The 199,183-nt window shown below is 70.5% G+C and carries 189 protein-coding genes and 4 pseudogenes (1 of these 193 only partly in view); 79 read left to right on the top strand and 114 right to left on the bottom strand.

The window, feature by feature from the left end:
* The 6 genes from ACIA5G_RS46080 to ACIA5G_RS46055 form a co-directional block, all read right to left on the bottom strand.
* Nucleotides 1–1,850 (bottom strand): hypothetical protein (locus ACIA5G_RS46080; protein WP_395935444.1); only part of this gene is annotated, 1,850 nt, incomplete at its 3' end.
* Nucleotides 1,847–2,008, bottom strand: a complete 162-nt coding sequence (locus tag ACIA5G_RS46075) for a hypothetical protein (protein ID WP_395935442.1) — start codon at nt 2,006–2,008, stop codon at nt 1,847–1,849. The genes ACIA5G_RS46080 and ACIA5G_RS46075, both read right to left, overlap by 4 nt.
* Nucleotides 2,009–2,045: 37 nt before the next feature.
* A complete protein-coding gene (locus tag ACIA5G_RS46070; protein WP_395935440.1) occupies nt 2,046–2,438 on the bottom strand; it encodes an ankyrin repeat domain-containing protein in 393 nt (130 codons plus the stop codon).
* A gap of 531 nt (nt 2,439–2,969) precedes the next feature.
* The gene (locus tag ACIA5G_RS46065) at nt 2,970–3,401 is read right to left on the bottom strand and encodes a hypothetical protein (RefSeq protein WP_395935439.1); all 432 of its coding nucleotides are present in this window, start codon (nt 3,399–3,401) and stop codon (nt 2,970–2,972) included.
* A 20-nt stretch (nt 3,402–3,421) separates the two neighbouring features.
* Complete coding sequence (locus ACIA5G_RS46060; RefSeq protein ID WP_395935437.1) at nt 3,422–4,096, bottom strand: hypothetical protein; 675 nt, start codon at nt 4,094–4,096, stop codon at nt 3,422–3,424.
* Nucleotides 4,097–4,163: 67 nt separating this feature from the next.
* Nucleotides 4,164–4,841: a hypothetical protein gene (locus ACIA5G_RS46055; protein ID WP_395935435.1), complete on the bottom strand. Its 678-nt coding sequence runs from the start codon at nt 4,839–4,841 to the stop codon at nt 4,164–4,166.
* Nucleotides 4,842–5,322: 481 nt separating this feature from the next.
* On the opposite strand from ACIA5G_RS46055, the gene ACIA5G_RS46050 reads away from it, so the two are divergent.
* Entirely contained in the window at nt 5,323–5,484 is a 162-nt protein-coding gene (locus ACIA5G_RS46050; RefSeq protein WP_395935433.1) for a helix-turn-helix domain-containing protein, read from the top strand.
* A 222-nt stretch (nt 5,485–5,706) separates the two neighbouring features.
* Here ACIA5G_RS46050 and ACIA5G_RS46045 read toward each other — a convergent pair whose 3' ends face one another.
* Together ACIA5G_RS46045 and ACIA5G_RS46040 are read right to left on the bottom strand one after the other, a co-directional pair.
* Nucleotides 5,707–7,071, bottom strand: a complete 1,365-nt coding sequence (locus tag ACIA5G_RS46045) for an endo-1,4-beta-xylanase (RefSeq protein WP_395935431.1) — start codon at nt 7,069–7,071, stop codon at nt 5,707–5,709.
* 26 nt (nt 7,072–7,097) lie between these two features.
* A complete protein-coding gene (locus tag ACIA5G_RS46040) occupies nt 7,098–7,850 on the bottom strand; it encodes a glycoside hydrolase (RefSeq protein WP_395935429.1) in 753 nt (250 codons plus the stop codon).
* 236 nt (nt 7,851–8,086) lie between these two features.
* On the opposite strand from ACIA5G_RS46040, the gene ACIA5G_RS46035 reads away from it, so the two are divergent.
* Complete coding sequence (locus ACIA5G_RS46035) at nt 8,087–10,954, top strand: glycoside hydrolase family 9 protein (protein ID WP_395935427.1); 2,868 nt, start codon at nt 8,087–8,089, stop codon at nt 10,952–10,954.
* A gap of 954 nt (nt 10,955–11,908) precedes the next feature.
* On the opposite strand, the gene ACIA5G_RS46030 is transcribed toward ACIA5G_RS46035, so the two are convergent.
* Nucleotides 11,909–12,802, bottom strand: a complete 894-nt coding sequence (locus ACIA5G_RS46030) for a hypothetical protein (RefSeq protein WP_395935425.1) — start codon at nt 12,800–12,802, stop codon at nt 11,909–11,911.
* A gap of 151 nt (nt 12,803–12,953) precedes the next feature.
* Here ACIA5G_RS46030 and ACIA5G_RS46025 point away from each other — a divergent pair, with 151 nt between their 5' ends.
* Nucleotides 12,954–13,118, top strand: a complete 165-nt coding sequence (locus tag ACIA5G_RS46025) for a hypothetical protein (RefSeq protein ID WP_395935423.1) — start codon at nt 12,954–12,956, stop codon at nt 13,116–13,118.
* Nucleotides 13,119–13,255: 137 nt separating this feature from the next.
* Here ACIA5G_RS46025 and ACIA5G_RS46020 read toward each other — a convergent pair.
* The 3 genes and pseudogenes from ACIA5G_RS46020 to ACIA5G_RS46010 form a co-directional block, all read right to left on the bottom strand.
* A pseudogene (locus ACIA5G_RS46020) lies at nt 13,256–13,393 on the bottom strand (HAD family hydrolase); the annotation flags it as partial.
* Between the two features lie 93 nt (nt 13,394–13,486).
* Entirely contained in the window at nt 13,487–14,503 is a 1,017-nt protein-coding gene (locus ACIA5G_RS46015; protein ID WP_395935421.1) for a DUF5914 domain-containing protein, read from the bottom strand.
* A 100-nt stretch (nt 14,504–14,603) separates the two neighbouring features.
* Entirely contained in the window at nt 14,604–15,488 is an 885-nt protein-coding gene (locus ACIA5G_RS46010; protein WP_395935419.1) for a MerR family transcriptional regulator, read from the bottom strand.
* A 117-nt stretch (nt 15,489–15,605) separates the two neighbouring features.
* Here ACIA5G_RS46010 and ACIA5G_RS46005 point away from each other — a divergent pair, with 117 nt between their 5' ends.
* Genes ACIA5G_RS46005 through ACIA5G_RS45960 form a run of 10 tightly spaced genes read left to right on the top strand, consistent with a single transcriptional unit; the run spans nt 15,606 to nt 26,211 of the window.
* On the top strand, nt 15,606–16,703 hold the full coding sequence (locus ACIA5G_RS46005) for a polyprenyl synthetase family protein (RefSeq protein WP_395935417.1): 1,098 nt from the start codon (nt 15,606–15,608) through the stop codon (nt 16,701–16,703).
* The gene (gene crtI / locus ACIA5G_RS46000; RefSeq protein WP_395935415.1) at nt 16,700–18,181 is read left to right on the top strand and encodes a phytoene desaturase family protein; all 1,482 of its coding nucleotides are present in this window, start codon (nt 16,700–16,702) and stop codon (nt 18,179–18,181) included. The genes ACIA5G_RS46005 and crtI overlap by 4 nt, the downstream gene beginning before the upstream one ends.
* Nucleotides 18,178–19,137, top strand: a complete 960-nt coding sequence (locus tag ACIA5G_RS45995; protein WP_395935413.1) for a phytoene/squalene synthase family protein — start codon at nt 18,178–18,180, stop codon at nt 19,135–19,137. Before crtI ends, ACIA5G_RS45995 begins: the two co-directional genes overlap by 4 nt.
* Nucleotides 19,138–19,139: 2 nt before the next feature.
* A complete protein-coding gene (locus tag ACIA5G_RS45990) occupies nt 19,140–19,481 on the top strand; it encodes a lycopene cyclase domain-containing protein (protein ID WP_395935411.1) in 342 nt (113 codons plus the stop codon).
* Complete coding sequence (locus ACIA5G_RS45985; RefSeq protein ID WP_395935409.1) at nt 19,478–19,798, top strand: lycopene cyclase domain-containing protein; 321 nt, start codon at nt 19,478–19,480, stop codon at nt 19,796–19,798. The genes ACIA5G_RS45990 and ACIA5G_RS45985 overlap by 4 nt, the downstream gene beginning before the upstream one ends.
* Nucleotides 19,795–20,532, top strand: coding sequence for a class I SAM-dependent DNA methyltransferase (locus ACIA5G_RS45980; protein ID WP_395935407.1), 738 nt, complete (start codon nt 19,795–19,797; stop codon nt 20,530–20,532). Before ACIA5G_RS45985 ends, ACIA5G_RS45980 begins: the two co-directional genes overlap by 4 nt.
* The gene (locus tag ACIA5G_RS45975; RefSeq protein ID WP_395935405.1) at nt 20,529–22,073 is read left to right on the top strand and encodes an FAD-dependent oxidoreductase; all 1,545 of its coding nucleotides are present in this window, start codon (nt 20,529–20,531) and stop codon (nt 22,071–22,073) included. Before ACIA5G_RS45980 ends, ACIA5G_RS45975 begins: the two co-directional genes overlap by 4 nt.
* On the top strand, nt 22,070–23,449 hold the full coding sequence (locus tag ACIA5G_RS45970; RefSeq protein WP_395935403.1) for a cryptochrome/photolyase family protein: 1,380 nt from the start codon (nt 22,070–22,072) through the stop codon (nt 23,447–23,449). Before ACIA5G_RS45975 ends, ACIA5G_RS45970 begins: the two co-directional genes overlap by 4 nt.
* Before the next feature lie 2 nt (nt 23,450–23,451).
* Nucleotides 23,452–24,705, top strand: coding sequence for an NAD(P)/FAD-dependent oxidoreductase (locus tag ACIA5G_RS45965; protein WP_395935401.1), 1,254 nt, complete (start codon nt 23,452–23,454; stop codon nt 24,703–24,705).
* Nucleotides 24,706–24,714: 9 nt separating this feature from the next.
* Nucleotides 24,715–26,211: a cryptochrome/photolyase family protein gene (locus ACIA5G_RS45960; RefSeq protein WP_395935399.1), complete on the top strand. Its 1,497-nt coding sequence runs from the start codon at nt 24,715–24,717 to the stop codon at nt 26,209–26,211.
* A 460-nt stretch (nt 26,212–26,671) separates the two neighbouring features.
* Here ACIA5G_RS45960 and ACIA5G_RS45955 read toward each other — a convergent pair whose 3' ends face one another.
* Entirely contained in the window at nt 26,672–27,148 is a 477-nt protein-coding gene (locus ACIA5G_RS45955) for a nitroreductase/quinone reductase family protein (protein WP_395935397.1), read from the bottom strand.
* Nucleotides 27,145–27,924 carry an SDR family oxidoreductase gene (locus ACIA5G_RS45950; RefSeq protein WP_395935395.1) on the bottom strand — a complete coding sequence of 260 codons (780 nt, stop codon included), beginning with the start codon at nt 27,922–27,924 and terminating at the stop codon, nt 27,145–27,147. Before ACIA5G_RS45950 ends, ACIA5G_RS45955 begins: the two co-directional genes overlap by 4 nt.
* A 142-nt stretch (nt 27,925–28,066) precedes the next feature.
* Here ACIA5G_RS45950 and ACIA5G_RS45945 point away from each other — a divergent pair, with 142 nt between their 5' ends.
* Both ACIA5G_RS45945 and ACIA5G_RS45940 read left to right on the top strand, forming a co-directional pair.
* Nucleotides 28,067–28,711 (top strand): TetR/AcrR family transcriptional regulator, encoded by a 645-nt coding sequence (locus ACIA5G_RS45945; RefSeq protein ID WP_395935393.1) that lies wholly within the window; start codon nt 28,067–28,069, stop codon nt 28,709–28,711.
* A gap of 645 nt (nt 28,712–29,356) precedes the next feature.
* Nucleotides 29,357–30,754, top strand: a complete 1,398-nt coding sequence (locus ACIA5G_RS45940; protein WP_395935391.1) for an FAD-dependent monooxygenase — start codon at nt 29,357–29,359, stop codon at nt 30,752–30,754.
* 394 nt (nt 30,755–31,148) lie between these two features.
* Here ACIA5G_RS45940 and ACIA5G_RS45935 read toward each other — a convergent pair whose 3' ends face one another.
* The 3 genes from ACIA5G_RS45935 to ACIA5G_RS45925 all read right to left on the bottom strand — a co-directional run bounded on the left by ACIA5G_RS45935 (nt 31,149) and on the right by ACIA5G_RS45925 (nt 34,650).
* Nucleotides 31,149–32,414 carry an FAD-dependent oxidoreductase gene (locus ACIA5G_RS45935; RefSeq protein ID WP_395935389.1) on the bottom strand — a complete coding sequence of 422 codons (1,266 nt, stop codon included), beginning with the start codon at nt 32,412–32,414 and terminating at the stop codon, nt 31,149–31,151.
* 734 nt (nt 32,415–33,148) lie between these two features.
* Entirely contained in the window at nt 33,149–33,565 is a 417-nt protein-coding gene (locus tag ACIA5G_RS45930) for a tautomerase family protein (protein WP_395935387.1), read from the bottom strand.
* 329 nt (nt 33,566–33,894) lie between these two features.
* A complete protein-coding gene (locus tag ACIA5G_RS45925; protein ID WP_395935385.1) occupies nt 33,895–34,650 on the bottom strand; it encodes an alpha/beta fold hydrolase in 756 nt (251 codons plus the stop codon).
* Here ACIA5G_RS45925 and ACIA5G_RS45920 point away from each other — a divergent pair.
* Nucleotides 34,649–35,608, top strand: coding sequence for a LysR family transcriptional regulator (locus ACIA5G_RS45920; protein WP_395935383.1), 960 nt, complete (start codon nt 34,649–34,651; stop codon nt 35,606–35,608). The genes ACIA5G_RS45925 and ACIA5G_RS45920 overlap by 2 nt on opposite strands.
* Before the next feature lie 131 nt (nt 35,609–35,739).
* On the opposite strand, the gene ACIA5G_RS45915 is transcribed toward ACIA5G_RS45920, so the two are convergent.
* A complete protein-coding gene (locus ACIA5G_RS45915; RefSeq protein WP_395935381.1) occupies nt 35,740–36,603 on the bottom strand; it encodes a lysostaphin resistance A-like protein in 864 nt (287 codons plus the stop codon).
* 410 nt (nt 36,604–37,013) lie between these two features.
* Nucleotides 37,014–38,021 (bottom strand): NAD(P)-dependent alcohol dehydrogenase, encoded by a 1,008-nt coding sequence (locus tag ACIA5G_RS45910; RefSeq protein WP_395935379.1) that lies wholly within the window; start codon nt 38,019–38,021, stop codon nt 37,014–37,016.
* 130 nt (nt 38,022–38,151) lie between these two features.
* Between ACIA5G_RS45910 and ACIA5G_RS45905 the strand changes: the two genes are divergently transcribed.
* From ACIA5G_RS45905 to ACIA5G_RS45880, 6 genes and pseudogenes are all read left to right on the top strand, one after another.
* Nucleotides 38,152–38,997, top strand: coding sequence for a helix-turn-helix transcriptional regulator (locus ACIA5G_RS45905; RefSeq protein WP_395935377.1), 846 nt, complete (start codon nt 38,152–38,154; stop codon nt 38,995–38,997).
* 97 nt (nt 38,998–39,094) lie between these two features.
* A complete protein-coding gene (locus ACIA5G_RS45900) occupies nt 39,095–39,703 on the top strand; it encodes a TetR/AcrR family transcriptional regulator (RefSeq protein ID WP_395935375.1) in 609 nt (202 codons plus the stop codon).
* 94 nt (nt 39,704–39,797) lie between these two features.
* Nucleotides 39,798–41,006: a cytochrome P450 gene (locus ACIA5G_RS45895; protein ID WP_395935373.1), complete on the top strand. Its 1,209-nt coding sequence runs from the start codon at nt 39,798–39,800 to the stop codon at nt 41,004–41,006.
* Between the two features lie 209 nt (nt 41,007–41,215).
* A complete protein-coding gene (locus tag ACIA5G_RS45890; RefSeq protein ID WP_395935371.1) occupies nt 41,216–42,169 on the top strand; it encodes a LysR family transcriptional regulator in 954 nt (317 codons plus the stop codon).
* Nucleotides 42,170–42,259: 90 nt separating this feature from the next.
* Nucleotides 42,260–42,697 (top strand): annotated as a pseudogene (locus ACIA5G_RS45885) (TetR/AcrR family transcriptional regulator C-terminal domain-containing protein); the annotation flags it as partial.
* A 43-nt stretch (nt 42,698–42,740) separates the two neighbouring features.
* Complete coding sequence (locus tag ACIA5G_RS45880; RefSeq protein WP_395935369.1) at nt 42,741–43,160, top strand: hypothetical protein; 420 nt, start codon at nt 42,741–42,743, stop codon at nt 43,158–43,160.
* Between the two features lie 4 nt (nt 43,161–43,164).
* On the opposite strand, the gene ACIA5G_RS45875 is transcribed toward ACIA5G_RS45880, so the two are convergent.
* On the bottom strand, nt 43,165–43,305 hold the full coding sequence (locus ACIA5G_RS45875; protein ID WP_395935367.1) for a hypothetical protein: 141 nt from the start codon (nt 43,303–43,305) through the stop codon (nt 43,165–43,167).
* Between the two features lie 9 nt (nt 43,306–43,314).
* Between ACIA5G_RS45875 and ACIA5G_RS45870 the strand changes: the two genes are divergently transcribed.
* Complete coding sequence (locus ACIA5G_RS45870) at nt 43,315–43,533, top strand: hypothetical protein (protein ID WP_395935365.1); 219 nt, start codon at nt 43,315–43,317, stop codon at nt 43,531–43,533.
* 76 nt (nt 43,534–43,609) lie between these two features.
* Here ACIA5G_RS45870 and ACIA5G_RS45865 read toward each other — a convergent pair whose 3' ends face one another.
* Entirely contained in the window at nt 43,610–44,206 is a 597-nt protein-coding gene (locus ACIA5G_RS45865) for a TetR/AcrR family transcriptional regulator (RefSeq protein ID WP_395935363.1), read from the bottom strand.
* A 36-nt stretch (nt 44,207–44,242) separates the two neighbouring features.
* Here ACIA5G_RS45865 and ACIA5G_RS45860 point away from each other — a divergent pair, with 36 nt between their 5' ends.
* Nucleotides 44,243–44,590, top strand: coding sequence for a cupin domain-containing protein (locus tag ACIA5G_RS45860; protein ID WP_395935361.1), 348 nt, complete (start codon nt 44,243–44,245; stop codon nt 44,588–44,590).
* A gap of 40 nt (nt 44,591–44,630) precedes the next feature.
* Here the strand turns inward: ACIA5G_RS45860 and ACIA5G_RS45855 are convergent, their stop codons facing one another.
* Nucleotides 44,631–45,989: an MFS transporter gene (locus ACIA5G_RS45855; RefSeq protein ID WP_395935359.1), complete on the bottom strand. Its 1,359-nt coding sequence runs from the start codon at nt 45,987–45,989 to the stop codon at nt 44,631–44,633.
* A gap of 178 nt (nt 45,990–46,167) precedes the next feature.
* Between ACIA5G_RS45855 and ACIA5G_RS45850 the strand changes: the two genes are divergently transcribed.
* Genes ACIA5G_RS45850 through ACIA5G_RS45835 form a run of 4 tightly spaced genes read left to right on the top strand, consistent with a single transcriptional unit; the run spans nt 46,168 to nt 49,010 of the window.
* On the top strand, nt 46,168–46,815 hold the full coding sequence (locus ACIA5G_RS45850) for a bifunctional 4-hydroxy-2-oxoglutarate aldolase/2-dehydro-3-deoxy-phosphogluconate aldolase (protein WP_395935357.1): 648 nt from the start codon (nt 46,168–46,170) through the stop codon (nt 46,813–46,815).
* Nucleotides 46,812–47,354, top strand: coding sequence for an AAA family ATPase (locus ACIA5G_RS45845; RefSeq protein ID WP_395935355.1), 543 nt, complete (start codon nt 46,812–46,814; stop codon nt 47,352–47,354). The genes ACIA5G_RS45850 and ACIA5G_RS45845 overlap by 4 nt, the downstream gene beginning before the upstream one ends.
* Nucleotides 47,351–48,181, top strand: a complete 831-nt coding sequence (locus ACIA5G_RS45840) for a shikimate dehydrogenase family protein (RefSeq protein ID WP_395935353.1) — start codon at nt 47,351–47,353, stop codon at nt 48,179–48,181. Before ACIA5G_RS45845 ends, ACIA5G_RS45840 begins: the two co-directional genes overlap by 4 nt.
* Before the next feature lie 40 nt (nt 48,182–48,221).
* Entirely contained in the window at nt 48,222–49,010 is a 789-nt protein-coding gene (locus ACIA5G_RS45835) for an SDR family NAD(P)-dependent oxidoreductase (RefSeq protein WP_395935351.1), read from the top strand.
* Here ACIA5G_RS45835 and ACIA5G_RS45830 read toward each other — a convergent pair.
* Together ACIA5G_RS45830 and ACIA5G_RS45825 are read right to left on the bottom strand one after the other, a co-directional pair.
* Nucleotides 49,007–49,930, bottom strand: coding sequence for a TIGR03564 family F420-dependent LLM class oxidoreductase (locus ACIA5G_RS45830; protein WP_395935349.1), 924 nt, complete (start codon nt 49,928–49,930; stop codon nt 49,007–49,009). The two genes, ACIA5G_RS45835 and ACIA5G_RS45830, sit on opposite strands and share 4 nt — an antisense overlap.
* A 37-nt stretch (nt 49,931–49,967) precedes the next feature.
* Nucleotides 49,968–50,621 (bottom strand): NAD(P)-dependent oxidoreductase, encoded by a 654-nt coding sequence (locus tag ACIA5G_RS45825; protein ID WP_395935347.1) that lies wholly within the window; start codon nt 50,619–50,621, stop codon nt 49,968–49,970.
* 132 nt (nt 50,622–50,753) lie between these two features.
* Between ACIA5G_RS45825 and ACIA5G_RS45820 the strand changes: the two are divergent.
* Nucleotides 50,754–51,097, top strand: a pseudogene (locus tag ACIA5G_RS45820) (winged helix-turn-helix transcriptional regulator).
* Nucleotides 51,098–51,301: 204 nt separating this feature from the next.
* Here the strand turns inward: ACIA5G_RS45820 and ACIA5G_RS45815 are convergent.
* From ACIA5G_RS45815 to ACIA5G_RS45785, 7 genes are all read right to left on the bottom strand, one after another.
* Entirely contained in the window at nt 51,302–52,123 is an 822-nt protein-coding gene (locus ACIA5G_RS45815) for a sugar phosphate isomerase/epimerase family protein (RefSeq protein ID WP_395935345.1), read from the bottom strand.
* A gap of 3 nt (nt 52,124–52,126) precedes the next feature.
* Entirely contained in the window at nt 52,127–53,116 is a 990-nt protein-coding gene (locus tag ACIA5G_RS45810) for a Gfo/Idh/MocA family protein (protein ID WP_395935343.1), read from the bottom strand.
* On the bottom strand, nt 53,113–54,003 hold the full coding sequence (locus ACIA5G_RS45805) for a sugar phosphate isomerase/epimerase family protein (RefSeq protein WP_395935341.1): 891 nt from the start codon (nt 54,001–54,003) through the stop codon (nt 53,113–53,115). The genes ACIA5G_RS45810 and ACIA5G_RS45805 overlap by 4 nt, the downstream gene beginning before the upstream one ends.
* A complete protein-coding gene (locus ACIA5G_RS45800) occupies nt 54,000–54,551 on the bottom strand; it encodes a VOC family protein (protein ID WP_395935340.1) in 552 nt (183 codons plus the stop codon). The genes ACIA5G_RS45805 and ACIA5G_RS45800 overlap by 4 nt, the downstream gene beginning before the upstream one ends.
* Nucleotides 54,548–55,543: a LacI family DNA-binding transcriptional regulator gene (locus ACIA5G_RS45795; RefSeq protein ID WP_395935338.1), complete on the bottom strand. Its 996-nt coding sequence runs from the start codon at nt 55,541–55,543 to the stop codon at nt 54,548–54,550. The genes ACIA5G_RS45800 and ACIA5G_RS45795 overlap by 4 nt, the downstream gene beginning before the upstream one ends.
* Nucleotides 55,524–56,519 carry a Gfo/Idh/MocA family protein gene (locus tag ACIA5G_RS45790; RefSeq protein WP_395935336.1) on the bottom strand — a complete coding sequence of 332 codons (996 nt, stop codon included), beginning with the start codon at nt 56,517–56,519 and terminating at the stop codon, nt 55,524–55,526. The genes ACIA5G_RS45795 and ACIA5G_RS45790 overlap by 20 nt, the downstream gene beginning before the upstream one ends.
* An 898-nt stretch (nt 56,520–57,417) precedes the next feature.
* Nucleotides 57,418–57,708 (bottom strand): hypothetical protein, encoded by a 291-nt coding sequence (locus ACIA5G_RS45785; RefSeq protein WP_395935334.1) that lies wholly within the window; start codon nt 57,706–57,708, stop codon nt 57,418–57,420.
* Nucleotides 57,709–57,845: 137 nt separating this feature from the next.
* On the opposite strand from ACIA5G_RS45785, the gene ACIA5G_RS45780 reads away from it, so the two are divergent.
* From ACIA5G_RS45780 to ACIA5G_RS45765, 4 genes are all read left to right on the top strand, one after another.
* On the top strand, nt 57,846–58,535 hold the full coding sequence (locus ACIA5G_RS45780; RefSeq protein ID WP_395935332.1) for a M15 family metallopeptidase: 690 nt from the start codon (nt 57,846–57,848) through the stop codon (nt 58,533–58,535).
* Nucleotides 58,536–58,643: 108 nt separating this feature from the next.
* Nucleotides 58,644–59,072 (top strand): hypothetical protein, encoded by a 429-nt coding sequence (locus ACIA5G_RS45775; protein ID WP_395935330.1) that lies wholly within the window; start codon nt 58,644–58,646, stop codon nt 59,070–59,072.
* Between the two features lie 225 nt (nt 59,073–59,297).
* The gene (locus tag ACIA5G_RS45770; protein WP_395935328.1) at nt 59,298–59,804 is read left to right on the top strand and encodes a SigE family RNA polymerase sigma factor; all 507 of its coding nucleotides are present in this window, start codon (nt 59,298–59,300) and stop codon (nt 59,802–59,804) included.
* Nucleotides 59,801–61,036, top strand: coding sequence for a hypothetical protein (locus ACIA5G_RS45765; RefSeq protein ID WP_395935326.1), 1,236 nt, complete (start codon nt 59,801–59,803; stop codon nt 61,034–61,036). Before ACIA5G_RS45770 ends, ACIA5G_RS45765 begins: the two co-directional genes overlap by 4 nt.
* Nucleotides 61,037–61,154: 118 nt before the next feature.
* On the opposite strand, the gene ACIA5G_RS45760 is transcribed toward ACIA5G_RS45765, so the two are convergent.
* The 5 genes and pseudogenes from ACIA5G_RS45760 to ACIA5G_RS45740 all read right to left on the bottom strand — a co-directional run.
* Complete coding sequence (locus ACIA5G_RS45760) at nt 61,155–61,712, bottom strand: hypothetical protein (protein ID WP_395935325.1); 558 nt, start codon at nt 61,710–61,712, stop codon at nt 61,155–61,157.
* A gap of 222 nt (nt 61,713–61,934) precedes the next feature.
* Nucleotides 61,935–62,633, bottom strand: coding sequence for a DUF2306 domain-containing protein (locus ACIA5G_RS45755; protein ID WP_395935323.1), 699 nt, complete (start codon nt 62,631–62,633; stop codon nt 61,935–61,937).
* A 632-nt stretch (nt 62,634–63,265) separates the two neighbouring features.
* On the bottom strand, nt 63,266–64,306 hold the full coding sequence (locus tag ACIA5G_RS45750; protein WP_395935321.1) for a medium chain dehydrogenase/reductase family protein: 1,041 nt from the start codon (nt 64,304–64,306) through the stop codon (nt 63,266–63,268).
* Between the two features lie 69 nt (nt 64,307–64,375).
* Nucleotides 64,376–64,957: a multicopper oxidase domain-containing protein gene (locus tag ACIA5G_RS45745; RefSeq protein WP_395935458.1), complete on the bottom strand. Its 582-nt coding sequence runs from the start codon at nt 64,955–64,957 to the stop codon at nt 64,376–64,378.
* A 354-nt stretch (nt 64,958–65,311) separates the two neighbouring features.
* Nucleotides 65,312–65,832 (bottom strand): annotated as a pseudogene (locus tag ACIA5G_RS45740) (multicopper oxidase domain-containing protein); the annotation flags it as partial.
* 470 nt (nt 65,833–66,302) lie between these two features.
* Here ACIA5G_RS45740 and ACIA5G_RS45735 point away from each other — a divergent pair.
* Nucleotides 66,303–69,005 carry an AAA family ATPase gene (locus ACIA5G_RS45735; RefSeq protein ID WP_395935319.1) on the top strand — a complete coding sequence of 901 codons (2,703 nt, stop codon included), beginning with the start codon at nt 66,303–66,305 and terminating at the stop codon, nt 69,003–69,005.
* 70 nt (nt 69,006–69,075) lie between these two features.
* Nucleotides 69,076–69,675, top strand: a complete 600-nt coding sequence (locus ACIA5G_RS45730; protein ID WP_395935317.1) for a TetR/AcrR family transcriptional regulator — start codon at nt 69,076–69,078, stop codon at nt 69,673–69,675.
* Between the two features lie 42 nt (nt 69,676–69,717).
* Here ACIA5G_RS45730 and ACIA5G_RS45725 read toward each other — a convergent pair whose 3' ends face one another.
* Together ACIA5G_RS45725 and ACIA5G_RS45720 are read right to left on the bottom strand one after the other, a co-directional pair.
* Entirely contained in the window at nt 69,718–71,175 is a 1,458-nt protein-coding gene (locus ACIA5G_RS45725) for an alpha/beta hydrolase (RefSeq protein ID WP_395935316.1), read from the bottom strand.
* Between the two features lie 268 nt (nt 71,176–71,443).
* Nucleotides 71,444–72,274 (bottom strand): SDR family NAD(P)-dependent oxidoreductase, encoded by an 831-nt coding sequence (locus ACIA5G_RS45720; RefSeq protein WP_395935314.1) that lies wholly within the window; start codon nt 72,272–72,274, stop codon nt 71,444–71,446.
* A gap of 453 nt (nt 72,275–72,727) precedes the next feature.
* Between ACIA5G_RS45720 and ACIA5G_RS45715 the strand changes: the two genes are divergently transcribed.
* Nucleotides 72,728–73,108, top strand: a complete 381-nt coding sequence (locus ACIA5G_RS45715; protein WP_395935456.1) for an ATP-binding protein — start codon at nt 72,728–72,730, stop codon at nt 73,106–73,108.
* A gap of 88 nt (nt 73,109–73,196) precedes the next feature.
* Here ACIA5G_RS45715 and ACIA5G_RS45710 read toward each other — a convergent pair whose 3' ends face one another.
* The 5 genes from ACIA5G_RS45710 to ACIA5G_RS45690 form a co-directional block, all read right to left on the bottom strand.
* A complete protein-coding gene (locus tag ACIA5G_RS45710) occupies nt 73,197–74,435 on the bottom strand; it encodes an ROK family protein (RefSeq protein ID WP_395935312.1) in 1,239 nt (412 codons plus the stop codon).
* Between the two features lie 129 nt (nt 74,436–74,564).
* A complete protein-coding gene (locus tag ACIA5G_RS45705; RefSeq protein WP_395935310.1) occupies nt 74,565–75,554 on the bottom strand; it encodes a zinc-binding alcohol dehydrogenase family protein in 990 nt (329 codons plus the stop codon).
* 33 nt (nt 75,555–75,587) lie between these two features.
* Nucleotides 75,588–76,163: a CGNR zinc finger domain-containing protein gene (locus ACIA5G_RS45700; RefSeq protein WP_395935308.1), complete on the bottom strand. Its 576-nt coding sequence runs from the start codon at nt 76,161–76,163 to the stop codon at nt 75,588–75,590.
* A 118-nt stretch (nt 76,164–76,281) separates the two neighbouring features.
* Nucleotides 76,282–76,659 carry a hypothetical protein gene (locus ACIA5G_RS45695; protein WP_395935306.1) on the bottom strand — a complete coding sequence of 126 codons (378 nt, stop codon included), beginning with the start codon at nt 76,657–76,659 and terminating at the stop codon, nt 76,282–76,284.
* A 13-nt stretch (nt 76,660–76,672) separates the two neighbouring features.
* On the bottom strand, nt 76,673–77,482 hold the full coding sequence (locus ACIA5G_RS45690) for an FHA domain-containing protein (RefSeq protein ID WP_395935304.1): 810 nt from the start codon (nt 77,480–77,482) through the stop codon (nt 76,673–76,675).
* Between the two features lie 427 nt (nt 77,483–77,909).
* Between ACIA5G_RS45690 and ACIA5G_RS45685 the strand changes: the two genes are divergently transcribed.
* Nucleotides 77,910–79,280 carry a hypothetical protein gene (locus ACIA5G_RS45685; RefSeq protein WP_395935302.1) on the top strand — a complete coding sequence of 457 codons (1,371 nt, stop codon included), beginning with the start codon at nt 77,910–77,912 and terminating at the stop codon, nt 79,278–79,280.
* Between the two features lie 146 nt (nt 79,281–79,426).
* Here ACIA5G_RS45685 and ACIA5G_RS45680 read toward each other — a convergent pair whose 3' ends face one another.
* From ACIA5G_RS45680 to ACIA5G_RS45655, 6 genes are all read right to left on the bottom strand, one after another.
* Nucleotides 79,427–82,243 carry an ATP-binding protein gene (locus tag ACIA5G_RS45680; protein WP_395935300.1) on the bottom strand — a complete coding sequence of 939 codons (2,817 nt, stop codon included), beginning with the start codon at nt 82,241–82,243 and terminating at the stop codon, nt 79,427–79,429.
* Between the two features lie 31 nt (nt 82,244–82,274).
* Nucleotides 82,275–82,520 carry a hypothetical protein gene (locus ACIA5G_RS45675; protein WP_395935298.1) on the bottom strand — a complete coding sequence of 82 codons (246 nt, stop codon included), beginning with the start codon at nt 82,518–82,520 and terminating at the stop codon, nt 82,275–82,277.
* A gap of 201 nt (nt 82,521–82,721) precedes the next feature.
* On the bottom strand, nt 82,722–82,946 hold the full coding sequence (locus ACIA5G_RS45670) for an SDR family NAD(P)-dependent oxidoreductase (RefSeq protein WP_395935296.1): 225 nt from the start codon (nt 82,944–82,946) through the stop codon (nt 82,722–82,724).
* An 18-nt stretch (nt 82,947–82,964) separates the two neighbouring features.
* Nucleotides 82,965–83,822: an alpha/beta fold hydrolase gene (locus ACIA5G_RS45665; protein WP_395935294.1), complete on the bottom strand. Its 858-nt coding sequence runs from the start codon at nt 83,820–83,822 to the stop codon at nt 82,965–82,967.
* Nucleotides 83,819–84,115 carry a hypothetical protein gene (locus ACIA5G_RS45660; RefSeq protein ID WP_395935292.1) on the bottom strand — a complete coding sequence of 99 codons (297 nt, stop codon included), beginning with the start codon at nt 84,113–84,115 and terminating at the stop codon, nt 83,819–83,821. Before ACIA5G_RS45660 ends, ACIA5G_RS45665 begins: the two co-directional genes overlap by 4 nt.
* A 164-nt stretch (nt 84,116–84,279) precedes the next feature.
* Entirely contained in the window at nt 84,280–84,852 is a 573-nt protein-coding gene (locus ACIA5G_RS45655; RefSeq protein ID WP_395935290.1) for a TetR/AcrR family transcriptional regulator, read from the bottom strand.
* Between the two features lie 128 nt (nt 84,853–84,980).
* Between ACIA5G_RS45655 and ACIA5G_RS45650 the strand changes: the two genes are divergently transcribed.
* Complete coding sequence (locus tag ACIA5G_RS45650; RefSeq protein ID WP_395935289.1) at nt 84,981–85,991, top strand: NADP-dependent oxidoreductase; 1,011 nt, start codon at nt 84,981–84,983, stop codon at nt 85,989–85,991.
* A 92-nt stretch (nt 85,992–86,083) separates the two neighbouring features.
* Here ACIA5G_RS45650 and ACIA5G_RS45645 read toward each other — a convergent pair whose 3' ends face one another.
* The 5 genes from ACIA5G_RS45645 to ACIA5G_RS45625 all read right to left on the bottom strand — a co-directional run bounded on the left by ACIA5G_RS45645 (nt 86,084) and on the right by ACIA5G_RS45625 (nt 94,790).
* A complete protein-coding gene (locus ACIA5G_RS45645; RefSeq protein WP_395935287.1) occupies nt 86,084–88,840 on the bottom strand; it encodes a bifunctional YncE family protein/alkaline phosphatase family protein in 2,757 nt (918 codons plus the stop codon).
* 4 nt (nt 88,841–88,844) lie between these two features.
* Entirely contained in the window at nt 88,845–90,200 is a 1,356-nt protein-coding gene (locus ACIA5G_RS45640; protein WP_395935285.1) for an ABC transporter permease, read from the bottom strand.
* A complete protein-coding gene (locus ACIA5G_RS45635; protein ID WP_395935283.1) occupies nt 90,197–91,147 on the bottom strand; it encodes an ABC transporter ATP-binding protein in 951 nt (316 codons plus the stop codon). The genes ACIA5G_RS45640 and ACIA5G_RS45635 overlap by 4 nt, the downstream gene beginning before the upstream one ends.
* 345 nt (nt 91,148–91,492) lie before the next feature.
* Entirely contained in the window at nt 91,493–93,514 is a 2,022-nt protein-coding gene (locus tag ACIA5G_RS45630) for a hypothetical protein (RefSeq protein ID WP_395935281.1), read from the bottom strand.
* Between the two features lie 34 nt (nt 93,515–93,548).
* Nucleotides 93,549–94,790, bottom strand: a complete 1,242-nt coding sequence (locus ACIA5G_RS45625; RefSeq protein WP_395935279.1) for an acetyl-CoA carboxylase biotin carboxylase subunit family protein — start codon at nt 94,788–94,790, stop codon at nt 93,549–93,551.
* A gap of 301 nt (nt 94,791–95,091) precedes the next feature.
* Here ACIA5G_RS45625 and ACIA5G_RS45620 point away from each other — a divergent pair, with 301 nt between their 5' ends.
* On the top strand, nt 95,092–95,403 hold the full coding sequence (locus ACIA5G_RS45620; protein ID WP_395935277.1) for an EthD family reductase: 312 nt from the start codon (nt 95,092–95,094) through the stop codon (nt 95,401–95,403).
* Nucleotides 95,404–95,484: 81 nt separating this feature from the next.
* Here ACIA5G_RS45620 and ACIA5G_RS45615 read toward each other — a convergent pair whose 3' ends face one another.
* Nucleotides 95,485–95,679, bottom strand: a complete 195-nt coding sequence (locus tag ACIA5G_RS45615; RefSeq protein WP_395935274.1) for a tetratricopeptide repeat protein — start codon at nt 95,677–95,679, stop codon at nt 95,485–95,487.
* Nucleotides 95,680–95,910: 231 nt separating this feature from the next.
* On the opposite strand from ACIA5G_RS45615, the gene ACIA5G_RS45610 reads away from it, so the two are divergent.
* On the top strand, nt 95,911–96,903 hold the full coding sequence (locus ACIA5G_RS45610) for a hypothetical protein (RefSeq protein WP_395935272.1): 993 nt from the start codon (nt 95,911–95,913) through the stop codon (nt 96,901–96,903).
* A gap of 22 nt (nt 96,904–96,925) precedes the next feature.
* On the opposite strand, the gene ACIA5G_RS45605 is transcribed toward ACIA5G_RS45610, so the two are convergent.
* The 3 genes from ACIA5G_RS45605 to ACIA5G_RS45595 all read right to left on the bottom strand — a co-directional run bounded on the left by ACIA5G_RS45605 (nt 96,926) and on the right by ACIA5G_RS45595 (nt 102,689).
* Nucleotides 96,926–99,718 carry an ATP-binding protein gene (locus tag ACIA5G_RS45605; protein ID WP_395935270.1) on the bottom strand — a complete coding sequence of 931 codons (2,793 nt, stop codon included), beginning with the start codon at nt 99,716–99,718 and terminating at the stop codon, nt 96,926–96,928.
* 1,357 nt (nt 99,719–101,075) lie between these two features.
* Nucleotides 101,076–101,651, bottom strand: coding sequence for a hypothetical protein (locus ACIA5G_RS45600; RefSeq protein WP_395935268.1), 576 nt, complete (start codon nt 101,649–101,651; stop codon nt 101,076–101,078).
* A gap of 276 nt (nt 101,652–101,927) precedes the next feature.
* Nucleotides 101,928–102,689, bottom strand: coding sequence for a TetR family transcriptional regulator (locus ACIA5G_RS45595; RefSeq protein ID WP_395935266.1), 762 nt, complete (start codon nt 102,687–102,689; stop codon nt 101,928–101,930).
* A 102-nt stretch (nt 102,690–102,791) separates the two neighbouring features.
* On the opposite strand from ACIA5G_RS45595, the gene ACIA5G_RS45590 reads away from it, so the two are divergent.
* Entirely contained in the window at nt 102,792–103,265 is a 474-nt protein-coding gene (locus tag ACIA5G_RS45590) for a glycogen operon protein GlgX (protein ID WP_395935264.1), read from the top strand.
* Nucleotides 103,266–103,341: 76 nt separating this feature from the next.
* Here the strand turns inward: ACIA5G_RS45590 and ACIA5G_RS45585 are convergent, their stop codons facing one another.
* From ACIA5G_RS45585 to ACIA5G_RS45575, 3 genes are all read right to left on the bottom strand, one after another.
* Nucleotides 103,342–104,358 carry a DUF3592 domain-containing protein gene (locus ACIA5G_RS45585; protein ID WP_395935262.1) on the bottom strand — a complete coding sequence of 339 codons (1,017 nt, stop codon included), beginning with the start codon at nt 104,356–104,358 and terminating at the stop codon, nt 103,342–103,344.
* Nucleotides 104,359–104,612: 254 nt separating this feature from the next.
* Nucleotides 104,613–105,485 (bottom strand): alpha/beta hydrolase, encoded by an 873-nt coding sequence (locus tag ACIA5G_RS45580; protein WP_395935260.1) that lies wholly within the window; start codon nt 105,483–105,485, stop codon nt 104,613–104,615.
* Nucleotides 105,486–105,496: 11 nt separating this feature from the next.
* Nucleotides 105,497–106,495, bottom strand: coding sequence for an SDR family NAD(P)-dependent oxidoreductase (locus tag ACIA5G_RS45575; protein WP_395935258.1), 999 nt, complete (start codon nt 106,493–106,495; stop codon nt 105,497–105,499).
* Between the two features lie 558 nt (nt 106,496–107,053).
* On the opposite strand from ACIA5G_RS45575, the gene ACIA5G_RS45570 reads away from it, so the two are divergent.
* Together ACIA5G_RS45570 and ACIA5G_RS45565 are read left to right on the top strand one after the other, a co-directional pair.
* Nucleotides 107,054–107,467, top strand: a complete 414-nt coding sequence (locus tag ACIA5G_RS45570; protein ID WP_395935256.1) for a hypothetical protein — start codon at nt 107,054–107,056, stop codon at nt 107,465–107,467.
* Between the two features lie 59 nt (nt 107,468–107,526).
* Entirely contained in the window at nt 107,527–108,129 is a 603-nt protein-coding gene (locus tag ACIA5G_RS45565) for a DUF305 domain-containing protein (protein ID WP_395935254.1), read from the top strand.
* Here ACIA5G_RS45565 and ACIA5G_RS45560 read toward each other — a convergent pair whose 3' ends face one another.
* Both ACIA5G_RS45560 and ACIA5G_RS45555 read right to left on the bottom strand, forming a co-directional pair.
* Nucleotides 108,130–108,333: a hypothetical protein gene (locus ACIA5G_RS45560; RefSeq protein ID WP_395935252.1), complete on the bottom strand. Its 204-nt coding sequence runs from the start codon at nt 108,331–108,333 to the stop codon at nt 108,130–108,132.
* Nucleotides 108,330–109,379, bottom strand: coding sequence for an aldo/keto reductase (locus ACIA5G_RS45555; RefSeq protein ID WP_395935250.1), 1,050 nt, complete (start codon nt 109,377–109,379; stop codon nt 108,330–108,332). Before ACIA5G_RS45555 ends, ACIA5G_RS45560 begins: the two co-directional genes overlap by 4 nt.
* Nucleotides 109,380–109,479: 100 nt before the next feature.
* Between ACIA5G_RS45555 and ACIA5G_RS45550 the strand changes: the two genes are divergently transcribed.
* Complete coding sequence (locus ACIA5G_RS45550; RefSeq protein WP_395935248.1) at nt 109,480–110,064, top strand: TetR/AcrR family transcriptional regulator; 585 nt, start codon at nt 109,480–109,482, stop codon at nt 110,062–110,064.
* A gap of 165 nt (nt 110,065–110,229) precedes the next feature.
* Here ACIA5G_RS45550 and ACIA5G_RS45545 read toward each other — a convergent pair whose 3' ends face one another.
* Nucleotides 110,230–110,409 (bottom strand): hypothetical protein, encoded by a 180-nt coding sequence (locus ACIA5G_RS45545; protein WP_395935246.1) that lies wholly within the window; start codon nt 110,407–110,409, stop codon nt 110,230–110,232.
* Nucleotides 110,399–110,743 (bottom strand): hypothetical protein, encoded by a 345-nt coding sequence (locus ACIA5G_RS45540; protein ID WP_395935244.1) that lies wholly within the window; start codon nt 110,741–110,743, stop codon nt 110,399–110,401. The genes ACIA5G_RS45545 and ACIA5G_RS45540 overlap by 11 nt, the downstream gene beginning before the upstream one ends.
* A 413-nt stretch (nt 110,744–111,156) precedes the next feature.
* On the opposite strand from ACIA5G_RS45540, the gene ACIA5G_RS45535 reads away from it, so the two are divergent.
* Both ACIA5G_RS45535 and ACIA5G_RS45530 read left to right on the top strand, forming a co-directional pair.
* A complete protein-coding gene (locus tag ACIA5G_RS45535) occupies nt 111,157–112,113 on the top strand; it encodes an oxidoreductase (RefSeq protein ID WP_395935242.1) in 957 nt (318 codons plus the stop codon).
* Nucleotides 112,110–113,105, top strand: coding sequence for an AraC family transcriptional regulator ligand-binding domain-containing protein (locus tag ACIA5G_RS45530; protein WP_395935240.1), 996 nt, complete (start codon nt 112,110–112,112; stop codon nt 113,103–113,105). Before ACIA5G_RS45535 ends, ACIA5G_RS45530 begins: the two co-directional genes overlap by 4 nt.
* Before the next feature lie 44 nt (nt 113,106–113,149).
* On the opposite strand, the gene ACIA5G_RS45525 is transcribed toward ACIA5G_RS45530, so the two are convergent.
* The 3 genes from ACIA5G_RS45525 to ACIA5G_RS45515 are packed head-to-tail and all read right to left on the bottom strand — an operon-like array spanning nt 113,150 to nt 117,255.
* The gene (locus tag ACIA5G_RS45525; RefSeq protein ID WP_395935238.1) at nt 113,150–114,271 is read right to left on the bottom strand and encodes a M20 family metallopeptidase; all 1,122 of its coding nucleotides are present in this window, start codon (nt 114,269–114,271) and stop codon (nt 113,150–113,152) included.
* Entirely contained in the window at nt 114,268–115,686 is a 1,419-nt protein-coding gene (locus ACIA5G_RS45520) for an aldehyde dehydrogenase family protein (protein ID WP_395935236.1), read from the bottom strand. Before ACIA5G_RS45520 ends, ACIA5G_RS45525 begins: the two co-directional genes overlap by 4 nt.
* Nucleotides 115,687–115,701: 15 nt before the next feature.
* Nucleotides 115,702–117,255, bottom strand: a complete 1,554-nt coding sequence (locus tag ACIA5G_RS45515) for a GMC family oxidoreductase (protein ID WP_395935234.1) — start codon at nt 117,253–117,255, stop codon at nt 115,702–115,704.
* Nucleotides 117,256–117,359: 104 nt separating this feature from the next.
* Between ACIA5G_RS45515 and ACIA5G_RS45510 the strand changes: the two genes are divergently transcribed.
* Nucleotides 117,360–117,830 carry a GbsR/MarR family transcriptional regulator gene (locus tag ACIA5G_RS45510; protein ID WP_395935454.1) on the top strand — a complete coding sequence of 157 codons (471 nt, stop codon included), beginning with the start codon at nt 117,360–117,362 and terminating at the stop codon, nt 117,828–117,830.
* A 178-nt stretch (nt 117,831–118,008) separates the two neighbouring features.
* Here the strand turns inward: ACIA5G_RS45510 and ACIA5G_RS45505 are convergent, their stop codons facing one another.
* From ACIA5G_RS45505 to ACIA5G_RS45495, 3 genes are read right to left on the bottom strand one after another with little or no spacing between them, the layout of a single operon-like run.
* Nucleotides 118,009–118,470 carry a nitroreductase/quinone reductase family protein gene (locus ACIA5G_RS45505; RefSeq protein WP_395935232.1) on the bottom strand — a complete coding sequence of 154 codons (462 nt, stop codon included), beginning with the start codon at nt 118,468–118,470 and terminating at the stop codon, nt 118,009–118,011.
* A 48-nt stretch (nt 118,471–118,518) separates the two neighbouring features.
* Nucleotides 118,519–119,520, bottom strand: a complete 1,002-nt coding sequence (locus tag ACIA5G_RS45500) for a zinc-binding alcohol dehydrogenase family protein (RefSeq protein WP_395935230.1) — start codon at nt 119,518–119,520, stop codon at nt 118,519–118,521.
* Between the two features lie 4 nt (nt 119,521–119,524).
* Complete coding sequence (locus ACIA5G_RS45495; RefSeq protein WP_395935228.1) at nt 119,525–120,100, bottom strand: NADPH-dependent F420 reductase; 576 nt, start codon at nt 120,098–120,100, stop codon at nt 119,525–119,527.
* Between the two features lie 95 nt (nt 120,101–120,195).
* On the opposite strand from ACIA5G_RS45495, the gene ACIA5G_RS45490 reads away from it, so the two are divergent.
* The gene (locus ACIA5G_RS45490; RefSeq protein WP_395935226.1) at nt 120,196–120,807 is read left to right on the top strand and encodes a TetR/AcrR family transcriptional regulator; all 612 of its coding nucleotides are present in this window, start codon (nt 120,196–120,198) and stop codon (nt 120,805–120,807) included.
* A gap of 27 nt (nt 120,808–120,834) precedes the next feature.
* Here ACIA5G_RS45490 and ACIA5G_RS45485 read toward each other — a convergent pair whose 3' ends face one another.
* Nucleotides 120,835–121,485: a TetR/AcrR family transcriptional regulator gene (locus ACIA5G_RS45485; RefSeq protein ID WP_395935452.1), complete on the bottom strand. Its 651-nt coding sequence runs from the start codon at nt 121,483–121,485 to the stop codon at nt 120,835–120,837.
* A gap of 110 nt (nt 121,486–121,595) precedes the next feature.
* Here ACIA5G_RS45485 and ACIA5G_RS45480 point away from each other — a divergent pair, with 110 nt between their 5' ends.
* Entirely contained in the window at nt 121,596–122,048 is a 453-nt protein-coding gene (locus ACIA5G_RS45480; RefSeq protein WP_395935224.1) for a YybH family protein, read from the top strand.
* Nucleotides 122,049–122,150: 102 nt separating this feature from the next.
* On the opposite strand, the gene ACIA5G_RS45475 is transcribed toward ACIA5G_RS45480, so the two are convergent.
* Nucleotides 122,151–122,720, bottom strand: a complete 570-nt coding sequence (locus tag ACIA5G_RS45475) for a TetR/AcrR family transcriptional regulator (RefSeq protein ID WP_395935222.1) — start codon at nt 122,718–122,720, stop codon at nt 122,151–122,153.
* Between the two features lie 83 nt (nt 122,721–122,803).
* Here ACIA5G_RS45475 and ACIA5G_RS45470 point away from each other — a divergent pair, with 83 nt between their 5' ends.
* Entirely contained in the window at nt 122,804–123,712 is a 909-nt protein-coding gene (locus ACIA5G_RS45470; protein WP_395935220.1) for an alpha/beta fold hydrolase, read from the top strand.
* Nucleotides 123,713–123,746: 34 nt separating this feature from the next.
* Here the strand turns inward: ACIA5G_RS45470 and ACIA5G_RS45465 are convergent, their stop codons facing one another.
* The 9 genes from ACIA5G_RS45465 to ACIA5G_RS45425 all read right to left on the bottom strand — a co-directional run bounded on the left by ACIA5G_RS45465 (nt 123,747) and on the right by ACIA5G_RS45425 (nt 132,343).
* Nucleotides 123,747–124,880 carry an ice-binding family protein gene (locus ACIA5G_RS45465; RefSeq protein ID WP_395935218.1) on the bottom strand — a complete coding sequence of 378 codons (1,134 nt, stop codon included), beginning with the start codon at nt 124,878–124,880 and terminating at the stop codon, nt 123,747–123,749.
* A 350-nt stretch (nt 124,881–125,230) separates the two neighbouring features.
* A complete protein-coding gene (locus ACIA5G_RS45460) occupies nt 125,231–126,025 on the bottom strand; it encodes an IclR family transcriptional regulator (RefSeq protein ID WP_395935216.1) in 795 nt (264 codons plus the stop codon).
* Nucleotides 126,026–126,046: 21 nt separating this feature from the next.
* Nucleotides 126,047–126,988, bottom strand: coding sequence for a PDR/VanB family oxidoreductase (locus ACIA5G_RS45455; RefSeq protein WP_395935214.1), 942 nt, complete (start codon nt 126,986–126,988; stop codon nt 126,047–126,049).
* A complete protein-coding gene (locus ACIA5G_RS45450) occupies nt 126,985–127,164 on the bottom strand; it encodes a hypothetical protein (RefSeq protein WP_395935212.1) in 180 nt (59 codons plus the stop codon). The genes ACIA5G_RS45455 and ACIA5G_RS45450 overlap by 4 nt, the downstream gene beginning before the upstream one ends.
* Nucleotides 127,161–128,186, bottom strand: coding sequence for a Rieske 2Fe-2S domain-containing protein (locus ACIA5G_RS45445; RefSeq protein WP_395935210.1), 1,026 nt, complete (start codon nt 128,184–128,186; stop codon nt 127,161–127,163). Before ACIA5G_RS45445 ends, ACIA5G_RS45450 begins: the two co-directional genes overlap by 4 nt.
* Before the next feature lie 147 nt (nt 128,187–128,333).
* A complete protein-coding gene (locus tag ACIA5G_RS45440) occupies nt 128,334–129,512 on the bottom strand; it encodes an acyltransferase (protein ID WP_395935208.1) in 1,179 nt (392 codons plus the stop codon).
* The gene (locus tag ACIA5G_RS45435; protein WP_395935206.1) at nt 129,397–130,722 is read right to left on the bottom strand and encodes a glycosyltransferase; all 1,326 of its coding nucleotides are present in this window, start codon (nt 130,720–130,722) and stop codon (nt 129,397–129,399) included. Before ACIA5G_RS45435 ends, ACIA5G_RS45440 begins: the two co-directional genes overlap by 116 nt.
* The gene (locus tag ACIA5G_RS45430; protein ID WP_395935204.1) at nt 130,719–131,537 is read right to left on the bottom strand and encodes a polysaccharide deacetylase family protein; all 819 of its coding nucleotides are present in this window, start codon (nt 131,535–131,537) and stop codon (nt 130,719–130,721) included. Before ACIA5G_RS45430 ends, ACIA5G_RS45435 begins: the two co-directional genes overlap by 4 nt.
* Before the next feature lie 41 nt (nt 131,538–131,578).
* The gene (locus ACIA5G_RS45425) at nt 131,579–132,343 is read right to left on the bottom strand and encodes a hypothetical protein (protein ID WP_395935202.1); all 765 of its coding nucleotides are present in this window, start codon (nt 132,341–132,343) and stop codon (nt 131,579–131,581) included.
* A 481-nt stretch (nt 132,344–132,824) separates the two neighbouring features.
* On the opposite strand from ACIA5G_RS45425, the gene ACIA5G_RS45420 reads away from it, so the two are divergent.
* The 3 genes from ACIA5G_RS45420 (at nt 132,825) to ACIA5G_RS45410 (ending at nt 136,115) form a co-directional block, all read left to right on the top strand.
* The gene (locus tag ACIA5G_RS45420; protein ID WP_395935200.1) at nt 132,825–133,139 is read left to right on the top strand and encodes a hypothetical protein; all 315 of its coding nucleotides are present in this window, start codon (nt 132,825–132,827) and stop codon (nt 133,137–133,139) included.
* A 281-nt stretch (nt 133,140–133,420) separates the two neighbouring features.
* Complete coding sequence (locus tag ACIA5G_RS45415) at nt 133,421–134,749, top strand: jacalin-like lectin (protein WP_395935198.1); 1,329 nt, start codon at nt 133,421–133,423, stop codon at nt 134,747–134,749.
* 106 nt (nt 134,750–134,855) lie between these two features.
* Nucleotides 134,856–136,115 (top strand): PP2C family protein-serine/threonine phosphatase, encoded by a 1,260-nt coding sequence (locus ACIA5G_RS45410; RefSeq protein ID WP_395935196.1) that lies wholly within the window; start codon nt 134,856–134,858, stop codon nt 136,113–136,115.
* A gap of 15 nt (nt 136,116–136,130) precedes the next feature.
* Here ACIA5G_RS45410 and ACIA5G_RS45405 read toward each other — a convergent pair whose 3' ends face one another.
* A complete protein-coding gene (locus tag ACIA5G_RS45405; RefSeq protein WP_395935194.1) occupies nt 136,131–136,529 on the bottom strand; it encodes an ankyrin repeat domain-containing protein in 399 nt (132 codons plus the stop codon).
* A gap of 10 nt (nt 136,530–136,539) precedes the next feature.
* On the bottom strand, nt 136,540–138,795 hold the full coding sequence (locus tag ACIA5G_RS45400; RefSeq protein WP_395935192.1) for a catalase: 2,256 nt from the start codon (nt 138,793–138,795) through the stop codon (nt 136,540–136,542).
* Nucleotides 138,796–138,949: 154 nt separating this feature from the next.
* On the opposite strand from ACIA5G_RS45400, the gene ACIA5G_RS45395 reads away from it, so the two are divergent.
* Nucleotides 138,950–139,414: a DUF6292 family protein gene (locus ACIA5G_RS45395; protein ID WP_395935450.1), complete on the top strand. Its 465-nt coding sequence runs from the start codon at nt 138,950–138,952 to the stop codon at nt 139,412–139,414.
* Nucleotides 139,414–140,406, top strand: coding sequence for a putative zinc-binding metallopeptidase (locus tag ACIA5G_RS45390; RefSeq protein WP_395935190.1), 993 nt, complete (start codon nt 139,414–139,416; stop codon nt 140,404–140,406). The genes ACIA5G_RS45395 and ACIA5G_RS45390 overlap by 1 nt, the downstream gene beginning before the upstream one ends.
* A gap of 28 nt (nt 140,407–140,434) precedes the next feature.
* Here the strand turns inward: ACIA5G_RS45390 and ACIA5G_RS45385 are convergent, their stop codons facing one another.
* A complete protein-coding gene (locus ACIA5G_RS45385) occupies nt 140,435–140,782 on the bottom strand; it encodes a helix-turn-helix domain-containing protein (RefSeq protein WP_395935188.1) in 348 nt (115 codons plus the stop codon).
* A 666-nt stretch (nt 140,783–141,448) separates the two neighbouring features.
* Between ACIA5G_RS45385 and ACIA5G_RS45380 the strand changes: the two genes are divergently transcribed.
* Complete coding sequence (locus tag ACIA5G_RS45380) at nt 141,449–141,712, top strand: hypothetical protein (RefSeq protein WP_395935186.1); 264 nt, start codon at nt 141,449–141,451, stop codon at nt 141,710–141,712.
* A gap of 27 nt (nt 141,713–141,739) precedes the next feature.
* Here ACIA5G_RS45380 and ACIA5G_RS45375 read toward each other — a convergent pair whose 3' ends face one another.
* Nucleotides 141,740–142,690, bottom strand: a complete 951-nt coding sequence (locus ACIA5G_RS45375; RefSeq protein ID WP_395935184.1) for an NAD(P)-dependent alcohol dehydrogenase — start codon at nt 142,688–142,690, stop codon at nt 141,740–141,742.
* 131 nt (nt 142,691–142,821) lie between these two features.
* Here ACIA5G_RS45375 and ACIA5G_RS45370 point away from each other — a divergent pair, with 131 nt between their 5' ends.
* The 3 genes from ACIA5G_RS45370 to ACIA5G_RS45360 all read left to right on the top strand — a co-directional run bounded on the left by ACIA5G_RS45370 (nt 142,822) and on the right by ACIA5G_RS45360 (nt 145,841).
* Nucleotides 142,822–143,670 (top strand): helix-turn-helix transcriptional regulator, encoded by an 849-nt coding sequence (locus ACIA5G_RS45370; RefSeq protein WP_395935182.1) that lies wholly within the window; start codon nt 142,822–142,824, stop codon nt 143,668–143,670.
* A 96-nt stretch (nt 143,671–143,766) separates the two neighbouring features.
* Complete coding sequence (locus ACIA5G_RS45365) at nt 143,767–144,177, top strand: ArsR/SmtB family transcription factor (protein ID WP_395935180.1); 411 nt, start codon at nt 143,767–143,769, stop codon at nt 144,175–144,177.
* Nucleotides 144,174–145,841 (top strand): SulP family inorganic anion transporter, encoded by a 1,668-nt coding sequence (locus tag ACIA5G_RS45360; protein ID WP_395935178.1) that lies wholly within the window; start codon nt 144,174–144,176, stop codon nt 145,839–145,841. Before ACIA5G_RS45365 ends, ACIA5G_RS45360 begins: the two co-directional genes overlap by 4 nt.
* A 12-nt stretch (nt 145,842–145,853) precedes the next feature.
* Here ACIA5G_RS45360 and ACIA5G_RS45355 read toward each other — a convergent pair whose 3' ends face one another.
* From ACIA5G_RS45355 to ACIA5G_RS45340, 4 genes are all read right to left on the bottom strand, one after another.
* Nucleotides 145,854–146,744 (bottom strand): helix-turn-helix domain-containing protein, encoded by an 891-nt coding sequence (locus tag ACIA5G_RS45355; protein WP_395935176.1) that lies wholly within the window; start codon nt 146,742–146,744, stop codon nt 145,854–145,856.
* Between the two features lie 57 nt (nt 146,745–146,801).
* Entirely contained in the window at nt 146,802–147,605 is an 804-nt protein-coding gene (locus tag ACIA5G_RS45350; protein WP_395935174.1) for an SDR family oxidoreductase, read from the bottom strand.
* Between the two features lie 397 nt (nt 147,606–148,002).
* On the bottom strand, nt 148,003–148,518 hold the full coding sequence (locus ACIA5G_RS45345; protein WP_395935172.1) for a DUF4328 domain-containing protein: 516 nt from the start codon (nt 148,516–148,518) through the stop codon (nt 148,003–148,005).
* 217 nt (nt 148,519–148,735) lie between these two features.
* Nucleotides 148,736–149,206: a peptidoglycan-binding protein gene (locus ACIA5G_RS45340; protein WP_395935170.1), complete on the bottom strand. Its 471-nt coding sequence runs from the start codon at nt 149,204–149,206 to the stop codon at nt 148,736–148,738.
* Nucleotides 149,207–149,500: 294 nt separating this feature from the next.
* Here ACIA5G_RS45340 and ACIA5G_RS45335 point away from each other — a divergent pair, with 294 nt between their 5' ends.
* Both ACIA5G_RS45335 and ACIA5G_RS45330 read left to right on the top strand, forming a co-directional pair.
* Nucleotides 149,501–152,254: a BTAD domain-containing putative transcriptional regulator gene (locus ACIA5G_RS45335; protein ID WP_395935168.1), complete on the top strand. Its 2,754-nt coding sequence runs from the start codon at nt 149,501–149,503 to the stop codon at nt 152,252–152,254.
* Between the two features lie 42 nt (nt 152,255–152,296).
* The gene (locus ACIA5G_RS45330; RefSeq protein ID WP_395935166.1) at nt 152,297–152,875 is read left to right on the top strand and encodes a hypothetical protein; all 579 of its coding nucleotides are present in this window, start codon (nt 152,297–152,299) and stop codon (nt 152,873–152,875) included.
* Between the two features lie 43 nt (nt 152,876–152,918).
* Here ACIA5G_RS45330 and ACIA5G_RS45325 read toward each other — a convergent pair whose 3' ends face one another.
* Both ACIA5G_RS45325 and ACIA5G_RS45320 read right to left on the bottom strand, forming a co-directional pair.
* Nucleotides 152,919–154,283 (bottom strand): ATP-binding protein, encoded by a 1,365-nt coding sequence (locus ACIA5G_RS45325; protein ID WP_395935164.1) that lies wholly within the window; start codon nt 154,281–154,283, stop codon nt 152,919–152,921.
* Complete coding sequence (locus ACIA5G_RS45320) at nt 154,280–154,957, bottom strand: response regulator transcription factor (protein ID WP_395935162.1); 678 nt, start codon at nt 154,955–154,957, stop codon at nt 154,280–154,282. Before ACIA5G_RS45320 ends, ACIA5G_RS45325 begins: the two co-directional genes overlap by 4 nt.
* Nucleotides 154,958–155,124: 167 nt before the next feature.
* Between ACIA5G_RS45320 and ACIA5G_RS45315 the strand changes: the two genes are divergently transcribed.
* The 3 genes from ACIA5G_RS45315 (at nt 155,125) to ACIA5G_RS45305 (ending at nt 159,838) form a co-directional block, all read left to right on the top strand.
* Nucleotides 155,125–156,372: a glycosyltransferase gene (locus ACIA5G_RS45315; protein WP_395935160.1), complete on the top strand. Its 1,248-nt coding sequence runs from the start codon at nt 155,125–155,127 to the stop codon at nt 156,370–156,372.
* Nucleotides 156,369–158,516, top strand: coding sequence for an ArnT family glycosyltransferase (locus ACIA5G_RS45310; RefSeq protein ID WP_395935158.1), 2,148 nt, complete (start codon nt 156,369–156,371; stop codon nt 158,514–158,516). The genes ACIA5G_RS45315 and ACIA5G_RS45310 overlap by 4 nt, the downstream gene beginning before the upstream one ends.
* Before the next feature lie 452 nt (nt 158,517–158,968).
* The gene (locus tag ACIA5G_RS45305; protein WP_395935156.1) at nt 158,969–159,838 is read left to right on the top strand and encodes a hypothetical protein; all 870 of its coding nucleotides are present in this window, start codon (nt 158,969–158,971) and stop codon (nt 159,836–159,838) included.
* 14 nt (nt 159,839–159,852) lie between these two features.
* Here the strand turns inward: ACIA5G_RS45305 and ACIA5G_RS45300 are convergent, their stop codons facing one another.
* From ACIA5G_RS45300 to ACIA5G_RS45285, 4 genes are all read right to left on the bottom strand, one after another.
* Nucleotides 159,853–162,270, bottom strand: coding sequence for a phosphoketolase (locus ACIA5G_RS45300; RefSeq protein WP_395935154.1), 2,418 nt, complete (start codon nt 162,268–162,270; stop codon nt 159,853–159,855).
* A 37-nt stretch (nt 162,271–162,307) separates the two neighbouring features.
* Nucleotides 162,308–162,922, bottom strand: a complete 615-nt coding sequence (locus ACIA5G_RS45295) for an HPP family protein (protein WP_395935152.1) — start codon at nt 162,920–162,922, stop codon at nt 162,308–162,310.
* Between the two features lie 64 nt (nt 162,923–162,986).
* Entirely contained in the window at nt 162,987–164,096 is a 1,110-nt protein-coding gene (locus ACIA5G_RS45290; RefSeq protein WP_395935150.1) for an acetate/propionate family kinase, read from the bottom strand.
* Nucleotides 164,084–164,260 carry a hypothetical protein gene (locus ACIA5G_RS45285; RefSeq protein ID WP_395935148.1) on the bottom strand — a complete coding sequence of 59 codons (177 nt, stop codon included), beginning with the start codon at nt 164,258–164,260 and terminating at the stop codon, nt 164,084–164,086. The genes ACIA5G_RS45290 and ACIA5G_RS45285 overlap by 13 nt, the downstream gene beginning before the upstream one ends.
* Nucleotides 164,261–164,457: 197 nt before the next feature.
* Between ACIA5G_RS45285 and ACIA5G_RS45280 the strand changes: the two genes are divergently transcribed.
* From ACIA5G_RS45280 to ACIA5G_RS45255, 6 genes are all read left to right on the top strand, one after another.
* Nucleotides 164,458–167,157: a cation-translocating P-type ATPase gene (locus tag ACIA5G_RS45280; RefSeq protein WP_395935146.1), complete on the top strand. Its 2,700-nt coding sequence runs from the start codon at nt 164,458–164,460 to the stop codon at nt 167,155–167,157.
* Nucleotides 167,158–167,418: 261 nt separating this feature from the next.
* Nucleotides 167,419–167,844: an STAS domain-containing protein gene (locus tag ACIA5G_RS45275; protein WP_395935144.1), complete on the top strand. Its 426-nt coding sequence runs from the start codon at nt 167,419–167,421 to the stop codon at nt 167,842–167,844.
* Nucleotides 167,841–168,818 carry an acyl-CoA desaturase gene (locus ACIA5G_RS45270; protein WP_395935142.1) on the top strand — a complete coding sequence of 326 codons (978 nt, stop codon included), beginning with the start codon at nt 167,841–167,843 and terminating at the stop codon, nt 168,816–168,818. The genes ACIA5G_RS45275 and ACIA5G_RS45270 overlap by 4 nt, the downstream gene beginning before the upstream one ends.
* Before the next feature lie 55 nt (nt 168,819–168,873).
* Complete coding sequence (locus ACIA5G_RS45265) at nt 168,874–169,155, top strand: hypothetical protein (RefSeq protein WP_395935140.1); 282 nt, start codon at nt 168,874–168,876, stop codon at nt 169,153–169,155.
* A gap of 155 nt (nt 169,156–169,310) precedes the next feature.
* A complete protein-coding gene (locus tag ACIA5G_RS45260) occupies nt 169,311–169,919 on the top strand; it encodes a DoxX family membrane protein (RefSeq protein ID WP_395935138.1) in 609 nt (202 codons plus the stop codon).
* Nucleotides 169,920–169,971: 52 nt separating this feature from the next.
* On the top strand, nt 169,972–170,649 hold the full coding sequence (locus ACIA5G_RS45255) for a CBS domain-containing protein (RefSeq protein WP_395935136.1): 678 nt from the start codon (nt 169,972–169,974) through the stop codon (nt 170,647–170,649).
* Here the strand turns inward: ACIA5G_RS45255 and ACIA5G_RS45250 are convergent.
* Genes ACIA5G_RS45250 through ACIA5G_RS45240 form a run of 3 tightly spaced genes read right to left on the bottom strand, consistent with a single transcriptional unit; the run spans nt 170,552 to nt 173,672 of the window.
* On the bottom strand, nt 170,552–171,007 hold the full coding sequence (locus tag ACIA5G_RS45250) for a hypothetical protein (protein WP_395935134.1): 456 nt from the start codon (nt 171,005–171,007) through the stop codon (nt 170,552–170,554). The two genes, ACIA5G_RS45255 and ACIA5G_RS45250, sit on opposite strands and share 98 nt — an antisense overlap.
* On the bottom strand, nt 171,004–173,250 hold the full coding sequence (gene mgtA / locus ACIA5G_RS45245) for a magnesium-translocating P-type ATPase (RefSeq protein ID WP_395935132.1): 2,247 nt from the start codon (nt 173,248–173,250) through the stop codon (nt 171,004–171,006). The genes ACIA5G_RS45250 and mgtA overlap by 4 nt, the downstream gene beginning before the upstream one ends.
* Entirely contained in the window at nt 173,235–173,672 is a 438-nt protein-coding gene (locus ACIA5G_RS45240) for a cation-transporting P-type ATPase (protein ID WP_395935130.1), read from the bottom strand. The genes mgtA and ACIA5G_RS45240 overlap by 16 nt, the downstream gene beginning before the upstream one ends.
* 264 nt (nt 173,673–173,936) lie before the next feature.
* On the opposite strand from ACIA5G_RS45240, the gene ACIA5G_RS45235 reads away from it, so the two are divergent.
* The 4 genes from ACIA5G_RS45235 to ACIA5G_RS45220 all read left to right on the top strand — a co-directional run bounded on the left by ACIA5G_RS45235 (nt 173,937) and on the right by ACIA5G_RS45220 (nt 177,193).
* Entirely contained in the window at nt 173,937–174,761 is an 825-nt protein-coding gene (locus ACIA5G_RS45235) for a universal stress protein (RefSeq protein WP_395935128.1), read from the top strand.
* A 79-nt stretch (nt 174,762–174,840) separates the two neighbouring features.
* The gene (locus ACIA5G_RS45230; RefSeq protein ID WP_395935126.1) at nt 174,841–175,368 is read left to right on the top strand and encodes a flavodoxin domain-containing protein; all 528 of its coding nucleotides are present in this window, start codon (nt 174,841–174,843) and stop codon (nt 175,366–175,368) included.
* A gap of 32 nt (nt 175,369–175,400) precedes the next feature.
* Complete coding sequence (locus ACIA5G_RS45225; protein ID WP_395935448.1) at nt 175,401–176,342, top strand: universal stress protein; 942 nt, start codon at nt 175,401–175,403, stop codon at nt 176,340–176,342.
* On the top strand, nt 176,339–177,193 hold the full coding sequence (locus tag ACIA5G_RS45220) for a universal stress protein (protein ID WP_395935124.1): 855 nt from the start codon (nt 176,339–176,341) through the stop codon (nt 177,191–177,193). The genes ACIA5G_RS45225 and ACIA5G_RS45220 overlap by 4 nt, the downstream gene beginning before the upstream one ends.
* Before the next feature lie 18 nt (nt 177,194–177,211).
* On the opposite strand, the gene ACIA5G_RS45215 is transcribed toward ACIA5G_RS45220, so the two are convergent.
* Nucleotides 177,212–178,198, bottom strand: coding sequence for an Acg family FMN-binding oxidoreductase (locus ACIA5G_RS45215; RefSeq protein WP_395935122.1), 987 nt, complete (start codon nt 178,196–178,198; stop codon nt 177,212–177,214).
* 113 nt (nt 178,199–178,311) lie between these two features.
* Nucleotides 178,312–179,226, bottom strand: a complete 915-nt coding sequence (locus ACIA5G_RS45210) for an AraC family transcriptional regulator (protein ID WP_395935120.1) — start codon at nt 179,224–179,226, stop codon at nt 178,312–178,314.
* Between the two features lie 83 nt (nt 179,227–179,309).
* Here ACIA5G_RS45210 and ACIA5G_RS45205 point away from each other — a divergent pair, with 83 nt between their 5' ends.
* The 3 genes from ACIA5G_RS45205 (at nt 179,310) to ACIA5G_RS45195 (ending at nt 184,403) form a co-directional block, all read left to right on the top strand.
* Nucleotides 179,310–180,173 (top strand): NADP-dependent oxidoreductase, encoded by an 864-nt coding sequence (locus ACIA5G_RS45205; protein WP_395935118.1) that lies wholly within the window; start codon nt 179,310–179,312, stop codon nt 180,171–180,173.
* A 132-nt stretch (nt 180,174–180,305) separates the two neighbouring features.
* Nucleotides 180,306–183,440 carry a PA14 domain-containing protein gene (locus ACIA5G_RS45200; protein ID WP_395935116.1) on the top strand — a complete coding sequence of 1,045 codons (3,135 nt, stop codon included), beginning with the start codon at nt 180,306–180,308 and terminating at the stop codon, nt 183,438–183,440.
* 87 nt (nt 183,441–183,527) lie between these two features.
* Nucleotides 183,528–184,403 carry a fumarylacetoacetate hydrolase family protein gene (locus ACIA5G_RS45195; RefSeq protein ID WP_395935114.1) on the top strand — a complete coding sequence of 292 codons (876 nt, stop codon included), beginning with the start codon at nt 183,528–183,530 and terminating at the stop codon, nt 184,401–184,403.
* 415 nt (nt 184,404–184,818) lie between these two features.
* Here the strand turns inward: ACIA5G_RS45195 and ACIA5G_RS45190 are convergent, their stop codons facing one another.
* The 4 genes from ACIA5G_RS45190 to ACIA5G_RS45175 all read right to left on the bottom strand — a co-directional run bounded on the left by ACIA5G_RS45190 (nt 184,819) and on the right by ACIA5G_RS45175 (nt 188,088).
* The gene (locus ACIA5G_RS45190; protein ID WP_395935112.1) at nt 184,819–185,256 is read right to left on the bottom strand and encodes an SRPBCC family protein; all 438 of its coding nucleotides are present in this window, start codon (nt 185,254–185,256) and stop codon (nt 184,819–184,821) included.
* 59 nt (nt 185,257–185,315) lie between these two features.
* Nucleotides 185,316–186,143: a phosphoenolpyruvate hydrolase family protein gene (locus ACIA5G_RS45185; RefSeq protein ID WP_395935110.1), complete on the bottom strand. Its 828-nt coding sequence runs from the start codon at nt 186,141–186,143 to the stop codon at nt 185,316–185,318.
* 8 nt (nt 186,144–186,151) lie between these two features.
* Nucleotides 186,152–187,384: a Tm-1-like ATP-binding domain-containing protein gene (locus ACIA5G_RS45180; RefSeq protein WP_395935108.1), complete on the bottom strand. Its 1,233-nt coding sequence runs from the start codon at nt 187,382–187,384 to the stop codon at nt 186,152–186,154.
* Between the two features lie 80 nt (nt 187,385–187,464).
* Nucleotides 187,465–188,088 carry a TetR/AcrR family transcriptional regulator gene (locus ACIA5G_RS45175; RefSeq protein WP_395935106.1) on the bottom strand — a complete coding sequence of 208 codons (624 nt, stop codon included), beginning with the start codon at nt 188,086–188,088 and terminating at the stop codon, nt 187,465–187,467.
* A 104-nt stretch (nt 188,089–188,192) separates the two neighbouring features.
* Here ACIA5G_RS45175 and ACIA5G_RS45170 point away from each other — a divergent pair, with 104 nt between their 5' ends.
* Both ACIA5G_RS45170 and ACIA5G_RS45165 read left to right on the top strand, forming a co-directional pair.
* Entirely contained in the window at nt 188,193–188,750 is a 558-nt protein-coding gene (locus tag ACIA5G_RS45170) for an ester cyclase (RefSeq protein ID WP_395935104.1), read from the top strand.
* Nucleotides 188,751–188,901: 151 nt separating this feature from the next.
* Complete coding sequence (locus ACIA5G_RS45165; protein WP_395935102.1) at nt 188,902–189,720, top strand: IclR family transcriptional regulator; 819 nt, start codon at nt 188,902–188,904, stop codon at nt 189,718–189,720.
* Nucleotides 189,721–189,742: 22 nt separating this feature from the next.
* Here ACIA5G_RS45165 and ACIA5G_RS45160 read toward each other — a convergent pair whose 3' ends face one another.
* The 9 genes from ACIA5G_RS45160 to ACIA5G_RS45120 all read right to left on the bottom strand — a co-directional run.
* The gene (locus tag ACIA5G_RS45160; protein ID WP_395935100.1) at nt 189,743–191,212 is read right to left on the bottom strand and encodes a dihydroorotase family protein; all 1,470 of its coding nucleotides are present in this window, start codon (nt 191,210–191,212) and stop codon (nt 189,743–189,745) included.
* A gap of 8 nt (nt 191,213–191,220) precedes the next feature.
* A complete protein-coding gene (locus ACIA5G_RS45155) occupies nt 191,221–192,600 on the bottom strand; it encodes an FAD-binding protein (RefSeq protein ID WP_395935098.1) in 1,380 nt (459 codons plus the stop codon).
* Nucleotides 192,597–193,232 (bottom strand): aspartate/glutamate racemase family protein, encoded by a 636-nt coding sequence (locus ACIA5G_RS45150; protein WP_395935096.1) that lies wholly within the window; start codon nt 193,230–193,232, stop codon nt 192,597–192,599. The genes ACIA5G_RS45155 and ACIA5G_RS45150 overlap by 4 nt, the downstream gene beginning before the upstream one ends.
* Nucleotides 193,232–194,581, bottom strand: a complete 1,350-nt coding sequence (locus tag ACIA5G_RS45145; protein WP_395935094.1) for an MmgE/PrpD family protein — start codon at nt 194,579–194,581, stop codon at nt 193,232–193,234. The genes ACIA5G_RS45150 and ACIA5G_RS45145 overlap by 1 nt, the downstream gene beginning before the upstream one ends.
* Nucleotides 194,578–195,279: an ABC transporter ATP-binding protein gene (locus tag ACIA5G_RS45140; protein ID WP_395935092.1), complete on the bottom strand. Its 702-nt coding sequence runs from the start codon at nt 195,277–195,279 to the stop codon at nt 194,578–194,580. The genes ACIA5G_RS45145 and ACIA5G_RS45140 overlap by 4 nt, the downstream gene beginning before the upstream one ends.
* Nucleotides 195,266–196,000: an ABC transporter ATP-binding protein gene (locus ACIA5G_RS45135; protein ID WP_395935090.1), complete on the bottom strand. Its 735-nt coding sequence runs from the start codon at nt 195,998–196,000 to the stop codon at nt 195,266–195,268. The genes ACIA5G_RS45140 and ACIA5G_RS45135 overlap by 14 nt, the downstream gene beginning before the upstream one ends.
* Nucleotides 195,997–197,043, bottom strand: a complete 1,047-nt coding sequence (locus tag ACIA5G_RS45130) for a branched-chain amino acid ABC transporter permease (RefSeq protein WP_395935088.1) — start codon at nt 197,041–197,043, stop codon at nt 195,997–195,999. The genes ACIA5G_RS45135 and ACIA5G_RS45130 overlap by 4 nt, the downstream gene beginning before the upstream one ends.
* Before the next feature lie 73 nt (nt 197,044–197,116).
* Nucleotides 197,117–198,130: a branched-chain amino acid ABC transporter permease gene (locus tag ACIA5G_RS45125; RefSeq protein WP_395935085.1), complete on the bottom strand. Its 1,014-nt coding sequence runs from the start codon at nt 198,128–198,130 to the stop codon at nt 197,117–197,119.
* Nucleotides 198,127–199,183 carry the 3' portion of an ABC transporter substrate-binding protein gene (locus ACIA5G_RS45120; protein ID WP_395935082.1) on the bottom strand. 188 nt of this gene lie beyond the right edge of the window, so 1,057 of the gene's 1,245 nt are visible here — the last part of the coding sequence; its start codon lies beyond the right edge, outside the window; its stop codon occupies nt 198,127–198,129. The genes ACIA5G_RS45125 and ACIA5G_RS45120 overlap by 4 nt, the downstream gene beginning before the upstream one ends.

Raw genomic sequence — 199,183 nt, 5'->3', positions numbered from 1 at the left:
AGCGCGGTGTCGGGGTTGAACACGCAGGTGACGTACTCACCGGGGTAGATCGCGGGGTCGTCGCGGTGCAGGATCCGCCGCAGGCGCACCGGGTCGGTCACCACTGTCCCGGCAAACGCCGAGGCGAACCCGCCGAGGCGACGGCCAGCCTCGGCGGCGGCAGGGCCGGCCAGGTCCGGGTGGTCGTGATCGGTGGCCAGATTCAGCAACACCTCGCCGCGGGCGAGGGCCTGCTCGGCGTCGACCTCGGCGCGGAAACCGGAGTCCGAGGTGCCGGCGTAGCCCTCGAACATGTGGATGCTCAAGTGCCGGTACTGGATGGCACCGGCGATCGAGCCGCCCGGGCGCCGGGCGATGAACCAGGCCAGCGTGCGGCGAAATTGAGCGGCGCGCAGCCGCAACGGCCGACCGTCGACGTCGGGGATGGCGTCGCTGCGGTCGTGGGCCCGGCAGTAGCGGTTGATCCAGGCGACGAAGTCCCGCATCTGCTTGTTGGTGGTGGCGCCGCTCGGGACCTTCCCGCTCGCGGCACGCGCCTCGGGCGAGTGCGGCGCGGTGGTGACGTCGAGCGTGGCGAAGAGCAGGTCGTCGGACCGGGCGGGCTGCAGTTGCTCGAGGACCTCGACAGCGCGGGCCGCCGGTTCGCCGACGATCCAGGTCGCGGGCGTGCCGCGCGGGTCGCGTTCGCCTTTGAAGGCCAGGCTCTGCACGCTCCACCGATACGCCGTCCCATCCGCGGTGCGCTGCACGCGCAGACATCCCCGGCGCAGGTGCTTGATCTCGCCGTCCCTCATGCCGGAGAAGAAGGCGATGACGATGTAGCAGGCAACCAACAGGATCCGGCCAAGCATGCTTACCGAGTGCTGCGGATGGCCGACGGGGATGCCAGGCAGCCAGGGTTGTCCGTTGAGGCGGCCCTGGATCGGGACCGGCAGCCGGCTGCCGGACGCGACTCCGACGATCGCGGCAGCGGTACGCACAAACTCGGGCCGGTGACCGTAGTACAGCGCCGAGACATGACATCCGGCCTGCCAGGCAAGGAACTTCAGGTTGGGCCGGTGCTCGTATCCGGGCAGCGGTTCGCCGGTGGCGACGTAGTGGTCGAGAACCTGCTGGATCCGGGCGCCGACGCCGGTGTTGTCGCCTCGGCGGTTGATCCAATGTGGACGGCGATAGGCCCGCAATGCCTCGGCAGCGCTGACGATGTCGGGGGCGAAGTCTCGCACGAAGCGCAGCGCCCAGCCGATCAGCGGCCCGAGGACTTCCTCGGGAATCCGGGCGGTGGTGTTCTCCCGCCGCTGCGCGGCGGGTACGCCCCAGGAGGTCAGGTCCGCGGGGTCGACGGTGAGACCGTCGGTGAGGCAGTGCCGGAAGCGCCAGAGCATCCGGACCGCGCTGCAGACCCCGGCCCGACCCTCGGCGGATACGCCGGAGTCGCGCAGATGGTGCTCGAAGGCCGCCAGCCGAGCGGAGGTGACGTCGGCGAGCCGGACCGGCGCCTGGGTGCCATCGTCCGGCGGCTGTGTGTCGAGCCAGGCCAGAAACCGCGTGAGGTAACTGAAGATGCGCCTCACCGTGCTGGTTGCAGGACGGAGCTCGTCCGGCGGCAGCGGTCCGGACAGCAGGGCGTGGCAGAGTTGCTTGGCGATGTCGCGATAGGACGGTGGGACACGGGCGAAGTCGAGGCGGACGCGTCCGGCGTGATGCTGCAGGATCGCCGGTCCGAGATCCCAGACCAGGTCCGCGAACCGCGATGTCGTCTCGAGGGCGACGCCGGGGCGCAACGGGCGGCCGGCAAGCACGAACAGGTCATACGCCGGGGAGCCGACGGCGCGGGCGGTCGAGGTCACTGGTGCTCCCACGGGTCTTCGACCAGGTCCAGCCACGTGGCTGGGGCGGCGGCGGCGCGGGCGTGCTCGACTTCGGCCGGGGTGAGCTTGGGCAGGACGTGATGCTGGATCGCGGCCCAGGCCGGTCCGCAACTCGTCGCGGCCGTATTCGGACTCAACCCCGGTTTCCGTATCTCAGAATCTGCAAATCAAGATCTACTCCACGTCATCAAAGAACTGCCTAACATCATAGTTCGCAATGAGCCGAGCAAGCCCAACGGGACTCTGTCCAGAGACATTAATCCTGCGCGGATCAGCCCCGTTTCGAGGAAGCAATTGAATTACACCGCCTCGACCCCGCGAATTGAATACAGCCATGAACAGCGGCGTGTTTCCGTATTTATTGACGGCATCGACGATTGCTCCGGCCTCAAGCAGAACCTGGGCGACCTCCACATTTCCCTGCTGCGCCGCCAAATGGAGTGGAACGAAGCCGTGACGATCCCCGAGGTTCGGGTCCAGTCCTTCCACCAGGAGCGCACGGGCCTTATCAGCGGCACCCTCAAGCGCACTGTAATGCAACTCTGAGCGCCCTTGGCGGTCAACCATATCAATGCCTCCTGGCGTTGCACATAGAGATAACTCAGCCCGATTCCGTTCGTGTGGTCGCTCGTGAAACGCCACCTAGAAGTATTCGTAACGCTGCGTCGCCGTCTCATCTCGGAGAGCACCTCTGCGGATCCGACGGCTTCCGGATCGATTGACATCCTGCGTGATCTGGTCCCTACCGCGCGGGGCATGGTCACCGACTCCCTTCCCGACGCAGCGATGAATCTTGCGCGGGCACAGGTCGATACACCGAGCTGCCGCCTGCCTGCCGGCCGGTGGCCGCCTCCCACCGCCAGCTTTGCGACTTCATCGTCACCTTCTGCCAGGACCTGGACGGCCACGACCTGCCGACGCCGACGACGTCCCACCAGATAACCCCGCCGGCCCCCGCGGTGCTGGGTAATCTCCGCACTGGCATGGTCGCGAGCACAAATCCCACCCATCACCGGGCATGTGGTGCAGGCAGACCGCGCGACAGGCCGGCACGACTGTCCGCCGACTGAGTCCCGACACGACCGACCGCACGAGATATCAAGGAGCGATTAGACAGTACAGTTTGTGACCGTCCGAGACGCCGCGACGAGCCAGCACTGCCAGCTCTGCCGTGAACTCCGCCAGCGCCGACCGATCGGCGACGATGCTGAGAGAACCTCCCGCACCGGCAGCCTTCGTCACCGCCCGCCGGAGTACGTCCAGCTCAGCCGCAGCAAGAACGCTCGTCAGCGGGTCAGTCAACGACAGAACGACCCAGTCACCCTCGTCGGACTCTGCGACCACCGAGCCGTACCGAGGGTCGGATTGGATCTCGTCGACGGATCGCCCCGTGAGAACTGCTTCCAGTCGTGCGAGGCCGTCCATCGGATCGGCTCCCTTGACCACCAACCCGGCAAGTTCGGCGTCGACACGAGCAGCGACCGTCGCCGCATCTCGGTCCCCCTGCGCCACAAAGTAGGTGTACAGCACCGTGACCTTGCCCTTCGTCCTCAAGCCTCGGCGATGCCCAGATCAACCAGCTGCCGATGGCTCGCCAGGCTCTCCTTGAAGTCCGGCTCGTCGCGACCGACGACAAGGACGGTGGAGTCGAACGGGCTGCGAGCCACGCGTTTCAGCCAGCGCTGGGCGGACCGCGGCAGCATCGAGAGATCCGCCCCGGCCAACCGTTCCTTACGGACCAGGAACTGCGTCTCCGGATCGCGCCGGACGAGTTCTCCCGGCAAGGAGAACATCGACGCGGATTCGAACACCGCCTCGCTGATGTCCAGCGCGTACTCGCCTTCCGCGTAGAACTGCCGCTCGGCTTCGGCGAACGCATCCCGGCGGTCAACAGGAACCGACTTCGGCATTTCACGGAAGAGCCACGAGCCCAACCGCCCACGCAGAACGACATGCCGAAACAGGCAACCGTCCAAAAAGACCGGATCCGCGGGGGTGGGACAGTCGGTCACCGTGACGTTCTCGAACCGTACGCCGAACGCGGCGCTGTTCACCAGCCGCGTCCCGGCAATCTCCGAGTCGACGACACGGATGGGGTACGCCGGGTCGTCGACCTGCACGATGACACAGTCGAAGAGTTCGCCGCCCCGGACCGAGATACCCGCAAGCGTGTGCTGCCGGTCGACGAGCCGGAGGTGCTGGAACTCCTGGCTTTCGTAGGTCACTCGGTTCATCTCGCGCACTCACAAGGTTGGGGCAGTGTCGGACGATCGCAGCATACCCGGCGGATCATCAGGCCTCTCCAAAGAGTTCGATCATATCCGGGATCGTCAGCCTCCGATAGGTCAGCAAATTCTCCTTCGAGTCGATGTAGCCACGTCTGAGGTGCGCTCTTTCGGAGTATTCAGTATCAGTCGTGATGTCGATGTTGAACTTCCCGGCCTGGAAATCCGACTCCGCCCGGAACGGCCGCCCGAGCCGGGTGACGTTCTGGTCGGCATTGACCGACGGGTCCTGCGCGACGGCCTTTTCGATGTATTTCCCGAAAAACTGCCTCACTTGCCAGTAGCGTTTTCCGTCGAACGCCCGCTGCATCTGCTCAAATTCGGGCTCAGTCAGCGTGTTCTCGATGTCGTCGATCGTTCCGTCCCTGGCGCGGTCGACGGCGTCCCTCAGGTTCCGGATGCTCGCTTGGTCGTCGTCGCTCAGCCCGCTGATCCGGCTCCCGTCCGCGGCCGGCTCCGAGGACGGCCCGCCCGGTTGGGTGGCGCCTTCGAACGGTGACTGGCCGTCCGCCGCGGGGTTGACCTCCGCTTCGGTTGCCGTGTTCGCCGGCTCGTCGGCAGGGCCGCTGTCGCCGTTCTTCGTACCTGGCTGGGTCGGCGTAGTGTTCTGTCCGCTCGGCCGTTCGTTGATCGGTTTCTGGGTGATGCCGTCTTCGGCAGTCGGCTTGCGCGGCCCGTCGGGCACATCGCACTCCCCAGCGGACGCCGGGAAGAGGCCCCCTCGAAGAATTCCTCGAACAGTTCGTCGTAGAAGTAGCGTCCGCCGCTTCCTACGCACCCGTGTTCCGGTCACGGGCTCGAGCGGATGACCGCGGCGCCAGCACGCGGGCACCAGCGCCGGCGGCCGCCTCCGGGCGAGGTGGGTAACGCCGTCGGCGGACCGCTGCGGCGCCTGCCGGTCCCGCTGACCCCGGTCGACAGGGAGACCCTCGAGTCGTTCCTGCGCCGGCTTGCCGCGGTCAACCACCTCGACCCCCGACGACCTCGCCGTCGCTGCTGGCCGCGACGTTGAAGCGTCTCGCCTAGATTGATCAATACTTCGAGTTCGGCAGAGCGATCACCACTGTGACGGGCTGCCGCAAGAGCCCGGGAGTACAGGTCGAACAGGTCGTCGACCCCGTGAGCAGGTCTTCCGGCTGGTCTCCCAACCGCCACAACGCTTGTCGATGGACACCCTCGCCGCACTCTGCGACATCCTGGACTGCACCCCGAACGACCTCATCGAGGTCGAGACCGTCGAGACCGAGGTCCGCAAGACCGCCGGCGAAACGACGGCCCCCGCGCCAGCGGTGCGCCGCACCTCGATCCGGAAACCCGAAGGGCTATGACCGCGCCATCCACTGCGGCCCGGCTCGCCCGCCAAGCGGAACGGCTGGACACCGCGACAACGGCTGCGACCACACAGGTCACCAGCGCCCTGATCCGGCGGCTGCCGCCGGCACCCCGAGCGCCGGCGGCAGCCCCGGGGATCGGCAGGGGACTTGGTTCGCCCGGCGTTGCTGGAGTGCCGGGGCCCGGTGTGCGGTGCCGGGCCCCGGCGGTGGAGTGGATCAGCTCGCGGCACAGACCGCCGTGACGCCGTCGGCACGGCCCGTGCCCTGGAAGCCGAACTCAGTGGACTGCCCGGCCGCGACGCTGCCGTTGTAGCCGGCGTTGGTCCAGGTCACCGCCCCGCTGGTGCCGCTGTTGGCGGCACTCCAGCCGTTGGTGACCGCCGCGCCGGAGGGCAGGTTCGTCGTCACCGACCAGCCGTTGAGGGCGGTGGAGCCGGCGGTGACCTTCACCGTGGCCACGAACCCGCCGTTCCACGAGTTCAGGGAGACCGAGGCGCCGCACCCGCCCGGCTGGGGCGTGGTCGTCGTCGTGGTGGGAGTGGTGGGCGTCGTCGGGGTGGTCGGGGTGGTGGTCGAGCCGCCGGCGTTCAGCGCGTCCAGAACGCTCGTGTAAGCGGCCTTCTTGTTGCCGTTGTTGTCGAACAGGAGCGGGTTCTCGCCGGTGCGCCAGGAGTCGCTGTCGCGGATGCCCCAGACGGTGATGCCGGCGCACCGAGCGACGGCCATGCAGGCCCGCGTGACCGTGCCGTAGACGCCGGCCTGGTTGGAACCCGAGATGTCCAGCTCGGTGATCTGGACTTCGACGCCGAGGTTGGCGAACCGCTGCAGGTTGGCCTGGTAGTCGCTCGGCGCGGAGTTGGACAGGTGGGACTGGAAGCCGACGCAGTCGATCGGGACGCCGCGGGACTTGAAGTCCTGCACCATGTTGTAGATACCGGTGCTCTTGGCGTTGACACCGTCGGTGTTGTAGTCGTTGTAGCAGAGTTTCGCGCCCGGGTCGGCAGCCCGCGCGGCGCGGAAGGCGGCTTCGATCCAGTCGTTGCCGGTGCGCTGGAGGCTGGAGTCACGCCGGCCGCCGCCACCGCCGTCGGCGAAGGCCTCGTTGACGACGTCCCAGGCGTAGATCTTGCCCTTGTAGTGGGTGGCGACCTGGGTGACGTGGTTGATCGCGGCCGACCGCAGGGCGGAGCCGCTCAGGCCCTGGGCCCAGCCCGGTTGCTGCTGGTGCCACAGCAACGCGTGCCCGCGGACCCGCGCGCCGTTGCTCACCGCCTGGTTGAGGATGCGGTCGCCGTTGCCGTAGCTGAACTGGTTCTGGTTGGGCTCGGTGGCGTCCCACTTCATCTCGTTCTCGGCCGTCACCATGTTAAATTCTCGGCTCAGGATGCCGGCGTAGGTCGAGTCGCCGAGCTTGCCGGCCGAGACAGCGGTGCCGAAGTACCGGCCGGTCTGGGCGGCCGACGCACCGAGGGTGGTAGCGGCGCCGGCCGTGGTGGACAGCACCAGCGTCACCCCGAGCGAGGCCGCCAGGAGCGTCGAAGCGAGCGCGGCTCGTGACCACGACCGCGAGGTGATCTTCATGTTGGTCCCTTTCCGCACACGGGGTTTCAGCTGACGTTGGCCGAGAACGAGTTGACCGCCAGGCCGACGCCGCCGCTCCACGGTTCGAACCCGGCCTGGATGCTGGTCAGGTACCAGGAGCGATCGACGCGGGTGCGGGCGTCGACGTCGTTGACGAAGTCCAGGACGCTGAACGACCAGCCCGTGATCGCGGACTGGGCGACGTAGGAGACCACGTCGTTGCCGCCGTTGTTGCCCTGCCACACCTCCCAGCTCCGGCCGCCGATGCTGGTGGTGCCGACCCGGCCGCCGACCGGCTGCACCGATCCCGTGCGGTTGAACCAGATCATCAGCTCCATCTGGTTGACCCCGTTGGTCTTCGCCGTCGGGTCCATCCAGATGTCGTAGGAGGCGTCGAAGGTCGAGCTGCCGACGTAGGTGTAGGAAATCGAGGACGACGCGCTGCCGATCCGGCTCAGCTGCCGCGGCAGGTTCGTGCCGGGAGAGCAGTTCCCGTAGTGGCACCCGACGTACACCGCCGGGTACGACAGGGGGGCTCCGCCGCTGGTCGAGCCCTGCTGGGTCTGGATCCGGAACCCGCTGCCGGTGACGTTGATGCATTGCTGGGCGCTGCTGCCCCAACGGTTGTTCATGACGACGTACCGGCCGCCGATCGTGGTGGTGCCGTACTGGTCGCAGATGAGGGTGTCCGCGTGGGCGGCCGGAGCCGTGCCGACGGCCGGGGCCACGAGGCCGGCCGTGATCAGGGCTACCGCGGACAGGGCGTGCTTCAGTTTCACGTGCCGCCTCCACTTCGTTGTGGGAGCGCTCTGGGAGCGCTCTCAGTTCGGGCAGGTTCTGATGAAACCACAGGGGAACCGGTGAGCAAAGACTTCGACCGTGATCAATTTTCCGTTTCATCCTTCGAAAGTTTCGCTGACGATTGCCAAGGGTGCCGGGGAACGGTTACCGTCGCCTGGGAGCGCTCTCAGTCCGGATCACCATCGGCACGCCGACGAAGACGAGGAGATGGCGTATGCGGGCAACGAAGGTGCTGGCCTTGCTGGCCGCGGTCACACTGGGGCTGACGGCGACCGCCGTGCCCGCGTCGGCCGCGGAGTACGAGCGCCTGCTCAACGGCACCTTTTCCGGCGGCACCTCCGATCCGTGGTGGGCGGGGTCAGGGACGACCGCCCGCGTGACCGGCGGGGAGTTCTGCACCGACGTCCCCGGCGGCACGGCCAACGGCTACGAGGCGCTGTCCGGCCAGAACGGCGTGCCGTTCGAGGCAGGCCAGCCGTACACCCTGACCTTCGACGCGCACGCGACGACCGCCCAGCAGATCTCCGCCGTCGCGGGCGAGGCCGTCTCGCCCTACCGGCAGATCTCGCGGACCGACCTGACGGTGACACCGTCCACGCAGCACTTCACGGTCACCTTCACGTCCACATTGGACTTCCCAGCCGCCGGCAACGGCCAGCTGGCCTTCTGGTTCGGCGGGCAGAGCGCCGCCAACACCGTCTGCCTCGACAACATCTCCCTGGTCGGCGGCGTCGTCCCACCCGGTGGCCTGCCCCCGACCAGCGGCATCCGGGTGAACCAGGAGAGCTACGTGCCGGGCCTGCCCAAACGGGCCACCCTGATCAGCGACTCGGCCACGCCGCAGACGTGGACGTTGAAGAACTCCGCCGGGACCACCGTGGCCACCGGGCAGACCACGCCCCGGGGTGCGGACGCGCCGTCCGGGGAGAACGTGCACGAAATCGACTTCTCCGCCTACAACACCCCGGGCACCGGGTACACGCTGACCGTCGGGTCCGAAACCAGCTTCCCGTTCGCCATCTCCGCCGACGGGCTGCAGAAGCTGCGCCAAGACTCGCTGGCGTTCTTCTACCACCAGCGCAGCGGGATCGCGATCGACGCCCAGTACGCCGGCGCCGCCTACGCGCGCCCGGCGGGGCACGTCAACGTCGCGCCGAACCAGGGTGACAACAACGTCCCCTGCCGATCGGACCTGACCTGCGGCTACACCCTCGACGTGCGCGGCGGCTGGTACGACGCCGGCGACCACGGCAAGTACGTCGTCAACGGCGGCATCGCGGCCTGGGAACTGCTCGACGAGTACGAGCGCGCGCTGAAGCTGGGCGACGCGAGCGCGCTGGGCGACGGGAAACTGGCCATCCCGGAGCGCGCCAACGGCGTGCCCGACATCCTCGACGAAGCCCGCTGGGAGGTCGACTTCCTCCTGGAAATGCAGGTGCCGGACGGCAAGCCGAGCGCGGGCATGGTCCACCACAAGATCCACGACGCGCAGTGGACGTCGCTGCCCACCCGGCCCGACCAGGACAGCCAGCCGCGCCGGCTGTCGCCGCCGAGCACCGCGGCGACGTTGAACATGGCCGCCGTCGCGGCGCAGGCGTCGCGGCTGTGGCGGACCATCGACCCGGCGTACTCGGCGAAGCTGCTCGCCGCGGCCGAGAAGGCGTACGCGGCGGCGAAGGCCAACCCGAACGTCCTGGCCGACCCGAACGACGGCACCGGCGGTGGCACCTACAGCGACAACACCGTGACCGACGAGTTCTACTGGGCGGCCGCGGAACTGTTCGCCACCACCGGGAAGAGCGCCTACCGCGGCGACGTCACGGGGTCGTCGCTCTACCGCGGCGTCAGCTTCTCCACCCACGGCTTCGACTGGGCCTCGACGGGCGCGCTCGGCGACATCACCCTCGCCCTGGTACCCACCGACCTGCCCGCGGCGGACGTCGCCGCGATCAAGACGGCCGTCACCACGACCGCCGACAGCCACCTGGCGCAGATGAGCGCCATGGGGTACCCGGCCCCCTACCGCACGGCCGACGGCACGTACGAGTGGGGATCCAACGGCCTGGTGGCCAACAACGGCGTGGTGCTCGCCCTGGCTTACGACTTCACGAAGCAGGACAAGTACCGCGACGGCGCGTTCGCGGCGATGGACTACCTGCTGGGCCGCAACCCGGCGAACTACTCGTACGTCTCCGGCCACGGCGACCAGCCGGTGTCCAACGTGCACCACCGGTTCTGGGCGCACCAGCTGGACGCGTCGCTGCCGACCGCCCCGCCCGGCGCCCTGTCGGGCGGGCCCAACAGCGGCCTGCAGGACCCGACCGCGGCGCGGCTGCTGGCCGGCTGCGCGCCCCAGCGGTGCTTCGTCGACGACATCCAGGCGTACTCGGTCAACGAGGTGGCGATCAACTGGAACTCGGCGCTGGCCTGGCTGGCCGGCTGGACCGCCGAGAAGTCGTCGTCCACTGTGGACACGACGGCGCCGGCCGCGGCGGGCAACCCCGCCGTGTCCGCGGTCTCCAGCGGCGGCGCGACGCTGACGTGGCCGGCGGCCGCGGACCCGGAGAGCGGCGTCGCGGGCTACGACGTGGTCCGCGTGACCGGCTCGGCCCGCACGGTCCTCACCACCGTCACCGGAACGACGGCGACCTTGACGGGGCTCACGCCGTCGACCGCGTACACCGTGGTCGTGGTGGCGCGCAACGGCGCGGGCCTGACGAGCCCGGACTCGGCGGCCGCCCAGTTCACGACGCAGCCGGCCACCCCGGCGGGCGGCTGCGAGGTGACGTACGCGGCGAACACGTGGAACGGCGGCTTCACGGCCACCGCCACGGTCAAGAACACCGGTGCCGCGGCGTGGTCCGGCTGGAAGCTGGGCTTCACCTTCCCGGGCGACCAGAAGGTGACCCAGGGCTGGTCGGCGACGTGGGCGCAGTCCGGCGCGGACGTGACCGCCACGGCCCTGTCCTGGAACGCCGCACTGGCCCCGGGCCAGTCGGCTTCGATCGGCTTCAACGGCAGCTACACCGGGACCAACGCCCGTCCGCAGTCGTTCTCGGTGAACGGGAGGACGTGCGGCTGAACCGGGCGGTCACCGTGGCCGGCCTCGGCTCCGGCGGCATGCCGGCCGAGGGCGAGCTCGAACGGGCCTTCCCCGCCTGCGACGCTCCCACGCAGATCGAACTCGCCCACCTCGCCGACCCCGCGATCGCCCAGCGGCGACGACGAGTTCGAAGTCCATGGCCGACGCCGTCGCCGGCCCGACCGCCAAGGCGCGCCCTGGCACGAAGAATTCCCGCGCGAGATCTACGTGAACGCCGAACGCGACTTCGCCACGGCCGGGGTGACCCGCTACGCGGCCCTGCGCGTCGGCGTCCTCGCCGGTGGCGCCAGTCTCCGCGTCGCAGACGGCGTCGCGCCAGTTCGCCGGCGCGGCGACCATCCCGGCTCATCGCCGCCAGGGCATCCAGTCCGCGCTGCTTTCGGCCCGGCTCGTCGATCAAGTCGGTCGGCCGGCTCGGTGGGCCCCACCGCGGTCGTCGTCGGCATGATGCTGTTTGGAGCAGATCCGTCATATCCGGTTCTCCGACGCGCTGAAGCCGCACCGCCCGAGTGAGCCCGACTGGTCCGTCCCTCGGCGACGTTCGTCACCGATCTCGAAGCTCTGGCCGGCTGAGGTCCAGCCGCATCAGCCACCGGCATCTGCCCGCGTGCGCGGCGCTCGGGCTGATCCTCGTCCCCTCGGTGTCCACGGGGTAGCCCTCGACAGCCGCGCGCCGTTCGAACGCGCGTAACCGACCGCCCCGTCCAACAGGGCTCCTAGACAGTCCTCAGAGGGGTTACGCCCGGCCGGCTCCTCAGACGGTACCGGAGTTGGCCCGGCCGCGGGCACTCACCGGCGACCGTGCCAGATGAGGTGACCGGCTCAACGCGCCGTCGGTCGTTCAATCTCACCCTTTTCGCGCGTGCCCGGTAGTAGAACTCGTTCATTCCCGGCGTCAGCGCCGTCCACGGCCCGCGGCCGCACGGGTTGCGGTCAGAAGACTTCGTCGTCCGGGCAACAAAAGACTTCCGTTCCCGTGCGCACCCACCAGAACCCGGCGACATGGTCGAAGACATGCGTGGCGGCGGGAAGCTTGACCGTCCGCACAGAGCCGTCGGCCACGCACAACACACGCTGACGGCCGCCGGACTTGAACACCGGGGTGAGGATCACGAACTCGCCACCGTGGGTGAAACGCCCGTCCATGCCGTGCTTGCCGGGCCGCTCGTGCAATCCCGTGTCCTCCCAGATCCGGTCGATGACCCGGCCGTCCGGACCCAGCCGGTAGCAGCCGTAGAAGTCCACGCCGTGTTTACGGCGCGCCCACAACCCGCGCCCCACGACGAACACCACGCGCTCGTCGCCGTCGGTCCACACATCGCCGAGGTCGGGCAGCTGGGCCGGGTCCTCCTGGCCGGTGGTCGGGAAGTCCGCCGCCACCAGGCTGAGCAACTCGCCGTAAGCCGCGGTCCCCTCCTCGACGACCAAATCCCGCAGGTAGCGCGGCTCGTCGCCGTTGAGCTGCTGGCGCACCGGCCACACCCTGCCGTCGGAGCTGTGCGCGGTTCCCCCGGCCACCACCGGCGGCGCCGGAGCGGGCACGTCCAGCCCGGGATCGACCGCCAGGTCCTCGAGGTCGGCCTCAACCCGCAGCAACCGGTCGTGGTTCATGGCGATGAGCAGCTCACCGCCACCTACCAGCAACGCCACCCGGTCGAACAAGCCCGGATCGGGCAAGGGGACTTCACGCACCGCCGTGTCGACGTCAGCGATCAGCAGGACGGTCTGCTCGCCACCGTCACGGTGCCCGACCAGCGCGGCCCGCCGCGCGTCGATCGCCGCCGCCGCATCTGGGAAGGCGACGTCCACGCCGTTCGGGATGATCACGCCCGCGACCCTACAGCCGGAAACGCGAGTCGATGCCGCTCGACGGCGACCTGCTCGCCGAGTATCCCTGGAATCCACTGACCCCACGCGGAACTACTTCTCACGGGGGACTTGCTCCCAGCTGTCCACACCGCGGCGCAGGTCCGCTGACGTGACGATCGTGCTGATCGCCATCGTGGCCTTCCTCTGCGCGATCACCGGCGCATCAGGCCCGCTGCTCAAAGAAACGGTTGGCCACACCGTGGTGAAGGTCGTGGTCGGGACGGTGCTGGCGGGCGGTGAGGTTCGACGCGCTGGCCTCGTTCGTGAACTGTGAGGCTTTCTGTCAGTGAAGATCGCCGCCTCAGCGGTCACTGGAGCACGTCGCCTGTCTTAGCGGTCTCGCCAGGTCAGCGGAGAGAGCGCGACGGCGGCCTCGGCGACGCGTCGAGCGGTCTCGGTCGCGAGGCGCTTCCGAGCGGTTCGCAGGCTGTGCTCGGCAACCGACTCGGGATCGCGGACACCGACGTGCCACCACCCCGCACGTCGGATGCGCTCGAGCAGGCCGAGTTCGTAGCCGAACGCGGCGAGGGCGGCGGGCTCGTCCGGCATGGGGCGTTCTCCCTATCGCCAGAGCTGGACGCTGCCGGAGGTGACTCGGTCGACCGGCGTGTCGGCGACCGCGGCGGCCGACGCCCAGGCGTGTCATCGTGCCTCGGCGCGCAGCGCATACCGGCGCTCGGCGTAGGCGAGGTCGTCGCGCCAGAGCCGGGCGGCAGTGCGACGCATCAGGGGGCGCAACACACCAGCGGCCTTGCGGGCCACCTCGAACCCCGGGCGGTCGGACGCCGCGACGACCGCCTCGATGACGGCGGTGCGCGGGCGGCCGTCCACCCCGGTCCCCAGCGGCGTGGCGTGGGTTTCGACCACGCTGCCCGTCCCTTCGCCTTCGACGATGCGCATCACGACCGTCCGCGGTTCCGGGCACACGAACTCGGCCACCACCGGCACTCCCCACCGGCCCGCCAGCCGGAAGGTCACCTCGACCAGGAACCGGTCGTCGGCGTCCGCGACGTCGATGCCCACCGGTGCGTCGAGGACCTTCAGCCGGGCGAACGAGTACGGGTGGAACCACGCTCCGTGCCACGGGTCGAGGCGGTTGGCGACGACGTCGGCCGGCTCGCACACGCCGATGACCGTCGCGACCGCGTCCACCCCGACTTCCGGGCGCGGTCGGGCCGGCACCACCGGCCGTTCGGTCGCCGGTTCCCCGCCGAGCCGATCGAGCCTCGCCCAGACCAGCACGCCGTCGTCGAACGACGGGACCGGCGACCAGCCCGCCTGCCGCTCGCCACCGATCCGCAGGCCGTGCCAGCGGCAGACCAGCTGGTCGCAGTCGAGCCGGGCTTCCGCCAGCGGCGCCCCCAGGTGCGGACACGCACCCGGGCCCACCCTGAGTTCGCCGGCCCGGGTACGCCACGCGACCAGCTCCCGCCCCCCGATGCGGCGGCCGAAGGGGCGGTCGTCGCGGACTTCACGGCTCGCGGCGAGGACGTACCAATTGCCGGACGAGCGCGCCTCGGCGCGTTTGACCGCGGCTTCGATCACGGCCGGGCCGCAGTCGCGGTAGGTCGGTTCCTGCTTGGCCCAGCTCGGCTCGCCGAACGGCTGGATCGGCCAGTTTCGCGGCCACCGACGATCGAGCTGCCGCCGCACCGTCATGAACCACGCTCCCGCCCGCCGCACTCGGCCGTCCACACCTGACGGGATCATCGTCGAACATCCGCATCGATCGTGCAACGCTTGCGCGCGAGGTTCGAGCTCAGGGGTGGCCGGTGAGGAACTCGAGCGCCGCGGTCATGTCGCCGACCTTGGGCAGCCCCGGGACGACTTGCCGGTGCCAGCCGGGCCCGGCCGCGCACACCGCGACGCCGCGCCGCTGGAGCCGCCGGGCCAGCGGCTCGTCGGCGGTGCTCGGGGAGATCGACCAGAGCAGGGCGGTGGCGGCTTCGAGTTTCGAGATGACGCCGAGCGTGGTTTCGGCGGGCACCATCTGCCCGAGGTAGACCACCGGCACGCCCGTTTCCAGCAGCGCCGCTCGCAAGAACTCCACCGGCAGGGAGTGCCGTTCGCCGGGACAGCAGGCCAGCACCACCGGCCGGCCGGTGGTGCTGGGCACCATCGGTTCGCGGCCCGCGGTGAACCGCAGCAACGCGCCCGAAACCTCCTGGCTCAGCGCCCATTCCGATTCGAAGCAGGGTTCGCCGCGCAGCCACCGGCCGCCCAGGTTCCGCAGTACGGGTGCGACCACTTCGGTCCACGTGGCGGCGGCACCGAGCGCCGTCAGGGTGGTGTCGACGATCGCCGCGATCGAGGTGAACCGCAGTTCCTCGGCCGCGTCGCCGAGCTCGCGCACGCGCTGCGGCACCGGCACGGGTAGGTCCGCGGGAACAGGGAACGCCGTCGCCGCGGCTTCACGGGCCCCCATCCCCCGCTCGATGAGCCGCTGCATGTGCTGGAGCCGGCGGACGTCGAGGTCCGAGTAGCGCCGGTGCCCGCCGTCTTCGCGGGCCGCCGGGCCGATCCCGTAGCGCGCACTCCAGCTGCGGAGAGTGACCGGCGAGACGCCCAGGAGCTCGGCGACCTTCCCCGGGGTCCAGGTCGCCCTGGTGGCCGGCCCCGTGGTCGTGGTCGCTTCGACATTCATCGGGTTCACGATCCCACACCACGTCGCGTTTTCCGCCGGGTCGGATCTCGTGTGGACAAGTCCCAGCGCATGTGCAACGGTTGCGCATCGATACGCCCGGCCAAGAGAGGAGCGTGCATGGCGGCGACGACGGAAGGCGTCGTCCCGGCGAGCACGGGACCCGGCGGCTGGCTGACGTCGGTGAGCCACGCCTGTCTCGAGCACGCGAGCGGCTTCGTGGCCGAGCGGTGCGACGAACAGTTCCTGGGGCGGGGCGAGGGAGCGCTCGCGATCGAGGCCTTGCCCGAGTTCGTCCGCGAGGGAAAGTTCTTGAGGCCGCTGTTCGCCTACGTCGGGTGGTGCTGCGCCCGGCCCGAGGACGAAGCGGCGCTGCGCGCGGCCACCAGCCTGGAGTTGCTGCACTGCTTCGCGCTGGCCCAGGACGACGTCATGGACCGCTCGGCGCTGCGCCGTGGCCGGCCCGCCCTGCACACACAATTCGCACGCTGGCACCGCGACCAGGGCTGGAACGGCTCGGCGACGCGGTTCGGCGAATCGGCCGCGGTCCTGTCCGGCGATCTCTTCCTCGTCTGGTCCGAGCAGATGCTGCGCGAAAGCGGCGTGCCGGAGCCGGCCTTGGCCCGAGGTTGGCCGCACTACGACGCGATGCGCTCCGAGCTGGCCGCCGGTCAGCTCGCCGACCTCGTGAACGACGCGCGGAGCCTGCCCAGCTGGGATGCGGTGCTGGACGTGATCCGCCGCAAGTCCGGCAACTACACCGTCCGGCGGCCGTTGGAGTTCGGCGCCGCACTGGCCGTCGGTGACGCCCCCGTGCTCCGGGCCCTCGGCGAGTACGGCGGCCTGGTCGGTGAAGCCTTCCAGTTCCGCGACGACCTGCTCGGTGTCTTCGGCGACCCGGACCTCACCGGCAAGCCGGTCAGCCAGGACCTCCGGGACCGGAAGGCCTCTAGCGTCGTCGTGCTCGCGGTCGCGATGGCCGAGGCCCCGCAGCGGCGGGAGCTGCAACTCCTGCTGGACGAAGAGTTTCTCGACGACGACGCCATCACCTGCTTGCGGGGCACGATCGCGGCGACCGGCGCACCGGATCAGCTCGAGAAGCTGATCGACCGGCGGGTGCGCAAGGCGCTGGATGCGATCGACGACACCGCGATCCCCTCCCGGATGCTCGAAACCCTCGCCGTGCTCGCGGCCCGCTGCACGGACCGGGTCCGGTGAAGACGGTTCCCGGGCGGACGACCGACATCGTCGTGGTCGGCGCCGGCCTTTCGGGGCTGGCGGCGGCGCTGCACCTCGCCGGGCGCGGGCGGCGGGTCACCGTCCTCGAGCGCGGACCGGGGCCCGGTGGCCGGGCCGGACGGGTCGAGCTGGACGGCTACTCGCTCGACACCGGGCCGACCGTGCTGACCATGCCCGGCATCGTGCGCGACACCTTCGCCGCGGTCGGCGCCGACATGGCCGGGTACCTGCCGTTGCGGCGGCTGGATCCGGCCTACACAGCGTCCTTCGCCGATGGCAGCCGGCTGGCGGTGCATTCGGACGCCGAGGCGATGGCCGACGCGGTCCGCGCGTTCGCCGGGCCGGCCGAGGCCGCCGGCTACCTCAGGTTGCGCCGGTGGCTGACCCGGCTCTACCGGGCCGAGTTCGACCGGTTCATCGCGTCGAACATCGATTCGCCACTGGGCCTCGTCTCCCGCGACCTCGCCCGGCTGGTCGCCCTCGGCGGATTCCGCCGTCTCGAGCCGAGGATCTCGTCGTTCCTCGGCGACGAGCGGCTGCGCCGGGTCTTCACCTTCCAGGCGCTCTACGCGGGTGAATCGCCGATGCGGGCCCTGGCGCTGTACGCGGTGATCTCCTACATGGACACCGTGGGCGGCGTGTTCTTCCCCGAAGGCGGCATCGCCGCACTGCCTCGCGCGCTGGCCGCGGCGGCCGAAGCGGCCGGCGTGCGGTTCCGCTACGACGACGGAGCCGACGCGCTGGAACGCCGCGGAGACCGGGTGACGGCGGTGCTGACCACCACCGGAGACCGGATCGCCTGCGACGCCGTCGTCCTCACCGCGGAGCTGCCCGAAAGCTACCGGCTGCTGGGCCGGACCCCGCGCCGCGCGCTCGCCCTCTCCCCCGCGCCGTCGGCGCTGGTCGTGCACGTGGGCGCCGCCGGGGACTGGCCCGACGTCGGGCACCACAGCATCTCCTTCGGCGACCGGTGGGCCTCGACGTTCCGCGAGCTGATCACCGAAGGACGGCTGATGAGCGACCCCTCGCTGCTGATCACCCGGCCCACCGTCAGCGATCCGGGCTTGGCGCCGGCGAAGCGGCACCTGTTCTCGATCCTCGCGCCGACGCCGAACCTCCAGCGCGCCCCGATCGACTGGGCCCGCGAAGCCGAACCCTATGCGGCGGCGGTGCTCGACGAAGCCCGCAAACGCCTGCTGCCCGGTCTGGAGGTGGAGATGTCCCACGTGATCAGCCCCGCGGACTGGGCCGCGCGCGGCATGGTCGCCGGCACCCCGTTCAGCTACGCGCACTCGTTCGTCCAAACCGGACCGTTCCGGCCGCGGAACCTGCCACGAGGCGTGGAGAACGTCGTACTGGCCGGCGGCGGCACGGTTCCCGGCGTCGGCGTGCCGACCGTCCTGCTGTCCGGACGGCTGGCCGCCGACCGCGTCACCGGGCCGGAGGGTGCCCGATGACCCGCAGGGAACTGGACGCCGCCGGCATCCGCGAGCCGGTCCTGCGCTCGGCCTACCAGCGGTGCCGGGAGCTGAACGCGCGCCACGGCCGCACCTACTTCCTCGCCACCAGGCTGCTGTCCCCGCCGCAGCGTCCGGCCGTCCACGCCCTCTACGGTTTCGCCCGGTGGCTGGACGACATCGTCGACGAACCGGCCCCGGGATCGACGCCCGCCACGATCGCGGCCGAGCTCAAGGCCGTCGAGAAGCGGTTCTTCGCGGCGTTCGGTGCCGGCCGCAGCGACGACCCGCTCCTCGCGGCCGTGATCGACGCCTGCGCGCGCTACGGCATCGCGCGTGAGCACTTCCGCGCCTTCTTCCGGTCGATGCGGATGGACCTGAGCGTGACCGACTACCCGCAGCGCGCCGCGCTCGACGACTACGTGCACGGCTCGGCGGAGGTCATCGGCCTGCAGGTGCTGCCGGTGCTCGGCACCGTCACCGGCCGGGACGAAGCAGCACCCCACGCGGCGGCGCTGGGAAAAGCGTTCCAGCTGACCAATTTCCTGCGTGACGTGGCCGAAGACCTCGCCCGCGACCGCGTCTACCTCCCGGCCGACGAGCTGGCGGAGTTCGGGGTGGACCGCGACCGGCTGGCCTGGTGCGCCGAACACGGCCGGGTCGACCAGCGGGTGCGGGACGCGCTCGCCGCCCAGATCGCCGTCACCAGAACGGTTTACGACCAGGCCAGGCCCGGGATCGCCATGCTGCACCCGGTGTCGCGGGCCTGTGTGGCCACGGCGTTCCGGCTCTACTCGGAGATCCTCGACCGCATCGAGCGCGCCGGGCACAACGTCTTCGCCGGCCGGGCCGCCGTGCCGCGGACGCGCCGGGTGATGATCGCCGCCGGCGCCCTCACCCGCGCCCAATGGCTGCAGCTGCGCAACCCCGCGCCGGCTCCCGTGGCGGTGTCGTGACCATGGGCAAGCTCGAATACCTCGCCGTCCTCGGCCTGTGCGTCCTCGTCACGCTGCCACTCGAGCTGGCGGGCGCCCGGGTGTACCGGCGGCCGGGCCGGCTCGTGCGCGCGATCCTGCCCGTGGCGCTCGTCTTCCTGGTGTGGGACGGGATCGCCATCGCCCGCGGTGTCTGGGACTACGCGCCGGAGAGCCTCACCGGGATCCTCGCCCCGTTCGGCATCCCGCTCGAAGAGGTGCTCTTCTTCGTCGTCATCCCGATCTGCGGGATCCTCACCTACGAGGCGGTCGGCCTGATCGTTCCGGTGGTGCGGCGTCTCTCCTCGAGGCGGGTGCGGCGGTGATCCCGTGGGGCTACACGGTGCCCGCCGTGCTCGCCGTGGTCGCGGTCGTCGCCCTCGAACTCCGCGTCCTGCGGACCGGGCTGTTCCGCAAACCCGCCTACTGGGCGGCCATCGTCATCGTGACCGGCTTCCAGATCCCGGTGGACGGCTGGCTGACCAAGCTGTCCCACGCCATCGTGCGGTACGACCCCCGGCACATCACCGGGATCCGCTTCCCCTGGGACATCCCGGTCGAGGACTTCCTGTTCGGCTTCGCCCTGGTGACCGCGGTCCTGCTGATGTGGGAGCGCGCGGCACGGAAAGAGGACACCCGATGAGCTCCCTGTCGGAAGACGGCCTGCCCCGCGCCCAGGTCCCGGCGGCCTTCGACACCGAAGCCGCGTCCTACGACCGCCTGGTCGGCGCCAACCCCGGTTACCACAAGCACCTCCGGTGGTCGGCCCGGCGGCTCGGCCTGCCCGGTGCCGGCGCCGGGTTGCGCATCCTCGACGCGGGCTGCGGCACCGGCGCGTCGACCGCGGCCCTGCTCGAGGTCTACCCGGCCGCCGACGTCACCGCCTTCGACGCCTCGGCGGAGATGCTCGCGCAAGCCCGGCGCAAGCGCTGGCCGAAACCGGTCGAGTTCGTGCACACCACGGTCGAGGACCTGGGCGGCTCGGGGATCACCGGCCCGTTCGACGCCATCCTCGCGGCCTACCTGGTGCGCAACCTCGCCGATCCGGACGCCGGGCTGCGCGGTCTCGGCGCGCTGCTCGGCCCCGGCGCTCCGATCGCCCTGCACGAGTACTCGGTGGCCGACTCGGCGCGGGCCAGGCTCGTCTGGAACGTCGTGTGCGCCACGATCATCATCCCGCTGGGCCGGTTCACCACCGGCGACGCGACGCTCTACCGGCACCTGCGGCGCAGTGTGCTCGGCTTCGACGGCGTCGGCGCGCTGCTCGGCCGTCTCGGCGCCGCGGGATTCACCGACGTGCGCTCGGCGACGATGTCCGGCTGGCAGCACGGGATCGTGCACACGTTCCTCGGCCGCAAATCCCGGGCGGCGGTGTGAGCGCACCTCTCGGCCGCGACCGCAGGATCGCGCACCATCCCGCGCCGGCCGGGCTGCCGTCGGCCGACCGGCTGGACCGGCGGCCGAAGGTGGCGGTCATCGGCGGGGGCATCGCCGGGCTGACCGCGGCGACCGGCCTCGCCGAACGCGGGGCCGACGTGACGATCCACGAGCGGGAAACGTATCTCGGCGGCCGGGTCGGTGGCTGGCCCGCCCGGCTGGCCGACGGAACCGGCGTCACCATGAGCCGGGGCTTCCACGCGTTCTTCCGGCAGTACTACAACCTGCGCGCGCTGCTGCGGCGCACCGACCCTCGGCTGGACCGGCTCACACCGCTCGAGGACTACCCCCTGCTCGACGCCCACGGCCGCACCGACACCTTCGCCGGGCTGCCGCGGACGCCGCCGCTGAACGCGCTCGCGTTCGCCTGGCGCAGCCCCACTTTCCGGCCCCGCGACCTGCTGGCCCTCGACCCGCGCGCCGCGCTGCCCCTGGCCACCGTCGACGTCCCCGGCGTCTACGACCGCCTCGACCACCTCGACGCCGCCGCCTTCCTCGACCGGCTGAAGTTCCCGGCCGCGGCCAAGCACCTCGCGTTCGAGGTCTTCTCCCGGAGCTTCTTCGCCGATCCCCGCGACCTGTCGGCCGCGGAACTCGCCGCGATGTTCCACATCTACTTCCTCGGCTCGAGCGAGGGCCTGGTCTTCGACGTGCCGACCGAGCCCTTCCCCCAGGCTCTCTGGTCGCCGTTGGCGGACTACCTGGCCGGCCGGCGGACGGACATCCGCACCGGCAGCACCGTCGAAACGATCGACCGCCGCCGTGGCGTGTTCCACGTGACCACCGCACAGGGACCGGCGGAGGAGTTCGACGCGGTCGTGCTGGCGTGCGACCTGCGCGGTCTCCAGGCGATCGTCGACGCCTCGCCCGCGCTCGGCACTCCGGCGTGGCGCTCCTCGATCGCCGGGCTCCGGCCGGCACCGGGGTTCCTCGTCCGCCGGTTGTGGCTCGACCGGCCGCTGCGGCCGGAGCGGCCGGCTTTCCTCGGTACCGGCAGCCTGGTCCCGCTGGACAACATCAGCGTCCTAGACCGGTTCGAGGGCGAAGCCCGCCGCTGGGCGCGGAACACGGGCGGCTCCGTGGTCGAACTGCACGCCTACGCCGCCACGACGTCCGATGTGGACAGTCTGGCGAAGCAGCTGGACGAACGCCTGCACGAGATCTACCCGGAAACCGCGGCGGCCCGCACCGTCGACGACATCACGGTGTGGCGGGAAGACTGCCCGCTGTTCGGCGTGGGTTCCTTCGCGAGCAGGCCGACGGTGACCACCACGACCCCGGGCCTGGTGCTCGCCGGCGACGGCGTCCGGGTCGACCTGCCGGTCGCGTTGATGGAACGCGCGGCGACCACCGGCTGGACCGCCGCGAACCGGCTGCTGACCGGCTGGGGCGTCGCGGGCCACCCCCTCCGTTCGGTGCCCAACCGGGGCCGCCTCGGCCTGCTCAACCGCCTCGCCGCCCGGACGAAGGACACTCGATGACGAGCGCCTCGATCGCCCTGTTCACCCGGGACTTGCGGGTGCACGACAACCCCGTCCTGCACGCCGCCGCCGCGGCGGGCCGGTGCATCCCGCTGTTCGTGCTCGACGACGCGATCACGACCCGCCCGTTCAACCGCCCCAACCGGGCGGCCTTCCTCGCCGACAGCCTGAAGGACCTCGACGCCGGGCTCCGCGGACTCGGCGGCCACCTCGTCCTGCGCCGGGGCGCGGTGGTCGGCGAGGTGCTGCGCCTGGTCCGCGACCACGCGGTCGGCGAGGTCCACGTCGCGGCCGACGTCAGCGGCTTCGCACGCCGCCGCGAAGACGCTCTTCGCGAGGCGCTCGGACGCGAAGGCGTCGCATTGCACGTCCACGACGCGTCCATCACGGCGGTCGCACCGCGTTCGGTGACGCCGTCCGGTGGCAGCGACCACTTCGCGGTGTTCACGCCGTACTTCCGCAAGTGGTCCGGTGCACCGAAGCGGGGTGTCCTGCGGCCGCCCCGGCGGCTCACCGTGCCCCGCCTCCGTTCCGCGGCCCTGCCGACGCCGGACCGGATCCGCGCCGGGGACCGCTCGCCCGACCTCGCCCGGGGCGGCGAGGTGGCCGGGCGCGAGCTGATGGAGCGCTGGGTGGCCGAGGCGATCGACGACTACGAGGCGCTCCACGACGACATGGCCGGCGAAGGGACCTCACGGCTGTCACCGCACCTGCACTTCGGCACGGTTTCGGTCACCGAGCTGCTGCACCGCGCCGGGACCGGATCCGAGGGCGCCCGGGCGTTCACCCGGCAGCTGGCCTGGCGCGACTTCCACCACCAGGTGCTCGCGGCCCGGCCCGAGTGCGCCGCCGAGGACTACCGCCCCCGCGCGGACCGGTGGCGCCGGCCGGGACGGGAATTCGAAGCGTGGTGTTCGGGCCGGACCGGCTACCCGATCGTGGACGCCGGGATGCGTCAGCTCGCCCGGGAAGGCTGGCTGCACAACCGGGCGCGTCTCATCGTGGGCAGCTTCCTGACCAAGACCCTCTACCTGGACTGGCGGCTGGGCGCGCGGCACTTCACCGAACTGCTGGTGGACTGCGACGTGGCCAACAACCAGCTGAACTGGCAGTGGGTGGCCGGCACCGGGACCGACAGCCGGCCGAACCGCGTCCTCAACCCGGTGCTGCAGGCCCACCGCTACGACCCGTCCGGCGACTACGTGCGCAGGTACGTCCCCGAGCTGGGCGACATCCGCGGGCCCGCGGTCCACGAACCTTGGAAGCTGAGCGCCGCCGAACTCGCGGAGACCGGGTATCCGCGGCCGCTGGTCGATCTGCGCGACGCCGCGGAGCGGTTCAAGAACGCTCGCGCGAACAACCGAGGAGGAGCTTGACGATGGCCACTCACGACACGGGCGTGGTGATCGTCGGCGCCGGCCTCGCCGGGCTGGCCGCCGCACTGCACCTGCACCGGGCGGGGGTTCCGTGCACCGTGCTCGAAGCCTCCGACGACGTCGGCGGGCGGGTGCGCACCGACGTCGTCGACGGCTTCCGCCTCGACCGGGGCTTTCAGATCCTCAACCCGGCCTATCCGGCCATCCGGCGGCTCGTGGACGTCGATGCGCTGCGGCTCGGGCGGTTCTGGCGCGCGGTCCGGGTCGCCGACGACGATCGCCCGTCGCTGCTCGGCCACCCCCTCGACGCACCCAAGGCGATTCGGGACGTCGCCGCCCGCCGCTACCTCTCGGCGAAGGACCTGGCCGCCCTGGCCGCGCTGTCCGCGCGCGTCGCCGCCGGTCCGGCGCGGGCGATCGTCCACGGCGAAGACCGTTCCACCGCTGAAGAACTGCGGCGGGCGGGCGTGTCCGAGCGCGCGCTGGACACCGTCTTCCGTCCGTTCCTGTCCGGGGTGTTCCTCGAGCCGGAGCTGGCGACGTCCGGCCGCTTCTTCCAGCTCGTGTGGCGCAGCTTCCTGCGTTCCGCGCCGTCGCTGCCCGCGCTGGGGATGGGCGAGCTACCACGTCAGCTCGCCCGGCGGCTCCCGTCCAGTTCCGTCCGGACGGGCACGCCGGTCGACCAGGTCCGGCCGGGACTCGTCCGGACGGCGGGCGGCGACACGTGGCGTGCGCGGGCGGTGGTCGTGGCGACCGACGGCAGCACCGCTTCCCGCCTGCTCGACGGGATCCCGGAGCCGGCCTGGAACGGGGTCACGACGTGGTACTTCACCCCACCGGAGACTCCGCTGCGGGAGCCGGTCATCGTGGTCGACGCCCGCGGCGGGCCGGTCGTGAACACGGCGGTGCTCAGCGAGGTGTGCCCGACCTACGCCCCGGCGGGCCGCGTCCTCGTCAGCGCGTCGGCGCTCAGCTCGCTGCCGGACACCGAGGTGCGAGCCGCTCTCAGCCGGCTGTACCGCACGGACGCGAGCCGCTGGCCGGTGCTCCGCCGCTACGAGATCGCCCACGGCCTGCCCGTGATGCGCCCACCGCACGAAATCCGCCGCACGGTCGGGCTGGGTGACGGCATCTACGTCTGCGGAGACCACCGGGACACCAGCTCGCTGCAGGGAGCGCTCGCTTCCGGCGGGCGCACCGCTCGCGCCGTTTCGGCCGGCTTGGCCGGGGCTTCGCGGCCGGCCGGGGCGCGTTAGGGCCGCCGCATGCGAGGACAGGCGGCCCTGTGGCTGTTCGCCGACCAGCTCGGGCCCCACTTCCACAGCACACCGGAGCACCACGACCGGGAGGTGCTGCTGATCCGGTCGGCCACCGCGTTCGCCGCGAAACCGTTCCACCGGCAGAAGCTGCACCTGGTCCAGGCCGCCCTGTACCGGCTGGCCGAGGACCTCGGGGATCGCGTCACCCTCCTCGACGCCCCGGACTACCGGACCGGGCTGCGCCGCTTCGGACGGCCGGTGGTGGTGCACGAGCCGAACTCCCACGCCGCGGACGCGCTCGTCCGGCGGCTGCGCGACGAGGGCGTCGTCGAGGCCATCCTGCCCACACCGGGGTTCGTCCGGTCCAAAGAGGACTTCGCGGAGTGGGCGTCCGGGCGGACGCGGTTCGTCATGGAGGACTTCTACCGCGACCAGCGCCGCCGGTTCGAGGTGCTCCTGGAACCGGACGGCTCGCCCGCGGGCGGCCACTGGAACTACGACCGCGACAACCGCGAGCCGCCGCCGAAGACCACCCGCCTCGACGTCCCCGCACCGTGGCAGCCCCGGGAGAACGCGATCGACGAGCGGGTCCGCGCCGAACTGGACCGGGCCGAGCGTGCGGGGACGATCCACCCCGTCGGCGTCGACGGCCCGCGCCGGTTCGCGGTCGGGCACGACGAGGCGCAGCGCGCGCTCCGCCGGTTCCTCGACCACCGCCTGGCGGCGTTCGGCCCGCACCAGGACGCGATGCTGACCCACGACTGGGCGATGGCGCACGCCCTGTTGTCGGTCCCGCTCAACCTCGGGATCCTCGACCCGCTGGACGTCGTGCGCCAGGCCGAAGCGCGGTGGCGCGACGGGACGGCGCCGCTCGAAGGCGTGGAAGGCTTCGTACGGCAGGTGCTCGGGTGGCGCGAGTGGGTGTGGCACCTGTACTGGCACCTGGGCCCGGATTACTTGCGCCGCAACGCGTTGCAGGCGCGGCGGAAGCTGCCGGCGTGGTGGCTCGAGCTGGACGCGGACGCCGTCGAGGCGGCCTGCCTGCGGACCGCGCTGGCCGGCGTCCGCGATCGCGGCTACGCCCACCACATCGAACGGCTGATGGTGCTCGGGAACCACGCGCTGCAGCGCGGGTACGACCCGGCCGAGCTGACCGCCTGGTTCGCCACGGCGTTCGTCGACGGCTTCCCGTGGGTGATGCCCGCCAACGTGATCGGCATGAGCCAGTACGCCGACGGCGGCATCGTCGGGACCAAGCCGTACACCGCCGGCGGCGCGTACATCCACCGGATGAGCGACCACTGCGGCGGCTGCGTCTACGACCCGAAACAGCGGACGGGGCCGCGCGCGTGCCCCTTCACCGCGGGTTATTGGGCGTTCCTCGACCGCAACGCCGAGCGGCTGCGCGGGAACCACCGGATGCGGCAGCCGCTGAACGGCTTGCGCCGGCTGGCCGACCTCGACGAGGTCGTCGCCCGGGAAGCCCGGCGCGACCATTTCTGACCCCTCGTCGCACCTCTTCAGCTGTCATGGTGAACAGCAAGATCCAGTTCACCTGGTCGAGCGCGCCGCCCGTTCTGCTTGGCATCGCGAGCGCCGACGCACCACCAGCGCCGCTCCGCGCTCAGATGCGCGCGGCGACGAGTGTTTTGCACAGTCGTGATGGACTTCCTCCCAGCACGAGGGCGTACGGAATTCCGCTCGACTCGCACTTGTCGGTCTACACCGTTTTGATCGCGGGGTTCGGGCTCTCTGTTGGCGGCGATCGGTTACCGGTCGTGCCCGACACTCCGAACGCGCCGCCCCGGCTAAGACGGCGCAGCTGGGGTCCGCAATCAAGTTGCGGACCCCATCGCGGTCGCGGACCGGTGACACGAGGAACCAGCAGCGTGCTTGAGCTGATCCGGAGCGACCTGCGGCAGAACGAGTTCGTCGCGGATTCGTGCTGCGTAGGGATCCGCGATCACGGCTGATGGCGGAAGCTGATGCGCATCAGCCGGCTGTCAGCCCAGTCTTCGAGCCGAGTCGGCCGGATGGTTCCGGGGTCGTGGGGCTGATTGAGATCCGCCACGATCTCCGCCAGCACGGCCTGACGTTCAGCTGGGTCGGTGACCGGCGTGGCCCGTGCAGGCAGATCCGCACGGATCCCATTCTTGAGGTGGAAGGTGAAGTCGGGATTGGCGAGAAGGTTCGCATGCCAGTCGGTAGCGGCACCGCCGGCGCCGCTACACAGGTAAGTGGTGCCCGCGGCTCGGTAGAAGAAGATCTCGATGCGGCGCGCTCGGCCGGTGCGGCGCCCCAGCGTCGTGATGTCGATGATCCGTTCCCTGGTGCCCGCGGCGGGGGTGATCTCGATGGCTCGTCGGACGCGGTTCGGCAGCTGGGATGGAGACGCGTCCCATGCGGAGTCATTCGACCCGGTCGTGTCCGGAGTGCTCATGCGGTCTGGGCCTGAAGGGCGGGGCCGAGGAGGAGTCCACCGTCGATGACGTACTCCGACCCCGTGATGAACGACGCGTCCGATGACGTGAGGAACAGGAGAAGGCTGCTGACGTCGGTCGGCTCCCCGAGCCGGGGGACGGCGAACGGCTCGGGTGCGTAGAAGTCGGCGATGGCCGCGGTCGCGCCGGTCGCCGGTTCGTGGATGAAGGGAGTCGAGATCACGCCGGGGTGGATGGTGTTCACCCGGATGTGGTCGCGGCCGAGCTCGAGGGCTGCCGTTCGGGTGAGGCCTCGCACGGCCCACTTGCCGGCGACGTACGGCGCGTAGTGCGCCGTGCCGCCCAGGCCCATCGTCGAGGCGATGTTGACGATGGCTCCCCCTGCCGCGCGGCGCAGAGCGGGAACCGCGGTCTTAATGCCGAGGAAGGTCCCGGTGAGGTTGACGTCGAGGATGCGCGACCACGTGGCGTGGTCCGTGTTCTCGATCGTTGCCGGCGGATTCTGCACACCCGCGTTGTTGACGAGCACGTTCAGGGCGCCGAAGACACGCTCGGCGGCCAGCACAGCGGCGGACCACGAGCTCTCGTCGGTGACGTCGAGGCGAGTGAAGTGAGCGCGGGGCCCGAGCTCGTCGGCGAGAGCGGCGCCGCGTTCGGCGTTGATGCCGCCGATCACCACGTTCGCTCCCTCCGCGTGAAAGGCGCGCACGTGGCTCGAGCCCTGGCCGCCGGCCCCACCGGTCACGAGCACGGTCTGGTTGTCGAAGCGGGGCATCAGGTGTTCCTCCGGTATGCGGGTGAATGACCGGCTCACGGTGATGAACGGCGACCGGTGGTGAGTGGATCGACTCACCATTACTCCGACAGTAAGTCAGCAGTGGTGGCGAGTCAAGCCACTCACCTCGTATGCTCGGCCCATGAGCAAGGTCGTGACGACGTATCACCAGCGCGTCGCCCAGGAGAAGCGCGCACTGATCGTGGCGGCCGCGACCGCTCTGTTCCTCGAGCTGGGCTACGACCGGACATCGCTGGCGCGGATCGCCGAGCGCTCGGGCGTTTCGCGGGCCACCTTGTTCAAGCAGTTTCCGACCAAAGCCGCCTTGTTCGACGCCATCGTGACCGAGTCATGGTCGACCGCCGACGAGCAGGATCCGCCGGCGGCAGGCAACATCGTCGACGGGCTCGGCACCATCGGTCGCCGTTACGCCGAACTATTGGGCCGTCCTCGGATGACCGACCTGTTCAGGATCGTCATCGCCGAGCTGCCGCGGTTCCCCGAGCTGGCCCATGCGCAGTTTTCGCACGGGAAGATGCCCTACTTCGAGTCCGTGCGCGACTATCTCCTGGCCGAACACGAGGCGGGAACGGTGCGGGTCGAGGACGTGGACCTCGCAGCCACCCAGTTCCTGGGCATGATCTCCAACTACGTCTTTTGGCCGGCGCTCCTGGTGCCGGGCTGGGAGGTGAGCGCGGAACGCGTCACCCAGGTCGTCGACGAGGCCGTCCGCACCATCGCCGCCCGGTACGCCGCGACCGGACCGGGGGCGTCCACCAACGACTGAGTCCCGCCGCCACCAAAGGCGCGGTCGTGGGATCGAGTCATGACACTGTCGGTCGAGGGCGAGCTGTCTCCCGTGCTCGATGAACGCTTCCCTCTCTCCGATGCGGCCACCGCACTTCGGTGGATGGAGCGCGCAACGCCGTTCGGCACAGTCGTGCTCCTCCTCATCCACGCCCGCGCCCCCGACGACCGGGGCCACCACTGGTGGGAGCTGCCGGGCGGCGACCAAGATCCGGGCGAGCAGCTCGAGGACACCGACCGCGCGAAGTCGCCGAGGAAACCGGCTACGGCATCGGTATCGTGGCCGTCGTGCTGTTGGCGGTGGTCGTCGTCGTGGGCGTGCTCGACCGCACGGTGCAGCGGTGGTCGCGACGACGCCCTTGATCGCAGCCACCCACCTGCCGCTGGTACTGGCTGCCGTGCTGACCACATTGCCGCCGGCCCACCCGCGATCGTCCACACCGCGATCGTCCACACCGCGATCGTCCACACCGCGATCGACAGCTTCACGCTCGTCGTCATCCCCGGCGAGGCACGCCAGGTCCACTCTCGCGACCGTGAACCCGACCACCCCGTTGCCGGCACTGCTCGACCGCGGCCGACGGCACCCGCAGCCCGATGTACGACAATCAGACAGGAGTACGTCATGATCGAACAGACCACCGTCGCGATCGTCGGTGCCGGGCCCGCCGGGCTGTTGCTGGCCGGCGACCTCGCCCGAGCCGGCGTCGACGTGACCGTGCTGGAGCGGCGTGGCACCGAGTCCAACCTGACCCGGGCGTTCGGCGTCCACGCCCGCACGCTGGAGCACCTGGATGCCCGCGGACTGGCCGACGAGATCATCGCCGGCGGTTCGCCGGTCCAGCACCTGCGCCTCTTCGACCACCTCCAGATCGACCTGGCGACCCTGCCCACCAGATTCCCGTACCTGCTGATCACTCCGCAGTACAACGTGGAACGGGTGCTCGAGAAACGCGCGATCACCGCCGGTGCCCGCATCGTGCGCGACGCCGAAGTGACGGCGCTGCGGCAGGATTCCGGCGGCGTCGAGCTCACGGTCGGCAGTGCGGTGATCCGAAGTGACTACGCGGTCGGCGCCGACGGTGTGCACAGCGCCGTACGCGAGGCCCTCGGCCTGCCGTTCCCCGGCAAGACGGTGCTCACCTCGATCATGCTCGCCGACGTACGGCTGGCCGACGCCCCGGAGGACGTGCTCTCGGTCAACGCCGTCGGTGACGCGTTCGCGTTCGTCGCCCCCTTCGGCGACGGCTGGTACCGGATCTTCGCGTGGGACCGCCGCCACCAACTGCCCGACACCGCACCGGTGACCCTCGACGAGATCCGCGCCGTGACCCGCCGCGCAATGGGCACCGACTTCGGGCTGCGGGAGACCCGCTGGATATCCCGCTTCCACAGCGACGAACGCCAGGCGCCGCACTACCGGGTGGGGCGCGTGTTCCTGGCCGGTGACGCCGCGCACGTCCACTCGCCGGCGGGCGGGCAGGGCATGAACACCGGGCTGCAGGACGCGGCCAACCTCGGCTGGAAGCTCGCGGCGGCGGCGCAGGGCTGGGCACCCGACGGGCTCCTCGACACCTACGAGGAAGAGCGACACCCGGTCGGCCGCCTCGTCCTGCGCAGCAGTGGCGCCATCATCCGGCTGGCGACGACCAAGTCGCGGGCCGGACGGCTGGCCCGCATCGTCGTGGGCAGCGCCGCACTGCGTCTCCCGCCGGTGGCGCGCAAGGCCGCCGGCACCATCTCCGGCATCGGCATCGACTATCCCCAGGCGCCCCGGGCGCGGGACATCGCGTTGCAGGACACCCACCGGTTGTACGAAGTGCTGCGCGACGGCAAGTTCGCGCTCGTGGCACCGGAAGCGGCCCGGCCCGCGATCGCCGGCCGGGAGGACCGGGTCGTGCTCGCCCCGCCGGCCGACGCGGCAGTGCCGTGGACCTTGATCCGTCCCGACGCGCATGTGGCCTGGCAAGGCGAGCCGGCGACCCTGCACGCCGCGCTGGTGCAGGCGGGACTGTCCGGATGACGCCCCACCGGGCAAGACCGGATGGGCAGTCGAGACCCTGGGCTGGGTCCGGACCGACGGCCTCCTGGGGTGAGCCCTGCGCTGAAAGCCGTCCGGGCCGAACAAGATGTCGCTGTTGTATCCCTCCATCGGCGCGAACCCCGCATACGTGTGGCCGAGCCGGCCGACGAGGTAGCACCAGCCGGCCGCGACTTCGTCGATCGCCGGCCTGCACGAGGCGCTGTCCCTCGCGGCGTTCGGTCCCCTGACCGGCGCCACGAACCATCCACCGGAGGGTGCGAGACCGACACCTACCTCGAGCGTGGGAGTGAGTAGTCGAAAGCCGCGGAGCGTCCTCCATAGTGGACGGTGAACTGATTCAGCCGAGCCACCTGCGCTCGACACGAGCGGCGCATCAGGACGGCGTTGGCGCACGGCGGGCGAACGCCGGTGCACGCTCCGGCCGAAACCCGACTCCGATGAGATAAGCGGCCAAGGCCTGCAGGACCGGGAACCGCCGGACCGCCGCGAGCATCGGCCCCGGCGGGCCGGCCAACGTTCCGGCTCGGAGCGGCCCGGCGAGATCTGCGTGCATGATCCGCTGCAACGCCTGAACCAGCAACGTCGCCGGCAACCGGCGTCGACGCACGCCCGCGAGGTCCCTGCCGCTGACCGTGCCGTGACGAAGCCGCTCAGCCAGTAGTGTCGCGGTTGCCACCGCATCCTGGATGGCCAGGTTGACACCCATGCCGCCGACCGGCGACATCGCATGTGCGGCGTCACCAATGCACAACAGCCCATCAACGTGCCACTGGCGGAGCCGGTTGAACTGAACATCCAGGTGCTTGACATCGTCCATCGAGACCAGCTCGCCGACCCGATCGGCGTATTCCGGGACGAGTTCGGCGACCTCGGCCCGGAACGCCGCGACGCCACGGGCCCGCAACTGCTCGTCGGTCCCTTTTGGCGCGACGTAACCGATCTGGAAGTAGTCTTGCCGCGGAATGACCACCGCGAAGCTCCCCAGACCGGCCTTGCGGGTCAGCGCGCCACTCTGTTCACCTTTCCGGCGCGAAAGTCGAAACCACCAGGTGTCGAACGGAACTTCGAACGCCCTCACCGGCAGGCCCGACGCCGCACGCAGAACAGAACGACGGCCATCGCAGGCGACCGTGAGATCGGCCCGGATCTCCCCCTCGACCTGGGTACCGACACCGGACGCCGTCCGATACCGGACGCCGACGACACGACCATGCGCCCGGACGACCGATGTCGCCTCGGCACCCATCCGCAACCGGAACGCCGGCTCCTCCCGCCCAGCGGCAGCGAGCAGATCGAGCAAATCCCATTGAGGAACGATCGTCATGTACGGATGACGGACTCCAAACCTGCTCAACAAACCAAAATCGCCGATTCGCTGCAGCCCGCCGTTTTCCCCGGGCAAAGCCACCTCAGTGACCTGAGAGCGCGGCAACGCCGCGAACCGCGCGCCCAAACCCAAGTCGTCGAGCAGGTCCAGAGTTGCCGGGTGGACCGTATCGCCTCGAAAGTCGTCCAAGAAGTCCCGATGCTTCTCCAGCACTGTCACGGAAACACCGGCACGGGCAAGCAGCAACCCGAGCATCATCCCGGCCGGGCCACCACCGACCACACAACACGTCGTCCGCTCCAACGGAACCATCCCCTCCCCCGCCTTCCGATCCGCCGGCACCCCGGCTGAGAGCGGAAACGTGCCACCTTAACGCGATCGCACCACCAACAGCGGGCCATTGCCGGGATTGCCGTCGGAGCCGGGCAGACCACCTGCGCCGACGGCAACCTGATCGTGCAGCCGGCCCGAGGCCTGTATCGAAGTGGGTCAGAGCCATTCGTTGATCGCGGCAATGTGGACAGTGGCCTCGTAGCGGCAGCTAGTTTGTCATGGCGGGTAGCCAAGGCGCGGTGGCGTTTGAGCCGGTTGATGTCACATTCGACGGTATGGCGCTGCTTGGAGATCCCAGGATCGAAGGCCGGTGGCCGCCCGCCCTTCGACCCCTTCGCCTTGCGGTGCGCGTCCTGATCAGCCTTGCTCGGGGCACCCGGCTACCGGCCAGGACCGGAACGAACCGCGGGCTGCTGCCTCGCTGCCCGGCGGTCAGCACGATCGACAACGGCTTCTGCCCGTGCTCACGCCTCAGATGCAGCTTCGCGGTCACCCCGCCTCGCGACCGGCTCAACGCGTGATCCTCCGGTTCGACGATGGTCCCGCCCGGCGGCTCGGCCTGCAGGTCCCCCTTTTCCGCGCACCCGCCGCATGCTGATGCGCCCGCGCAATCGTGGAATCCACGCTGATATCCCACGTGATCCGCCCAGCCGCCTCGGCCGTCGCCGACGGTTTATCTCGAGGGCGACCCGTCGTCCCGGGGCGCACGACCGTCAGACCGAATCAGGGTCGAGACGGTCGGTCGGCACACCGTTGACGTATGTGCCGACGCCCTTACCCATAGAGAAGTCCGGCGGGTCGACAGTCATGAGGTTGAAGAAGACGTCCTCCGGCCGCACCTGTAGTTTCTCGTGCAAAGAGTCCACAACGGCCTTGTAGAACGCGACCTTCTGTTCGGGGCTTGCGACGTCCAGGAAGATCAGCTGGATGAAGATGCAGTTCTCGGATCGGTAGAGACTGAGATAGTCGGCGTCAAAGAGGAAGTTCTCCGCCTTGTGTTCAGTGATGGTCTGGAACCGGTCCTCGGGCACACCCAAGCACTCGATCATCTTGTCGTACACGACGTCCGCGATGGTGCGGCGATACTCGGCCGACTTGCCTTCGATGAGGTCGATTCTCGCCAGTGGCATGACAGGTGTCCTTCCCTAACACGTCCCAAAAAGGGACTGCGGAACGCCCTGCGCCGTACAGTTGTCGAACGGTACGGCAAGCAAATGAGAGCGTGGCCGTCTGCTGACGGCCTTGGCGGCATCTGCTACGGAGGTTCTGATGGCACTGTATGGGACGTTCGGCCGGCCGGACAGAAGCAAATCGGCACGCCGGTGTTGCAAACTTGCACGCCGGTGAAGGCCTGGCCCACCGTCTCGCGGCGTGAGTTTCGCGGCTACGGCAATGACAATGTCGGGCGTTGTAGCGGCGCAGAGACCGGGTGACTTGTTCGACCCATCCTCGGTGCCGATCAGCTGCTTCCGGCGCCGGCCCAGAACGTACGCAGGGTGTCTGCCGCCCGTTGGGGGTCTTGCAGCATCCAGTAGTGGCCGACGCCGTCGAGCGTTTGCAGGCGGGCGCCAGTCGTACGGGCGATCTGCTCGTTCTGGATGAGGACCTCGTCCGGGTCGACGCCGTCCAGCACATCGCCGGTCGGCACCAGGACCAGGCCCGGAACGTCGATCGACCCGGTCCTCCATCCGGCGTCGAGGTTCGGCCAGGCCGAGCGGTAGAGGGCCAGGATCGCGCCGTCCATCGTCTCGTCGTGGGCGGCGTCGATGTCGGCACCCACCGCAGCCGTCAGTCCGCGCGGGCCGAGCAACTGGCCGAACGTTCCGGGCGTGCCCGCGCGGACGGCGGCGAGGGACTGCTCACCGTCGGGCCTCTTCTGCCACATGGTCGCGATCGGATGCCACCGATAGCCGGGATGCCAGCCGTAAGCGACGTCGGAGACCCAGCTGCGGACGCGTACGCCGGGGAAGGCGGACACCACCCGCATGGTCAGGTGGCCGCCCCAGTCATGACCCACCAGGTCGATCTCACCGCCGATTGCCCGCAGCTCGTCGGCGAGCCACGTGGCGTACGCATCCTTCCCGGTCATCTCCGGCGGGCGGGGCGAGCCGAAGCCGGGGAGTCTCAGGGCCACGCTGTCGCCGGGCAGCAGCCGGCGGAGCGCATCCCAGAGGGCCGGGGTCTCGGGTACACCATGGACGAGAACTGTGGTCATGAACAAGATCCTTCGCCCGTCGCCGTCCCGTGGCCAGGCCGTTTCCGGTATGCCGAGCCATGCCGTACCGGCATGTCAGACTGGCGGGGTGGCAGACGTCGAACTTCGCCAATTGCGTTACCTGATCGCCGTCGCCGACGAGGGCGGCATCTCGCACGCCGCGGCGAGCCTCGGGATGACCCAGCCCGCCCTGACCCGGGCCATTGCCACCCTCGAACGGTCCGTCGGGGTCGCCCTGCTCGATCGGCTGCCGCGAGGATCCGTCCTGACCCCGGCCGGCCGGATCCTGACCGACCGGGCGCGTGCCATCAACCAGGACGTCGCCGCGGCCATCCGGCAGTCCCGGGAGACCAGCGCGCAGACACCACCCCTCCGGGTCAGCGCACGCGCCTGCGACTACGAGATGCTAGGTGACCTGATCGCCGCCGGTCACGGCGAGCAGGTCGAGCCGGTGATGGCCCATTGGCGTACGCAATTGGCGTCGCTGCGCTCCGGGGCGGCCGACGTCGCCCTGGTCAGCGGCGAATTCGACGAGACCGGCCTGGACACCGCACTGGTCACCACCCAGGAGCGGGTGGCTGTGGTGCCGGAGAACCACCGGTTCGCGGGGCGGGACGTCGTCGACCGCGCCGACCTGCTCGGGTGCCACGTCCTCGGATGGGCCGGCAGCACCTCGCAGGAACGCGACTACTGGCTGGACGGGGCACCCCTGGCCGGCGCGGAGATGGAGGACCTGCTTCAACTGTTCGTGCACGTCCGCAACAACAACGGCATCGCGTTCGTGCCGCTTCCGATGGTGGAAGAAGTTCCGTCCATCCGCGGGGTCCGGCTGATCCGAGTCAACAACCTCGCTCCGGCCCGAGTCCGCCTGGCCTGGATGTCGGACCGAACCTCGACCCGGATCGCTCGTTTCGTCTCCGCCTGCGAAGGCCGCAACGAGTTCATTGGCCGCTCGTGACGGTCGTGTGCGGGTCTGTTCCCGCTCGCAGTGCGCCCATCGCGATCCCAAGCCGTCCTCGGAGGTCACTCACGAAGCTGATCGATGGGCCTTCGAACCACGCAACGCCGAGGCAGTAGCCGGGTGGTTGTTCATGCGCGGGCGGCGCGGGGGCGGATGTGGCCTCGCCGGTGGGCCATGCGCAGGAAGAACAGCGTGGGCACGAGGCAGATGAGAATGGTCACCAGACTGGCCTCCGGACCGAACGCGCCACCCGTGAGAATGGCCGGGCCGTCGGAGACGCTCTGGAACAGGCTGGCGTAGGCGTGGTCGCCACCTGAGGCGGTACCGCCGAACACGCCGACCTGGACGAAGTTCCAGCCGAAGTGCAGGCCGATCGGCGCCCACAGGGTCCGGGTCGCGGCGTAAGCGGCGCCGAGCATCAGGCCGGCCTCGATGGCGATGGAGATCGCCCCCCACAGCGTCGCGTGGGGGTTGAGCAGATGGATGACGCCGAACAGGACACCGGAGATCGCCAGCGCGCCCCAGGTCCCGAGCAGGTTCTCGACGATGCGGAACAGCACACCCCGGAAAAGCAGCTCTTCGGCGATCGAGACCGAAGCCATCAACCCGAAGATCGACACCATGCCACCGAACGAACCCCACCCCGTGATGGTGTACCCGCCGAACACCGCGATCAACGCGACGACGACCGCGAACATCCCGGCTCCGAGCGCGAAACCCTTGCCGCCCGGACCTTTCACATCCTGTAGCGACAGTTCGGCCGCCTCCCGGTGCTCGACCTTCCGGACGACGAACCGGTAGAACCACACGATCCCCGCCGCGGCGATGAACCCGGTGAAGAGCCCGAGTACCGGCACCGTGCCCGCCGCCCCGTTCACCAAGCCGTTCACCAAGACCACACCGAAGAAGACAACGCCCAGCAGAAACAAGCGAAACAGAGAGGACTTGACCGGGATGTTCTGGGTCGTCGAATCGTTCGGCAAGAGCGGCATGACACGTCCTTTGGTCGCACACAATGACTTCGTGCCACAAAGTTACGGTCACTGGTGCCCTCGGACGTCACCTCCGGGTGGACACTCGTAGTCCCCGAGAGAGCTACAACTCCACCCCTGTCGGAACATCCTCATGCACATCACGACGGCTTGCATAACGGGCTGGTCACTGAACCAGCCCCAACCGCGACCACCGAATCCGTGCTATCGAGCGGTGTACGGACGGGTGTACATCCGGGCACCCGGGGCACGGCCGCCGACGACGACGGCTGGTGTGCTCCTCTCCGGTGAACTCGGTTCGAAGGCCGGTCAGGCGATCGCCGAGATGCTGCGGGTGGTCCGGCCAGGCAGGCTGATCGGGGGGGTGAACTTCTCGGATGCCTTCGGAGGTCACTGGTGCTGTCGACCGCTCACGGTCGATCCACGACGATGACGGTCTTGCCGAACACCCCGGCGGCCACGTGACCGCGGTACGCCTCCGGCAGGTCTGCGAAGGCGACGCTCCGCTCGATCACCGGGTGGATGCCGTGCTCCCGGACGAACACCGCCAGGTCGCGATGCATGGCGACGCTGCCGACCGCGACGCCGCGGACGCCGGCCTGTTTGGCGATCATCTCCATGAAGTCGAGCCCAGGATTCGTCAGGTCGAGCAAGCCCGGAACCGCGACTTCGCCACTGCCGCGCAACGCGGCGAGCGACTCGGGCACCATGCCCGGGCCGACCGCGTCGACGACCTTGTCGGCCCCGCGGGTCGACTCGAAGAATCGCCGGCCCCAGCCCGGCGTGGTGGTGACGACGTCCGCGACCCCGATCCGGGCCCATCGCGGATCGTCGGCGTGGGCGCGGACCGCGGCTGTGACCCGGGCACCGGCCGCCGTGGCGAGTTGCGCGGCGAAGACCGACACGCCGCCGCTTCCGAGGACCACGACCCGGTGCCCGGCCTGGACCGGGTGCCGGCCGAACAACGAGTTCCACGCGGTCACACCGGCTATCTGCAGCGTCGACGCCTCGGCATCGCTGAGGCTCCCGGGCGTGGCCACCAGGGCGGTGGCGTCGACGACGATCTGCTCGGCGGCGACACCGTCGTCGTCGAAGCTGCCCGCACCCGGGCCGAACGTCGGGGCCGGCCCGTCCGACCAGCCGGGAACGTGGGCGGCCATCACCCGGTCACCGATCGCCCAGCCCTGGACCGCTTCGCCGAGCGCGTCGATCACGCCGGCGACGTCGGACAGCGGGACGAGATCACGCCCGGGGGTCCGTCCGAACGGCCCGGCCAGGACCATCCGGTCACGCGCGTTGATCGACAGAGCGTTCACCGTGATCCGCACCTGACGCGGACCAGGCTCCGGGGCCGGGGCGTCCTCGCACCTGAGCTGGTCGGCCGTAGTGGCGTCTGCCGGCAGTATCCAACGCTTCATGGTCAGTGCTTTCCTTCCGGTGGCTTCGTCTCCCCAGCGTCGACGGCAGGAGCAGGCAGCAGCCACACCCCGCTGAGCCTGGTTACCGCAGGACCACCCAGCCCTGCCTCGTCCTCGGTACCGTGAAGGCATGCCACCGGTTCGGCCTCAGCTGGGCGCCTTCCTGCGCGCTCGTCGCGATCGGATCACGCCCGCCCAAGCCGGGATCACGCCTTTCCCCGGCCCGCGTCGCGTGCCCGGGCTGCGCCGTGACGAACTCGCCGTCCTCGCCGGCGTCAGTGCCGAGTACTACGGTCGCCTCGAACAAGGCCGCCAGCGCAATGTCTCCCGTGCCGTCCTCGAAGCCCTCGCCCGCGCGCTTCGGCTGACCTCGGTCGAGCGCGCGCACCTGTTCGACCTCGCCCACCCGATCGCCCGGCGAGACACCCCTGTCACCGAAGCGCCGCAACGACCCGAGCCGGGCCTGCTGCGGGTGATGTCCGCGCTCGACCACCTTCCCGTGCTGCTGTTGGGCAACCGGGGCGAGGTGCTGGCCCGCAATGCGCTGCTCGACGCGGTCCTGGGCCGCCCGATCGAGCTCGGCACCTCGTTCTTCTCGTTCCTCATCCAGGACCCGCTGGCTCGCGAACGCATCGTCAACTGGACCGACTTCGCCTCGACGGCCATCGCCGCCATGCGCCGCGAGGCGGCCCGCCGCCCCTTCGACCAGCGACTGATCGCCCTCGTCGACGAGCTGAGAGCCGCCGATCCGCAAGTGGCGCGGTGGTGGGACGACCACACCGTCCGCGACTACGCGTCGGTCCCCAAACGTATCGACCATCCCCAAGCCGGCCAGCTCGCATTCGACATCGAGATCATCAGCGCCGCGGACCAACCCGATCAGCGCCTGGTCGTCTACACCGCGGAACCGGACTCACCCACCGCTCGCCTGCTCCCGCTGATCGCCAGCTGGGACGTACACCCGGCGAACCGGTGACGGAGCCGAGATCGTTCTGCGGCTGAGGCGTCCGTCAAGGTCACCGATCGCCCTGGGGATTTGCGATGCCGATGAGCCACCGGGGATCCTGTCAGCCATGACTCACACGCCCGGACCGCCGCCAGGCTTGCGGGCCGACGCGCGCCGCAACCAGGAGCGGATCCTCGACGCGGCGCGCGCGGTGATCAGCGAACAGGGGTCCGAGTTCGGGGTCAACGACGTCGCGCTTCGGGCCGGTGTCGGGCTGCGCACGGTCTACCGGCGCTTCGCCGGGCGTGAAGACCTGATCAGCGCGGTGTTCGAGCAGTACGTCACCGACGAGGTGCAGCCCGTCGTCGAGGCCGCGACCGCCCATCCGGACCCGTGGCAGGCGCTGGCCGACGGCCTGGAGGCCACGGTCGTCACCGTAGCGGCCAACTCCGCGCTGCTGACCGCGGCGCGGGACACCGCACTGGTCACCCGGGCCACGGCCGAGGGTTTCGTCGAGCCGTTGAGCCGGGCGCTGGAGCGGGCGCAGGCGGCCGGGGTCGCGCGCCCGGATCTGGACTCGAGCGACTTCCCGTCGCTCATCGCCATGATCGTGGCGACGATGCTCGCCGTGCCCGACCTGGAGACCGCGCAGCCCGCGCGCTGGCGCCGGTACCTCGCCCTGCTCCTGGAGGGATGCCGGGCGAGCGAGGTCGGCGGGGCGCTTCCCCTGCTCTGAGTGGGGCGTGCACGCCAAACAAGATAAGTGACAAACGCGTGCCACTTAGCGCTAGGCTGCCGGAGGTCAGCACGGCCCACCTCCGGAGTTGCCCATGACGACCGACACCACGAACCCGCCCCGACTGCCGTTCGATCGCCCGGCGGTCCTCGACGTCGGTCCCGTCTGGACGGACCTGCGGGCCCGGCACCCGATCACCCGCGCGCTGACCCCCGCCGGGGACCCGGCCTGGCTGGTCACCGGCTACGCCGAGGCCAGGGCGCTGTTCAACGATCCACGGCTGGGCCGCTCCCACCGCGAACCGGAGACAGCTCCCCGGGTCTCCAATTCGGGGTTCAACGGCGGACCGGTCGGCGAGTTCGACGCCGAGCCCGCCTTCAACGCCCGCCTGCGCCGGGTGCTGGTGCCGTCGTTCTCCGCACGCCGGATGCGACGCCTCGAGGACGGGATGCAGCAGCTGACCGACTCCCTGCTCGACGACATGATCGCTGCGGGCGGGCCGGGCCAGGTCGTCGACCTGCACGAAAGCCTGTCACTGCCGTTGCCCATCTTCGTCATCTGCCAGCTGCTGGGTGTCCCCTACAGCGACCGCGACCACTTCAAGGACCTGTCCGAACGCTCAGCGACCATGACCGGCGACGACCCCTTCACCGCGATCGTCGAACTACTCGCCTACGCCGGCGAACTCGCCGAAGTCAAGCGACACGACCCCGGCCCGGACGTCATCACCGACCTCGTCGACGCCCAGCGCGACGATCCCGCGTTCACCGACGCCGAGCTGACCCAGGTTGTCGCCGGCGTCCTCTTCGCAGGACACGAAACCACCGTCAACCGGATCAGCATCGGCGCCCTGCTCCTGCTGGAAAACCCCGAGGCACGCCGACGGCTGGTCGACAACCCGGCAAGCCGCCCGCGGATCGTCGAGGAGATCCTGCGCCTGGCCGCACCGGAGAACTTCGGCCTGGCCCGCTACGCCCGCGAGAACATCACCATCGGCGACGTCGAAATCGCCGCCGGGGACGCGGTCGTCATCGCCACGCTCGCCGGCAACCGCGACGAGGCGGCTTTCCCGGACCCCGAGACCTTCGACCCCGACCGGCCCACCGGCGCGGCCCATCTCAGCTTCGGGCACGGCGCGCACTACTGCATCGGCGCGAGCCTGGCGCGAACCGAGCTCAAGGTGGCGCTGACCACGCTGTTCACCCGCCTGCCCGATCTCCGGCTCGCGGTCGACGCCAGCCGGCTGCGCCTGCACACCGAGCGGCTCACCGGCGGTCTGCACGACCTGCCGGTCACTTGGTGACCCCAGCCCCATCAGGTGGCCGGATGCAGCCGGTCGACCTAGCGTGGGGTGATGTCCGCCGATCAACGAAGGATCCACCCGATGAGCCCTCCGTCCCCCGGTCCCGCGTCGACATTCGGCACCTTCGAGGCCTTCCCACACGCCAACGCCCGCTGCACCCACGACAACGGACCGGGCGGTCGAAACCAGAACAGACTGGCGACTCTCGCTTGACCGCGAACATCCACGGCAGAGACGTGCGTGCCGACGACCTTCGCTTTTTGGCTGCCTTGGCCGACACGGGCCGCCCGATGACCGCCGCGAAGGTTCTCGGCGTCGACCACACCACGGTCTCGCGGCGCCTTCGTGCCTTGGAGAGCGCACTCGGTTCGCGCCTTTTCGACCGCGGCTACGAAGGGTGGGAGCTGACCGACACCGGTCGCGCCGTGGTGGAGCACGCCCGCGCTATCCAGAAGGCGGTGGACCTTGCGATCCGTGCCGCGGTCGGCGCCGAGGCCGACGCTCTCACCGGCACCGTCCGGATAACCGCTGCGGACGGTTTCGGAACCCTGTTCGTCGTTCCGGCCCTCGCCCGAGTACGGGCAAAACACCCGGGCCTGAACGTGGAACTCGTCACCGGTGCACGTGAACTCACGTTGCGCGAGTCGACCTTCGATCTCGGCATCACGCTTGGACAACCACCACCTGCCACGAGATTGGTCACCGAGAAAATATGTGATTACGATTTCGGGTTCTACGCGAGCGAGACGTACCTGGCGGAGCACGGCGATCCGGCCTCGATCGAGGACCTGGAGGAGCATCCGCTCATCTTCTTCGTCGATGCCATGCAGCGGGTGAGAGAGGTGGACTTGGACACTTACCTCCCGAACGCCGTGGTGCGGTTCAGCTCGACGAATATTTTCGCTCAGCTCGAAGCGACCAGGCGTGGTGTCGGGATAGCGCTGCTGCCGAAGTTCATGGCCATCACCGCGCCGGGCATACATCCCATCGCCGCTGCTGTGCCGCGCCCGCGGGTGCCGGTCATCCTGGCGTCGCGGCGAGAAGCATCAACTCGGCGGGAGGTGCGGGCGGTGCGCGAGGCGCTGCTGCAGGAGGTTCACCACCGGCAGGATGAGCTCGTTTGGCACGCAGACCCGCCGGCAGCCATGACCACGGACGCGTAAGCCAACGCCCCTCACCTCCACCGCCGGGGTGCCTGTTCGACCAGCAAGGTCGTCAACCGTAGACCGTCATGCGTTCCCGCCGACTGGCGCGAAGCGCTGCGGCTGCTCGCCCGGCGCAACCGGGCCGCGGTGCTGCACCACCCCTGGCTGTTGGCCACAGGCGACACCGGATGTCCGATTGGCCCGGCCTCACTCAAGCGCATGGACGAGACCGCGGCCGCGGTCCGCGGACTCGATGCCGACAGTGCGATGCGGCGCGCGCTCGTCCTCGCGGTCGACACCTTCACACTCGGCCATGTGCGGGCCGAGTTGTCCGGGGGAATTCACCGTCGCGTCGCCAAGGAGGCGGACGCAGCTCGCCGCAAGGCCGCTGCGGACTACGTTCAGACCCAGGTCGACGCCGGAAAGCTACCGCACCTCGCCGACACCGGTCTCCCCGAACCGCTGGGCGACGACGACTCGACGGCGAGCTTCGAACTCGGTCTCGGCTGGCTGCTTGCAGGGGCGGCCACTTCCCTGGCGAAATAGAATCGCGACCGTTCGCCCGCGGACTGTGTGCCGGGAGCTGGCGATGACCGCGAAGTCCGAGTGCTACCGGAACGCCGCGATGGTGACCTCGGTGAGAGTCCACCGACTGCTGGACCGTCGACGGCCACAGGGCGACGCTGACCACGACACGGGCCGGCCGGGTGACCAGGAAGGTGATCGTCTCGGCGATGTCCTCGGGCAGCAGGATCTGCGCATTCGCGCCGAACGACCCCTCGGACTGCTGCAGCACCTCCGGCCGGATCTGGGAGAACAGCTCGGTGCAGACCGGCCCCGGTTCGACCAGGGGTCATTGACCTGGTGCACGGCCGCGACGGCTTGGTCGGCCTGGGTGATGTCCGCCTCGACCAGTGCGGTGCCACCGGCGGCTGTCATGTTACTGGACGCCGTGCCGTTCAGCCTCTACAACCCGACGACTGGACTCCGCTGGAGCAGGTGCTGTTGATCGATCACCCGGCCGCTGCCGACGACGGGCTCGCGTCCTGGAGGCAGCACCCACCACGGTCTCGACGCTCGAAGTCGTCGCGGCCGCGCTCGACGCCGCGGCCGACGTCATCGGGCACGACCGCGAGCTCGCCCGGAAGCGGCACACGGTGATCATGGCCAATGCCGATCTCCGGGAGCGCGAGTTGATCAGGCTCGCCCACCTGCCGGCCGCGGTCGCCGACGGGCTTCGGCGGCGAGGTGTCGGCGACATCAACGCCGGCCTGGCCGCCGAGACGGCCTCCGCGGTGTACCGGGTCGCCTTCCAGCGATGGGTCGACGACGCCGTCGACCCATCGTTTGCCCAGCTGCGAAAACTGACCGCAGCCGGCTGATCCGCATGCTTTCCGACCGCATCAAAGCGACTCCGCGCACCGCAGCACCGAGGACGTCACCCCTGCGCGATGCCCTTCAATCCGTGGGCTCGAGGGCCGCTCGAAGGATCGCCCGCGCGGAACCGGCCAGTACCTCGGCGGCGCGTTCGCGGTCGAGCCCGCCGATGTCGGTGAGCCACACCAGCGACTCGATGCCGGTCGCGGATCGGATCGCGACGGCGGTTTCGCGGATGTCGACGTGCGGATGGGTCTCGGCCAGCGGCGCCAGCGCCTCCTCGATCCAGCGGATCGCCCGGCCGCCACGCAGGATCGGCTGAGCCGCTCCCGGCTCGAGGGACAGCCGCAGCTGTGCTCGCAGTTGCGGCTCCCAGCGCACCACAAAATCCAGGAACGACCGCATCACCAGATCGAGGCGCGGCTCCACGTCGGCCGGCGCATCGGCCGGCAGCAACCCGACGCCGTCCTCGATCTCCGGATAGGCGGCGAGCAGCAGGGCGCGCTGGTTCGGGAAGTAGCGGTACGCCGTGGTCCGCGAGATGCCTGCGATGGCGGCGGCGTCCTCGACGGCCGGCGACTCCCCCGCCGCGAGCAACTCGTGCGCGGCCGCCACCAGCGCGGCCCGGGTCCGGCCCTTCTGCCGCCGGCGGCCGGTGGACTCATATGGTACCTCCATGCCATCATGGTACTTCAGTGCCATAAGGAGGCAGTCATGGCCGACGACCCCACGGACACGAACCCCGAGCTGTACCGAGTCGCCTTCGAAAACGAACGGGTCCGGGTGCTCGAGTACCTCGACGGGCCAGGCGATCGGACCGCGCCGCACCGGCACCCGGACAGCGTGATGGTCACGCTCAGCTCGTTCCGGCGCAGGATCCGCGCCGGCGGCCGGGAAGTCAGCGTCGATCTGCCGGCAGGCGCCGTCCGGTGGCTCGACGGACAGGACCATTCAGGCGAGAACGTGGGCGACACCCCGACACACTCGTTGTTCATCGAGCTGAAGGAGCCTCGTCCCGACGGCTACGTCCCGGTCACCGCCTTGGGGCCTGCCGAACCATGAGGACGTCCTGGTGCGCGATCAAATGCGGCGGCAACCCGGCCTACGACAGGGAACGCCTCGTCCCGGTCCGCCCAGTGGCCTCCTCCAGCCCACCTTCCACGACCTCCGGGTCCTCCAGCGCAACGGTCGCTCGCACCGTCTTGCTGCCCGTCTCCGGGAGCGTGAAGTAGACGGCGAGGCAGACAGCGATGATCACGATCATGTAGAGAGCGACGTACCTGGGGTTCCCGGCGCCGACGAACGCGGCGGCGATCAGGGGGGCGGTGCCGCCGAAGATGGCGATCACCAGCTGGTGGGAGAAGCCGATGCCGGCCACCCGGACCGACGCCGGGAACAGCTCCGCCTGGATGGTCGGGTACACCGCCTGCCAGATGCCCAGGACGATCCAGCCTGATGCGGCCACCACGACGTAGACCCAGAAGCCCGGCCGGTCGAGGAGGAGCAGCAGCGGGTAGAAGAGCACGATCATGCCGACCGCACCCACGATGGGGAAGATCTTGCGCCGGCCGAGCCGGTCCGACAGCGCGCCGCAGATCGGCACGACGATGACCAGCAGGATGAGCCCGATGACACTGCCGACCAAGGTGGAGCCCTTGTCCCGGCCGCTGGTGAGCTGGGCGTAGGTGGGCAGGAAGGTGGCCCACGTGTAGTACGCCACGGCCGGCGCGGACAGTGCCGCCGTCTGCAGCAGGGCCTTCGGATGCTCACGGAGCAGAGCCAGCAGCCGCGCGGGTGCCGACTTCTTGTCGACGAGGGAGCTGGCCTCGAACTCGGAGGTCTCGTCGGCACGGGCCCGCAGGACGAGACCGACCACACCCAGGAGGCCGCCCACGAGGAAGGGGATGCGCCAGCCCCACGCCGCGAGCTCGTCCGGAGCGAAGGCCGAGGTGACGATCGCGGCGGCCCCGGTTGCCGCGAGGGTCGCCAAGCCGCTCGCCATGTTCGAGAAGGACCCGAACAGGCCCCTCCTGTTCGGCGGGGCGTGCTCGACCATGAACGAGATGGCGCTCTGCTGCTCACTGCCGGCCGAGATGCCCTGCAGGATCCGGGCCACCACGAAGAGAACGGGCGCCGCGTAGCCGATCACGTCGTACCCGGGGGTGACCGCGATGATCAGAGCGCCGAGCGCCATCCCGGACACGGACAAGGTGAGGACGGCCCGCCGGCCGTAGCGATCGGCCAGCGGCGAGACGATGATCCCGCTGAAGGGCCGGACCACGAACCCGATCGCGTACGTGAGCAGCGCCGCGATCAGCGAGGCGAACGCGGAGTGGCTCGGAAAGATCTGCGGGGCGAACACCGCGGCCAGCAACCCGTAGATGTACCAGTCGTACCACTCGACGAAGTGGCCGATCGTGCCCGCCACCAAGTTGACCGAGCGGCGAGGGCGAGCCAGCACTTCGGAGACCTCCGGAGGGCTTGAAGTCCCGGAGTCATCTGGTGAGTTCGTCGTCATTGAGAGCTCCTTGGTGGCTGCGGTGCCGTCCACAATGAGATCGGTTGCTGAGATCGGTTGCAGAGACCGTAAGGAGCATGCGAGTATTTGTCAATCACGCCTTGGATCAGAGGGGACACAGGTGTTCACCAAGCTTGCGACACTGCGCACGATCGACGAGTCGGGCGCAGTGCTCATCGTTCGGCTGCCCGACGCGGACAGCGCGGAACGCGTCGCGCACGCCGCGATCGAAGGCGGGTTCCGCGCCCTGGAAATCACGCTCTCCATCCCCGGGGCCGTCGACCTCATCCGACGGCTGGCCACCCGGTACGCACCGGACGGTGTCGCCGTGGGGGCCGGAACCGTCCTCGACGGCCACGCCGCGTACGAGTGCATCCGAGCCGGCGCGGCCTTCCTGGTCAGCCCACAGCTCAACCCGGAGATGATCCGCGTCGCCAACCGCTACCAGGTGCCGACGATCAGCGGGGCCTTCACCCCCACCGAGATCCTCGAGACGGCCGAGGCGGGCGCGGACATCGTCAAGCTGTTCCCGACCGAGAACGCGGGTATCCCCTACACCAGGGCCGTGCTCGCGCCGCTGGCGCACCTGCCGATCATGCCCGCCGGTGGGGTGACTGCCGAGAACGTCGAGGAGTGGTTCGCCGCAGGAGTGGCGGGCGTCGGTGTGGGCAGTGCCGTCACCAAGGCGTGGCAGCCCGACGGCGACTTCACCCGGGTGACCGCCGCCGCCCGCGACTTCCTGATGGCGGTGCGGGACGCGCGCCGATGAACGCGCCGACCCTGCACATCGTCATCGGCACGGCGGGCTCCGGCAAGTCGACGATCGCCCAGCGCCTCGCCCGGCAGCACGGCGCCGCGTACCTCGACAAGGACGCGATGAGCGCGCGGTTCGTCGAGGCCGCCCTGGTGTCGGCCGGGTACGACCCCGGCGACCGCGAGGCCAACGCGTTCTACCGCGACGACATCCTGCCCCTCGAGTACGACTCGCTGCTCGACGTCGCCGGGGCCAACCTCCGCCTCGGTCGTCCCGTGGTGGTCGACGCACCCTTCAGCCCCTACCTGTCCGACCCCACCTTCATCACCACGGCCGCGGAGCGCTTCGGCTGGCCGCCGATCGCCGTGGAGGTGATACGGGTCCGCGTCTCCCCGAGAACGCTGCAGGACCGGCTGCGCAAGCGTGGCCTCGAACGCGACCGGGCCAAGCTCGCCCATTGGGACGAGTACTGGGCCGCGCACGGCGGGTTCCGGTGCGCGTGGACCGGCGTACGGCTGTCAGAGCTCTCCAACGACGCTCAGGAGGTCCGATGATCAGCGGAACGACCACACTCATCGCGCACCTGGGCCACCCCACGCACACGTTCAAGTCGTCGCTGATCTGCAACCCCTGGTTCGAGAAGAACGGCATCAACACCGTCGTCGTCCCGATGGGGATCAAGGCCGGCGACTACCCGGACTTCTTCCGATCGATCTTCACCCTCACCAACATCCGCGGCGCACTGGTCACCATGCCGCACAAGGTCACCACCTTGGAACTGGTGGACGAGATCAGCCCGACCGCCGCGATCGCCGGCGCGACGAACGCCGTCCTGCGGCGGGAGGACGGGTCGCTCCTCGCCGACCAGTTCGACGGCGCCGGCTTCGTCCGCGGCATGCTGCGCAAGGGGTTCGACCCGTCCGAAAAACGCGCGCTGGTCGTCGGCAACGGCGGGGTCGGTTCTTCGATCGCCGCATCACTGGCCGGCCTCGGCCTGGCCGAGATCGGCTTGTTCGATCCCGACGCAACCGCATCCGAAGCGCTCTCCCAGCGCATCGGCCTGCACTACTCGGACGTGAAGGTCGTGACGGGCTCGAAGGATCCCGAGGGCTACGACCTGATCGTGAACGCCAGCCCCATCGGAATGAACGACGGCGATCCTCTGCCGGTCGAGGTCGACCGCGTCGCCCCCGGTTCGTATGTCGGAGATGTGGTGCTCAGAACCGACATGACGCCGTTCCTGCAAGCAGCCGAGGACAAGGGCTGCACGATCCAGGTCGGCAGCGACATGTTGTTCGAGCTGATCCCCGCCTACCTGGAGTTCTTCGGCTTCGAAGACGCCACCCCCGACGAGCTACGCGCTGCTGCGCAGCGACCGTGACGATCGTCCCTGTCAATCCCCGGCTACAGGAGTGTGCGCAATGCGCGTTTTGGTCAGTGGCGGAAGTAGCGGCATCGGCGCGGCTACCTGCGTGAGGCTCGCCGAGGCGGCTCTTGCCCGGGGCAAGCAGCCGCAGATCGCGGTGTGCGGACACAAATTGACCACCAGCCAAGAGGAAATTATCCGTTCGATTCAGTCACTGGGCGGCACTGCTATCGCGTTGGCGGGCGACCTCGGCGATCCCGACGTGCCCGGTCAACTTGTAGAAGCCGCGGTAGCCGAATTCGGCGGCCTGGACGGGCTGGTGGCGAATGCCGGGATCGCCAGCCCCGGCGCACTCTGCGACTTGTCCGTCGAGGACTGGGACGACATGTTCTCCGTCAACCTCCGCGGCGCGTGGCTTCTGGCCAAAGCGAGCTACGCGCATCTGAAGCGCAGTCGCGGTTCGGCTTGTTTCACCTCGTCTATGTCCGGTCAGCTGCCACATGCCGGATCAGGTGCTTACAGCCCCAGCAAGGCCGCTTTGACGATGCTGGCCCAGACGCTCGCTTTGGAGTGGGCGCCCGAAGGTATTCGCGTGAACGTGGTATCCCCGGGCATGACGCACACGCCGATGACCGAGAAAATGTATGCCGACCCGCAGATCAAGCAAGAAAGGGAAGAGATCATTCCACTGTCACGAATCGGGGAACCCACGGATATCGCAAATGTGATCGAGTTTCTGGTAGGTCCGCTGTCGGGCTATGTCACTGGGCAGGACATCTGCGTCGATGGCGGCTTCTCCAAGTCAATTCTCAGCCATATTCCTGGTCGGCCAAGCTCCAGCTAGGCCGCCGCCTCACGGTTGACGTGGGCGAGGAAGGTGAGGGTCCGGTCGATCTGATCGCCCGATCCGAACGGCACGGCGATGAATTCCGTGGCGCCGGCGTCAGCGTAGCTGTGGAGTTGCTGTTCCACCTCGTGTTCGTCGCCGACCACCACGACGTCCGCCGGTCCACGCACGCCTTCCCGATCGAACAACGCTCGGTAACTCGGCACCAGGCCGGCTCTGCCGAAATGTGTGCTGATCCAGGCCCTTGCCTGGTCCGGGTGGTCAGTGACGGCGATGGGCAGGTTGACCACAATTCGCGGCGAGGGCTTCCCGGCAACCTCAGCTGCCGCAGTGATCCGTGGCACCACATGGGCTCCGATCGTTCGTGGGCCGGTCCACACGGCGACGGTTCCGTCGGCGAGTTCACCGGCGATGCGCAGCATGACCGGGCCGAGGGCGGCGAGGAGCACGGACGGCGGTCGCGCGCCGGGCGTGTGCGTCTGTCCTCTGACCTGGTAGATCTCGCCGTCGAATTCGACCGTCTCGCCGTGCAGGAGGGGCATGAGAACGCCGAGGTACTCGCGGGTGTGCCGGGCCGGGCGCTCGAACCGCAGTCCGAACACCGATTCGATACGTTGCCGGTGGCCGGGCCCGATGCCGAGGGTGAGGCGGTTGCCGACGGCTGCCTGCACGCTCAGGGCCTGGCTTGCCAGCGTCAGCGGGTGGCGCGGGTAGGTGGTCACGACGGCCGTCCCGAGCGGCAACCCGGGCACGGCGAGCCCGGCGACCGCCGCGGCGGTGAGCGCGTCGGCGGTGTGCCGCTCGGCCCACCATGCGCCACCCAGCCCCAGTTCCGCGGCGCGGCGAACCTCGTCCACGATGTCGGCCATCGTCTTGGGCCCATCGATTTCAAGGCCGACATTCGTTCCTATGCGCACGGCACACTCCGAGAGAAATCCTTGTCGGTCGATGAAGTCACGACGCCACGGCGACCAGGGCGCGATGGTGCTTCGGGGTCTCGATCTCGTCGATCAGGGCCACGGCGAGGTCGGCGTAGGAGAACGGTGCCGAATCCTCCTCCGTGGACAGAACCCGGGTGCCACCCGCCCGGTACCGGCCGGTGCGCGCCGCTTCGTTGTCCAAGACGACGGGCGGCGGGGCCACCACCACCCAATCGATGTCGGTGTCCGCTCCGTGCAGCACCGCGAGCCCGGCCGCGTGCCCGAGGGAGAAAGCCCTGCCCTCCGCCGGGAAACCCTGGGCGTCGTGCACCGCGACACCGGGCGCGGTCTCCAGCACCGTACCGATTCCGATCGCGACCAGCCGCCCGGCACCGGCCCGCGCCAGCCCGTCCAGCAGCGCGCGGGCGGCGGCCGGGAAGAAGGTTTCCGCCGGCATGTCAAGCCGCACCGCGGCATTGACGGCCGCGTCGTGGCCTGCGGCGACCTCGGCCACACTGTCCGGCAGGGTAACGTCGCCGGCTACGACGGCTATCCCGGCACCGGCCAGGTCCGGGTGCCGCGCTGGGTCGCGCACGACAGCGGTGACCTGGTGGCCCCGGGCCGTGGCCTCGGCCACCGCGTGGCGTCCCGCCCGGCCACCGGCACCGAAAACGACGATCTTGCTCACTGCGATCACTCCGTTCGGCCTGGCAGGGATTCGATCACCTGCCGATGCCGCGAACGCTACGTGGCAAGACCTTGGTTTCCGCAACGATAGCTACGTACAGTGGGCAGTGTGAGTGAGCCGCTGGACCCCGACATGTTCGCCGACTGCGCCCCCGTCGCGGCGCCGATGCGCATCGGTGACAAGTGGACCGCCAAGATCATCACGTGTTTGCGAGCAGGGCCTCGCCGGTTCTCCGAGCTGCAGGTGCCGCTGCGGGGCATCACACCCAAGGTGCTCACCGAATCACTGCGGGCGCTGGAGCGGGACGGGATGATCACGCGCACCGCCTACCCTGAGATCCCACCCGGGTCGAGTACGAACTGACCCCACTGGGCCACACCCTCTTCGAGCCGATGGCCGCCCAATGCGCCTGGACCCGCGAACACCTCCCGGAGCTGCTCGCTGCCCGCGGCGCCCACGAAAACACCGCCCGCTGAACCAGTCGGTTGCCGGAGCTCGTGCGATTTCGACGCCGACGACAACACCAAGCGTTGCCAGGTCAGTCTTCCGATCCCGCGGCGCCGGCCACGAGCGCCGCAAGCCACCGCCCCTGGTCCGTTACTTTTCGGGGCTTCCCAGCAGGGAGTTGTGGTCACCAGGTCCGGCATGACTGACGCCGGACAGACTCTACCAACCCGGAGTCAGGTTCCTAATTTCCAGCCTTTATTTCCGAGGTCACGCATTGCTTGATCGAACTCATGCAGGGTGTTCTCTTCGCGAATCACCTCGAGAACAACATTACTTACTCCGCAGGTTGCTTCGACGGCGTCGCCCAGCCCTTCGAAATCCACCACTCCAGTGCCGATCGGATCATGACCCCACGTTTCCAAACCTGTGTCAGAAATATGCACAAGTGCAATAGATTCTTGATACGAGAGCAAGCCCGCTACGGGATCCTCTTCTATGTAGGCAGCATTGGCAACGTCGTACACGATCTTGAGCGCATCATCGTTGACGGTACTGACGATACCCGCCAGATCCCGGACGGCAGGAGTGAAGCAATAGGGAGTATTTTCCAGAAGGAGCCGCGTGCCAGCCTGCTTGGCCAGCGGAATCAGATCACCCAGACTCTCATACATCCATCCATACGCTTTTTCGAGTGAAGGCGAAATCATCGGGCGTCGCGTACCGGGAGATATCACGACTTCAGGGACATCCCAAGCTACCGCCAAGTCGATCACCGACTTGATGTGGTCGATACTTTTGCGGCGCATGTTCGCGCCAGGGCTCGCCAGATTGATGTCATATCCACCGGCATTGAGCGACCTGATCCTCGCGCCGTAATCACTGAGCCTTGCCTTCATGGCCGAGCGCTCCGAGCTGGACATTTCATCCGGCCAGCAATGCGGAGAGCTGATCGGAACTTCGAAAGTCGAATATCCATTGTCGACCAACTCCGCGATTGCATCAATCGCCGTAGAAGACCATAGATACGAAAACGTGTTGATGATCACGTCGAACATCCCTCACTTCTTGGCGTGGCTGCTCCAGACCCGTCCGGGTTGCTCTTCGGTGGGGAGCCCGGCGGCGGCGAGGATGCGATCGAGGAGGAGCTGGGTCTTCACCGCGTCGGCCCCGGACGTCAGGGGCTCGCCGCGGTCCCGGACACGGTCCAGGAAGTGGTGAACCGCCCCGGCGAAGCCGAACGTCTGCGTCGCCGTCGCCCAGCCGAAGGCCTCGGGCGACATCTCGCGCACGGTCGTCCCGTCGGGCCGGCTGATCGAGATCCGGTCGGGTGCGGTGACATTCGCGCTCGCCCCGCCTCCGTAGGCGTCGAGCTTCTCGCTCCAGCCGCCGGCGTCGCGGGCCCCCACGAGCACGCCGGAGTGACCGTTGTCGAACCGGACGAGCGCGGCCACGCCGTCCTCCTGCCAGCGGTCCTCACCGGCCGCGTGCGCGCTGACGTCGACCGGCTCGCCCCCGCAGTACCAGCGCAGCAGGTCGACCATGTGGATCGCGTTCTCGAAGGTGGCGCGGTACTCGGAGCCTGCCCGGTTCTTCTGGGCGACGCAGAAGCTCGCGCCGCTCTCCCCGAAAGCCGCGCGACCGGCCTCGTACACCGGTGCGAAGCGGCGGTTGAACCCGACCATGAGCACCCGTTCCCGCACGGCGGCCAGCTCGGCGAGGGACTGTGCGTCGGACGCGCTCGTCGCCAGCGGCTTCTCGCAGAAGACGTCGACGCCGGCCTCCAGCGCGAGGCGCGTCGCGTGGACGTGCTCCGACCGGGGTGTGAGGACGAACAACGCGTCCAGTTCCTCCGCCTCGAGCAACGCCTCGACCGTCGGGTAGGCGCGGCGGAAACCCCAGCGCCGCATCAGGGGCTGCGGGTCATCCTTGCGGGTGACCAGGCCCCGCAGCTCCACGTCGTCGCGCGCGACGAGGGTCGGGAGCTGGGCGATGCTCGCGATGTTGCCGGCGCCCGCCACACCGATGCGCAGCACGTCTCCCCTCGTCACGCGGGCACCACCGTGGCGAGCATCCTGCGGAGCGCGAGCGCGGAGTCCTTGAAGCCGATCGCGGGGTCGGGCAGGTCCTGAGGATGCCACCGGTACTCGTACTCGAGTGAGAGCACGTCGTCGTAACCACGGCGCACGAGCTCCTCGAGGATGTCGGGCCACGGCACGACGCCCGTTCCGACGACCCGGGACCGGACAGCGCGTTCCTCGGCCTTGACCCGGGCGGTGTCCGAGGCCCGGAAGGGCGCCTCCGGGTCCTTGAAGACCAGGTCCTTCACGTGCACGTGGCCGACGAGCTCGCCCTGGACGGCAAGGGCCTCCTGCCAGGTCTCGTCATGGGTGAAGGTCAGGTTGGCCTGGTCGTACAGGACGCGGACGGAGGGAGAGCCGACCTCGCTGACGAGACGGGCGGTATCGGCCGCGGTCTGCGTCATGGTGCCGAAGTGGTTCTCGACGCAGAGCACGACGCCCGCGTCCGCGGCCTCGGGCGCGAGGACGGTCAGCGCGCTCCGCAGCCGCTCCCAGTGCCGGGCGTGCTCGGTGTCCCCCGGGTGCCAGGCGCCGGCGTACACCCGGACGCGGGTCGCACCGACGGTGTGCGCGGCCTCGAGGCATGCGCGGAATTCGTCGATCCCCCGCTGCCGGCTCGCCGCGTCGACGCTGTTGATGGAGGTCGTGTACGGGGTGAGCGCGACGATCGGGACACCTTCGGCGTCGGCGATCGCGGCGGCCTGCCGCGCGGACCGCGGGTCCGACGGGCTGATGGCCGCCGGGTAGTCGTCCTGGTAGATGACCTCGGCGGCGTCGAGACCTGCCGTGCCGAAGAGGCGCAGCGCTTCGGCGAGGTCACGGCCCGGGGTTCCCAGCGTGTGTCCGGCGATGATCATGAGAGAGGGGCGCTCCTTCTTGGCGGGCGGGTCCAGTCCGCCGGGCCGACGAGGTTCGGGGGGTGCTGCACCCGGGACCGGTCCACGAGCTCCATCAGCAGGCCCCAGGGGGTGACGAAGTACGTCCACCGGTTGCCGGCCACGAGGGGGCTGTCGGGACCGACTTCCTTGCGGCCACCGAGGACCCGGACGTTCGGGATCGCGGCGAGGTGGGCGATCGCCGCGTCGACGTCGTCGACGACGAAGCACAGGTGATGACCGCCCCGGTCGCTGTGGCGAGGGTGCTGGGTCCGCTGGTCCGCGGACTGCCACTCGAAGAGCTCGACGTTCAGGTTCGGCGGGAGCCGCAGCATGGCGAGTTCGAGGACAGCGTCCGGCGGAACGTCGAAGTGCGCCGGCATGAACGACGGGTCGGGACCGCGCTGGGAACGGTAAAGCTCCTCCGCCCCGAGGACGTCGACGAAGAAGCGCACCGCCTCGTCCAGGTCGGGGACCGTGTACGCGGCATGGTCAACGTGACGGAGCCCGGGCAGCAGCCGGCCGGTCACCGGACCGGCCTGGTCGAGGAGCGGACGAGGAGCTGCGGCTGGAGCACCACGTGCTCGACCGGGCCGCCGTTCGCCGCCTGCTCGGCGAGCCGGATCGCGATGCGGCCTATCTCCCCGATGGGTTGCTGCACCGACGTCAGCGGCGGGTTGCTGCGGGCGCCGAGCGCCAGACCGTCGAAGCCCACCACCGAGACGTCGCCGGGGACCGACATCCCCCGCGAGCCGAGCGAGCTGATGAGCCCGAAGGCGACCAGGTCGTTGCCCGCGATGACGGCCGTCGGCCGCTCACGCAGGCTCACGAACTCTTCAGCGGCACGTTCGCCGGCGTCGACGCCGATCTCGCTGCTGTCGAGCTCGATCGGCGTCATCCCGTGCTTCTCCGCCAACGTCCGGTAAGCCTGGCGCCGGTCCGCGGCGGTGTGCGTCCCCGCGATCCCCGAGACGTAGGCGATGGAGGTGTGCCCGAGCTCGGACAAGTGGTCCAACGCGAGCGCGATCCCGGTCGCGCTGTCGACGGTCACCGTGGACGTCTGATCGCCGGACTCGACCCGGTCGATGACGACCAGCCGCTTTCCGAAGCCCGAGGACTCGAACTCGGCGGGAAGGACCCGGGTGTAGGGCGCGATCACCGCGAACGGCGCGTACATCGCCTGCATGGCGTCGAGGTACCGGGCCGTGGCGTCCGCCTCGTTCTCCGTCACGCACAGCACCAGCTGGTAGCCACGCTCCCCCGCGGCGGCCGTCATGGCCTTGGCGAGCTCGGCGAAGTACGGGTTGGTGATGTCGGGGACGACCAGCGGCACGAGGGTGCTGACCTTGGTTCGGAGCGCCTGGGCGAGCGGGCTCATCCGGTAGCCCATGGCGGCCGCCACCTGGCGGACGTGGTCCAGGGTCTCCCGCTTGACGGCCTCGGGGCGGGAGAACGCCCGAGAGACCGTCGACCTGTGGACCCCGGCTGCCGCCGCGACCTCGTCAATGCTGGGTGTGGACACCGGTTCTCTCCTGTCGGCCGTGCGCGTACGCGTCCCAGATGACCGCCATCGTGCTCTCGAGATCGCTGATCCGCGGGAGCTCCACGAAATCACGTCTCAGCTGCGCGGCCACCTGGTCGACGAACAATCCGTACAACGGGTCGCTGTCCACGTTGATGAGTGCGGTCTCCGTGACGCCGTCGACGGAGGTGAACGACGCGTTCCCGTCGGACCAGATGGTCGCGGTCCCCGCGGCGCCGATCCGCATGAAGGAGCAGTGCCGCTTGAGCGGCGACCCTGGGAACGCATATCCCACCTCGATGGTGGCGATCCGCCCGTCGGCCGTGGTCAGCGTCATCGAAGCGTAGTCCTCGACGCTGCGGCGGTGCAGCGTCGACGACAGGGCTGCCGTCACCGCCGCTTCCTCCGCCCCGGCCGAGCGGAGGAAGAGATCCACGAAGTGCGGAGCGAGGTTGACCATGCACCCGCCGCCCGCGCGCTCGACGTCGACCATCCACGGACTGCCGCCGACGAGGTAGCGGTCGGGCGGGCCCGCGATGAACTGCACGCTCTCGTACACCGAGCGGCCGGCTCTCGCCAGCCAGCGGTCGGCCGGGCCTCCCCGCTGCACGAGCGGCACGGCGATCGGTACCCCGGCAGCGTCCGCGGCCGCGCGGACGTCGACCAGATCCTGCAACGACACCCCGGCCGGCTTCTCCACGACGAGCGGGATGCGCCGGGCGACGAGAGCGAGGCAGACCTCGCGCATCACATCGTGCGGGACGAAGACGTACGCCAGCTCGGCGTCCCCGTGAGCCGCGAGCACTTCTTCCCAGGACGGGTAGAGAGGCGCGCCCCAGAGACGCGCAAGGTGCTCCGTGCGCGCCGGGTCAGGATCGCTGACCCCCACGACGTCGTGCTGCTCGGCGATCCGGTCCGCACACAGGGGCACATGCCAGTGCGACGCACCGAGGATGATCGTCCTGGCCTTCTTCATGCCTGCGCACCACTGCGGCTGGATATCCCCTCGGGGAACCGGCCGAGAGCCCGGTCATCTGCGGCTGCGTGCGATGGCTCGGGCAGCGCGTCGCGACGTACGCAGCGGGCGTGCAGATCGCCAGGGCCGGTGATCACGAACCCCCCAATGAGATCGGTTGCTGAGATCGGTTGCAGAAAAGTTAACGGAGGACCACCTACGTGTCAACCACGGATCGATCCGACACGGGCCGCAAACCTGCCGGAGAACGTCGGAGGGGCTGGAACAGCAGCACCGTCCGCCGGGCGTACTTCGGGCTCAGCGTGTCCCCGGACCAGCTGCCGGCGGCGACCGTCATGGCCACGGTCGCCAAGGCGCACGCAGACCTCGACATTCTGGTGGACATGTCACAGATGACCGCGACGGAGCGACCACCGACGTCGAGCGCATCACCGGGAAGCGGCCACTGACCGTCGAGGAGTTCGTCGCAGTCCGCAAGGACTTCCACCTCGGCTGACTGCCGCAGGAATCTCAAGTGGTGGCCCATCACCGAAGCCGCAGTCGGTCGCGTCGACCGACTCGGCGACGACGTACCCGGCGTACGACGTGACCAGCGAAATCACCAGGACCGGGTCCTCGCTGCGCCACCAGCACCTGGGCGGGTGTGCTGGACCCACTGGGCGCGTCGAGTAGCTGGAAGATCACGACTATTCGGACTCAAGCGCCATTGTGGACGATCGCCGGATGTCGGTGGTCAGCGGTGGCGCACTGGGCTTCGCCAGGCCCGCTTCGCCGAAGTGCACGTTCAAGATCGAGCAAAGGTTGCCGTTCTCGGGAACCCTTCGGGCAGGGGTAAAACGTTTCGGGGCGCTTGACGCCATCCAGCCACCGCTGGCACGGTCGGCCTGACAAGAGTGTCTCACCCGGCTGGGACAGCAGAGATGATGATTCCGGCGCTCTTGGCAACTGGGGTTGTTTTATGGGGGAAGGCGGAAGACTGCATGGCGAGGAACGAAGGCCGAAGTGACCGTGCCTCGCAGGCGCCGTCGATGACGAGCTGTTCGCCTGCAGCGGTTGCGTGACCTGGCGGAGGAATCCGCAGGAGTCCCGCCGGCAACGCCGTTCGCACCGAAACGGATTTCTTCGGCGGCGAAGAAATAATCCGCATGATCCGCCAATCGGCGAGATTCTTCAGCGAGGAATCGTTCATGCGGTGGCGCCGAACCGCAGCGGATAAGCCGGTCTTTGTCGTGCGAGTACCGGTCCGCTGCCGGTCGGCGCCGAAGTAGTTCGACTGCGGCAGGGTCCTCTGCGGCAGCAAAAAATCGAAGAAGGTGGAATTTCGTAGTGAATCTGAGAACCCGAGTTCTTGCCATTGTCACGTTCACGCTGTCCGCGGTCGTGGCCGTGGTCGCACCGGCGCCGGCTGCCACGGCCCAGACCGTGGAAGTCGCCGCGCCCGCCGGGAGCGGCCTGCCGGCATATGTTGCCGTCATCAAGCCGGTCACCGCGGAACGGCTCGCGTCCAGCTGGCACGAGGGCTGCCCGGTCGGGCCCGATCAGCTGCGGCTGGTCAGCCTGAACTTCGTCGGCTTCGACGGTGCGGTGCACCGGGGCGAACTGGTCGTCAACGCCGATCGCGCCACCGAGGTCGCCCGCGTCTTCGCCGACCTGTACTTCGGCCGGTTCCCCATCGAGCGGATGGAGACCGTGGAGAAGTACAACTCCGACGACGACGCGTCCATGGCGGCCAACAACACCTCGGCGTTCAACTGCCGGGCGATCACCGGCGGCACCGCCTGGTCCAACCACTCCTACGGGCGCGCCATCGACATCAACACCGTGCAGAACCCCTACATCTCCGGCAGTGGCACGGTTTACCCGCCCAACGGCGCGCCGTACGCCGACCGCACGCAGACCGCGCCCGGCATGATCCACGCGGGTGACCGCACCGAGCAGGCGTTCACCACCCGCGGCTGGACCTGGGGCGGCTCGTGGGACACCCCGATCGACTACCAGCACTTCGAGAAGCCCTGACACGCGAAACCCGGTAACCATCCGGATCGCTTTGCTGCAGCGGACAATGTGAAACAAATACAGCTCGCCCAGATTTCTCTGCGCGAGCGTGAGAATGGGAGCCATACGATGCGCAACAAGATCGCGGCCTTGGTCGCGACGACTGCTTTTGTCGCCGGCGGCACACTCCTGACTGCGACGTCGGCGTCGGCCACTGTGGACCCTCCCGGCGGCAGCTGGGACCACACGTGGAAGACCACGGACGCCAACAAGGGTGGCACTGTCTACGTCGAAGAAAACGGCGACGTCGTGTCCGTCTGCGACTCGTTCGCCGACGGACTTGCCGCCCGGGCGCGTGTCTCCGTCCAACAGAGTTCGGGCGCCTACTACGAGCGTTACACGCTCGTCGCCTCCGGTGGATTGGGATCTTGCGCCACGGCCAGGGCTTCTGATGGCGGCACGCACGACCTCCCGGAACACGTGAGCATCGGCGTCACGGTCTACCTGGGTCCGGACTTCCAGCACGCGAGCGACCACTATTACCTCAACGATCACTAGGTTTCTCGTGTCCTGGCTTCGCGTGCTGAGCCGAAACCTGCCTGACTAGGGGTGTAGTGCCGCCGAAGCCGAACCCGCTTCGGTGGTCCTGTTCGGACGGCCCGGTTGAGGGATCCCCACCGGGCCGTCCGCGCATCCGCCTGTGCTCGGCAATCACCCAAAGTTACGGGCAACGCCCTCCGAGCGGACGCCGTATAGGGGGTGACGAACTGAAAGGGGTGCCGGGTGCATGATCGGGACCGGGAGTTCCGGGCGTACTTCGAGGCGCGGGCGGCCGTGGTGCGACGGACCGCTTTCCTGCTGTGCGGTGACTGGCACAGGGCCGAGGACCTGGCGCAGATCGCGCTGGCCAAGGTCTACCAGCACTGGGGACGGCTGGACCGCAACGGGCAGGTTGACGCGTACGTGCGCAAGACGCTCGTGCGGACCCTCATCGACGAATCACGGTGGCGGAAGCGACGGCCGGAGACGGTCGTCGACGTCGTGCCCGAGATCGCCGAGGCGGTGACGGGCCTCGAGGAGGCCATGGACGTCCGGCACGCGCTGGCGGCGCTGCCGCCGAAGCAGCGGGCCGCGGTCGTGCTGCGGTACTGGGAAGACCTGCCGGTCGCGGAGACGGCGGCGGCGTTGGGGTGCAGCGAAGGAACGGTGAAGAGCCAGGTGTCCAAGGGCTTGGGAGCGTTGCGGCGAACACTGGCCGCGCGGCGGACCGTGTTGCAGGAGGGCTCGTGAGCGAGGAGGTGCGGGACATGATCGGGTCGGCGCTCGCGGACGAACCGGCGCTCGGACTGGAGTTCGACCAGGTCGTCGCGGACGGGCGCAGGCGGCAGACCCGGCGGCGGGTGCGCGCGCTGACGGCGACGGCGGCAGGGATCGTCTCGGTCGTCGCGGCGGCCACGGCACTGACCGGGCTGCTGGACCGCACGCCCGCCCAGCCCGCCGGCTCGCAGTCCACAACACCGCCGGTGTCGGCCACCGCCGCGCCGACGGATCCGGGGTGCGTGCTGCCCGCCATGTCGGGCGGCTACCCCGACCAGCCCCGCGGCACCGCGAGCCCGGCGGAGCTGAGCGAATCCGGTCGGCTGACCGAGGCGTTCCGGAAGATCGCCCTGCCCCTGCCCGCCGGGGTCGAGGCGAGCCCGCTGAAGCTGTGCGTGATCCGGGACAGCTGGGGCGGCAGCTTCACGCTCACCGGTGACCGGACGGTCTTCGTCTACCTCCGGTCGCGCGGTGGCCAGCCGCCGGGCGAGTGCGTGACCCACCAGGGCACCGAGTGCTCGGTCCGGGCCCTCCCGGACGGCTCGACCGCGCGCGTCACCGTGACCTCGATGGACGCGACGTTGGTCGACGTCGAGGTGTGGCGCGCGGACGGCACGTACGTGCGGGTGGCGGAGACCGGCGGCGACGGATCGAAGAACCGAGTGCTCGGCGACGACGCGCTGCTCGCCATCGCGACGGCGCCGCAGCTCAAGGTCGAGCTGAGCGGTCCGCCGGTGCCCGCGGCGCCGTCCGACCGGCGTGCGGCCGAACTGGACACGGTGATCGCCACGGCCCTGCCCGCCGGCATGAGCGCCAAGCCGACACCGGGCTCCGACCGCGGCTGGCGGTTCCGGGTCAGCCAAGGTGGCTACAAGGCCTACGCCAACCTCACCGACTCCGAGGGCACGGGCTGGGCGATGGTGTACCTCGAGTCACCGTCCGACGGCGCGGTCACCTGCGGCGACCAGCCGGGCTGCGAGCCGATCGACCTGGCCGGCGGGCGCAAGGGCACGTTGACCACCACTCAGCAGCCGGGCAACGTGACCGTCATGGCGCTCAACGCCAAGGCCGCGGACGGCACGGGGATCACCGTCCACACCTCCAACGCCGCGCAGACGGGCGCCGACACCCGGACCCGCCCCACCCCGTCGTTGTCCAAAGCGGACCTGGTGCGGATCGCCGAACTGCCCGGCCTGCACTGGTGACACGTCCCCGGGGGAGCCCACAGCTCCCCCGGGGACCAGGGCGCTGCGCTGCCGACCGACCGCGGCGGTCTGTCACCGATCAATGTGGAGCACAGCCACGGTTTCGTGACCGCTCCGGCTAACGGACGAGCGCCGTCAAGGCTTGGCGGAGGTCCGCCGGATGGCGGATCCAGAGGTCCGCCGCTGTGCCCTCGGGGGACGTGAGCGTCAAGCAGCCCTGGCCTCCCGGGCCCCAAAGCGGAATGACCTCCGTTGTCCACGACCGGTCGAACGTCAGTGGACCGACGCCACGGTTGCGGTCTGCTTTTCGCGGCTCCCAGCACAACTCGCCGTCTCGGAGGGACAGCCGGCCCAGCAGCTCGCCCACCTCGTCGGCGCGGCGCGCGTGGCGGCCCGGCGCCTTGGCTCCGAGGAGCTGGGCGACCTGCACCGGCAGCTGAGCCGGCCACGACGGAGACTCCCCCGCGGCGCGTCGTCGGCGCTCCGCGCGGGCGTCCCGCCACACGATCAACGAGAACACCACGTACACCAGCGCGAGGAGGCCGAGCAGGCCGGCCGCCGCCGGGACCCAGCCGGTCTTGAGGCCCAGCAGCGCCGTCAACGCCGTGAGGTAACCGGCGCCGAGCAGCGCGCGGGTGCGCCGCCGGCGTTCGCGGTCCCGGCCGTATCCGGTCATGCACACGTCCGATCGGTTCGTGTCAGCAGACGATCGCCCGCCCGCCGTAAGGAGAATACGTGCGCGGCGCAGGCGCGGCGCAGCCTGGGCGATGCCTTGCAGCTCGCCGCCGTCGACGCGGCCCAGATGAAGATGAACGCCGGGATCCGTGGGAGCCGGAGGGTGAGACTCCCTCCGGCCACCCGACAGGGCACCTTCTCTCTTCCGGAACGGCAGCCGGACCTAGACCGTGACCGAGGTCGCCGCGACGTCAGCCTTCTCCCGCCGCCGGGACAGCGGTGCGAGCGTTCGCTGGATGATGAAGAACTCCGCGACCATCACGTTGCCCAGCAGCGCCAGCCAGGTGCTCACGGTGTAGACGTCCTTGTAGGGCAACCAGTCGACCGAGTTCATCAACGCCAGCAGCGGTAGTTGATAGAGCCGCAGGGTTACCGCGGCGAAGGTGAGCGTGTAGTTGCGGATCATCCAGATGCGGTGCAGCTGCACCTCGCGCCGCCGGATCGTCCGGTAGGCCTGCCACGCGGTGTAGAGCCAGGCGACGATGAGGACGAAGAATGCCACCTGCACCGGGAAACCGCTCTTGGTCACCGCGGCCGAGTACACCGCGACCAGCGCCGCGATGACGACAGTGATCAGATAGACGCGGCCCATCACCCGGTGCAGCCGGGGGAACCGGGCCCGTAGTCGCGGCACGAACTGCCACGGCCCGACGATCAGGGCGAGGCCGGCAGGCACCCCGTGGATGACCAGGCTCGTGTAATACCCGGGAGTTATCCGGTCGAGATTCGGGATGGTCGTGCCGCCGACCAGGTACGGGGGCACAAAGTAGCCGGCGATGGCCAGGGCCAGCACGGTGAGGAGCCCCCAGAGGAACCACCACCAGCGCCGGCGAACGTTACGTGACATGGTCGCTGTGGACATGCGTTACTCCCAATCGATCGATGGGAGCGAGGCTCCCACCCTGGGCTCGATCTTGAACCCCGGTCGGGCCCGGCGCCTCGGCATTGGTTGCCTAGATTGCGCGCGTAGGCATTCGTGTCGTTCGGCAGTTGGCGCCGGATCTTCTTCCCGGAAATGGGTTGCCTCTGCGCAGGGACGACCAACCGGAACGCCTGCCACAGCAGGTCCACCTGCGGTGGTGGTGCGCCAGCGCGAGATGACCACAACCACACCGGTTTCGGGTCTCCATCGCCGGGCAGGCGGGCGACGACACACCTCGCGTCGACGGGCGCGATCACGACCCGGAGCCCACCACGCCGGTCGAGGCTGAGGACGAACGGCGTGAGAGCGGTGATCACCGCGTACACGGCCACGAACCACAACGGTTGCAGGAACAGCACCACGGTGGTCCGCGCGGAGTCGCTCATCACCCTGGGAACGGTCACCGACGCCGCCGGCGGTCCTGACAGACGCGTTGTGGGGCGGTGGCCGGCACGACGCCGGGCACCGCCCCGCTGTCCGAACCGCCGACGTCTACAGTGGACATCAGCTCGCCCAACGCGCTGCGCAGCAGCCATTTTCCCCGGCGGGCGTCCGACGTCGCACCGCTTGAGTCACTCCTGGATCAGGATGACCTTGCCCGCGACGGTGCGGGACTCGGCGAGCTCCATCGCCTTGGACGCCTCGCTGAGCGGGAACGTCGCGGCGATCTGCGCGGTGATCACACCATCGGCGAGCAGACCCAGCACCGCGGTGAGGTCCTCGCTCAGCCGCTTGCGGAACGTCTCCTGCCGCTTCTCGCCGGCCCAGAAGTTGTAGAAGCGGGCGCTCCGGCTGTTCGGTGAGAGGTGCCACGTCCAGAGCTGAGCGAACAGGCTCATGAAGACGGCCTGCGTCGAGCCCGTGTCGTTCTTCAAGGCGGCCGTCCCGTAAGAGACCAGCGTCCCGCCCTTGCGGACCAGCTGCCACGACTTCTTCAGCCCGTCGCCGCCGACGTGGTCGAAGACAGCGTCCACACCGTCCGGCGCGAGGGACTTGATCCGGCGGTACATGTCCGGGCTGCGGGAGTCGACCGGGATCGCCTCGAGCTTCTCCAGCAGCGGGTGGTGCCGCTCCGACGCGGTGCCGATGACCCGGATGCCGGCGTGCCGGCCCAGCTGCACGAGCGTGGACCCGACACCGCCGTTGGCGCCCAGCACCACGATCGTCTGTCCGGCCTTGACGTCGGCCACGCGGAACAGCATCCGGTACGCGGTGACGCCGTTGACCGCGACCGTCTCGGCCTCGGCCGGGTCCACGCCGTCCGGCACCGGCACGAGGGCGGCCGCGTCGACCAGCACGTGGGTGGCCCAGCCGCCGACCTTCGTGATCACGGCGAACCGGCGGCCGGCGAGCGTGCCGTCCACCCCGTCGCCGGTGGCCGTCACGGTGCCCACCGCGTCGTAACCGGGCACGAACGGGAACGGCGGCTGGTCGAAGTACCGGCCGAGGCGCATTTGCTGTTCCGCGAACGAGATGCCGGTGGCCTCGACCCGCAGGACGACCTGCCCCGGCCCGGGCGGCGGCAGCTCGCGTACGCGAGTCTGCAGGCCGCTCGGGTCGACGATGCCGGGGAGAACGATCTCGGTCACCTGGTTCGTGCCGGTTCCAGTCACAACTTGCTCCTCTGAGGTCTCGGCCGATCCTGGCCGCGCGTCGGCAGGGGCGGCATCGGTAGCAGTTGCCTATTCCGGCGAGTGATCCGACGAGTAAGGCGTGGTCACACCCTGGTACGTGAGGTGCAGGATCATGCCGTTCGCGCCGTGCCGGAAGTTGTGGCAGTGGTCCATCCAGACGCCGGGGTTGTCCGCGAGGAACTCGACCTCGTAGACCTCGCCGGTGCCGATGTTCAGCGTGTCGGTGAACCACGGGCTGCCGGTGACGGGATCGCCGTTGCGCGACAACACCCGTACGCGGTGGCCGTGCAGGTGGAACGGGTGCTCGACGGTGCTGCGGCTGGCGATCCGCATCTTCACCCGGTCGCCGCGCGAGACCTCGAGCGCGGGCACCGCGGGGTACAGGCGGCCGTTGATGAGGCTGCTGACGTAGCCGAAGGTCCCCCGGCTGAACCCGAACCCGTCGTCCAGCCGCAGGTCGAACGTCTTGTCGTGCTCGCCGAGCAGCGGCGCCGAGCCGGACCCGTAGGTCAACGGGTCGAACCGCTCGCCGCCGCCGGCAGTGACCGGCCCCGCTCCGCCGCCGGGGCTGAAGGTGAGCGTGGCGTTCGGTTCGCCGGCGACGCCGACGGTCACCGCACCGTTCGGCATCGTGAAGGTGACGTCGTAGCGGCCGCCGGCCGCCAGGAGCAGTTCGGTTCCCGGCTCGAGCGGGGTGGCGCCCTGGATCGTGGTGCCGTCGATCGCCGCGACCCGGAACGGCGCCCCGGCCACCTGGATGCTGCGCGGCTCTTCGGAGCTGTTGACCATGCGGACGCGGACGTTCCGTCCGGCCGGAGCGTCCTGGCGGGCGGGCTGGTCGTCGCGGTCGAGGGCGACGACGTCGCCGCCGGGGGCGGGCCACGCGTGGGTGAACACGGTGCGCTCGAGCCCGTCGAACGGCGTCGGCTCCTCGACGATCAGCGCCCCGAACAGGCCTTTCTTCACGTTGAGCAGGCCATCGCGGTGGGTGTGGTACCAGAAGCTCCCCGCCCGGGTCGGGACGAACCGGTAGACGTGCCGCCCGCCCGGCGGCACCGCGTCCTGCGTCACGCCGGCACACCGTCCTCGGCGTTCGGCAGGTCGACCCCGTGCCAGTGCGCGGTCACGCCCTCCTCGACGTCGGTGTTGATCAGTGTCACTTCGAGGAGCTGGCCCAGCTTCACCCGGATCTCCGGACCCGGGGACGTGCCGTTGATGGTCAGCCCGTCCACGGTCTTCCCGGAGGCGAGCTTCACCTGCCCCTTGGCGGCGGTCAGCGTCGTGCGTACGTCGGGAGTCCGGTTCTTCGGCCCGGTGAGCTGCTCGACGCTGAGCCCGCCGGCGCCGCCGTGCTCGTGACCGGTGGCGGACGCGTTCGCCTGGCCCGCGATCACCACGGTCGTTGCCGGGACCAGCAGGAAGGCGGCCGTCAGCCAGGGCAGCACGGACAGGCGCGACCGCGACGCGCGCCAGCGGCCGACGGCGATCGAAAGCCCGGCGATCATGCCCAGCGCCGCCACCGATCCGGCGAGGATCAGGGCCGTGTCCTGTGGGGCGAAGGGGGCAAGCAGCCACCAGACCGACAGCACCGCGGCCGCCGCGCTGACGTGAGCGGCGCTCCGGCTGGGCCGGGCCGCCGCCCAGAGCGCGGGCAGGAGAGCCAGTGGCACCTGAACGGTGAGCCGGGTGTCCACCAGGAGCCACCCGCTCGGCAGCAGGATCAGCGCCACGGCGAGGCGGCCCAGCGCGAGGGCGGCGAGCGTGGAGAGCCACCATCGAGACGCGCGAAGGCCGGCGAAGGGCGCGGCGATCAGCATCAGGACGGCCAGCGTCAGGTCGGTGAAGATGAGGATTGCTTGCACCGCACCACGGTGCTTTTCCGGCGGTTTCGGCCGCATCGGCAGGAGTTGCCTATCTCGACCGACGCCGCGTCGGCAGGCTCTGCACTGATGTGCGATCCGCTACTGTCGTGGCCATGTTGACGACGTCATCTCGGCTCGGCCTGGTCATCGGTAGGCATGACGAGAGGCACCGTCTCAACGAAGTTATCCGCAACGCTGCCTCGAGCCAGGGCGGCGCGCTGGTCGTCAAAGGCGAAGCGGGTATCGGCAAGACCGCGTTGCTGGCAGATGCGACGCTGGAGGCGTCGGCGTTCCGCGTCGTGCACGCTTCCGGCTCCGAGTTCGAGCAGGAACTCCCTTACGCAGGGGTGCATCAGCTGTGTATGCCGATGCTGGAACACCTGACCTCCTTGCCACCCCGCCACCGCGACGCCCTGCAGGTGGCTTTCGGCCTGGCAGACGGGACGCCCGAGGTTCTGCACGTCGGCCTCGCGGCCCTGGGCCTGCTGACGGCCGCAGCCCAGGACCAGCCGCTGCTTTGCCTGATCGAAGACGCGCAGTGGCTGGACGGCGAGTCGCTGAAAGCCATGATCTTCCTCGCCCGCCGGCTCGCAACCGACCCGATCGCGATGCTGTTCGCCGTGCGATCCGGCCCGGGCAGCGGGGATGAGTTCGACGAGCTGCCAGGACTCCTCGTCGGCGGTCTGAACGACGAGGACGCCAAGTCCCTGCTGACCACGCGTAGCCCGTTCCCGCTGGACGAGCAGGTACGCGACCGGCTGGTCGCCGAGGCGCAGGGCAGCCCACTGGCGCTGCTCGAGCTGCCCCGCGCCGGTGGGTTCGTGCCACCCGACGGCTCGTCCGTCCCATCCCGCGTGGAGCGCGGCTTCCAGGACCGGCTGACCGGCCTGTCCGACCAGGCCCGCACACTGCTCACCGTCGCCAGCGCCGACCCGACCGGCGACCCGAGCCTGCTCTGGACGGCCGCCGGTCACCTCGGCCTCGACCTGACCCTGGCCGGCGCGGAGGCGACCGGCACCGGACTGGCCGAGTTCGGTCACCGGGTCCGGTTCTGCCACCCGCTGGCCCGGTCGGCGGTGTACCGGGCCGCCCCCGCCGCCGAGCGCCGCCTGGCCCACGACGCGCTGGCCGAGTCCACCGACCCGCAGGTGGCGCCGGACCGGCGCGCCTGGCACCGCGCCCAGGCCAGCGCCAGCCCGGACGACGACATCGCCGCCGAGCTGGAAAGGTGCGCGTCCCGGGCGCGAGCGCGCGGCGGCGTGGCGGCCGCGGCGGGCTTCCTCGAGCGCTCGGTGGCCCTGTCGCTGGCCCCCGGACGCCGGATCGAACGCACCCTGGCGGCCGGGCAGGCGAACCTCGACGCGGGCTTGACCGACGTGGCCCTGGAACTGCTCTCCACCCTGAAGACCGCCGAACTGACCGAGTTCCAGCACGCCCGGGTCGATCTGCTCCGGGGCCGGGCCGCCTTCACCCAGCACCGCGACAACGCCGGCCCGGTGCTCATGACGCGCGCCGCGAGCCGGCTGTCCACTCTGGATCCGCCGCGCGCCCGGGACTGCTTCCTGGACGCTTTCGAGATGAGCCTGCTCGTCGGGCGCGGCGGCGGCGTGATCCATCAAGTGGTGACCGCGGCTCGCTCCGCGGCCCCCACGTCGGACGTCCCGGACCTGCTGGACGCGCTGCTGGAACTGGTCACCAGCGGATACTCGACCGCGACCCCGCTGCTTCGCCACATCCTCCACGGCGACGACGAGCCGCTGTGGGTCCGGCGGCCGGCCCTGGCCGCGATGATCGCCATCGAGCTGTGGGAACCGGAAACGCACACCACCATCGCCGAGTGGCTGGTGAAGGAGGGCGGCGAATCGGGCTCCCCGATGCTGCTCCAGCTCGGCCTCGCGCAGAAGACCATCGACGCCGTCATCATCGGCGACATCGGACAGGCCATCGCCGCCGCCGCCGAGGAGGCCGCGATAGCCGACGCGGCCGGCATCGTCTCCCTCGTCTACCACCGGCTGCACCTGGCCGCCCACCGCGGCCGGCGCGACGAATTCCGGGAGCTCGTCCGGCTGGCCGGGAACACCCCGGAACGCGCGGGGCAGGTGACGAACCTGGACGCGACCGCGGCCACGCTGAACAACGGGCTCGCCGACTACCCGGCCGCCCTCGCCGCCGCCCGCCGGGCAACCGAGCACCACGACGTCTTCCTCACCGGCTTGGCCCTGCCGGAGCTCATCGAGGCGGCCGTCCGCTGCAACGACCATGCGGCTGCGGCCACGGCGCTGGCCGGCCTGACCGAACGCACCGAGGCGAGTGGAACCACAGTCGGCCAAGGGATCACCGCGTACGCGCGAGGTCTCGTGACCGGCGTCGAGGAGCACTTCCGAGAGGCGATCGAGCTGCTCTCCGAGGGCCGGGTCGTGCCCTACCTGGGCCGGGCGCACCTGCTGTACGGGGAATGGTTGCGCCGCGAGGGCCGCCGCCGCGACTGCCGGCAGCACCTGCACACCGCGCACGAGCTGCTGTCCCAGTCGGGCAGCGAGGGGTTCGCCCGGCGCGCCGCCGGCGAGCTGCGCGCGACCGGCGAGCGCATGCACTCCCGATCCGTGCAGGCCTACGAGAAACTCACCGGGCAGGAGGTCGCCGTCGCCCGCCTCGTCGCGTCCGGCGCCACCTCCAACGAGGTGGCCGGCCAGCTGTTCATCAGCAAGCGCACGGTCGACGCGCATCTGCGCAGCATCTTCCGCAAGCTCGGCATCACCTCACGGCGGCAGCTCAGGGACCACCCCGACCTGCTGGTCCACGACCGGTTCAAGTAGTCACCTGTTGCCGACGCGGGCCTGCCGCGGGAATTACGTTTTCCTCCTATGACGAAACTAGGATGACCGCATGGTGAGCCGTGCCGAATCGTCTGCCGCCACCCGACGCGCACTGGTCGACGCCACCGCGGAGCTGCTCGATCTCGGCGGCGTCGAGGCCGTGACCCTGCGCGAGGTCGGAGCGCGCGCCGGCGTGAGCCGCGGAGCGCCCTACCGGCACTTCGACGACAAGGAGAGCCTGCTGACCGCGGTCGGGGCGGAAGCCTGGGACCGGCTCGGCGCCGGTATCCGAGCGCTGCGTGCCGACGCGGAGCTGTCCGCGGCCGACACGCTGCGCGGGGCGCTGATGGCGCTGATCTCGATGGGCCGCGAGCGTCCCCACCTCTACCGGCTGATGTTCGGCAACCCCGTCGGCGACCCGGACGTGATGGCTCGCGCGGCACAGCCCAGCCACCTCCAGTTCTTGGAGATCATCGCGGCAGTCGTCGGCGAACACGACGCCCGGCGCTACGCCGCGATGTTGATGACCAGCGCGCACGGCATCATCGGCATGGAGATCAGCGGCCAGCTCACGGCCGACAAGTGGCACACCGGCGCCGAGGAGCTGGTCACCGCCCTCGTCGCGATGATCGCCGACCCGAACCGGCTCGCTTGGCCGTCAGCGGCCTGATCGACGGTGCCCCTCGTGACGCGGGGCCGGGCATCCGTGTCCCTATCGCCGGGCGCCGGACTCGGCCGCACACCGCAGATCGCGCGCCGGCCGCTCGCCGCCGGCGAGGAACGATTCCACGGTCGAGTTGAGGCAGCGGTTGGGCGTGAAGACGAACGCGCCGTGGCCGCCCTGGTCGGCGTGCACCATGACGGCGCGGTCGCCGAGCGCCCGCCGCATGCGCTGAGCGCCGGCCAACGGCGTACCCGGGTCGCGGTCGTTCTGCGCGATCAGCACGTCGGCCGGTCCCCGCCCGCCGATCCGGACCGCCTCCTCCGCCGGGTCGCGCCAGAATGCGCACGGCTGGATGTTCGCCGCCGCCGCGCCGAACAGCGGGTAGCGGATCCGGTCGATCGCGACATCGGCCTGATAGGTGCTGACCTTCGTCGGCCAGCGCGAGTCGGCGCAGACCGTGTAGAGGCGCGCAGCGATCGCGTTCTCCGGGTCCGGAGCCGCGCCGTCGTCGACCACCGGCAGCGGCTGGTTCGTGTCGAGCGCCTTCCACGACTCCGCCAACAACGGGAACTGCCGGTCGTCGTAGCTGTAGATGAAGGAGTACTGCCGGAACGCCGGGCCGTCCACCCCCTGGACGGCAGCGCGGTCGAGTCGCCCGGCGAGGTCGAAGTACTTCGCCCGTACCTGCGCCGGGGTGTGACCGAGCCCGTACCCGGGACGGGCCGCCGCCCATTTTGCGAAGTCCGGGAACCGCTCCTCGAAGCCGCGTCCGAAGCCCCGCCCGCCCTCGGCGTCCCAGCCCTTCTCGGGCAGGCTGCTGTCGAGCACGACCCGGTCGCTGTTCCGGGGGAACAGCGTCGTGTAGACAGCCCCCAGGTAGGTGCCGTACGAGTAACCCAGGAAGGACGCCTTCCGCTCACCGAGCGCCGTTCGGATCCGGTCCAGGTCACGCGCGGCGTTGGCCGTGGAGACGTGCGGCAGCATCCACGCCGACGAGGACGTGGCGCACTGCTGCGCGATCCGGCGGGACTCCTTCGCCCACGTCGTGACGTCGTTCGCGGTGACCGCGTACGGCGGAATGTTTCCCCTGATGGTCTGCTCGGGGGTCAGATCGCAGGTGACCGGCGTGCTCCGGCCGACGCCGCGCGGGTCGATCCCGATCAGGTCGTAGGCGTCCCGCACGCGCTGCGGCAAACCGTCGGCGATCAGCGTGGCCGGGAAGCTCAGACCCGCCACCCCCGGTCCGCCGGGGTTGGTGAACAGAACTCCACGGCGCTTCTCGGGGTTCGTGCTCTTGATTCGCGAGAGGGCGATCTCGATCGTCTTGCCGTCGGGCTTCCGGTAGTCCAGCGGCACTGGAAGCGTGCCGCACTCGGCACCGGGAATGCCGGGGCACTGTGCCCACGTCACGCTGACGGGCGCGGTGTCACGGGATTCCGCGTGGGCCACCCCGGTGACGGCCAGCGCCGTCATCGTGGTGACGATCATGGTGATGGTTTTTCGCATGTCCTGCCTCTCGTCAGTGGGCGCGCTTCAGCTCGCCGGCTGCCCGTCTCCTGGGCCGGCGCTTCTTGGGGTGAGGTCGGTCAGGGGTTCATCCGCACCAGGACGTCGATCTGCGCGGGGTCAACTCGTTCCGGCTCGGCCGGCATCACGAGATGCAGGCCGTTGATGGTGACAAGGAGCCGGGTCCCGGCTGACCCGCGTGATCACACACCGCCATCGGCAAGCCGGCACCCATCACCCGGTTGACCAACCTGGCTGGAGATCACCCCTAGGCCTTCGGGTAGTGCGGCCGGAGCGACGACGCCACCACCCGGTCGAAGATCCGGTCGGGCAGGATGTCGGCCATCCGAGTGAAGACACCCATCCCCCGGCCGACCGTGTATCGGGTCCGTGGCCGCGGGTGGGTCACCGCCCGGGCGATCACCCGGGCGGCGTCCGCGGTGGACGCCGCCGTTTTCGTGGCGGCCGCGCCGTACGAGGCGAGTGCGTGCATCAGCCCGCCGTACCGCCCGCGCTGCTCCGGGGTCAGCTGGTCGGTCAGGCGGTGCGCCTCGCCCTGCCCGATCCGCTCGGTGTTGACAAAACCGGGCTCCACCGCAACCACCTGGACGCCGTGCGGGGCCATCTCCCGGCGCAGCGAGTCGGTGACCGCCTCGACCGCGAACTTCGGTCCGGCGTACGGGCTCCAGCCCGGCAGGGCGACCTTGCCCGCTACCGAGCTGATGTTGACGACGCGGCCCCGCGTGCGCAGCAGTGCCGGCAGTACCGCCTGGGTGATCGCGACCGTGCCGAACAGGTTCACCTCGAACACCCACCGCAGCTCGTTGATCGGCACCGTCTCCAACGGTGCGAACAGACCAACCCCAGCGTTGTTCACCAGGGCGTGTAGCGGCTCGTCACTGACCCGGGCGGCCAGCGCGGCTATGTGCCGCGGCTCGGTGATATCGAGGATCACCGGTTCGATGCCGGACCCCCGGAAGGTCTCGGCGTCGGCTTCCTTGCGCACCCCCGCGAGCACGTGGAAACCCCGCGAGGCGAGTTCCCGCGCGGTGGCGGCGCCGATTCCGGTCGACGCTCCGGTCACAATTACCATTGACATGACAAGCTCCTGCATACGGGCGATGGGGTGCACCCAGCCTCGACCCCGCCGGACCGTACGGCGTCGGCAAGAGCTGCCTAATCGATCGGTACCTGGTACCCACCGGCCGCCGTCCGACCTTGACTTCGCATTTAACGTCGGTTTTGTCGGTTCGGGTCTTGACTTGATTCTTTTTATGGTGGGGTGGCCTTGGGCGGGCGTGAATCCGGAGCCATTCGGGATGCCACCCGGGCCCGGCAAAGAACCGAAGCTCGAACGGCTCCGCCTCTACGCCGACCACGGACTCGTCGAGATCGTCCACCGAGCTGATGTCTGTTCCACAACAGCGGCACATCAACCGGTTCGCCTCTGACACTGCTGCCATCACCCGGAAGGTTCGGCGGGCTGTGAGCCGGTGTTTCGGGCGTCAGTGGACAAGAAGGCACTCTCGAGTGAATGCTCGCTCCGGTGAGCATGACCACCGGGCAGCGTCTGATCGGGCGTGACGACGAGCTGCGATCCCTGCTCGGGCGCCTGGACGGCGTCAGTTCCGACGGGCGCGCGATCTGGCTGGTCGGAGAGCCGGGAATCGGCAAGAGCGCGGCCACCCAGCGTCCGCTGCGTGACATCGCCCTCCGCGAGGGCTCCGGCCCGCCGGCGTGGCCGTTGTTGCCGTCGTGGTTCGTCTTCGGCGACGCGGACCGCAACATCCCGGTCGCGGTCCACCGGCTGATGGCCGAACGGGCCGGTGCGAAGGCCACGGTGGAACTCGCCGGCGCATCGCACGCGCTCACCGTCTCCCGGCCCGGCGAGGTCACCGAGGTGATCACGGCCGCGATCACCGCCGTGAGCTGACGCCAGGTCTGCTGCGACCGAAGCGGCGCCGTCCGCGATCGCGTCGTGCGTGTCGCTCGCTCCCGAGTGACACACCGGGGCCGGATCATCAAGCGGTCGGCGATATCCGCAGCGTTTCCCTCAACGGATCGCGCAGCAGCCGCGAGAATCCGAGCTCGCCGGCGCCGATCAGGGTGGTGTCGTCCCCGAGCGCCGACACACTCAGGCGCACTTCTTCCTTCGCCACCGGCAGCACATTGCGTGCGACGCGACTGCGAACTTGCGGCAATACACCGGCGTACACATCCCGCAACATGCCGCCGAAGACGACCACGGCCGGATTGAAGAGATTGATGAGGTTCGCCACGCCGATGCCCAGCCAATCCCCGACGTGATCGAGCGCGTCCCGAGCGTCGGCATCGCCCGCGGCCGCGTCGGCGACCACCGCCCGCACGGCGCCACGACCGAAGACCTCCGCCGGTCGGCGCGCGGCGTCCAGCAAGGCTCGTTCACCGGCTTCCGCTTCCAGGCACCCGCTGGAGCCGCAGCCACAAGGTCGCCCGCCGTGCGGGTTGACGACCATATGGCCCAGCTCGCAGCCGTATCCCGCGTCGCCGTCCAGCAGCGTGCCGCCGACGATGATCCCGCCACCGACGCCGACGTCTCCGTGCAGGTAGACGAGGTTCTGCACCCCCGTCCCGGCCCCGCGAAGGTGCTCCGCGAGCGCTCCGAGATGCGCCTCGTTGCCCACCGGCACCCGCAGCCCCAGCCCCAGCCGGCGTGCCAGTTCGGCGCCGAACGCTTGGTCGACCCATCCGAGGTCGGGACCGAACCGGACGGTCCCGTCGCCGGGACGGATCATCCCGCAGTACGAGGCCCCGAGTCCCACGCAAGTCGACGTCGACGGCGCCGCCTCGGTCACCTGGCGGCCGAGCTCCGCGAGCGTCGTGACCACATGGTCGAGATCGACTCCGGACCGGCGCCGGGCAGCGACCTTGCGGTCCAGGATGACACCGCCGAGCCCGATCCGGGCGGCGACCAACCGGTCCACCGCGACGTCGAACGCCACTACGTGGAAACGCTGAGTCTCCGGCCGCACGATGAGCGACGGGCGGCCCTGGTGACGATTGTCCGTCTGCGGCACTTCCCGGACCAGGCCCGCCGCGCTCAGTTCCGCTGTCAACGTTTTGATCGTGCTTCGATTGAGGTTCATCCGTCTCGCGAGTTCGGCCCGCGAGATTCCGCCACTCAGGTGCACAAGGCGAAGAAAAGTGCCGCGATTGTGCCGACGCATCTCATCCTGGTCCAGCCCGACCCTCGAACCGGCCCAGGGCGTCAGCAATTCCATGTCGTGTCCGATGCGTAGAGTGTTCCGGCCAGACTCGCACCATCGCGCCGTTCGCGCAATCACGCGATGCCGCCGGTAGCCGACCACATCGAGCAACACCGGGTTGATGCCGATGTGCGTTGGCTCCGGCTAGAGGGCGAGCAGGACGCGGCCGAACGGGCTGCCCTCGGCGAGGTGGCGCTGTGCCTGGGCGGCCTCCTCCAGCGGGAACACGCGGTCGACCAGCGGGGTGATCTCCTTGCGGCCGAGCAGTTCGAGCAGGTGGGTGTTCGCGGCGTTGATCTGCTCCGGGGTGAACAGGGCGAACCGGAAGCCGTGGACGTGGGTGTTCTTCCAGATGAGGTCGGTGACGTCGATTTCGGTGCGGGTGCTCGCCGCGTACCCGATGCTGACCAGCGTGCCGTCCACGGCCAGGGCGCCCAGCGCCGCTGCGGTCAGGGGACCGCCGACGCCGTCGAGGACAACGTCGACGCCTCGGCCGCCGGTCAGCCGGTGCACACCGTCGCGGAGGGATTCGGTGGACAGGTCGATCACCTCGAACCCGGCCGCCCGGCCGCGCTCGGCCTTCGCGGTACTGGTCGCGGTGGTGATCGCCGCGCCGGCGCCGAGCACCCGGGCGATGTCCACGCCGCCCTGCCCGACCGCGCCGCCGACGCCGGGCGCGAGCACGGACTGCCCGGGTCGGAACCGGGCGAGCTCGGTGAGGGCGAGGTGGGCGGTGAGGTGCCCGGCCGCCGCGGTGAGCGCGGCGGCGGCGATGTCGTCGACGTCGTCCGGGATGCGCAGGACGTGGTTCGCGTCGACGGCGATGTACTCGGCCCAGGTGCCGTCGGCGGCCACGCCGTACCGGCCGCCGCTGAGCACGACGCGGGTGCCGGCCGGCAGCGCGGACGCGCCGGGCTCGGCGAGGACGCCGACGCCGAACCCGCCGGGCCGGATCGGCAGCGGCCCGACTGCTGCCGCGGGGAGCTTGCCCCGGCGGACGGTGTCGTCCAGCGGGTTCACGCCCGCCAAGGTGAGCCGGACGAGTGCCTGCCCGGGGCCCGGAACCGGCACGGGGGCATCGACTGCTCTGAGGACGTCGTACTCGCCGAACTCGTCGTACTGGATCGCGCGCATGGTGTTCTCACTCTCGAAATAGGTGTCTGGCGCTCAGTTCTTTTCGGAACGCTGCCGGGCCCGGAAGGCGCGCAGGTTGGCCGGATTGCCGCAGACGCGCACGTCGTGCCAGGTGCCGCTGTTGTTGCGCGAGCGGTCGAAGAACGCGGCCTCGCACCGGGGGTTGCGGCACGCCTTGAGCCGACGCCACGTGTCGGCCGCCTGGGCGTCCGCGATCGCGATCAGGGCGAGCGAAGCCAGGGCCCGCCAGCCGGTGCCGCGCGGTTCCGGCCGGACCCGGCCATCCGGGCCGAGCCGGAGCACCGCCCCGGCCTGGTGTTCCGGCCCGGGTCCGGCCGCCCGGGCCACGTGCGCGTGAAGATCGACGCGAAGGTCGCGAAGCGGGTCGAGATCCTCCTCGACGAGAGCGACCGCGGGCACGTCCTGACCGGTTTCCTCGGTCCAGGCCGCCAGCGCCGAGGCCGCCCACTCCCGCGCCGACGTCACGTCGGCGAGCAGGTCGGGCTGCCGGGGACGGCCGGCGGACCGGGTGTTGAGCAGGTCGTGGACGAACCCCAGGCCGCCCGGGGCGGGCGAGAGGTCGTAGCGCGCGACAGCGAGCCAAGTCATGAAAGAAGCATGACTCGATAGCCTATTTCGCGCGGCACTCTGTGGGCGAGATCACCGCTGGCCTGTGGCGCCCTCGATCAGCGCTCAACGTGGACGCGGCTGTCCGGCCGGCACTCCGTCAGGAACCGAGCAGTCGTCCGATCGGCTCGCCGAGTGCGCCGAAGGAGTTGGCCAGCGCGGTCAGCGAGGTCACCAGCCCGCTCCCGCTCGTGGCCAGGACGCCGGCCGACTTGAGCAGGGAGACGAGGCGGCCGAGCCGCCCGGCCGCAGCCTGCTTGTCGGAGCGCGGCGTACCGAGATCGGCGTTGATGGCTTCGAGCTCGGCGTTCACCCGGGTCAAGAGCGGAGGTGGCAGCCGTAGCGTGCCGACCTCCTGCCGGACTCGGTCGAGCAGAGCCCGGGAGTCGGCGTACCCCGCCTGCCCACCGTGAATGACCTGGTCCCCTGCGACGTTGTTGATATTCGCGGCGTGCTGGCTACCGATGTTGAACGTCATGGGCGGACTCCATTCAGAGAGAACGGCGCGGACGGTGGGGCGGGAGGGCCGGATATTCAGCTTCCACCCGTCGCCGGCGGGCGGTCGCGACCACATGGAGCACGATGCCGATGACAACCAGGACGCCACCGACCGCCGCCGCGGCCCACCCGATCAGCCCGACCGGCACTCCGCCGAGCGTCGGGGTGCTCAGGTCCGGCTGGACGAAGCTGCCGGGGTCTCCGCCACTCGGAAGCTTGCCCCAGATTTCGCTCATGAAGCCCAGCACCATCGAGGCGAAAGCGGCACCACCCAGCAGGATGAGCAGGAAGCCGAACCAGATCAGCCGGGTGGCCTTTGTTTTGGTCGCAGCGATTTCCCTGAGGAAGCTGTCGCGTTGCTGGATCTGCTGGATGATCTGATCGCCGCCGACGTTGTACAGCGATCCTGCGCTTTGCCGGTCGACGACAAAATTCCCCGCGTTGGACCGATCAGCTCCGTCCCGGACGGCGTCGTGCAGGCCGGTGCTGTCCCACTGTTCGTTTCTGGCCGTCTCTTCGAACCGCATCTCGGCTCGACCCAACCTGATCACGTCGCCGTGTCGCAGGAGTGTCGACGACAACACCGTCCGTCCGTTGATCGTCGTCCCGTTCTTCGAGCCGAGGTCTTCCAGTACGGTCCGCCCGTCCCTGCGCAGCACGACGGCGTGACACTGGCTGACGAGGGAGTCCTGGACCTGAACATCGGAGTTGGCGCTGCGCCCGATGACCATGCGGGCCACGGTAAGGGAGAAGGCCGTCCCGCGAAGGGCGGCGGGCTTCGTGATCACCAGTCGAGCGGCCATCAGTGTCTCCGAGGGCGCCAACGAAATGTTTCCCCCACGATACGCCTCCGACAGCGTTGGCGGCGACCTGAAATGCCTCCCGTTTCGACTCCTCCGGGAGCCGTGCCGCAGTTCACCGTTGTTTGTCATTCACGTGCTCGGGGCGCTCGCTGAAATCGATCTCGATGACAGTCGGCAAGATCCGTTCTTGTGCTGCCGAAATCTTCAACAAAGAGGAGGAGGTCCCTGTCTTGCAAGAAAGTGTGCTCTTCTGCTCCCACACATGGGTCGGTGTCGTCCGTGCCCACCACGGACGACACCGAATCCTCGGATCCGTGGCCGGCACCGATGCGCAACAGCCCCGCTCCGGCTCAGGGTGGACACCGGCAATGGACGTTCGCTGACGAAGCAACCGCAGGCGTTCGGCGAACCCCCGAAGGAGAGCTCGATGAATCTGCACCGCCCGTCACGGTTCGAAGGATCCGGCCCTCGCCGACGCCGACGAGTCGCCGTCCTCACTGTTCTCACCACCGGCGTCCTCGTGGCCGGCACCACGCCGGCTGTCGCCGACGGTTACACCACCGAGTTCGTCAACGTGAACACCGCCGGCCAGAAGGCCGACGCCAAGACGAGCCGGTTTCCGTCGGTCAGCGAAACGGGGTTGATCGTCGCGTTCGACTCCGACGGCACGAACCTGGCCGGCGGCGACACCAACGGCCGGCGCGATGTGTTCGTCCGCTACCGCGGTGTGCCGATGACGATCCGGGCCAGCGTGAGCACGAGCGGGGCGCAGGCGAACGGGGACAGCAGCCGCCCCGCGCTGAGCACCTTCGCCGAACGGGTGGCCTTCGAGTCCAACGCGTCCAACCTCGTCAGCGGCGACACCAACGGTGTCCTCGACATCTTCGTCCGCAACCTCTACAGCCCGCAGAGCACGGACAGGGTGTCCGTGAGCAGTAAGGGCGTCCAGGGCAACGGCGAAAGCGCGGCGGCGTCGATCAGTGACGACGCCCGCGAAGTGTCCTTCAGCTCGGTCGCCACGAACCTGGTGCCGAACGACACCAACGGCGTCGGTGACGTGTTCGTCCGCGATGTCGTCGCCGGCACCACCACGAGGGTCAGCGTCAGCAGCACCGGGGCGCAGGCCAACGGTCAAAGCTTCCTGTCCTCGACCCACGGGAGCTACGTGGCCTTCGTTTCCTCGGCCTCGAACCTGGTCCCGGGAGACACGAACGGCGCCGACGACGTCTTCGTCCGCGATCTCGTCGCCGGCACCACCACGAGGGTCAGCGTCAGCAGCACCGGGGCGCAGGCCAACGGGAACAGCACTGCGCCGTCGATGTCCCCCGCCGGCGTCATGGTCGGGTTCGCCTCGGACGCGACGAACCTCGTCGCGGGCGACACGAACCAGGCCAGGGACGTCTTCGTGCGGCAGCTGCCGTCCCAGCTGACCACGCGGGCCAGCGTGAGCAGCAGCGGCGAGCAGGCCAACGGCCCGAGCTTCTCCCCGTCGATGGGCCTCACGTTCGGCTTCGACGGCATCGTGGCGTTCGTCTCCTCGGCCACCAACCTCGTCAGCGGTGACACCAACCGGATCGACGACGTGTTCCGGCGTGACATGTCAGAACCACGGACCGGGCGTGCACCGACCGAGCGGTGGAACGTCGCCACCGACGGCTCACAGGCGACCGGCGGCACCAACACGGGCCAGCCGGCCATGGTCCGCAACGGGCAGGCGATCGCCTTCGTCTCCGATGCCGCCAACCTCGCACCCGGCGACGGCTTCCTGACCCAGGACGTGTTCCTCCGTTTCCCTTGACGCACCGCGGCGGTCGTCCCGAGGCTCCCGACCTCGGGACGACCGCGTGCATGCCGTCCCGGCCCCGCCTCGTCGATCTGCGCACTGAAGCCGAGCGCGCATCGAGCACCGGTTGACGAAGGCCAAAACCGAGACTCGTTCGAACATCATTCTGGAGACCAGGCCATGGGCGTGGCACCCATCGCCGCAAGTACGGACTCCCCGTGTGCTCGCTGCTCCCCGCCGATGAACACCAGCGTCCGCGCCCATTGGTAGCGGCAGCCGGCGACTTGCAGCGCGGCGGCCGCGGTGCTCAACCCGTCGCGGCCGCCGGTGTGCAGGGCCGCTGCGCGGTCGACGATGGCGATCGCGATCGGATTGCCGTCCGCCGCCACGCGTGCGCGCTGTAGGCGGGCTGCGACATCCTCGTGCCCGGACAGAACGGCTGCCTCGGCCCACAGCGCGGCATACCAGGGACGCCACTCGGCGTACAAGTGCGTCAACTGCTCCGGCGACGTGTCCAACACCTGCGTCGCCTCCTCGGCCTGACCGCGGTGCAGCAGGAGCAACGCGTCGAAGAAGTCGCCGAAGGTAACGTCGGTCCGCAGGCGTCCTGGCGTCATGAGGGCGTCGAAAATGGCCAGCCACGCGGCCCGGGCGTCGTCGTCCCCACGCAGTCCGTGCGCCGTCGCGGCCGCATACGCGCCGCCACTGAGATTGCCCGCACGGGGGCGTCCGGCCCGCTCCCACCCCTCGCGGAATCGCTCCGCCAGCGTGATCGTCTCGTCCCAGTCGCCCGCCAGCGCCGTGACGAGGAGCAGCTGCACGGTGGCCAGGTGGCCCTCCTCCGCATGGAAGGGCAGATCTCGCAGGCGTTCGGCCAGTCTCCTCGCGGCCGGCAGATCGCCGGTCGCGACAGCACACTCGGCGGCCATGCCGAAACTGTCGAAGAACTCCAACCCGGCCACCGCCGTCACCGGCATCGACGCCAGCAGCTCCGTGCGCCGCAACGCGCTGGCCGCTGCGGCACGGAACTCCCCCCGAGCCAGCTGCACCGCAGTGAGCTGGTCCAGTGCGGCATTCTCGATCAACGGGTCGCCGATGCGACGGGCCAGGGTAAGAGCGCGCTCGATGAGATCGACGGTGGCCGGATCGTCGATGGCGCCGTTGAACGCCTCGGCGGTCAGCAGCCGCGCCTGCGCGGCCAGGTCGCTGCCGGCCAGCGCCCACCCCTCGGTGACCAGCGCCTCGACTTCGCCGACCGCGGGTGCGGTGGCCATGAGTCCGGGGGCACGATAGATCAGCACGGCATTGCGGGCGAGGTCACCAGCCGCGCCGGCCCGATCACCCGCGCGCAGCGCTGCGTCGGCCGCGCACCGACGCAGCCGCAGAGCCTCGGTGCCGACATGCCGCGACTCCGCAGCCCCCGCCGCACTGCGCAAGGCGTCGGCGGCGGCCAGGTCGTCGGCGGCGAGCCCGGCCGCCTGCTCATAGCGTCGCTGCGACTCACCGGGCATCCCGCGGGTGAAACTCAGGTCGGCCAGACCGATCGCCAGCCGGTAAGCCTCCGGGCGGAATCGCGCGGTTCCCGCCGCCCAGGCCAGCGCACCCCGCAGCTCATCGGCGACCTCATCGAACCCCGCCCGCCAAGCATCGACCGGTTCCCGGGACACCAGAACAGCACTTTCATCCAGGCACCAGCTCAGATGATGGGAAAACGCCTCGACCGACTCGCCCGCCTCCTCGAGCCGATCGACACCATATTGGCGGATGGTTTCCCAGACACGGTAGCGAGTCCCGCCCGGCCGCACGATCGTGACCAGCAGACTCTGCTCGGCCAGCCCGGCCAAGATGGTGGGAACGGCGCCGGCCGGCACCGGCGACCAACCGGCCACAGTGGACGCTGCGGCCGCGGTGAACGGGCCGGCGAAAACCGAGACCCGACGCAGCACCGCCTGAACCGGCTCGGCCAGCAGCGCATAACTCCAGTCCAGCGTCGAACGCAACGAACGATGCCGGTCATCGATGCGCGCACCGCCGGTCAGCAGGCGCAGCCGGTCGGCCAACCCGGCTTCAAGCCCATCGAGTCCCAGCGACGGGAACCGGGCGGCGGCCAGCTCGATCGCCAACGCCATACCGTCCAAGCCCCGGCAGATCGCGGCGATACGTTTTGTGTCCTCGGGCATCGGCGGTCTCCCGCCGGCCGCGGCTCGCCCGGCAAACAGCTCGACCGCGTCCCCCGGGCCACCGTCGTCGGCCTCGACCGACAGCCCGGGCACCGCGAACACCCATTCGAAGGGCACCAGCAACCTGGCCCGGCTGGTGGCGAGCACCCTCAGCCGGGGACTGCCGGCAAGGAGCCGTTCCAGCAGGAGCACCACACCGTCGGCCACGTGCTCGCAGTTGTCCAGCACGAGCAGTGCTTCCCGCTCAGCCAGCCAGCCGAGGACGTGGTCGGTCGCCGAGCGGCCTTGGCTCTCGCCGAGGCCGAGCGTGTCGGCGATCGCCGGCGCGATCATCAACGGGTCGGTCACCGGTACCAGGTCGACGTACCAGACGCCGTCGGCGAACCGGTCGGGTAGCGCACCGGCGACGCTCAGGGCCAGCCGGGTTTTGCCGACCCCGCCCGGGCCGACGGCCGTGACCAGGCGGTGCTCGCCGAGCGCCTCGGTCAGCGCCGCCCGTTCGGCCACCCGCCCGACGAAGGGCGTCAGCCGTGAGGGCAGGACGGCGGCGACTGTCGTAGCCCGGACCGGTTGAGTCCCCGGCGCGGGCTGGGTGGTCGCTGCGACAACCGCCAGGGCGCGGCGATCGGCCACCTGAAGCTTCCGCAGCAGGGAGGAGACGTGACTTTCCACGGTGCGGACGGAGATGGATAGACGAGCGCCGATCTCGGCATTGGTCAGATGTTCACCGAGCGCGGCGAGTACCTCGGCCTCCCGTGCGGAAATGCCCACCTCGGCGGGTATCCCCTGATCGGCCACGTTCGGATTGTCCCCCGCCGACTTGGCTCTGTCAGTCGAACGCGAGAATGAGCTCAAGGTCGTCCGGGCGAACGTTCGCTGAACGAGCACCCCGTGAAGGAGCAACATCGGCGGGTGGGCGCCAGTTCGGCATCCGGTTGAACCTGCGGACGATGCGGTCGAAGAGCCGGGCCGGGAGGACGGCTCGGAGCGCGCCGATGCTCGCGGCGGTCGAGCCGGCGGTGCGCCGCAGTTTCGGGTTCCGGTCGGTGGCCGCCGCCACGATCACCTTGGCCACGACCGCCGGGTCGACGCCGACGCGGGCAATGGCGGTGGGATCGGACTTTCGGAGACGACCTCGCCAACCATGTCGGTGTCCATGTAGCCGACGTGCAGCGCGGCCACCCGGATGCCTGACCCAGGACAGTCCGGAAAGGACGTTCAGGATCGCGCCGCCGCCGTTGGGCCGCGATCTGCGGTGCGAAGGCCCGGGTGACGGTCAGGGTGCCGAAGAAGTGGGTTTCCCTTTCCAGCCGGCGGCCTCGACCGAGGCCGGATCGGTGACGTCGATCGCGATCGGCTGGACGCCCGGCAGGTCGACCCGGCCGGGGCCGCGGGCGCCGGCGTAGACAGTGGCGCCGCGGCCGAGCAGTTCGGCGGCGAGCGCCCGCCCGAACCCCCGGTTGGCCCCCGTGACGAGGACGGTACCGGCGGAGAGATCCATCGAAGTTCTCCTTGAGTTCTAGCGCGCGAGGAATTCGAGGGTCTTCTCGACGAACTGCCCGTGGAACTGGAAGATGCCGCCGTGGCCGGCGTCGGGGTAGATCACCAGTTCACTGTCCGGCAGGCGGCGGGCCAGGTCGTGGGAGTTCTTCGTCGGCACCATCCGGTCGTGGTCGCCGTTGGCGACCAGCACGGGCTGGTGGATCGCCGACAGGTCGGACGGCTTTTCCCGGCCCCAGCGGTGGATCGCCTTGAGCTGGGCGAAATAGGAAGGCAGCGAAATCGGCTTGTCCCGGTGGGTTTTGCGTTCCTTCAGGCGCGCCAGGAACTCCTTGCCCGCCCGCTTGCCGTTCGGTGTCCGGGTGAAGAAGAGGAACTGCTTCGGGTCCTGCAGGGTCAGCAGTGCCCGGACGGTGTCGAGGTGCGAAATCCGGGTCACGTTCTTGATGCCTTTTCCCCCGGCCGGGCCCGTGCCGGCGATGACCAGCTTGCGGACCAGGTCCGGGTCGGTCCGGGCGATCACCTGGGCGATCATGCCGCCCATGGAGAAGCCGAGCAGGTCCACCTGGGTCAGGCCGAGGGCGCGGATGAAAATGACGGCGTCGGCCGCCATCGCCTCGATCGTCTTCGGGGTGGCGCCGGTGGACGCGCCGACGCCGCGGTTGTCGAAGGCGATGACCCGGTGGTGGGCGGCGATGCCGTCGACGACCCGCGGGTCCCAGTTGTCGAGGACCGCGGCCAGGTGGGTCAGGAAGACCACCGGGATCCCGCTCTTCGGGCCGAGCTCGCGGTAGGCGAACTCGACACCGCCGGCGGACACCGTGCGGGTCGGCGCGTCCTGATAGGACGACGACGCGACGTCTTGGTTGCTGTTCATGGTTTGTCCTTTTCGGTCATTTGCCGGGGAAGAGATCGACCTGGGCGGCGCCCTCGGTGACGGCGGGACCGCCCGCCTCCAGGCGCTTGGCGACCTTCGGCGAACAGGATCACGTCGCGGTCCGCGGCGAGCCTGTCGACGAACTCCGGGTCCCACCGGTCGATGGTGCCGCGGAAGCGCATCAGCAGGACCAGCGGCACGCCACCCCGCGGACCGATGCGGCGGTAGGTGAACACCGCGGAAGGACCGGCGGCGGCCTGGTTCTCGCGGGTGTCCGCTGCGTAGGTCGTCACGCTTTATATTATGACCATAATTCAATGTGGCCTGCAAGTTGCCCGGCAGAGCCGGAACTCACGCGAGTCCCGGCCTCCGTCAGACCGATGCCCAGTCGAGGAGGCGGCGTGCCGCAAGGCGGTGGCGAGCCGGGCCACCTGCTCCCCGATCCCCGAGCGGCGCCTCAGGCGTCCAGCACGATCAGAGCGTTGCGGATCCCCTGCTCCAGGATGTCGTCGGACAGCTGCCGGTCGGCCAGGGCGCGAGCGAGCTGCAGGGTCCCGACCATCAGGGCGTAGATGCCGAGTGTCTTGGTGCGCGCCGACGGCGGATCCTGCGGCGCCAGGCGGGCGGCGATGTCGTCGATGACGGCCAGCACGCTTCCGGTGTAGGCCTCCTTCGTCGGATCGGTGCAGCGGCCGATCTCGTCCAGCAGCGCGGCGGACGGGCAGCCCTCTTCGGGGTTGTCGCGATGCTCGGACGAGAGGTAGGTGCGCACCATCTGCTCGACGCCGTCACGGCCGGACGGGAACGAGGCGAGCCACTCGCGCTGGCCGCGCAGCTGCTCGGAGACCGCGGTGGCGACCAGGTCCTCTTTCGATTCGAAGTGGGCGTAAAAGGCGCCGTTGGTCAGGCCCGCGTCCTTCATGAGGGTGGCGACGCCGGAACCGTCGATCCCGTCGCGCTTGAGCCGGCGACCGGCAGTCTCGATGATCCGCTGCCGCGTCGCCTCCTTGTGCTCTCTCCCGTACCGCACCACACGCGCCTCCACTCACCGGACCGGCCCCATGTTAGTACGGTCATAATCCCAGCCTTTTGCCCATCATTGTAGTATGGTCATACTTCCATAATGAACCGTGCACCTCAACCGAATGGCTGGCTGACATGAAGGCCTGGATCCTCGATCGCTACGGAAAAAGCGGCAACGCCCTCCGGGCCGGCGACGTGCCGGAGCCCGCCGTCGGCGAGCACGACGTGCTGGTCCAGGTCCACGCCGCCGGCGTCAACGCCCTGGATTCCAAGATCAGGGACGGGGAGTTCAAGCTCTTCCTCCCCTACCGGCCGCCGTTCGTCCTCGGCAACGACATGGCCGGCGTGGTGACCAGCGTTGGCGCCCGCGTGCGCGCGTTTAAGCGCGGCGACGAGGTCTACGCGCGTCCGGACAAGGACCGGATCGGCACCTTCGCCGAGTTCATCGCCGTCCACGAAGACGACCTGGCCCGGAAGCCCAAGCGGCTCACGATGGCGGAAGCCGCTTCCGTGCCCCTCGTCGGCTTGACCGCCTGGCAGGCCCTGATCGAACGCGCGCAGGTGCGGAAGGGGCAGAAGGTCTTCATCCAAGCGGGTTCCGGCGGCGTCGGGACGTTCGCGATCCAGCTGGCCAAGCACCTCGGCGCGACCGTCGCCACCACCACGAGCACCGCGAACACCGGCCTGGTCGAACGCCTCGGCGCCGACATCGTGATCGACTACCGCAAGGACGAGTTCGAAGAAGTCCTGCACGACTACGACGTGGTCCTGCACAGCCTCGACAACGAGACGCTCAAGAAATCCCTGCGAGTGCTGAAGCCCGGCGGCAAGCTCATCTCCCTCTCCGGCCCGCCCGACCCGGACTTCGCCCGGGAAATGGGAAAGCCGTGGATCCTGCGCCCGGCCACCCGCGTACTGAGCCACGGCATCCGGACCGCGGCCCAGCGCCGCCAGGTCGATTACTCGTTCCTGTTCATGCGCGCCAACGGGTCCCAGCTGCGCGAGATCACCTACCTCATCGATGCGGGCGTCATCGAGCCGGTCGTGGACCGGGTGTTCCCCTTCACCTCGACCAACGACGCCATGACCTACATCGAGACCGGACGCGCCAAAGGCAAGGTCGTGGTCACGGTCCGACCCACCTGAGTGATCCTCACTTGCCGCACGGCGAGCGCTGCCTCCAGTGCCCGGCGGGCACCTGGCCCGGGAACGCCGGACCAGGTGCCCTCAGGTGCGGATCAGCCGTCGGATTCCGCCGACGGGATGTAGGCGCCCGGTACCTGGTCCGGCGCGAACACCTGGTGCTCACCCGGGTAGGGCTGCTGCCAGCCGTGCGTCTGATACCACGTGAAATGGTTCATCTGCGCGGGGTTGGCGTAGTCGGCGACGGCGTTCGGGCCGGTCAGCCGCTGGTGCGTCGTCCACTCCTGCCACTGCGCCGCCACCTGCGCCTTGTCCGCCGGCACCGCCGACGACGGCACCGGGGCCGCGGCGGGGTCCGGCGGGGCGGGGGTGTCCGCGCCGCAGGACGGCTGGGTTGCCAGGCCGCCCGTCAGCGAGGTGCGGTTGGGCAGCGCGGTGAACGGCGTGTAGTCCGGCTTCGGGGTGAAGGCCGCACTCATCGGCGTCGCCGCGCTGTCCTTCTGGTTCATCGGCTTGACCCCGAGGATCTGCTCGATCGTCCGGATCATCGTGATCTGCGAGTAGTAGTGGCTGTCGACGACGCCGTGCTGGGCGTACGGGCTGATGATCTGCACCGGGGCCCGGTGCCCGTCAACGTGGTCGAGACCGGCCTGGGAGTCGTCCTCGACGACGAAGATCGCCGAGTCCTTCCAGTACTGGCTGTGCGAGATCTCGTCGACGATCTTCCCGACCGCGAGGTCGTTGTCGGCGACCTGGGCGGCCGCGTTCGGCGGGCCGCCGGTGTGGTCGCTCGACAGCCAGAACATGTTCAGGTTGGCCGGCCCGTGCTTCTCGAAGTCGTCCTTCCAGATCTGGTACCGGTAGACGTCCGGCACCGCGGTGTCGAACTTCGGGAACCCGGGCACCGAAACGTCGTTCAGCGACGGGATCGGCGACGACGACACCAGCGGGTAGGCACTGGGCTCGCCGGTCGCCGCCATGTTCTTGCTGTCGCAGTAGAGGTTCTGCCAGCTCGCCCCGGCCGGCTTGGTCAGGAACTGCTGGAACTCGCCGAAGTCCCGCACCGACTTCCCGGCCGCCTGCGCGCCGGTCCAGAGGAACCCCGAGCTCTGGTGGCCGAGGGCGTCGTCCTCGGTGTCGTAGCTGCGCAGGTACTCCCCCGCCGACGACTCGGTGTACTCCGGGTTGTCGGCCTGCATCAGCCAGTTGTGGCCCTCGGCGGAGTTCGTGCCGATGTCGTAGGTGTTGTCGTACAAGCCGAACTGCCGCTCCAGCGCGTGCTGGTTCGGCGTCACGTTCTCGCCGAACTGCGCCACGGTCGGGTCGCCGTTGCCGCGCGCGTCGTCGCCGAAGAGCTGGTCGTAGGTCCGGTTCTCCTTGACCAGCAGGAAGACGTGCTTGATCGTCGACGGGTCGCCGAGCCGCGCCGGGACCGGGACGGCCTTCCGGTGGCCGTCGTCGTGGGCCACCTGCACGGAGTTGTCCGTCCAGCCGTTCTGCCTGAAGACCTGGCCGGTGTACCCGCGGATCGCGCGGTCGTCCGGCAGCCGGAACCGTTGCACGCTCGACGTCGTGTCGTGGGTGCCGTGCCCGGCGGCCGTGGTGGGCCGGCGGGCGTCGATGCCGCGCGTGTTGGAGACGACGACGTCCTTGCCGACGGTGGTGATCGCCGTCGGGAAGTAGTCCGTCGGCAGCAGGCCGACGTAGCTCACCGGCTCCTGCGCCCGCTGGTAGCGGTAGACGGCGACGGCGTTGGCGCGGCCGAGCGTCACCAGCAGGTGCCCGTCGTCGGTGAGGGTCACCCCGTCCGGCTCGTACCCGACCGAAGCCTGCGGCCACGGCTGGGTCGCGATGGTCTGGACGACCTTGTCACGGCCGGTGTCGATGACCGAAACGGTGTTGCTCGCGGTGTTCGTGACGAACAGCGCGCCATTCTTGAAGTACACGGCGGTCGGGTGGAGGCCGACGTCGATGCTCTTCGGCGCGGCGGCCGCGTTCGCCAGGTTGATGACGCTGACCGTGCCGCTGGTCGTCGCGCCGGTGAACGGGCTGGCCGGCACCTGGGTGTTGTACGAGTTCAGCGTCGGCTCCCCGGGCCGGGCCGGGCGACCGCCTTCGTTGCTGACGTACAGCCTGTTCCCGACGCGGACCAGGTCACGCGGCGCGTTGCCGACGGCCCAGCTCTGCTTGATCGCGCCGGTCGCCGCATCGAGGGCGACAACGCGGTTCTGGCCGTTGACGGCGGAGTACACGGTCGTGCCGTCGGGTGAAAACACGGCCTGGGCCACCAGCGCGTGCTTGGCGCCGTCCGCCGGGATCTTGACCGTCGTCGGAGCGGCGACCGTGCCGTCCGGGTTCACCGTGAACCGGGTGTAGCCGTCGGTCTGCGCCAGCCACAGCGCCTTGCCGTCCGGGGAGTACGTCGGCCCTTCTTGACCGACGTCGTTGCCGGGGATGCGCAGGTTCGCCGTCGCGGAGTTGCCGACGAGCTGCTGCACCTTCCAGCTCTTCAGGTCGACGATCGTGAGCGCGATCCCGCCGTCGGTGGTCAGCGCGGCGAGGTGGGCGCCGTCGGGGCTGACCGCGGACGCCATGATCTTGCCGTTGTTCACGACCAGCCGGTCGCCGATCGGCTTGAGGTACTGGTCGGCGGAGACGACCTGGCCGTTCTCGGTGACCCGGCCGACCTGGTCCTCACCGAACTGCTGCGTCGACGCGACACCGACGCCGGTGCCGGTCGCGACGAGCACGAGCGTGGCGGAACCGGCGGTCGCGTAGCGGAACCGGCGACCACTGAGGTGACCGAGAAGGCGAGCCTTCCCGACACGCCGTCTGCGGCGTGTTACCTGCATCGGGTTATCCCTTCGTGGAGGAGAGCAGCTCGACGTTCGCGTCGAACTGCCAGAGCGGGTTGGGTTGGTCCCCCGCGGGGGTCCGCACCTGGAAGTAGCCGTTCACTTCCTTCGGTCCGTCGCCGTCGGCGACGTACCGCCCGTCCGAGGTGATGTCCAGCTGGTAGATGGCCTGCCCGGTCGCCGCGATGCCCGGCAGGTGCCAGGAGACGACGCACCGCCAGTCGTTGCCGGGCCCGTCGGGCTCGACCAGGCCGTCGCCCTTGGTGCACGCGGCGGTGGCCCCCAGCTCCGCTTCGGTGACGTCCGGCCGGTTGAGCTGCCCGGCCTGCAGGCGGTAGAGGTGGGCGAACGCCGTGGCGAGCGACGTCTGCACCTTGTCCTGGTCGATCCCGGACCCGGTGGCCGGCGTGGCCACGGCGATGATCCCGGCCGTGACGGCGAGGAGCGCGGCCAGTGGCAAGGCGCCGGCGACGAACGCCCGGCGCCCCGAGCCGTCGTGGGCGAGGTTGGTGAAGTCGCGGCGCACGAAGAGCAGGTAGGCCAACGCGGTCGCGAGCACGGCCCACGCCAGGCTCACCCCGATCGCGATCAGGAGCGGGCCGAGCTGGGCCGGGCCGGTGAACAGCCCGTTCCACGCGATGAACGCGTAACTGGGCAGCGCGAGCCGCACGGCGACGGGCAGCGGCAGCAACTGGGCCAAGGCCATCGCGAGGGCGACGACGGCGGGCAGCAGCAGGCCCATCGGCGACCGTCCCCACAGGACGGACCCGAGCCACCCGACGGCGGCCAGGGCCAGCGTCGGGGCGAGCACGCAGACCCACGCGAGCAGGACCTGCGCCGCGGCCTCTCCCGGCGCGAGCAGGTGGCCGTCGAAGCCCACCAGAGCCCGGTTCCCGGCCGCCACGAGGCCGCCGACCGTGCCGGACACGGCCATCCCGGCGACGAGCACAACGATGACGGTGAGGCTGGAAAGCGCTTTCGCGACGAAGATCCGCCGGGTGGACCGGACCGCCACCAGCAGGTGCCGCCAGGTGCCGAGGCGGTCTTCGGCGGCGAACACGTCACCGGCGACCACCGACGTCAGGAGCGGAAGCGCATACGTGCCGGCGAACCCGAGCATCACCAGCGGCCCGGCCCACCCCGTGGCGTTCATCCACCGGCCGAACAGGGTGTCGACGGGCAGCGAGCTCTGCTCGCTCACCGCGCCCACGAACAACGCGGGCGCGATCCAGCAAGCGAGCACCAGCAGGCGGATCCGCCAGGTCGAGAACAGCTTGACCAGTTCGAAGCGGTAACCACGCGACAGCGGGACGGGCCTGGTGGCGGCGACCGGGGACTCGGCAACGGTCGCGGTCATCGGCCGGCCTCCTGTTCGGTGCGGGCTTCGGTGAGGGCGAGGAACGCGGCTTCCAGCGGGGACACCACGGGGGCGAGCTCGCGCACGGCGATGCCGTCTTTCACGAGCCGTGGCACCAGTTCGTCGAGCGCGGGCACCAAGGCGCGCACCACGAGCACCTCGGTGTCCCGCCGGGCTCCGGTGTCTTCGGCGAGGCGGATCCCGGCCGTGCCGGCGATCACGCGGCGGGCGGCGGCGGGGTCGGACGTGCGCAACCGGTAGTCGAGCTCGCGGTTCTCGGCGGACAGCTTGCCCAGCGGGCCGGTGAACACGACGCGTCCGGCGGCGAGGATGGTGACCTCGGAACACAGGGCCTCGAGGTCGTCCATCCGGTGGCTGGAAAGCACCACGGTCGTGCCGCCGGCCGCGAGCCGGTCCAGGACGCCGTGCACGTGCCGCTTGCCGACCGGGTCGAGACCGTTGGCCGGCTCGTCGAGCACCAGGAGCCGCGGTTCGGTGAGCAGGGCCGCCGCGAGGCCGAGCCGCTGCCGCATGCCGAGGGAGAAGCCTCGTACCCGGTCGTCGATGACGTCGGTGAGACCGACCTGCTCGAGCACCTCGGCGATCCCGGCCGTCCGGCCGTCACGGCCGCGCAGCGCCGCCAGCGCGGCGAGGTTCTGCCGGGCGGTGAGCGAAGGGTAGAGGCCGGGGCCGTCCACGAAGCCCGCGACGCCACCAGGCGCGGCGAGCGCGCGCCCGATCGGCGTGCCGAGGACCTCGAGCCGGCCTTCGTCGGCGACAGCCAGGCCCAGCAACAGCCCGAGCAACGTCGTCTTCCCCGCGCCGTTGGGCCCCCCCAGCCCGTGGATCTGCCCCGGTGCCACGTCCAGATCGACGCCGTCCAGCGCGACGACGTCGCCGAAGTACTTCGTGATTCCGCGCGCTCGTACCGCGACGGGTGTGCTCATTCCCTTGCCTTCTTTCCTGGCTCGCGCCAGAAAACTTAGGCATGACAAATGACTTCGGCGGGCGCGCGAGGTGAACGCGGATCGAACGAGAACCGTCCGGTGAACGCCGCACGGGTGAAATGTCCGAGTTGATTCCGATCTTGCGCCGCGTTAACCGGCTCCTTGCCTGCGCCGCTCGGATCGGCCTGGGTCGCGACGCTCCAGAAGTGCTCAATCCCGCCGGAGCCGACGACGGCACAGTTCACGCGGCCGCGGCGTGTCGTACGGGCGCCCCGCCGTCGCCGAATGCTCGTGGAGCGCGGACAAGGTGCTGCGTCGACGACGGGCCGGGTCTGACGCGACAGGTCAGGGCTGCGGACTCGGCGGCGCCTGACGGCTCTCGGCCGGCAGCCGGTCGGCTCCCCAGCTGCGTTCGACGTACCCGAGGATCCGTGTGACGTCCTCGGCGGGCACCTTCTCCGGCTGCCCGCGCTCGAGCGGGTCGACGTGGAAGATGTAGAGCCGCGAGGCGAACTGGTCGAACGGCAGCGACGCCTCCCCGAACCGCTCGCCGTTGCCGGCCGTCGAGACCACGACGCCGTCGCCCCAGTCCTGGCCGCTGTCGTTGTTCGGGTTGAAGAAGTACACCCGCATGACGTCCTGCGGATCCGGCGCGGCTCGCAGGATCGTGATCGCGTGCCAGCCGATGTAGCGCGCCGCGCTGTCGGTGACCGCGACGCCGGCCGGCTGCGGGTGGATCAGGGGCTGCCCGCCGTTGTAGGACGGGTGGTAGCTCGCGTGGAAGTGCCGGTAGAAGTCGTCGAGGTCGATCAGCTGCCCGGTCGCGACGTCGACGTTGATCCGGAAGCCGCGCGCGGTCCACCAGCCGTGGAACTCGGGGTTGACCCACCGGTGCGGGTCGCCCGGCCGGTCGGCGCAGCGTCGGCCCATCTCGGCGTAGATCCGGTCCAGGTGGGGCACGACGAGCAGCGACACGGGATCCAGGTCCATCGGCAGCGTGGCCGCCAGCCCGGCCGCGCTCTCCTTCGACGAGATCGGCTGCCCCTCGAAGTGCATGATGACCTCGTCGTCGCGGGCCGCCCACGCCACGATCTGCAGCAGGTAGTCCGGGTCGTTGTAAGCCCACATCGACAGCGCGCGGGCCGACTGGCAGGTGGGGTTGTCCCCCTGCCCGACGCCGAGCGGCAGGCCCAGCATCGACAGCACGCCCGCGACCAGCCGCGCCTCGGGTCCCGGCTGGTCGCCGAACACCGTCGTGAGCCGTTCCCGGGCGACCGGGGCCAGCTCCAGGGCCAGCTGGCGCCACAGCGCGGGCACCACCGGCGGCTCGTACAGGATGCCGCGGTCGAGCAGCAGCGCCAGCCCGTAAATGCACTGCGCGGTCTGCGGGTGCACGGCCACCTCGATCAGCCAGTGCACCAGGTCGCGGTAGCGCAGCAGGCAGTTGCGGCCGGTGTCGGACAGGCCGAGGGCCTCGCCGAGGAGGTAATCGCTCTCGTGCCGCAGGAACCGCAGCAGCTCCGCGTGGTACGGCGACACCAGGCCGGTGTCGTGCATCGCCCTGGCGAACCCGGTGGCCTCGTACTGCAGGGCGCCGGTGTCCATCGCCGCCAGCCGCGACCGGAAGACGTCGACGCCCGGATCCTCCCGGCACGCCTCCGTGGTGCCGAACAAGCTGGTGATGAGCCGGTCGAGGCCCTGCCCGGACGCTCCCCCCAGCGCGACGTCCGGATCGCCGCGGTAGATCGCGATCCGGGTGATCAGCGACTGCACCTGGTCGACCTGGATCGGGCGCTGACGCAGGATCCGCCAGATCTCGTCGACCAGCTCGTCCAGGACGCTGTCGTAGCCGACCTCGTCGGCGACGTGCCGGAACAGATCCCGGATCAGCTGCGCCGTGCGGCCCTGCCGGACCCGCTCCGCCTCGCTGGGCGGGGTGAACAGCAGTTCGAGGTTCATCGCCAGCACCTGCGACAGGAACTGACGGGCGTCCTCGGCCGACAGCGTGGGGTGCGTGAAGTCGCCGCGGGCCACGGCGAGCATCCGCAGCTCGCTCGTCGCCTCGATGACGACGGTGTCCGCGTTCTCACTGCGCAGGCCCGGCCCGACCAGCGAGGGGACGAGGATCTCCGGGGTCGCCCAGTCGGTGCCCTGGAACAGGCCGGCTTCCTCGATCGCCTGCGCCCTGGCCTGAACCGCCGCGGGCCCGCCCGGCTGCAGCAGCACCCGCCGCAGCGCTTCCAGCACGCGCCGCAGCTTCGTGTGCTTGCCGAAGTCGCGGGTCTCGGCCATCGCCCGCACGGCGTCGTCGAGCGCAGCCACACGCTTGGCCAGGGCCACTTCCCGGCCGTCGGTGGTCGGTTTCACAGGGTTCCCCCGGGGTCGGTCTCCGGCCTCCACATCAGACGTAGAAGTCGTACTCTTCCTGCTCCTTCAGCAGATCGCGCATCCGGTACGCGTCGTCGCCGAAGAAGTACAGCAGACCCCAGTGCGTGCCGAACGCGGTCCTCTTCGTGACCGTCTCCTCCAACGGCGCCGAGAGGTCGTGCGACTCGTAGTAGTCGTCGTCCTGGGTCTGCTCGGGGATCCGCAGTTCGCTGACGACCCGCCGGCGCGGGTAGACGCCGAAGCACCCCGCGACGCCGGACGCGTCGACGACCTCGCGCGGGAAGAAGGCGTCGATCTCTTCCTCGGTCGTCTTGGGGTCGAACGCCAGCGCCAGGCCCTGGTAGGCGTTGAACCCGTAGGCCCGTTCGAGCAGCTCGAAGACCTTGAAACCCGGTGGCCGGTAAGCGACTTCACCGAAGTACATCTCGCCGTCGCTGGTGACGAAGTACTCCGGGTGCACAAAACCGAACTCGATGTCGAAGGCCTTGATGAGCTTCTCGATCTGCGCGGTGATCTGCGGCCGGTACTTCTCCAGCTCCGACGTCGCCGGGACGAACACCGAGTACCCGAGCGTGACGTATTCGGAGATGTTCAGGAACTTGATCTTCCCGTTGTGGATCCACGCCTCGACAGCGAACTCCCAGCCGTCCAGGTGGGATTCCATCAGCACCGGGAACTCGTCCTCCGGGATCGAGTCGATCTCGTCGGGCGTGCGGATGACGCGGTGCCCGAGGCAGCCGGCCTTGTCGAAGGCCTTGAGATGGATCGGGTCGTTGGGGTCGCCGTCGAGCTTGAGCAGCGTCTGGTTGACGCGCTTGAGGAAGCGGATGACGTCGTCGCGGTCGTGGGCTTCTTCGAAGATCCCCACCCGGATGCCGCCGAGCTGCGCGCGGCGCTTCATCAGCGCCTTGTCGCGCAGCAGCATGGCCTGTCCGAACAGCCGCGGGTTGTCGAGCAGGACGGAGTTGATCGCCCCGGCCCACTCCACCGTCTCCTCGAACAGCGGGATCGCGACGTCGACCCCTCTTTCCTTCAGGATTTCGGCGATCTCCAGCGACCGATCGTTGAGCCGCTCGAAATTCCAGGGCACATAAGGGATGTCGTGTTCTTCGCAGTACTTTTCGGCCCAGTCCGGCGCCACCACGACGTATCGCCGGTCGAAGCGGTCGAGGGCCTCGACCGCGTTGAGGCTCCAGCCGAGCAGGGCCAAGTGACCCTTTTCGGGATTTTTGGTGGCCGGTTCGGGCTGTGGCATGGACCATTCCTCCGGTTCGGCGCGTACGCATCTCGTTCTTGTCGTGGGGCAACCGTACCTGGCGGCTCCGGGGGTCCGCTGAACGAAGACGCGGGTAGCGGCTCACCCTGTGAGATCGCCCTCTTTCTTGTTTCGCTCCGCGTGGAACGCCGGCTCGCCTCCACTGTGGAGGTTCATCCCGAGGCCGAACGTCTCCGCCCTGGGCAGCCGGATGATCGGCTCACCCGCAATGCACTTGGTCTTGACGGGGAGTCTGCCCTACTGTCCACCACGTGGTGATCGCTGCTGAACGGAGGTTGTCATGCACAAGCTGATGGTCCTGTACCCCGAGCCCGCCGATCCCGACCACTTCCGCGACTACTACGTGAACACCCACCTCCCGCTGGTCTCCCGCATGCCCGGCCTGCTCGCCTGGCGCTACAGCTTCGAGGTGGCAGCGACGCCGGGACAGACCCCGTACTTCGCGGTTTTCGAAGCCGAGTTCGCCGACGCTGCGGCAATGACCGCGGCGCGGGCGTCTCCGCAGGGCCAGCAGGTGGCTGCCGATGTCGCCAACTACGCCACCGGTGGCGCGGTCGTCATCCACTACCCGGTGCAGAACGGCACCAGCTGAGCCTGGCCCTGAAGCACCGCCGTATCCCCGGTGAGCCATGTTCGCCACATCCTTGCGGTCACGGCCGGGGTTCTTGCAGTGTCAGCTGGACACGCTCTTGGACAGCCGCTTTCGCCACTGCACGAGGTGGTGGCGGGTGGCCAGGGTCTCGGGATGATCGGCGCCCAACACCCGTCTCCGGTCGGTCAGCAACTCCTTCAGCGCAGCGACCGCCCCCGCTGGGTCCCCGGCCCTTGGCCGAAAAGCCAAGCCCGAACTCGACCTCCAGCTTGTCACCGAACCGCAAGGCACGGAAGCGTTCGGTCATCGGTATGAGGGGAAAGGGCGAATGCAGGGATTTCCCTCGACCGGTATCCGTAGGGATTTCCCGAATATGCCGCGCCGAATCGCGGCCGTAACGTCGTACCTGTCGGCAAATCAGCCGAACACACGACGAAGGGAAATCCATTGTTCTCGTTGCAGGGTGCGACCCCGGCCTCCTTGACCGCCGTCGACGACAGTCTGACCTTGAACTCCGCGGACCTGCCGAGCGAGTGGGTGCGGGCGGCGAGCGAGGCCCACCTCTACGTGCAGACCGTCGCGAAGGGAATCGCGCAGCAGAACGGCCTCGACATCGGCGACCCGGCGCTCTATCGCAGCCAGCACTGGTACGACGCGCTGACTTCGGCGATCGCCGATTACGCCGACTTCGTCGAAATTTCCGGATCCAAGAGCGTCCAGGTCAGCAACTCGACGCACAGCGGCTCGCTCAACCTTTCGGCCATCATGGGGTCGATCATGACCTTGTACCTGGGTCCGGCCGCCGCCGCGGAGTGGTCGACCCTGAACGATCTGCTGGGGCACGCCTCGGACCCCGCCGTCTCCGACTTCATGAACTTCTGGTGGAGCCACGTCGCCAAGAGCACCAAGGACACCGGCATGAGCATCGGCCCGAACGTGCGGACCGCCGACAACCAGATCGAGTGGGCAGTGTGCTTCTACTCGATGACGCACGTCATCGACGACTGGCGCAGTCTGTTCGTTTCGTCGACGTACGAGGAGTTCGACGTCAGTTCCGCGGGCCTCACGCTGACGATGGACTACGACACCTACGTCGACTACGCCGAGAGCGCGGTCAAGACCTACCTCGGGGCCGACATCGCGAACAAGATCCGCAACGCGCCGCTGCCGAGGTCGTCCCGGACCCTGGGTTCGCGGCACTCGAAGATCCTCAACGCCCCCCGCCCCGTGCCGAGCGAGGTGCAGGTCGTCACCAGGACGATCGGCAGCGTCAACGTCGTGGACCCGCACGGTGATTCGATGCTCGGCGCCAACGGCATCGGGGACATCACCCTCAACGGCCCCGACGTCCAGGCGCTGCGGTGCGGTGTCTTCACGAAGCCGGTTCCGGTGGTGGGCAAGTCTTACGTCGTGTCCGGCACGTACGCCGACACGAACCTGCCGTTCAGCTACACCCTGCGGTGCACGCAGACCGGTAAGCAGTCCTCTTTCGCGCCCTGACCGACCGGCCGGCGCGAGGACGTCACCCCGAACCGGGAGGGCGTCCCGCGCCGGCCAGGTGCGCCGCGAGCTGGGTCCGCGAGCGGACGCCCACCTTGCGGTACGCACGGCTGAGGTGGGCTTCGACGGTCTTCTCGCTGAGGTGGAGCCGTCCGGCGATCTGCCGGTTGGTCAGGCCGGCCGTGGCGAGCTCGGCGACCTGTCCTTCCGCCGGGGTGAAGCCGCCCGGTCGCGCGGTGCCCCGGCCGCCCATCGCCTGGGCGACCCGGTCGGACAACACCGTCGCCCGGCACGCCGCCGCCAGCTCGGCGGCTCGGGCCAGCACGGTCCGTCCCGCGGCCCGGTCCGCCTCCGCGACCAGCAGGGTGCCCAGCCGCGTCAACGACCTGGCCAGTTCCAGGCGGCCCTGGCTCTGCTCCAGCAGTTCGACCGACTCGGTCAGCAACCGGCGTGCCTCGGCCGGGGTCGCGGCGAGTGCGGCGGCGCCGCGCAGCGCGACGCCGACGTGTCGGGCGGCGCCGAACGACCGGGCGATGCGCACCTGCTCGGCGACCCGTTCCCCGGCGCTCTCGCGGTCGCCGAGCCGGCGGTACGCCTCGGCCGCACTCAGCCGCCACGGCACGTCCAGCATCAGCGACGCACCCCATCGCCGGTAGGACCGCTCGCAGGTCAGGGCGTCGGCCAACATGGCCCGTGGGTTGCCCTGCACGGCCCGCAGCCGGGTGCGAGCGCCCAGGAGCCACAGGTCCAAGGCGGTTCGCGGCTCGGCGCCGTCCGGCAGCACGCTGTCCCGGATCACGCGGTCGGCGTCGTCCGTCCGGCCCGTCTCGATCAGCAGGTGCACGTGGACAGCGTCGAGTGCCGGGGCGGCGAAGTTGGGCGAGCACGATCCCGCTGTTCCCCGCGCCGCATGGTCGGTGGCCGCCGCGAGATCGCCCCGCAGGAACGCGACGCGGGCCAGGAAGGCCCTCGTGAGCGCGAGCGGGAACAACAGGCCGCGCCGGACGGCCGTGTCGAGTGCCCGGTCCAGGTGCCGTCCGGCTTCGTCCAGCAGGTCGGCGACGACGAGGGTCTGCACGGCCGCCCAGATCGCGGTCCGGTCGGGGCCGAGCCGGTCGCCGGCCAGGGCCCGTCTGGCCGGCGCGAGCGCTTCGGCCGCCGGTCGTCCCGTCAGGATCGACTCCATCGACAGCTGGGCGTTCTCGACGGCCGGCGACCGGCCCGGCCGCAGGCGGAACGAAGCGAGGTGCTCGAGCAGCCGGGACCGCGACCCGAGGTCCGCCCGCGCCACGCCGACCAGCTCGGCCTCCAGTTCCGCCACGACTGTGCCGGGCATGCCCGGCGGCAGGTCGCCCACGGCCCCGGCCAGCAGTTCGATCGCTTCGTCCGTCGCGCCGCAGGCGTTGCGCGCCCGCGCGAGGCTGTAGGCACACACCACCCGCTGGGCGGCCGTGTCCGCCTGCGACAGCGCCAGCCGAAGGTGCACCTCGGCTTCGGCGGGGGCCAGCCGATGCAGCTCGCCGTTGCCCAGCAGCCGGTTCAGCTCCGACCGCAGCTCCAGCGGCGGGGGTTCGCGCAACGCGCGTCTGAGGTAGACGACCGCGTTGTCCGGCGAGCCCTGCGCCCGGGCTTCTTCCGCCGCCGCCATGAGCACGGTCACCCGGGCCGGATTCCCGGCCGGGGTGGTCTTCAGCAGGTGCGAGGCGATGCGTTCGGCCGGCAGGGCGGCCTCCGTCAGCACCCCGGCCGCCCGCTCGTGCTGCGCGCCGCGTTCGGCGAGCGGGATCCGGGACAACACCACCTCCCGCACGACGGGATGGACGAACGCCGGCGGGTCGGCGTGCTCGAACAGGTCGTGGCGCACCAGGCGTTCGGCTGCCGCGGCCGCGGCGGGCATCGGCAGGCCGGCCTGCCGGGCCACCAGGTGCAGATCCGTGCCGTCGCCGAGCACGGCCACGGCGGACACGACCGCCTGCACGTCGGCCGGTTGGCGGCGCAACCGCGCGACCAGGTGCCGGCGCAGGGCTTCGGGGCCGGCGGCCGTGACGGAAGCCGCCGCGGCCGCGTCCGGCCGGCCGCCGCCGGCAACCAGGACACGCACCAGCTCGTGGACGAACAGCGGATTGCCGCGGGTGACGGCGTGGCAGGCAGCGCGGAACTCGGGGGCCGCGTCCCGGCCGAACGCCAGCCGGACCAGGTGCCCGACGGCGGCTTCGCTGAGCCCCCTCGGCTCCAGCACCCGGACATCGCCGGCAGCCAGGATGTCCTCGAGCGGACCGCCGTCCCCCTCCCCGGTCCGGCTCGCGACGACGACCAGGACCGCGACGCCGTCAAGCCGCCGCGTCAGGAAACCGAGGAACCGCGACGACGGCAGGTCGAGCCACTGCGCGTCGTCGACGAGCACAACGACGGGTGCCGTTCCGGCGAGGTTGCCCACCAGCCCGTGCAACCCGTTCAACAGCGGGTACAGCGATTGCGGCGGTTCGGCGGACACGGCAGAGGGACTGAACAGGCACTCGGCGGCGCGGGCGGCGCCGGCGAACAGCCGGGTGTCGCCACCGGCGGCCAGCACCGGCCCGAACAGCTGCTGGACCGCACCGAAGGTGAAGTCCCGCTCCAGCTCGGCACCACACGCGGACAGCACGGTGCAGCCGGCCTCTCGTGCGGCGTGGCGCAGGTGGCGCAGCAAGGTCGTCTTGCCGAGCCCGGCGGCCGCTTCGAGGACAACGACACCCCCGCGCCCGGCCACGAGCTCCCGCAGCGCAGAGTCCAGCGCCCCGATCTCGACGTCGCGTTCCAGCACCGCATTCCGCACCCGGCTGCCTCCCCCGTACCAGCGGCCCCCAACGCCGAGAACAGGTACGGTGCGCGAGGTCGGGGATACAAGGCATCACACGAACGATGCAATGCCGGCTCCGGGGGCGGACGTCCACAATCTCCGAAAGGCATTCGCCCGTCGACAGAAGGGAGACCATCGCCGGACGTTCGTTCACCGCGGAGCGGTCACACCGTCGCAGCTGTTTTATGGGGTAACCCGCCAGGCAGGACCCCGGGACTCGACGAGTGGGAGCGGCAGCGCTGTCGAATTCCGACATGTGCCCACCACCGGCGCACCGGAACACCCGTCACTTGTTCGTGCCCGTGTACTGAGGTGATCGACCGGGATAACGGGCCGCGGAGTGATCGCAGCGATTCCTGGGGACTGGGACGGGTGGAGTTGGCCCGCGAACTGGAGCGCGTGGGGGCAGTGGCACTGCGAACGACGGCGTGCTGCCTGGCCTGGATCCCAGCTCTTGCATTCTTTCTTGTTCTATACAGCATTAGTGACAGTGATGCGTCCCGGAATACTGCGACGGACATCTTAGCATTCTGTGCGTTTGCGACGATTGCGGTGTCGTTGTGTTTTACGCCGGGGGCGGTATTGTGGTGGCTGCGTTATGAGTCGGTCCGGCGCACCGGCTGGCGAGCTGCGACGGTCACGGCAGTGATCGTGGTGGAACCGGGAGGTTTCCTCGCGGCTTTCGCTCGCCCGCGGACGGATCCTGGTAGAAAGCTCGACTACGTCGTCCACTACCGCGACGGCGATGGTGTTCGGCTGCGAGGTGGCGCCAGCTGTGGCATCACCCTCCGCTTTTGGCCTTCGACCGCGCGCAACCTGCGTGGGTCGGTGGCTCGGGCCGCTCGACCGTTGTCCTGTTCGCCAGCAGTCGCTGGGGCCCCCGCCGACCGCGTGCTGTACCCGCGACGTTCATTGCCGCCCTTCCCGCACGCTCGCAGTAGCCGAAGGTCCTGACCTTGACGGCGTTTCCGTTGTTCAGAGGTGCGCGGTGACGCGGAGCCGGGTGGCGTCGGTCGAGCGCGTCGCAGGTGGCGACTGCGCGCCTTGCGACTCACAAGCGCGGAGCAGTGGCCAGCGGGCACCAGTCCGCCGGGTCGGCCCACGGCGCCGACCACACGATCGGCGGTAGCCGCAGCGCTTCCGGCCGAGTGGCCGGCGGCGTAGCCCAACCGCGCGGTCGCACTTTCCATTGTGGACATTTCAGCGGCCGCAGTCGGCAGGCCGCCCGGCTGGACGGCGACCGCAGGCCGGCCGGCTACCGATACCGGCCCACACCAAGGCTGATCCGCTGCACGGTCTCGGCCGCGGCGCCGAGGCCTTCCGCGCCGCCCGCTCAGCGGCGCTTGACGAAGAACGGCGCGGCGCCGTCCCGGTACATCAGGACGAAGCCGGCGATCGACAAGACCAGCACACCGAGGTAGAACACCAGGTGCGCGATGTCGCCGCCGTTCATCGGGTCCGCGGTCGCGAGCCCGATCAGCTGCACCACCACGTTCAGGATGCCCAGCACGCCGAAGATCGCCAGCAGGGTCCGTGCCCAGACGGCGCCGCGGTACATCCCGTACACCAGTAGCGCCCACAGCGCGCCCAGCAGCAGAAGCGGGACCAACGCGGCCTCGACGGGGAGCGGGCCTTCCGTCGTTCTGGTCACGACCGTGCCGTCGCCGAGCCGCACCGACTGGTGCGTCGTGAACTGGAAGAGGTTCCCGCCCAGCACCTGGCTGAGCAGCGAACCGAGGAAATAGCACACGACCGCGCCCCACCAGGCGAACGCCGCTCGCTGGACCGGCGCCGGCCGCTCGACTCGGATGGCCTGGGGCGGCGCGGCCGGGAAGTGGCCGTAGGGCCAGTACTGTGGTGGAGGTCCCGGCGGGAGTCCCTCGCCGCCGCCCCCCTGCGTCTCGGACATGCACGCAGCGTATGCCGGGTCCGCCCGGTCCCGGCACGGATGTGCGCCGAACCGTTACCCGCCCGGTGTCACCCGGCTTCGGCCGGTTCCGAAGACCCGATGCGGCACAGCGACCGGCTCTACGACTACGACGCGCAGAGCGAGGTCCGCGCAGTGATCCACGGCGTCGCTGACCGTCATCCACCACCTGCGGACAGCGCGAAAAGTGGAAGCGGCCTACCTCGGAAAGTCGGCGTCTTGGCGTCGCTCGTTCCCCGACAGGTGTGACACTGAGTGTCATTGTGACGAGCGGGCCGCGTGCCCGTCGCCACCCTGCAGGGCGGCACTCAACTGCGTCATCACCTCGCGCAGAGGTGTCGCCGTGGTCATCACCGCCACCACGGTCTCTTCCGGGGCGCCCGCGGCTCTGCCGCCCGGCCGAAACGCGTCGGCCACCAGCGCGAACGCCTCGGCCGCGCTGGCCGAGATGTCCTCCTCGCCGCCGCTGCGGAGCCAGCGCCGGAGCACGTGGTTGTTGGCGGCCGCGATCGCGGCCGCCGCGACGGCCGCGCGCAGGCTCGCGACCTCGTCACCCTGCTCTTCGAACCGCGCCTGCAGGTAGCGCGCGAGCACCCGCTGGTAACGATCGACGGTCGCGACTTCCTTGTCCCGCAGCGAAGGCACCGTGCGCGTCAACGTGAAGCGCTTGAGCGACGTGTCGAGTTCGGCGGCATAGGAGTCGAGCACCAGGCCCACCGCGGCGCAGGCCACCTCGACCGGGTCGCGCGCCGGGTCCGCGGCGGCGAACGTCTCCTCCATTTCCGCCACGATCTCGTCGTGGTTGGCGAAGAGCACATCGTCCTTGGCGTCGAAGTACCGGAAGAACGTGCGACGGCCGACACCCGCGGCGGCCGCGATCTCGTCCACCGTGGTGGCCTCGTAGCCGTTGGCCACGAACAGGTCCACGGCCGCCGAGGCGAGCTCGCGGCGCAGCTTGCGCCGGCCCGCGGGGGTCGCCCCGGCCCGGGTGGCCGGGGTGCGGCGCGGCGAATCCGTCATGACCGGACGGTAGCAGCCATCTTGCTAGTGGCACTGAGTGCCGTTAGGCTGGGAGCCGTTCCCGGGCCGCTTGCCCTCCCCACCGAGCGGAAGGCGTCGACGATGTCGCTTGACCAGCAGTTGCAGCCCCTCGAGCCCGTCACGACGCCGGATCCCGCCGACGACCGGATCGGCGCCCGCTACAGCCGGCTCTTCGGCTGGCCGGTGAAGTGGCGCGGGCACCACCCCTTCCTGGCGCTGGAGAACGGGATCTGCGCGGTGACCCTGCCCAAACTGAGCGCGGGCCCGATCCTGGCCCGGCTCGCCGCCACCGGCTGCCAGGGCCCGGCCCTGGTCCTGTCGACCCATCGGGGCCCCAGGGTCGCCGTGCCGGCGGAAACCGACGGCCTCCTCCCCCTGCGCACCGACCTGCCCAAGGACATCGAAGTGCTCGCGTGGGGAGCACTGCTCCCCCTGCCGGTCACCGTCCGGCGCACCGACCTCGCAACGGAATGGCTCACCGCGCCCGACCCGCAGCAGCGGTGGCTCCCCAGCCTGAGCGCCGTCCTCTCGGCCGTCTCCGCCGGTGAGCGATAGGCGCCTTCGTCGAACAACGGACGCCCGGACGCGCTGCGTTCAAAAACTCAAGCCGCACTGCGCACGCGACGGCCGGTCATCGGCGGCCGCCGCCCTCGGTGCGCAGGTTCAACGCGAAAGCCGGAACCGCGTACGGACCGGGGCGGCGCGGGCCGTTCGGGAAGAGGACGACCATGTGCCGTCCCCAGCCGCCCACCCACGCGAGCCGGTCGGTGAAGTCCGCCAGTGCATTGGCCCCGTGCGTCGAAGACATCGCCTTCAGCACGATGCCGGTGCCCTCGCGGTAGCGGACGTCGATCTCCGGCGGGGGCCGCCTCAGTGAGCGGCCGTTGCGGGTGGAGACACGCACGATGTCGACCGTCGCGTTCCGCCAGCCGGTGGCCGCGACCGCGCGGGCCCGGCCCCACCAGCCGACCGCGGCCCAGACCGCGAACAGCGTCCCGAGCGAGCCGGCCATGAGCAGGACATAGCCGAGGTTGACGAGGAACTGGCTCTTGTTCTCTTCCACCAGGGTGCGCACACGATCCGGGTCGGCCCGGTCGTAGATCACGGTGACCCGCTCACCGACGACGTAGGAGTGCTTCGAGTCGCGGACGATCTTCGCGGTCCGCGACTCGAAGCGCACCTCCAACGTCATCCCGCCGCGGGTGTAGGGCCGCACGGAAACCACCTCGCCGGTGGTCCGCGCGCCGGTCGCGAGGAGCTCGTCGGCGGCCTTGTCGAGCAGGACCAGATCCGCGGCCCCGGCCCCGGCCAGTGCCATCCAGACGAGAACGAACGCCGTGGCGCGACGCGCCACCCGGCGCAGCCGCCCGGTTTCGACCACGAAGTCGATCCGGCGGTCGTGGTCGTGGTCGGTCGGCAGCGGCAACCAGCCCCCGAAACCGTTCTCGCTCGCGGCAGCGCGGCTCCGGATCGACACCCGCAGCCGCCAGACCGCGCCGCCGGCCCCCACCGCAACCAGGACGGCAACGGCGGGAACCAGCCCGAAAGCCGCCACCACATCCGGAGAAAAGGCGAAGACGGCGACCACGGCCGCCGGGAGGGCGAACCACAACCAATGCCGCTTGACGAAACCGCCGAAGGGGTCCATCAGCCGAGCTTAGAAGCCTTGAGCAGCACCGATGCTGCGAGAAACGGCACAGGACGGCGAGGCAACGGGACGGCCGCGCCAGGCGTGCAAGTGGGCAGGCCCGACGGTCACCCGAATGCCACCTCGTCGCAATTCGTGGAAACCATTCGCACCTGCCTGGGCATCGACGTGATTCAGTCGAAGTAATCAACCGGGCACGCACTTCAACGGCGCCGCTGCACCCGGCACCGGACACTTCTCGGCGTCCGCAGGGGTCAGCCGCGGCGGCTCAGCCACTCCCGCGCGGTGGCGAGGTAGACCCGGGCGAAGTCGGTATCGGGCGCCCACGCCTCGAACCCGTGTGGGGCTCCGGGCACGACGTGGATGGTCGTATCGACACCCGCCGCGCGCAGCCGGCGCGCGTACTCGGCGTCTTCGTCATGGAACAGGTCGATGTCGCCGACGCCGATCCAGGTGGGCGGCAGCCCGGCCAGGTCTTCGCGGCGCGCGGGCACGGCGTAGTGCGGCACCACCTCGGCCCCGGGCTCCACGCCCAGGTAAGCGCGCCAGCCGAAGCGGTTGAGACGGTTGTCCCAGCCTCGGTGCCGCCGCGCATCGAGGTCACGCCGGGCAGCGGTGCGGTCGTCGAGCATCGGACAGAACAGCCACTGGGCGAGGGGTTCCTGCCCCAGGTCTCGCAGCCGTTGGACCAGCGCGGCCGCGAGCCCGGCGCCCGCGCTCTGCCCACCGACGACAACACCGCCCGGGTCGGCGGCGTGGTCGCGCGCCCAGGTCCAGGCGGCGTGGCAGTCATCGAGCGCGGCCGGGTACCGGCTCTCCGGGGCCAGCCGGTATTCGGCCGACACCACGGTGATCCCCAGCTCCCGGGCGGTCTCCGCGCAGAAGCGGTCGTCCTGGACCGCGCTGCCGATGACCAGGCCGCCGCCGTGGATCCACAGGAGCGTGAGATCGGACCGCGGCTCGCGCGGCCGGTAGATCCGCCACCTCGGCGTGACCTCGACGTCGACGTCCGCTGTCACCGCCGGCCGCGTCCGAGTGGTCGCCCACCGCACCAGGCGCAGCCCCCAAGCTCGCTCCAGCGGCAGGCGTGGCAGCCACCGCGCCTTGCCACGGAGTTCCGGCGCCACCTCGGAAAGTTTCACTGGGCCGACCAACCGCCGTCGGAGGGCAGCACCACACCGTTGACGTTCACACCGTCGTCGCTCAGCAGGAACGTGATCGATGCGGCCACCTGCTCGGCCGTCGCGATCGGCGGCATGAGCCCGAAGAATCCGCCGAGGCGGCCCTGCCCGAACTCCGACGGCGCGGCGCCCGCCGCGATGCCCGTCGCGACACCGCCAGGCGCGACGGCGTTCACACGGATACCGTGCGGCCCGTACATGACCGCGCAGTTGCGGGTGATCCCGACAACCGCGTGTTTCGAGGCGGTGTAAGCGATTCCGGCGGCCGAACCGCGCAATGCCGCTTCGGAGGCGATGTTCACGATCGAGCCGGATCCGGCTTCGAGCATCGCCGGGATCACCGCGCGGATCAGCCGGAACGTGCCCTCGACGTTGACCGCGAAAACCCTTCGCCACAGCTCGTCGCTCACCTCGTGGGCCGGTGAGAAGTCGTCGGTGATGCCTGCAACATTGGCCAGGCCATCGATCCGGGTTCCGGCGGCGGCCAGGATCCGCTCGATCCCGGCGGCGTCGGTGATGTCCGCGGGCACCGGGACCAGCTCGGGTGCCCCGGCGGCGAATTCGTCGAGGCGGTCCGCCGAGACATCGACCGCGACAACCCGGCCCCCTTCACCCATGATGCGGGACGCGGTGGCCCGGCCGATGCCCGACGCCGCACCGGTCACGACCACCGTACGGCCCTCGAACCGGCCCGAGACGATCCTCTCCCGCGACCCGGCCGTGGTCGGGACGACGCCGTTGTTGACCCGCTCCACCAGATCGTCGACGACATCCTGGCCGAGTTTTCCCTGACTGAGCGCGACGAGCTGGCCCAGTGGCACCTGCCGGATCGGCGCGAGCACGGTCTCGTCGAAGCCCGCGTCGGAGAGCAGAGCCCGGATGAGCGGGCCACCTTCGGCGTGCGTGATCCACTCCCCGATCGGCGTGTGCGCGGTCAACACCTTTGTCGTGATCATGGCAGCAGCTTACCGCAAATTAAATCACTTGCTTGACAACGTCGGACCGACCAGGTCGAGACCCGGGCTCGCCGTCGAGCACCTGGCCAAGGACTTGGAGACCACCCACGCTTCCCAGTTGGTCACCCCCGGAAACGGCACACCGTCGCCGGGGCCGCCGAGTGGCCGAACAAGCTGTCCGGCTGCTTCCCCCTCGCACGACCGGTACGCCGCGGCTGTCTGGTCGAACGTTCGCGGTGTCTGTTCTCTGGCCGTCAGTTGTAAGACGGGAAATGGTGCTGCACCAATTGTTCGTCCTCGGAGGACAGCCGCGTACCCATTGACGACTTCCCGCCCGGGTGGAATCGGGGTCACGTTCGAGGGACATCGGCGCCTGGCGAGTCGTTTTCGGCGCTGCGTGCCGATAGAAGAGGCTGGTCGGTGTCCGGGCCGCTCAGCCGGTTCGGGGGGCCGTGCCCGGCTGGGCTCCGGACACCGGCGCGTCACCCGTCTCGCGGACCGTGAAGAGCGAAGAACGGCGTCCGTACCGCAACTGCGTGCGGTTGATACGGTGGGAATGTGACGACGCATCGGCTCGGCAAGGTGCAGCAGGTCATCCTGCTGTGCGCCCTTGCCGTGTGCGTTGTCGCGATGCACCACTTCAGCGTCGCCTCCGGCATGCCCGGCGCCGCGGAGGTCACTGCGTCGCACGCCATGTCCGACGTGGGGCCGGAAATGGCGGCGCCGGCCGTCAGCGCCGGCGAACACGATCCGGGCATGCCCGGCGGCATGCACGACATGCTGCACCTCTGCCTGGCCGTACTGTGCGCGGCCGCCGCGCTCCTCCTGGCACTGACCGCTTTCCTGGGCCTCTCGTGGTTCACCACGACGTTCGCCCCATCGCCTCGGCTCCGCGGCTCGCCGCGGCGGGGACGTCCGCCCGACAGGGGCGGCCGAAGCATCCTGACCTCTCTGTGCGTGCTGCGCACGTGATCGACCCGGCCTTCCCGGTCTCGTCGTTCACGAACAACCAGCACAGAGAAGGATTTGTCATGCGCAAAAACATCTTCATCAGCGGCATCGTCTTGACTTCCGCCGTGCTTCTCGGCGCCTGCAGCAGCAACGACTCGATGTCCGGAATGGACCACAGCTCGTCGTCGGTGCCCGCTCCGGCTCCGTCCCCCCAAGCGGCTGCCGGCCACAACGCCGACGACGTCACGTTCGCCCAGCAGATGGTCCCGCACCACAGCCAGGCCCTCGACATGGCGAAACTGGTCCCGTCGCGCAGCACCAACCCGAAGGTGCTCGACCTCGCGAGCCGCATCGCCAAGGCTCAGGACCCCGAGATCCAGCAGATGCAGACCTGGCTGACCACCTGGGGCGCCGGCATGTCCGGCATGCCGGGAATGACCCACGAGCCGATGCCCGGCATGATGTCCGACCCCGACCTGAAGAAGCTCGAGGGCACCAAGGGCGCCGAGTTCGACAAGATGTGGCTCGACATGATGATCAAGCACCACCAGGGCGCGGTCGACATGGCCGGGACCGAACTCTCCAAGGGCAGCAACGCCGATGCGAAGGTGCTCGCCCAGAAGATCATCGACGGCCAGCAGGCGGAGATCACCGAGATGCAGGACCTGCTCACCCGGAGCTGATCACCGGTCGCCGGGGCGGCCCCCGCCCCGGCGACCACCGGCAGCCTGCGGCGCGGGAAGACCGTTCGCGACATTCGTGTTGGATCCCTGGAAAATTTCGACGCACGACACGCCGACACCGGCCACCCACGACACCAGCGGGCCGATGACGAGCAGGACCGCGCCGGAGCGGGCAGCCGCGCCGGAGCGCACGATCGGCGTCACTTCAACGCCATTCCCGGGACCCGGGCACGGATCGCGTCCATGGTCGCCTCGTCCGAGACGCCCTGCCAGTCGTACCGCGGCGTGTAGGGGGCGGTGAGCGCGCGGACGTCCTCGTCGGTGAGCTCGACGTCCAGCGACGCGATCGCGTCGTCGATCTGCTTGACCGAACCGGCGCCGACCAGCGGGGCGGTGACGACCGGCTGGCGGTGCAGCCAGGCCAGGGCGATCGAGGCGCGGCTCACGCCGTGGTCGGCCGCGACCTTCCCCACCGCATCGATGATGGCGTGGTTCGATGCCTCTTCCGCGGGCGAGTAGAGCATGTCGGCGTAGCCGCCGTCGGTTTCCGAGCGGGCGGTCGACTTCGCGTCGTCCCACGCGCGGGCGAGGCGGCCGCGGGCCAGGGGGCTCCAGATGATCGTGCCGACGCCTTCGTCCAGGCACAGCGGGATCATCTCGCGTTCTTCCTCGCGGGCGAGCAGGTTGTAGTGGTCCTGCATGGACACGAACCGGGCCCAGCCGTGCTGCTTCTGCAGGTGCAGTGCCTTGGCGAACTCCCAGGCGAACATCGACGACGCGCCCAGGTAGCGCACCTTGCCGGCCTTCACCAGATCGCTGAGGGCTTCGAGGGTCTCCTCCAGCGGCGTCGTGTGGTCGTTGCGGTGCACCTGGTAGAGGTCGATGTAGTCGGTGCCGAGCCGCCGCAGGGAGTGGTCGACCTCGGTCATGATCGCCTTGCGGGACAAGCCCTTGCCGTTGGGGCCGGGGCGCATCGGGTGGCGCAGCTTGGTGGCGATCACCACGTCGTCGCGGTCGGCGAAGTCCTTCAGCGCGCGGCCGAGAATCTCCTCGCTCGAGCCGTTGGAGTACATGTTCGCGGTGTCGAAGAAGTTGACGCCGGCCTCGACGGCGTGCTTGATCAGCGGGCGCGCGTCGGCCTCGCCGAGGGACCAGACGGGGTGGCCGCGGTCGGGTTCGCCGTAGGTCATCGCGCCGATCGCGATGGGCGAGACGTCCAGGCCGGTGGTGCCGAGCTTCTGATAACGCATGGAAGACTCCCGAGACTCAACATGCGGACGATCCTCCGCAAGTGCTTCCGAAACTAGCGGAGGATTGTCCGGGAGTCAAAGGGTGAGGCATCATCGGGGCATGACCGACCAGACGCCGGGCACCTACGGCACGCAGCGCAAGGCCGCCGCGCGCAACCGTGTCGCGATCATCGAGGCCGCTCACGAGCTGTTCGCGGAGAACCCGCTCGTGCCGCTGAGCGAGGTCGCCAAACGCGCCGGCGTCGGCGCCGGAACGCTCTACCGCCACTTCCCCACCCGGGAAGACCTGATCCTCGCGGCCTACCAGCACGACATCGAACGCCTGACCACCATCGCCGACGAGGTGCTCGCGCGTCATTCGTCGGCAAAGGCCGCCTTCGTCGAGTGGTTCGAGATCCTGTCGGCCTACATCCGCATCAAGCACGGCCTCGGCGACGCGTTGCACAGCGCCGCGGCCCAGGACGTGATCAGCGCCTCGTGGGCGCCGACGACCGCCGCGGTGGCGAAGCTGGTCGAGGCCTGCGTGGCCGAGGGCACGATCGCCGCCGGGCATGATCCGGCGGACATCATCATGCTGATGAGCTTCCTGTGGCGGGTCGCGAACAACGACGAAGGCGTGGCCCAGGGACGGCGCCTGATCGCCGCGGTGTTTTGCGGCCTCGAGCAAGCGCCACGACCGGTGTGAACAGCCGGTGACCGCACCATGCCCCGGTCACCCCACATCGAGACCGCGCCTTGCGGTGAGCCGCGGGAGCTTTCTTCGTCTCGGCCACCCGCAGGTCGCCCGTTCCTGATCGACGGGCGAGCCTGGGAACCGGGCCTTTGTGCGGTGGCTGATGATCGGAGCGGGTCACTTGAGACGATAGGCCCGGATGATCGACTGATCCACGGTGTGACCCGCCGCGTCGACCGCGGTCGCCCGGAACGACGCGAAGGTGGCGTGGGCCGGGTGCCGGAGTCCGGCGGTCCCGTGGTCCCCGGTGCGCGCCACCACGGCGGGCAGCCAGGTGGCTCCGTCGTCATAGGACACCTGCACGGTCAGCTTCGTGATCGCTGCGGCCGAGCCCGTGTGCTGAACGCTGACCGGAACCACGAACGGGACACCGGCCGGTGCGCGTGAAGGACAGGAGCGTCTGCCCGTCCTCGGCCTCCGGCCGGTCGACGACCATTCCGACGGGTTCGGCCGCCCGCGCGTCGAGTGTCGTTTCGACGTCCCGGGTCACGGCGATCTCGGGTTCGACGAACTGGACGGTGGTCAGCCCGTTGTCCGCGTCCCGCCCGAAAAGCTTGGCCTGGAAGAAGAAGCGGCCTCGCGGCAGCCGGAGCACGATCGAGCTGTCCCACGCGGACCGCACGTAGCCCATCGGATTGTCGACGTCGGCGAGGCCGATACATGATCATGACAAAATCCTTCGCGGCCTGGTCGTGACGCCGTAGCAACGGTGTTCGCCGAGCGGCAGAAGCCACGACCGGCGACCCCGGCCGATCGGGCCGAGGTGCCGCCCAGGATGCAGACGCCACGGTTGAGGAGTCCTCGGCTTCGCGGCCTCCGGGGGTCCGTCAAGCCGGCGCAGAGCGCGGGTGATCGGTCCAGCCGAGAAGGCAGCACAGGATGCCGTGCGGCGCCGCACCCGGATCGCCGAGCGGTCGCCCGGCCGTGGATCGGCAGACAGTGGCGCGAACTGCCACCACGATGGCAGGTTCTGCCACTGTGCCCGGCGACCGAGCTACGTAGCGTGAAGGCAGCCCGAAACGCCGAGCCGAAGGAGTCACCGACATGTCCTGGTCACTGGCCGATGTTCCCGAGCAGAGCGGCCGCGTCGCGGTGGTGACCGGCGCCAACGGCGGCCTCGGCCTGGCGACGGCACTGGCACTGGCCGGCCAGGGCGCCCACGTCGTCATGGCGGCCCGCGACGCCGCCAAAGCCGCTCTGGCCCGGGATCGCATCCGTGCGGAGAGTCCGGGCGCGTCGGTGGAGATCGTTGCACTCGACCTCGGATCGCTCGCATCCGTCGAACTGGCCGCCGGGCAGATCCTGGCGGCGCACCCCGCCATCGATCTGCTGATCACCAACGCCGGGGTGATGGCCATGCCGCAGGGGCGCACGGCCGACGGGTTCGAAACCCAGCTCGGCGTCAACCACCTCGGCCACTGGGCCCTGACCTCGCACCTGCTGCCCGCCCTGGTCCGGACCCGCGACGCCCGGGTCGTCACGGTGACCAGCGGGGCCCAGCACACCGGCCGCCCCCTGGACCCGGCTGACCCGTTCCGGCTCCGCGACTACGACCCGTGGCGCGCGTACGCCGACTCCAAACTCGCCAACCGACACTTCGCCCAGGGGCTGGACCGGCAGTTCCGGGCGGCGGGCCTGTCCGCGAGGGCCTTGACCGCCCACCCGGGGATGACGAACTCCGACCTCCAGGCCACCACGGTCGCCGCGGGCGGCGGCGGCTCCGCGGCCCGGTTCTTCCTGGTCGCCACCCGCCGGATCGGAATGGACACCGAACGCGGGGCGCTGAGCCAGGTGCGCGCGGCGACCGACCCGCGCGCCGTCGGCGGCACCATGTACGGCCCGCGCTGGAGCACCGTCGGCGCGCCGGTCCGGCGCCGCTTGGTCCGGCGCGGTGACGATCAGGCGATCCGCCTGCTGTGGCAGGTTTCCCGGCAGCTGACCGGGCTCGACGTCGACGTCGCCCGGACCGCGGCGCAGACCACGTGGGCGCCTCGGCCGTGACCGAGGGCAGGTTCACGCTCAGCCCGGCGACCAACGCCGTGCTCGCCGACCTCGGCGTGCCCACCGGACAGCTGCTGCGCGCGGCCGGGCTGCCCGAGGACCTGTTCCTCGACAAGCAGGCGACGCTCACCCCGGCCCAGTTCTACCGGTGCTGGACAGCGTTGGAGGAGATCTCCGGCGACCCGGCGCTCGGCGTGACCCTCGCCCGGGCGACGCGCGCCGAGACGTTCCAGCCACCGATCTTCGCCGCGCTCTGCAGCCCCGACCTCCGCCACGCGGCGGACCGGCTCGCCACGTACAAACGGCTGCTGGGCCCGCTGCGGCTGGGCGTGGACACCGAACGCGAGGGACTGACCCTGACCATCCGCTGGGCGTCGGAGCCGCTGCCACCGCAGAGCTTCATCGCGTATGAGCTCGTTTCGCTGGTGGCACTCGCCCGGCTGGGCACCCGCAAGCTGGTGCGTCCGCAGCGGATCACCATGCCGGAACCACCGCGGGGCGCGGCCGTCCAGGCGTACCAGGACTACCTCGGTGTTCCCGTGGCGCACGGAGCCGAGCCCACGGTGACCTTCACCGCCTCCGACGCCCGTTGCCCGTTCCTGACCGCGAACAGCGAAATGTGGCAGGTCTTCGAGCCCGAGCTGCGCCGTCGCCTCGCCGATCTCGACCGGGTGGAGTCGACCGCCGACCGGGTCCGCGCCGCCCTGCTCGAGCTGCTGCCCGCCGGCCGGTGCGGCGTCCCCGACGTCGCCCGGCGGCTGGCGCTGAGCCACCGCACCCTCCAGCGGCGGCTGGCCGCGGAGCGGACGAGCTTCCAAGCGGTGCTGGAAGAGACCCGGCACGCCCTGGCCCGGCACTACCTGGAACGACCCGACGTCTCCGTCACCGAAATCGCGCTGCTGCTCGGCTACGACGAGCCCAGTTCGTTCTACCGGGCCTTCCACCAGTGGTCCGGGACCACGCCGCAGCAAGCCCGAGCCGCCGCGACCTGAGCAACCGTGGCTCGCCGATGCGCTCCGGACAGCGGTGCCGCCGCTCACGAGGTGGTCGCGAGGTCGGCGGCGGTCCAGGCCATCGCGATCGCGCCGTCGAGCACGGCCCGGTCGGCGGTCGCGGTGACGCAGGCCGCGGTGAACTCCGGCTGGTGGTTGACCGCCGGAGCGCAGCCGAGGCCGAGCATCGGGTGGATGGCACGCACCGCGTGGGAGACGTTGCCCATGTCCGTCGCGGCACCGGCGACACCGCGCGGCAGGTCGGGGAAGACCCGGCCGAGGGCCTCGGCGTTGGCGCGGTAGCGCGCCAGCAGCGCGGGATCAGGGCGCAGGTCCGCGTAGTCCGGCGATGTCGACGTCAGCGACAGGTCGCAGCCCGTCGCCAGGGCCCCGGCTTCGAAGCACCGCGTCACCCGGCCCTTCAGCGCGGCCAGCTCGTCCGACCGGTCGGTCCGGACGATCCAGCTGCCCCGGCTGGCGTCGGGGATGACGTTGGCCGCGGAACCGGCCTCGGTGACGATGCCCTGGATCCGGTCGCCTGCGCCGGTCTGCTGGCGCAGCAGGCCGATGGCCACCTGGGCGACGGTCATCGCGTCGGCGGCGTTGACCCCGAGCTGCGGGTAGGCGCCCGCGTGTGCCGGCTTCCCGCGGTAGGCCACCTCGAACTGGGCGACGGCCGAGCCCGGCATGGCCGCCATTTCGACGGCCGCCGGGTGCACCATCATGGCCGCGTCGACGCCGTCGAACGCGCCGCGGTCGAGCATCAGCACCTTGCCACCGCCGCCTTCCTCGGCCGGGGTGCCGAGCACGGTGACGGTGAGGCCGAGGTCGTCGGCCAGGCCGGCGAGGCCGAGCCCGGCGCCCACCGCGGCAGCGGCGATGACGTTGTGGCCGCACGCGTGCCCGATGCCGGGCAGCGCGTCGTATTCGGCGCAGAGCACGACGTGCACAGGACCGGTGCCCACCGTGGCGCGGACGGCGGTGGGCAGGTCGTAGCAGCCGTGCTGCACGGCGAACCCGGCGTCGCTCAGCGCGCCGGCCACCCAGGCGCTGGCCCGCACCTCCTCGAAGGCGAGTTCCGGGTGGGCGTGGATCCGGTGCGACAGCGCGACGAGGTCGTCACCCGCCGCCCGGACCCGCCGCTCGATCGTCTCCTTGGCCGTCACGAAGCCGCCGGGATGTGCACCGACGCCGGGCGGGTGGCGGCGTCGAAGGCGGCCCGCGCCCCGGTGGCGCCCATGCCACTGTCGCCGGCCGGCTCGTACAGCCGCTCGGGGCCGCCGCCCTGCCACTGGTTGACCCAGGTCACGCCGGCCGGAATGCGCGCGGCGGCCTCGATGTGGCCGGGATCGGCGGTGTAGACGGTGGCCGCCAGGCCGTACCGCGACCCGGAAGCCCGCTCCAGCCCCTCCTCGAACGAGTCCACGACCACGACCGGGGCGACCGGCCCGAACGTCTCCTCGGTCATCACCAGCATCGAATCGTCGACGTCGGTGAGCACCGTGGGCGGGTAGAAGAAACCCTTCCTCTCGGGGACGAACCCGCCGGTGCGGACCTTCGCGCCTTTCGCCACGGCGTCCTCGACGTGCCGGACGACGGTGTCCCGCTGCCGCTCGTCGACCAGCGGGCCGAGCACCACGCCCTCGTCGAGGCCGTTGCCGACCGGGAAGCTTTCGGCCGCGGCGACCAGCGCGTCGACGAACGGCCCGGCGATGTCGCGGTGCACGTAGATCCGCTCCATCGACGTGCAGATCTGCCCGGTGTTGATGAACGCGCCGAAGGCGACGGCGCCGGCGGTGGCGACGGGGTCGGCCCCGGCGTCGACCACGACCGGGTCCTTGCCGCCCAGTTCGAGCACCGTGCGGTGCAGCCGCTCCCCCGCCGCCGCGCCGACGCGCTTGCCCGAAGCGACCGAACCGGTGAAGTGCACCAGCTGGATCTCGTCGTGCTCGGTCAGCCGCGCCCCCACCCGGCCGTCGCCGAGCACCAGGTTCACCACGCCGGGCGGCAGCTCGGCCAGCTCCAGCAACCGCACGATCGACCACGGCGCCCGCTCCGACGGCTTGACCACCACCGTGTTCCCGGCCGCGAGCAGCGGCCCGATCGCCCCGAGCACCGCCGTCACGGGGAAGTTCCAGGGCGTGATCACCGCCGTGGCGCCCAGCGCGTGACGCAGGATCCGGGTCCGGCCGCCGTCGGGCCGGACGACGACTTCGTCGAAGTCGTAGGAAAGCGCTTCCTCGGCGACCGCCCGCAAGCCCGCGACCGCGCCGTCGAGGAAGGTTCGCCCGATCCCCAGCGGCTTGCCCATCTCCCGGCATTCCAGTTCCACCAACTGGTCGGCGTGCGCGGCGACGGCGTCAGCCCAGGCGGAGATCCGGGCGACGCGCTCGGTCACCGGCAGCGCCGCCCAGTTCGGCTGCGCCGCGACCGCCGCGGTCACCGCACGCTCGACGTCTTCGGGCGAGCCCGCGGGATGGCGGGCGATGACCTCCTCGGTGGCCGGGTTCACCAGGTCCAGGACGACGTCGCCGCGCGAGTCCGTCCACCCGCCGTTGATCAGGTTCTGCAAGGTCTGCACAGGAGTTCCTCGGATTCAGTCGAGCCGGTCGGCCATGAGCTCGCCGGCCATGATCGCGGCGAGGTTGGTGTTGGCCCGGGGTACGGACGGGAAGATCGACGCGTCGACCACGCGGAGGCCGTCGAAGCCGAGCACGCGGCAGTCCGGGTCGACCACCGTCCCGGCGTCGCCGGGGTCGCCCATCCGGCACGTGCTCGTCCCGTGCTGCGAGTCGCCGACCGTCGCCAATAGGTGGTCGTCGAGCTCGCTGTCGTTGTCCAGCACGGCGAACAGCGCCGCGTTCTCGCGCTCGATCGAGCCGCCGATGATCGGCGCGGTGTCTTCGCCGCGCGCCAGCTCGACCAACGCCCGCACGCCGTGCCGTAGCCGCGGAAGGTCGCGTTCGTCCGAGAGCATCCGCTGGTGCACCAAAGGTTGCGCGTTCGGATCGGCCGAAGTCAGGGTGAGCTCGCCGCGGGAGTGGTTGTGGTTGAGCCAAACTCCGTACGCGCCGGCCCCGGCCCCGGTGTTCGCGAAGGCCATGGCGAGCACGCTCTGGTTCATCGAGACGAACATCAGGTCGCCCTCCGGCGCGCCGGGGCCGCTGGTGAAGCGGACGCAGACGTTGGTGTGCCGGTCGTCGTTCGTCTTGATCGCCGCCCCCTCGGTCAGCGGCAGCTGGATCATCCCGATCGGGTGGTCCTGCAGGCCGCGTCCGACGGGCAGGTCGGCGCGCACGTCGACGCCGAGCGAACGCAGCTGACCGGCCGGGCCCACACCGGAGCGCAGCAGGATCGCCGGGGAGTGGATCGCGCCCGCGCTGAGCACCACGGTGTCGGCGAGTTCCGTGGTGACCGTGCCGGCGGCGACAACGCTGACGCCGACGGCCCGGCTGCCCTCGAAGAGCACCCGGTCCACCAGCGCGTCGCCGCGGATCGTCAGGTTCGCCAGTGCCCGGCCGGGTTCGAGGTAGGCGTCGTTGACCGACACCCGCCGTCCGCCGCGGGAGTTGATCGGGTAGGGCGAGACGCCGGTGGCGCCCGGGGCGTTCACGTCGGGGGCCCAGCCGTAGCCCGCGGCGATCGCCGCGCGGTGCAGGGCGGCGTCGACCGCGCCCCAGTCCTCTCGCGGCGTGCGGTGGATCGGCGTCGGGCCGCCGCGGCCGTGGTGCGGCTCGTCGCCGAAGTCCTCGTCGTCCTCCAGCTTCGCGAAGTACGGGAGCACGTCTTCCGGCGCCCAGCCGGGCACGGCCCAGTCCGTGAAGTCGGCCATCGGCGGGCGGATCGCGATCTGCCCGTTGATCGCCGAGCTGCCGCCCACGCCCCGGCCGCGCCAGTACGGCGCCGGCTGCTGCTTCTCCGTCCGGGTGGAGTCCAGGCCCGGCCACATCATGCCCTCGGCCGCCGTCGGATGCAGCAGCGCGACGATCGGGTTCGGCGAGCGCCACGCCTCGTGCATCTCGGCCGACCGGTAGTCCCGCCCCGCCTCGAGCAGCAGGACCCGCTTGCCCTGCTCGGCCGACCGCACCGCGAGCGCCGCTCCCGAAGACCCCGCGCCGACCACGATGAGGTCCCAGCCACTGTTCGCCACGTGCTTCTCCTTCGCCGGACGTCGTCGCGGCTAGGATGTGCCGAAGACCAGTGTTCAGTCAAGAGTGAATGTTCAGTTTTTTCTGAGCTAGAGTGAGGGTGGTGATGGCCTTGGCAGCCGGCGAGGATGCACTCATCGAGGACTTCGGCCTGCACATCGGCCGCGCGATGGGCTGGCCGCCGATGGCCGGGCGCACCAGCGGGGTGCTGATGCTCAGCGAGAAGCCCCTCACCCTCGCGGAGCTGCAGGAGGCGCTCGACGCGAGCAAGGGGTCAGCGTCCGAGATGACCCGGCTGCTCATCGACAACGGCGTCGTCGAGCGGTTCAAGGAGCCGGGCAGCCGCCAGTTCGTCTTCCGCTGGCGCGACGACGCCTGGGTCGGCTGCCTGCAGCACCAGGTGACGGTGAACCGCGAACTGCTGGAGCTGGCCGAAAACGCGCAGGTCCGCGGGAAGCACCTCCCCGCCGAGCAGCGCGGGCGGTTACGGCAGATGCGCGACTACTACGTGTTCATGACCGAACAGCTCGAAGCGCTCCTCACCGAGTACACGCGCCTGGCGAAGGGCGAGCGCTGACCGCCACTCGCTCTTCGGCCGAACTTCAGGGGCTCATTCCGCCGAGCCGGGCCAGTTCGTGACGCCACGCGGTGTCCGTAGTGAAGCCGGCACCGAGATCGGGTAGTTCGGCCCACCCACTCGGCGTCAGCCGGTGGCGGGCGCCCGGGTGCGAGCCCGGGCGCCCGGGCGAGTCCGGTCAGCTCTCGGTGGGTTCGAGCAGGATCAGCGGCACCTCGCGGTTGCCTGCCTCGACTGCCCGGGCGCGAAGGCCGGCGAAAAACGGGTAGAGCTCGTCGGTGTAGGCCAACCAGTTCTCCCGCTCCGCGCCTTCGGCCACCCGGGCGGTCATCAACCGGCGATCGGGACCGTCCTGCAGCTGCACCGTCGGGTGCGCCACGAGGTTGTGGAACCAGCTGGGATTGCGAGCCTGGCCGCCGGCCGCCGCGCCGATGGCGTAGACGCCGTCGCGCTCGATGCGCATCAGGGCGACCTTGCGCAGCTTGCCCGAACGGGCGCCACGCATGGTCACCACGACCACCGGGCCACCCCCCGTCGTCGCGCCTTCGCGGCCGTCGGTGCGCTCGTAGAGCTCGACCTGGCCGCGGGTCATCGCGTCGGCACTGGGGACGTACTCACCGTCGAGCAGATCCGTTGTCATGTCAGGGACTTCCTTTCACGGGGTGGGCTTTTCACGCGTTGACCGGTTTCAGCCGGCGACGTGGATCACGGTCTTCCCGATGGTCCGGCCACTTTCGGCGAGGGCGTGCGCCGTCTTCATGGTCTCGGTGGTCAGGCCCTCGAGCGTGGTGGTGACGATCGGGCGCAGCCGGCCCGCCGCGACGTCGTCCGCCGCCCGGGCGAGGATCCGGCCCTGGCTGGCGACGTCACCGCCGGCCACGATCTTGCTGAACACCATCTCGCTGTGCAGCGACAGCGACTTGCCGGTGAAGGCTCCCGGGTCGAAGGGGCCGGTGAGGTCGATGGCGGCCAGGTGACCGAAGGGGCGCAGCACCGCGACGATCGCCCCTAGGTGGCCGCCGGTGCCCGAGGTCGAGAACACCAGGTCGACGTGGTCGATCCCCGCCGTGTGGAGTTGTCCGGCCAGGTCACCGCGGTGGTCGACGACCAGGTCGGCGCCCATCGCCCTCGCCCACTTCCGCGACTCGGGCCGCGAGGCCGTGCTGATCACGAACGCCGGCGTGGTGGCCTTGACCAGTTGCGTGGCCATCGACCCGACGCCGCCGGCTCCGCCGATGACGAGCACACGGCCGACACCGGGCAGCAGCGCGTCCTGGTCGCGGAACAGCGATTCCCAGGCCGTGAGGACACCGATGGGCAGCGATGCGGCGTCGGTGAACGCGAGCCGGTCCGGGATCTTGGCCACCACCCGGTGGTCGACCGCGACGCGCTCGGCCCAGCAGCCGTCGCGGGTGAGGTCGCCGGTGCCCAGCACCCGGTCCCCGACCGCGAACCCGGTGGCCGCGGGCCCGACCGCGGCGACCACTCCGGCGAACTCCCAGCCGAGGACGACCCGCCCGCCGGGCTCGGCGCTGCGCGTCTGCCGGATCGCGGCTTCACCCGGGTTGATGCCGATCGCACGGACGTCGACCAGCAGGTCGCCGTCGCGTGGCCGAGGTTCGGCGACCTCGACCAGGGTGATGGCGAACGCGTCGAGCGCGTGCGCTTTCTCGTAGGCAAGTGCCTTCACGGCTTCAGTCCTGCCTCAAGGCGTGTAGCGCCGAGAGCGGGCCGCCGATCTGCATCAGGCGGCCGCCCTCGCGCAGCGTCCCGGCGTCGACCGGCGCGAAGCCGAGGGCGTCGGCGAGTTCGTGGAAGGTGGTTTTGGCCGCGATGTCGTCGCCGGCGTAGAACAGCAGCTGCCGTCCTTCCGCGTGCCGGGGATCGGCGGCGATGTACCGGGCGTGGAGGGTGTTGAAGGCCTTGACCACGCGCGCGCCCGGTGCGCGCTCCGCGACGAACTCGCTCGCCGTCCCGGCCTCGAGGTCGGCGAAGGTGTTGGTGGTGTCGACCAGGATGCGACCGTCCCATTCGGGCAGCCCGACCAGCGCGTCACCGACCTGCGGCCACATCACGGTGAGGAAGACCATGTCGGCGGCGGCCGCTTCGCCGGCCGTGCCCGCGCTCGCGAGCGGCCCCAGCCGGGTCACGACGTCGAGCAGCGTGTCCGGGCCGCGGCTGTTGCTGAGCGTCACCTCGTGGCCGGCCGTCACGAGGTGGCCGGCAATGGCCTGCGCGACCGTCCCGGCGCCGATGGTTCCGAAGTCCATGACCGTACCTCTGCTTTCGATGACGTTCATCATCATTAACAATGATTGCTATCATCATCATTGGCTGTCAAGTCGGACTCCGGGAAGGTCGTCGCATGCCTCGCATCACGCAGCAGCAGAAGCAGCACAACCGCGAGAAGATCGTCAACGCGGCCGGTGCGGGGTTCCGGCTGCGCGGCATCGACGGCATCGGCATCGAGGAGCTGATGAAGTCGGCCGGCATGACGCACGGCGGGTTCTACAACCACTTCGCCTCGAAGGACGACCTCGCTCTCGAAGTCCTCCACCAGGGCTTCACCGACTCGCTCGCGGCGCTCGACACCATCCGCGAAGCGCATCCCCGCTCAGCGCGCGCGGCCCTGCACGACATGGTCGACGAGTACCTCAACGCCGAGCACCGCGACCACCCCGAGATCGGCTGCGCCTCGGCCGCCCTCGCCTCCGACGCCGGCCGCCACGGCGCCGCCGCCCAGGCCGAGTACCGACGTGGGCTTGACGGCTACTTCGCCACCATCACCGACATGCTGCTCGACCGCGCACGCCAGTCCGGCACCGAGCTCACTCCCGCCGAAGCCCGCGAGCGCGCGGTGGCACTGTTCAGCCAGATGGTCGGCGCGCTGACCATCTCTCGCGCGATCGCCGACGCCGCCCCGGATCTGTCGGACGAGGTCTTGGCGGTCAACCGCAAGCGGCTCAAGAAGTCCTGACCACCGTCGTCTCGACCGTGTGCCACGTCAGTGGGTGGTCGGCAGCCCGGCCGCGGTCGCGGCGATCATGTGCTGCAGCGTCGGCCCGAACGGCGGGAACACCCGGGCGATCTCCGGCTCGCGGTCGTACAGCTCCTGCAGTGCGGCCGAGGGGCGGGTCAACGGAAACAGTTTCGCGACGAACGCGCTGGCCGCCATGACCAAGGACGCCCCGTCGGTGCCGGTCAGCTCGGGGCAGGCGGCGGTGAGCTGCCGGCCTACGGTGAAGTAGGTGTTGATGGCCCACCGCTTGTAGACCTCCAAGACCGCTACCGAGACGTTGTGCTCCAGCATCGTCTCGGCATGCGTGGTGAGGTCGCAGTACAACGGCCGGTCGGCGTAAGCGTCGGCCAGGGCCGTCGCCGCCGCGGAAAACCCGCTCGCCCCGTGCAGCGCGGCACCGGCGGCGGCCGCCCAGTCCGCGCCCTCCCGCATCGTCAGCTGCAGGTAGATCTCTTCGCGCGTGCCGAAGTAGCGCAGGACGTTGGACTTGGCCAGCCCGACCGCCGCGGCGATGTCGCCGAGGCTGACCCAGGCCACGCCCGACGCCTGGGCGAGGTCGCCGGCGGCGGCGAGGATCGTCTCCCGCCGCTGGTTCTTCTGCTCCGGGCGCCTGGCCCGCTGGAACGACACTTCCATGACGGTCACCACCCTAACCCCACACTTAGCGGAACAACGTTCTCTTGTTAAAGTTACGCCGTTCTTATAACCTCGGCCCGACCCGTTCCCCACCCCGAAACGGCAAGCACATGACCGTCGGCAGCACCGATCTCGGCCAGACCATCAACGCCTTCGTGGCCTCCTTCAACAACCCCGACCTCGACCGGGTCATGTCCTTCTTCGCCGAGGACGCCCGCTACCTGCCCGGCCGCGGCCCCGAGCTGCGCGGCCTCCCCGCGATCCGGGCGGCGTTCGCACCGCAGTTCGCCGGCCGCTACGGCGCGATGACCTTCGACGTCTACGACCGGGTGATCGACGAGTCCCGCGCCCGGGCGACGATCCGGTGGGCGTGCCGGTTGGACCTGACCGGCGAGCACGGCAAACGCGCGATACCGCCGCTGCGGTGGTTCGCCCGGCTCCGCTACGGCGGCCGCGTCCAATGGCACGGTCTGGACGTGTTCCACTTCGACGCCACCGGGAAGATCACCGGCAAGTTCACCTACGCGACCTTCCGCCTGCCCATCTGGGAACGCGCGAGCTGACCGGCCCGCACCGGGCCGGGACGCCATCGCGCGGACCCGGCCCGGTCGCCTCCCGGCCGAGGACGGTGGCCGAGCCCCGCAGTGGCATGAGCGCGCGTCGCGTCACCCGGGGATCCGGGCCGCGCCTGCGGCGACGGTTGCCAGGTCTTCGCCCGAGAAGCCGGCGCGGCTCAGCACCGCCAGGGATTTGTTCGTTGCCAGCGCGCACAACGCCCACTCTTCCGCCTCGTGCTCACCGGCCCCCGCCGCCACCAGTGCCTGCTCCAGCATCGCCCGCAAACCGTCGATCATCTCCCGGACCGCCGCCTGGCCTTCCGCGTCAAGGGCCGGGAACTGCGCTGCCGACACCGTGAGCAGGCAGCCGTCGGGGACCGCCGGGTCGGCGATGCGGTTCAGGGTGACCTGCAGGTAGGCGGCCACCACGGCACTCGGGCTCGAATGGGGGCCGGACAAAGCCTGGTCGTACTGCGGGTGGTAGGTCTGCGCGTACTGCTGGAGGCTTTTCCGGAAGAGGGCGCTCTTGTCGCCGAAGGTGCCGTAGAGCGAGCTCCGCCCCAGGCCCGTGCCCTCGGTCAGGCGGTCGATCGAGGCCTCCGAATAACCCCAGCGCCAGAAGACGTGCATCGCGCGTCGCAACGCCTCGTCCACGTCGAATTGCTTGCGGCCCGCCATGTTCGTGACCCTACACATCTTGCACCAATCGTTTCAAGATGCGTAAGGTCACCGGCATGACAAGTTGCACCGATCGTTCCAAGATGACGCCGAGCTTGCGTTCGCTCCGGCTACCCGACGGGTTCACCGACGTCTTCACCAGCCGGCTCGTGGAGCTGAACGGGCTGCGGCTGCACGCGGTCACCGGCGGGGACGGCCCGCCACTGCTGCTGGTCGGCGGCTGGCCGCAGACCTGGTACGCCTGGCGGGAGGTGATGCCCGCGCTCGCCCGCGCGCACACCGTCGTCGCCGTCGACTCGCGTGGGGCCGGACTCTCCGACAAGCCCGACGACGGTTACGACACCGGCACGCTGGCCGCTGACCTGGTCGCGCTGATGACCGCGCTCGGGCACGACCGGTTCGACGTGGCCGGCCACGACATCGGCATGTGGACCGGATACGCCCTCGCCGCCGATCACCCCGAGCGGGTGGGCCGGCTCGCCGTCGTCGACGCCATCATCCCCGGTCTCACGCCGACCCCGTCGGTCTTCAGCCCGGCCGCGGTCAACCAGCGGCTCTGGCACTTCGGCTTCAACCGGCTCACCGACCTCAACGAGGAGCTGGTCCAGGGGCGGGAGCCGCTCTTCTTCGGCCACCAGTTCGCCACCAAAGGCGCCACCCCGGCCACGATCCCGGCGTATGCCGTCGACGTCTACGTGGATGCGATCGTCGCGGATCCTCGTGGGCTGCGGGCGAGCTTCGCGTATTACCGGGCGTTGGACGAGACGATCGCGCAGAACGAGCAGCGCAAGAAGACCCGCCTGACCCTGCCGGTGCTCGCCATCGGCGGCGCGCAGTACTGCGGCACACTGGTCGCCGAGACGATGCAGCTGGCGGCCGACGACGTCACCGGGGTGGTCCTCGACGATTGCGGCCATTACGTGGCCGAGGAACAGCCGGCGCGGTTCACCGAGATTCTGGAGGACTTCCTCGGTGGCAAACCGATAGGATGATCGCGGCGTTGCTCTGCGTCGGCGCCACCCGGATCTACCGCCTCGCTCGGCGCACGCGGCGGGCGAGCACGAGCAGCAATCCGCCGAGGACGACGAGCAACGCTCCCAGCCCAACCAGTGGACCCAGCAGCGGGCCGGCCCCGGTGCTGGCGAGATCGGACGTGTCAACGGGCCCGTTGCCGTGATCGCCGCTGCCACCGGTGCCGTTGTTATCGGACCAAGTCGTGCCGACGCCCGCTCCTGGTGAGCTGGTCGTCGTCTCGCTGCCGGTGGATGACGTTGTGTCCGTCGTGATCTGCGTGCTCGTACCGGTGTCCGATGTGGTCGGCGTCGTCGCGCCAGTGTCCGATGTGGTCGGCATCGTCGTGTCGGTGCCCGGCGGCGTTGTCGTGTCGGTGCCCGGCGGCGTTGTCGTCTCGCCGGTGGTCGGCGTTGTTGTGCCGGTGCCCGGCGGCGTTGTCGTCTCGCCGGTGGTCGGCGTGGTGGTGGTGGTGGGCGTGTCGCAGCTGGGGGTGGTGAACGTGTTGTCGTCGAGGGAGACCTGGCCGTTGCGGGCCAGCGCACGCCCGGCGACGACGGTGCCCGTCGTCACCGTGATCGACGTCAAAGCCATGATCGTGCCGACGAAGTCCGAGTTCGTCCCCAGCGTCGCCGAGCTGCCGACCTGCCAGAACACATTGCACGCCCGAGCACCGTTGATCAGGTGCACGTCGCTCGCCGACGCCGTGATCAAGGTGGAGGCGACCTGAAAGATCCAGACGGTGCCGGAGTCACCCTGGCCGTCCAACGTCAGGGTCCCGCTGAGCGCCAGCTGGCCGCTCGACTTGTAGACGCCCCCGACCAACGTCCGGCCGACGAGGTCGCCCGCGACGTTGGCGGTCGGTGCGCGGCCGGCGGCGTCGTTGTAGGCGACGACGAGGTCGGCCTGGGCTCGGCCGGCCACGGCGTCACCCGCATGTGTGGCGCCGGCCGACGTGCCGGGCGGGAAACCGGTGATCGCGGTGCCGGGAAAGACTCCGAGGTCTCTGTTCAGGGTGCTGGGACCGGTGTTGGTCACCGTCTGCCCACCCAGCACCGAATAGGTCTCCGCGGTGCCGAGCCCGACGGGTGCTTCGGCGGCAGCGGCCCGCGGTACGCCGTACACCAAGCCCAGCCCCAATGTGATCACGGCTGCGCAGAGACCTACGGCCGCACGGATCCGGCGCCGGCTCCGCACCGGATGTGTGCTGCGGGATTCGCCGTCCATTGTTGTTCCTCCACCGATTCGGCAACCGAATCCGGCGGGAGTCTGGGCCGGAAAAGGTGAACGGTAGAACAGCGACGGCCGGACAGGCCGGAAACGCCGACAATGCACACGAAAGTGAGGACTCAGGGTCACCCACAAGAGTGGCGAACCGCTGATCGTGCTACGTCGTGCGGCTTTGTCGCCTGCCGGTGTGGCGCGATGTCCACCGTGGACCGTCCCGCATCAACGCTGCGCGACGGGAAGTGGTACCGCACCAAGTGAGCGCCGGACACTCACCTCGGGCGCCCCGCCGGGAACACCCGCGGCGACCCGCCCGCCAGCGTCCGGCCGATCCCCCGCGCCGCCGCCATGACCAGGGGCGCCAGGGCACTCGGCGGTGCGCTGCCGGTCCGCACGACGAGCGAGACCGCGGCCGCGACGGTGCCGTCGGCGGCGAAGACCGGGGCACCGACGGAGAGCGCGTCGACGGTGACCTGGCCGTCGCTGACCGAGTAACCGAGCTTGCGGACGTCGGCGAGCATGCGGCGCAGCCGGACGGGATCGGCGACGGTCTTGGGGGTGAACGTCTGCAGAGCCCCGCCGAGCACCTCCTCCTGCAGGGCCGCGGGCGCGTGGGCCAGCAGGACGAGCCCGACCCCGGTGGCGTGCAGGGCGAACCGGCCGCCGACGCGGGTCCAGACCGGCACCGCGTCACGCCCGGCGATGCGTTCGACGAACACGACCTCGAGGCCTTCGCGCACCGCCAGCTGGACGTTCTCGTGCGTCACCTCGTACAGGTCTTCGAGGAACGGCATGGCCGCGTCGCGCAGGCCCAGCCCGCGTGGCGCGAGCGACGCGACCTCCCACAGCCGCAGCCCGACCCGGTAGCGGCCCGCGGCGTCGCGTTCCAGCGCACCCCACTCCACGAGCTCGGCCGCGCGCCGGTGCGCGGTGGCGAGCGAGACGCCCGAGCGGCGGGCCAGCTCGCTCAGGCTGAGGTCGGTCGCGTCCGGCGTGAACGCCTCGAGCAGCGCCAGCACCTTGCTCGTCACCGAGGTGCCGGCGCCGTTCTCGGCTCGCCGGGTCATCACCTCACGCTACCCGGCGCGTCACAGGTCCAGCACCAGTCGCGGGCCGGCGCACCGCGACACGCAGATCATCATCACGTCGCCGGCTTCCTGCTCGGCCGCGGTGAGCACGGCGTCGCGGTGGTCGGGCACGCCCGCCAGGACACCGGTCTCGCACGTCCCGCACGTGCCCTCGCGGCACGACGACAGGACCGGCACGCCGGACTCCTCCACGACCTCGAGCACCGACCGGTCCGCCGGCACCGCGAGGGTGCGCCCCGACTGCGCGAGTTCGACCTCGAACACGGTTTTCGCCCCGGGGTCCGGTTTCGCGGTGAACCGCTCCACGTGCAGCGTGCCGGGCGCGCAGCGGTCCTCCATCGCCGTCAGCAGCGGCTCCGGGCCGCAGCAGTACACGGCCGCGCCCGGCTCGGCGGCCACCGCCGCGTCGAGGTCGAGCAGACCGAGCTGGTCCTGCGGCACGAGTTCCACGCGGTCCCCGTAGCGCCCGCCGAGCTCGGCGGCGAACGCCATCGACGCCCGCGTGCGGCCGCCGTACAGCAGCCGCCAGCCGGCGCCCGCCGCCTCGGCGGCGGCGATCATCGGCACGAGCGGGGTGATGCCGATCCCGCCCGCGACGAACAGGTAGCGCGGCGCCGGTTCGAGCACGAAGTGGTTGCGGGGGCCGCGCACGCGCAGGGTCTCGCCGGCCGCGAGCCGCTCGTGGACGTACGCCGATCCGCCGCGACCGGCCGGCTCCCGCAGCACGGCCACCTGAAGCACCGACCGGTCGGCCGGATCGCCGCACAGCGAGTACTGCCGCACGAGATCGGGACCGAGCACGAGGTCCAGGTGCGCGCCCGGCTTCCAGGCCGGCAGCGCCGCACCGTCCGGGTCGCGCAGGGTCAGCCGGACGACGTCGTCGGCGAGGTGCTCCTTGGCGGCCAGCACCACGTCGAGCTCCAGGTCGGTGGCCACGCTCATCGTGGCCCCGCTTCGTGGCCGCCGGGGTGGGCCAGCAGCCAGTCCCACAGCTGCACCGGGTCCTCCGACTCGTGCTCGGCGCCGCAGTGGCACACCCCGACGAGCACGTCGGTGCCGAGCTTCCAGTGGATGCGGACCACGGTCTCGCCGGACAGCATCGCCACGCGGGCACTCACGAGGCCGCCAGTTTCGCGAGGATGCGCCGCGCGGCCAGTCCGCCGGTGTCGATGTTGACCGAAAGCTCCTGGTACCCCTCGGGTTCCGCGGCGATCACGCGTTCGAGGATGTCGAGGGCGTGCACGTCCTGCAGCACCACCGTGCGGTTGTTCTCGGCCAGGAAGCCGGACACGCCCTGGTCCTCGAGCGCGAAGTCCCGGGCCACGGCCCAGAAGTCGTGCGTGCTGTGCTCGGTCTCCGGGGTGATGGCGTAGACGACCTCGACGTGGAAGCCGTCGGGATCCGTGCCGTCGTCGTTCGGCAGCACGCCGACCGGCGCGATCCGGCTGTGCAGCAGGTACAGGCAGGGCGGGTGGTACTCGATGTCCTGCCAGCGCGTGATCCGGCCTTCGATGCCGGTGGACTTCGCGTAGAACGACGGGCACTCGGCGTCGGCCATGTGCCGGCTGACGTAGATGATGCCGCGGTCCTCGTCGACCTCGGTGGTGATGGGGGTGTTCGCGACCTCCGGCGTCCCGATGTAGCCGCCGTGCAGGTAGGTCTCGTGGGAGAGGTCGAGCAGGTTGTCCACGAGCAGCTCGTACCGCGCGGCGAGCGGTTCCATCCCGCTCACCGTGGTGTACGCCGGATCGGCGAGCCACGGGGCGCGCGGGATCGCGGCCGGGTCGGCCAGGTCGCGGTCGCCGATCCAGACCCAGACGAACGAGTCCCGCTCGACCACGGGGTAGGACGGAACCCGCGCGGTTCGGGGGATCCGGCTCTGGCCGGGAACGGACACGCACGAACCGGCGCGGTCGTAGGTGAAGCCGTGGTAGCCGCAGATGATCCGGTCGCCCTCGAGGCGGCTCTCGGACAGCGGATAGCGCCGGTGCACGCAGCGGTCGGCGAGCGCGACGACCTCGCCGGATTCGGTGCGGTAGAGGACGATCGGCTCACCGAGCACCGTACGAGCGAAGAGCTCCCGCCCCACCTCGCGGCCGTAAGCGGCGACGTACCACTGGTTGCGGGCGAACGCTGCCATCACGCCTCAGAGCTCCTTCGATCGGGGGTCGGCCCGTCGAAGCTCTCACCCCGGCCGCCCTGGCGGCCATCCGGGTTTTCACTGGCTGAAAAACCCGGCCGGTCACGACACAACCGGTCAAGATCGCGACCAACCGCCGGAAACCGGCTAAGCCACCGGAAGGACCGCCGGCGCGGAAACGGGCCGCTTCCGGCGGGCGCCGGGAAGGAGCTGCGGGGGACGGCGGGCCGCCAGGTCCTCGACCCACCCGAAGGCGAGTACGGCTCCGGCCGTGAGGACTGCCGAGGTCGCCAGCTGGACCGGCTGGGAAGACCACCCGAGCCAGTCGTCGACGGGATAGGACAGGTCGATGGCGACGTTGTGCCACAGGAAGATCGTCACCGCACGCGCGTTGAGCAGCGTGACCAGCCGCCCGAGCACCGGCGTCCGGTCCAGCCACGCGAGCCTGGGCGACACCCGCAAGAACACGAGGACCGCGGCGGCGGAGATCAACGCCTGCGCCAGCGGGATCTCGTTGAGGTCGAGCCTCCCGTCCGGCAGCGGGTGCCCCGCCGTCCACCAGGCGCCCAGCCCCACCGCGGCGACGAACAGTCCCGCCAGCACGGCCGGGTGGATCCGGCGAAGCATGCCTTCCCGGTGGGCGAACCCCAGCACCCAGCACGCCCCGAACGTGACGAAGTCCAGCACACCCTCGCCGACCGGCCCCGAATCGGTGAGCGGGGAGCCCAGCACGGCGTCCACCGCGACGAAGACCAGCGGGGCGAACACGGTGACGACCGGCCGGCGGCGGAACGCCCGCAACAGCACCGGGCTCAACAGCACGAACCACAGGTAGGCGCGGAAGTACCACAGCACCACCGTGAAGTCCGCACCCCAGAGACTGCCCGGCGGGTCCATGATCGGGAACACCCAGAACACCAGCTTCGGCCAGCTCAGGGCGAGCTCACCGGTGTCGCTCGTCCAGCCGTGCGCCAGCATCAGCCCGACCGCGACCAGGCCGAAGAGCCACAGCGGGGGCAGCAGCCGGCGGATGCGATGGCCGACGACGTCGACCGCGGGCGTGCGCCGCAGTGAGCTCACCATGAGGGAACCACCGAGCGCGAACATCACGCCCATGGACGGGAAGACGAGGCTCAGCCATCCCCAGCCGGTGGCGTGGTAGAGCACGACCCGCACCAGCGCGACCGCGCGCAGGCCGTCGAGCCAGCGTTCACGGGGCGGCGGAGGCCCGGCGACCGGCGTGACCGGCGTGGTGCCCCGCTCGGCGGGCCCGGCGGGCGCCACCTCCGGCCGCACCGGCGCCCGCAACGCACCGATCCGGTGCATCCGTTGCCAGCGCACGAGAATCCCGGAAATCGCGGCGCCCAGCGACTGGACGAGGACCACGTACATCAGCTGGCGGTAGACCAGTTGCTATCGGGATCAGCCACAGCGCGCTCTTCCGCTCACCGTCGAGGTGGAAGGCGTAGGCGGCGCCCGCGCTCTGCAGCAGCATCACCGACAGCCAGAGCACGAGCGTCGTCCCGGGGTCGAGGAAGAACAGCCCGCAGACGAAGAACACGTCGATCAGCGGCGCGGTCACCGGCAGCACGATCTGGAACGCGAGGACGTGCAGCAGCCCGAACCGGCCCAGCCGGCCCGCCGTGCCCCGCTGCAGGACCGCCCGGCGGTGCCGCCACACCGACTGCATCGTGCCGTAGGTCCAGCGGAACCGCTGCTGCCACAGCTGGCGCAGGGTCGCCAGGGCCTCGGTCCAGGCGACCGCATCGTCCACATAGGTCATGCGCCAGCCGGCCCGGCCGATCCCGATGGTCAGGTCGGTGTCCTCGGCCAGGGTCAGCGAGCTCAGCCCACCGGCGTCGGCGATCGCGGCCCGCCGGAACGCGCCCGCGGCGCCGGGAATGGTGCACATCGACCCGGTCAGGTCGTGCATCCGGCGGTCCACCGTGAACCCGATGACGTACTCGATGTGCTGCAGCCGGGTCAGGAAGGTGTCGCGGTTGACGATCTTCACGTTGCCGGACACCGCACCCATCCCGCGTTCGGCGAAGGGCTGCACGAGGCGCCGGACGGTGGTGGGCTCGACCACGGTGTCGCCGTCGACCATGACGATCAGGTCGTACCGGGCCTGCGCGATCCCGGCGTTCAGCGCGGCCGCCTTGCCCTGGTTCCGCTGGCGGAAAACACGTACCCCGGGGAGATCGAGCGCTTCGACGAGGTCGGCGGTGCCGTCGGTGGACCCGTCGTCGACGACCACGACCTCCACCGGGTGGTCACTGGCCACGATGGACCGCAGCGCCACCTCGATGTTGGCCGACTCGTTGTAGGCGGGCACGATCACCGAGACCGGCTCGGTCACCGGTGGTCCCCAGCTCCAGCGCGGATGACGGCGCTGCCTGGCGTGCCGGCCCGCGTACCAGAGCATCAGCAGCAGGCGGACGATCACCAGCACGCCGACACCCAGCAGGATCCACTGCAGCCACGCGACCACGGTGAGGGAAACCCCGACGGCGCCCAGCAGGACCTCACCGGTCACCCGGTCCCGGGTGGTGGCGGGCTGGTTGGCCGGGGCCATCCCGACCGAGGCGGTGACGGTGGTGAAGCGGTAACCCTGCTGCTGCAGCTGCGGATCAGCTGATCCAGCGCCGCAACCGTCTCGGACCGGTTCCCGCCGGCGTCGTGCAGCAGCACGATCGAACCCGCGTCCGAGGGTGGCGTGGCGTTGTGCAGGATCGCGGCGACCCCCGGCCGCGCCCAGTCGTCGCTGTCGGTGTCGGTGAAAACGCTGAGGTAGCCGCGCGCGGCCGCGGACTGCACGGTGCGGTAGCCGAGGTCGTCGACGGCCGAGACGCTGGAGGAGTACGGCGGGCGGAACAGGTTGGTGGTCAGCCCGGTGCTGCCGGCCAGCACCATCTCCGTCTCGTCCAGCTCCCGGGCCATCCGCCACGGGGAGACGTCCACCAGATCGGGGTGGGTGAAGGTGTGCAGCCCGATTTCCGAACCGGAGTCGTGGATCCTGCGGAGGAGCTCCGGATGGCGTGACGCCATCGAGCCGACCACGAAGAACGTCGCGGGCACCTGGTGCTTGCGCAGGATGGAGAGGACCTGGGGAGTCCAGGTCGGATCGGGTCCGTCGTCGAAGGTCAACGCGATGGTCTTGGCGGCTGGCGCCCGCGACGTCACCGGAGACCGGGTCGCATCGACCACCGCGCCACCGTTGATCACCGCCGGCGGCACCGACGCCGTGCCCACCGGATCGTGGGCCTTGGCGTCGTTGCTGACCTGAGAACTCGCGAAGCCCGCGATGACGAGCATCACCGACAGCAGCGCCACCGCGATCCCGGCGAACACCCAAGGCAGCCGGAGGCGGCCTCGCCACCTCCGGCGCCCGGTCACAGCAGGTTACCGAGAAGCGACCCGACAGCCCCGGTCACGGGTGCGACCACGCCCCCGACGACCTCGATCACGGGTTCGACGACGGGCACGACGGGAGCCACCACCGCCGGCACGGGCGGCGGCACGACCACGGGCGGAACCACCGCCGCCGGCGGAACCACGGCCACGGGTTGCGCCGGCTGAACGGGATCGGCGCGGTCGACCGGCGCCTGGCCGGCGGCGGCCGGGTTCCCCGGCTGCGGGTTCACCGCCGCCGCGGGCCCGCTCGTGCCGACCTGCACCCCGGCTGCGGGCTGCGGTCCCCCCGGCGCGGTGCCGCCCGCCGCCGCGGACAGGGGAAGGACGTTCGCGGGGATGGCGATCTGCGGCCCGGAGTTCCGGCCGGCACCCGGCACCTGCTTCTCCCCTGCGCCGGCGGCCGGCTGCTGCTGCGCCGCCCCCGGCGCAAGGCCCACCGGTGCGGAATTCGACCCGACGTCACCGGAGGCGGAGGTCGCCGGCTGGTTGGCCAGCAACAGCCCGGTACCGGCGATGAACGCGACCCCCGCGACGGCCAGCACTCCGGCCGAACCGCGAACCAGCAGCCGCCGGTGCCCGCTCGGATCGACGAACACCGGGTTGACACGACGGTTCGCCTCGACGGTGCCGGTTCCTTGCCGTTCGCCGGAACCGAGTCCGGCGAACAGGTTCGGACCTCGCGGATAATGGTGGGTGACCACGATTACTCCTCTATGCAGTTGTGAATCAGGGGAACCGGTCATGGGCCGGAGAAATCCGGCAGCGGCAAGCACGACGGGCGACTGGGCCCCGGTGACGCGGAAACAGTGTGGCAACTCCAGAACACGATCCGCGTGGTGCTCTCCGTCTCCCCAGCGTCGGTCCGGGCATGGGTGACAGCTAGGGCCTTATGCCACATCAACTGCGCCGAAGAGACCAACCTTCCGGGTTTCACACCTCCACACGGAGGCGTCACTGGTCCATTCGGATGAACCCTGCCGCCAGGCGAAACAACGGGCACCGCAGACCTGATTCTCTCAGAAGAAGGTGGGGTCTCGGGTCACCGAATTCGTTTTGTCGTGCGACACACGACCAGGTGAACGGCCGCAAAATCAGGGATTTGCCCGAGTGAGGAGGAGTAGCGTCCTTCAGCGAGTTGTCGTGCGATACGACGTCTCCAGAGGCAATTCTCCGCCCCGGCCCCCGGCGGCCCAGTCCCCGTGCCGAACCGGAAGTGGGCGACAAATGACCCTCGCGGCGAAGGACCACATCGGATTCCGCGGCTATTCGGTGGGCCAGCGGCTCGCCTACATCGATCGCACCCTGGACAGGCCCGGCCAGGTGGGGGTGCGAACCGGAATCGTCGCGGGAGCGTGTGTCGACGGGGACCTGGTACCTATGGCCGAGGCCGGCGCACCCCAGCCGGACGGTTCCCGGCTCGTCGCGGTCGCCGACCTCATCGGCGTCTCACCGCCGAGCGCACCGAACCGGCATCTGACCGACCGGAAGCCGCGTCACCTGTTTCGCAGCCTTTCCCGGATCGGCCGCCACCGACGGTGAGGCCGGGCAGGCCCGCGCCGGCAACTGTCCATTGAGGACGCTTCAGGCGCGGGCCGGCGTCGGATGTCACGCGGAGAGCCGGGAAGCCTGGCCGGCGCAGCTGTCCGGCATCCGCATGGAGCAGCGGACTCACCGTCAACGCAAAACCGGACCAGCCGGTACACAATGTTCACGTTAACAATCCACGAAACATGAGGAATGTTCGCGATAACGGCCCCGTCGTGGCACAGTGTGCCGGACTTGCCACTCCCTGCCCCGATGACCAGCAGAAGGGGTCCGTCATGCGCAGAACCCTCGCCGCCGTGACTGCGGTCGCCATCGCCTCGTCCGTGCTCACCGGCACCTCCGAAGCCGCGGGCACCGACTCCGGCACACTCTCGGTCCTGTCCTACAACGTCGCCGGCCTCCCCGAAGGAATCTCGAGCGCGCCCACACCACGCGCGTCGAGCACCACGGCCATCGGCGAGCGGCTCGGTCCCTACGACTTCGTCCACGTCCAGGAAGACTTCAACTACCACGCCAACCTCTACGCCGCCGACAGCCACCCTCACCGGACGCCCACCAGCGGTGGTGCGGGGATCGGCAGCGGCCTGAACTCCTTGTCCTCGTTGCCCTACGACTCCGACGACTTCGAACGCGTCCGGTGGAACTCCTGCCAGCTCGACTCCGGCGACTGCCTGACCCCCAAGGGCTTCACCTTCATGCGCCTGCGGCTGGCCGAAGGGGTGTACCTCGACGCTTACAACGTGCACACCAACGCCGGCACCTCCGCCGGCGACCTGACCTCCCGCGCGGACAACCTCAACCAGCTGTCGTCCTTCATCGCCGGCCACTCGGCAGGCAACGCCGTGCTGGTCATGGGCGACACCAACACCCGCTACACCCGCGCGGCGGACACCATCCGGGACTTCGCCTCCCGTAACGGGCTGACCGACGCCTGGGTGCAGCTCCAGCGGGGCGGTGTGCCCCCGGCCGCCGGGAGCGACGCCCTGGTGTGCGACGAGAACGCGGTCACCAACGACTGCGAAGTCGTCGACAAGGTGCTTTACCGGGGCAACCGGCTGGTGAACCTCAGCGCGACGTTCTACAACAACGAGCACGGGAAGTTCCTCGACTCCGCCGGAGCCATGCTGTCCGACCACGACCCGATCACGGTCCGGTTCAGCTGGACCCGCAACCCCGGCTACCAGCTCAGCGACCAGTTCGGCGGACCACACGGCGACTACTTCACCGATCTGGACCGAATTCCCGCCGGCGGGCGCGCGACCGCACTGACGATCCGCGCCGGTTCCCGGGTCGACCGGATAGGTCTCACCCTGGCCGATGGCACGACACTGGACCACGGCGGCAACGGCGGCACGGCGAAGTCGTTGACGCTGGCGGCAGGCGAATACGCCACGACCGCTTCTCTGTGCCGAGGCAGCTACAACGGGAACACCCGGGTCTTCTACGCCCGATTCACCACCAACACCGGGAAAACCCTCGAAGGGGGAACGACGACGTCGGACTGCACCACCTACACCGCACCGGCGGGCCGGCAGATCACCGGCTTCCACGGCCGATCCGGCGCCGAGGTCGACAAGCTGGGCCTCGTCTTCACCGCACGATGACGGGCCCGGTCGCCGGATGCTGTGGTGGTCGTCCGGACCCGACGGCCCGGAGCGAATCGCGTGGACCGTTCTGCCGAGTCGGCAGTGGGGTGCAAGAGTGGACGTCGTGGATCTGTCTCGCACGGAATCAGCTCCGCACGGGACACCTGCCGCACCCGACCTGGCACAGGCCGGTCTCCTCGTGTCGCTGCGTCGTCGTGTCCGCGCCGCGTGCGGCGAAGCCGGGATCCCTGTTGAAGACCGGGCCCGGCTGGTCTTGGCGGTCACCCTGCTCGCCGACCCCGTCCTCGGCGCCGGCGGAACCGTCGACCTGGACACCGCCGTGACCGCCGGTGTGCTCACCATCGGCGTCCGGTTGCCGGAGCCGTGGCCTCCGCCGCGGCTCGACGACCTGCCTCAGCCGGCCGCTCTGACGGACGGCGGCCGCGTCGTCTGGCGCCTGGTCGCCGGCGATCGCCCGGTCCCGGCGCCGGCCGACGACGAACTGGCGACCCGGCAGGAGCTGCTCGCGCTGACCGCCCGCGCGGATGCGCTCGTCCGGGAAGGGCGCGCGCTCCGGCACGAGCTGGCCGAAACCAACAGCGGCGTGCTGGCCATGTACGTGGAACTCGAACAACGCGACGAGCAGCTCCGCCACGCCCACGCCCGGATCTTCCGAGGTCTGGAAGACGCCCTGCGTCCCCTGCCACCGGCTGTCCCGGGACTGGAGCTCGGTGTCTGCTATTCCCCGACCGAGGCGGACTCGCCGACCGGCGGCGACCTCTACGACTGGTTCGTCCTGCCCGACGGCCGCCTGCACGTGACGCTGGTCGACGCCGTCGGCCACGGCGTCACCTCGACCAGGGACGCGCTCACCGTCACCCACGCCATCCGTACCCTCGCCCTGGACGGCCACCCCTTCCGGGACCTGATCGCCCACGCGTCCCGCACCCTCACCACGATCGCCCCGGCCCTCATGGCGACCGTGCTGCTGGCCCGGATCGACCCCGGCACCGGCGCCACCCAGCTCGCCAACGGCGGTCATCCCGAGCCCGTCCTGGTCGGCGCCTCGGGCGACACGCGGTTCCTCCGCCCGCCGGTCGTCGGCCGCGGTGTCGGTTTCCCGGACCCCGGCAGCCCCTGCCTCGTCGAGCTGGACCTGGGGCCGGGGGCCACGCTGCTGCTCTACACCGACGGGCTGGTCGAATCCCGCAAAGACGTCGACGAGGGCCAGGCCCGCCTGCTGGAGGTGGCTCGCCGGCACGCCGGCCGTCCGGTGCCGGACTTGCCGCGCGAGGTCGTCGCCCGGATGCACGATGTCGTCGTCTACGCGGACGACACCGTGCTCCTGGCCATCCGCCGGCCCGCGGCCGACGCACGGCGTTGACCCACTCGCCCGCGGTTATCCGCGGTGGCGGACGAGAAGGGCCAGCATCTCCGGCAGGTCGAAGAAGCGGGCGATGTCGAGCGCAGACCGCGGGCCGAGGGCGGGGTCGGCGCCCGCGGCCAAGAGGTGGGTGACGGTGGGCTCGGAGCGGCGGAACACCGCCGCTCCGAGCGCCGTCTGACCTCGGTCGTTGATCCGCGCCGTGTCGGCGCCCGCGTCGAGCAGCGCGCGCACCGTGGCCGGGTGGTCGTGGTACGCGGCCAGCACTAGCAGGGAGTCACCGGCCTCGTTGGTGAGGTTCACCGGTATCCCGGCCTCGATCGCCTCCGCCAGCCGTCCGGTGTCGCCGGTGCGGGCGAGGTCGAACAGCGAGCGGAGGTAGTCGAGTTCCGCATCGGTGAGTGCTTCGGTCACGACCGGCCGCCTAGGAGATCGCCGCGGGGAATCGCTCCCACACGCGGTGGGCCCCGAGCAGCTTCACCGTTTTCGTGAGCGCCGCCGCCGGGTCGTCCTCGGTGACGATTCCCGGCCCGGTGGCACAGCCGGCAGCCTCGAGCGCGGCTCGCCCGCTCCCCCACGCGCCGATGGCTTTTGCGTGCCGGAAGCACTCCTGGACCATGAGGACCACGCGCGGATCGACAACGGCGCCGGCTTCGGGGCCCTCGGCGGGCAGCACGTCCGCACCGGGCGGCGGGCCGCCCGCGAGCAGCAGGGCGTCGAACTCGACCGAACGGGCGGTGAGGAAGGTGCGCTGGGCGACCAGGCCGCTGTCGGCGTCGAGCGGCCCGCCGGTCGGCGCGATCAGCAGCGGCACCATGCCCTCGGCCAGGATGGTTTCGCGGACCGTCCGCACCCCGTCGAGGTCGGTGGGGTCGACCACGATCCCGATGATGCGGCCGTCGGTCGGCCACGTCCCGCCGAGCTGGGACAGCGCGGGGCTCGGCGTGACCTTCTTCTGCCGCCCGGGACCGGCCGGTGCGGGAAGACCGAGGCCCAGCGCCACCTTCTCGCACAGCTCGCGGTCCACATTGGCCAGCACGAGCAGCTCGCGTTCCTTGATCGCCTGCTCGTAACACTTGCCGAGTTCGAAGGTGAACGCCAGCACGACGTGCTCCTTCTCGATCGGCAACAGGCTCAGCCAGAACAGCCGCGCCTGCGTGTAGTGGTCGGCGAACGACACCGGTGACTGCCGGACCTTCGCGGCCTTCGGCAGCGGCTGAGCCACTTCGGCGAAGGGCTTGGCCCCGGCGTCGGCCTCGAACGGGTTGCCGCCGTCGAGGGAGTTCGGTTTGTACGGGGCGACACCGCCGTGGATCGCCTGCTGGTGGAAGCCGTCGCGTGTCAGGTCGTTGACCGGCACGTGCGGGCGGTTGACCGGGATCTGGTTGAAGTTCGGTCCCGCCAGCCTGGTCAGCTGGGTGTCCAGGTAGGAGAACAACCGCGCGTGCAGCAGCGGGTCGTCGGTGACGTCGATGCCGGGCACCAGGTTCCCGACGTGGAACGCGACCTGCTCGGTCTCGGCGAAGTAGTTCGTCGGGTTCCGGTTGAGCGTCAGCATCCCCACCGGCTGCACCGGCGCGAGCTCCTCCGGCACCAGCTTCGTCGGGTCCAGCAGGTCGATGCCTTCGAACGTCTGCCTCGGGGTGTCCGGGAAGATCTGCAGGCCGAGCTCCCACTGCGGGAACGCGCCGGACTCGATGGCGTCGGCGAGGTCGCGGCGGTGGAAGTCCGGGTCGACGCCGTTGAGCAGCTGCGCCTCCTCCCAGACCAGGGAGTGCACGCCCAGCTTCGGCTTCCAGTGGAACTTCGCCAGCGCGGACTCCCCGTCGGCGTTGACGAGCCGGAAGGTGTGCACCCCGAAGCCCTCCATCGTCCGGTAGGAGCGCGGGATCGCGCGGTCGGACATCTGCCACAGCACGTGGTGAGTGGCTTCGGTGTGGGTCGACACGAAGTCCCAGAACGTGTCGTGGGCACTCTGCGCCTGCGGGATCTCGCGGTCCGGGTGGGGTTTGGCCGCGTGGATGATGTCGGGGAACTTGATCCCGTCCTGGATGAAGAAGACCGGGATGTTGTTGCCGACCAGGTCGAAGTTGCCTTCCTGGGTGTAGAACTTCGTCGCGAAGCCCCGGGTGTCGCGCACGGCGTCGGCCGACCCGCGCGAGCCGACGACCGTGGAGAACCGCACGAACACCGGCGTCTCGACCCCGTTGCCCAGGAAGCCGGCCTGGCAGACGTGCGAGGCCGTGCCGTAGCCGACGAACACGCCGTGCGCGCCGTAACCACGCGCGTGCACGACCCGCTCCGGGATGCGCTCGTGGTCGAAGTGCATGACCTTCTCGCGCAGGTGGTGATCCTGCAGCAGGGTCGGGCCGCGCTCCCCCGCTTTCAGGGAATGGTCGGTGTCGGGCAGCCGGACGCCGGTCGAGGTCGTGAGGTACGCACCCTGCTGCCCCACCGACGATTTCGGTGCGCCGGTCGGCGCGCCCGTCGGGGTGACCGTTTCCGGCCCGTCCTGGTCCGGTTTCGGCGGCAGCGGCCCACGCGGGTCGACCGGTTCCTCGAGGGACGGGGCTTCGCTACCGGGGGTGCCGGGAATCGGGGGGTTCGTCAGCTCGGTGACCTTCTCCACCGCCTTCTCGAGCGCGGTCTTGACGAGCTTGCCAGGGGTCTTGCGGGCCACTGCGTCCTCCTCGTGGTGGAAAGCTGAGGGATCAGATACCCGCAGAGCCGCCGGCTAACCGGCGACTGTCCTCTCCACGCACCAGGATTATCTCGCCGCAGCCGGGGTAACCACCGGAAAGACGGCGTCGGTGTCAAAAACAGGGCAGGTGGCCATGAAGATCATTCCTCCGGTCGAAGCAGCCCTTCCCGACTACATACGCTCCGTGGCGACCGAACTGGGGTTGCCGGCCGAAGACGCCACCACCGACTCGGCCGAACCGATGTGCGCGGAGATCCGCTTCGCCGGCCGTCCCGCAGACCGCCTCGACCGGGACTTCCTCCTGATCTGGGACGCCCGCGACGGCTGGCAACTCGCGGCCACCGACGGCGCCTCGACCGCGATGCACGTGATCGCCGCCCTGCCGGGCCCGGTCCAGCCCGATCCGCGAACGGTGGCGGACTTCACCCTCAACGCCCTCGGCGAACGGGGTGAACGCCTCGTCCGGCGCCAATGCGACGGCGACCGGCTGGCCCAGCTGCTCGATCGCCACACCGCCGGCTTGAGAGGGAATCCGGTCGGTCCCGGGCGTACCCCGGCCCGTGGTTTCCACCGATCCCGGCCGAACAGCGGTCAGTAGTGCGCACGTTCACCTGCCCGCACTGCGCGAACCTGCTGTTCTTCGAGAACTCGGCCTGCGTGGTGTGCGGCACCGAGGTCGGCTACGACCGCGCCACCGGGTTGATGCTCCGCGCCACCGACCGCGATCGCTGCGCCAACGCCGAACTCGCCGGCTGCAACTGGCTCGCCGCGGGCGGCCCCCTGTGCGGCTGCTGCGCGCTGACCCGGACCCGCCCCGCCGACGAAGACGTCGACGCCCTCGAAGCCTTCCGCGCCGCGGAAGCCGCCAAACGACGGCTGCTCTACCAGCTGGACGACCTCGGCCTGCCGGTGACCCCGCGGACCGCCGATCCCGTGCACGGCCTGGCGTTCGACCTGCTGTCCAGCACCGAGCAGCCGGTGACCACCGGGCACGCCGGCGGCGTGATCACCATCGACCTCGCCGAAGGTGACGACGGGTTCCGCGAAGGCCTGCGCGCCCGGCTGGCCGAGCCGTACCGCACCCTCCTCGGCCACTTCCGGCACGAGATCGGCCACTGGTACTGGGACCGGCTGGTCGCCGACGCGCCCGGCGCGTTCCGGGACCTGTTCGGCGACGAGCGGGCCGACTACCAGCAGGCCCTGGAGAAGCACTACGGCAGCGACGTCGGCACCGGCTGGGCGGAAGACCACGTCAGCCACTACGCGGCCGCGCACCCCTGGGAGGACTGGGCCGAAACCTTCGCGCACCTGCTGCACATCCGCGACACCGTGCAGACCGCCGCGGCGCTCGGCGTCCTCGTCGCCGGCACGCCGATCGCGCCCCACCCCGGCAGTCGCGTCGACGCCGTCCCCGAAGACCGGACCGATGACGTCGACGAACTGATCGCGACCTGGATCCCCTTGTCGCGCGCCCTCAACCAGCTCAACCGCAGCATGGGCAAGGACGACCTCTACCCGTTCGCACTGGCGCCCGCGGTGCAGACGAAGCTGCGGTTCGCCGGCGCGATCGTGGCCGCGAACCGGACGTGAACGAACGCACGGCTGCCGCGGCTTCCCGTCAGTCGGCCGCGCTGCTTTCGGCGTCGCGCTGGACCCTGTTGTGCTGCTGAGCTTCATGGAGCTGGTCTTCGAGGGTGACGATGCGGCACGCGGCGTCGATGGCGGTGCCCTGATCGACCATCTCACGCACCCGGGCGGCCAGGCGCAACTGGTGCCGGGAGAAGCGGCGGTGCCCACCGGCGGAGCGCTGCGGGGTGATCAAGCCGGCCTCGCCCAGGCTGCGCAGGAAACCTTGGGTGGTGCCGAGCATCTCGGCGGCCCGGCCCATCGTGTAGGCGGGGTAGTGGTCGTCGTCGAACTTGTCGGCTCCGCTGGGCGTGCCGGGTCCTTGTTGGTCAGGAATCATTCCACCTCCACATCACAAAGGACCCCGGGTGCCACTGCGGCACCCGGGGTCCTCAAGGGTTGGGTTTCACCATTGTCAACCGGCGCGACCGCCGGCTTCCTGCACCCGCGTCCGGCCTGAAGCCGGATCGTGCGGGGATCGCTTACTCGTGACCGAGCACCACCTCCGAACTCGATGGAACTGCGGCACCCGCGCGGCATCACCTGGCCGCTGCGGGCGATCCAATGATGGTTCCGTTCCCTTCTCTCCTGTGTTTTCCACTTACCTGGTACTGCTACGAACGTCACTGCGGGGACCCTTTCCACGATCGGTCCCAGCACGCTGACGCCGCTGGCCACTGCCCGGAGCCCCGTTCGAAGATCGGCTCCGGCCACCTGACCGGTCCTGCACTACTGCTACTGCTTGCACTGACTACACACTTCTGATCTTCGCGAGCACACTTGCTCTGCTCCCGGTCACCAGCCGAAACCTTGTTCCGTGATCGGCTCCGTGCTGCCTGACCGGCTTGTCTCACCTCGCGGGTAGTTACGTCATCTCCCGCGCCTGCTTGACGTTGTCTCTCTCGGTACAAAGAGAACACTACACACGCCCGCCGTTGAATGTCTACTCCGGTCGGCATAGATTTTCTGGCGGCAGTCGATCGGGTGACGAGGAGGGCGCACGGCCATGAGTGACGACATCCACCAGCAGAGCCCGCTCGATGAGCGGTACGGCCTGGTCGGGGTGCGTGATCTGGGCGAGTACGCCGAAGCCCTGACGCGGTTGCTGGAGCGGGGCCGGCGGGAGCGGTGCGCGGCTGTGCTGTCGGAGGCCGAGGCCTACGCGGCGGCGGAGCTGCTGGGGCAGTTCGCCCAACTCGACCCGCTGGGTGCGTTGAACCGGCTGGCCGCGTCCCTGGCCGGTCGCATCTACAGCCGTCTCGGTGCCTGAACACCCGCGACGCCGACATGGGACGGTTCAGCCGGCGACGGCGATCACGTGCTTGCCGAGGACGCCGCCGCGTTCGAAAGCCTGGTGCGCCAACCTGATGTCCGCCAGCGGATGGATGCTGTCCACCACCGGGCGCAACGCACCCGAGGCGACGTAGCCGGCCAGATCACGCAGCACGGCCTCGCCGGGGTTGGCGCTGAACGCGCGGATGCGGCGGGAGCCGTGCACGGTCGAAGCGGCGATCGCCGCGAAAGCGGGGCCCGACAGGCCGATGGTGACCATCCGGCCCGAGCTGGTCAGCCGGCTCCGGTAGCAGGTGAGCTCCGAGCCGACCGTGTCGAAGATGACGTCGAACGGCCCGAGCCGGTCCGAAGTGGTGGTCCCGTAGTCGAAGACCTCGTCGGCGCCCAGGTCCCGCAGTGCGGCGGCGTGCCAGTCGCGGGCCAGCGCGGTGACGTGGCCGCCCATCGCGTGGGCCAGCTGCACCGCGGCCGTGCCCACACCCCCGGCGGCGCCTCGCACCAGGACCCGCTCACCGGCGGCGAGGCGCACGACGTCCCGCAACCCGATCAGCGCGGTGGCACCGGCGACCACCAGCGATGCAGCTTCAGCGGACGAAATGCCGGCCGGCGCGGCGCTCAGCCGCCCGGCGGGGACCACGACGTACTCGGCCGCACCCGCCACAGCGTGCTTCTCACGGGGATGCACCGTGCCCCAGACCCGGTCCCCGACCCGGAGGCCGCGAACGTCGGGGCCGGTCGCGGCGACAACACCGGCGAAGTCCAGCCCGAGCCCGATCGGGAACTTCCGCCCCGACACCATGCGCAGCCCGCCCGACCGGACCAGGGTGTCGTGCCCGTTCACGCTGGCGGCCTCGACCGCGACGAGGACGTCACCGGCGCCGGGAGCAGGCCGGTCGACGGTGGTGACGAGCAGGACGTCCGGAGTGCCGAAGCCGGTGATCTGAACGGCCTTCATGGTGGTGTTCCTTTCCCGATCCGATGTGGTGAGACCGATCCTGGGACACCTTCGGCGCGGCACGGTCGTTCGCCTTGTCCTGGGTCCGCCAGACCCACCTTCGGCCGGGCGAGCCCGCATAAGCTGTGGTCATGACCGACGACCCCCGGCGCGAACTCGCCGAGTTCCTGCGCACCCGCCGGACCCGGATCACCCCGCAGGAAGTCGGCCTGGAACCCGGCCCCCGGCGACGGGTCGCCGGTCTGCGGCGTGAAGAACTGGCCCTGCTGGCCGGGGTCAGCACGGACTACTACCAGCGGATGGAACAGGGCCGCGACGTCCGGCCCTCCGACCAGGTCCTCGACGCCCTGGCCCGCGCCCTGGACTTCTCCGCCGAAGAGACCCGGCACCTGCACAGCCTCGCCGCCGCCGCGCGTACGCCCGCACGACCCCCGCGGCGCTACGAGCCGGAGGAGGTGCCGCCCACCACGCTGCGGCTGCTGCGCACGATGCCGACGCCGGCGCTGGTCGTCGGCCGCTTCCTCGACGTGCTGGCCTGGAGCCCGCTGGGCGGCGCGCTGCTGGGCGAGTTCACCCGGCTGCCCCAGGGCGAGCGGAACCTGCTGGCCCTGCTGCTGCACCCCGACGCCGGCGAGGTGTGCCCGGAGCGGACGGCGACCGTCGCCGAGCTGACCGGGATGCTGCGGGCGCAGGTCGCCGCCGAACCGGGCCACCCGCGCGCGGTGGAGCTGGTCGGCGAGCTCGCGGTCTCGAGCGACGAATTCGCAACGCTCTGGGCGCGCCACGACGTCCTGGAGACCACCCGCGGGCAGATGCGCGTCGACCACCCGATGGTCGGGGAACTGAACCTGGACTGGGACGCCTACCCGATCCCCGGCTCCCCCGGCCCCCTGCTCATGGCCTTCACCGCCGAAGAAGGCAGCCCGGACGAAGAGCGGCTGCGGCTGCTCGCGAGCTTGCTCACCACCGCCGAGGCCTGACCACCGGTCGTTCCTCCCTGACGACATCCCGGTAGGCGACCCGCTCGGCCCCGATGACTTGACGGATTGATAGAGTCATCAATCCAGGAGGTGCTCATGCCCGCGAGGTCCCGCACGACCGAGCCGCTCTACCGGATCAAGGCCGACCTGTTCAAATGCCTCGCCCACCCCACCCGGATCCAGGTCCTGGAGGTGCTCGCCGCCGCCGGTGACGAGGGGGCACCGGTGACCCAGCTGCTCGAGGTGACCGGCTGCGAAGCCTCCCAGCTGTCGCAGCACCTCGCGGTCCTGCGCCGCACCGGAGTCGTCACCTCCACCCGCACCGGCAACGCCGTCGAATACTGGCTCGCCCAGCCGCTGGTCGCCGAACTCCTCGTGGTGGCGCGCGCGTTCCTGCTCGCGAGCCTGCGCACCGACTCCGGGCAGCTGGCCGCGGCGCGCGAACTGCCGCCGCTGCCCGGCGCGAGCCCCCAGGCCGTCCTCGACACGATCTCGGCCCGGGTGTGAGCGTCCTCGCGACGGCCCGGGAGCTCCTGCCCGGCCGGGCCGACTACAACACCAGGCCGCCGATCCTGCGCGCGGACCTGCTCGCCGGGATCACCGTCGGCGTTGTCGCCCTGCCGCTGGCCCTGGCGTTCGGGGTCAGTTCCGGCGCCGGCCCCGCCGCCGGCCTCGCCACCGCCGTCGTGGCCGGCATCGTGGCCGCCGTGTTCGGCGGCTCCCCGGTCCAGGTGTCCGGGCCGACCGGGGCCATGGCCGTCGTACTGGCCCCGATCGTCGCGACGCACGGCGCGTCCTCGGTGGCCGTGATCGCGGTCCTCGGCGGACTGGTCGTGCTCGTCGCCGGCGCCGCGCGCCTCGGCCGGCTGGTCGGCTACCTCCCGTGGCCGGTCGTCGAGGGCTTCACGCTCGGGATCGCCTGCATCATCTTCCTGCAGCAGGTCCCCGCCGCGATCGGCACGACCGCGCCCGCGGGTGAGAACCCGTTGCTGGCCGCCGGAACCGCGCTCGCGCACGCCACGGGCGGGGCCGGCCCGGCCGCCTGGGCGGCGGGGACGATGGCGCTGGTCGCCGTGCTGATGCTCGCGCTGCCGAAGCTGCACCGCGGGATACCGGCTTCGCTGGTCGCGGTCGTGCTGTCCACCGTCGCCGCGGAACTCGTCCACGCGCCTGTTCCGCGCATCGGCAGCCTGCCCAGCACACTCACCCTCACGCTGCCGTCGTTCGCCCCCGGAGCGGTCCGCGACCTCGCCGGTGCCGTCGTCGCGGTCGCCGCGCTCGCGGCGATCGAATCCCTGCTCTCCGCCCGTGTGGCCGCGACGATGACACGCGGCGATCCCGCGGTCGGCCCCACCCGCCCGGACCGCGAGCTCGTCGGCCAGGGCCTGGCCTCGATCGCCAGCGGGCTCTTCGGCGGCATGCCCGCCACCGGCGCGATCGCCCGCACCGCGGTCAACGTCCGCTCCGGCGCCCGCACCCGCCTCTCGGCCATCACCCACGCCCTGGTCATCCTCGTCGTGATCTACGCCGCCACCGGGCTCGTGTCCCGGATCCCCTTGGCGGCACTCGCCGGCGTCCTCATGATCACCAGCATGCGCATGGTGCCGCTCGCCACGGTCCGCGAAGTCGTGCGTGCCAGCCGCTCCAGCGCGGCGACCTTCGCCGTGACCGCGATCGTCACCGTCGCGGCCGACCTCATCCTCGCCGTCGAGATCGGGCTGCTCGTCGCCGCCTTCTTCGCGTTACGGCACCTCGCCCGCGCAACCCGCGCACCGCGCGGCTCGCTGCCCGGGCCCGCCCTCCCGGGCGACGAGCACATCGCGGTGTTCGGGTTCGAAGGCGCCATGTTCTGGGGCGCCTCCGAACGTGTCCTCACCGACCTCGAGGACACCGCCGACAACGTCCTCGTCGTCATCCTGCGGCTCTCCCGCCTGCACATCCTCGACGCGACCGGCGCGAGAGCGCTCGGCGACACCATCGAGACCCTCGAAGCCCGGGGCATCACCGTGCTGGTCAAGGGAATCCAGGAGCACCACCAGCACCTCCTGACGACCACCGGGGCCCTGGCCAAACTGCGCCACGGCAACCACTCGTTCACCAGTCTCGACGACGCCGTCACCCACGCCCGGTCCCACGTGCGACGTAAAGCGCAGCTGACTCGGACGGACTGAAAGGCCGGAACATCAGCCGGGTGCTTGAACCTCGGTCGCCGGCTGCTCCCGGCCGGCCGCCCACGACGCCAACAGGGCCAGGCCGTCCGCCGTCGCCGTGCCGGCGGGTGCGGTGTAGACGGTCAGGTGCAGGCCGGGTTCGGCAGGCAGCTCCATCGACTCGACGTCCAGGTCGAGCCGGCCCACCACCGGGTGGTGCATCCGCTTGCGTCCGGACCGGTGGAGCCGGACGTCCTGCGATGCCCACCGCTGCCGGAACAGTTCACTGCGTGCCGACAACTCACCGACCAGGGCGATCAGCTCCTCGTCGTGCGGATTGCGGCCGGCTTCCATGCGTAGCTTCGCGGCCGTATCGCCGGCGATCCGGTCATAGTCGACGAAGAACGTTTTTGCCGATTCGGGATCCAGGTACAGGAACCGCGCGATGTTCGCCGGCCGTCGCGTGTCGGCGAGCACTGGTGAAAACAGCGCGCGGGCAAGGGGATTCATGGCCAGCACGTCATAACGGGCCGTGCAGATCCACGCCGGCGCATCGGCGATGGCGTCGAGCACCCGCTGAAGCGCCGGACGCACCGTCGCGGCGGGTCGCCGGCGGCGTGGACCGCTCGGCGCCCTGGACTGCCGCGCCAGGTGGAACAGGTGATCGCGCTCGGCCTCGTCGAGGTGCAGGGCAGCGGCCAACGCGTCGAGCACCCCGTCGGAGGTGCCGGCGAGGCCGCCGCGCTCCATCCGCACGTAGTAGTCGACCGACACCCCTGCCAGCAAAGCCACCTCTTCGCGACGCAGACCTTTGACCCGGCGATTGCCGCCGTAGACGGCCAGTCCGGCCTGCTCGGGCGCGATCCGCGCCCGACGCGAGCTCAGGAATTCCTTGATCTCGGTGCTCAGATCGATCATGGCCACCCCTTCACCGTAGGCCCTGACCGCAGGCGCAGGGAGGTACTGCTGGTACCCCGACGTCTAGGTACCCGATGCGGTCGTGGCGATGCCGCCGTCGACCGGGATGACGGCGCCCGTGAGGTAAGAACCGGCCCGGCCGGCGAGGAACACGGCGATACCTGCCATGTCGTCGTCACGGCCGAGCCGGCGCAGCGGGGCCTTCGCCACGATCGTGTCACCGATGGCGTCGAGCGTGGACGCCATCATCTGCGACGGGAACGGTCCCGGGGCCACCGCGTTCACCGTGACGTGCTGTGGGCCCAGTTCCCTGGCGAGCACCCGGGTGAGTTGATGGAGTCCCGCTTTGCTGCTGGCGTAGGAGTAGTTGGGCGAATCGGCGACGTGGATGGCGGCGATGCTGCCGATGTTGACGATCCGCGCGGGATCATCGGCGGTGCCCGCCCTGCGGAGTGCCGGGAGCAGCGCGTGCACCAGCCAGAACGGCGCCTTGAGGTTGAGGTCGAGCACTGCGTCCCAGGCCTCGTCCGGGAACGTCTCCAGCGGCTCGCGCCACATCGCTCCCGCGTTGTTGACGAGGATGTCCAGGCGTTCCGAGCTGGCCATGACAAGATCAGCGAGGCGCTGACACTCGTCGTGCCGGGACAGGTCGGCGGGGATTGCTTGGACGTCGCCGAATTCGGACAGCAGATGCTGTGCCTCCGCGCACGTGTCCAGCTTGCGTGAGCTGATGACAACGCGGGCGCCTGCCTGCAGAAGCCCGCGCGCTATCATCATCCCGATGCCACCGGTGCCGCCGGTGACGAGTGCGTACTTCCCACTCAGATCAAAAAGGTCTGCGTGAGTGGTGAACTGGTTGTCCGCCATGGGTTTTTGTACCTTCTATCGTGGAAGCATCTGCTGACCCGGTCGCGCGTCCGGTTCAGCTGAAGTGAACGGGTTCTTGGGACTCGACCAGGTTGGCAGGCGTCCTGGAGGTCCGGGAGACCCTGGTGATCCAGGTACTATGAGGGCTCCTTTGCCTGGTGCGCCGCACGTTTCCGAGGGCGAAGAAGAAGGTCAGCCCGATGACGACGCGCGGCGCGGTGTGACGCACCGCTCGACCGGAATCAGATCCGCGGCACAGCCGCAGGCGATGATCTGCGACGGCAGGTCGATCAGGACGTGGGTTACTCCGGCCGGCAGCCGGTGGTGGCCCGGCGTTGGCCAGGTTCCCGCGGCCTCACAAGGGGCCGCTACTGCGCATCGCCCAGCAGCAAAACCCTCAGCGGGGATTCGTCTGCCAGGCGGTGATCCGGGCGCTGATCATGATGACCAGCACGGCGGCAGCGACCAGGGCCACGGCCGCGACGGTGTCGAGGTCGCGCACGGTCATCGTGTCCTCGGTGAGGCGGGCGCCGATCGTGGACAGCACCTGGTTCGTGAGGAAGGCGGCCCACCACCAGGAGACCAGCTCGGCGCCCGGCGTCGGGTACAACAGCCCCGTACCGCGCGGCCGCTGGGGGTTGCTCGCGTTCCAGACGTCCCGGACGACCATCTGCGGGAACCAGAAGCTGACGATCGGCACGATCCAGCCGAGCACGGCCCACATCGGCGACTGCCGGTGCCGGGCGGGTTCGATCACCTCGGCATTGGTGCGGGCGAGCCACAACCAGCGCATGAAGACGATCCCGGTGACCGCCTGGATCCCGAGGTAGGTCCAGTCCACGGCCAGCCAGACGGAATCGGGGAAGGCACCCCACTCGCCCGCGACGTCCGCGAGGCCGACCGCGGTGGTCACGACGATCAGGATCGCGGACGCGCTTTGCCACCCGGCGAGCGGCCGAACCCGCGGGATCGGTCTCTGCGGAACGGGCGCGTAGTAGTTCGGCTGCATGGCTCCCCCAGTCCACTGCGTGAACCAGGAGAAAAGCAAGTGCCGCGACGCGTGTCAAGTGACCTTCACCGGTGCACGCCGGCAGGACCGTGGTCCTGCCGGCGCCGTCCCCGGTCGGTCACTAGTAGTGGTAGCACCGGCCCGGCACGTCGTTCGACGTGAACCGCATCGCGTTCCGGGTGTTGGGGCCGTACCCGCCGTCCGGAGTGGTGCCGATGGTGGACTGCACGCCCTTGACGGCCGCTTCCGTCCTCGGCCCGAAACTGCCGTCGACGGAAAGGTTTCCGACCAGCTCGCCCGAGTAGGGGCTCGCCAGGTGGACGTTCGGGTAGCAGGTCTTCAGCGTGTACTGCAGGCCGCGCACGACGGCGGAATTCGCGGCCTGGGTCCTGCTGATGAGACAGGTGACGTTCCCGCTGCCGGTCGCGGGCACGGAAAGGTTGTTGCCGCCTCGGTTCACGTTGACCATGGTCGTGCACAACGGTGTCGCCGCGGACGCGACGCCGGACGGCACCAGCGTGAGTGCCATCGCGGCGAGAACGGTGGCAATGCCGGCGGCGAAGTGTCCGAAGATGCCGGATCGGTTGTTCATGAGCTTCTCCCCTCAGGTGACTGTTGCCGCGCGACCGCCGCCGGACGGGCGACGAGCACAGGCCCCGGCGATGGCGCTCGGATGGTGCGGGTGAGCACGTTTCCTCCTCTGGTCGCAGACCTGCCGGTGGTGCCGGCGCACGCGGCCCGGCCCCCAGGCCCCGGCCGCGCCGCCACGCCGAAGATGGTGGGCTCCCGGCTCCCGGCAACGTCACCGTGTTCTGGCAATCGCCTGGTCAGCGGTCGTGAGCGGGTGCGCGGCGGAGTAGTAAGGGGCTCCGGGGAGGTGGGCATCGTGGGGACGGAGCTGCGTGTGCTCGGGCAGGTCGAGCTGCGGGTCGACAACCGGCTGGTGGAGGTCGGGCACGCGCGGCAGCGGTGCGTGCTGGCGGTCCTGCTGGTGGAAGCGAACCGGGTCGTCACGATGGAGCAGCTGCTGGACCGCGTGTGGGCGGATCGCTTGCCCCACAAGGCACGGCACGTGGCGAGCAACTACGTGTCGCGGCTGCGACGGGTGCTGGCCGGCGACGTCGCGGTTGTGCGACACGGTGGTGGATACGTGCTGGAGGTGGATCCGGATGCGGTGGATCTCCACCGGTTCCGCCGGCTCGTCGAAGAGGCGCGCGGGCGAAGGGACGCACAGGCGCTGGCGCTGTTGGAGGAAGCGGCGGAACTGTGGCGAGGTGAGGCGTTCGAATCGCTGGACACGCCATGGATCGCCGCGGTGCGCGAAGGGCTGGCACGCGAGCGGTTCGCCGCCGACATCGACCGCGTGGACCTGGCGCTCGCCCGGGGCAGGCACGCGGCATTGTGCGCGGAACTGGCCGAGCGAGCGGATTCGCACCCCTTGGACGAACGGGTCGCCGGGCAGCTGATGCTCGCCCTGTACCGCAACGGCCGCCAGGCCGAGGCACTCCTGCGGTTCGAAAGCATCCGGGCCCGCCTGGCCGGCGAGGTGGGTGCCGATCCGGGGCCGGAGCTGCGGGAGCTTCACCGGCGAATCCTGGACGTCGATCCCGTTCTCGGCCGTACCGCGACGCCGGACGTGCCCCGGCAGCTCCCCGCGCCCCCGGTGCTCACGGGCCGCGTCACCGAGCTGACGCGGCTGGACGGAGCCCTGGCGGACACGTCCGGCACGATGCTGATCTCGGCGATCGGCGGAGCGGGCGGGATCGGCAAGACCTGGCTCGCGCTGGCGTGGGCGCACCGCCACCTGGATCGGTTTCCCGACGGGCAGTTGTTCGTGGACCTGCACGGGTTCAGCCCCGCGCAAGGACCGATGGCCCCGGCGGTGGCGGTGCGCGGATTCCTCGACGCCCTGGGCGTCGAGCCCGGCCGGATCCCGGTCGACCCGGACGCGCAGGCCGCGCTGTACCGGAGCCTGGTCGCCGACCGGCGGATGCTGATCGTGCTGGACAACGCCGCCACCGCCGAGCAGGTCGTCCCGCTGCTGCCGGGCAGCCCGGCCTGCACCGTGCTGATCACCGGCCGCACCAAACTCGCCTCGCTGATCGACCGGCACGGGGCCCGGCACCTGACGCTGGGCGTGTTCAGCCGGGCCGAGGCGCGCGCCCTGCTGGTCGCGCGCCTCGGTGCCGGTCGCGTCGCCGACGAGCCCGCAGCCGTCGACGAGCTGGTCGAGCTGTGCGGGGGCTACCCGCTGGCCCTGTCGATCACCGCCCGCAACGCCATCACCCGCCCCGCCGTCCCGCTGGCCGAAATCGCCGCCGAACTGCGCGTGCTGGGCATGAAAGTGCTCGACCACGACACCGACCCCACGGCCAGCCTGCCCGCCGTGCTGTCCTGGTCCCTGCGTCCGCTCACCGATGAACAGCGCACCGTGTTCGGGCTACTGGGCGTCGCGCCCGGCCCCGACACGACCCTGCCCACCGTGGTCTCCCTCGCCGGCCTGTCCACGACTGCCGCGCGCAAGGCCTTGTCGGCGCTGGAGGAGGCATCCCTGGTCGAACGGCGGCCCCACGGCCGGTACACGATGCACGACCTGGTCCGCGCCTACGCCACCACCACCGCCCTCGAGCTGGACGGGCCGACGCGGGAGGCGGCACTGCGGCGGGTGGTGGACTTCTACCTGCACACCGCGTTCGCCGCCGACCGGCTCCTCAACCCCTACCGCCCGCCGATCCGGCTCGGCCGGCCGGCTCCCGGCACCCGGCCCGAGCCGCTGTCCGACGGCTCGGTCGCGTTGGCGTGGCTGGATGACCACCACCCGCACCTGCTGGCGGCCCAGCGCGCGGTCGCCGCGCACCACGACCACCGGACCGTGTGGCACCTGGCTTGGATCCTCACCCTCTTCCACCAACGGCGGGGGCGTCTCCACGACGACCTGGCCGTCTGGCAGGCCGCGCTCGAGGCCGCCGGCCACCTGCCCGACCCCGCACCCCGCATCCACGCCCACCGGTTCCTCGGCTCCGTCCACACCGGACTCGAGCACCACGAGCAGGCCCTCGCCCACCTGCACCGAGCCCTCACTCTGGCCGAGCACCACGACGACCACTCCCAGCAGGCCCACACCCACCTCGCCCTCGCGACGGCCTGGCAGCGGCAGGGGGACGCCCGGCAGGCCCTGGAGCACGCCCGCCGCGCCCTGGACCTCTTCCGCCGCCTGGACCAGCCAGTGTGGGAAGCCGAAGCACTCAACCTGATGGGCTGGCACGCCGCCCACCTGGGCGACCACAACACGGCCCGCGGCCACTGCCAGGCCGCCCTCGTCCTGCTCCGCCGGCACCACGATCCCCACGGCGAGGCGGCCATCCTGGACAGCCTGGGCTACATCGACCACCACTCCGGTCACCCACGCCAGGCCGTCCACCACTACGGCCAGGCCCTCACGCTGTACCGCACCCTCGGCCACAGCTACGAGGTCGCCAACACCCTCGACAACCTCGCCCACCCCCACGCGGCCCTCGGCGACCACGCCCGAGCCCGCGAGGCCTGGCGGGAAGCACTTGAGCTGTACCGGGAACAAGGTCGCGACGACGACGCAAGCCGCGTCCGACGCCGGCTCGACGAGCTCGACGGCCCGCGATGACGGCACGCCAGGCGGGCGAGGTTACCAGCGGATGGAGGAAAGGTGTTTCGACGACGCGTCGGAGACGAGCACGCAGGACCACTGGCCGAGTTCAATGCACTACGCGCCGAGATCCTTCAGCTTTCCGACCAGCAGCACAGAACAACGACCGTACTGATTACGACAACGGGCGCCGTTTTCGGCTTTGCGCTATCCGGCAGTGGACGCATGCCGTTCCTGCTGATTATTCCGTGGATTGCATACATTCTGTGTGCACAATGGATCCATGTGGACGACCTGGCCAACCGGGCAGCGCACTACATTCGGGTTGAGCTCGACTCGAAAGTTCCCGGAGGCCTCGGCTGGGAAAGCTGGCTCGAAGAGAGGCGGGGCGACCTGAAGCTCGGCAGAGCACTGGTGAGGACGTGGACGCAACCGGCGGTACTTGTGTATCCGGCAATGTCCTCTCTTGCATTAGCGGCGACAGCAGTCTGGTTTTACAGCACGAGGCAGCCCAGGACCAGCCCGATGGCGCTCTTGGGAACGACAGCCTGGTTTTTCGACCTGGCGATCACCGCGCTGTCATTGGCTTTGATGCTGCGACCGAACAAGCGAACCGCCAGAGGAGATTTCTCGTACTAGTGGCCACAGCACCGCTACGAGATCTCCGCCGACGCCGACGCGCTCACGCCGGCAGCTCGACGACCACCAGCGCACCCCGCCCGCCCGGCGGATCCTCGAACCGTGCGCGCCCACCATGGGCCGCCGCGGTGTCTGCGACGATCGCCAGGCCCAGACCCGATCCCGGCAGCGCACGCGCCGCCGGGGCTCGCCAGAACCGCTCGAACGCTGGTCCCCGGTCCTCCGGAGCGACCCCCGGACCATCGTCGGCGACGGAGATCCGGCCCGGCACCGAACGAACCGTGACCACGGACCCCGCCGGCGAGAACTTGATCGCGTTGTCGAGCAGGTTGAGGATCATCCGCTCCAGCGCGCCGGCGTCACCACGGATCGGCCACTCGGCGTTCTCGACCTCGAACGTGTGGTCCCGGGCACGGCTCGACGCCCGCCGGACCGCCTGCCGGACGACGGTGGCCATGGCGACCTCGGTGTGGTCCAGTTCGTGTTCGTCGCGGGCGAGGACAACGAGTTCGGTGACGAGGTCGCCGAGCTCCTCCGCCTGCACCTGCAGCCGGTCCAGCGTGCGGGCGCGCTGCCCGTCCGCCAGCGGCCGGCCGACGTGCTCGCTGCGGGCGAGCAGGTCGATGTTGGTGCGCAGGCTGGTCAACGGGGTGCGCAGCTCGTGGGCCGCGTCCGCCACCAGCGCCCGCTGGCGACGGCGGGACTCGGCGAGCGCGCCGGTCATCGCCGCGAACGCGCGGCCCATCCGGCCGACCTCGTCGCGGCCGGACACCTCGACCGGGAGCTCGAGGTCCTGGGTCCGGGCGATCTCCTCGGCGGCGCCGGTCAGCCGCGCCATCGGCTCGAGGGTCCGGCGGGTGAGCAGCAGGCCCGCCGCGGCCGCGAGCGCCGCACCCAGCACCGACACCACGACCAGGACGGTGCGCAGCCCTGTCAGCGTGTTCTCGACCTCGGCGAGGCTGCGCGAGATGGCCAGGACGTTCCCGTCACCGGCCGGGCCGAGCAGCACCCGCACCGGCGTGCCGGACTGCGTGTGGCCGTCCCGCAGGGTCACCGTCCGCGTCGTCCGGTCCGACGGCTCGAGGACGACCGAGTCCACGCCGGCGGGCGAGCACGTCGTCCCGTCCGCCTTGAGCAGCTGGACACCTTCGAGGAACCGCTGCAGCGGACGGCCGCCGTTCACGGCCCGGCACAGATCGGCCCAGTCCGGCTTCGGCAGGGCAGGGTCCTGCGCGCCGGGCGGCGGCCAGCCGCCGAGCAGCGTCTCGTCCAGCTGCGCGCGCAGGTTGTGCTGCGTGGCCACGTAGGTCACGGTGCTGATCGACGCGATCGCGAACGCCACGATCGCCGCGGTGATCAGCGCGACGCGGCTGCGCAGCAGTATCCGGCGCTCTCCGCGGCGGTTCACGGCGCCCGCAACACGAACCCGACACCGCGGACGGTGTGCAGCAGCCGGCTCGCCCCGCCCGCCTCGGTCTTGCGCCGCAGGTACCCGACGTAGACGTCGAGGTTGTTGGTACGGCTGGGTTCCCGCCCCCACACCGCCTGGCGCAGCTGGTGCTTGGTCAGCACCTTGCCCGGGGCGTCCAGGAAGGCCGTCAGGAGGTCGAACTCGGTCGGCGTCAGCTCCATCCGCTGCCCGCCGCGGGTGACCTCGCGGGTGTGCGGGTCGAGCGTGAGGTCGGCGAACCGGCGGACCTCGGGCGCGGACCGGCGGCCGCGGTTCTGCTTCAACAGCGCCCGCACGCGGGCGAGCAGCTCCTCCAGGGCGAACGGCTTCACGAGGTAGTCGTCGGCCCCGGAGTCGAGGCCGGTGACCCGGTCGCCGAGCGCGTCGCGCGCGGTGAGCATCAGCACCGGCAACCGCTCGCCCGCCGCGCGGATGCGCCGGCAGGTCTCCAGGCCGTCGACGCCGGGCATCATCACGTCGAGGATCACCAGGTCGGGCCTCCGGTCACCGGCGACGGCTTCGAGCGCCGTCGCCCCGCAGGTCGCCGTGCCGACGTCGTAGCCCTCGAACTCCAGGCTGCGCTGAAGGCTTTCCCGCACGTCGGGATCGTCGTCCACCACCAGCAGTCGCACCGGGCAGAGGCTACGCGGCCGAGCTGTGCGTGAGCTGTAGATCCACTTCTCACAATTCTCTCAGGTGACGTCCAGGTGCTTCTCACGATCGGTAGTCCACCGTATGAGCAACGTAACCGGTCACACAGCGTCGTGCTCGGCCGCGAACCAGCAAGGACGGAGGAAGCATGTCGGTCGGCACGACCGGGGGTCTGCGGACCTCTCCCGAACACCGTGCTGCGACGGCCACGGTGGACATCGTCGTCCCGGTGTACAACGAGGAACGCGCGCTGCCCGGTTGTGTGCAGGTGCTGCGCGAGTTCCTCCGCGACCAGTTCCCGTTCGGCTGGACCATCGTGATCGCCGACAACGCCAGCACGGACCGGACGCTCGCGGTCGCCGAGGGACTCGCCCGCGAGCACGACTCGGTCCGCGTGTGCCACCTCGACCGCAAGGGCCGCGGCCTGGCCCTGCGCGAAACCTGGCGGGCCAGCACCGCCGACGTCGTCGTCTACATGGACGTTGATCTCTCCACCGGGCTCGACGCGCTGCTGCCGCTGGTGGCTCCCCTGGTCAACGGGCACTCCGACCTGGCCATCGGCTCGCGGCTCGCCCCCGGGGCACGCACGGTGCGCGGGCCGAAACGCGAGTTCGTCTCCCGCTGCTACAACGGGTTGATCCGGCTGAGCCACGGCGCCCGGTTCTCCGACGCGCAGTGCGGGTTCAAGGCCGCGCGCACCGACGTGATCCGGCCGCTGCTGGACCACGTCGAGGACGACGCCTGGTTCTTCGACACCGAACTGCTGCTCCTGGCCGAGCACAACGGGTTGCGCGTGCACGAGGTGCCGGTCGACTGGGTCGAGGACACCGACAGCCGCGTCGACGTCGCCAAGACCGCGCTCGACGACATCCGCGGGCTGGTCCGCGTCGCCCGCGCGAAAGCGGCCGGCACCGCACGGGTGCCGGACCTGCCGCGCCGGCCGGCACCCCGCGCGGCCCACCCCGACGCGGTGCTGGGCGCACCGAGCGGCGGCCGGCTCTGGGAAGTGCTGTCGTTCGCGGTGATCGGCGTGCTCTCCACCGTCGCGAACCTCCTGCTGTACGGGCTCTTCCGGCTGTGGTGGCCGGTGCTGGTGGCCAACCTGGCCGCGTTGGTGCTCACCACGCTGTTCAACACCGAAGCCAACCGCCGCTTCACCTTCGCCGGCGCGGGCGTCGCCCGGGGCAAGGCGCACCTGCAGGGGTTCGTGGTGTTCGGGCTCTACTACGCGTTCACCTCGGCCGCGCTGCTCGCGCTGCCCGCGTTCGACCCGGACCCCGGCCGCGCGCTGGAGCTGACGGTGTTGTTCGGCGCCTCGGTGCTGGGCACCGCGGGGCGGTTCGTGCTGCTGCGCAGCTGGGTCTTCCGCAAGGACAATCGAAAGGACGAACGATGACAGTCGCCGCCGAACACGCGGCACCCGCCGGCCGCGTCGCGGTTCCAAGCCGGACGAGGTGGCCGGCCTGGGCGCTCGCCGGGATCTGCGTCGCCGCGGGTGCGCTCTACGCGTGGCGGATCGGCGCGGGCCAGCTGGGCAACACCTACTACTCGGCCGCCGTGAAGTCCATGACGGACAGCTTCACGAACTTCCTCTTCGGCTCGTTCGACCCCTACGGCGTGTTCACTGTGGACAAACCACCGATGTCGCTGTGGCCGCAAGCGCTTTCGGTGCTGGTGTTCGGCTTCCACGGCTGGGCACTGCTGCTCCCCCAGGTGCTCGAGGGTGTCGCGGCGGTGTTCCTGTTGCACCGCACGGTGCGGCTGTGGGCGGGTGAGAACGTCGCACTGCTGGCTGCGTTGATCCTCACGTTGACGCCGATCACCGTCGCGATCAACCGGGACAACAACCCGGACACGCTCCTCGTGCTGCTGCTCGTCGCGGCGGCCTACGCGTTCACGCGCTCGGTGAAGGCGGACACGAGCCGCGCGCGGACGAATTGGCTGCTGTGGTGCGCCTTCTTCGTCGGCTGCGGGTTCGTCACCAAGATGATGCAGGCGTGGATCGTCGTCCCCGGTTTCGCGCTGGCGTATCTCGTCGGGACGAGCGCGCCGGTCAAGCGGCGGATCCTCGACCTGCTCGGGGCGGGCGTCGTCCTGTTCGCGTCGTCGTTCTGGTGGGCGGCACTGCACGACTGGTGGCCCGGGGCCAAGCCCTACATGGGAGGCAGCACCGACGGCACCGCCTGGAACCTGATCTTCGGCTACAACGGCTTCGGCCGGATCTTCGGCAACGAAGGCAATCCCGGCGGCGGTGCCGGACCGCGCCCCGACCTGCCCGAGGGGATGACCCTGCCGGCCGGGATGGGCGGCGGCGCCGGTGGCATGTTCGGCGGCGACACCGGTCTCGGCCGCATGTTCAGCACGTCGGTGGGCGGGCAGATCTCGTGGCTGCTGCCGCTGGCGCTGTTGGTCCTGGTGGTCATCGCCGTCCAGGGTGTCTCACGGATGGCGGCGAAGCGGCCGGGTGACCCCGCACTGCGGGCCGGCTGGTTCGCGTGGGGCGGCTGGCTGCTGGTGACCGCGCTGGTGTTCAGCTACGCGCAGGGCATCTGGCATCCGTACTACACGACGATGCTCGCCCCGGCGATCGCGGCGATCTCCGCGGCTGGGCTGGCGCGGTTCTGGCGCGCCTACCGCGGCGACGGGGCCGCCGGGTGGCTGCTGCTGCCCGCCGCGGTGGCGCTCACCGCGGTGTGGGCGTTCGTGCTGGCGAGCCGCGATCCTTCGTGGCAGGGCTGGACGCGCTGGGCGGTCCTGGTGGCGGGTGTGGTGACGGTGGTCGCGCTGCTCGCGGCCCGGCTCGCCGCGGCCCGGCGTGCGGTGCTCTCGCGGGTCTCGCTCGTGCTCGGGCTGGTCACCGTGCTGCTGGTGCCGGCGGTGTGGTCCACGGCGACCGCCGCGACCGGCGAGAACCTCGGCGTGATGCCGGCGGCCGGCCCGAGCGGCGGCTTCGGCGGGATGCGCCCGGGCGGCACAGGTGGCCCGAGTGGCTTCCCGGGTGCCGGCGACCTGCCGCAGCTGCCCGGTGGCACCGGCGGTTTCCCGGGTGGCACCGGCGCGGGCTTCCCCGGCGGCGGCCGCCCGGAGATGCCGGGCGGCGGCGGGTTCGGCGCCATGATGGGCGCCATGGACGGCAAGCTCACCGACGAGCAGCGCCGCGTCCTGGACTACGCCAAGCAGCACAGCGGCGGCGCGGAGATCACCCTGGCCGTCGACGGCTCGGCCACCGCGGTCGCGGGCTTCATCATCGGCTCCGACGAGACGGTCATCGGCATGGGCGGCTTCTCGGGCAGCGACGACTCGCCCTCGGTCGGCCAGCTCCGGCAGTGGACGGCCGAAGGCAAGCTGAAGTTCGTCCTCGGCGGATCCGGCGGCGGCATGCCGGGCATGAGCGGCGGCGCCGGACAGCGGCGGCAGCAGTGGATCGAGCAGCAGTGCACCGCCGTCGACCCGGCGGCGTACGGCGGGCAGGCCGCACAGCGGAACGACCAGGCCGGGTCGATGGGCCTGGCGCAGACCCTCTACGAGTGCCACGCCTGAGCCGGATCACCAGGCGGAGCCGGGGTCGTTCCCGGACCACCGGCTCCGCCCGGGAGTCCCGGCTGCGCGTCCGGGTTCGCGGCCCGAGGATCACCTCCTGGTCCCCCGGATCATCGGCGGCGCGCTTCTCGTCACCATCGCCTTCCTGCCGCAATTTCCACGACATCCGATTCACCATCGGTGATCGGGAAAGAATGGATCCGGCCGGATTATCGCCCACCGGAAATACCCCCATCCGGGGGCCTGGGGTATCCCTCACCCGGACCAAAAAGTACGTTGACGGTTGTCACCCCGGACCTCGGTGTCGCACCAAGTCCGCGATCTCTCAAGCGGACGGCGAAAACCCGGGGTCCTTTTGCGTGGATCAGATCACGCGCCGTCCGCGTATTTCTCACCGCCGGCGCAAACGCAACGGCGGATCATTTCCGGAATTTCCAGGAAAAGAAATCGTCATGCGACGCATCCGCACCATTGTCCAGGTCCTGTTCGGGACCACCATCGCGACCGGAAGCCTGATCGCACTGGCCCCGGCGGCCGTGGCCAGCACCATTCCGGTGGCCTGCAGCGAAAACGCTCTGGTCGCGGCGGTGAACCTGGCCAACTCCACCCCCACCTCGGACACCCTCGTCCTGGCGGGTGGCTGCACCTACGGCATCACCACCGCCCACGGCGGCGCGGCGAACGCGCTGCCGGTGATCACCACCCCGATCGAGATGATCGGCCCCGCGACCGTCACCAACGCCTCGCTGCTCGGCCTGGGGACGTTCCGGATCGCCGAGGTCGGCCCGACCGGCAGTCTCACGCTCACCACCGGCGTCGGGTTCACCCGCGGCAACGTCCTCGGTGACGGTGGTGGCATCCTCAACCGCGGCGCGGTCACCCTCACCGGAAGCACCCTGACCGGCAACACCGCTTCGGGCGACGGCGGCGGCCTCGCCAACGCCGACACCCCGGCCGGCACCGCGCCCGCCGCGACGTTCACCAACAGCCCGCTGTCCGGCAACACCACGCTGCTCGGCGACGGCGGCGCCGTCTACAACGGCCTCCGGGGCACGCTGACAGTCACCGGCGTTTCCGGCAGCCCCCTGTTCATCACCGGCAACAATGCGGGCCGGGGCGCCGGAATCTCCGCCGTCGGCGCCACCGCGACCACCCTCACCCAGACAGCTGTGACCAACAACCACGCACTGCTGCTCCTGGGCTCCGCCGGCGGCGTCTACCGCCAGGGCGGCACCATGACCACCACCAACTCACCCATCACCGCCAACACCCCGAACAACTGCGTCGGCAGTGTCCCCGCCGTGCCCAACTGCACCGGGTAACCGTCGGCCGCCGGTCAGCCGGCCCAGGTCCAGTCCCGGATTTCCGGCATGTCCTCGAAGTGCTCGCGGATGTGGCCGTGGTGGCGGGCGAGCATGGCGTGGCAGTGCTCGGCCAGCGCCGCGCCGCCTTCGGGGACCCGGGCGGACCTGCGCAGTGCTTCGAGGACGAGGTGGTAGCGGCTCATCCGGTTGAGCACGACCATGTCGAAGGGCGTGGTCGTGGTGCCCTGCTCGGTGTAACCGCGGACGTGGAACCGGCCGGGGTCGGGGCGGCCGTGCAGCAGCTGGTGCACGGCCCGGGGATAACCGTGGAAGGCGAACACCACGTCGGCGGTGGCGGTGAACAGCCGCTCGAACTTCGGTTCGCCGAACCCGTGCGGGTGGTCGCCGGGCGGGAGCAGGCCCATCAGGTCGACCACGTTGACCACCCGCACCCGCAGGTACGGGACGTGGTCGCGCAGCAGCCGCGCCGCCGCCAGGACCTCGAGCGTCGGCACGTCACCGGCCGCGGCGAGCACGATGTCGGGTTCGCCGTCGGCCGTCTCGGTGCCCGCCCAGTCCCAAGTGGACGCTCCCGCGGCGCAGTGCGCGGCCGCCTCTTCGAGTTCCAGGTACTGCAGGTGCTCCTGCTTGTCGGCGACGATCAGGTTGACGTGGTCCCGGCTCCGCAGGCACTGCTCCGCCACCGACAGCGTGGTGTTGGCGTCCGGCGGGAACCAGACACGCACGACAGCGGGCGCGAGCGGGATGGCGATGTCGATCAAGCCCGGCCCCTGGTGCGAGAAACCGTTGTTGTCGTTGCGCCAGCAGGTCGAGGTGAGCAACACGTTCAAGGACGCGACCGAGCGCCGCCACGGCAGGTCCGCGGCGTGCTGCAGCCACTTGGCGTGCTGGATCAACATGGAAGCCGAGACCATCGCGAACGCTTCGTAGGTCGCGAACACGCCGTGCCGGCCCGACAGCAGGTAACCCTCCAGCCAGCCTTGGCACAGGTGTTCCGAGAGCACCTCCATGACCCGGCCGTCGGGCGAGACGTGGTCGTCGGTGGTGAGGATCGGCGCCTGCAGGCAGCGATCGGTGGCCTCGAAGACGGCGCCGAGCCGGTTGCTGGCCGTTTCGTCCGGGCAGAACAACCGGAACGTGCCGCCGCCGTCGGATTTCCGGGTACTGGCGCGGTAGACGTCGCGCAGCAGCTCACCGAACGGGCGGGTGTTGCCGTGGTGCACCACTCCGGGTGCCGGCACGGAAACCGCATACGGTGCCAGGACGGGGATGTCGAGCCGCTTCAGCAGCCGGCCGCCGTTGGCGTACGGGCTGGCGGACATCCGCTTGTCCCCGTGCGGGGCGAGCGCGGCCAGCTCCGGGACGAGCCGGCCGGTGGCGTCGAACAGGCTCTCCGGCGCGTAGGACCGCAGCCACCGCTCGAGCTGCCGCAGGTGCCCGGCGTCCTCCCGGACCCGCGTCAGGGGCACCTGGTGGGCCCGGAACGTGCCTTCGATCGCAACGCCGTCGACGACGTCCGGGCCGGTCCAGCCCTTCGGGGTGCGCAGGACGACGGCGGGCCAGCGGACCGCTCGGAACGGCTCGGCCGAGCCGGTGCGCGCCTGCCGCTGGTTGGCCCGGATCCGGTCGTGGGCGGCGGCGAGGGCGGCGTGCAGTTCGGTGCACACCGTGGCGGGGTCGTCGCCGGACACGAGGACCGGGTCCCAGCCCTGCGCGGTGAGCAACCCGAGGACGTCGGTGTCGTCGGCCCGGCCGAGCACGGTGGGTCCGGCGATCTTGTACCCGTTGAGGTGCAGGATCGGCAGCACGGCGCCGTCGCGGCGGGCGTTGAGGAAGGCGGGGATCTTCCAGGATCCCGCCAGGGGCCCGGTCTCCGCTTCGCCGTCCCCGACCACGCAGGCCACGACCAGGTCCGGGTGGTCGAACGCGGCGCCGGCGGCGTGGGCCAGGGAGTAGCCGAGTTCGCCGCCCTCGTGGATGCTGCCGGGCGTCTGGACGCCGACGTGGCTCGGCACGCCCCCGGGTGTGGAGAACTGCCGCACCAGCCGGGTCAGCCCGGCGATGTCGGAGGAGACGGCGGGGTACGCCTCGCCGTAGGTGCCTTCGAGGTAGGCGTTCGCGAGCAGGGCCGGTCCGCCGTGGCCGGGACCGGCGACGTAGACGCAGTCGGCGCCGGTGTCGCGGATGAGCCGGTTGAGCAGGGTGTAGATCAGGGACAGCCCCGGGCTGGTGCCCCAGTGCCCGAGCAGGCGCGGCTTGATGTCCGCCACCGAGAGGGGCGCGCGCAGCAACGGGTTGTCCCGCAGGTAGATCTGGGCGACGGTCAGGTAGTTCGCCGCGGCCCACCACCTCAGGTCCAGGTCCCGGTCGTGCTCGTCGTACGGCGAAGTCGTGGGCGTGGTGCCGGTCAAGGTCGTGGACTGCTGCATCGCCGTGGCCTTCCGCCAAGTGGATCGGGTCGGCCGGTCAGCCGGTCGGGCTCGTGCCGGTCACGCGGACCGCGGTCACCCCGGGCACGGCCTGCGCCAGCACGGTCGCGACGTGCCGGTCGGTCTCGTCGTCGAACGCGTCCACGACCTCGACCGCGCCGTCGTGCACCTCGACGGTCCACCGCGCCGGCCCGCCGTAGATCGACAGGTGGTGGCGGACGTCCGCCGAAATGACACCGTCGTCGCGGGCGAGCGCCCGGACGAGGTCGCGCCGGGTGACCACCCCGACGACGTGGGCGCCGTCGACGATCGGCATGCTGCGGATCCGGTCCTCGAGCAGGACCCGCACCAGGTCCACCACGTCGGTGCTCGCGCCCGTCTCGACGGCCGGAGAGGTCATCACCCCGCCCACGGTCCCGGCCGGCGGCTTCGGCGGATCGCCGGCGCCTTCGGCCGGGTGGTACCGGGCGTCGCGCGGGAACCGGTCCCGCACGAGGTCCGCCTCGGTCACCACACCGACGAGCCGGCCGTCTTCGTCGAGGACCGGGAGCGCGGTGAAGCCGTGGGCGGACAACAGGTTCGCGGCGTACTTCACCGTCATGTCCGGGGTCACCGAAACGACCGGACTGCTCATGATGTCGCGTGCTTGCATCGAAGTCCTCTTTCGTCGGGCCTGAGGCTAGGTGCGCGCCCGCCCGGTGCGCTGCGGCCGTTCGTCACCGATCACGAGGTCCACCGGCACCCACGGCCATGGCCAGGGTTGTCTGCCGGGCGATCTCCAGCCCCTCACGCGCGGCCACGACCAGCACCCGCACGGGCTCGTGCTCCCGGCCGACCTGCCGATCGCCTTCGGCGGCCAGGCGCGCGGAATCGGCCCGCACGCCGAAGATCTCCAGCCCTCCGCAGAGCTCGGCCAGCAGGGTCGGCTGGTGTTCCGCGACACCGCCGGTGAACACCAGCGCGTCCAACCGGTCCAGGGACGCCACCATCGCGCCGATCTCCCGGCGCAACCGGTGCAGGTAGACGGCGATCGCGGTGCGGGCGTCCGGGTCGCCGCGGTCCCGCGCGGCCAGCACGTCACGCACGTCGCCGCCGGTGCCGGTCATCCCGGCCAGGCCGCTCCGGCGGTCGAGCGCGTCGTCGAGCCCGGCCACGTCCGTGACGCCGGAGCGCAGCAGGTGCAGCAGCAGCCCCGGGTCGACACTGCCGGAGCGGGTGGCCATGACCGCCCCTTCCAGCGGGGTGAAGCCCATCGACGTGTCGACACCGTGGCCGTCGCGGACGGCGGTCACCGAAACGCCGGACCCGAGGTGGCAGCAGACCAGCCGCAGCTCGGTGGGGTCACGGTCGAGCAGCTCGGCCGTGCGGCGCAGGGCGGACGCGCAGGAGAGACCGTGGAAGCCGTAGCGCCGCAGTGCGTGCTCGCGAACCCAGCTCTTCGGCAGCGCGTAGTGCGCCGCGGCTGCCGGCATCAGCGCGTGGAAAGCGGTGTCGAAACACGCGTACACCGGCCCCGGCACGATCTCCGCGACCACCGCGGCCAGTTCCAGCGACAGCGGCTGGTGCAGCGGAGCCAGCGGGGTCAACGCAGTCAGCCGCGCGGTTTCCGCCTGGTCCAGCGCCACCGGTTCGGAGCTCAGGCCGCCGTGCACGAACCGCACACCGGCCGCGCCGATCGGCTGCCGCCGGCCCACCAGGTCGGCCAGCGGCTGCCGGGCCTGGGCGGCGGACGCGGCGCCGACGGTGGCCCGGTCGACCTCCCGGCCGTCGTCGACGACCGACAGCTTGACGCTCGACGAGCCGGGGTTGACCGTCAGCACTCGCATCGGGCACCGGCTTCCGCCGGGCCGGGACCGGCCGCGGCGCGGACCCGGGCGATCATCAGAAGCGCTTGAGCATCACTGAGCAGACCTTGACGGGCCAGTTCGACGATGGCGGTCACCGTGCTCCGGTGCGGCTCGGCGATTCCCGCGAGATCGACGGGTGCCATGGGTGCTCCTCGATCGGCTGGTCGTCGCGCCGGGTCCGGGGCACTCACCACGCAGCCTACGCGCCCGTTCGGCGCCGTCGAGGAGCTTGAGGTCCTCGGACCTCGGACGGGGAGCAGTTCGGCCCTGTGCCCGGCACCACGATCACCTGGACGATCAGGACGAAAGGTTCGCCAGAGCCTGTCGAAGGGACCCGATCATGCGAGTGCCGGCACCGGCCCGGCCGGCCGAACGGGCCGGCACTGCCGTCCGGGCACCGGCGCACGCGCTCGACGCGGCCGAGACGATCACCCTGCTCGAGACCGATGAGCGAACCGGGCTGACCGGAGCCGAGGCCACCGCCCGGAACGTCCACAACGGACTGAACGTGCTGCCGACCGGCCGGCCCACCAGTGCGCTCGGCCGGTTCTTCCGCCAGTTCAAGGATCCGCTCGTCTACGTCCTGCTCGCCTCGGCCGCGGTGACCCTGATTCTCGGCCAGTTCGTCGACTCGAGCGTGATCTTCGCCGTTGTGCTGCTCAACGCGGTCGTCGGGCTGCTCCAGGAGTCACGGGCCGAGCACGCCCTCGCGGCACTGGCCGGCATGGTGACCACCGAAGTCCGGGTGGTGCGCGACGGTGTCCCGATCCGGCTGCGAGCCGAAAACCTCGCCACCGGGGACCTCGTTCTCCTCCGCGCCGGGGACAAGGTCGCGGCGGACTCCCTCCTGCTTTCGGCGCACACGCTGCAGATCGACGAATCCGCGCTCACCGGTGAGGCCGCACCCGTCACGAAGGTGCCCGGCGCGCTCCCCCGGGCCACCGCGCTCGCCGATCGGCGGAACATCGCGCACGCGGGCACCGTCGTGACGCGGGGCGAGGGCACCGCCGTCGTCGTGGCGATCGGCGCCGGCACGGAACTGGGGCTGATCAACCAGCTCATGACCGCCACCGGGGTGCCGACCACACCGTTGACGCGCAAGCTGTCCGGGTTCAGCCGCCGGCTCTCGGCCGGCATCGTGGCGCTGGCGGTCGTCCTGTTCGTGATCGGACTGCTGCGGGGCTACCGGGCCGGGGAGATGTTCACCGCGGCGGTGACGATGGCGGTGGGGGCGATCCCCGAAGGCCTGCCGGCCGCGGTGTCGATCGTGCTGGCGATCGGCGTCGTCCGGATGGCCCGGCGCAACGCGATCGTCCGGCGGCTGCCGTCGGTGGAGACCCTCGGCAGCACGACCGTCATCTGCACCGACAAGACCGGCACGCTCACCACCAACCGGATGACGGTGACCACCGTGGTCGCCGGCGGCCGCACCCACGAGTGGACCGTCGGCGATCCGCTCCCGCCGGCGTTGCGGGAATGCCTGCTCACCGGGATCCTCTGCAACGAGGCACAACCGGCCGACGGCCCGACCGCGGCGACCGGCGATCCGACCGAAACCGCCCTCCTCACCGCGGCGCGCGAAGCCGGGCTGGACATCGGCGCGGAGCGGTCCGCCCGGCCGCGCGTCGACGTGCTGCCCTTCGAGTCCGGGCGGAACCTGATGGCCACGGTGCACCGGACCGCCGACGGCCGGCTGACCGGATACCTGAAGGGAGCTCCCGAAAAGGTCCTCGCGCTGTGCCACGACCAGCTGCGCGAGGACGGGACCGCCGGGCCGCTCGAGGCGGGGCAACGGGAGACCGCGGAAGCCCTCGCCCGCCGCGGACTGCGGGTACTGGCCTTCGCGACGTTCACTCCGGCGGGCGAAACCGCTTTTCCGGCGGGCACACCCCCGGACGGGCTGACCCTCGTCGGCTTCCAGGCCATGCACGACCCACCCCGCCCGGCCGCGGTGGCCGCCGTGGCGGCGTGCCGGCGCGCCGGGATCGCGGTCAAGATGATCACCGGCGACCACGGTGAAACCGCACGGGCGATCGCCCGGAACTTCGCGCTGGCCAAGGGCGAACCGGTCGTCCTCACCGGTGCCGAAATCGCCGTCACCCCGGACGACGCCCTCGCCGGCGTGGACGTGTTCGCCCGCGTTTCCCCGGAGCAGAAACTGCGGCTGGTCACCCTCCTGCAGGAGCGCGGCAACGTGGTCGCGATGACCGGCGACGGGGTCAACGACGCGCCCGCTCTGCGCAAGGCCGACATCGGGATCGCGATGGGACGCAGCGGGACCGAGGTCGCCAAGGAAGCCGCCGACATGGTGCTGGCGAACGACGACTTCGCGACCATCGAGGCCGCCGTCGAAGAGGGCCGCGCGGTGTTCGACAACATCCGCAAGTTCATGGCCTGGACGCTGCCGACCAACATCGCCGAAGGACTGGTCATCCTGGTCGCGATCGTGCTCGGCGCCCAGCTGCCGATGCTCCCGGTCCAGGTGCTGTGGATCAACATGACCACCGCGGTCTTCCTCGGCCTCTCGCTGGCGTTCGAACCGAAGGAAACGGGCATCATGGCCCGCCGGCCCCGCCCACCGGGACAGGCACTGATGACCACCGACCTGCTCAGGCGGATCTCGCTGGTGTCGGTCATCCTCGTCGCGGGTTCGTTCGCGGTGTTCACCTGGCAGCTGCGGGCCGGCGTGTCCGTCACCGACGCGCGCTCGGTCACGATCACCGTGTTCGTGTTCGCGCAGATCGCGTACTTGTTCAGCTGCCGGTCCCTCGACCGGTTCCGGCCGACGGGGTGGAATCCCTGGGTGCTCGGGGGTGTCGCCGTCATGGTCGCGCTGCAGGTGTCGATCCTCTACGTCCCGCTGATGAACGAGCTGTTCCACACCGCGCCGCTGACCGTCGGGAGCTGGCTGCTGGTGCTCGGCCTCGCCGCCACCACGTTCCTGGTCGCCGAGGTCGACAAGTTCCTCTGGCGTCCCGGCCGGCGTCGACTATTCGGAAACCGGCCCGGAAACACCGCTGTGGCTCCGGCATCGCGGTAGGATCGAGGGGACAGCGCCGGAGCGCCCAGTCCCTGCCCTCGCGACGATCGACCGCCAACGACGGCCGCATCTGTCCATCGGCCGCGTGCACGTTGTCACAGCGGTGAGGAGCAGCGGCGGCCGGCCAGGTCAGGAGCCCCGATCGTGGGACGCATAACGCTTGATCTTCGTCGACTCCGCCGCCCGCTTGCCGAACCCGCTCCCCCGGAGCTCGCGGCAGTTCGTGCGGCCGTCGCGGCGCCTGGCGGGCGCGAGCCCCCGGTGCCCCGGCACCCGCCGCTGACCGTGGCGACGGAGCACCGTGGACGGACGCTCGTGCTCGTCCTGGACGGTGACGTCGACCTGCACACCGCCCCCGCGGTGCGCCAGGCCGTCGAATCGGCGTTGAGCCGGCGACCGTGGCGGCTGGTGGTCGACCTGTCCCTCGTCCGGTTCCTCAATTCCGCCGGACTGGAGGCCCTGCTGGCCGCACGCCGGCAGGCCGCGCCGCACACCGACCTGCGGCTGGTGGCCGCCACCCAAGCGGTCTGGCGCCCCATTCAGATCACCAGGCTGCACGAGCAACTGGTCATCCACACCTCGCGGGCGGAGGCCATCGCCGCGCCCGCCCGGCGCCGAGATGACGACCGCCCCCCACCGGGGGAACCCCACCGCCCCGTCCCCTCGCACGAATCGGCACCGTCATGACCACGATCGACCACACCGCGCCGCCGCAACGCTTCCCGGCCGGCCCGAAACCCCTCCTCTCCGGCGAACACTCCCGCTCCGAGCTCGTCACCATCAGGATCTTCCTGCTCGCCCCGTTCCTCGCCCTGATCTCGGTCGTGGTCCTGGTGTGGGGCTGGGGACTGAGCTGGCTCGACATCGGCATCGCGACGGGCTTCTACGTCGTCACGACACTGGGCGTGACCGTCGGCTACCACCGCTACTTCACCCACGGCGCGTTCACCGCCACCCGCGGCCTGCGGATCGCCCTGGCGATCGCCGGGGGCCTGGCCGCCCAGGGCCCGGTGCTCAGCTGGGTCGCCGACCACCGCCGCCACCACGCGTTCTCCGACCGCGAAGGCGACCCCCACTCCCCCTGGCTCTACGGCACCTCACCGCTCGCACTCGCCCACGGGTTCTGGCACGCACACCTGGGCTGGCTCTTCGGCCGCGACAAGACCAACATCACCCGTTTCGCGCCCGACCTCGCCGCCGACCCCGACATCCGCACGGTCGACCGCCTCTTCCCGCTCTGGGTGGCCGCCACCGTGGGCGTCCCCGCCGCCCTCGGCGGCCTCATCGGCGGCTCCTGGTGGGCCGCCCTGACCGCGTTCCTCTGGGCCGGGCTCGCCCGGGTCTCCCTGCAGCACCACGTCACCTGGTCGGTCAACTCGATCTGCCACATGATCGGCAGCCGCCCGTTCACCAGCCGCGACCGCTCCGCCAACTTCTGGCCGCTGGCCATCCTGTCGATGGGCGAATCCTGGCACAACTCCCACCACGCCGACCCGACCTGCGCCCGCCACGGCGTCCTGCGTGGACAGATCGACATCTCCGCCCGCGTCATCCGCATCTTCGAGAAACTCGGCTGGGCGACAAAGGTCCGCTGGCCGAAACCGGAACGACTGTCCAGGATGGCCGACCCGCACGGCGGCAACCGGAAAGCCGCCGGGTGAACCACACCAGTACCGCGCTCACCGCACGCAGAAGGCGAGACCGTCGATGTTCACGATGACCGAATCGGCCACCGAAGCGATCAACCAGCTCACCACGGCCCAGAACGTCCGAGCCGAAGGTGGGCTGCGCCTGACCCTCGACGGCCCTCCCGGAACGGACGGCGAGCTGACGGTCGAGGTCGCCGCGCACCCGGTGGCCGGTGACCGCGTCGTTGTTGTCGCGAGCACTCAGGTGTTCCTCGCCCGCGACACCCGGGTCGATCTTGCCGACAAGGTCCTCGACGTCCGCAAGGACATCGACGGGCACTACACGTTCCTGATCACGACCCCGAACTGACGGTCGCTCGTCGTCAGGCGTCGACGCGCAGGTGACCGGACGAGCGCGACCGGCCGGTCCGTGCACCAAAGTCACCGTGTTCCGGGAACTTCGGCACCAGCGCCCGGCCCGGACGACGGCCCATGCTCGGTGCACAACCGAACAAGGAGCTCACGATGTCCGTCCAGGACCGCGGCCCGACCCTGACCACCCCCTTCCTCCCCGACCAGCCGGAAACGCGGACCGCCGAACGGCCTCACCCCGGCTCCTCCGCCCGCGGCCCGGCACTGGCCGTCCTGCGCATCGTGATGGGCCTGACGTTCCTCTGGGCCTTCCTCGACAAGATGTTCGGGCTGGGCTACTCCACGAGCTCGGCACAGGCCTGGATCAGCGGCGGCTCCCCGACCAAGGGATTCCTCGGCCACGTCCAGGTCGGCCCGCTGCAGTCGATGCTGCGCGACTGGGCCGGCGCCGGCTGGGCCGACTGGCTGTTCATGCTGGCGCTGCTCGGCCTCGGTGTCGCCCTCCTGCTCGGTGTCGCCCTGCGCCTGGCCGCTGTCGCGGGCACCGTCCTGCTCGCTCTCATGTGGATCGCCGAATGGCCGCTCGCGCAGTCCACTTCGGCCGGGATGGCGACGTCGTCGACCAATCCGCTGATCGACTACCACCTCGTGTACCTCGTTGTGCTCATCGTGGTGGCCGCGTTCGCCGCGGGTGACACCTGGGGCCTCGGCCGCCGCTGGGCCGAGCTGGATCTCGTCCGCCGCACCCCCTGGCTCCGCTGAGCCCGACCATTCGATCCACAACGGACACCGGCACCACAGCAGGAGGAACACCATGCGCACCAGCACGACAGCAGGCCGGATCATGACCCGGGAAGTGATCACCGCGACGCCGGCCACTCCGTTCAAGGACCTGGTCGGCATGATCGTCACCAACGGCGTCGGCGCCGTCCCGGTCGTGACCCCGGAGGGTGCGCTGCTCGGCGTGGTGACCGAAGCGGACCTGCTGTGCCGGCAGGCGCACCAGGACGACCGGCTCGGCGCGAGCTGCCCGCACTTCGCCGGCCACCTCACCCGGGAGGACTGGCGGAAGGCGGCCGCGCAGACCGCGGCCACGGTGATGACCGCGACGCCGCGGACCACCACACCGGATGCCACCCTGCCGGAGGTTGCGCGGCTGCTCACGACGAGCGGGGTCCGCAGCCTGTTCGTGCTCGACGGTGAGCACCTGGTGGGCGTCGTCACGCGGCGGGACCTCCTGCGCACTTTCCTGCGCACGGACGAAGACCTGCAGACCGACGTCGACCGAACGGTGTTCGAAGACGCCTTGCACGCCGACAAGAACGCCGTGCTCGCGAGTGTCGAGCACGGCGTGGTACTGCTGACCGGCCGGCTCGAGTACGAAGCCGACGTGGCTACGGCGGAACGCCTGGCCCTCGCCGTACCCGGCGTCGTGGGGGTCGAGAACCGGATGGACTTCGTCTGGCAGGGCCCGCGGCGCACCGCCGGTTGATCGCCCGGCCGTGGCGGAGGTTCCGCACGTGCAGTCCGACGGCCAGGACGAGCAACGGCACGTGGATCACCGGCAGGTTCCGGGCGAACCACGGTGGCAGGAAGATGTCGGTGACCGAGCCGTGGTCGGCGCCGAACGATGCGGCGACCTCGGTCAGCGGACAGCGGAACCCGTTCGCCGCGAAGACGAGGCACTCGAGGGCGACCACACCGCCGGCGAGCGCGGCCCGCCGGTCGGATCGTTTGGCCAGTCCCGAATACAGGACGTAGGAGAAGCAGGACTCGATGGCGAACCAGGCCGTCGTGTGCACGACCTTGATCACCACGAGCACGGCCGCGTCCCGGGGTTCGCGTCTCATCGAAGTCCTCGGTCCGCAGGGATTCCGGCACGGCCGCGGCCGGCCGGTTCGGCGGTGCTGAAGTAGCCCGCCCGGCGGCGCAGGTGCCGATGCGGACCGGCCGGCCGGGGCCCGGGGGTCGTCGTGCGCACCATTCGGTAGAAGATCCGTTTGCCCGCTTCGATCAGGACGAGGTAGCCCAGCACCATCCCGGCCAGCGCGGCGAAGAACCCGCCCGGCAGCGGCGAAAACCCCAGTGCGGACGCGAACGGTGTCGCGGGCAGCAGGGCGCCGACGGTGACGACGCCGAGGGCTCCCAGGGTCAGCGGCAGGCTGGGGTGGCTGCGGAAGAACGGGATCCGCCGGGTGCGGATGGCGAAGATCACCAGTGTCTGGGTGGCCAGGGATTCGACGAACCAGCCCGAGCGGAACTGGTCCGGGCCGGCGTGGAACACCCACAGCATGACGCCGAAGGTGACGAAGTCGAACACCGAGCTGAGCGGACCGAAGAAGACCATGAACCGGCGGATGAACCCGATGTCCCAATGGGACGGCCGGTGGAGCTGCTCCTCGTCGACGGTGTCGGTGGGGATCGCGAGCTGGCTGGTGTCGTAGAGCAGGTTGTTGAGCAGGATCTGCGAAGGCAGCATCGGCAGGAACGTCAGGAACAGGGACGCGCCCGCCGCGGAGAACATGTTGCCGAAGTTGCTGGAGGTGCCCATCAGCACGTACTTGATGGTGTTGGCGAAGATCCGCCGCCCTTCGGTGACGCCGTCGGCGAGCACGTCGAGGTCCTTCTCCAGCAGGATCACGTCGGCGGCGTCCTTGGCGACGTCGGTGGCCGAGTCCACCGAGATGCCGACGTCGGCCGCGTGCAGGGCGAGCGCGTCGTTGACGCCGTCGCCGAGGAAGGCCACCCCGCCGCCGCCGAGCCGCTGGACACGCACGATGCGGGCCTTGTGCTCCGGGTTCACCCGGGCGAACACCGTGGTCCGCGTGATCGCTTCGGCGAGCTGGGTGTCGTCGAGGCCGTCGAGGTCGGCCCCCGTCAGCGCGGCGCCGTCGCCGAGGCCGAGGTCGTGGCACACCTTCGCCGCGACCGCGGAGTTGTCGCCGGTGACGACCTTGACCGCGATGCCCAGGTCGGCCAGCCGCCGCAGGGACCGCGCGGCGTCGTGCTTGGGCGGGTCGAGGAACACCAGGAACCCGAGCAGCACCAAGCCTTGTTCGTCCGCGGGCGCCGGTGGCTTCCCGCCGGTGAACGGCCGCATGGCCACGGCGACGACCCGGTTGCCCGCGGCGAACTCGGCGTCCAGGGCTTGCCGTGCTTCGGGTGGGACGCCGGTGCAGCGGTCCAGCACCGTCTCCGGCGCGCCTTTGGTCACCAGGACGGTGTGGCCCGCCGGGTCGCGCACGACGACGGAGACCATGCGCCGTTCGTGGTCGAAGGGCAGCAGGCCCAACGTGGTGTAGCCGGCGAGCGCGGTCCTCTGCGCCACCGAGGCCGGCGACGCCCACAGCGCCTGGTCCAGCGGGTTGCCGCCGACGGCCGCGGTGTTTTCGGTGCAGAGCAGGCCCCAGCGCAGCACTTCGCCGGGATCCGCGCCGCCCGCCGGGACGGCCCGCATGTAGTTGATGCGGCCGAGGGTGAGGGTGCCGGTCTTGTCGGTGAACAGCACGTCGACGTTGCCCAGGTCCTCGATGCACACCAGCCGTTTGACGAGCACCTTGCGCCGGCTCATCCGCCGCGACCCGGCCGCGAGACTGGTCGACACGACCGCGGGCAGCAGCTGCGGGGTGATGCCGACCGCGATGGCGAGCGAGAACAGCAGCGCGTCGAGGATCGGCTTGTGCAGCACCACGTTGACCGCGAAGATCGACGTCGTCAGCACGCCCGCGACGTAGACCAGCAGCATCGAGAACTTCCGCAGCCCGATCTGGAACTCGGTGTCGAGCTGGTGGGTGCCCAGGCCGGCCGCGATCGCCCCGAACCCGGTGCGGGCGCCGGTCGACACCACGACACCGGTGCCGCTGCCCGCGTGCACGACGGTGCCCATCAGCGCGCACCCGGACAGTTCGGCCAGGGCGGTGCCTTCGGGGACGGCCGCGGTGTCCTTCTCCGACGGCAGGGATTCCCCGGTCAGCACCGACTCGTCGCATTCCAGCCCGGTGACCGACAGCAGCCGGACGTCGGCCGGGACGACGTCGCCCAGCTTCAGCTCGACGACGTCCCCGGGCACCAGCGCGGTCACGTCCACCCGCACGGGTGACCGCCGCGGCGCACCACGGTCTCGTGCCGGATCTGCGTGTGCAGGGCTTCCGCGGCCTTCTCGGCGCGGTACTCGTTCACAAAACCCAGCCCGACCGAAACCGCGACGATCACCCCGATGATCACCGCGTCGCTGCGCTCACCGACGAAGTAGGACGCGACGGCGGCCACCATCAGCAGCACCAGCAACGGCGAGCGCAGCTGGTGCCACAGCACCGGGACCAGCCGTGCCCGGTGCGACGACACCGCGTTCGGCCCGTACCGTGCCGACCGCTCGGCGACCTCACCGGCGGTCAGCCCGTCGGGCGTGACGCCGAGCGCGGCCAAGGCCGCCGCACCGGGCAACGCCGCGGCGTGCGCGATGTCGAGCTCGGGGGCGGCCGGTCGCGCGGGCGCCGAGGTGGTGCGGGTGGTCATCGGGGCCTCGGCGTTCGCGAACGAGATTCGGATCGGCGAACCGGCTTGCGTGGCACGCCGAGAGGACAAGCAGCGCCGGGGTCCGAGGCACGATCAGTGTATCCCCGCCGGGGGCGCCAGGACCCGTTCACAGCGGGGCCGCGACAGGTTCCTCCCGGATTTGGTCCCCTGCCGAAAGGTCTTCGTGCTCTGACGCGCGGACACGCCGGAGGACATGCTGGAAGGGGTCGCCGTCCGGGCGGCGCCGGACGGCAGGAGGCGGCGATGGCCGAACAGGCGAGGGCCGCGGTGATCGTCGGGGTGGATGCCTCGGAGGGATCGCTGCGCGCGGTCCGGTGGGCAGCGCACGAAGCGGCCCGGCGCGACGCGGACCTGCGGTTGCTCCACGCCTGCGTGGTCGATCCGGGCGAGGAGGCCGAGTTCCTGCCCGAACACGTGTCCCGCCGGACGCGCCACGCGGCGAAGATCGCCCGCGCCGCGGCACCGGGCCTCGAAGTCGCCGTCGACGTGCGGCTCGGGCTCGCGGTCGACCTGCTGCTCGCGGAGTCCGCGACCGCACCCTTGATCGTGCTGGGCTCGCACGGCCTCGGCGGCCTGCGGGGCGCCCTGATCGGCTCGGTCGCCCTCCGGGTCGCCGCCGGCGCGCAGTGCCCGGTGGTCGTCTTCCGCGGCCACGCCGGCCCGACGGGCCCCGTCGTGGCCGGCGTGGACTCCTCACCGGCCAGCGAAGAAGCGCTGCGCTTCGCGGTCGACGCGGCGGTCGCGCGCGACGTGCCGCTGATCGTGGCGCACGCCGCCCACCAACGGGTCCCGAGCATCGAACCCGCGTTCGCCGACCAGCAGGCCGAGGACCGCCGCGAGCTCGAAGAACTGGTCTCCGGCTGGACGCGGAAGCACCCGGCCCTGGAAATCACGACGCGGGTCGTCAAGGACCGTGAGCCGTCGCGCGTGCTGATGGCGGTCGCGCCCGACGCCCAGCTGATCGTCGTCGGCAGCCGCGGCCGCGGCCCGGTCGCCGGTGCGCTGCTGGGGTCGACGGGCAACCACCTGCTGGCGCACGCGACCTGCCCGGTCGCCGTCGTCCACTGACCCGCCGCGGGGACCTTCGCCGGTCCGGCGAGGTCGTCGGCCTCTGCTGCCGAAGCCGCGGCCGCGCGAGGCTGGACCCATGAAAATCCTCGTCGCGGTGGCCACCCGGCACGGCGCCACCCGGGAAATCGCCGAGCACCTCGCCACCTCGCTCGGCTCCGCGCTGACCGACGCCGGCGTGGCGCCCGAGGTCGAGGTGCGCGACGTCGGGCTCGTCACCACGCTCGACGGCTTCGACGCGGTGGTCCTCGGCAGTGCCCGCTACCTGGGGCGGTGGCTCGAACCGGCGCGGACGTTCGCGGAGTCCTTCTCGGCCGAGCTGCGAGGTCTTCCCGTCTGGCTGTTCTCCAGCGGCCCGGTGGGCGAGGAGCCCGAACCCGAAGACCAGGCGGCGGTCGACGACCTCGTCCGGCGGCTGGGGGCCCGGGAGCACCGGGTGTTCGGCGGCCGGATCGACCGCCAGGCCCTGCGCTTCCCGGAACGCCTCGTGGTGACGGCATTGCACGTCAAGGACGGCGACTTCCGCGACTGGCCGTCGATCCGGGCCTGGGGTTACAAAATCGGCGCGACGCTGGCCGCCGCGGCTGTCGCCGGGAGCACGTCGTGACAACGCCGCACGGGCACCCGGTCCGGCCGGCACTGCTCGACGACCAGGAGGCGACCCGGGCGAAGCACGGCAGCGGCGCCGTCGTCGTCGGCATCGACGGCTCGGCCTCCGCGGTGCGCGCGGCGGTCTGGGCCGGCGCCGAGGCACGCCGGCGAGAACGTCCGCTGCGGCTGGTGCAGGTGTACACGCTGCCCCAGGTGCGCGCCCCGATCGCGGTCGGGACCTGCGAGCAGGTGCGCGCCGGGCTGGCCGAACGCGCCGAAGGTTGGCTGTCCGAAGCGCGGACGGCCGTGCTGGCGGAGTCACCCGGGCTCACCATCACCACCGGCGCGCGGGAGTGGAGCCCGGTCGCCGCCCTCATCCAGGAGTCGCAGCACGCGGACCTGGTGGTTCTCGGGTCCCGCGGGCTCGGCGGCTTCACCGGCCTGCTCGTCGGCTCGACGGCCGTTTCCGTGGTCGCCCACGCACACTGCCCGATCGTGGTGGTGCGCGGCCGGATGCCGCAAGATCCGCCGCCCGCCGCGGGACCCGTGGTCGTCGGCGCGGATGGATCGTCCGACAGTGACGGCGCCCTGGCGTTCGCGTGTGAAGAGGCGCGGCTGCGAAGCGCCGGCCTGACCGTGGTGCACACCTGGAGCGACGTCGTCGCCGACGGAGTGCTCCGGCCCCATCCGTTCCAGGACGACGCCGCCGAGATCGACCGGGTCGAACACGCCCGGCTCGCCGACCAGGTGCGCCCGTGGCGGGAGAAGTTCCCGGACCTGTCGATCGACCTCGACGTGACCCGGGGGCGCCCGGTGCAGGCGTTGCTCGAGCGCGCGGAGCACGCGCAGCTGATCGTGGTCGGCTGCCGGGGCCGCGGTGGTTTCACCGGGATGCTGCTCGGCTCGACCAGCCAGGCACTGATCGTCCATTCGCCGTGCCCGGTCGCGGTGGTCCGGTCGCCGGACGAAGGCGGCGAGGAGACCCGATGAAAGGCCGGAACCGGACGGTCGTGGTGGGGGTCGACGGCTCGCGCGCGTCGATGACGGCGGTTACGTGGGCCGCCCGGCTGGCTTCCTCCCGGCATTGCGAACTCGAGATCGTGCACGGGCTGCAGATCGCCGCGCTCGGCTACGGCGAGGGGTTGGCGGGCGCCGATGTGCTGTTCGACGCGGTGCGCCAGGACGGCGAACGGGTCGTCGCCGGCTCCCGGAAGATGGCCGCCTCGATCGACGAGACCCTGGTGATCACGGTGAAGACGCCGGTCGAATCGCCGGCGCCGCTGCTCATCGGGCTCTCGCGGCAGGCCCGGATGGTCGTCGTCGGCGCGTCCGGCTCGGGTGGTTTCACCGGGATGCTCCTCGGCACGACCGCGGCCACCCTCGTGAGCCACGCGCACTCGCCGGTGGCGGTCATCCGAGGCCGCCACGGCACGGCGCAGGTCCCGGAATCGGGCCCGGTGGTGGCCGGGATCGACGGGAGCCCGAACAGCGAACAGGCGATCGCCGCGGCGTTCGAGGAGGCGTCGTCCCGGCGGGCGCCCCTCGTCGCGGTGCACATCATGCCGCAGTGGGAGTCGGTGGCGGAGGACGAGGAACGGCTGCTCGCGCAGCGCCTGGCGGGCTGGCAGGAGAAGTACCCCGACGTCGAAATCCGCCGGGTCCTGCGCCGCGACCGCCCCCGCCACGCCTTGCTCGACGCCTCGGAGAACGCCCAGCTGGTCGTCGTGGGCAGCCGCGGCCGCGGTGGGTTCACCGGGATGCTGCTCGGCTCGACCAGCCAGGCTCTCGTGCAGCACGCCTGCTGCCCGGTGCTCGTGGTCCGTCCCGAAGCCGCGGGGTGAAGCGCCGGACCTTTGCCGTCACCTCGCTGGGACATCCGGGCTGACGCGGCGGGTCAGGACGTCGGCGACCGGCCGGCGCGCCGTTGTCGCCGTCGGCTGGCCGTAGCCGATGCGCAGCAGCGTGTGGGCCTGCCCGCAGCCGTCGAAGATCCGGTCGAGCGCGTCCCGGGTCTGCGGTGTCTCGAAGGGCTGCGACAGGAACGAGGTCGCCAAGCCCGCCGCGGTGGCGGTGAGCAGCACGTGCTGCATGGCCATCCCGGCCCGGACCTCGGCGTGCGGCCCGCGGTCCCGGGTCAGCACGGCGGCCAGCAACGGGTCCTGCTCGAACTCGCGCGGCGGCAGCTCCGGGTTGGCGTGCGAGGCACGCAACGACACCGCTCTGGCCCCGTACGGCGGCGGCCCGGTCGCAACCGTCGGCACACCGTCCAGTGCCTCGGGTTCGTGCCGCATCCACGACGCGGCCTCGGCTCGGAACGCAAGATCGTTCTCCTGCAGCGCCTCGGCGCGACGCACCAGCGTCGTCACCGTGGAGAACCGCCCGGACGCGTCGAGGTACTCCACCTGCCCGCCTTCCTCGAGCGCAGCCGATTCGAGGGCGACGCGGACGACGGGCGGCACCAGCCGATCGAGGAACGGCCTGCGGTTGGTGTGCCGCCGGAACACGGCTTCGGCCAGATCGCGACCGGCCTGCGTGATCTTCCTGTTCCCGTCGAGCCGGATCACGGCGAGCAGGTCGGGTTCGCGCGGGTCCGGGACCGTCCGAACGACCGTCGCCATCCCTTCCGCTCCCAGGCTGACCACGGCGTTGAACGCGGCCGCGCCACCGGACAGCCGGGCTTCCCGGGCGAGCGGATCCGCCACCCCGAGCACACGTGCCCGGTCCAGCCACACCTCGAGTGTTTCGCCGTCGAGGACGAACCGCCAGGGCTGGGTGTTGTGCGGAGACGGTGCGCGGACGGCCGAAGCGAGGGCCCGCTCGAACATCATCGGGTGCGGTCGGCTCATCACGGACTCCGGACGTCAAGGGTGATACCACCTCAGCGTGCCCCGCGACGGCCCGCACCCGCGTCGGCCGTTGGTCACCAGAAACCGGGACCAATGGCATCCAGGTCACTCGGTCAGGCACGCCGGAGCTTGCCCGGTGCGCTGCCGTGGTGTCGCTTGAAGGCCTTGGCGAAGGCGAACTCCGAGGTGTAGCCGCTCTTTTCCGCGATCACGCGCAGCGGGGCGTCGGTGTCGCGCAGCAGCCGGGCGGCGAGGGTCAACCGCCACCAGGTCAGGTAGGTGAGCGGGGGCCGGCCGATCTTCTCGGTGAACCTCCGCGCGAACGGCGCCCGGGACAGCCCGGCCCGGGCCGCGAGGCTCGCGACGGTCCAGGGGTGGGCCGGGTCGCCGTGGATCGCGTGCAGTGCGGCGGTGATCGCGGGGTCCCGCAACGCCGCGGCCCAGCCGGTCTCGGCCGTCGTGGCTCGCTCGTCGAACCAGGCGCGCAGGATGTACAGCAGCAGCGCGTCCAGCAGGGCCGGGATCAGCGCGTCCGTGCCGAGCCGCGGGCGTTCCAGCTCGGTGCAGAGCAGGTCGACCACGGCCCGCAGGTCACGGTCGAGCCGGGCGGGCAGGTGCACGACTTCGGGCAGGCTCGACAGCAACGGGTGCAGCTGCGCCGGATCCAGCCGGTACGCACCGCAGAGCGTCACCGTCTCCGGGCCCGTGCCCGTCGCCGGCCGGTCCGCGTAGCGCTCGGCGAACCTGGGATCGTGCGGGTCGCACGCCTGCGTGTCCACCGGCGTCGCCGGGCTGTCGGCCAGCGCGTGGCCCTGCCCGTGGGGCAGGAAGACCACGTCGCCGGCGGTCAGCGGCAACGGTTCCGCGTCCGCCCGGAGAAGCCAGCAGGTCCCGTGCAGGACCACCTGGAACCCCGCGGCACCCGGCACCGGCGCGAACCACTGCGCCCAAGGCGCGTTCCACACCACCCGGGCGGAGCGCGGCTCACCCGTGCGCATCACGGCGAGCACGTCGCTCAGCACATCCATGGTCTCTCCTACGAGACGATCAGACAGGAAACGAGGATTCGCGCCCATGGAGCGTCTTCCCGCTCGATCCTAGGGTGCCTTTCATGAGAAGCGCACGGATCCACCGGCACGGCGACCCCTCCGTCATCCGGATCGACGACGTCCCGCGGCCGGTCCCCGGCGACGGTGAGATGCTGGTCGAGGTCGCGGCAACGTCGTTCAATCCGACCGAAACCGCCCTGCGCTCCGGGGCCCTGCGGTCGCTGTTCCCGATCGACCTGCCCTGCACCCTCGGCTGGGACGTCGCGGGCACGGTGGCCGGCCGCCCGGTCATCGGCTGGCTCGAGCGGGGAGCGGCCGCGGAGTACGCCGTCGCGCCGGCCGGCCGGCTCGTCGCTGCTCCCACGGGCATCCCGCTCGCCGACGCCGCGGCCATCCCGCTCGCCGGGCTCACCGCGTGGCAGGTCGTCTTCCCGCACGTTTCCGCCGGGCAGCGCGTCCTGGTGAACGGCGCGGGCGGCGGGATCGGCGGGTTCGCCGTCCAGTTCGCAAAACGCGCCGGCGCCCACGTCGTCGCCACCGCGAGCGCGCGCAGCTTCGACGCCGTCCGGCGGCACGGCGCCGACGAGATCATCGACTACACCAGCGAGTCCGTCGCGTCCGCGGTCGAGCCCGTCGACGTGCTGATCCACCTGGTCGGCGCCCCGCCGCCGTGGACCCCGCCCGTCCGGCCGGCGGGCACGATCATCTCCGCGGCGGCGCCCGTGACCGCCCCGCCCGGGGTGACCTTGACGCACGTGGTCGTCCGCTACGACCCGGCCCAGCTGACCGAACTGGTGCACCTCGTGAACGCGGGCGCCGTGAGCGTCGACGTCACCGAGACGCACACCCTCGACGGGCTCGCCGACGTGCACCGCAGGAGCGAGGCGGGCGACATCCGCGGAAAAGTCACGATCCTCGCCCGGTGATCGGACTGCGAGTCGGTTCGGGCAGTTGGCCCTCAAGATACCGACATTCGGCGGTATCTTGACGTCCGGCTTGTCTGCTTCGATTCTCCGAGAGCGTTTTACAACGTTGTAAAAATGAAGGGGATCTCGCCGATGAGAAGAGCCGCTTCCGTCCTCCTCGCCCTGCTGGTGGCGCTGGGCGTGGCGTCGGGAACGCCGCCCGCCGGTGCCGCCGAGCCCGTGCACGGCTTGAAGGCCGAGTACTTCACGCCGTCCACGCCGGATGCGCACGACTTCGCCAACCTGGCCGGGACCGCCCTCGACTCGGAGGTCGACCACCCCGACCTGACCTCGGTCTTCGGGTTGGTCGCCGGGCGCACCGAGCACACGACCGCCCGGTGGACCGGGCAGCTCGCCGTGCCGCAGACCGGCGACTACACCTTCTACGCCATCGGCGACAACGGGTTCCGGCTGTTCATCGACGGCGCACCGGTGATCGACCACTGGGTCGGGGACTGGGACACCGAGCAGACCAGCGCGCCGGTCACGCTGACCGCCGGCAAGCAGTACGACTTCAAGCTGGAGATGTTCCAGGACACCGGCGGCGCCAACATGTTCCTGCGCTGGTCGAGCGCGGCCATCGCGAAGCAGATCGTGCCGCTGTCGGCGTTCACGCCGCCGGCCGGCTACCAGGGCGTGCCGAGCTCGGCGGCGGTGTCCGCGGACGGCCGCACGCTCACGACCGGCTTCGACGGCCGCGTCTCGGGTACGAACGACCTGAAGGACCACCTGCTGATCCAGGTCGACGCGACGCCGATGCCGATCTCGTCCCTCACCACGAGCCGCGACCGGGCGACGATCCGGCTGGCCGAGAGGATCCTGAAGGGCCAGCGAGTCACCCTCTACTACGACGGCGCGGGTGCGCTCGCGGTGAACGGCACGAAGGTCGGCAAGACCGGCCGCACCGTCGCGAACGCGTCGACGGAACGGCTCCGGACGCCGTGGGGCGAGAACGTCGACACGCGCCACCCGTTGCCGGAGTACCCGCGGCCGCAGCTCGAGCGCGACAAGTGGGTCAACCTCAACGGCCCGTGGGAGTTCTCGGCCGCCAAGGAGGGCCAGCAGCCCACGTTCGGCAAGAAGCTGCCCGAAAAGGTGGTCGTGCCCTACCCGATCGAGTCGCAGCTTTCCGGGCTCGAACGGCACGAGGACCACATGTTCTACCGCCGCACGGTCACCGTCCCGCGCGACTGGAAGATCGGCGGCGGGCAGCGCCTCAAGCTCAACTTCGGCGCGGTCGACTACCAGGCCAAGGTGTGGGTGAACGGCAAGCTCGTCGCCGAGCACACCGGCGGTTACACGGCGTTCAGCGCCGACATCACCGACGCGCTCAAGCGCGGCGACGAGCAGGAGATCGTCGTCGCCGTCACCGACACCACCGGCCCGTACCAGCCCAAGGGCAAGCAGTCCCCCAACCCCGGCGGCATCTTCTACACCCCGTCGTCGGGCATCTGGCAGACAGTGTGGCTGGAACCGGTGGCGGACAAGGGCATCGACGAGATCAAGACGACTCCCGACCTGACCACCAATTCGCTGGCCCTCAACGTCAAGTCCGCGGGCAGCGCCACCGTCACGGCGGTCGCCAAGGACGCGCGTGGCCGGCAGGTCGCCGCGGTCACCGGACCGGCGAACGCGAACCTGAAGCTGCCGGTGCCGAACCCGCACCTGTGGACGCCGGACGACCCGTACCTGTACCAGCTGGAGATCAAGCTGGGCGGTGACAAGGTCAAGAGCTACTTCGGCATGCGGTCCACCGGCATCACCAACGTCAACGGCACGCCGAAGCTGACGCTCAACGGCAAGCCGTTCTTCTCCCTGATGCAGCTGGACCAGGGCTTCTACCCGGACGGCCTGAACACCGCGCCGAGCGACGACGCCCTCGTCTTCGACCTGAAGGCGCAGAAGGACCTCGGCTTCAACGCCGTCCGCAAGCACATCAAGGTCGAGCCCGCCCGCTGGTACTACCACGCGGACCAGCTCGGACTGCTGGTCTGGCAGGACTTCGTGTCCCTCGACGACGGCAACAACCCCGCGGCGCAGCAGGCGTGGCTCAGCCAGGGCCTGGAAGAGATGCACCAGCTGCAGAACTACCCGTCCGTCTACGCCTGGATCGTGTTCAACGAGGGTTGGGGCGAGTGGGACAAGGCCGCGACCGGCCGGATCACCGACCAGGTCAAGGCCGCCGACCCGAGCCGGATCGTCAACGCCCACAGCGGGGTGAACTGCTGCGCCTCCAAGGGCGACTCGGGCCGCGGCGACGTCATCGACCACCACGACTACAACAACACCGACCCGGCCGCCTCGGACGGCAGGCGCGTCGCGATGGACGGCGAGCACGGCGGCTTCACGCTGCGCACGCCGGGTCACCAGTGGCCGGGTGCGCCGATCGCGATCTACAGCGGCGTGGCGGACAAGGCGGCGCTGACGGCGAAGTACGTCGACAACACCCGCACGTTCTACCTCGGGCAGGCTCGGGCCGAGCTGTCGGCCTCGGTCTACACGCAGGTCACCGACCTGGAAGGCGAGCTCAACGGGCTCTGGACCTACGACCGCAAGCGCCTCAAGGTCGACCCCGGTCCCGTCCGCGAGATCAACCGGCGCGTGATCGAGGCCGGCGCCAATGCGGGCAAGCCCTACCCCTACGCGGGCCACGGCGAGTGGAACCTCGACGAGCGCAAGGGAACGACCGCGAGAGACTCGAGCGGCGGCAACAACCCGCTGACGCTCACCCCGAGCGGTGTGACGTTCAAGGACGGCGCGCTGCAGTTCACCGGTGGCTCCGCCGACACCTACGGCCCGGTCGTCGACACGACCGGTGACTACACCGTGTCCGCGAAGGTGCGGCTCGACGAGCTGCCCGGCAACTACGCGACCGCGGTGAGCCAGGACGGCAGGGAGCGGGAGAGCCCGTTCTACCTGCAGTACGGGCAGGGCGCGTTCGCGTTCAGCACCCCCGGCGGCAACCGTGCCCGGTACGAGGTCGTGCCGGAGATCGGCCGCTGGTACGAGCTGACGGGTGTCCGGGCCGGCAACGAGATCCGGCTCTACGTGGACGGCGTGAAGGTCGCGACGGCCCCGGCCGGACCGGCGCTCGCCGCCACCGGCGCGTTCACGGTCGGGCGGGCCAAGTACAACGGCGGCAACGTCGACTTCTGGCGCGGCGCGGTCGACAACGTCGACGTGGTCGGCAAGGCGCTGACGGACGCGGAGGTGGCCCTGCTCCCCTGATGCCCTCGTAACACCGGCGACGCGGGTGCCGCGCTTTCCATCGCGGCACCCGCGTCGTAGGTTCGATCCTGACCGAGGAGGTCCGGAATGAGCCACCTGGTGCGATTCGCCGACAGCACCGGCACCATCCGAGTCGGCCTGCTCACCGGCGAGCAGCTGCGGCCGCTCGCGGTGGAGTCGATGAGTGACCTGCTGCGCCACCCCGTGGCGGAGATCCGCGAACTCGCCGACGCCGCCGGGGAGCCCGTCTCCACGGCCGGGACGCGCCTGCTGCCACCGCTGGACGGGCGGATGGAGGTGTGGGCCGCCGGGGTGACTTACCTGCGCTCCGAGGAGGCCCGCCGCGAGGAAAGCGCCGACGAGGACGTCTACGCGCGGGTGTACCGCGCGCGACGGCCCGAGTTGTTCTTCAAGTCGGCCGCGTGGCGCGTGGTCACCGACGACGAGCCCATCGCCATCCGCACCGATTCCGCCAACAACGTGCCGGAGCCGGAACTCGGCCTGCTGCTGACCGGGGCCGGGGAGATCGCCGGGTACGTCGTGGTCGACGACGTCAGCTCCCGCAGCATCGAAGGCAAAAACCCGCTGTACCTCCCGCAGGCCAAGATCTACACCGGTTCCTGCGCGGTGTCGGCACGGGTGCGGCCGGCGTGGGAGGTACCGGACGCGCTGTCGCTCGACCTCCGCATGCGCATCCTGCGCGACGGTCACGAGGTGTTCGCCGGCGAAGCCGGCACCGCCCAGCTCAACCGCAAACCGGCCGAGCTGGTCGAGTACCTGTGGCGGGACAACGACTTCCCCGACGGCGCCGTGCTTTCCACGGGCACGTCCGTCGTGCCGGGGCTCGATCAAGGACTGCGGCCGGGAGACGTGGTCGAGATCGAGATCGGCGAGGTCGGATCGCTGCGCTCCCCCGTGGTGCAGGGCGCCGACGAGGTGCGCCGGGTGCTCGGCGCGCGCTGAAGGCTGCCGATCTTCGGCTGGGCCGGGAGCACCACAAACGTTTCCACGGGTTCCGTGCGGACGTCCAGGTCGGTCTTGCTGATCTCGCTGGCGAGCGAGCCGAGGGTGCAACCTTCCTGACAGGCGTGCTCGTAGGCGATGTAGAAGCCCGCCCGGTCCCGAAGCGAGTCGATGCTTTCGCAGTGGGCGAACCGCTCACTGCGGTGGACGTCAGGACAAGGCTCTCCTTGGTCGGGAGGTAGTGGTTGAGCTGTGACCCGCTGAGGCCTGCGCCGCAACGGAGCCCTGGCCGAGTACGCGGCCGTGGAGGCACGCAACCTCGCGCCGCGGGTGTCGGTGGTCGGCCCCGCCGAAGCCCGCCCGGCCGACGGCCTCGCGATCGACTTCGTCAACCGGGTGCGCCCCTGAACGCGAACTACGCGAGCAGCTTCCGCAGGCCGGCGATGCCACCGCCGTACACGTCCTGGGCGAAGGTGCGGTTGAGCTCTTCCTCCTGGCCGGCGTCGGCGTCGTACTCCGCCCACCACTCGACGAAGGACTCGCCGGTGTCGGTGACCGGGCTGACCCGGACCGTCGAAACGTAGCGGCGCACGCCGAAGGGGTTCGCGCCGGTGAACGTGTAGGTGAGGGTGTGGCCGGGGTCGTCCAGGGCGAGCAGCCGCTCGTCGAAGGGGTCACCGCCGGCCGCGAGGGTCAGCCGCCGGACCGCTCCGACCTGTCCGTCGACCCCTTCGACGAGCTCGCTGTGGCCGATCGCCGACAGGAAGTCGGGCAAGTCGTTGAAGGCTCGAAGCCGCGCCCAGACCTTGTCGACGGGCGCGGCGACAACTCCGCTGGCGTAGGGACGCGGCATGCTCACTCCAAGGTGTCGGTCGGCCGATCTCGAGGCACGGGTTCCAGGATAGGTTCGGGTCAGCGATCCAGCACGATCGCTTTGAAGGTTTCGGTCTGCTCGCGGATGCCGGTCTCCGTCGGCAACCTCTCGATCGAAGAAGCGCCGAAGAAGCCGGCCACGCCCGTGGTGTTGTCCAGGACGTACTTCGCATCGGCGGGCTCGGCGATCGGTCCGCCGTGGCACAGGCACAGGATGTCCGGGTTGACCCGCTTCGCGGCGTCGGCCAGGGCCTGGACGCGTTCGGCCGCGTCCTGGAGGGTGATCGCCGTCTGCGCGCCGATCGTGCCGGACGTGGTGAGTCCCATGTGCGGCACCAGGATGTCCGCCCCGGCCCGGGCCATGTCGGCCGCCTGCTCCTCGTCGAACACGTACGGGGCGGTCAGCAGGTCGAGGTCGTGGGCGGCGCGGACCATGTCGACCTCGAGGCCGTACCCCATGCCGGTTTCCTCGAGGTTGGCGCGGAAGGTCCCGTCGATCAGGCCGACGGTCGGGAAGTTCTGCACCCCCGCGAAGCCGGTCTCCTTGACCTGCTTGAGAAAACGCGGCATGACGCGGAACGGATCGGTGCCGCACACCCCGGCCAGCACCGGGGTGTGCTTGACCACCGGCAGCACCTCGTTGGCCATGTCCATGACGATCGCGTTGGCGTCGCCGTAGGGCATCAGACCGGACAACGAGCCGCGGCCGGCCATCCGGAACCGCCCCGAGTTGTAGATGATCAGCAGGTCGATCCCGCCGGCCTCGGCGGACTTCGCGGTGATGCCGGTCCCGGCTCCCCCGCCGATGATCGGCGTCCCGGCGGCCACCTGCGCGCGGAAGCGGGCGAGGATTTCTTCTCGGCTCATGTCGCGGGTCAGTGCTCCTTCGAGGTGAGGTGGTGGTGCAGGGTCTCGGCCATGGCCGCGCCGAAGCCCGGGTCGTTGATGGCCAGCTCGCGCTCGTGCACGGTCACCGCGGAGCCGGCCAGGCCCGCGCGCAACGCCTCGAACAGCGCGGCATCGGCGTCCGCGTCCCGGAACGGCGCGCCGTCGACGTCGACCGCGCTGACCCCGCGCAGCGGGAGGAACAGGTCGGTCGGGCCGGTGGCCGCGGCCAGCTTGCCGGCGATGCGCCGGCCGAGCTCGGCCATTTCGCCGGCCGTCGTGCGGACCAGGGTGACCGTGGGGTTGTGGACGAGGACGTTGCGGCTCTCGAACTGCGCCGGGAGGGTCTCGCGGGGACCGAAGTTGACCATGTCCAGCGCGCCGAGGCTGACCACCTGCGGCACGCCGAGCCGCCCGGCGACCTCCAGCCGGTCCGGCCCCGCGCTGAGCACCCCGCCGACCAGGTCGTCGCACAGTTCCGTGGTGGTCAGGTCGCAGACTCCGGCGAGCATGCCGGAAGCGACCAGTTTCTCCATCGCGCGGCCACCCGTGCCGGTGGCGTGGAAGACGAGCACCTCGTAGCCGAGTGCGGTCAGCCGTTCCCGCGCCTCGTCCGCGGCCGGGGTCGTCACCCCGAACATGGTCACCCCGACCAGCGGGGGATGCTCTTCCGTGTCGCGCTGACCGAGACGCGCCTCGTACGCCTTCGCCATCCCGGCGATGCCCGCGGCCGCGTTCCCGAGCACCGCCGCCGAAACGGAGTTGATCCCGGCGATGTCGACCACGGAGTACATGAGCGTCGCGTCGACCTCACCCACGTAGGGCTGAACGTCGCCGCTGGCCATGGTCGACACCAGCAGCTTGGGCACGCCGACCGGCAAGGACTGCATCGCCGGCGCCGCGACCGAGGACCCACCCGACCCACCCACGGCCAGGAGCCCGTGCAGCCGGCCGCCCTCGTGGAGCCGGCGCACCGTGGCGGCCGCACCGGCCCCCAGCACGGTCGTCATTTCGCCGCGGTCCCGTCGCTCACGCAACGCCCGGGCGTCACCCCCGGCGGCCGCGATGACCTCGTCCGACGACACATCGGCGAGCGCGCTCTCGGAGAACGAACCGGCGTCAACCGTCAGGACGTCGACGCCGTGTCCGGCGAGCCGGTCCTTCAGCCAGGAGTACTCCGCGCCTTTGGTGTCCAACGTCCCCAGGAGAACCACGGTCGCCATCGACTTGCCCCTTTCGTCTCCACCGGGTGGGCCTGGACCCGACTCTAAGGACATCCCCGCCGCCCGCGCAGAGCCGGCACTCACCGGCCCGGCGGCTCGGCGAGCAGAGCCTGACCGGCCTGCCCGGCCAACCAGGCGCCCGCGCGTTCCCAGGACCAGCCGCGGGCGCGGAGGTCTCGCCACGGGCGGAACCCGAAATAGAACCAGAGGATGTCCGACGCGGTCGCGACATCGACCCCGTCGCGGAGTTCACCCAGGGCCGCCACGCGGGCCGCGGCTTCGGCGAGCCGGCCGGCGTAGGCGGTCTCGGCGCTTTCTACCGCCTCCGTGAGCAGCGGTTCGGTGCCCGCGTTGTCGTACAGCGCGCCGAGCAGCCAAGCGCGGTCCCGGAACACCGCCGCGGTGCCTTCCGCAACTTCGGCGACGACCTCTCGGCCGGACCGGGCGGCGTTCACCTTCCGCAGCGACTCGTCGATCTGGTCGTTGTTCGCCGCTTCCCGGATCAGCTCGATCAGCAGCTGCGGCTTCCCGCCGACGCTCGTGTAGACGGTGTTGACCGCCACCTCCGCGCGCGTCGCGATCTCCACCAGGGTCGCCCCGACGTAACCCCGCTCTTCGAACAGGGCGAGCGCGGCCGCGAGCACCGCACGACGGGTCTCCGCCGCCGCGGACGTCCGCCTGGCGGACTTGTAGGGGCGCGTCACGCAGCTCAGCGTACTTCACCGTCACGCATCACATTGATGGGAATGCGTTACTATCATTATATGGAATTACGCCGGATCAGCGCGGTCCGGCCGAGGAGGCAACCGTGAACACCAGCACCGAGCTGCAGTCCGCGATCGACGTCTTCCAGGTCCTGGTGACCGGCGACGCCGAGCTCGCGCGGTCGGTGGCCGCACCGACGTTTGCCAACCGGGAGGCCGCGGTCGCCCCGCCCGCCTGCTCGATCCCCGGGCCGGGCGGCCTGCTCGCTTCGGGTGCCTGGATGCGCGCCGCCTTCGACAACCTGCGGTTCCCCGTGCTCGACGCCGGTTACGACAGCGGAGTCGCCTGGGTCCGGCTGCGGATGCAGGGAGTGCAGAACCGGCCCTTCGTCCGCTTCCGGGACGGCAAGCCCGACAAGATCCTGCCGGCGACCGGCCGGGCCATGGACTTCGAGCAGATCCACGTGCTGCGCGTCGGCCCGGAAGGCGTCACGAGTCACGAGGCGGTGCGCGACGACCTGACCATGCTCAGCCAGCTCGGCGCGTTCCCGCCGAAGCCGGCCGTGCTCCTGGCCATGGCGCGCGGGAAGCTGACCGGATCATCGCGCCGCGCGGCGGAGTCGGTGACCCGGGCCGCGGCGGAAGCCGGCCGCCTGGCCTGACGGCGGGCGGGAACGTTCCGAAGTTCACGCACAGCACCGCCAGTCGTATCGCTGACCGGAACGAACTCTCCTCGACAACGCGGGAAAATGGTACGATTCCGAGGACATCGTTCCTGTCAGCGAAACGATCTGGAAGCCGAGGACCACAGGCTTGGCCGTCAACAGTACCGCCGGGCGCAAACCCGCCACCGCTTCGGACAACGCCGGCACCGAGGCCGCCGCACGGGTGGCGGACGTGCTGTTGCTCTTCACCGGCGGGCCGCGGCACCTGGGCGTCAGTGTGATCAGCCGGGAACTCGACCTGTCCAAGGCCGTCGTCTACCGGATCCTGCAGTCGCTCGTGTCGCGCGAGATGCTGGCCACCGATCCCGGCGTCGCCGGCTACCGGCTCGGCCCCGCGGCCGTCGCCCTCGGGGCGAGCGCCCTGCGCCGGTTCGACGCGCGCATCGCCGCCACGCCCGTCTTGCGGCGGCTGCGGGACGAAACCGGGGAGACCACCACGCTGTCCGGCCTGGTCGGCGACGAACGGGTCTACCTCGACCAGTTCGAGAGCCCGCGTGAGATCAAGATGACCGTGGAGCTCGGCCGGCGGTTCCCGCTGCACGCCGGCTCGTCCGGCAAGGTGATCCTCGCGTCGCTGCCCGAAGACCGCCGGGAAGCGTTGCTGCACAAGGAACTCCCCGCGTTGACCGAGCACACGATCACCACCGCCGAGCAGCTGCGCGAAGTCCTCGCCGAGGTGACCCGCGACGGCGTCGCTGTTTCCCTCGGGGAACGCCAGCCCGGCGCGGGGTCCGTCGCCGCTCCCCTGTTCGGGCCGGACGGTGAGGTGCACGGCTCCATCAGCATCTGCGGCCCGCAGTACCGCTTCACCCCCGAGGCCGTCGGCCGCTACCGCGATCTCGTGCGCGAAGCCGCGTCCGAGATCCGGCAGAGCTGGGCCTGGCTGCAGGAGCCGGGCGGCCGGTAGGGACTCCACCGGCCGCCCCCGATCACCGGCCGCGCTTGAGGTAGCGGCCCACCGGTTCGCCGGCGATCTTGCCGTCGGCGAAGACGTGGTTGCCGCGCACGAACGTGTCGGTCACCTTCGCGGTCATGTCGAAGCCCTCGAACGGCGTGTACTCCTGCGTCGACTCCGATTCGGCCGCGCGCACGGTCCACCGGACGTCCGGGTCGACCAGCGTGAAGTCGGCGTCGAAGCCCTCGGCGATCGTGCCCTTCTTGAGCAAACCGTAGCGGCGCGCCGGGTTCTGCGACGTCAGCTGCGCGATCCGCTGCAGCGAAAGGCCGCGCTTGGTGCCTTCGCCGACCAGGCCGGGCAGCAGGTACTCGGCGCCGCCGAAGCCGGACTTAGCGAGGAACACGTCCTCACGATCCGAACCGAACTTCAGCTCGTCACGGCAGCACGCGTGGTCGCTGACGACCCAGTCGACGTCACCGGCGAGCACGTGCCGCCACAGCGCCTCGACGTCTTCGCGCTCGCGCAGCGGCGGGTTGACCTTGCCGCCGATGCCGGACGCGGTGTCGACGTCGGCCAGCAGGTGCCCGATCGTCACCTCACGCCGGAAATCGATGTGCGGGAACGCCTTCCCCATCGTCAGCGCGGCCGACAGCGCCTTCTCCGACGACAGGTGCAGCAGGTTGATGTTGGGCAGCCCGGTCTCGTGCGCCAGGTAGGACGCGATGGTGACGGCCAGGCCCTCGGAATGCGGCGGCCGCGACGCGCTGTAGGCGCGCAGCCCGGACAGCGAACCGTCCTGCTCGACCAGTTTTGTGTACGCCGTCATGATTTCCGCTGTCTCGCAGTGCAGCGAGAGCGACAGGTGCGGCGCGTACTCGGTCAGCACCTCGCGCGCCTGCTGGACCCCGCGCATGACGAACTCGAAGTGCGCGATGTCGTAGCGCTCGTCCGGCGGGATCATCAGGAAGTCGCTCTGACTGGTCGAGCGCCCGTGCAGGCCGTGACTGCCGTAGAACATGAAGATCTTGAACGACGTGACGCCGAATTCCTCGACCAGGTGAGGGATTTCGGAGATGTGCTGCGAGCTCATCGGCGCGAGGTGGAAGGCGTAGTCGACGTAGGCGTTGCCTTCCGACGCGCTGAGCACCTCGGGGAAGAAGTCGCGGTAGCTGCCGCCCTTGTTCAGGTAGTACTGGCCGGTGCGCATGTAGGTCAGCGACGTCGTGACGCCGCCCTGCGCGCTCGCGCGGCTCTCGGTGCGGGTGTCGGTGGCGAGCTCGTTGTAGATGCCCCAGTGCTGGTGCGCGTCGACCACACCGGGGAAGGCCAGCAGGCCGCGGCCGTCGACGACCTGAGCGGCGTCGTCGGTGGGCAGGTTCGGCGCCACCCGAGTGATGGTGCCGTCGTTGACGGCGATGTCCAGCAGTTCGGGCTCGGATCCGTCGGCGTCGTCGGGGCGGACGACCCGGACGTTCTTCACGAGCAGTTCCGTTGTTGCCATTTCTCTCCTCAGCTTGCGGGGTCGGGGGTGCGGCGCCGGGCGACGTCGCCGGCGGCCAGGTAGGCCAGGCCGAAGGCGGGCAGCAGGCCGTTGCCGGGCAGGTAGCCCGCGGCGCCGTGGCCGGAGATGCTCGCCGCGGCGCCACCCGCGGCGTACAGCCCGGGGATCGGGCGGTCCTGGGTGTCGACGACGTTGGCGTGCTCGTCGACCAGCAGCCCGCCCTGGGTGTGGAACAGCGCGGGCACCACGCGGACCGCGGCGTAGCGGCCCGAGAGCGGACGCTCCCAGTTGGTGCGGCCGTGCTCGTCTTCACGCTCACCGCGGGCGATGGCGGACGCGGTGGCGAGTTCCTCGGACAGCGTCTCCGATGGCAGGCCGGTTGCTTCGGCCAGACCGGCGGCGTCGTCCGCCCAGACCAGCGCGCCGGCGGACACCACGTCCCGGAAGTCCTGGAACGGCTGGCACTGTTCGAAGATCGTCTCGTCGAGCACGATCCAGCCGGTCGAACCGGGCCGCGCGGCCAGCTCGGCGGCGTACTCGGAATAGCCGCGGATCTCGTTGCCGAAGCGACGGCCTTCGAGGTCGACCAGGATCGCGCCGTGGATGATCGTCGCCCAGCCGACGAGCGTGCCCGCACTGGCCGACACGGCGCCGTGGCCTTGGTAGGCATCCAGGAACCCGGTGGCGGCGCCCAGTTTTTCGCCGATGCGCAGCGCGTCGCCGAGCGACTGGTCACTGCCCTGGTACAGCGCCCCGGCGATCTCCGGGAGGTAGCGTTTGACGAGGTCCGAGTCGGCACCGAAGCCGTTGGTGGCCAGCAGGACCGCCCGGGTCGGGATCTCTTCCTCGATGCCGTCGGGATACCGGACGACGACCGCGCGGACACCGTCCACATCGGACAAGACGTCCACCAGCCGGGCGGGCGCGAGCAGTTCGATGTTCTCGTGCTCGGTCACGCGACGGGCGAGGTGGTCGACGACGCCCGAGCCGTGGCGGCCCGGGATCGAGTGGCAGCGGGGCACGGCGTGGCCGGGGTAGTTGAAGTCCGTGACCAGCGACAACGGCAGCCCGGCCGAGTCCGCGAGCCACTCGACCAGCGGCGCGCTCACCTCGGCCAGCGTCCGGGCCAGCTGCGGGTCGGCCTGCCCGTGCGTCTTCGCCATGATGTCGGCGACGAACTTCTCGGGTGAGTCGTCCACGCCCTCCGACGCCTGCCAGCGGGAGCCTGCACCGGGGAACATCGCCGTGGACATCGAGGTGTTGTTGCCCCGCCGGAAGTGCTCGCTCGCCTCGACGACCAGCACGCTCAGGCCCAGTTCGGCCGCGCGCAGGGCGCCCGCGAGCCCGCCGCCCGCACCGGCGACGACGAGGTCCGGTCCGTCGGTCACTGCTGCTCCTCGACGGCCAGCAGCCGCATCGCCAGCGCCGTCGGGTCGACGATGCGCGCGGGCAGGTCGGCGGGCTCGACGTCGACGGCCGAGCAGCCGTTGATCACCGCCGTCGCACCCAGTTCCGCTAGCTCGCGGACGGCGGTGCCGAGCGCGGCGTTCCAGGTCTCGGTCTCGGCGATCGCGGAGAACGGCAGGTCCAGCACGCGGATCCCGGCGAGGTACTCGGTCAGCCGGTAGGCGGCGATGCGCTTGGAGAACTCCTCGGCGATCGCTTCGTTGCGCACGACCGCACCGAACCGGACGCCCTTCGCGGCGAGATAGGTCGCCGACAGCTTGAGCAGCCCGTGCACCGGCAACGGCGGCTCGGTGACGGCGTCGGGGACGGCCGGGTCCAGCACGCAGTCCGGGAAGGCCAGGTCCCAGCCGTCGCCGGCGGCCGCGAGCACCGCGGCGACGGCGTCCTCGGAAACGCGCATGGACTCGTCCGTGTCGAGAGTCTTCGGGGCTGCCGGGCCGACGTCGCGCAGCTCGATCTCGAGGCCCGGCGGCGCGAGCCGGTCGTAACGCTCCTGCCGCCGCCGGATCTCCTCGGGCGGCAGGTGGATGGGCGTCACCGCGAGGGCACGCATCAGTTCGGCTCCTTCTCTTCGGTTCCGGCCAGTTCGCGCAGTGCCGCACCCACGTGGGGCAGGCCGGGCAGGGCGCGACCCAGCGTGGCGGCGCGCTCCACGAACGGCCTGGGCAGCCACTTCCCGAGCATGCCGACCAGGTCGGACTCGGTCAGCGGGTGGTGGTCGGCGTCGCCGACCGGGTTGGGGACTTCGCAGGTCAGCGACGTGCTGTCGTCGAAGGCGACGGTCACGCGGGCAGGGCGCTCGTCCGGGAGGCGCGCGGTGAGGTCGGCCGCCTCGACCAGGCGCACGCGGCTCGCCAGGGATCGCACGTCGGCGTCACAAAGCGGGCTCTCCGGCCCGACTTCGCCGGTCAGCGCGGCGGTCGCCACCACGAACGGGGTCGAGAACATCGCCGAGAGCCGGTTCGACCAGTCCACATCGGACAGCCCGGCCCCCAGGACGTGGGTCTCCACCAGGATGTGCGTGATGCCGTCGGCCCGGAACGCCGGACGCGAGCGCAGTTCGAGGACGGCGTCCGCCGCCGGGTGGGTGAACGAGCAGGACGCGTGCCGCTTGAAGTAGCCACGCGTGATGTCCCAGCGGGTGCCCAGATCCGCGGTCAGCTCGCCCGCGTCGAACTCGCCGAGCAGGGTGCCGAGCGAGAGCGCAGCCGTGCCGGTGGTGCGGGCCATCCCGGCCGCCGCCATCCGCGCGGCGGCGAGCCCGGACGTCGCCGAGGCGCCCAGCCACGCGTTGCGCACCGGGTTGCCCTGGGTCGCCGAGTCGAAGTGCCCGGCGATGCCCATTCCGGCCGCCGTGTCGATGGCGGCCGCGGCGGCCCCGGGCGGGAGGCCGAGCAGCCGGGCGCAGCCCGCCGCCGCGCCGGGGACACCCCAGCTGCCGTGCGGGTGCGCGCCCGCACGCAGGGTGGTCGCGCGGCCGAACCGCGCGGCCACCTCGTAGGCGGCGAGCAGCGCCGCCGCCGTGTCCGCGCCGGTGCTGTCCAGCTCGGCCGCCAGCGCCAGCACCGCGGGAAAGCCGTGCGCGGCGGGGTGGCCCTTGGCGTACTTGTGGCCCTCGTCCAGCTCCAGCGAGACGAGCGCGACGCCGTTGAGCCAGGCCGCCGCGTCGGTCGTGGCCAGCTGCCCGCCGCCGATCAGCGGCGCCGGACCGGCCGGTGCGCGCCAAGCGTCGCGCAGCGCCCGATGCTCCGGGAGAGAAGCACCCAATGCGGTGACACCCACAACGTCGAGCAGCACGAGGGAAAGCCGGTCGAGCACCACGGCCGGGACACTCGTGACGTCCAGTTCGGACACCCAAGCTCCCAGCGACGCGGTGGCGGAAGCCGCTCGTTCACGGTTCACAGTCCCAGGTACGCCTTCCTGACGCGGTTGTCGCCGGCGAGTTCGGCGCCGGTGCCTTCCAGCACGGTCGACCCGCTTTCCAGCACGTACGCCCGGTCCGCGATGGCCAGCGCCTGCTTCGCGTTCTGCTCGACCAGCAGCACCGCCACCCCGCTGTCCCGGATGCGCTGGACCGCCTCCAGCACCGTCCAGGTCAGTTTCGGCGAAAGCCCGGTCGACGGCTCGTCGAGCATCAGCAGCCGCGGTCCGGCCATCAGGGCCCGGCCGATCGCGAGCATCTGCTGCTGGCCGCCGCTGAACGTCTGCGCGGTCTGCGTCCGGCGCTCGGCGAGCACCGGGAACAGCTCGTAGACCTCAGCCAGCGACGAAGCGGCCTGCGCGGGCGTGCGGGTCCACGCACCCATCCGCAGGTTCTCCTCGACGGTCAGCGTGCCGAACAGCGCCCGGTCCTCGGGCACGTGGACAAGGCCGTCGCGCACCAGCTGGTCCGGGCGGCGGCCGGCGGTCGGCGTGCCATCCAGGGTGATGGTCCCCGACAGCGGCTTGAGCTGGCCGCAGATGCTGCGCAACGTCGTGGTCTTGCCCGCGCCGTTCGCGCCGACCAGCGCGACGATCTCCCCGGCGTCGAGGCGCAGGTCGACGTCGTGCAGGATCCGCATCCGCCCGTACCCGGCGCACACCTTCTCAAGCGTCAGCATGGGTCGGCTCCTCACCGAGGTAGGCGTCGATGACCCGCGGGTCGCTGGTGACCGCTTCGGGTGAGCCGACGGCCAGCACGCGGCCCTGGTCGAGCACGAGCACCCGGTCGGCCAGCCGCATCACCGCGGCCATGATGTGCTCGATGAACACCAGCGTGACGCCCTCCTGCTCGCGCAGCGTGGCGAGCAGGTCGAGCACCGGCTCTCGCTCGGCCGGGACCAGCCCGGCCAGCACCTCGTCGAGCAGCAGGACTTTCGGCCGGGTCGCCAGCGCCCGGGCCAGTTCGAGACGCTTGAGCCCGGCGGTCGGCAGGTCGGTCGCGGCGCGGTGGGCCCACGGTCCGAGCCCAACGCGTTCGACGACGTCGAGCGCGTGCTCCCGCAGCGCCTTGGCGCTCAGGCGGTGATGCTGCGCGGCGAGGCTGACGTTCTGTGCCACCGTCATGCTCGCGAACGGCCGCATCAGCTGGAAGGTGCGCACCATGCCGGCGCGGGCGATCCGGTCGGGCGCGCGGCCGGTGACGTCGTCGCCCGCCAGCCGCACCCGCCCGGTGTCCGGGCTCAGCGCGCCCGAGATGACGTTGAACAGGGTGGTCTTGCCTGCGCCGTTGGGCCCGATGACGCCGAGGATCTCGCCCTCGGCCACTTCGAGGTCCACATCGGACAGTGCGTGCACGCCGCGGAACGCCTTGCCGACGCCGGTGACTTCCACGATGCTCATCGACGCCACCTCGCAGCGATGGTTCCGACGATCCCCTTGGGCAACAGCCGCACGATCAGGATCACCAGCACCGCGTACAGCACGACGTCCAATCCGCTGCGGCCCTGCAGGAAGCCCAGAAACTCCGGTGGGGTGCGCAGCAGCGTCGCCGTGACGTCCGTGAGCGAGCCGATGATGATCGCGCCGACCACCGGGCCCCACACCGTGCCGATGCCGCCGATCACGACCGGCACGATCGCCTGGATCGAGATGGCCGAACCGAACCCGAGATCGGGGTTCACGAACAAGTAGTACTGCGTGTAGAACGCGCCCGCCACGGCGGTGATCGCCGCCGACAGCGCGACCGTCAGCAGCTTGTGCCGCAACACCGGGGCGCCGAGGGACGCGGCGGCCAGTTCGTCGTCGCGGATCGCCGTGACGTACCGGCCGGCGCGGGAGTGCAGGAAGACGATGCTGATCGCGACCGCCGCCCCGGCCAGGACCAGGGCCACCCAGAAGTACGCGGGTGAGTCGGCCGGGAACTGGATCAGCCACAGTGACGAGTCCTGGATCAGCGGGACGCTGTAGCCCACGGACTTGTTGGCGAAGGCGCTGCTTGTCACGATCAGCCGCAGCATCTCCGCGAACGCGAAGGTGGCCAGCGCGAAGTAGGCGCCCTGGAGCTTGTAGCGGAAGGAGAAGTAGCCGATGACCACGGCGACCGCGGCGGCCACCGCCATCCCGGCCAGCATCCCGATCCACGGCGACACGTTGTGCTTCACCAGCAGGTACGCGCTGGTGTACGCGCCGAGACCGAAATAGGCGGCGTGGCCGAAGCTGAACATGCCGCCGAAGCCGCTCATGATGTTCCAGCCGACGGCCATCAGCAGGAAGATCAGGATCCGGACGGCGACCGCGCCCTGGGCGGCGGGCAGGATCAGCGGCAGCGGGATCGCGACCAACACGAGGATCGCGAGAATGGCCAGCTGCCGGTTCTGCGGCCGCAACGGCGGTGCTTTGACGGCGCCCGAGTTGCTCGGCGCGGCGATGGTGATGGTGCTCATGCGCGCACCTCGCTGACGCTCGGTGCCTGCTGAGCACAAAGCGCTGTGTTGAATGATTCGCTCGCAAGCTCGCTCATGCGCGCCTCCCGAACAGGCCCTGCGGGCGGAGGAACAGCACCAGCACGAACACCACGAAGACGCCGAGCAGGGAGCTCTGGCCGCCCAGGTAGATCGTGGTGAGCTGTTCGACCAGCCCGATCAGCAGGCCGCCGACGAGCGCGCCGACGACGTTGCCCATCCCGCCGAGCACCACGACCACAAACGCCGTGATGTTGAACTGCTCCCCCAACGTCGGGGTCACGGTGACGAGTGGCCCGGCGAGGACCGCCGCGGCCCCCGCGCATGCCGTGCCGATGGCGAAGGTCAGCGTGTGCATCCGGCGGACGTTGATGCCGACCAGTGCCGCGCCCGGCGCGTTCGCGGCGACCGCGCGGATCGCGGTGCCCAGCCGGGTGCGCCGCAGCAGCCAGTACAGCAGCCCGCCGAGCACGATCGCGCCGAGGAACGCGTACAGTCGCGAACCCGCGACGACCGCGCCCAGCAACGGGAACTGGAAGTCGCCGGGCAGCGCGATCGTCTTGGGCTCGGCGCCGAAGAACATCAGCAGCCCGTTTTCCAGCAGCAGTGACAGGCCGAGCGTGATCAGCAGCTGGTTCTCCAGCGACCGGCCGCCCGCCCCGGACAGCAGCCCGCGGTGCACCGCCGCGCCGAGGAGGAACAGCACCGGCACCGCGACGACGAGCGTCAGGTACGGGTGCAGGCCGGTCGCCTGAACCATGCCGAAGGAGATGAACATCGCGACCGCGAGGAACGCGCCGTGGGCGAAGTTCACGATGTCGAGCACACCGAAGATCAGCGTCAGGCCCATCGCGATCAGGCCGTAGAGGCCGCCGGTCAGGATGCCGGTGACCACCGACTGCCAGACCACCAGGCCACTGCCGGACTGCACCAGCGCGAGGACGATCGCGACGACGAGGACGGCGGCCACGATGCCGGCGCGGCCGAGGAAACCCTTGTCCGCTCGGGCTTTCCGGTCGGGTGGTGCGGTTTCGGGGACGACGGGCGCCCCGGTGTCGAGTTCGGTCATGGTCGCCACGCCACCCTGTAGTCGGGCCGGGATTCGGCTTTTTCGGGGGGATACACCTGCTGGACCCGCCCGTCCCGGACCTGCATCAGCACCGGGAAGGCGTTGCGGTTGTCGCCGTTGGGGGCGAACTGGATCGGCCCGCGGCCGACGGTCAGGGGTGCGACCTGGGCGGCGGCGATCGCGTTCCGCACCTTCTCCGGGTCGGTGCTCGCGGCCTGCTCGACCCCGTGCGCGATCACCTGGACCGCGTCGTAGGACAGGACCGCGCCGGTGCGCATCGGGTCGCCGTACACCTTCTGGTACTTCTCGCGCAGCGCGACGGTCTCGGGGTTGGTCGCGTCGTAGTGGTAGTTGGCGCTGAAGTACAGGTTGCCGAGCGCGCCGGCGTCGGCGACGAACTTCGGCTGGTCGTACGCGCCGTTCGAGACGCCCCAGACCGCGTTGAGGTCCGGTTTCACCGAGGCGATCGCCTTGGCCGCCAGCAGGCTGTCGCGGTAGTAGCCGGCCACCGCCAGCACGTCCGCGCCCGACGCCTTGACCTGCGTGACCTGGGCGGTCAGGTCGCTGACCGTGGTGGCGTCGTAGCTGATGTTCGGGCCGATCCCGATGCCGAGCTGCTTGGCGGCCGCGGTGAAGGCGTCGGCCGCGCCGCTGCCGAAGTCGCTCTGCTCGTGCAGGAACGCGACCTTGCGGACGGGCTTGCCCGCCTGGTCCGAAACCGCTTTCAGGTACTGGGCGGCGGCCGTCGCGATCGCCTTGCTGCCGGGCTGCACACGGAAGGAGTACTTGTAGCCGTGGGAGAAGATCGCGTCGGAGGCGGTCACGTCCATCACGAACGGGACCCGGTTGCGTTCGGCCACCACGGCGACGTTGGTGCTCACGGCGCTCTGATAAGTACCCACCAGGCTCACCGCACCGGCCGAGATCAGCCGCTGGGCCTCACTCTGCCCGATGTCGGCCTTGCCCTGGGTGTCGCCGGTGACCAGCTCGACCTTGCGGCCGCCGAGCGACTTGATGCCGCCGGCCGCGTTGATCGCGTCGACCGCCAGCTGC

The sequence above is a fragment of the Amycolatopsis sp. NPDC051758 genome (genome assembly GCF_044453095.1).
Lineage (GTDB): Bacteria > Actinomycetota > Actinomycetes > Mycobacteriales > Pseudonocardiaceae > Amycolatopsis.
The sequence above is the reverse complement of the archived record's forward strand: the minus strand, read 5'-3'. Positions and strand labels throughout refer to the sequence as shown.

Coding starts and splice junctions, on each gene's coding strand:
- ACIA5G_RS46070 (WP_395935440.1), bottom strand. CDS start 2,438: ATGGTTGACCGCCAAGGGCGCTCAGAGTTGCATTACAGTGCGCTTGAG.
- ACIA5G_RS46050 (WP_395935433.1), top strand. CDS start 5,323: ATGGACACCCTCGCCGCACTCTGCGACATCCTGGACTGCACCCCGAAC.
- ACIA5G_RS46045 (WP_395935431.1), bottom strand. CDS start 7,071: ATGAAGATCACCTCGCGGTCGTGGTCACGAGCCGCGCTCGCTTCGACG.
- ACIA5G_RS46035 (WP_395935427.1), top strand. CDS start 8,087: ATGCGGGCAACGAAGGTGCTGGCCTTGCTGGCCGCGGTCACACTGGGG.
- ACIA5G_RS46015 (WP_395935421.1), bottom strand. CDS start 14,503: ATGACGGTGCGGCGGCAGCTCGATCGTCGGTGGCCGCGAAACTGGCCG.
- ACIA5G_RS46010 (WP_395935419.1), bottom strand. CDS start 15,488: ATGAATGTCGAAGCGACCACGACCACGGGGCCGGCCACCAGGGCGACC.
- ACIA5G_RS46005 (WP_395935417.1), top strand. CDS start 15,606: ATGGCGGCGACGACGGAAGGCGTCGTCCCGGCGAGCACGGGACCCGGC.
- ACIA5G_RS45995 (WP_395935413.1), top strand. CDS start 18,178: ATGACCCGCAGGGAACTGGACGCCGCCGGCATCCGCGAGCCGGTCCTG.
- ACIA5G_RS45990 (WP_395935411.1), top strand. CDS start 19,140: ATGGGCAAGCTCGAATACCTCGCCGTCCTCGGCCTGTGCGTCCTCGTC.
- ACIA5G_RS45980 (WP_395935407.1), top strand. CDS start 19,795: ATGAGCTCCCTGTCGGAAGACGGCCTGCCCCGCGCCCAGGTCCCGGCG.
- ACIA5G_RS45970 (WP_395935403.1), top strand. CDS start 22,070: ATGACGAGCGCCTCGATCGCCCTGTTCACCCGGGACTTGCGGGTGCAC.
- ACIA5G_RS45965 (WP_395935401.1), top strand. CDS start 23,452: ATGGCCACTCACGACACGGGCGTGGTGATCGTCGGCGCCGGCCTCGCC.
- ACIA5G_RS45960 (WP_395935399.1), top strand. CDS start 24,715: ATGCGAGGACAGGCGGCCCTGTGGCTGTTCGCCGACCAGCTCGGGCCC.
- ACIA5G_RS45955 (WP_395935397.1), bottom strand. CDS start 27,148: ATGAGCACTCCGGACACGACCGGGTCGAATGACTCCGCATGGGACGCG.
- ACIA5G_RS45950 (WP_395935395.1), bottom strand. CDS start 27,924: ATGCCCCGCTTCGACAACCAGACCGTGCTCGTGACCGGTGGGGCCGGC.
- ACIA5G_RS45945 (WP_395935393.1), top strand. CDS start 28,067: ATGAGCAAGGTCGTGACGACGTATCACCAGCGCGTCGCCCAGGAGAAG.
- ACIA5G_RS45940 (WP_395935391.1), top strand. CDS start 29,357: ATGATCGAACAGACCACCGTCGCGATCGTCGGTGCCGGGCCCGCCGGG.
- ACIA5G_RS45935 (WP_395935389.1), bottom strand. CDS start 32,414: ATGGTTCCGTTGGAGCGGACGACGTGTTGTGTGGTCGGTGGTGGCCCG.
- ACIA5G_RS45930 (WP_395935387.1), bottom strand. CDS start 33,565: ATGCCACTGGCGAGAATCGACCTCATCGAAGGCAAGTCGGCCGAGTAT.
- ACIA5G_RS45920 (WP_395935383.1), top strand. CDS start 34,649: ATGAACAAGATCCTTCGCCCGTCGCCGTCCCGTGGCCAGGCCGTTTCC.
- ACIA5G_RS45925 (WP_395935385.1), bottom strand. CDS start 34,650: ATGACCACAGTTCTCGTCCATGGTGTACCCGAGACCCCGGCCCTCTGG.
- ACIA5G_RS45915 (WP_395935381.1), bottom strand. CDS start 36,603: ATGCCGCTCTTGCCGAACGATTCGACGACCCAGAACATCCCGGTCAAG.
- ACIA5G_RS45910 (WP_395935379.1), bottom strand. CDS start 38,021: ATGAAGCGTTGGATACTGCCGGCAGACGCCACTACGGCCGACCAGCTC.
- ACIA5G_RS45905 (WP_395935377.1), top strand. CDS start 38,152: ATGCCACCGGTTCGGCCTCAGCTGGGCGCCTTCCTGCGCGCTCGTCGC.
- ACIA5G_RS45900 (WP_395935375.1), top strand. CDS start 39,095: ATGACTCACACGCCCGGACCGCCGCCAGGCTTGCGGGCCGACGCGCGC.
- ACIA5G_RS45895 (WP_395935373.1), top strand. CDS start 39,798: ATGACGACCGACACCACGAACCCGCCCCGACTGCCGTTCGATCGCCCG.
- ACIA5G_RS45880 (WP_395935369.1), top strand. CDS start 42,741: ATGACCGCGAAGTCCGAGTGCTACCGGAACGCCGCGATGGTGACCTCG.
- ACIA5G_RS45870 (WP_395935365.1), top strand. CDS start 43,315: ATGGCCAATGCCGATCTCCGGGAGCGCGAGTTGATCAGGCTCGCCCAC.
- ACIA5G_RS45865 (WP_395935363.1), bottom strand. CDS start 44,206: ATGGAGGTACCATATGAGTCCACCGGCCGCCGGCGGCAGAAGGGCCGG.
- ACIA5G_RS45860 (WP_395935361.1), top strand. CDS start 44,243: ATGGCCGACGACCCCACGGACACGAACCCCGAGCTGTACCGAGTCGCC.
- ACIA5G_RS45845 (WP_395935355.1), top strand. CDS start 46,812: ATGAACGCGCCGACCCTGCACATCGTCATCGGCACGGCGGGCTCCGGC.
- ACIA5G_RS45840 (WP_395935353.1), top strand. CDS start 47,351: ATGATCAGCGGAACGACCACACTCATCGCGCACCTGGGCCACCCCACG.
- ACIA5G_RS45835 (WP_395935351.1), top strand. CDS start 48,222: ATGCGCGTTTTGGTCAGTGGCGGAAGTAGCGGCATCGGCGCGGCTACC.
- ACIA5G_RS45815 (WP_395935345.1), bottom strand. CDS start 52,123: ATGTTCGACGTGATCATCAACACGTTTTCGTATCTATGGTCTTCTACG.
- ACIA5G_RS45805 (WP_395935341.1), bottom strand. CDS start 54,003: ATGATCATCGCCGGACACACGCTGGGAACCCCGGGCCGTGACCTCGCC.
- ACIA5G_RS45790 (WP_395935336.1), bottom strand. CDS start 56,519: ATGAAGAAGGCCAGGACGATCATCCTCGGTGCGTCGCACTGGCATGTG.
- ACIA5G_RS45785 (WP_395935334.1), bottom strand. CDS start 57,708: ATGAACGATTCCTCGCTGAAGAATCTCGCCGATTGGCGGATCATGCGG.
- ACIA5G_RS45775 (WP_395935330.1), top strand. CDS start 58,644: ATGCGCAACAAGATCGCGGCCTTGGTCGCGACGACTGCTTTTGTCGCC.
- ACIA5G_RS45760 (WP_395935325.1), bottom strand. CDS start 61,712: ATGACCGGATACGGCCGGGACCGCGAACGCCGGCGGCGCACCCGCGCG.
- ACIA5G_RS45755 (WP_395935323.1), bottom strand. CDS start 62,633: ATGTCCACAGCGACCATGTCACGTAACGTTCGCCGGCGCTGGTGGTGG.
- ACIA5G_RS45745 (WP_395935458.1), bottom strand. CDS start 64,957: ATGCCGAACGGTGCGGTGACCGTCGGCGTCGCCGGCGAACCGAACGCC.
- ACIA5G_RS45735 (WP_395935319.1), top strand. CDS start 66,303: ATGTTGACGACGTCATCTCGGCTCGGCCTGGTCATCGGTAGGCATGAC.
- ACIA5G_RS45730 (WP_395935317.1), top strand. CDS start 69,076: ATGGTGAGCCGTGCCGAATCGTCTGCCGCCACCCGACGCGCACTGGTC.
- ACIA5G_RS45725 (WP_395935316.1), bottom strand. CDS start 71,175: ATGCGAAAAACCATCACCATGATCGTCACCACGATGACGGCGCTGGCC.
- ACIA5G_RS45720 (WP_395935314.1), bottom strand. CDS start 72,274: ATGTCAATGGTAATTGTGACCGGAGCGTCGACCGGAATCGGCGCCGCC.
- ACIA5G_RS45715 (WP_395935456.1), top strand. CDS start 72,728: ATGACCACCGGGCAGCGTCTGATCGGGCGTGACGACGAGCTGCGATCC.
- ACIA5G_RS45710 (WP_395935312.1), bottom strand. CDS start 74,435: ATGGAATTGCTGACGCCCTGGGCCGGTTCGAGGGTCGGGCTGGACCAG.
- ACIA5G_RS45705 (WP_395935310.1), bottom strand. CDS start 75,554: ATGCGCGCGATCCAGTACGACGAGTTCGGCGAGTACGACGTCCTCAGA.
- ACIA5G_RS45700 (WP_395935308.1), bottom strand. CDS start 76,163: ATGACTTGGCTCGCTGTCGCGCGCTACGACCTCTCGCCCGCCCCGGGC.
- ACIA5G_RS45695 (WP_395935306.1), bottom strand. CDS start 76,659: ATGACGTTCAACATCGGTAGCCAGCACGCCGCGAATATCAACAACGTC.
- ACIA5G_RS45690 (WP_395935304.1), bottom strand. CDS start 77,482: ATGGCCGCTCGACTGGTGATCACGAAGCCCGCCGCCCTTCGCGGGACG.
- ACIA5G_RS45685 (WP_395935302.1), top strand. CDS start 77,910: ATGAATCTGCACCGCCCGTCACGGTTCGAAGGATCCGGCCCTCGCCGA.
- ACIA5G_RS45670 (WP_395935296.1), bottom strand. CDS start 82,946: ATGGATCTCTCCGCCGGTACCGTCCTCGTCACGGGGGCCAACCGGGGG.
- ACIA5G_RS45665 (WP_395935294.1), bottom strand. CDS start 83,822: ATGAACAGCAACCAAGACGTCGCGTCGTCGTCCTATCAGGACGCGCCG.
- ACIA5G_RS45650 (WP_395935289.1), top strand. CDS start 84,981: ATGAAGGCCTGGATCCTCGATCGCTACGGAAAAAGCGGCAACGCCCTC.
- ACIA5G_RS45645 (WP_395935287.1), bottom strand. CDS start 88,840: ATGCAGGTAACACGCCGCAGACGGCGTGTCGGGAAGGCTCGCCTTCTC.
- ACIA5G_RS45640 (WP_395935285.1), bottom strand. CDS start 90,200: ATGACCGCGACCGTTGCCGAGTCCCCGGTCGCCGCCACCAGGCCCGTC.
- ACIA5G_RS45635 (WP_395935283.1), bottom strand. CDS start 91,147: ATGAGCACACCCGTCGCGGTACGAGCGCGCGGAATCACGAAGTACTTC.
- ACIA5G_RS45625 (WP_395935279.1), bottom strand. CDS start 94,790: ATGCCACAGCCCGAACCGGCCACCAAAAATCCCGAAAAGGGTCACTTG.
- ACIA5G_RS45620 (WP_395935277.1), top strand. CDS start 95,092: ATGCACAAGCTGATGGTCCTGTACCCCGAGCCCGCCGATCCCGACCAC.
- ACIA5G_RS45600 (WP_395935268.1), bottom strand. CDS start 101,651: ATGTCCGAGACGCAGGGGGGCGGCGGCGAGGGACTCCCGCCGGGACCT.
- ACIA5G_RS45595 (WP_395935266.1), bottom strand. CDS start 102,689: ATGACGGATTCGCCGCGCCGCACCCCGGCCACCCGGGCCGGGGCGACC.
- ACIA5G_RS45590 (WP_395935264.1), top strand. CDS start 102,792: ATGTCGCTTGACCAGCAGTTGCAGCCCCTCGAGCCCGTCACGACGCCG.
- ACIA5G_RS45585 (WP_395935262.1), bottom strand. CDS start 104,358: ATGGACCCCTTCGGCGGTTTCGTCAAGCGGCATTGGTTGTGGTTCGCC.
- ACIA5G_RS45575 (WP_395935258.1), bottom strand. CDS start 106,495: ATGATCACGACAAAGGTGTTGACCGCGCACACGCCGATCGGGGAGTGG.
- ACIA5G_RS45565 (WP_395935254.1), top strand. CDS start 107,527: ATGCGCAAAAACATCTTCATCAGCGGCATCGTCTTGACTTCCGCCGTG.
- ACIA5G_RS45555 (WP_395935250.1), bottom strand. CDS start 109,379: ATGCGTTATCAGAAGCTCGGCACCACCGGCCTGGACGTCTCGCCCATC.
- ACIA5G_RS45550 (WP_395935248.1), top strand. CDS start 109,480: ATGACCGACCAGACGCCGGGCACCTACGGCACGCAGCGCAAGGCCGCC.
- ACIA5G_RS45540 (WP_395935244.1), bottom strand. CDS start 110,743: ATGGGCTACGTGCGGTCCGCGTGGGACAGCTCGATCGTGCTCCGGCTG.
- ACIA5G_RS45535 (WP_395935242.1), top strand. CDS start 111,157: ATGTCCTGGTCACTGGCCGATGTTCCCGAGCAGAGCGGCCGCGTCGCG.
- ACIA5G_RS45510 (WP_395935454.1), top strand. CDS start 117,360: ATGGCCTTGGCAGCCGGCGAGGATGCACTCATCGAGGACTTCGGCCTG.
- ACIA5G_RS45505 (WP_395935232.1), bottom strand. CDS start 118,470: ATGACAACGGATCTGCTCGACGGTGAGTACGTCCCCAGTGCCGACGCG.
- ACIA5G_RS45495 (WP_395935228.1), bottom strand. CDS start 120,100: ATGGACTTCGGAACCATCGGCGCCGGGACGGTCGCGCAGGCCATTGCC.
- ACIA5G_RS45490 (WP_395935226.1), top strand. CDS start 120,196: ATGCCTCGCATCACGCAGCAGCAGAAGCAGCACAACCGCGAGAAGATC.
- ACIA5G_RS45485 (WP_395935452.1), bottom strand. CDS start 121,485: ATGGAAGTGTCGTTCCAGCGGGCCAGGCGCCCGGAGCAGAAGAACCAG.
- ACIA5G_RS45480 (WP_395935224.1), top strand. CDS start 121,596: ATGACCGTCGGCAGCACCGATCTCGGCCAGACCATCAACGCCTTCGTG.
- ACIA5G_RS45475 (WP_395935222.1), bottom strand. CDS start 122,720: ATGGCGGGCCGCAAGCAATTCGACGTGGACGAGGCGTTGCGACGCGCG.
- ACIA5G_RS45470 (WP_395935220.1), top strand. CDS start 122,804: ATGACGCCGAGCTTGCGTTCGCTCCGGCTACCCGACGGGTTCACCGAC.
- ACIA5G_RS45460 (WP_395935216.1), bottom strand. CDS start 126,025: ATGACCCGGCGAGCCGAGAACGGCGCCGGCACCTCGGTGACGAGCAAG.
- ACIA5G_RS45455 (WP_395935214.1), bottom strand. CDS start 126,988: ATGAGCGTGGCCACCGACCTGGAGCTCGACGTGGTGCTGGCCGCCAAG.
- ACIA5G_RS45445 (WP_395935210.1), bottom strand. CDS start 128,186: ATGGCAGCGTTCGCCCGCAACCAGTGGTACGTCGCCGCTTACGGCCGC.
- ACIA5G_RS45440 (WP_395935208.1), bottom strand. CDS start 129,512: ATGCACCGGATCGGTGCGTTGCGGGCGCCGGTGCGGCCGGAGGTGGCG.
- ACIA5G_RS45425 (WP_395935202.1), bottom strand. CDS start 132,343: ATGACCGGTTCCCCTGATTCACAACTGCATAGAGGAGTAATCGTGGTC.
- ACIA5G_RS45420 (WP_395935200.1), top strand. CDS start 132,825: ATGACCCTCGCGGCGAAGGACCACATCGGATTCCGCGGCTATTCGGTG.
- ACIA5G_RS45415 (WP_395935198.1), top strand. CDS start 133,421: ATGCGCAGAACCCTCGCCGCCGTGACTGCGGTCGCCATCGCCTCGTCC.
- ACIA5G_RS45395 (WP_395935450.1), top strand. CDS start 138,950: ATGAAGATCATTCCTCCGGTCGAAGCAGCCCTTCCCGACTACATACGC.
- ACIA5G_RS45385 (WP_395935188.1), bottom strand. CDS start 140,782: ATGATTCCTGACCAACAAGGACCCGGCACGCCCAGCGGAGCCGACAAG.
- ACIA5G_RS45380 (WP_395935186.1), top strand. CDS start 141,449: ATGAGTGACGACATCCACCAGCAGAGCCCGCTCGATGAGCGGTACGGC.
- ACIA5G_RS45375 (WP_395935184.1), bottom strand. CDS start 142,690: ATGAAGGCCGTTCAGATCACCGGCTTCGGCACTCCGGACGTCCTGCTC.
- ACIA5G_RS45370 (WP_395935182.1), top strand. CDS start 142,822: ATGACCGACGACCCCCGGCGCGAACTCGCCGAGTTCCTGCGCACCCGC.
- ACIA5G_RS45365 (WP_395935180.1), top strand. CDS start 143,767: ATGCCCGCGAGGTCCCGCACGACCGAGCCGCTCTACCGGATCAAGGCC.
- ACIA5G_RS45350 (WP_395935174.1), bottom strand. CDS start 147,605: ATGGCGGACAACCAGTTCACCACTCACGCAGACCTTTTTGATCTGAGT.
- ACIA5G_RS45340 (WP_395935170.1), bottom strand. CDS start 149,206: ATGAACAACCGATCCGGCATCTTCGGACACTTCGCCGCCGGCATTGCC.
- ACIA5G_RS45315 (WP_395935160.1), top strand. CDS start 155,125: ATGTCGGTCGGCACGACCGGGGGTCTGCGGACCTCTCCCGAACACCGT.
- ACIA5G_RS45310 (WP_395935158.1), top strand. CDS start 156,369: ATGACAGTCGCCGCCGAACACGCGGCACCCGCCGGCCGCGTCGCGGTT.
- ACIA5G_RS45305 (WP_395935156.1), top strand. CDS start 158,969: ATGCGACGCATCCGCACCATTGTCCAGGTCCTGTTCGGGACCACCATC.
- ACIA5G_RS45300 (WP_395935154.1), bottom strand. CDS start 162,270: ATGCAGCAGTCCACGACCTTGACCGGCACCACGCCCACGACTTCGCCG.
- ACIA5G_RS45295 (WP_395935152.1), bottom strand. CDS start 162,922: ATGCAAGCACGCGACATCATGAGCAGTCCGGTCGTTTCGGTGACCCCG.
- ACIA5G_RS45290 (WP_395935150.1), bottom strand. CDS start 164,096: ATGCGAGTGCTGACGGTCAACCCCGGCTCGTCGAGCGTCAAGCTGTCG.
- ACIA5G_RS45285 (WP_395935148.1), bottom strand. CDS start 164,260: ATGGCACCCGTCGATCTCGCGGGAATCGCCGAGCCGCACCGGAGCACG.
- ACIA5G_RS45280 (WP_395935146.1), top strand. CDS start 164,458: ATGCGAGTGCCGGCACCGGCCCGGCCGGCCGAACGGGCCGGCACTGCC.
- ACIA5G_RS45270 (WP_395935142.1), top strand. CDS start 167,841: ATGACCACGATCGACCACACCGCGCCGCCGCAACGCTTCCCGGCCGGC.
- ACIA5G_RS45265 (WP_395935140.1), top strand. CDS start 168,874: ATGACCGAATCGGCCACCGAAGCGATCAACCAGCTCACCACGGCCCAG.
- ACIA5G_RS45260 (WP_395935138.1), top strand. CDS start 169,311: ATGTCCGTCCAGGACCGCGGCCCGACCCTGACCACCCCCTTCCTCCCC.
- ACIA5G_RS45255 (WP_395935136.1), top strand. CDS start 169,972: ATGCGCACCAGCACGACAGCAGGCCGGATCATGACCCGGGAAGTGATC.
- ACIA5G_RS45250 (WP_395935134.1), bottom strand. CDS start 171,007: ATGAGACGCGAACCCCGGGACGCGGCCGTGCTCGTGGTGATCAAGGTC.
- ACIA5G_RS45240 (WP_395935130.1), bottom strand. CDS start 173,672: ATGACCACCCGCACCACCTCGGCGCCCGCGCGACCGGCCGCCCCCGAG.
- ACIA5G_RS45235 (WP_395935128.1), top strand. CDS start 173,937: ATGGCCGAACAGGCGAGGGCCGCGGTGATCGTCGGGGTGGATGCCTCG.
- ACIA5G_RS45230 (WP_395935126.1), top strand. CDS start 174,841: ATGAAAATCCTCGTCGCGGTGGCCACCCGGCACGGCGCCACCCGGGAA.
- ACIA5G_RS45220 (WP_395935124.1), top strand. CDS start 176,339: ATGAAAGGCCGGAACCGGACGGTCGTGGTGGGGGTCGACGGCTCGCGC.
- ACIA5G_RS45215 (WP_395935122.1), bottom strand. CDS start 178,198: ATGAGCCGACCGCACCCGATGATGTTCGAGCGGGCCCTCGCTTCGGCC.
- ACIA5G_RS45210 (WP_395935120.1), bottom strand. CDS start 179,226: ATGGATGTGCTGAGCGACGTGCTCGCCGTGATGCGCACGGGTGAGCCG.
- ACIA5G_RS45205 (WP_395935118.1), top strand. CDS start 179,310: ATGAGAAGCGCACGGATCCACCGGCACGGCGACCCCTCCGTCATCCGG.
- ACIA5G_RS45200 (WP_395935116.1), top strand. CDS start 180,306: ATGAGAAGAGCCGCTTCCGTCCTCCTCGCCCTGCTGGTGGCGCTGGGC.
- ACIA5G_RS45195 (WP_395935114.1), top strand. CDS start 183,528: ATGAGCCACCTGGTGCGATTCGCCGACAGCACCGGCACCATCCGAGTC.
- ACIA5G_RS45190 (WP_395935112.1), bottom strand. CDS start 185,256: ATGCCGCGTCCCTACGCCAGCGGAGTTGTCGCCGCGCCCGTCGACAAG.
- ACIA5G_RS45185 (WP_395935110.1), bottom strand. CDS start 186,143: ATGAGCCGAGAAGAAATCCTCGCCCGCTTCCGCGCGCAGGTGGCCGCC.
- ACIA5G_RS45180 (WP_395935108.1), bottom strand. CDS start 187,384: ATGGCGACCGTGGTTCTCCTGGGGACGTTGGACACCAAAGGCGCGGAG.
- ACIA5G_RS45160 (WP_395935100.1), bottom strand. CDS start 191,212: ATGGCAACAACGGAACTGCTCGTGAAGAACGTCCGGGTCGTCCGCCCC.
- ACIA5G_RS45150 (WP_395935096.1), bottom strand. CDS start 193,232: ATGCGTGCCCTCGCGGTGACGCCCATCCACCTGCCGCCCGAGGAGATC.
- ACIA5G_RS45140 (WP_395935092.1), bottom strand. CDS start 195,279: ATGCTGACGCTTGAGAAGGTGTGCGCCGGGTACGGGCGGATGCGGATC.
- ACIA5G_RS45135 (WP_395935090.1), bottom strand. CDS start 196,000: ATGAGCATCGTGGAAGTCACCGGCGTCGGCAAGGCGTTCCGCGGCGTG.
- ACIA5G_RS45130 (WP_395935088.1), bottom strand. CDS start 197,043: ATGAGCACCATCACCATCGCCGCGCCGAGCAACTCGGGCGCCGTCAAA.
- ACIA5G_RS45125 (WP_395935085.1), bottom strand. CDS start 198,130: ATGACCGAACTCGACACCGGGGCGCCCGTCGTCCCCGAAACCGCACCA.